Source organism: Flagellimonas pacifica (assembly GCF_900215465.1).
In the GTDB taxonomy this organism is placed as follows: Bacteria; Bacteroidota; Bacteroidia; order Flavobacteriales; family Flavobacteriaceae; genus Flagellimonas; species Flagellimonas pacifica.
Map to the genome: position 1 here is coordinate 922,744 of NZ_OBEH01000001.1, position 230,686 is coordinate 1,153,429.

General features: G+C 38.2%; 206 protein-coding genes and 2 tRNA genes (2 of these 208 running past the window's edge). 127 read left to right on the forward strand and 81 right to left on the reverse strand.

What is annotated here, in order from left to right; genetic code table 11:
• The 10 genes from CRO15_RS04130 to CRO15_RS04175 form a co-directional block, all read left to right on the forward strand.
• Nucleotides 1-2,293: the 3' portion of a VPS10 domain-containing protein gene (locus CRO15_RS04130; RefSeq protein WP_097044496.1), read on the forward strand. 842 nt of this gene lie to the left of the window's left edge; only the last 2,293 of its 3,135 coding nucleotides appear in the window; its start codon lies off the left edge, out of view; its stop codon occupies nucleotides 2,291-2,293.
• Nucleotides 2,294-2,382: 89 nt separating this feature from the next.
• A complete protein-coding gene (locus CRO15_RS04135) occupies nucleotides 2,383-4,158 on the forward strand; it encodes a MutS-related protein (RefSeq protein WP_097044497.1) in 1,776 nt (591 codons plus the stop codon).
• Nucleotides 4,159-4,207: 49 nt separating this feature from the next.
• Nucleotides 4,208-4,753, forward strand: coding sequence for a CopD family protein (locus CRO15_RS04140; RefSeq protein ID WP_097044498.1), 546 nt, complete (start codon nucleotides 4,208-4,210; stop codon nucleotides 4,751-4,753).
• 161 nt (nucleotides 4,754-4,914) lie between these two features.
• Nucleotides 4,915-6,321 (forward strand): sensor histidine kinase, encoded by a 1,407-nt coding sequence (locus tag CRO15_RS04145; protein ID WP_097044499.1) that lies wholly within the window; start codon nucleotides 4,915-4,917, stop codon nucleotides 6,319-6,321.
• A 54-nt stretch (nucleotides 6,322-6,375) separates the two neighbouring features.
• Entirely contained in the window at nucleotides 6,376-7,158 is a 783-nt protein-coding gene (locus tag CRO15_RS04150; RefSeq protein WP_097044500.1) for an enoyl-CoA hydratase/isomerase family protein, read from the forward strand.
• Nucleotides 7,159-7,185: 27 nt separating this feature from the next.
• Nucleotides 7,186-8,739 (forward strand): hypothetical protein, encoded by a 1,554-nt coding sequence (locus tag CRO15_RS04155; protein WP_097044501.1) that lies wholly within the window; start codon nucleotides 7,186-7,188, stop codon nucleotides 8,737-8,739.
• Between the two features lie 233 nt (nucleotides 8,740-8,972).
• On the forward strand, nucleotides 8,973-9,683 hold the full coding sequence (locus tag CRO15_RS04160) for a collagen-like protein (protein ID WP_097044502.1): 711 nt from the start codon (nucleotides 8,973-8,975) through the stop codon (nucleotides 9,681-9,683).
• Nucleotides 9,684-9,794: 111 nt separating this feature from the next.
• Complete coding sequence (locus tag CRO15_RS04165; protein ID WP_417935201.1) at nucleotides 9,795-10,907, forward strand: PA0069 family radical SAM protein; 1,113 nt, start codon at nucleotides 9,795-9,797, stop codon at nucleotides 10,905-10,907.
• A 102-nt stretch (nucleotides 10,908-11,009) separates the two neighbouring features.
• Nucleotides 11,010-11,363: a YciI family protein gene (locus CRO15_RS04170; protein ID WP_097044504.1), complete on the forward strand. Its 354-nt coding sequence runs from the start codon at nucleotides 11,010-11,012 to the stop codon at nucleotides 11,361-11,363.
• Nucleotides 11,364-11,419: 56 nt separating this feature from the next.
• Nucleotides 11,420-12,664: an RNA polymerase sigma factor gene (locus CRO15_RS04175; RefSeq protein WP_097044505.1), complete on the forward strand. Its 1,245-nt coding sequence runs from the start codon at nucleotides 11,420-11,422 to the stop codon at nucleotides 12,662-12,664.
• On the opposite strand, the gene CRO15_RS04180 is transcribed toward CRO15_RS04175, so the two are convergent.
• The 5 genes from CRO15_RS04180 to CRO15_RS04200 all read right to left on the reverse strand — a co-directional run bounded on the left by CRO15_RS04180 (nucleotide 12,661) and on the right by CRO15_RS04200 (nucleotide 17,245).
• Nucleotides 12,661-13,755: an acyltransferase family protein gene (locus CRO15_RS04180; RefSeq protein ID WP_097044506.1), complete on the reverse strand. Its 1,095-nt coding sequence runs from the start codon at nucleotides 13,753-13,755 to the stop codon at nucleotides 12,661-12,663. The genes CRO15_RS04175 and CRO15_RS04180 overlap by 4 nt on opposite strands.
• A gap of 70 nt (nucleotides 13,756-13,825) precedes the next feature.
• A complete protein-coding gene (locus tag CRO15_RS04185; protein WP_097044507.1) occupies nucleotides 13,826-15,250 on the reverse strand; it encodes a Gfo/Idh/MocA family protein in 1,425 nt (474 codons plus the stop codon).
• Nucleotides 15,251-15,311: 61 nt separating this feature from the next.
• Nucleotides 15,312-15,962, reverse strand: coding sequence for an HD domain-containing protein (locus CRO15_RS04190; protein ID WP_097044508.1), 651 nt, complete (start codon nucleotides 15,960-15,962; stop codon nucleotides 15,312-15,314).
• Nucleotides 15,959-16,696, reverse strand: a complete 738-nt coding sequence (locus CRO15_RS04195) for a lysophospholipid acyltransferase family protein (protein ID WP_097044509.1) — start codon at nucleotides 16,694-16,696, stop codon at nucleotides 15,959-15,961. Before CRO15_RS04195 ends, CRO15_RS04190 begins: the two co-directional genes overlap by 4 nt.
• A 138-nt stretch (nucleotides 16,697-16,834) precedes the next feature.
• Entirely contained in the window at nucleotides 16,835-17,245 is a 411-nt protein-coding gene (locus CRO15_RS04200) for a BrxA/BrxB family bacilliredoxin (protein WP_097044510.1), read from the reverse strand.
• Between the two features lie 126 nt (nucleotides 17,246-17,371).
• Between CRO15_RS04200 and CRO15_RS04205 the strand changes: the two genes are divergently transcribed.
• The 5 genes from CRO15_RS04205 to CRO15_RS04225 all read left to right on the forward strand — a co-directional run bounded on the left by CRO15_RS04205 (nucleotide 17,372) and on the right by CRO15_RS04225 (nucleotide 21,881).
• Nucleotides 17,372-18,109 carry a TerB family tellurite resistance protein gene (locus CRO15_RS04205; RefSeq protein ID WP_097044511.1) on the forward strand — a complete coding sequence of 246 codons (738 nt, stop codon included), beginning with the start codon at nucleotides 17,372-17,374 and terminating at the stop codon, nucleotides 18,107-18,109.
• 79 nt (nucleotides 18,110-18,188) lie between these two features.
• Nucleotides 18,189-19,061 carry a carboxypeptidase-like regulatory domain-containing protein gene (locus CRO15_RS04210; RefSeq protein WP_097044512.1) on the forward strand — a complete coding sequence of 291 codons (873 nt, stop codon included), beginning with the start codon at nucleotides 18,189-18,191 and terminating at the stop codon, nucleotides 19,059-19,061.
• Nucleotides 19,062-19,122: 61 nt separating this feature from the next.
• Entirely contained in the window at nucleotides 19,123-19,707 is a 585-nt protein-coding gene (locus CRO15_RS04215) for a HupE/UreJ family protein (protein ID WP_097044513.1), read from the forward strand.
• Between the two features lie 85 nt (nucleotides 19,708-19,792).
• Entirely contained in the window at nucleotides 19,793-20,230 is a 438-nt protein-coding gene (locus CRO15_RS04220) for a deoxycytidylate deaminase (RefSeq protein WP_097044514.1), read from the forward strand.
• A gap of 16 nt (nucleotides 20,231-20,246) precedes the next feature.
• Nucleotides 20,247-21,881 (forward strand): S41 family peptidase, encoded by a 1,635-nt coding sequence (locus CRO15_RS04225; RefSeq protein ID WP_097044515.1) that lies wholly within the window; start codon nucleotides 20,247-20,249, stop codon nucleotides 21,879-21,881.
• Here CRO15_RS04225 and CRO15_RS04230 read toward each other — a convergent pair.
• Both CRO15_RS04230 and CRO15_RS04235 read right to left on the reverse strand, forming a co-directional pair.
• Nucleotides 21,878-22,081, reverse strand: a complete 204-nt coding sequence (locus CRO15_RS04230) for a hypothetical protein (protein ID WP_097044516.1) — start codon at nucleotides 22,079-22,081, stop codon at nucleotides 21,878-21,880. The two genes, CRO15_RS04225 and CRO15_RS04230, sit on opposite strands and share 4 nt — an antisense overlap.
• 18 nt (nucleotides 22,082-22,099) lie before the next feature.
• Nucleotides 22,100-22,678 (reverse strand): MarC family protein, encoded by a 579-nt coding sequence (locus tag CRO15_RS04235; RefSeq protein ID WP_097044517.1) that lies wholly within the window; start codon nucleotides 22,676-22,678, stop codon nucleotides 22,100-22,102.
• 121 nt (nucleotides 22,679-22,799) lie between these two features.
• Here CRO15_RS04235 and CRO15_RS04240 point away from each other — a divergent pair, with 121 nt between their 5' ends.
• On the forward strand, nucleotides 22,800-23,372 hold the full coding sequence (locus CRO15_RS04240; protein ID WP_097044841.1) for a DUF3109 family protein: 573 nt from the start codon (nucleotides 22,800-22,802) through the stop codon (nucleotides 23,370-23,372).
• On the opposite strand, the gene CRO15_RS04245 is transcribed toward CRO15_RS04240, so the two are convergent.
• Together CRO15_RS04245 and CRO15_RS04250 are read right to left on the reverse strand one after the other, a co-directional pair.
• A complete protein-coding gene (locus tag CRO15_RS04245) occupies nucleotides 23,362-25,263 on the reverse strand; it encodes a tetratricopeptide repeat-containing sensor histidine kinase (protein WP_243396895.1) in 1,902 nt (633 codons plus the stop codon). The two genes, CRO15_RS04240 and CRO15_RS04245, sit on opposite strands and share 11 nt — an antisense overlap.
• A gap of 81 nt (nucleotides 25,264-25,344) precedes the next feature.
• The gene (locus CRO15_RS04250; protein ID WP_097044519.1) at nucleotides 25,345-26,079 is read right to left on the reverse strand and encodes a LytR/AlgR family response regulator transcription factor; all 735 of its coding nucleotides are present in this window, start codon (nucleotides 26,077-26,079) and stop codon (nucleotides 25,345-25,347) included.
• A gap of 923 nt (nucleotides 26,080-27,002) precedes the next feature.
• On the opposite strand from CRO15_RS04250, the gene CRO15_RS04255 reads away from it, so the two are divergent.
• The gene (locus tag CRO15_RS04255) at nucleotides 27,003-27,989 is read left to right on the forward strand and encodes a ribonucleotide-diphosphate reductase subunit beta (RefSeq protein ID WP_097044520.1); all 987 of its coding nucleotides are present in this window, start codon (nucleotides 27,003-27,005) and stop codon (nucleotides 27,987-27,989) included.
• A gap of 132 nt (nucleotides 27,990-28,121) precedes the next feature.
• Entirely contained in the window at nucleotides 28,122-30,599 is a 2,478-nt protein-coding gene (locus CRO15_RS04260) for a ribonucleoside-diphosphate reductase subunit alpha (protein ID WP_097044521.1), read from the forward strand.
• A 167-nt stretch (nucleotides 30,600-30,766) separates the two neighbouring features.
• Here CRO15_RS04260 and CRO15_RS04265 read toward each other — a convergent pair whose 3' ends face one another.
• On the reverse strand, nucleotides 30,767-31,417 hold the full coding sequence (locus CRO15_RS04265) for a gluconate 2-dehydrogenase subunit 3 family protein (protein WP_097044522.1): 651 nt from the start codon (nucleotides 31,415-31,417) through the stop codon (nucleotides 30,767-30,769).
• Nucleotides 31,417-33,135, reverse strand: a complete 1,719-nt coding sequence (locus tag CRO15_RS04270) for a GMC oxidoreductase (RefSeq protein WP_097044523.1) — start codon at nucleotides 33,133-33,135, stop codon at nucleotides 31,417-31,419. The genes CRO15_RS04265 and CRO15_RS04270 overlap by 1 nt, the downstream gene beginning before the upstream one ends.
• Nucleotides 33,136-33,271: 136 nt before the next feature.
• Between CRO15_RS04270 and CRO15_RS04275 the strand changes: the two genes are divergently transcribed.
• Genes CRO15_RS04275 through CRO15_RS04295 form a run of 5 tightly spaced genes read left to right on the forward strand, consistent with a single transcriptional unit; the run spans nucleotide 33,272 to nucleotide 38,385 of the window.
• The gene (locus CRO15_RS04275) at nucleotides 33,272-34,270 is read left to right on the forward strand and encodes a sugar phosphate isomerase/epimerase family protein (protein ID WP_097044524.1); all 999 of its coding nucleotides are present in this window, start codon (nucleotides 33,272-33,274) and stop codon (nucleotides 34,268-34,270) included.
• Nucleotides 34,271-34,282: 12 nt separating this feature from the next.
• Nucleotides 34,283-34,726, forward strand: a complete 444-nt coding sequence (locus CRO15_RS04280) for a DinB family protein (RefSeq protein WP_097044525.1) — start codon at nucleotides 34,283-34,285, stop codon at nucleotides 34,724-34,726.
• A 12-nt stretch (nucleotides 34,727-34,738) separates the two neighbouring features.
• Complete coding sequence (locus CRO15_RS04285; protein ID WP_097044526.1) at nucleotides 34,739-35,965, forward strand: nucleoside permease; 1,227 nt, start codon at nucleotides 34,739-34,741, stop codon at nucleotides 35,963-35,965.
• 24 nt (nucleotides 35,966-35,989) lie between these two features.
• On the forward strand, nucleotides 35,990-37,222 hold the full coding sequence (locus tag CRO15_RS04290; protein WP_097044527.1) for an MFS transporter: 1,233 nt from the start codon (nucleotides 35,990-35,992) through the stop codon (nucleotides 37,220-37,222).
• Nucleotides 37,223-37,248: 26 nt separating this feature from the next.
• Nucleotides 37,249-38,385: a Gfo/Idh/MocA family protein gene (locus CRO15_RS04295; RefSeq protein ID WP_097044528.1), complete on the forward strand. Its 1,137-nt coding sequence runs from the start codon at nucleotides 37,249-37,251 to the stop codon at nucleotides 38,383-38,385.
• 45 nt (nucleotides 38,386-38,430) lie between these two features.
• Here the strand turns inward: CRO15_RS04295 and CRO15_RS04300 are convergent, their stop codons facing one another.
• Together CRO15_RS04300 and CRO15_RS04305 are read right to left on the reverse strand one after the other, a co-directional pair.
• Nucleotides 38,431-38,895 (reverse strand): ASCH domain-containing protein, encoded by a 465-nt coding sequence (locus tag CRO15_RS04300; RefSeq protein WP_097044529.1) that lies wholly within the window; start codon nucleotides 38,893-38,895, stop codon nucleotides 38,431-38,433.
• Nucleotides 38,896-38,904: 9 nt separating this feature from the next.
• Nucleotides 38,905-40,608 carry a GMC oxidoreductase gene (locus CRO15_RS04305; RefSeq protein WP_097044530.1) on the reverse strand — a complete coding sequence of 568 codons (1,704 nt, stop codon included), beginning with the start codon at nucleotides 40,606-40,608 and terminating at the stop codon, nucleotides 38,905-38,907.
• Between the two features lie 142 nt (nucleotides 40,609-40,750).
• Here CRO15_RS04305 and CRO15_RS04310 point away from each other — a divergent pair, with 142 nt between their 5' ends.
• From CRO15_RS04310 to nadD, 6 genes are all read left to right on the forward strand, one after another.
• Nucleotides 40,751-41,803 carry a sugar phosphate isomerase/epimerase family protein gene (locus CRO15_RS04310; protein ID WP_097044531.1) on the forward strand — a complete coding sequence of 351 codons (1,053 nt, stop codon included), beginning with the start codon at nucleotides 40,751-40,753 and terminating at the stop codon, nucleotides 41,801-41,803.
• The gene (locus tag CRO15_RS04315) at nucleotides 41,800-42,540 is read left to right on the forward strand and encodes a 3-keto-disaccharide hydrolase (protein WP_097044532.1); all 741 of its coding nucleotides are present in this window, start codon (nucleotides 41,800-41,802) and stop codon (nucleotides 42,538-42,540) included. Before CRO15_RS04310 ends, CRO15_RS04315 begins: the two co-directional genes overlap by 4 nt.
• Before the next feature lie 4 nt (nucleotides 42,541-42,544).
• Nucleotides 42,545-43,300 carry a 3-keto-disaccharide hydrolase gene (locus CRO15_RS04320; protein ID WP_097044842.1) on the forward strand — a complete coding sequence of 252 codons (756 nt, stop codon included), beginning with the start codon at nucleotides 42,545-42,547 and terminating at the stop codon, nucleotides 43,298-43,300.
• Nucleotides 43,301-43,388: 88 nt separating this feature from the next.
• Entirely contained in the window at nucleotides 43,389-44,246 is an 858-nt protein-coding gene (locus tag CRO15_RS04325; protein WP_097044533.1) for a YicC/YloC family endoribonuclease, read from the forward strand.
• Nucleotides 44,243-44,842 carry a guanylate kinase gene (gmk, locus tag CRO15_RS04330; RefSeq protein ID WP_097044534.1) on the forward strand — a complete coding sequence of 200 codons (600 nt, stop codon included), beginning with the start codon at nucleotides 44,243-44,245 and terminating at the stop codon, nucleotides 44,840-44,842. The genes CRO15_RS04325 and gmk overlap by 4 nt, the downstream gene beginning before the upstream one ends.
• Nucleotides 44,843-44,845: 3 nt before the next feature.
• Nucleotides 44,846-45,430 (forward strand): nicotinate (nicotinamide) nucleotide adenylyltransferase, encoded by a 585-nt coding sequence (gene nadD, locus CRO15_RS04335; RefSeq protein ID WP_097044535.1) that lies wholly within the window; start codon nucleotides 44,846-44,848, stop codon nucleotides 45,428-45,430.
• A 4-nt stretch (nucleotides 45,431-45,434) separates the two neighbouring features.
• Here nadD and CRO15_RS04340 read toward each other — a convergent pair whose 3' ends face one another.
• From CRO15_RS04340 to CRO15_RS04355, 4 genes are all read right to left on the reverse strand, one after another.
• Nucleotides 45,435-46,544: a glycoside hydrolase family 130 protein gene (locus CRO15_RS04340; RefSeq protein WP_097044536.1), complete on the reverse strand. Its 1,110-nt coding sequence runs from the start codon at nucleotides 46,542-46,544 to the stop codon at nucleotides 45,435-45,437.
• 4 nt (nucleotides 46,545-46,548) lie between these two features.
• Nucleotides 46,549-47,256, reverse strand: coding sequence for a DUF6503 family protein (locus tag CRO15_RS04345; protein WP_097044537.1), 708 nt, complete (start codon nucleotides 47,254-47,256; stop codon nucleotides 46,549-46,551).
• 19 nt (nucleotides 47,257-47,275) lie between these two features.
• On the reverse strand, nucleotides 47,276-49,573 hold the full coding sequence (locus CRO15_RS04350) for an inorganic phosphate transporter (RefSeq protein WP_097044538.1): 2,298 nt from the start codon (nucleotides 49,571-49,573) through the stop codon (nucleotides 47,276-47,278).
• A gap of 74 nt (nucleotides 49,574-49,647) precedes the next feature.
• Nucleotides 49,648-50,847 (reverse strand): porin, encoded by a 1,200-nt coding sequence (locus CRO15_RS04355; protein ID WP_097044539.1) that lies wholly within the window; start codon nucleotides 50,845-50,847, stop codon nucleotides 49,648-49,650.
• A gap of 323 nt (nucleotides 50,848-51,170) precedes the next feature.
• Here CRO15_RS04355 and dgt point away from each other — a divergent pair, with 323 nt between their 5' ends.
• Nucleotides 51,171-52,529, forward strand: a complete 1,359-nt coding sequence (dgt, locus tag CRO15_RS04360; protein WP_097044540.1) for a dGTP triphosphohydrolase — start codon at nucleotides 51,171-51,173, stop codon at nucleotides 52,527-52,529.
• Here dgt and CRO15_RS04365 read toward each other — a convergent pair.
• Both CRO15_RS04365 and dxs read right to left on the reverse strand, forming a co-directional pair.
• Nucleotides 52,526-53,584: a DUF3078 domain-containing protein gene (locus CRO15_RS04365; protein ID WP_097044541.1), complete on the reverse strand. Its 1,059-nt coding sequence runs from the start codon at nucleotides 53,582-53,584 to the stop codon at nucleotides 52,526-52,528. The two genes, dgt and CRO15_RS04365, sit on opposite strands and share 4 nt — an antisense overlap.
• Nucleotides 53,575-55,356: a 1-deoxy-D-xylulose-5-phosphate synthase gene (gene dxs / locus CRO15_RS04370; RefSeq protein ID WP_097044542.1), complete on the reverse strand. Its 1,782-nt coding sequence runs from the start codon at nucleotides 55,354-55,356 to the stop codon at nucleotides 53,575-53,577. The genes CRO15_RS04365 and dxs overlap by 10 nt, the downstream gene beginning before the upstream one ends.
• Before the next feature lie 133 nt (nucleotides 55,357-55,489).
• Between dxs and CRO15_RS04375 the strand changes: the two genes are divergently transcribed.
• From CRO15_RS04375 to CRO15_RS04385, 3 genes are all read left to right on the forward strand, one after another.
• Nucleotides 55,490-56,572, forward strand: a complete 1,083-nt coding sequence (locus CRO15_RS04375; RefSeq protein ID WP_097044543.1) for a hypothetical protein — start codon at nucleotides 55,490-55,492, stop codon at nucleotides 56,570-56,572.
• Nucleotides 56,573-56,675: 103 nt separating this feature from the next.
• Complete coding sequence (locus tag CRO15_RS04380) at nucleotides 56,676-57,125, forward strand: nucleoside deaminase (RefSeq protein WP_097044544.1); 450 nt, start codon at nucleotides 56,676-56,678, stop codon at nucleotides 57,123-57,125.
• A gap of 175 nt (nucleotides 57,126-57,300) precedes the next feature.
• Nucleotides 57,301-57,666, forward strand: a complete 366-nt coding sequence (locus CRO15_RS04385) for a hypothetical protein (protein ID WP_133067198.1) — start codon at nucleotides 57,301-57,303, stop codon at nucleotides 57,664-57,666.
• 146 nt (nucleotides 57,667-57,812) lie between these two features.
• Here CRO15_RS04385 and CRO15_RS04390 read toward each other — a convergent pair whose 3' ends face one another.
• The 4 genes from CRO15_RS04390 to aspS form a co-directional block, all read right to left on the reverse strand.
• Nucleotides 57,813-58,004, reverse strand: a complete 192-nt coding sequence (locus CRO15_RS04390; RefSeq protein WP_097044546.1) for a cold-shock protein — start codon at nucleotides 58,002-58,004, stop codon at nucleotides 57,813-57,815.
• Between the two features lie 80 nt (nucleotides 58,005-58,084).
• Complete coding sequence (locus tag CRO15_RS04395) at nucleotides 58,085-58,348, reverse strand: hypothetical protein (protein ID WP_097044547.1); 264 nt, start codon at nucleotides 58,346-58,348, stop codon at nucleotides 58,085-58,087.
• The gene (locus CRO15_RS04400) at nucleotides 58,345-60,126 is read right to left on the reverse strand and encodes a chloride channel protein (protein WP_097044548.1); all 1,782 of its coding nucleotides are present in this window, start codon (nucleotides 60,124-60,126) and stop codon (nucleotides 58,345-58,347) included. Before CRO15_RS04400 ends, CRO15_RS04395 begins: the two co-directional genes overlap by 4 nt.
• A gap of 61 nt (nucleotides 60,127-60,187) precedes the next feature.
• The gene (aspS, locus tag CRO15_RS04405; protein WP_097044549.1) at nucleotides 60,188-61,936 is read right to left on the reverse strand and encodes an aspartate--tRNA ligase; all 1,749 of its coding nucleotides are present in this window, start codon (nucleotides 61,934-61,936) and stop codon (nucleotides 60,188-60,190) included.
• A 305-nt stretch (nucleotides 61,937-62,241) separates the two neighbouring features.
• Between aspS and CRO15_RS04410 the strand changes: the two genes are divergently transcribed.
• Complete coding sequence (locus tag CRO15_RS04410) at nucleotides 62,242-62,592, forward strand: toxin-antitoxin system YwqK family antitoxin (RefSeq protein WP_097044550.1); 351 nt, start codon at nucleotides 62,242-62,244, stop codon at nucleotides 62,590-62,592.
• A gap of 51 nt (nucleotides 62,593-62,643) precedes the next feature.
• On the opposite strand, the gene CRO15_RS04415 is transcribed toward CRO15_RS04410, so the two are convergent.
• The 6 genes from CRO15_RS04415 to CRO15_RS04440 form a co-directional block, all read right to left on the reverse strand.
• Nucleotides 62,644-66,153: an efflux RND transporter permease subunit gene (locus CRO15_RS04415; RefSeq protein ID WP_097044551.1), complete on the reverse strand. Its 3,510-nt coding sequence runs from the start codon at nucleotides 66,151-66,153 to the stop codon at nucleotides 62,644-62,646.
• Between the two features lie 70 nt (nucleotides 66,154-66,223).
• Nucleotides 66,224-67,414, reverse strand: coding sequence for an efflux RND transporter periplasmic adaptor subunit (locus tag CRO15_RS04420; protein WP_097044552.1), 1,191 nt, complete (start codon nucleotides 67,412-67,414; stop codon nucleotides 66,224-66,226).
• 23 nt (nucleotides 67,415-67,437) lie between these two features.
• Nucleotides 67,438-68,796, reverse strand: coding sequence for a TolC family protein (locus tag CRO15_RS04425; RefSeq protein WP_097044553.1), 1,359 nt, complete (start codon nucleotides 68,794-68,796; stop codon nucleotides 67,438-67,440).
• Entirely contained in the window at nucleotides 68,797-69,402 is a 606-nt protein-coding gene (locus CRO15_RS04430; protein WP_097044554.1) for a TetR/AcrR family transcriptional regulator, read from the reverse strand. It abuts the gene before it with no gap.
• Between the two features lie 215 nt (nucleotides 69,403-69,617).
• On the reverse strand, nucleotides 69,618-70,052 hold the full coding sequence (locus CRO15_RS04435) for a hypothetical protein (RefSeq protein ID WP_097044555.1): 435 nt from the start codon (nucleotides 70,050-70,052) through the stop codon (nucleotides 69,618-69,620).
• A 5-nt stretch (nucleotides 70,053-70,057) separates the two neighbouring features.
• Nucleotides 70,058-70,603 (reverse strand): RNA polymerase sigma factor, encoded by a 546-nt coding sequence (locus CRO15_RS04440; RefSeq protein ID WP_097044556.1) that lies wholly within the window; start codon nucleotides 70,601-70,603, stop codon nucleotides 70,058-70,060.
• A gap of 181 nt (nucleotides 70,604-70,784) precedes the next feature.
• Here CRO15_RS04440 and CRO15_RS04445 point away from each other — a divergent pair, with 181 nt between their 5' ends.
• Entirely contained in the window at nucleotides 70,785-71,768 is a 984-nt protein-coding gene (locus CRO15_RS04445; protein ID WP_097044557.1) for a polyprenyl synthetase family protein, read from the forward strand.
• 64 nt (nucleotides 71,769-71,832) lie between these two features.
• Complete coding sequence (locus CRO15_RS04450; RefSeq protein WP_097044558.1) at nucleotides 71,833-72,264, forward strand: hypothetical protein; 432 nt, start codon at nucleotides 71,833-71,835, stop codon at nucleotides 72,262-72,264.
• Between the two features lie 5 nt (nucleotides 72,265-72,269).
• On the opposite strand, the gene CRO15_RS04455 is transcribed toward CRO15_RS04450, so the two are convergent.
• The 5 genes from CRO15_RS04455 to CRO15_RS04475 form a co-directional block, all read right to left on the reverse strand.
• Entirely contained in the window at nucleotides 72,270-73,412 is a 1,143-nt protein-coding gene (locus CRO15_RS04455) for a lycopene cyclase family protein (protein WP_097044559.1), read from the reverse strand.
• A 219-nt stretch (nucleotides 73,413-73,631) separates the two neighbouring features.
• The gene (gene chrA, locus CRO15_RS04460; RefSeq protein ID WP_097044560.1) at nucleotides 73,632-74,753 is read right to left on the reverse strand and encodes a chromate efflux transporter; all 1,122 of its coding nucleotides are present in this window, start codon (nucleotides 74,751-74,753) and stop codon (nucleotides 73,632-73,634) included.
• A gap of 264 nt (nucleotides 74,754-75,017) precedes the next feature.
• Nucleotides 75,018-75,197: a SymE family type I addiction module toxin gene (locus CRO15_RS04465; RefSeq protein WP_097044561.1), complete on the reverse strand. Its 180-nt coding sequence runs from the start codon at nucleotides 75,195-75,197 to the stop codon at nucleotides 75,018-75,020.
• A gap of 208 nt (nucleotides 75,198-75,405) precedes the next feature.
• The gene (locus CRO15_RS04470; protein WP_097044562.1) at nucleotides 75,406-76,104 is read right to left on the reverse strand and encodes a hypothetical protein; all 699 of its coding nucleotides are present in this window, start codon (nucleotides 76,102-76,104) and stop codon (nucleotides 75,406-75,408) included.
• Between the two features lie 37 nt (nucleotides 76,105-76,141).
• Entirely contained in the window at nucleotides 76,142-78,373 is a 2,232-nt protein-coding gene (locus tag CRO15_RS04475) for a TonB-dependent receptor (protein WP_243396897.1), read from the reverse strand.
• 122 nt (nucleotides 78,374-78,495) lie between these two features.
• On the opposite strand from CRO15_RS04475, the gene CRO15_RS04480 reads away from it, so the two are divergent.
• Together CRO15_RS04480 and CRO15_RS04485 are read left to right on the forward strand one after the other, a co-directional pair.
• Nucleotides 78,496-79,152 carry a metal-dependent transcriptional regulator gene (locus CRO15_RS04480; protein ID WP_097044844.1) on the forward strand — a complete coding sequence of 219 codons (657 nt, stop codon included), beginning with the start codon at nucleotides 78,496-78,498 and terminating at the stop codon, nucleotides 79,150-79,152.
• The gene (locus CRO15_RS04485; protein WP_097044563.1) at nucleotides 79,152-79,973 is read left to right on the forward strand and encodes a ZIP family metal transporter; all 822 of its coding nucleotides are present in this window, start codon (nucleotides 79,152-79,154) and stop codon (nucleotides 79,971-79,973) included. The genes CRO15_RS04480 and CRO15_RS04485 overlap by 1 nt, the downstream gene beginning before the upstream one ends.
• Before the next feature lie 4 nt (nucleotides 79,974-79,977).
• Here CRO15_RS04485 and CRO15_RS04490 read toward each other — a convergent pair whose 3' ends face one another.
• Both CRO15_RS04490 and CRO15_RS04495 read right to left on the reverse strand, forming a co-directional pair.
• Entirely contained in the window at nucleotides 79,978-80,676 is a 699-nt protein-coding gene (locus CRO15_RS04490) for a DUF4386 domain-containing protein (RefSeq protein WP_097044564.1), read from the reverse strand.
• 58 nt (nucleotides 80,677-80,734) lie between these two features.
• Nucleotides 80,735-81,214: a hypothetical protein gene (locus CRO15_RS04495; protein WP_097044565.1), complete on the reverse strand. Its 480-nt coding sequence runs from the start codon at nucleotides 81,212-81,214 to the stop codon at nucleotides 80,735-80,737.
• An 81-nt stretch (nucleotides 81,215-81,295) separates the two neighbouring features.
• On the opposite strand from CRO15_RS04495, the gene CRO15_RS04500 reads away from it, so the two are divergent.
• Genes CRO15_RS04500 through CRO15_RS04515 form a run of 4 tightly spaced genes read left to right on the forward strand, consistent with a single transcriptional unit; the run spans nucleotide 81,296 to nucleotide 84,624 of the window.
• Entirely contained in the window at nucleotides 81,296-83,335 is a 2,040-nt protein-coding gene (locus CRO15_RS04500; RefSeq protein ID WP_097044566.1) for a S9 family peptidase, read from the forward strand.
• Nucleotides 83,328-83,762 carry a hypothetical protein gene (locus CRO15_RS04505; RefSeq protein ID WP_097044567.1) on the forward strand — a complete coding sequence of 145 codons (435 nt, stop codon included), beginning with the start codon at nucleotides 83,328-83,330 and terminating at the stop codon, nucleotides 83,760-83,762. Before CRO15_RS04500 ends, CRO15_RS04505 begins: the two co-directional genes overlap by 8 nt.
• 47 nt (nucleotides 83,763-83,809) lie before the next feature.
• On the forward strand, nucleotides 83,810-84,217 hold the full coding sequence (locus tag CRO15_RS04510; protein ID WP_097044845.1) for a DUF2141 domain-containing protein: 408 nt from the start codon (nucleotides 83,810-83,812) through the stop codon (nucleotides 84,215-84,217).
• 14 nt (nucleotides 84,218-84,231) lie between these two features.
• Nucleotides 84,232-84,624: a DUF423 domain-containing protein gene (locus tag CRO15_RS04515; protein ID WP_097044568.1), complete on the forward strand. Its 393-nt coding sequence runs from the start codon at nucleotides 84,232-84,234 to the stop codon at nucleotides 84,622-84,624.
• A 9-nt stretch (nucleotides 84,625-84,633) separates the two neighbouring features.
• Here CRO15_RS04515 and CRO15_RS04520 read toward each other — a convergent pair whose 3' ends face one another.
• The 7 genes from CRO15_RS04520 to CRO15_RS04550 form a co-directional block, all read right to left on the reverse strand.
• Nucleotides 84,634-85,347, reverse strand: a complete 714-nt coding sequence (locus CRO15_RS04520; RefSeq protein WP_133067199.1) for a DUF4097 family beta strand repeat-containing protein — start codon at nucleotides 85,345-85,347, stop codon at nucleotides 84,634-84,636.
• A 28-nt stretch (nucleotides 85,348-85,375) separates the two neighbouring features.
• A complete protein-coding gene (locus CRO15_RS04525; RefSeq protein ID WP_097044570.1) occupies nucleotides 85,376-86,128 on the reverse strand; it encodes a DUF4097 family beta strand repeat-containing protein in 753 nt (250 codons plus the stop codon).
• A 19-nt stretch (nucleotides 86,129-86,147) separates the two neighbouring features.
• Nucleotides 86,148-86,939 (reverse strand): HEAT repeat domain-containing protein, encoded by a 792-nt coding sequence (locus tag CRO15_RS04530; protein WP_097044571.1) that lies wholly within the window; start codon nucleotides 86,937-86,939, stop codon nucleotides 86,148-86,150.
• A 2-nt stretch (nucleotides 86,940-86,941) separates the two neighbouring features.
• Nucleotides 86,942-87,466 (reverse strand): RNA polymerase sigma factor, encoded by a 525-nt coding sequence (locus CRO15_RS04535; RefSeq protein ID WP_133067200.1) that lies wholly within the window; start codon nucleotides 87,464-87,466, stop codon nucleotides 86,942-86,944.
• Nucleotides 87,467-87,730: 264 nt separating this feature from the next.
• A complete protein-coding gene (gene feoB, locus CRO15_RS04540; protein WP_097044573.1) occupies nucleotides 87,731-89,923 on the reverse strand; it encodes a ferrous iron transport protein B in 2,193 nt (730 codons plus the stop codon).
• Nucleotides 89,920-90,162, reverse strand: a complete 243-nt coding sequence (locus CRO15_RS04545) for a FeoA family protein (protein WP_097044574.1) — start codon at nucleotides 90,160-90,162, stop codon at nucleotides 89,920-89,922. Before CRO15_RS04545 ends, feoB begins: the two co-directional genes overlap by 4 nt.
• An 89-nt stretch (nucleotides 90,163-90,251) precedes the next feature.
• The gene (locus tag CRO15_RS04550; RefSeq protein WP_097044846.1) at nucleotides 90,252-90,926 is read right to left on the reverse strand and encodes an SCO family protein; all 675 of its coding nucleotides are present in this window, start codon (nucleotides 90,924-90,926) and stop codon (nucleotides 90,252-90,254) included.
• A 155-nt stretch (nucleotides 90,927-91,081) separates the two neighbouring features.
• Here CRO15_RS04550 and rseP point away from each other — a divergent pair, with 155 nt between their 5' ends.
• From rseP to CRO15_RS04610, 12 genes are all read left to right on the forward strand, one after another.
• A complete protein-coding gene (gene rseP, locus CRO15_RS04555; protein ID WP_097044575.1) occupies nucleotides 91,082-92,398 on the forward strand; it encodes an RIP metalloprotease RseP in 1,317 nt (438 codons plus the stop codon).
• Between the two features lie 64 nt (nucleotides 92,399-92,462).
• Nucleotides 92,463-92,536: transfer RNA gene (locus CRO15_RS04560), tRNA-Asn, on the forward strand.
• A gap of 330 nt (nucleotides 92,537-92,866) precedes the next feature.
• The gene (locus tag CRO15_RS04565) at nucleotides 92,867-93,868 is read left to right on the forward strand and encodes a type IV toxin-antitoxin system AbiEi family antitoxin (protein WP_097044576.1); all 1,002 of its coding nucleotides are present in this window, start codon (nucleotides 92,867-92,869) and stop codon (nucleotides 93,866-93,868) included.
• Nucleotides 93,849-94,694 carry a nucleotidyl transferase AbiEii/AbiGii toxin family protein gene (locus CRO15_RS04570; RefSeq protein ID WP_097044577.1) on the forward strand — a complete coding sequence of 282 codons (846 nt, stop codon included), beginning with the start codon at nucleotides 93,849-93,851 and terminating at the stop codon, nucleotides 94,692-94,694. Before CRO15_RS04565 ends, CRO15_RS04570 begins: the two co-directional genes overlap by 20 nt.
• Before the next feature lie 17 nt (nucleotides 94,695-94,711).
• Nucleotides 94,712-96,733 carry a methylation-associated defense system DNA methyltransferase MAD2 gene (gene mads2 / locus CRO15_RS04575; RefSeq protein ID WP_097044578.1) on the forward strand — a complete coding sequence of 674 codons (2,022 nt, stop codon included), beginning with the start codon at nucleotides 94,712-94,714 and terminating at the stop codon, nucleotides 96,731-96,733.
• On the forward strand, nucleotides 96,734-98,104 hold the full coding sequence (locus tag CRO15_RS04580) for a restriction endonuclease subunit S (protein ID WP_097044579.1): 1,371 nt from the start codon (nucleotides 96,734-96,736) through the stop codon (nucleotides 98,102-98,104).
• Nucleotides 98,092-102,828, forward strand: a complete 4,737-nt coding sequence (gene mads6 / locus CRO15_RS04585) for a methylation-associated defense system protein kinase MAD6 (RefSeq protein WP_097044580.1) — start codon at nucleotides 98,092-98,094, stop codon at nucleotides 102,826-102,828. Before CRO15_RS04580 ends, mads6 begins: the two co-directional genes overlap by 13 nt.
• Before the next feature lie 2 nt (nucleotides 102,829-102,830).
• The gene (mads7, locus tag CRO15_RS04590; RefSeq protein WP_097044581.1) at nucleotides 102,831-104,384 is read left to right on the forward strand and encodes a methylation-associated defense system protein MAD7; all 1,554 of its coding nucleotides are present in this window, start codon (nucleotides 102,831-102,833) and stop codon (nucleotides 104,382-104,384) included.
• Nucleotides 104,385-104,391: 7 nt separating this feature from the next.
• Nucleotides 104,392-109,833: a methylation-associated defense system ATP-binding protein MAD8 gene (gene mads8, locus CRO15_RS04595; protein ID WP_097044582.1), complete on the forward strand. Its 5,442-nt coding sequence runs from the start codon at nucleotides 104,392-104,394 to the stop codon at nucleotides 109,831-109,833.
• Nucleotides 109,833-110,540 (forward strand): PP2C family protein-serine/threonine phosphatase, encoded by a 708-nt coding sequence (locus CRO15_RS04600; protein ID WP_097044583.1) that lies wholly within the window; start codon nucleotides 109,833-109,835, stop codon nucleotides 110,538-110,540. The genes mads8 and CRO15_RS04600 overlap by 1 nt, the downstream gene beginning before the upstream one ends.
• A 355-nt stretch (nucleotides 110,541-110,895) precedes the next feature.
• On the forward strand, nucleotides 110,896-111,165 hold the full coding sequence (locus CRO15_RS04605) for a helix-turn-helix domain-containing protein (RefSeq protein ID WP_097044584.1): 270 nt from the start codon (nucleotides 110,896-110,898) through the stop codon (nucleotides 111,163-111,165).
• Nucleotides 111,166-111,167: 2 nt separating this feature from the next.
• Nucleotides 111,168-111,437, forward strand: coding sequence for a hypothetical protein (locus CRO15_RS04610; RefSeq protein WP_097044585.1), 270 nt, complete (start codon nucleotides 111,168-111,170; stop codon nucleotides 111,435-111,437).
• Nucleotides 111,438-111,462: 25 nt separating this feature from the next.
• On the opposite strand, the gene CRO15_RS04615 is transcribed toward CRO15_RS04610, so the two are convergent.
• The gene (locus tag CRO15_RS04615) at nucleotides 111,463-111,996 is read right to left on the reverse strand and encodes a hypothetical protein (protein WP_133067201.1); all 534 of its coding nucleotides are present in this window, start codon (nucleotides 111,994-111,996) and stop codon (nucleotides 111,463-111,465) included.
• A gap of 544 nt (nucleotides 111,997-112,540) precedes the next feature.
• Between CRO15_RS04615 and CRO15_RS04625 the strand changes: the two genes are divergently transcribed.
• Both CRO15_RS04625 and CRO15_RS04630 read left to right on the forward strand, forming a co-directional pair.
• Nucleotides 112,541-112,927, forward strand: coding sequence for a hypothetical protein (locus CRO15_RS04625; RefSeq protein WP_097044588.1), 387 nt, complete (start codon nucleotides 112,541-112,543; stop codon nucleotides 112,925-112,927).
• The gene (locus tag CRO15_RS04630; RefSeq protein ID WP_097044589.1) at nucleotides 112,924-115,230 is read left to right on the forward strand and encodes a relaxase/mobilization nuclease domain-containing protein; all 2,307 of its coding nucleotides are present in this window, start codon (nucleotides 112,924-112,926) and stop codon (nucleotides 115,228-115,230) included. Before CRO15_RS04625 ends, CRO15_RS04630 begins: the two co-directional genes overlap by 4 nt.
• Nucleotides 115,231-115,477: 247 nt before the next feature.
• On the opposite strand, the gene CRO15_RS04635 is transcribed toward CRO15_RS04630, so the two are convergent.
• On the reverse strand, nucleotides 115,478-116,794 hold the full coding sequence (locus CRO15_RS04635; protein ID WP_097044590.1) for a tyrosine-type recombinase/integrase: 1,317 nt from the start codon (nucleotides 116,792-116,794) through the stop codon (nucleotides 115,478-115,480).
• 750 nt (nucleotides 116,795-117,544) lie between these two features.
• Here CRO15_RS04635 and CRO15_RS04640 point away from each other — a divergent pair.
• The 8 genes from CRO15_RS04640 (at nucleotide 117,545) to CRO15_RS04675 (ending at nucleotide 127,521) form a co-directional block, all read left to right on the forward strand.
• Nucleotides 117,545-117,814: a helix-turn-helix domain-containing protein gene (locus CRO15_RS04640; RefSeq protein WP_097044591.1), complete on the forward strand. Its 270-nt coding sequence runs from the start codon at nucleotides 117,545-117,547 to the stop codon at nucleotides 117,812-117,814.
• Nucleotides 117,815-117,889: 75 nt separating this feature from the next.
• Entirely contained in the window at nucleotides 117,890-119,095 is a 1,206-nt protein-coding gene (locus CRO15_RS04645) for a primase-helicase family protein (protein ID WP_097044592.1), read from the forward strand.
• Nucleotides 119,096-119,302: 207 nt separating this feature from the next.
• Nucleotides 119,303-120,259 carry a toprim domain-containing protein gene (locus CRO15_RS04650; RefSeq protein WP_097044847.1) on the forward strand — a complete coding sequence of 319 codons (957 nt, stop codon included), beginning with the start codon at nucleotides 119,303-119,305 and terminating at the stop codon, nucleotides 120,257-120,259.
• Nucleotides 120,256-120,561 carry a mobilization protein MbpA gene (mbpA, locus tag CRO15_RS04655; RefSeq protein ID WP_097044593.1) on the forward strand — a complete coding sequence of 102 codons (306 nt, stop codon included), beginning with the start codon at nucleotides 120,256-120,258 and terminating at the stop codon, nucleotides 120,559-120,561. Before CRO15_RS04650 ends, mbpA begins: the two co-directional genes overlap by 4 nt.
• Entirely contained in the window at nucleotides 120,558-121,427 is an 870-nt protein-coding gene (locus CRO15_RS04660; protein WP_097044594.1) for a relaxase/mobilization nuclease domain-containing protein, read from the forward strand. Before mbpA ends, CRO15_RS04660 begins: the two co-directional genes overlap by 4 nt.
• Nucleotides 121,428-121,438: 11 nt before the next feature.
• Nucleotides 121,439-121,912, forward strand: coding sequence for a DUF6730 family protein (locus tag CRO15_RS04665; protein ID WP_097044595.1), 474 nt, complete (start codon nucleotides 121,439-121,441; stop codon nucleotides 121,910-121,912).
• 346 nt (nucleotides 121,913-122,258) lie between these two features.
• Nucleotides 122,259-126,614 (forward strand): T9SS type B sorting domain-containing protein, encoded by a 4,356-nt coding sequence (locus CRO15_RS04670; protein ID WP_097044596.1) that lies wholly within the window; start codon nucleotides 122,259-122,261, stop codon nucleotides 126,612-126,614.
• Between the two features lie 16 nt (nucleotides 126,615-126,630).
• Entirely contained in the window at nucleotides 126,631-127,521 is an 891-nt protein-coding gene (locus CRO15_RS04675) for a PorP/SprF family type IX secretion system membrane protein (RefSeq protein ID WP_097044597.1), read from the forward strand.
• Between the two features lie 238 nt (nucleotides 127,522-127,759).
• On the opposite strand, the gene CRO15_RS04680 is transcribed toward CRO15_RS04675, so the two are convergent.
• Nucleotides 127,760-128,980 (reverse strand): site-specific integrase, encoded by a 1,221-nt coding sequence (locus tag CRO15_RS04680; RefSeq protein WP_097044598.1) that lies wholly within the window; start codon nucleotides 128,978-128,980, stop codon nucleotides 127,760-127,762.
• A 391-nt stretch (nucleotides 128,981-129,371) separates the two neighbouring features.
• Between CRO15_RS04680 and CRO15_RS19850 the strand changes: the two genes are divergently transcribed.
• Nucleotides 129,372-129,785: an Arm DNA-binding domain-containing protein gene (locus CRO15_RS19850; protein WP_207763805.1), complete on the forward strand. Its 414-nt coding sequence runs from the start codon at nucleotides 129,372-129,374 to the stop codon at nucleotides 129,783-129,785.
• A gap of 76 nt (nucleotides 129,786-129,861) precedes the next feature.
• On the opposite strand, the gene CRO15_RS04690 is transcribed toward CRO15_RS19850, so the two are convergent.
• Entirely contained in the window at nucleotides 129,862-130,929 is a 1,068-nt protein-coding gene (locus CRO15_RS04690) for a hypothetical protein (RefSeq protein WP_133067202.1), read from the reverse strand.
• A gap of 10 nt (nucleotides 130,930-130,939) precedes the next feature.
• Nucleotides 130,940-131,635, reverse strand: coding sequence for a hypothetical protein (locus tag CRO15_RS19705; protein ID WP_097044600.1), 696 nt, complete (start codon nucleotides 131,633-131,635; stop codon nucleotides 130,940-130,942).
• Between the two features lie 648 nt (nucleotides 131,636-132,283).
• Here CRO15_RS19705 and CRO15_RS04700 point away from each other — a divergent pair.
• From CRO15_RS04700 to CRO15_RS04720, 5 genes are all read left to right on the forward strand, one after another.
• Nucleotides 132,284-132,523, forward strand: a complete 240-nt coding sequence (locus tag CRO15_RS04700; protein WP_243396898.1) for a helix-turn-helix domain-containing protein — start codon at nucleotides 132,284-132,286, stop codon at nucleotides 132,521-132,523.
• An 18-nt stretch (nucleotides 132,524-132,541) separates the two neighbouring features.
• Nucleotides 132,542-132,781 carry a helix-turn-helix domain-containing protein gene (locus CRO15_RS04705; protein ID WP_097044601.1) on the forward strand — a complete coding sequence of 80 codons (240 nt, stop codon included), beginning with the start codon at nucleotides 132,542-132,544 and terminating at the stop codon, nucleotides 132,779-132,781.
• A gap of 168 nt (nucleotides 132,782-132,949) precedes the next feature.
• Nucleotides 132,950-134,248, forward strand: coding sequence for a DUF5690 family protein (locus CRO15_RS04710; protein WP_207763807.1), 1,299 nt, complete (start codon nucleotides 132,950-132,952; stop codon nucleotides 134,246-134,248).
• Complete coding sequence (locus CRO15_RS04715; protein WP_097044603.1) at nucleotides 134,232-135,389, forward strand: TIGR03364 family FAD-dependent oxidoreductase; 1,158 nt, start codon at nucleotides 134,232-134,234, stop codon at nucleotides 135,387-135,389. Before CRO15_RS04710 ends, CRO15_RS04715 begins: the two co-directional genes overlap by 17 nt.
• Before the next feature lie 7 nt (nucleotides 135,390-135,396).
• Nucleotides 135,397-136,080, forward strand: coding sequence for a phosphonatase-like hydrolase (locus tag CRO15_RS04720; RefSeq protein ID WP_097044604.1), 684 nt, complete (start codon nucleotides 135,397-135,399; stop codon nucleotides 136,078-136,080).
• A gap of 5 nt (nucleotides 136,081-136,085) precedes the next feature.
• On the opposite strand, the gene CRO15_RS04725 is transcribed toward CRO15_RS04720, so the two are convergent.
• Nucleotides 136,086-136,652, reverse strand: coding sequence for a helix-turn-helix domain-containing protein (locus CRO15_RS04725; protein ID WP_097044605.1), 567 nt, complete (start codon nucleotides 136,650-136,652; stop codon nucleotides 136,086-136,088).
• Between the two features lie 284 nt (nucleotides 136,653-136,936).
• On the opposite strand from CRO15_RS04725, the gene CRO15_RS04730 reads away from it, so the two are divergent.
• The 13 genes from CRO15_RS04730 (at nucleotide 136,937) to CRO15_RS04790 (ending at nucleotide 153,254) form a co-directional block, all read left to right on the forward strand.
• On the forward strand, nucleotides 136,937-140,218 hold the full coding sequence (locus tag CRO15_RS04730; protein WP_097044606.1) for a SusC/RagA family TonB-linked outer membrane protein: 3,282 nt from the start codon (nucleotides 136,937-136,939) through the stop codon (nucleotides 140,216-140,218).
• 43 nt (nucleotides 140,219-140,261) lie between these two features.
• A complete protein-coding gene (locus CRO15_RS04735; RefSeq protein ID WP_097044607.1) occupies nucleotides 140,262-141,725 on the forward strand; it encodes a SusD/RagB family nutrient-binding outer membrane lipoprotein in 1,464 nt (487 codons plus the stop codon).
• Entirely contained in the window at nucleotides 141,713-143,404 is a 1,692-nt protein-coding gene (locus CRO15_RS04740) for an alkaline phosphatase family protein (protein ID WP_243396899.1), read from the forward strand. Before CRO15_RS04735 ends, CRO15_RS04740 begins: the two co-directional genes overlap by 13 nt.
• Before the next feature lie 5 nt (nucleotides 143,405-143,409).
• Entirely contained in the window at nucleotides 143,410-144,681 is a 1,272-nt protein-coding gene (locus CRO15_RS04745; protein ID WP_097044608.1) for a ComEC/Rec2 family competence protein, read from the forward strand.
• Nucleotides 144,668-146,035, forward strand: a complete 1,368-nt coding sequence (gene pbfA, locus CRO15_RS04750) for a (R)-1-hydroxy-2-aminoethylphosphonate ammonia-lyase (RefSeq protein WP_243396900.1) — start codon at nucleotides 144,668-144,670, stop codon at nucleotides 146,033-146,035. The genes CRO15_RS04745 and pbfA overlap by 14 nt, the downstream gene beginning before the upstream one ends.
• A complete protein-coding gene (locus CRO15_RS04755) occupies nucleotides 146,035-147,120 on the forward strand; it encodes an alkaline phosphatase family protein (protein ID WP_097044610.1) in 1,086 nt (361 codons plus the stop codon). Before pbfA ends, CRO15_RS04755 begins: the two co-directional genes overlap by 1 nt.
• A 169-nt stretch (nucleotides 147,121-147,289) precedes the next feature.
• Nucleotides 147,290-147,922, forward strand: coding sequence for a Crp/Fnr family transcriptional regulator (locus CRO15_RS04760; RefSeq protein ID WP_097044611.1), 633 nt, complete (start codon nucleotides 147,290-147,292; stop codon nucleotides 147,920-147,922).
• A gap of 64 nt (nucleotides 147,923-147,986) precedes the next feature.
• Complete coding sequence (locus tag CRO15_RS04765) at nucleotides 147,987-149,720, forward strand: SulP family inorganic anion transporter (RefSeq protein WP_097044612.1); 1,734 nt, start codon at nucleotides 147,987-147,989, stop codon at nucleotides 149,718-149,720.
• A gap of 56 nt (nucleotides 149,721-149,776) precedes the next feature.
• Nucleotides 149,777-151,192, forward strand: coding sequence for an MBL fold metallo-hydrolase (locus CRO15_RS04770; RefSeq protein WP_097044850.1), 1,416 nt, complete (start codon nucleotides 149,777-149,779; stop codon nucleotides 151,190-151,192).
• A 5-nt stretch (nucleotides 151,193-151,197) separates the two neighbouring features.
• Nucleotides 151,198-151,575 carry a rhodanese-like domain-containing protein gene (locus tag CRO15_RS04775; RefSeq protein ID WP_243396901.1) on the forward strand — a complete coding sequence of 126 codons (378 nt, stop codon included), beginning with the start codon at nucleotides 151,198-151,200 and terminating at the stop codon, nucleotides 151,573-151,575.
• 81 nt (nucleotides 151,576-151,656) lie between these two features.
• A complete protein-coding gene (locus tag CRO15_RS04780; RefSeq protein WP_097044613.1) occupies nucleotides 151,657-151,842 on the forward strand; it encodes a redoxin domain-containing protein in 186 nt (61 codons plus the stop codon).
• 55 nt (nucleotides 151,843-151,897) lie between these two features.
• The gene (locus CRO15_RS04785; RefSeq protein WP_097044614.1) at nucleotides 151,898-152,242 is read left to right on the forward strand and encodes a rhodanese-like domain-containing protein; all 345 of its coding nucleotides are present in this window, start codon (nucleotides 151,898-151,900) and stop codon (nucleotides 152,240-152,242) included.
• Nucleotides 152,217-153,254 carry a c-type heme family protein gene (locus CRO15_RS04790; protein ID WP_243396902.1) on the forward strand — a complete coding sequence of 346 codons (1,038 nt, stop codon included), beginning with the start codon at nucleotides 152,217-152,219 and terminating at the stop codon, nucleotides 153,252-153,254. Before CRO15_RS04785 ends, CRO15_RS04790 begins: the two co-directional genes overlap by 26 nt.
• A gap of 22 nt (nucleotides 153,255-153,276) precedes the next feature.
• Here the strand turns inward: CRO15_RS04790 and CRO15_RS04795 are convergent, their stop codons facing one another.
• The 3 genes from CRO15_RS04795 to CRO15_RS04805 are packed head-to-tail and all read right to left on the reverse strand — an operon-like array spanning nucleotide 153,277 to nucleotide 155,836.
• Nucleotides 153,277-154,155, reverse strand: a complete 879-nt coding sequence (locus CRO15_RS04795) for a sterol desaturase family protein (RefSeq protein WP_097044853.1) — start codon at nucleotides 154,153-154,155, stop codon at nucleotides 153,277-153,279.
• 5 nt (nucleotides 154,156-154,160) lie between these two features.
• Entirely contained in the window at nucleotides 154,161-154,613 is a 453-nt protein-coding gene (locus CRO15_RS04800) for a monoheme cytochrome C (RefSeq protein ID WP_097044615.1), read from the reverse strand.
• 2 nt (nucleotides 154,614-154,615) lie between these two features.
• Nucleotides 154,616-155,836, reverse strand: a complete 1,221-nt coding sequence (locus tag CRO15_RS04805) for a sulfite oxidase (RefSeq protein WP_097044616.1) — start codon at nucleotides 155,834-155,836, stop codon at nucleotides 154,616-154,618.
• Between the two features lie 112 nt (nucleotides 155,837-155,948).
• On the opposite strand from CRO15_RS04805, the gene CRO15_RS04810 reads away from it, so the two are divergent.
• The 10 genes from CRO15_RS04810 (at nucleotide 155,949) to CRO15_RS04850 (ending at nucleotide 163,955) form a co-directional block, all read left to right on the forward strand.
• Nucleotides 155,949-156,155: a YgaP family membrane protein gene (locus CRO15_RS04810; protein ID WP_097044617.1), complete on the forward strand. Its 207-nt coding sequence runs from the start codon at nucleotides 155,949-155,951 to the stop codon at nucleotides 156,153-156,155.
• Between the two features lie 135 nt (nucleotides 156,156-156,290).
• Nucleotides 156,291-156,419: a hypothetical protein gene (locus CRO15_RS19995; protein WP_280950949.1), complete on the forward strand. Its 129-nt coding sequence runs from the start codon at nucleotides 156,291-156,293 to the stop codon at nucleotides 156,417-156,419.
• 273 nt (nucleotides 156,420-156,692) lie between these two features.
• Nucleotides 156,693-157,997, forward strand: coding sequence for a TolC family protein (locus CRO15_RS04815; RefSeq protein WP_097044618.1), 1,305 nt, complete (start codon nucleotides 156,693-156,695; stop codon nucleotides 157,995-157,997).
• Between the two features lie 29 nt (nucleotides 157,998-158,026).
• The gene (locus CRO15_RS04820; protein ID WP_097044619.1) at nucleotides 158,027-159,094 is read left to right on the forward strand and encodes an efflux RND transporter periplasmic adaptor subunit; all 1,068 of its coding nucleotides are present in this window, start codon (nucleotides 158,027-158,029) and stop codon (nucleotides 159,092-159,094) included.
• 16 nt (nucleotides 159,095-159,110) lie between these two features.
• Nucleotides 159,111-162,296 carry an efflux RND transporter permease subunit gene (locus CRO15_RS04825; protein WP_097044620.1) on the forward strand — a complete coding sequence of 1,062 codons (3,186 nt, stop codon included), beginning with the start codon at nucleotides 159,111-159,113 and terminating at the stop codon, nucleotides 162,294-162,296.
• Nucleotides 162,297-162,605, forward strand: coding sequence for a hypothetical protein (locus CRO15_RS04830; protein ID WP_097044621.1), 309 nt, complete (start codon nucleotides 162,297-162,299; stop codon nucleotides 162,603-162,605). It abuts the gene before it with no gap.
• An 11-nt stretch (nucleotides 162,606-162,616) separates the two neighbouring features.
• Nucleotides 162,617-162,802: a YgaP family membrane protein gene (locus CRO15_RS04835; RefSeq protein WP_097044622.1), complete on the forward strand. Its 186-nt coding sequence runs from the start codon at nucleotides 162,617-162,619 to the stop codon at nucleotides 162,800-162,802.
• Nucleotides 162,803-162,867: 65 nt separating this feature from the next.
• The gene (locus tag CRO15_RS04840) at nucleotides 162,868-163,419 is read left to right on the forward strand and encodes a YeeE/YedE family protein (protein ID WP_097044854.1); all 552 of its coding nucleotides are present in this window, start codon (nucleotides 162,868-162,870) and stop codon (nucleotides 163,417-163,419) included.
• 2 nt (nucleotides 163,420-163,421) lie between these two features.
• A complete protein-coding gene (locus CRO15_RS04845) occupies nucleotides 163,422-163,835 on the forward strand; it encodes a DUF6691 family protein (RefSeq protein WP_097044623.1) in 414 nt (137 codons plus the stop codon).
• Between the two features lie 48 nt (nucleotides 163,836-163,883).
• A tRNA-Arg gene (locus CRO15_RS04850) sits at nucleotides 163,884-163,955 on the forward strand.
• 50 nt (nucleotides 163,956-164,005) lie between these two features.
• Here the strand turns inward: CRO15_RS04850 and CRO15_RS04855 are convergent.
• Nucleotides 164,006-165,241 carry a hypothetical protein gene (locus CRO15_RS04855; RefSeq protein WP_097044624.1) on the reverse strand — a complete coding sequence of 412 codons (1,236 nt, stop codon included), beginning with the start codon at nucleotides 165,239-165,241 and terminating at the stop codon, nucleotides 164,006-164,008.
• Between the two features lie 114 nt (nucleotides 165,242-165,355).
• Here CRO15_RS04855 and CRO15_RS04860 point away from each other — a divergent pair, with 114 nt between their 5' ends.
• The 12 genes from CRO15_RS04860 (at nucleotide 165,356) to CRO15_RS04915 (ending at nucleotide 178,636) form a co-directional block, all read left to right on the forward strand.
• The gene (locus tag CRO15_RS04860; RefSeq protein ID WP_097044625.1) at nucleotides 165,356-167,707 is read left to right on the forward strand and encodes a TonB-dependent receptor; all 2,352 of its coding nucleotides are present in this window, start codon (nucleotides 165,356-165,358) and stop codon (nucleotides 167,705-167,707) included.
• Between the two features lie 105 nt (nucleotides 167,708-167,812).
• Nucleotides 167,813-169,876 carry a hydantoinase/oxoprolinase family protein gene (locus tag CRO15_RS04865; protein WP_097044626.1) on the forward strand — a complete coding sequence of 688 codons (2,064 nt, stop codon included), beginning with the start codon at nucleotides 167,813-167,815 and terminating at the stop codon, nucleotides 169,874-169,876.
• A 2-nt stretch (nucleotides 169,877-169,878) separates the two neighbouring features.
• Complete coding sequence (locus CRO15_RS04870; RefSeq protein ID WP_097044627.1) at nucleotides 169,879-171,540, forward strand: hydantoinase B/oxoprolinase family protein; 1,662 nt, start codon at nucleotides 169,879-169,881, stop codon at nucleotides 171,538-171,540.
• A gap of 1 nt (nucleotide 171,541) precedes the next feature.
• Complete coding sequence (locus CRO15_RS04875; protein WP_097044628.1) at nucleotides 171,542-172,339, forward strand: aspartate/glutamate racemase family protein; 798 nt, start codon at nucleotides 171,542-171,544, stop codon at nucleotides 172,337-172,339.
• Nucleotides 172,339-172,662 carry a cupin domain-containing protein gene (locus tag CRO15_RS04880; RefSeq protein WP_097044629.1) on the forward strand — a complete coding sequence of 108 codons (324 nt, stop codon included), beginning with the start codon at nucleotides 172,339-172,341 and terminating at the stop codon, nucleotides 172,660-172,662. Before CRO15_RS04875 ends, CRO15_RS04880 begins: the two co-directional genes overlap by 1 nt.
• 4 nt (nucleotides 172,663-172,666) lie before the next feature.
• Nucleotides 172,667-173,866: a cytosine permease gene (locus CRO15_RS04885; protein WP_097044630.1), complete on the forward strand. Its 1,200-nt coding sequence runs from the start codon at nucleotides 172,667-172,669 to the stop codon at nucleotides 173,864-173,866.
• Between the two features lie 2 nt (nucleotides 173,867-173,868).
• Nucleotides 173,869-174,951, forward strand: coding sequence for a DUF917 domain-containing protein (locus CRO15_RS04890; protein WP_097044631.1), 1,083 nt, complete (start codon nucleotides 173,869-173,871; stop codon nucleotides 174,949-174,951).
• A gap of 4 nt (nucleotides 174,952-174,955) precedes the next feature.
• Complete coding sequence (locus CRO15_RS04895) at nucleotides 174,956-176,539, forward strand: hydantoinase/oxoprolinase N-terminal domain-containing protein (protein WP_097044632.1); 1,584 nt, start codon at nucleotides 174,956-174,958, stop codon at nucleotides 176,537-176,539.
• Between the two features lie 106 nt (nucleotides 176,540-176,645).
• On the forward strand, nucleotides 176,646-177,086 hold the full coding sequence (locus CRO15_RS04900) for a molybdenum cofactor biosynthesis protein MoaE (RefSeq protein WP_097044633.1): 441 nt from the start codon (nucleotides 176,646-176,648) through the stop codon (nucleotides 177,084-177,086).
• Nucleotides 177,087-177,089: 3 nt separating this feature from the next.
• Nucleotides 177,090-177,518 (forward strand): cyclic pyranopterin monophosphate synthase MoaC, encoded by a 429-nt coding sequence (moaC, locus tag CRO15_RS04905; RefSeq protein ID WP_097044634.1) that lies wholly within the window; start codon nucleotides 177,090-177,092, stop codon nucleotides 177,516-177,518.
• A 130-nt stretch (nucleotides 177,519-177,648) separates the two neighbouring features.
• A complete protein-coding gene (locus CRO15_RS04910; RefSeq protein WP_133067204.1) occupies nucleotides 177,649-178,146 on the forward strand; it encodes a hypothetical protein in 498 nt (165 codons plus the stop codon).
• Nucleotides 178,136-178,636, forward strand: coding sequence for a nuclear transport factor 2 family protein (locus CRO15_RS04915; protein ID WP_097044636.1), 501 nt, complete (start codon nucleotides 178,136-178,138; stop codon nucleotides 178,634-178,636). The genes CRO15_RS04910 and CRO15_RS04915 overlap by 11 nt, the downstream gene beginning before the upstream one ends.
• A gap of 6 nt (nucleotides 178,637-178,642) precedes the next feature.
• Here CRO15_RS04915 and CRO15_RS04920 read toward each other — a convergent pair whose 3' ends face one another.
• The 4 genes from CRO15_RS04920 to CRO15_RS04935 all read right to left on the reverse strand — a co-directional run bounded on the left by CRO15_RS04920 (nucleotide 178,643) and on the right by CRO15_RS04935 (nucleotide 183,015).
• Nucleotides 178,643-179,338 carry a tetratricopeptide repeat protein gene (locus CRO15_RS04920; protein ID WP_097044637.1) on the reverse strand — a complete coding sequence of 232 codons (696 nt, stop codon included), beginning with the start codon at nucleotides 179,336-179,338 and terminating at the stop codon, nucleotides 178,643-178,645.
• A 99-nt stretch (nucleotides 179,339-179,437) separates the two neighbouring features.
• The gene (locus CRO15_RS04925; protein ID WP_097044638.1) at nucleotides 179,438-179,812 is read right to left on the reverse strand and encodes a hypothetical protein; all 375 of its coding nucleotides are present in this window, start codon (nucleotides 179,810-179,812) and stop codon (nucleotides 179,438-179,440) included.
• Nucleotides 179,813-179,933: 121 nt separating this feature from the next.
• Nucleotides 179,934-180,743: an SDR family oxidoreductase gene (locus CRO15_RS04930; RefSeq protein WP_097044639.1), complete on the reverse strand. Its 810-nt coding sequence runs from the start codon at nucleotides 180,741-180,743 to the stop codon at nucleotides 179,934-179,936.
• Nucleotides 180,736-183,015 carry a M28 family peptidase gene (locus CRO15_RS04935; RefSeq protein ID WP_097044640.1) on the reverse strand — a complete coding sequence of 760 codons (2,280 nt, stop codon included), beginning with the start codon at nucleotides 183,013-183,015 and terminating at the stop codon, nucleotides 180,736-180,738. Before CRO15_RS04935 ends, CRO15_RS04930 begins: the two co-directional genes overlap by 8 nt.
• 121 nt (nucleotides 183,016-183,136) lie before the next feature.
• Between CRO15_RS04935 and CRO15_RS04940 the strand changes: the two genes are divergently transcribed.
• Nucleotides 183,137-183,610, forward strand: a complete 474-nt coding sequence (locus CRO15_RS04940; RefSeq protein WP_097044641.1) for a CBS domain-containing protein — start codon at nucleotides 183,137-183,139, stop codon at nucleotides 183,608-183,610.
• A 5-nt stretch (nucleotides 183,611-183,615) separates the two neighbouring features.
• Here CRO15_RS04940 and CRO15_RS04945 read toward each other — a convergent pair whose 3' ends face one another.
• Together CRO15_RS04945 and CRO15_RS04950 are read right to left on the reverse strand one after the other, a co-directional pair.
• Nucleotides 183,616-183,969: a DUF2116 family Zn-ribbon domain-containing protein gene (locus CRO15_RS04945; RefSeq protein ID WP_097044642.1), complete on the reverse strand. Its 354-nt coding sequence runs from the start codon at nucleotides 183,967-183,969 to the stop codon at nucleotides 183,616-183,618.
• A 9-nt stretch (nucleotides 183,970-183,978) separates the two neighbouring features.
• Nucleotides 183,979-184,551 carry a pentapeptide repeat-containing protein gene (locus CRO15_RS04950; RefSeq protein WP_097044643.1) on the reverse strand — a complete coding sequence of 191 codons (573 nt, stop codon included), beginning with the start codon at nucleotides 184,549-184,551 and terminating at the stop codon, nucleotides 183,979-183,981.
• Between the two features lie 134 nt (nucleotides 184,552-184,685).
• On the opposite strand from CRO15_RS04950, the gene CRO15_RS04955 reads away from it, so the two are divergent.
• The gene (locus tag CRO15_RS04955; protein WP_097044855.1) at nucleotides 184,686-185,435 is read left to right on the forward strand and encodes an SDR family NAD(P)-dependent oxidoreductase; all 750 of its coding nucleotides are present in this window, start codon (nucleotides 184,686-184,688) and stop codon (nucleotides 185,433-185,435) included.
• Between the two features lie 39 nt (nucleotides 185,436-185,474).
• Entirely contained in the window at nucleotides 185,475-186,056 is a 582-nt protein-coding gene (locus tag CRO15_RS04960) for a TetR/AcrR family transcriptional regulator (RefSeq protein WP_097044644.1), read from the forward strand.
• Nucleotide 186,057: 1 nt separating this feature from the next.
• Here the strand turns inward: CRO15_RS04960 and CRO15_RS04965 are convergent, their stop codons facing one another.
• Entirely contained in the window at nucleotides 186,058-186,759 is a 702-nt protein-coding gene (locus CRO15_RS04965; RefSeq protein ID WP_097044645.1) for an SIMPL domain-containing protein, read from the reverse strand.
• A gap of 94 nt (nucleotides 186,760-186,853) precedes the next feature.
• Between CRO15_RS04965 and CRO15_RS04970 the strand changes: the two genes are divergently transcribed.
• Nucleotides 186,854-187,990, forward strand: a complete 1,137-nt coding sequence (locus CRO15_RS04970) for a glycerate kinase (RefSeq protein ID WP_097044646.1) — start codon at nucleotides 186,854-186,856, stop codon at nucleotides 187,988-187,990.
• Nucleotides 187,991-188,019: 29 nt separating this feature from the next.
• Here the strand turns inward: CRO15_RS04970 and CRO15_RS04975 are convergent, their stop codons facing one another.
• The 5 genes from CRO15_RS04975 to CRO15_RS04995 all read right to left on the reverse strand — a co-directional run bounded on the left by CRO15_RS04975 (nucleotide 188,020) and on the right by CRO15_RS04995 (nucleotide 190,545).
• Nucleotides 188,020-188,253 carry a GNAT family N-acetyltransferase gene (locus CRO15_RS04975; RefSeq protein WP_097044647.1) on the reverse strand — a complete coding sequence of 78 codons (234 nt, stop codon included), beginning with the start codon at nucleotides 188,251-188,253 and terminating at the stop codon, nucleotides 188,020-188,022.
• A 72-nt stretch (nucleotides 188,254-188,325) separates the two neighbouring features.
• A complete protein-coding gene (locus tag CRO15_RS04980) occupies nucleotides 188,326-188,652 on the reverse strand; it encodes a hypothetical protein (protein WP_097044648.1) in 327 nt (108 codons plus the stop codon).
• 83 nt (nucleotides 188,653-188,735) lie between these two features.
• On the reverse strand, nucleotides 188,736-188,987 hold the full coding sequence (locus CRO15_RS04985; protein ID WP_097044649.1) for an Ada metal-binding domain-containing protein: 252 nt from the start codon (nucleotides 188,985-188,987) through the stop codon (nucleotides 188,736-188,738).
• Between the two features lie 3 nt (nucleotides 188,988-188,990).
• Nucleotides 188,991-189,704 (reverse strand): 2OG-Fe(II) oxygenase, encoded by a 714-nt coding sequence (locus tag CRO15_RS04990; protein ID WP_097044650.1) that lies wholly within the window; start codon nucleotides 189,702-189,704, stop codon nucleotides 188,991-188,993.
• A 1-nt stretch (nucleotide 189,705) separates the two neighbouring features.
• Complete coding sequence (locus CRO15_RS04995; RefSeq protein WP_097044651.1) at nucleotides 189,706-190,545, reverse strand: methylated-DNA--[protein]-cysteine S-methyltransferase; 840 nt, start codon at nucleotides 190,543-190,545, stop codon at nucleotides 189,706-189,708.
• 117 nt (nucleotides 190,546-190,662) lie between these two features.
• Between CRO15_RS04995 and CRO15_RS05000 the strand changes: the two genes are divergently transcribed.
• The 3 genes from CRO15_RS05000 (at nucleotide 190,663) to CRO15_RS20000 (ending at nucleotide 194,149) form a co-directional block, all read left to right on the forward strand.
• Entirely contained in the window at nucleotides 190,663-191,418 is a 756-nt protein-coding gene (locus CRO15_RS05000; RefSeq protein ID WP_097044652.1) for a LytTR family DNA-binding domain-containing protein, read from the forward strand.
• Nucleotides 191,419-191,550: 132 nt separating this feature from the next.
• Nucleotides 191,551-193,767 (forward strand): xanthine dehydrogenase family protein molybdopterin-binding subunit, encoded by a 2,217-nt coding sequence (locus CRO15_RS05005; protein ID WP_097044653.1) that lies wholly within the window; start codon nucleotides 191,551-191,553, stop codon nucleotides 193,765-193,767.
• Nucleotides 193,768-194,017: 250 nt separating this feature from the next.
• Nucleotides 194,018-194,149: a hypothetical protein gene (locus CRO15_RS20000; protein ID WP_280950951.1), complete on the forward strand. Its 132-nt coding sequence runs from the start codon at nucleotides 194,018-194,020 to the stop codon at nucleotides 194,147-194,149.
• A gap of 257 nt (nucleotides 194,150-194,406) precedes the next feature.
• Here CRO15_RS20000 and CRO15_RS19710 read toward each other — a convergent pair whose 3' ends face one another.
• On the reverse strand, nucleotides 194,407-194,550 hold the full coding sequence (locus tag CRO15_RS19710; RefSeq protein WP_165769909.1) for a hypothetical protein: 144 nt from the start codon (nucleotides 194,548-194,550) through the stop codon (nucleotides 194,407-194,409).
• A 132-nt stretch (nucleotides 194,551-194,682) separates the two neighbouring features.
• Between CRO15_RS19710 and CRO15_RS05015 the strand changes: the two genes are divergently transcribed.
• The 4 genes from CRO15_RS05015 (at nucleotide 194,683) to CRO15_RS05030 (ending at nucleotide 196,599) form a co-directional block, all read left to right on the forward strand.
• Nucleotides 194,683-194,937 carry a hypothetical protein gene (locus CRO15_RS05015; protein ID WP_097044655.1) on the forward strand — a complete coding sequence of 85 codons (255 nt, stop codon included), beginning with the start codon at nucleotides 194,683-194,685 and terminating at the stop codon, nucleotides 194,935-194,937.
• Between the two features lie 237 nt (nucleotides 194,938-195,174).
• A complete protein-coding gene (locus CRO15_RS05020; protein WP_097044656.1) occupies nucleotides 195,175-195,429 on the forward strand; it encodes a hypothetical protein in 255 nt (84 codons plus the stop codon).
• Nucleotides 195,430-195,706: 277 nt separating this feature from the next.
• Complete coding sequence (locus CRO15_RS05025) at nucleotides 195,707-196,039, forward strand: single-stranded DNA-binding protein (protein ID WP_097044657.1); 333 nt, start codon at nucleotides 195,707-195,709, stop codon at nucleotides 196,037-196,039.
• A gap of 185 nt (nucleotides 196,040-196,224) precedes the next feature.
• Nucleotides 196,225-196,599 (forward strand): hypothetical protein, encoded by a 375-nt coding sequence (locus tag CRO15_RS05030; RefSeq protein ID WP_097044658.1) that lies wholly within the window; start codon nucleotides 196,225-196,227, stop codon nucleotides 196,597-196,599.
• Between the two features lie 260 nt (nucleotides 196,600-196,859).
• On the opposite strand, the gene CRO15_RS05035 is transcribed toward CRO15_RS05030, so the two are convergent.
• The 4 genes from CRO15_RS05035 to metG all read right to left on the reverse strand — a co-directional run bounded on the left by CRO15_RS05035 (nucleotide 196,860) and on the right by metG (nucleotide 202,656).
• A complete protein-coding gene (locus tag CRO15_RS05035) occupies nucleotides 196,860-197,381 on the reverse strand; it encodes a ferritin (protein ID WP_097044659.1) in 522 nt (173 codons plus the stop codon).
• Between the two features lie 69 nt (nucleotides 197,382-197,450).
• The gene (locus CRO15_RS05040) at nucleotides 197,451-198,290 is read right to left on the reverse strand and encodes a phosphatase PAP2 family protein (protein ID WP_097044660.1); all 840 of its coding nucleotides are present in this window, start codon (nucleotides 198,288-198,290) and stop codon (nucleotides 197,451-197,453) included.
• Between the two features lie 110 nt (nucleotides 198,291-198,400).
• On the reverse strand, nucleotides 198,401-200,524 hold the full coding sequence (locus tag CRO15_RS05045) for a Tex family protein (protein ID WP_097044661.1): 2,124 nt from the start codon (nucleotides 200,522-200,524) through the stop codon (nucleotides 198,401-198,403).
• Between the two features lie 23 nt (nucleotides 200,525-200,547).
• The gene (gene metG / locus CRO15_RS05050; RefSeq protein WP_097044662.1) at nucleotides 200,548-202,656 is read right to left on the reverse strand and encodes a methionine--tRNA ligase; all 2,109 of its coding nucleotides are present in this window, start codon (nucleotides 202,654-202,656) and stop codon (nucleotides 200,548-200,550) included.
• 98 nt (nucleotides 202,657-202,754) lie between these two features.
• Between metG and CRO15_RS05055 the strand changes: the two genes are divergently transcribed.
• Nucleotides 202,755-202,985 (forward strand): hypothetical protein, encoded by a 231-nt coding sequence (locus tag CRO15_RS05055; RefSeq protein ID WP_133067205.1) that lies wholly within the window; start codon nucleotides 202,755-202,757, stop codon nucleotides 202,983-202,985.
• Nucleotides 202,986-203,072: 87 nt separating this feature from the next.
• Here the strand turns inward: CRO15_RS05055 and CRO15_RS05060 are convergent, their stop codons facing one another.
• Both CRO15_RS05060 and CRO15_RS05065 read right to left on the reverse strand, forming a co-directional pair.
• Nucleotides 203,073-204,785, reverse strand: a complete 1,713-nt coding sequence (locus tag CRO15_RS05060; protein WP_097044664.1) for a DUF1501 domain-containing protein — start codon at nucleotides 204,783-204,785, stop codon at nucleotides 203,073-203,075.
• 8 nt (nucleotides 204,786-204,793) lie between these two features.
• Nucleotides 204,794-206,278, reverse strand: a complete 1,485-nt coding sequence (locus CRO15_RS05065; protein WP_097044665.1) for a DUF1800 domain-containing protein — start codon at nucleotides 206,276-206,278, stop codon at nucleotides 204,794-204,796.
• A 169-nt stretch (nucleotides 206,279-206,447) separates the two neighbouring features.
• Here CRO15_RS05065 and CRO15_RS05070 point away from each other — a divergent pair, with 169 nt between their 5' ends.
• The 4 genes from CRO15_RS05070 (at nucleotide 206,448) to CRO15_RS05085 (ending at nucleotide 210,800) form a co-directional block, all read left to right on the forward strand.
• Complete coding sequence (locus tag CRO15_RS05070) at nucleotides 206,448-206,807, forward strand: YraN family protein (protein ID WP_097044666.1); 360 nt, start codon at nucleotides 206,448-206,450, stop codon at nucleotides 206,805-206,807.
• 58 nt (nucleotides 206,808-206,865) lie between these two features.
• A complete protein-coding gene (locus CRO15_RS05075) occupies nucleotides 206,866-207,525 on the forward strand; it encodes an aspartate kinase (protein ID WP_097044667.1) in 660 nt (219 codons plus the stop codon).
• 63 nt (nucleotides 207,526-207,588) lie between these two features.
• Nucleotides 207,589-209,571: a DUF3352 domain-containing protein gene (locus CRO15_RS05080; RefSeq protein ID WP_097044668.1), complete on the forward strand. Its 1,983-nt coding sequence runs from the start codon at nucleotides 207,589-207,591 to the stop codon at nucleotides 209,569-209,571.
• A gap of 125 nt (nucleotides 209,572-209,696) precedes the next feature.
• Nucleotides 209,697-210,800, forward strand: coding sequence for a serine hydrolase domain-containing protein (locus CRO15_RS05085; protein ID WP_243396914.1), 1,104 nt, complete (start codon nucleotides 209,697-209,699; stop codon nucleotides 210,798-210,800).
• On the opposite strand, the gene CRO15_RS05090 is transcribed toward CRO15_RS05085, so the two are convergent.
• Genes CRO15_RS05090 through CRO15_RS05110 form a run of 5 tightly spaced genes read right to left on the reverse strand, consistent with a single transcriptional unit; the run spans nucleotide 210,780 to nucleotide 216,237 of the window.
• Nucleotides 210,780-211,496 carry a Dph6-related ATP pyrophosphatase gene (locus CRO15_RS05090; RefSeq protein WP_097044670.1) on the reverse strand — a complete coding sequence of 239 codons (717 nt, stop codon included), beginning with the start codon at nucleotides 211,494-211,496 and terminating at the stop codon, nucleotides 210,780-210,782. The genes CRO15_RS05085 and CRO15_RS05090 overlap by 21 nt on opposite strands.
• A gap of 35 nt (nucleotides 211,497-211,531) precedes the next feature.
• Nucleotides 211,532-212,473 carry a hypothetical protein gene (locus CRO15_RS05095; protein WP_097044671.1) on the reverse strand — a complete coding sequence of 314 codons (942 nt, stop codon included), beginning with the start codon at nucleotides 212,471-212,473 and terminating at the stop codon, nucleotides 211,532-211,534.
• 3 nt (nucleotides 212,474-212,476) lie between these two features.
• On the reverse strand, nucleotides 212,477-213,925 hold the full coding sequence (locus CRO15_RS05100) for an MBOAT family O-acyltransferase (RefSeq protein WP_097044672.1): 1,449 nt from the start codon (nucleotides 213,923-213,925) through the stop codon (nucleotides 212,477-212,479).
• An 8-nt stretch (nucleotides 213,926-213,933) separates the two neighbouring features.
• The gene (locus CRO15_RS05105) at nucleotides 213,934-215,175 is read right to left on the reverse strand and encodes a GNAT family N-acetyltransferase (RefSeq protein ID WP_097044673.1); all 1,242 of its coding nucleotides are present in this window, start codon (nucleotides 215,173-215,175) and stop codon (nucleotides 213,934-213,936) included.
• Between the two features lie 21 nt (nucleotides 215,176-215,196).
• On the reverse strand, nucleotides 215,197-216,237 hold the full coding sequence (locus CRO15_RS05110; protein WP_207763812.1) for a peptidoglycan bridge formation glycyltransferase FemA/FemB family protein: 1,041 nt from the start codon (nucleotides 216,235-216,237) through the stop codon (nucleotides 215,197-215,199).
• A gap of 352 nt (nucleotides 216,238-216,589) precedes the next feature.
• Between CRO15_RS05110 and CRO15_RS05115 the strand changes: the two genes are divergently transcribed.
• Nucleotides 216,590-217,399 (forward strand): helix-turn-helix domain-containing protein, encoded by an 810-nt coding sequence (locus CRO15_RS05115; protein WP_097044675.1) that lies wholly within the window; start codon nucleotides 216,590-216,592, stop codon nucleotides 217,397-217,399.
• 19 nt (nucleotides 217,400-217,418) lie between these two features.
• Here CRO15_RS05115 and mfd read toward each other — a convergent pair whose 3' ends face one another.
• On the reverse strand, nucleotides 217,419-220,823 hold the full coding sequence (mfd, locus tag CRO15_RS05120) for a transcription-repair coupling factor (protein ID WP_097044676.1): 3,405 nt from the start codon (nucleotides 220,821-220,823) through the stop codon (nucleotides 217,419-217,421).
• A gap of 54 nt (nucleotides 220,824-220,877) precedes the next feature.
• Nucleotides 220,878-221,510 carry a ligase-associated DNA damage response endonuclease PdeM gene (gene pdeM / locus CRO15_RS05125; protein WP_097044677.1) on the reverse strand — a complete coding sequence of 211 codons (633 nt, stop codon included), beginning with the start codon at nucleotides 221,508-221,510 and terminating at the stop codon, nucleotides 220,878-220,880.
• Nucleotides 221,511-222,272: 762 nt separating this feature from the next.
• Here pdeM and CRO15_RS05130 point away from each other — a divergent pair.
• A complete protein-coding gene (locus CRO15_RS05130; RefSeq protein WP_097044678.1) occupies nucleotides 222,273-223,838 on the forward strand; it encodes a reverse transcriptase domain-containing protein in 1,566 nt (521 codons plus the stop codon).
• A 332-nt stretch (nucleotides 223,839-224,170) separates the two neighbouring features.
• On the opposite strand, the gene CRO15_RS05135 is transcribed toward CRO15_RS05130, so the two are convergent.
• Complete coding sequence (locus tag CRO15_RS05135) at nucleotides 224,171-226,633, reverse strand: ligase-associated DNA damage response DEXH box helicase (RefSeq protein ID WP_097044679.1); 2,463 nt, start codon at nucleotides 226,631-226,633, stop codon at nucleotides 224,171-224,173.
• A 113-nt stretch (nucleotides 226,634-226,746) separates the two neighbouring features.
• Between CRO15_RS05135 and CRO15_RS05140 the strand changes: the two genes are divergently transcribed.
• On the forward strand, nucleotides 226,747-227,169 hold the full coding sequence (locus tag CRO15_RS05140) for a tellurite resistance TerB family protein (protein ID WP_097044680.1): 423 nt from the start codon (nucleotides 226,747-226,749) through the stop codon (nucleotides 227,167-227,169).
• Between the two features lie 2 nt (nucleotides 227,170-227,171).
• On the opposite strand, the gene fbp is transcribed toward CRO15_RS05140, so the two are convergent.
• Nucleotides 227,172-228,173: a class 1 fructose-bisphosphatase gene (gene fbp / locus CRO15_RS05145; RefSeq protein ID WP_097044681.1), complete on the reverse strand. Its 1,002-nt coding sequence runs from the start codon at nucleotides 228,171-228,173 to the stop codon at nucleotides 227,172-227,174.
• Between the two features lie 112 nt (nucleotides 228,174-228,285).
• Here fbp and CRO15_RS05150 point away from each other — a divergent pair, with 112 nt between their 5' ends.
• The 3 genes from CRO15_RS05150 to CRO15_RS05160 all read left to right on the forward strand — a co-directional run.
• Nucleotides 228,286-228,768 carry a GNAT family N-acetyltransferase gene (locus CRO15_RS05150; RefSeq protein WP_097044682.1) on the forward strand — a complete coding sequence of 161 codons (483 nt, stop codon included), beginning with the start codon at nucleotides 228,286-228,288 and terminating at the stop codon, nucleotides 228,766-228,768.
• A gap of 29 nt (nucleotides 228,769-228,797) precedes the next feature.
• Complete coding sequence (locus CRO15_RS05155) at nucleotides 228,798-230,048, forward strand: aspartate kinase (RefSeq protein WP_097044683.1); 1,251 nt, start codon at nucleotides 228,798-228,800, stop codon at nucleotides 230,046-230,048.
• A 76-nt stretch (nucleotides 230,049-230,124) separates the two neighbouring features.
• A protein-coding gene (locus tag CRO15_RS05160) for a GNAT family N-acyltransferase (protein ID WP_097044684.1) crosses the window boundary here: on the forward strand, nucleotides 230,125-230,686 show its 5' portion. 1,259 nt of this gene lie beyond the right edge of the window; the window shows 562 of its 1,821 coding nt (coding positions 1-562); its start codon is at nucleotides 230,125-230,127; the stop codon falls past the right edge of the window.

Below are 230,686 nucleotides of genomic sequence, written 5' to 3' on the forward strand. Positions count from 1 at the left end.
ATGGGCCATTGTGGAGAACAAGGAAAAAGGAGGCTTGTATCGTTCTGATGATGGAGGCAAGAAATGGACCCAGGTAAATAGTGAACGCAAATTACGGCAACGGGCTTGGTATTATACTCGAGTATATGCCGATACCGAGGATGAGGATGTGGTCTATGTGTTGAATGTACGCTACCATAAATCGACAGATGGAGGAAAGAGCTTCAATACTTTCAATGCACCACATGGGGATCATCATGATCTATGGATTTCACCTGAAAATTCTAAACGAATGGTCATTGGCGATGATGGAGGTGCACAGGTCACTTATGATGGTGGTGAAACATGGAGCACCTATTACAATCAACCCACAGCGCAATTTTACAGAGTGACTACGGACAATGCATTTCCATATCGTATTTATGTGGCGCAGCAGGATAATTCAACCATCCGAATCAATCACCGTAGTGATGATGGGTCTATTGGCGAAGATGATTGGGAACCCACAGCTGGGGGCGAGTCGGCACATATTGCCATTGATCCTACCAATAATGATATTGTTTACGGAGGTAGTTATGATGGGTTTTTAACTCGGGTCAACCATAAAAATAAAACCGTAAGGGGCATCAATGTTTGGCCGGACAATCCCATGGGACATGGTGCGGAAGCTATGAAATATCGTTTTCAATGGAACTTCCCCATCATTTTTAGTAAGCACGCCCCGAAGAAGTTATATACTTTTTCCAATCATGTACATTTGAGTACAAATGAAGGACAAAGTTGGGAAGTGTTGAGCGATGATTTAACCAGAAATGACCCAACAAAGTTGGTTTCCAGCGGTGGGCCCATTACACAGGACAATACCAGTGTGGAATATTACTGTACCATTTTTGCAGCTAATGAAAGCCCCATAAAAGAAGGCTTGCTTTGGGTGGGAAGTGATGATGGATTAATTCATGTCACCAAAGATGGAGGTGCAAGCTGGGAGAATGTTACCCCTCCCAATATGCCCGAATGGAATATGATTAACAGTATTGAGCCTTCGGCTTTTGATGAGGGTACTTGCTATGTGGCAGCTACACGATATAAGTTAGGAGATTTTCAACCGTATTTATACAAAACCACGGATTATGGAAAGACCTGGAATAAGATTACAAATGGAATAGAAAACGAACATTTTACGCGAGTACTTCGAGAAGACCCAAAACGAAAAGGCCTGTTGTATGCTGGAACAGAAACAGGAATGTACATTTCCTTCAATGATGGAAGAAACTGGCAAAAGTTCCAATTGAACCTTCCCATTGTTCCCATTACAGATTTGGTAATCAAGGATAACAATTTGGTAGTGGCAACCCAGGGGCGTAGTGTTTGGGTTGTTGATGATCTTACAGTATTGCACCAGCAAGATACTTCCCAAAAAACTACTAGTTCAATTCTTTATCAACCCAAAGATAGCTATCGAACCAAGGGAAGTGCAGCCAAAGAGCCTTCAAAAACTGAAGGGCAGAACCATCCAAATGGAGTAATCACACATTTCTACATGAAAGATGTCTCTGAAAAGGACAGCATAAGTCTTACCTACACTAAGATGAATGGAGATACTTTGGCCACGTATAGCAACTTTGCTTCTAAAAAAGATAAAAAAATCAAGGTAAAAAAAGGAGGGAACACCCATGTTTGGGATACTCGTGGAAAAGGTGCTGAAAAATTGAAGGGAATGATTCTTTGGTGGGCCAATTTAAGTGGAGCAAAGGCCGTACCTGGCAATTATAAAGTTCATTTGAATGTGAATGGAACTAATCAATCCCAAGAATTTAAGATTCTTCCCGATCCAAGGGCTGAGGTTTCCGTTGCGGACATGCAAACGCAGTACGATTTTATTTCTGATATCAATGAGACGATTGACAGGGCGCATCAATCCATTAAAAAAATCAGAAAGATCAACGCGCAATTAGATGCTTTTGCAAAACAGTACAAAGACAATGAGCAGACCAAAGATTTGGTGGAAAAAGCCAAAAAGATGAAGGAAGGCTTTGAAAATGTTGAGAAAGCGCTCTACCAAACGAAGAACAGAAGTAACCAGGATCCATTGAACTTCCCCATTCGGTTAACGAACAAATTGGGGCACTTGAACAGTTTGGTCTCCATTGATGATTTCCCACCAACTGAGCAGGACATTGCGGTAAAAAATGAACTTTCGGGAAAAATCAAATCCCAATTGGAAGCATTTGATGCCTTGGTTGATAAAGAGATAAAGGAATTCAACGCTTCGTTCAACAGTCTAAACTTGAATTATTTATTTGTGGAAGATTAAATAACCGAAAGAAAAGAATTACAAGGAATTCATCTAAATTTAGCGTTTTTTAATCCTGAGGAACAGAACAGACTATATTTAGATGATTCATGACGATAGATACAAAGACTTTTTATAAAAATCAACTTCTAAAGTTCCAAGATGAGTTAAGTGGCATCAAGAAAAAGCTAAACCTTTCGAGCACTATACGATTATTGATTTTTGTTGTTTTGATCTTGTCAATCTATTTTGGGTGGGGCAACACTAAACTTCTTGTCGCAGTATTATTTTTGGGGATAGCTGCTTTCGTTTTTTTGGTGATGCGGCATAATCGCTTAAAATATCAACAAGACTTAAAAACCGAATTGATCAAAAGGAACAAATTGGAACTCCAGGTTCTTGACCGGAATTTCCATGGCCTTCCCGAAGGGAAAGAATTTCTGGACCCAGATCATTGGTTTGGGTCAGATATTGACCTATTTGGGAGAGGGTCTTTTTATCAATACCTCAACCGAACCGCTTTGGCAAGTGGCTCCAATATATTGGCGCAGATATTACAATCCAATAACATTAAAAATATTGAACAAAAACAGACTGCCATTCGGGAATTATCTGAAAAGCCTGAATGGCGCCAAGAATATGGTGCAACTGCAACTTTGGTAAAAACCGAAGTTCCTGCCAACAAAGTAATCAACTGGCTTATGCAGTATAAACCATTTGTGCCAAAGCAAATGAAAGTATGGGCCAATATTTTTTCGTTGATATCTTTTGTGCTGATTGCCTTTTATTTTATTGGATTTATTCCTGGATATTGGGTCTTTATTTCATTTGTTACAGGTATGGTGGTAACCGGTATCTTTGTCAAAAGGATTAATCGACTTTCGGCACACACCTCCCAAATACAGAGCACTTTTACACAGTATTCCAGATTGTTATTCCTAATAGAGAACCAAGAATTTGAAAGTAAACTGCTGACAGAAAAAAGAAAGAACATTGTTGATCAACAACAATCAAGTTCAGGAGTTTTAAAGAAATTTTCAAAACTCCTGGATAGGCTTGATCAACGAAACAATGTTCTTGTTGGATTGGTGCTCAATGGATTTTTCCTTAGAGATTTGATTATAAGCAGCGAAATAGAAACATGGATCGGCCAACACAAGACCAATGTTTCTCGATGGTTTGATACAATTGCGTTTTATGATGCGTATAACAGCTTAGGTAATTATACATTTAATCACAAAGACCACATATTCCCAAACATTGTGGCCAATGGAATAACGTTGGAATGTAAAAGTATAGCTCACCCCATGCTAGACCCCAAAAAAGCTGTTCACAATGACATTACCATATCGGAAGACGAATTTTTTATCATCACCGGTGCAAATATGGCAGGCAAAAGCACCTTTTTGCGAACAGTGGCGCTACAATTGGTGATGGCCAATGTTGGACTTCCGGTCCGTGCGCAATCAGCAAACTATAGTCCAATAAAACTGATTACCAGTATGCGTACTACAGATAGTCTTGCAGATGATGAAAGTTATTTTTTCAGTGAATTGAAGCGATTGAAGTTTATTGTTGATCAAATGGGTGCAGACAGATATTTTATTGTTTTGGATGAAATATTGAAAGGGACCAACAGTACGGATAAAGCTATTGGATCACAAAAATTTATTAAAAAACTAGTGAGTTTGGGGGGCACTGGAATTATTGCCACCCACGATTTAAGCTTATGTGAAGTTGCGGAAAAACTTGATGCCGTGTCCAACTATTATTTTGATGCCAATATTGTGGACGATGAACTTTTCTTTGACTACCAGTTTAAAAAAGGAGTTTGTAAAAATATGAATGCGAGTTTTTTGCTGAAAAAAATGGGTGTTGTTGAGTAGTTTAAGATTTCTTAAGGCTTAAATTTACAATGGTCAATAATGTGACGGTATGCTCTATCCTTATATAAAATCACTTCATTTAATTTTTGTGGTAACTTGGTTTGCTGGTTTGTTCTACATTCCCCGCCTGTTCATTTATCATATTGAAGCTTGGCAAAAACCTTCCCCAGAAAAGGAGATTTTATCGGAACAGTTAAAATTGATGACAAAGCGGTTGTGGTATATCATCACATGGCCTTCGGCCATTTTGTGTACCCTATTTGCCATTTGGTTATTGGTGATACAACCTGTGTGGTTGCAAGAAGCATGGATGCAGGTAAAATTAGGGTTTGTGGCTCTTCTATTTGTCTATCATTTTAAATGCCATCAAATTTTTAAGCAATTACAACGTAATGAGGTCAAATACACCTCCCGATTTATGCGCATCTGGAACGAAGTAGCGACCTTGGTTCTTTTTGCAATCGTGTTCCTGGTAATCCTGAAGAATGCCTTTAACTGGATTTACGGAGTTGTGGGAATCGTAGTTCTTGCAATTTTTCTGATGCTGGGGATTCGATTATATAAACGTATACGGGATAAAAACCCTAACGCCTAAATCTAAAAACCAATAATCAAGCACCAAATTCCAAGTTTTTGGAGTTTGGGATTTGAAATTTATCATATTCACTATTTTGGTGTGATTATTGCTAACTTTAATCTCAAATCCACAAAAGATTGTTCAAAAAATTATCGCTCCGTTCACGCATTTTTGTAGCCATGATTCTTTTGGTGGTCATTGCTTCAGTATTGATTGCCGGAGTTACCATCTACCAATATCGCGAACAGAGCAAGGACTATCATGAAAATAGATTGGAGCGAAAAGAGGAACAGATTCTTCAAAGTATATCCTATGCCTTAAGAGAGACCACCTATCCAGTGAATACAGAAAATTTGGAACTCATTTTTATGGATGAAATCTATAAAATAGCCGATGTTCAAAATGTTCCATTCAATATTTACGATTTGGATGGTGGATTGATCAAAAGTTCAAGACCTGCATTTGAGGCCGATTCCATTTCCAATTGCTTGGATGCCGAGATATTGAACAATCTAAAAATAGCCGCTAATAAAAGGCACATAGAGAAGAAAACTGCTGCGGGAGATAATTATCAAGCTTCTTATACATATATCAACGATTTGAAATTCAAGCCCATAGGAATTGTAAACCTCCCTTATTTTGAGGACAATTCCTTTAGCAATATGGAGCTTAGGGAATTCTTGTTCCGTTTAGGAGGAGTGTATCTTATCATGTTGCTCTGTGCAATTGTATTGGCATATTTTATCTCCAAGTACATTACTCGTTCCATACAAACCATATCGGACAAAATGACCCAAACCGACCTGACCAAGCGGAATGAGAAAATTTACATAGAAAACCCAACTGAGGAGATAGGAAAACTGGTAGATTCTTACAATGGAATGATAGATGAATTGGAGGAAAGTGCTGTAAAATTGGCAAGGAGCGAACGTGAACAGGCATGGCGAGAAATGGCAAAACAGGTTGCCCATGAAATTAAGAACCCGTTGACGCCCTTGCGATTGACCGTGCAAAGTTTTGAACGAAAGTTTAGTCCGGATGATCCCAAGGCGGATGCTAAGATCAAAGAATTTTCTAAAACTCTGATTCAGCAGATAGATACCATGAGCAACATTGCGTCTGCATTTTCCAATTTTGCTGATATGCCTGCGCAACAAAAGGAAACCCTTAACGTGGTTAAGATTGTTAAATTGGCCCTGGAAATTTTCACGGAGGACTATATCCATTTTATAGCGGACGAAGAAGAAATCATAGCCAAACTGGACCGTACCCAATTGATTAGGGTGGTGACCAATTTGGTCAAAAATGCCATTCAAGCTGTCCCTGAAGTTGATTCTCCAAGGATTCTGGTAACTGTAGCTTCAGAGCAGGAGCATGTGAAAGTTTCTGTGGCGGATAATGGTATAGGTATATCCGATGATTTCAAGGAGAAAGTATTTGAACCTAAATTCACCACAAAATCCAGCGGTATGGGCTTGGGCTTGGGAATGGTAAAAAATATTGTCGAAAACTATAACGGAACCATTGAGTTTACTTCAAAAGAAGGTAGGGGAACGGTGTTTACCGTTAAATTTCCAAAGGAATAAAACAAAAATATATATCGGGCCGGACACAGTAGAGATCCAAATAAAATAACACCTATGAACTACGAAAACATATACATTGAAGAAGAAAATGGCGTAGCTACGATAACCATTAATCGTCCAAAGAAGTTGAACGCTCTCAATAAAAGGACTATTTCAGAGCTTCATACTGCCTTTAAGGAATTAGATGATGACAAGGAAATTAAGGTTGTTATTTTAACTGGAAGTGGCGAGAAGGCCTTTGTGGCTGGGGCCGATATTTCCGAATTCGCCCATTTTTCAATAGAAGAAGGCTGGCAACTGGCCGCCGAAGGGCAAAAATTGCTTTTTGATTTTATAGAAAACCTTTCTACACCTGTTATAGCAGCTGTAAACGGATTTGCATTGGGGGGAGGATTGGAGCTGGCCATGTCTAGCCATTTTAGAATTGCCAGTGATAATGCCAAAATGGGACTCCCAGAAGTTTCTCTTGGAGTAATTCCTGGCTATGGTGGTACGCAACGTCTACCACAACTTATTGGAAAAGGCAGGGCAATGGAAATGATAATGACGGCCGGTATGATCGATGCCAATAAAGCTTTGGAGTATGGATTGGTCAATTATGTGGTGACGCAAGAAGAATTATTGCCCCTCTGTCTTAAAATAGCGAGCAGGATATCGAATAACTCCCCAGTTGCCGTAAAATATGCAATAAATGCTATAAATGCAGGTTTTAAGTATGATGTAAATGGTTATGCCGCTGAAATCGATGCTTTTGGTAGCTGTTTTGGTACCAACGATTTCAAGGAGGGAACTTCTGCCTTCCTTGAAAAACGAAAAGCCAATTTTCAAGGGTCATAGCCGTTTGTCTAACCAAACCGGACTATGATGAAAAAGCGATTTATTCTACTTTATTTGCTTTTAGCAGGAGTATTGGGCAGCGCTCAAGAAAAAATGCCTGTCTCTTATGACTTTGGAGAAAAATTTAGCGATAGATACCGTTATTCTAACCTGTTGACCATTTCAGATGATGGTTCTGGGGGTTACATTCTGGTACGAGCCTATTTTCAAGGATTGATTTTAAAACCCAAGGGATATTTAATAGAACGTTACAATAACAACCTGGAACTTGTTTCCGAATATAACTATAAACTTAAGGGATTGAATTTTGTTGACGGATTCTTTAAAAATGGTCAATTAAATCTTTTGTTTCTTAATTATAACTATGGAAGGGGTCAGTATGAATATTGGGTGCACAGCAGCCCAATTACGGCATTCAATTTTAAACAGCAAAAACTGTTGACAATTGCATCTGAAGAAGTTAGGAACCCAGTTGGGAAAAACTATTATAACCGAAATTTTTCAAAAGGATTTTCCACTACTATTCTTTTCAATGAAGAAAAAACAGGTTTTGTAATCAGCACACATCACAAAAGAGGAAAACAGAACAAGCATATTATCCACTTGTACGATACTGCGTTGAACAAACGCTTTGAGCACGACTTTTCACATGAAATAGAGGAGAAGAACTATGCTTTTGAGAATATCGCCATCAGTTCAGATTTGCAAACGGCATATATTGTAGGTAAAGCCTATTTTAAAAAGAAGCGTTTTAGAGTTGATGAACGAAAGTTTCAGTACGAATTGATCAAGGTTTCCCAGAATGGAAGCAAGACACAATCATTTGTTGATGCAGGTAAATATCCTGAGGCATTATATCCAATAATTCTAAAGAACAGACTGGTCTGTGCGGGATTTTATGCCGACAGAAAAGATAATCGCTACAATGGAATTGCCTATTTTGACGTGAACCCTATTTCTTTAAGTATCAATTCCAAAAAGTACAACCCGTTTTCTCAACAATTTATGGAAGACAAGTTTGGACGGGATGAAGAAAAAGTAATCAAAAACCTTGTTTTTAAGGGTGTTGAAGTGACCCAGCAAGAAGAAATCTTTTTTAATGCAGAAGAGTATTTTGTAACCACGGGAATGGAAGTAACAGGAGCTGGCCAGCGTGTTAAATTGGAACGCTTTCACCATAATGACATCGTTAGTGCCAAGCTGAACTCCAATGGCAATCTGGTATGGGCCAGGAACATCAACAAGGCAGAAGTTACCCAAGGCGATGGAGCCTATGCATCCTATAGTTCATATTGTAAAGATGGAAAGACCTACTTTTTTATCTGTACAGCTTCTGAAAACCCGCAATTGATCAACAATGAACGTTTGATCTTTAAACAGGGACTAAGTAGAAATCGTAATGTTTTTATGATTTCTTTGGATGAAAATGGAGTAATGGACTACGAAAAAATTATTGATAACCAAGAGGCAAGACTTCCTTTAATGGTATCCAAACCACTTAAGGCAATGGATAACGATAATATGATTTTCTATGCAAAAAGAGGGAGCAAAAAACAACTGGTAAAGGTGGGCTTCAATTGATGGAATAACTGGTTTACAAAAACATAGCTAAATATTTTTACATGATAGCCTCCTTTAGGAGGCTATTTTATTTCTGTACGTTCAATACTATAGGAAAACCCTCTCTGTTAATATCATTTATCAATCGTAAACGGCAATCCGTCAACTCATATACGCAATAGCTCAAGTATACTGCTGAAAACCAGCAAAGTACGCATAGCTTTGGGGTTCTAAAACCTTAAAATTTAAAAATCATGAAAGGATTAAAATTATTTAGTATGGCCATGTTAGCTATGGCAGTTACAATGGTATCATGTTCAGGGGAAGATGGTGAAACTGGTGCTCAAGGTATACAGGGACCTATTGGAGAACAAGGCCCACAAGGACCAGTAGGGTCAGCTGGAGACAATGGGGACAATTGTTGGGATTTGAACGGTAATGGTACCGCGGATTTTGATACAGAGGATTCTAATAACGATGGTGAAGTAAATGCTTTGGATTGTCAGGGTATGGATGGCACAAATGGCAATGCCAATGTCATAAAAGCTGATTTGGCAATTGGAGAATTTTTTAGTGATAATAAATACACTACAGATTTTGAAACGGTGGGACTTGGAATCACCAATGAAGAAGTTGCCAATTATACATACCTATTTTATTTAATTGGTTCTGCTCCAGCAAATCGCATATTTCCAATTCCCGGAGCTCTAATAAGTAATAATACTTATGCAAGAGTGGTTTATGATGAACTCGGTAATTTGGATATATTTTGGTATAATACTGATGATGATACTCCACACACTTTTGCCCCAGGAACTTATACTTTCATTAGAGTTGTTGCAATTGAGAACTCTGTGCTTACCGGTAAGAATGGTAACGGAGATGTAATGGCTAGCCTAAAAGCCGCCGGTGTAGACACTAATGATTATGAGGCCGTAGCATCATATTTTGATTTAGAAGACTAGATTTTTAGTTAGTTACATATGATTATTGGTTAAGGAGTCCCTTTTGGGACTCTTTTTTGTTGCCCCTGCAATTGTAACTCAACGGATTGTTGATAAAAGTGCAATTCAATAATGGGATTATTTCCATATTTTTGGAATAAATCCAGCATATTGAAATCCAAGAATATAATTAAAGGACGTGGAGCCCAGAAAAATACACCAAACAAGTTCCTTCAACATGTGTATGAAGTACGTGAGGATTTTTTAGAGTTTTGCCGACTTGAGGGCGAGCAAGCAGAAAGCAATAAGACCGAGTACATACCAATTTTCCCTAAAACCATTGTCAACAAAGTTGACAGTCCAGATGTTGGGATGCTATATTCCATGAATCCCTATCAAGGTTGTGAACATGGATGTATCTATTGCTATGCAAGAAACGCTCATGAATATTGGGGGTATAGTGCCGGATTGGATTTTGAACGGAAGATTTTGATTAAAAAAGCAGCTCCAGAGCTGTTGGAGAAAAAAATAAAGCACAAAAATTGGAAAGCGCACACTATTGTAATGTCCGGCAATACGGATTGCTATCAGCCCGCCGAAAGAAGATTTCAAATCACCAGAAAATGTTTGGAGGTTTTTCTTAAATACAGGCACCCTGTAGGTATCATTACGAAAAATGCGCTTATCCTCCGTGACCTAGATGTTTTAAAAGAGCTAACATCCCACCAGCTGGTAGGAGTGAATATATCGGTAACTTCCCTTTCGGAAAAAACAAGACGAAAACTGGAACCTAGAACAGCATCCATCCAAAAGCGATTGAATACCATTAAAGTATTATCCGAAAACAAAATCCCTGTAAATGCAATGTTGGCACCCATGATTCCAGGAATTAATAGCCACGAGATTCTGCAATTGGCAAAAGCGGTTGCCGATCATGGCGCAAGTTCTTTTGCAATAACCTTTGTGCGACTTAATGGCGCAATTGGTCAAATTTTTACGGATTGGATCAAGAAAGCTATGCCGGATAGGGCCGAAAAGGTTTTGCATTTAATTCAGGATTGCCATGGAGGCTCCATTAATGATAGCCGTTTTGGATTGCGAAATAGAGGAGAAGGAAAAGTGGCCCAACAAATACATGATATGGCCAAGCTTGCCAGAATAAAATATTTTAAAGACAAAAGCTTTCCTAAATTAAACTACGATCTACATGAACAATATAAAGATGGACAAATGAAATTATTTTAGATAAATTTATAGGGATTGTCCAATCTATACTTTTCTCTTCGTCATAAAAACAAGAATAAAGTAAAAACCAGTCCACATGCGTTGGACATAAAATGAAAAACAATGAGTAATTTTTTGTATTTATTTAGAGGAGGAGACGAAGCTTACGGCAAATTGTCACAAGAAGAGAAACAAGCCCATATGCAAGTGTGGGGGGAGTGGATGGGAGGTCTAAAAGAAAAAGGCCAGCTTTTGGATGGTCTCCCCTTGGGCGAGGATGGAAAAGTGGTAAAAAATAGAGGCGAATTGGTAACTAACGGGCCATATGCCGAAGGAGCTGAAATGGTTGGGGGATATTTGATTGTTTCAGCTAAGGATATTGATGAAGCTGTGGAAATATCAAAAGGATGTCCCATTTTTGACTATGATGGGAGTTTTGTGGAGGTCAGGGAGATTCTTACTATGGATGAGCACTAAACAAAAACATGTTAAACCTAGAAGCCTGATGAGAATCGGGCTTTTTCTTTTACGCAATGAAGCAGACCAACCTAAACAATACTGTTGATCATCTTTTCAGAAATGAATATGGGAAGATTGTAGCTGCATTGACCAACAAGTTTGGAGTTTCCAATTTGGAGAAAATAGAAGATGCGACCCAAGACACTTTTGTAAAAGCCATGCAAGTATGGGCGTTTAAAGCTATTCCTGATAACCCCACGGCTTGGCTGTACAGAGTGGCCAATAATGCACTGATTGATGTGCTTAGACGGGCAAAGAAAATGGACTACTTGGAGCATAGGCCATTAAAGGAGGATGATGAAGATTCATCAACTGAGGGGATTTCGTTGGAAAACTCCATATCGGATAGTCAACTGAAAATGATTTTTGCATGTTGTCACCCTTCTTTATCTGAGGAATACCAACTAATTCTCAGCCTAAAACTTATTGGCGGTTTTAGCAACAAGGAATTGGCTGATGCTTTGTTGAAAAAGGAAGAAACTGTGGCAAAATCCTTTACCAGGGCAAAGAAAAAATTTCGGGAAGAAGTACAGCTTTTAAAGATTCCGGTGCAAATGGGACTCCAGTCCAGACTATTTATTGTGTTGCGTGTAATCTATTTGCTTTTTTCAGAAGGTTATTCGGCAACCACAGGCTCACAATTGCTTAAAAAAGATATTTGTTATGAAGCTTTGAGACTTGCGTTATTGCTTCGCGATAATAAGTATTGCAGACACCCAAATTTAGAAGCATTGATTGCATTGATGTGCTTTCATGCTTCTCGATTTGATGCGAGATTGGATGAAGAGAGAGAGTTGGTGACCTTAGAATATCAGGACAGGTCTAGATACAACAAGGAATTGATTAAAATTGGGATTCACCATCTAGAAAGTTCGGGAACCGAAGATAAGCTGCCTTCCAGCTATCATTTAGAAGCAGCCCGATCATTTTATCATTGCCAGGCCAAGACTTTTCAAAAAACCGATTGGAAAAGCATTTTGTATTTGTACGATCTACAATTGAAGCAACAATATTCTTTTATATTGGCTTTAAATAGGATTGTGCCCTTCGCAAAAATTAATGGAGCGGAGAAAGGGCTTCTGGAATTGAACACTCTTGAAAAGAAAACAGATTTTAGTAAATCAGGATTGTTTTATGCTATTAAGGCAGAACTATTGTTGGAAATTAAACATGTTGATTATTATACCACTTTAAAAAAAGCCATTGAACATACGGATAATGAACTTGTGAAAAGACACCTTCAAAAGAAACTGGCTTAAACTTTAATAAAAGTGTTGTTCTTGTACATATACCATAGCAATAGATAAAGAATCCCGAATCCTCCAACAGAAAGAATCATTTGGTAATAAGCGCCAACATATTGTTCTAAACCATATAAAAGAAAGCTTGCAACCTCACGAAAATTAATTACATGGGAAAGTACATACGCGGTAATGGCATTCATGCCAATTACTTTTAAAGGGAATGCCCATTTCCTTTTTCCTTTTACATCAATAACCCAATAAAAGAGGGCCAATAGAATGTAACATACCCCAGATGAAGCCAACACAAATGTGCTTGACCATATCTTTTTAACAATAGGGTGCCATATCCCCCAAATTAACCCAAGGGCCAAAGCGGCAACCCCTGTTAGTAGTAGATATAAGGAAACCTTTTTTCTTGGAAGAGTGGATTTGATAAGCTCCCCTGCAAAAACTCCAGACAAGGTTGTAGCTGTAAATCCAAATCCAGTAAGAAGCCATGTATATTGAAGTCCATCATCAAATTTCCCAAGAACCAAACGGTCAAAATACAATGCAAAATTTTGATCAGGTAAGAGTAAGCTTCTTCCAACACCAGGAACAATTGGGGCGGTTAAAATCAAAGCATAAATTACTAGACAAAATGCAAAAACTACATAGAGCCATTTCTTCTGCAGATGGATATAGGCAATGCAAGAAAACAAGTATCCAACTGCAATAGCCTGTAAGGTATTACTGAAAACATGAAATTCGTTGATGTCCCAGGCCAATAAATTTCCTTGAACTACCCACCCAAGAATAAATAGAGTTATAAAACGCTTTATAAGCTTGCTATAAATGGCACTTTTACTAGTAGTGTTTTGTATCCTTTTGGACAAGGAAAAAGGAATAACCGCTCCAACCACAAATAGGAACAAGGGCATTATAATATCATAAAAAGTAGAACCAAACCATTTCGGGTGATTAAACTGCTCTGCCAATGTTGATGTAAAAGAGGTTTGGGCACCTTCATTGAGATTGAAAAAAAAGTGGTCGGCAAAGATAATCAGAAGCATGTCAAAACCTCTCAAGGCATCAATTGAAAGTATTCTGACTGGCTTGGTGGTCATATGTATTGGTTTTAAAGGACTTCCAATTCTTTAGGAATGGAAGCCCCTTAATTTTTGTAATGTAAAAAGATTAGGTCAATTCCCAACCCTTCCGGTATTCCCGGCTCACCCATTCATTGGCCTTATCGTAATTGGTGATTTTCATGTTTTTCCCATCCCAGAGAAGTTTACGCCTTCCTGGGTAATTGTAAGGATCCCAATCACCTGCTTTTTTCCCTTCCTTCAATACTTTGTATTGATACGCTTTTACAGCTAGGTTACCCATAAGCACAGTTTCCGTTAAAGGCCCTGCTTTGGCAAAGTTGGATGATGTTTCTGCACCACTCAAACACCCATCCACAAAATTGGCAATATGTCCTCCCATGCTACCTGGGACTCTTGCGTACTTAGGTTCTGGGGATTTGTATAGATCCATCATATCAGAAGGAAGTAGACGGGCATTTTGGGAATAGGTGTCACAAACCAAAATCCCCTTATCTCCATACATGATGGTGCCACCATCCCTGTTACCTACTATTTCACCATCTTTTAATTCATCTGGAAGATCTGGCATGATTCCACCATCGTACCAGTTCAATTGAATATCGCCATGCGTGGGATGTTCAAATTTCAAATGGATTTTTGAAGAAGGAGGGCATGAAGGGCTATAATCTGCCTCAACAAAATCACCTACCCAAACCGTGGTGCAACTAGCTTCTGCTTCAGTAGGATAGCCCAAATCCAAAACACTGAACGGTGTTTCCATAATATGACAGCCCATATCGCCTAGAGCTCCTGTTCCAAAATCCCACCAACCTCGCCATTTAAAAGGGAGGTAAGCATCATTATAGTTACGCATTGCAGCTGGGCCCAACCAAAGATCCCAATCAAGTCCTTTAGGAATGTTTTGCTTTTCGGTTGGTACGGCAACCCCTTGCGGCCATACTGGACGATTGGTCCAGCACTCAATGGTATGTACATTTCCAATAACACCAGATTCAACCCATTCACGGGCAATACGGCTATCGTCGCTTGATGCACCTTGGTTGCCCATTTGGGTTACTATACCATTTTCAGCGGCAACTTTGGTCATTAATCGTGCTTCATGGATATTGTGGGTCAAAGGTTTTTCAACATAAGCATGCTTTTTTTCGCGCATAAAAGGAAGTGCTATGGTAGCATGCGTATGGTCTGGTGTTGCCACTGAAATAGCATCAATATCTTTTAAATGATTTTTATAAACTTTTCGAAAGTCTTTGTATCGTTTGGCATCAGGAAAGGCTTCATATGTTTGCTTTGCCCTACGATCATCTACATCACAGAAAGCAACAAATTTTACTTTACCTGTCTCGGCCAAACCCTTAATTACGCCACCGCCCCTTCCGCCGGCTCCAAAAGAGGCCATATAGAGAGTATCGCTAGGAGGCACATGGTTTTTTCCGAGGACAAAACTAGGGACTATGGTAAAAGCCGCTGAAGTTGTGGCAGCATTTTTTAAGAACTTTCTTCGTTGCATTTGGTTTGTTTTTTTGATGGGATTGAAGATACAAAAAACAACAATAGACCAAAGAGGGTTGTTATGTATTCCACTCTTTATAAAATTGTTCCAAATAATCTAACATAAACTTGTGCCGTTCTTCTGCTAGTCTTTTGCCAGTTTGGGTATTCATTTTGTCCTTGAGCAAAAGTAGTTTTTCGTAGAAGTGATTAATTGTAGGAGCTTGCGATTTTTTATACCCCTCTTTGGTCATGTTTAAATTAGGTGGGATTGTTGGATTATAAAGTTCCCTGTTCTTAAAACCTCCATAATTAAAGGCTCTGGCAATGCCAATGGCACCAATAGCATCTAATCTATCTGCATCTTGGACCACTTGAAGTTCTTTGGAGTTGAATTTTTCACCAGCTTCCAAGCTGTTTTTAAAAGACATGTGTTTGATAATGTTCACTACATGATCAATGGTTTCTGGATTAACTTTTTGAGAACTTAAAAAATCTTCAGCCATTTTTGGTCCTACGCCTTCATCACCATTATGGAATTTTGGGTCGGCAATATCATGCAAAAGAGCTGACAATTGAACGGTAAGGGTATCGACTTCTTCATGTTTTGAAATCAATTTTGTGGTATTGAACACCCTTTCAATATGAAACCAATCATGTCCACCCTCAGCGTTTTGGAGTTCTTTTTTTACAAAGGAAATGGTCTCTTCAATCAGTTCGAGGCTATTCATTGATCAACCTTTATTTCTTGTTTGATTTGCTCCTCTACCCTAGTGATTAAATCGTCAATATTTCCTGTATTCTCAATGGGTTGGTGTACATGAAATTGCACGTATGCTCCTAATCCCATAGGGAATTGTCCAAATCGCAATAATTTCCAAGAATTATTAATGGTTATGGGTACAATAAGTGCAGATGGAGCTTTTTTCAAAAGTATTTTTAGCCCCATGGGCTTAAACGGTTTGGGGTGTCCAGTCCTGCTTCTTGTCCCTTCAGGAAAAATAACGGCCGCACGATTATTTTTTTCCACGTAACTGCCCAACTTTGCTATTTCACTAAGAGCCTGTTTGACATCTTTTCTATCAATTAAAGCAGAACCGCCATGCCTTAGGTTATATGATACGCTTGGAATGCCTTTACCCAATTCTTTTTTTGCCACAAATTTTGGATGGTGTTTGCGCATGTGCCAAATAATGGGCGGAATATCATACATGCTTTGGTGGTTGGTGACAATAATCAGAGGTTTATCCGTAGGAATCTGATGTAGATTATTAAATCGATACCTAGTCCCAAGTACATTTGTACACCGCATTAAAAACCAGTTTAGCACACCCACGCTTCTTTTATGCGCATCGTAACCCAAAACATTTAAACAAAACCATTGAATGGGATGGAAGACTAGCAAAGTCAACCCAAAACAGATTAAAAAAAGTATGGTCAAGGGATAAGAAAGCAACTTTTGCATACCTATATGTTTTTATAAGGCCAATTTGGTAAAATCTTTAGAATTAAAACAAAGATTCCCAATGTTTTTCTTCTAAATTTTAGTGCAAAAACAAAAAACCACCCTAAGGGGGTGGCTTCATTTTTTGATAGTTTGTGTTTAACAGAATTCGTTGTAAGCTTCCATTAAATTCTCTGCGATTATTTCAGCAGGGCGTCCTTCAATATGATGTCTTTCTATCATGTGGACCAATTCTCCGTCCTTAAAAAGAGCCATACTTGGCGAAGAAGGGGGAAAAGGCACCATATGATTTCTTGCAGTATCCACAGCTTCTGTGTCAACTCCCGCAAAAACGGTTGCTAAATGGTTTGGTTTTTTGCTGTTTTGCAAACTTAGCTTTGCAGCAGGTCTGGCATTGGCCGCCGCACAGCCGCAAACAGAATTTACCACTACTAAAGTAGTACCTTCTTGTTTTAGTGCGTTTTCAACAGCCTCACTTGTATATAGTTCTTCAAACCCGGCGGAAGCTAGGTCTGCTCTCATAGGTTTTACTAATTCTTCTGGATACATAGTCTTATGTTTTTATTCAACTTTCAAAGATACGGCTTTTGTCGAATTTTTTTCAATACCCTTAACATCCCATAAAGTCTTATTTATTGGGCAAAACCCTATATTTGGGCTCTAATATTTTTTAGGATGATTAAATGGGTAGCCGCTTTTTTGGGCTATTTTATATTTCGTTTTCCGGGAGCTGTCCTGGGATTCATTGTAGGAAGTCTTTTTGATAATATGGGAGGCTCCAATGGAGGTGGCAGAAATGTTTTTCAGGATTTAACACGGCAGAGTGTTTCTCCGGCCGATTTTGAGCTGAATTTACTTTCATTGTGTTCCATTGTTATTAAGGCAGATGGGCAAGTAAGCCAGCGGGAGTTGGATTATGTAAGGCAGTATTTTTTGAGCACTTATGGAAAGGAAAAGGCCAATGCCATTTTCAGGACTTTTAACGATGTCATCAAGAAAAGGGAGGTCTCAGCGCAACGAATCTGTTCTTATTTGGTGCAACGAACACGTTACGAAGTAAGATTACAGCTTTTACATTTTTTGTTTGGCATTGCGCAGGCCGATGGACAAGTCAGCAAAGCTGAAGTGATCAAATTAAGAGAATTGGCAGGGTATCTTAGGGTTGGTCAACATGATTTTGAAAGTATTATGGCGATGTTCATCAAATCTGCTGATAATGCTTATAAGATTTTGGAGATTGAAAAGACAGTTTCTGATGATGAGGTAAAGAAAGCGTACAGAACCATGGCTAAGAAATATCACCCCGATCGTGTGGTAACGGAAAATGAGGCCATTAAAAAAGGTGCAGAGGAGAAATTTAAGGAAGTGCAGAAGGCTTACGAGATCATTCAGAAGGAACGGGGGATTAGTTAAAAGCAGTAATTCTTAATTAACATTTTGTTGTTAGGCCGACATATCTACACAATTACTTTTGTCGGCAGAATAGCCATCAATGACAAATATTACCCTAAGTCTTTTTTTACTTATTTCTTGCCAAGTGCTTTCACAAGAAACTATATCAGGTAAAATAATTGATTCTGAAAGCGGATTAGTTTTGTCCTATGTAAACATTGGTATAGCCGATAAAGGAATTGGAACCATTTCAGACATTCATGGAAATTTTACCTTAAAATTGAATGAAAAAGTGGTATTAACCGATGCCATTGTTTTTTCACATATAGGATATGACACTCGTTTCATTCCGGTTTCAGTATTAATGAATTCAAAAGGGACAATTAAACTTGATTCTTTGGAAACCCGGTTGGAAGAAGTTGTTGTAAAATATAAAAAGCCAAAAGCTAAGAAATTGGGGCGCAGCGGTAAGGGTTTAGGGACAATGCATAAAAATTTCTATTCTTATTATGAAGAAAGTGTAGATGATAGGTTGAGCAAGGAAATGGGTGTGAAATTTTCTATCAGAAAAAATTGTAGGGTAGACGCACTTAATTTCAACATTACCTCAAATCAGTTTAAATCTTTAAAGTTTAGGGTCAATTTTTATAACTTGAAGAATGGACTGCCTGATAACTTGCTTAATACCAGAGATATTGTTTTCGAAATCAAAAACGGCCAGTTGGGTTGGTTTAAAGTAGATTTAAGCTCCTTTGATGTTTACTTGGAGAAAGAAATAGAGGAAGTGGCGGTTACTATCCAGTGGTTGGAGAGCAAGAAGATGAATGATAAGAGCAAATATTTTGGCATTTCAACAAAACTGGCAACCTCAAAAAGATTTTTCTATAGGGAGAAAGCTATGGATAAATGGTTCAATGGGAAATCAAAACCCAGTTTTTATTTGGATGCTGAATGTACCAGTGCTATGAATTAAAAATGAATCTTTAAATTGCAATTTCATCATTAACCATCAACAAAAAACTAACAGCTAAAAAATGCAAGATTTTATTTTTTACATTAAACTGGGACTAAACCATGTACTGGATTTTGGTGCTTATGACCATATCCTATTTTTATCCGCTTTGGCCATTCCGTTTACCTTTGCCAATTGGAAAAGAGTGGTGGTTTTGGCCACAATTTTTACTGTTGCCCATTGTACTTCCCTGGCACTTTCGGCATTTGATGTTTTAACTGTGAATGTAGGGTTGATTGAATTTCTTATTCCGGTTACTATTCTATTGACAGCCCTGTTCAACTTTGTATATGTAAAAAAGGAAATCAAAAATGTTGGAATGACGCTCCATGTTTTGGCCACCACTTTTTTTGGATTGATCCACGGTTTTGGGTTTTCCAATTACTTTAAAATGCTTATGGCAGAAGAGGAAGATAAAGTGGTTCCTTTATTGGGCTTCGCCACGGGAATAGAACTTTCTCAAGTGGCCATTATCCTTGTTATTTTAGGAGTGGCTTTTTTGGTTTTGGATGTGTTCAAGGTCAAAAGAGCAATTTTTATTGCGCTTGCATCAATTTTGGTCATTTGTATTACAATACCCTTGCTCATTGCTACGTTTCCCAACTAGGGCCTTTGTTAAATTTAGCCGAATAAGGTTGTAGGGGTCTGTTAAAGCAGGTATATTTATTTCATTATCGGAGATTTCTGACTGAATGAAGGAGCGTAAACAAGAAAAATACGACAAAGCCTATTTAAGAATGGCCAAGGAATGGGGCAAACTGTCCTATTGCCAAAGAAAACAAGTAGGGGCTATTATCGTAAAGGACAGAATGATCATATCTGATGGATATAATGGCACACCTACTGGATTTGAGAATATCTGTGAAGATGAAGAAGGATATACTAAGTGGTATGTGCTGCATGCTGAAGCCAATGCTATTTTAAAAGTGGCATCCTCTACCCAATCATGTGAAGGCGCTACACTATATATTACATTATCCCCATGCAGAGAATGTAGTAAACTCATTCATCAATCTGGCATAAAACGTGTAGTGTACCAAAAGGCATACAAGGATGATTCTGGATTAAAATTTTTGGAACGTGCTGGAGTAACCACCCATCATTTGCCTATTCTGGAAGAAATGGTTTAACCCCACCATTTAAATTATGAAAAAGAAATACAGTTATATATTACCTACCTTATTGGCTCTTGCCGTGGCCATTGGCATTTTTATTGGAGGAAAACTCCATTTTGATGATACCCCTGAAAAATTATTCTCCACCAATTCCAAAAAAGACAAGCTAAACAGGCTCATAGATTATATTGACTATGAATATGTAGATGAAATAAACACGGATAGCATTGTTGATGTTACCGTGAACAACATTTTAGGTAAGTTAGACCCACACTCCGTTTATATCCCTAAAAGTGAGATGGAAGAAGTCTCTGAAAACATGAAAGGTGATTTTGTAGGTATTGGGGTTAGTTTTTATATGTATAAAGATACCATTACCGTTATCAGGACCATAAAAAATGGCCCTAGTTATATAAGTGGAATCAAACCTGGAGACCGAATATTGATTGCCGATAAAGACACTCTTTTTGGAAAAAGAGCCGCAAACAATGTGGTGGTTTCTAGGCTAAAAGGAAAAATAGGAACTAAAGTTGACCTTAAGGTCTTTAGAAAATCTGAAAATAAGATGCTGGACATTACGGTTACCCGCGACCGGATACCTATTAAAAGCGTTGATGCCTATTACATGTTGTCAAAAGACATGGGGTACATTAAGATCAACCGTTTTGCAGAATCTACTTTTGGAGAATTTAAAGATGCACTCAAAAAACTGAAGATCAGAGGTGCTCAAAAACTGGTGCTGGATCTAAGGGATAACCCCGGGGGCTATCTTGGGATAGCTGAGAAACTTGCTGATGAATTTTTGGAAGACGACAAACTCATTCTATACACCAAAAACAAAAAGGGAAGAATTAAAAAAGCCTTTGCCACCAAGAAAGGTGATTTTGAGGACAAACCGGTCTATGTTTTAATCAATGAACGTTCAGCTTCGGCCAGTGAAATTATTGCAGGGGCATTGCAGGATAATGATATTGGCACCATTGTGGGTAGACGTTCTTTTGGAAAAGGATTGGTGCAGCGTGAAATGGATTTGGGGGATGGGTCGGCTGTACGCCTTACGGTCTCAAGATACTATACGCCAACAGGTCGTTCAATTCAGAGGTCATATAAAAAGGGTCATAGAGATTACTATCAAACGTTTATGGAACGCTATAGAAATGGGGAACTAATTTCCGTTGATAGTATAAAGGTGGCCGATTCCTTAAAATTTAGGACTCCAAAAGGCAAGATAGTATATGGTGGCGGAGGAATTATTCCAGATGTTTTTGTGCCTATTGGTAGCAACCAGGAAGAAGCCATTGAAAGTATGGAGGATACTTATGAATTCTTTTCAAGATTTATATTTGAACATTTAGAGAAGGATCGTAAACGTTATTCGGATTATACCAGAAATCGTTTCTTAGACGAATTCAAGGTAGATGACATTCTTTTTGATGAATTCATTCAATTTGTGCTCAACAGAAAAATCAAACTTGATTTTTATGCTTATGAAGAGAAAATAAAAGATTACTTGAAGGCAAATATCGCAGAGCAATTATTTTCTCCCAATCTTTCGGCTCAAATCAAGGGCGAGCACGATTCCATGCTAAAAAAAATAAAGCAACTTGATGAAGGGGCCACCATTTTTGGAAAACCTGATAATGGAATTGTAAAATCAGAAGATTAATCTTCTTTTAGTTTTTTATCAATCTTTTTTGATGCCATAAAAATAAGAAGCAACACAATGGCGCATAAAGAAGCAACTATGCCTATTAGGGCAATGGTGCTATCTCCCTGAAAAGGATTTTCAAAATCCACTAAGGTTACATTATAGACAATGAGTCCCATGGCCAAAAGAATCAGAATAATGATAAATGTCTTGTTCATAAAAAGAAAAAATACACGTTAGTGTGCCAACATCTGATTAATATTAGTGGCAAAAAGCTTCACTGCAATGGCTAATAGGATTACCCCAAAAACTTTTCGGATGACACTGAGTCCGTTCTTGCCCAAAACCCGTTCTATTTTTGCACTGGATTTTAGAACAAGGTATACAAAGATAATGTTTACTACTATGGCCACTACAATGTTTTCCACATGATATTCGGCACGGAGTGCCAAAATAGAAGTTAGGGTACCCGCACCTGCAATAAGTGGAAAGGCAATGGGGACTATGGAGGCACTTTCTGGTTCATCATCTTTAAAAAGTGTAATGCCCAACACCATTTCCAGAGCTAGAAAAAATATTACAAAAGCCCCCGCTACGGCAAAGGAATTTACGTCAATACCAATAAGCCCGAGAATGCTTTCCCCAACAAAAAGAAAAGCGGTCATAATGCAAGCTGCAACAATGGAAGCTTTTTCCGATTGAATATGGCCGACCTTATTCCTTAACGATATGATAATTGGGATGCTCCCCAGAATATCGATTACAGCAAAAAGAACCATGCTTGCGGTCACTATTTCTTTAAAACTGAAATTCATAGCCTTATTAGTTAATTTGCAAATCTACGTGTAAAAAAGGCTTTTGGATGATATAAAATGGTATTGAAAATGTCATTTTTTTGGTTTTGAAGTACCTTTGCCAAAAAAAGTAAGGATTCCCATGTTCCAAATAGGAAAGACAATAATTTCTGAGGAGATTATTGATAATGATTTTGTATGCAATTTAAACGCTTGTAAAGGAGCCTGTTGCGTTGATGGGGAGTATGGTGCCCCCCTTGATGAAGATGAAACTGAAATATTGGTCAATATCTTCAGTGATGTGAAGCCTTATCTAAGGCCTGAAGGTGTGGAGGCTATTATGGAGCAGGGTGCTTTTGTAAAAGGAGAAGATGGTGAATGGGAAACTCCTTTAGTGAACAAAAGTGAATGTGCGTACGTGATTTATTCTGATACTGGAATTGCAAAGTGCGGATTGGAAGAAGCATACAACGACGGTGCAACTCAATGGAAAAAGCCGGTTTCTTGTCATTTATACCCGGTTAGAACGCGAGAATATTCAGAATTTACAGCTGTTAACTATCATAAATGGGAGATTTGTGATACTGCTTGTAGTTTGGGAAAAGAATTAAAAATACCTATCTATAAATTTGTAAAGGAGGCCTTGATCAGGAAATTTGGCAAAGCTTGGTACGCAGAATTAGAGCAAGTTGCTCTTGAGAATTCTAAACTATAGGAATGTCCAGAATTACTTTGGTGCCTTTAGGTGCCCCGTTGTCATCGAAAAGGTCTACAATGTCTACTTCAAAATTGTTCTGATAATCTTTTGAAAAATTGGCCAGGCGTTCTTTGGTAATACGTATGCCCACCGATTTTCTTTTTAAAACCCTATTTTGTTTATTGGCCTGGGCCACACCCCTGCCTACACCATTGTCAATAATTTCTATGGATATATGATTTTTCTTTTTTCTTTTTACGTTAAGATGAATCATTTTCTTTCCTTCTTTTGGGGAAAGACCATGCCACAGCGAGTTTTCTAGGAATGGTTGTAAGGCCAATGAAGGAACTTTTATGTTGTCCGAACAAACATCATCATCTACCGTAATTTTAAAATCTATTTCATTGGAAAAGCGAATATTCTCAATATTCATATAAAGTTCTACGGTTTCCAGTTCTTCTGCCAAGGTAATTTCCTTTAAAGAGGATGCTTCCAATATTTTCCTTACCAACTTGGAAAATTTATTAAGGTAATGAACCGCATTTTTTTGTTCGTTGTTAATGATATAAAGCTTAATGGAGTTCAGAGAGTTGAACAAAAAGTGCGGGTTCATCTGACTGCGAAGCATGTTTTGTTCTAAGGATAACACTCTTTTTTCATTTTTACTTTGGTATTGTCTGTATAGAATGTAAAGGATAGAGGAAATTAACCCAACAATCAATGCGCTTACCAATAGAGTGGTCTGGTTTTTTCGAAGCCTTAGCCGCACAATTTCATTTTCCTTGGCAAGTACTGATATTTGATTGTTCTTTTTATCTGCTTCATATCCTACAATAACATCATTCATATACCTGAAATTTGTTGCGCTGGATATTTCTTCATCCAATTCATCAGCCTTTTTGTAGTACTCGTAAGCCGCTTTGTAATTTCCACGGGACTGTTCAAAATAAGAGAGTTTACGGTAGGAGTATAGAATGTTGCTTGGAATGTTATGGGTTTGGGACATTTCCAATCCTTCCATAATATACTTTTGAGCTTTTTTATAATTGCGAAGTTCAGCATATGCCCATCCTGTGTTAACAAAAACCAGGGGTGTTATATAAAAGTCTCCAATAGATTTGGATTGCTCATGTAACGGCTCCAAAAGCACCAACGCGGCATAGGGCATATCTTGCTTGAGATAAACCTGAGCTAGGCTGTTTTTGCATATAATTTGGCCATAAGTGGAGTTGATCTCTTCATTATAGAACAAGGATTTTCTATAATTTTCCAAAGCCCCTTCAAGATCTCCTTTATGCTCAAGGCAGTCTCCAATGTTTTGATGGTTAATGGCCAGGCCTAAATTGTTCTCCAACTCTTCTTCTAGTTTAAGAGCTCTTTTAAACTGCATAATGGCCAGATCATACTGCTCCAAAGTTTGATATAGGTTTCCGATACAGTTTAAGGAAACATTAATGCTTCTTTTAATATGGTGTGACGGATTTTCAACCTGTTCGGCTATTTCCAGAGCTTCTTGATTATACTTAAGGGCTGTTTTTATAGCATCTGTACGTCGGTAGACCACCCCAAGCATATTCAGGCTCAATACTTTCAGCTCGGTATTGTTGGCTTCTTCGGATAGTATTAATGCCTCTTGATGGAGGTCTGCAGCTTTTTTGTATTTTGAAAAGTTCCTATATATTGTTCCGATTTGATCAAGGGCATAAGCCGCTCCTTCTGGGTATTTTTCTTTTTTGCACAAATTGGCAAAATAGCGTAGTAGGGTAGTATCCCTTTTCTCAGCTTTTAGTTCTGTATCTAAAGTGAGATAGGTTCGGGGTTTTGTTTTTACAAGTTTTTCTGCCTTTTCTTTAAATGCTTCTGGAATTTCTTGTGCAAATACTATTGGAGAAAACAAGAAAAGAAACAAACATAGGAAGATGGCCTTTTGTCTAGGGAATATAGTTTCGGGCTTTTTAAATTTTAAGTTGAACACAGGTATCTTGGGAAGTTACAGCATATCCAGAAAATCGGATTTTTTTTGCCGGGAAACGGGAATTTTATGGTTGGATTCCAAAACCACATACCCATCTGTTTTGAGAAATTCTTTTATTTTATTGAGATTGATGATATATGAATTGTGAATTCTGAAAAAGCTATTGTCTGGTAACAATGTGTTTACTTCCTTTAACTTTTTCGTGAGCAAAATTTTCTGACCATCACTTAAAAATATAGTGCTGTAATTTCCATCAGACTCTGCGTAGAGAATATCATCACTGTTCAAGAAAAGTAATTTGCCATCAGTATTGATGGTTATTTTTTTGCTATGTGAATCGGCATTGAAGTTCAACAGGATTTTTTCCAGTTTGTCAACTGTCAAATTCTTGGTGTTGTACTTTTTTATCTTGGCAATGGTAACCTGAAGGTCGTCAGTGTCAATAGGCTTTAGTAGATAATCAATAGCTTCATTTTTCAGGGCTTTTAACGCGTACTGATTATAAGCGGTGGTTATAACAACAGGGAAGTCCTTGTTTTTTAGGCTTTTGATAAACTGAAAACCATCCATTGCTGGCATTTCAATATCAAGAAACAGGCAATCTGGAGTATTGCGTTCCAAATACTCCAAAGCTTCATGTGCATCGGTAAAAGACGCTACTATATCTACCTCATCACTCAGATTGGTCAATTCCCAACTCAAGCTTTGTAGGGCCTTTACCTCATCATCTACAATAACTGCTTCTAACATCCTATAAATTAAACAAAATCAAATTTAGGATTATTCTTTTTAAGGTTATTAAAATTATGTGCTAATGGACATTTTATACGTATAGTTGGTAAAAAATGGTCGGCTACAAGATTTTTGTATAATTTTTCTTAAAAATGCAATCACTTTTTTCTAGCAAAAACTGAAATGATAGAAGAGTATGTAAACCATCTATACACAAATGGTTACCGTTTATACAAACCAAACTAGGGTCTTGGTCTTTGTTTTATACTTTGGTAATGTCAAAAATTAGGAGATATCCTATTAAATAGTACTGTAATGAGGAAGTGTGTTGTATTATTCTTGATTTTGGTATTTGCCTTGATTTTTGCCGCTGTATTGGAGAGTAGAGAGTTGGAGATGGAGTCGGATTGGGATAAAGTTGCTCTTACAGATTAAGTATTGCATCGTAAAAGTTCTTATATATATTGCCAAAAAAACGTACGGCCGTAGCAACCAACCTCTTGATTTTAGAAACTGCTTGCAAAATAAAATCTTTAGTTGAACTTTAGTTTTGAATTCGATTTTGGGTTTCGGGGGAACTACCTAAAATTAGAATGCATTACTGGGTAAGACTGGGAGTGGCCGTACAGTTTGGTAATACGATTCATAAAAATTGCTCTACTTCCAATTTTCATAAACAAAAAAAGACCAAAAAGTATATGTTCTCATACTTTTTGGTCTTTTTTATTGCACGGTCATTTCTTTAAAAAGTTTTCATTTTCAATATTTATAACCAGCCCAAGTAATATGGGTTGCCAGCCTAGATTTCAACAAATTGTGTTAAAAACTTTGCGCCCGATTTCATAAAAGCACCTTTATAATCTGATTACATTTTTGAATCTTTGTTAGCCCTATCCACAGGGAAATTTTCTTCCGAAGTATAAATTTTTTAACGAGAAACTATGTCAGCAGCTAACGAGCCCATATTACAAGAAAACAAAGATAGATTTGTGATTTTTCCCATTCAACACCATGATCTTTGGGATTGGTACAAAAAACAAGAGGCTTGTATTTGGACCGCGGAAGAAATTGACCTTCACCAGGATTTAACGGACTGGAACGATAAGCTTAATGACGATGAACGCTATTTCATAAAGCATATTTTGGCATTTTTTGCAGCTTCAGATGGGATAGTGAACGAGAATTTGGCGGAAAATTTTGTAAATGAGGTTCAATATTCGGAAGCTAAATTTTTCTATGGATTCCAGATAATGATGGAAAACATCCATTCAGAAACTTATTCTTTACTCATAGATACCTATGTAAAAGATGAAAAGGAAAAAGGAATTCTTTTTAAGGCCATAGAAAATTTCTCGGCAATTAAAAAGAAAGCAGATTGGGCCCTTAAATGGATTGAGTCTCCAAGTTTTGCAGAAAGACTTATAGCTTTTGCAGCTGTTGAGGGAATTTTCTTTTCAGGAGCATTCTGCTCTATTTTCTGGTTGAAGAAAAGAGGGCTAATGCCTGGATTGACTTTCTCTAATGAGCTAATTTCTAGAGATGAAGGAATGCATTGTGATTTTGCTGTGCATTTGCACAACAATCACTTAATAAACAAAGTTTCCAAAGAACGTATCACCGCAATTATTGTGGATGCTTTGAACATAGAAAGGGAGTTTATAACAGAATCACTACCTGTGAGTTTAATAGGAATGAACTCTAAATTGATGACCCAATACCTTGAGTTTGTAACGGACAGACTATTGGTTGAACTGCAATGTGAAAAAGTGTACAATGCCACAAATCCATTCGACTTTATGGATATGATTTCATTACAAGGAAAGACCAATTTCTTTGAAAAACGCGTGTCTGAGTATCAAAAAGCGGGTGTTTTAAACAAAGAAAATGACACTGATTCGCAAAAAATCAGTTTTGATGCAGATTTTTAATTAATCAACCTTACAGAAAATCCTCTTGCCCCAGGGGTTTTCATGACCTTAACCTTGAGCATTGAATTATCCAATGCTAATTTGTAGGATGCTATAACCAACAAACGTATCATTTAAAAATATTCGTAGCGCATGTATGTATTAAAAAGAGATGGAAGAAAAGAGCCGATGATGTTCGACAAGATCACGGCCAGAGTTAGAAAACTTTGTTATGGGCTTAATAGCCTGGTGGATCCTGTAAAAGTTGCCATGAGGGTAATAGAAGGATTGTATGATGGGGTAACAACTTCAGAGCTGGATAATCTAGCTGCTGAAATTGCAGCGACCATGACCACCACGCACCCGGATTACGCAAAGTTGGCGGCTCGCATCTCGGTTTCCAACCTACATAAAAACACAAAAAAATCCTTCTCTGAAACTATGAAGGATCTATACGAATATGTAAACCCAAGAACCGGCAAAAAAGCGCCTTTACTCTCAGATGAAGTGTTCAAGGTCGTTGAGGAAAATGCAGAGAAACTGGATTCTACCATTATATATAACCGAGATTTTGGCTACGATTATTTCGGCTTTAAAACATTGGAACGCTCCTACCTCCTTAAACTAAATGGGAAAATTGCAGAACGCCCTCAGCATATGTTAATGCGCGTTGCTGTTGGAATTCATTTGAATGATTTGGATGCGGCGATAGAGACATACGAATTGATGTCCAAAAAATACTTCACCCACGCAACACCAACACTTTTCAATTCAGGTACTCCAAAACCACAAATGTCTTCTTGCTTTCTTTTGGCAATGAAGGATGATAGTATTGATGGTATTTATGATACCTTGAAGCAAACCGCTAAAATTTCCCAGTCAGCCGGTGGAATAGGTTTGTCTATTCACAATGTTAGGGCCACGGGATCATATATTGCAGGGACCAACGGAACATCAAACGGAATTGTACCTATGCTTAGGGTCTTTAACGACACTGCACGTTATGTAGATCAAGGTGGAGGGAAAAGAAAAGGAAGTTTTGCCATTTATGTAGAACCTTGGCATGCCGACATTTTCGATTTCTTGGATTTAAAAAAGAACCATGGAAAAGAGGAGATGCGCGCACGTGACTTATTCTACGCTATGTGGATTCCAGATTTGTTCATGAAAAGAGTAGAGGCGGATGCCGAGTGGACATTAATGTGTCCAAACGAATGTCCTGATTTGTTCAATACCCACAGTGAGGAGTTTGAAGCACTCTATACTAAATATGAATCAGAAGGGAAAGGCAGAAAAACCATTCGGGCCAGAGAACTTTGGGAAAAAATATTGGAGTCTCAGATTGAAACGGGAACTCCTTATATGCTATACAAAGATGCGGCGAACAGAAAGAGTAACCAGAAGAATCTGGGGACTATTCGTTCCTCAAACCTTTGTACCGAAATAATGGAATATACCTCTCCAGATGAGGTAGCCGTATGTAACTTGGCTTCTATTGCACTTCCAATGTTTGTGAAGAATGGTGCTTTTGATCATAAAGAACTGTTCAGAGTGACCAAACGTGTGACCAAGAACTTGAATAGGGTTATAGATCGTAACTATTATCCAGTCAAGGAGGCTGAAAATTCAAACATGAGGCATAGACCAATAGGTTTGGGTGTACAAGGTTTAGCTGATACCTTTATTATGCTTCGATTGCCATTTACCAGTGATGAAGCAAAACAATTGAATCAGGAAATTTTTGAAACACTTTATTTTGCTGCTGTTACCGCTTCAATGGAAGCATCTAAGGAAGAAGGAGTTTATTCCACTTATGAAGGGTCTCCTATTTCCGAAGGAAAGTTCCAGCATAACCTTTGGGGAATAAAAGATGAGGAATTATCTGGCAGATGGGATTGGACCAAGCTTAGAAAAGATGTCAAGAAGCACGGAGTTCGTAACTCGCTTTTAGTTGCTCCTATGCCAACTGCTTCTACTTCACAGATTCTAGGAAACAACGAATGTTTTGAACCTTATACCTCCAACATTTATACTAGAAGGGTGCTTTCAGGTGAGTTTATTGTAGTGAACAAACACCTTTTGGAAGACTTGGTCAAATTGGGTCTATGGAATGAAAATTTAAAGCAAGAACTGATGAGAGCCAATGGATCGGTACAAGATATTGATGTTGTCCCAGATGATATCAAAGAACTGTACAAGACCGTTTGGGAATTGAGCATGAAAGATGTTATAGACATGAGTAGACATCGGGGCTATTTCATTGATCAAAGCCAGTCCTTGAATTTGTTTATGGAAAATGCAAACTATTCCAAGTTGACATCAATGCACTTTTATGCATGGAAGAGCGGACTTAAAACAGGAATGTACTATTTAAGAACCAAAGCTGCGGTGGATGCCATCAAATTTACTCTTGACAACACTAAAAAGAAAGAAGTTCCTGTAAGTGTGGCTGCTGAAGCCGAAGTTGTGGCTGCAACGCCTAATACGGTGGAAGACTTAAAAGTTGAGGCCACTCCAGTGACCCAGCAAGAAGTTGATATACAGCCCATGACAGCTGAAGAGATGAAAGAAATGATTGCACGCGCCAAAGAAGGCCAAGCTGACGATGACTGCTTGATGTGTGGATCATAGTTTTACTGAACTTATCAGTATGTGATAGTGTTTATTAAATAGATACCTCGGAAAAGTTCACCCCACCAGGAACAGCTTCCGAGGTATTTTGTTTGAATTAAAAATTTGGAAACAAAAAAGCCCTTTTATAAGGGCTTTTTTATATCAATTAAAAAAGTTGTTTTTTATTATAAAGACCAGGCTTTACCTTGGGTCAAGGTTTCTACATCACCACAACCAATATATTCACCGGGAACGGGCAAATAGGCCAAAACGTTCTCTCCCACATATTCAGAAGTCTTATAAGACCAGATAGAAAAATCTCGTAATGAATTTGCAAAACTAAAACATGCAATCTCATCATCTAGAACTGCCTCGCCATTTTCCTCCACTCCTTTAAAATAAGCCTCTACAGCTTCTGAATGAGCTTCTTCAACATCATCTGTTCTCTTTTTGAGATATGTGGCCAAAACAGGCTCTAAATCCTCTTCATCCAAGTCTGCAAGCATCTCTTTTTGTGAAGTGGCCAAAATTTTGTCCGTAAACTTGCCCATACACATTTTCATAAAACTCTGGTTTTCCACCGGAAGTGCCTCTTGGGCATATTTGTCAATAAACATATGAACATTAACCTCTGTGGCCGAAGGCGTGTCGGTTTTTGGAAGCAAAACATCTACAAGAGTATGGATAATGGTTCCTTGGTCTTTGGTAAAGAACTCGGGAGTCCAATCCAACACTTTTTTGCTATTACAACTTTGTATTATTCCTAAAAGGGTAGGGGCAGCAACGGTATACCCAAAGGCAAGCCCCATATTTTTTAAAGCAACTCTTCTTTCCATTATATGTTTCCTTTTTTAAGTTCTTGTGCTGCATGATTGGCAGCTCTAGCCGTAAAGGCCATATAGGTCAATGATGGGTTAACGCAACTGGCCGATGTCATAAAAGCACCATCGGTTACATAAACGTTTTTACAAGTGTGTACTTGATTGTATCCATTCAATACGGAAGTTTTAGGGTCCCTGCCCATTCTTGCCGTACCCATTTCGTGGATTCCAAGTCCAAGTGCGCCTGGGTTGTCAAATGGTTTCACATCGCGCAAACCAGCTTTTTCAAGCATTTCCACTGCTTGATTTTTCATGTCTTCACGCATGTTCCATTCGTTCTCTTTAAACTCAGCATCAAAGGTAACCGTGGGCAAACCCCATTCATCCAGCTTGTCATAATCCATGGTCATTCTGTTATCTTCATAAGGCAATACTTCTCCAAAACCACCCATTCCAAATGTCCATCCGCCAGGTTTAAGAATAGCATCTTTAAGTTCTTTTCCATGGGATATTTCTGCGATGGTATCTTCCCAATTTCCTCTTCCTGCACCTCCTTGGTATCCGTAACCACGAATAAACTTGTCAGAATTGGAACTTCCGCCTAAATTTCTAAAACGTGGAAGATAAATTCCGTTAGGTTTACGTCCTTTATAGTATTTGTCTTCAAAACCGTCAAATTTACCGGAAGCACCAACGCCAAGATGGTGGTCCATAATGTTTCTTCCAAGTTGATCGGAATCATTCCCAAGGCCATTCGGAAATCTATCAGATTTGGATTGCATCAATATAGATGTTGAAGCAATGGCCGAAGCACAAAGGAAAATTACCTTTGCCTTGAATACATACTCTTCTTTGGTTTCACGATCTATAACCTTAACCCCAGAAGCTTTTTTGGTATCCGGGTCATAGATTACCTCATGAACAATTGAATCTGGCCTTAAGGTCATATTGCCAGTTCTTTCTGCTGCTGGCAATGTTGAAGAAACACTGCTAAAGTAAGCTCCAAAAGGACAGCCCCTTATACAACGATTTCTATACTGACATCTAGTTCTGCCATCACCTTCAAATTTTTTATCACTGTTTATGTGAGCAACCCTACCGGCAGTAATTACCCTACCATCAAAATGTTCCGACACCTTGTCCCTAACATGTTGTTCAACACAATTAAGTTCCATCATGGGCTCAAACTGCCCATCTGGAAGTTGTGGAAGGCCAAGCTTCTCCCCAGTTACTCCTATATATGATTCAACCTTGTCATACCAAGGTGAAATATCTTTATAACGAACAGGCCAATCAACCGCAGTCCCATCCTTTTTATTTGCCTCAAAATCAAGATCGCTCCAGCGATAACTATGCCGCCCCCACATTATAGATCTACCCCCAACATGGTAACCTCTCATCCAATCAAAGCGTTTGGTTTCGTTATACGGATGTTTTAAATCATTTACGAACCAATGTTTGGAAGCCGTTTTTGTGGTATATCCAGTTCTATTTTGTTTTTCTTGTTTGGTTAGATCTTCACGGGTAGGCTGTCCATTATTTGGAAAATCCCAAGTGTCTAAATTTGCTGTTGGATAGTCCTCACGATGCTTTACCATTCTACCACGCTCAAGGACTAGGGTCTTAAGTCCATTTTCGCATAGTTCTTTTGCAGCCCAACCACCGCTAATGCCCGTTCCTACTACTATGGCATCATATGATTCCTGCTCTTCGTTGTAATAAAATTTGCTCATTTAATAGGATTGTTTATTTCATAAATGTATTAATTATTAAATTAATTTTCTACATTTAATCCTTATGTTTACTGAGAATTCACTACTATAACGTTGTAGTTTTTCAATTCTATTTAAGATTTAACAACTAATCCTTATGAAAAGAAGAAATTTTATTCAAAACAGTGTACAATTGGGAATGGCTCTCACATTATTATTCGGCACCTATGCATGTAAGCAACAAAACAAAAAACAAGAATCTGCCGTGGCGGAAATATCAGAAGAAGTAATCGAAGAAACCGAACCCCAATTTAAACTTTCCTTGGCGCAATGGTCCATGCACAGAATGGTAAGAGAAGATGGGTTAGATCCGTACAAATTTGCGGAAAAAGCAAAAGCATGGGGGTTTGCAGGTCTTGAATATGTAAGTGGATTATATTATCCAGAATTGGAAAAGGACAATTTTTCTGAGGAGGCCATGAAAGCATTTGTGGATAAGAGTAATGCTGAGGCTGAGAAACATGGTATGGAGAATGTGTTGATCATGATTGATGGGCAAGGTGATCTGGCTACTCCAGATGCCACGGAACGAAAAAAAGCGGTGGAAAATCATTATAAATGGGTAGATGCAGCTGCGGCAATGGGATGCCATACAATTAGAGTAAATTTAAATGGATCGAACGATGCGGAAGAATGGACAGGTGCTTCAATAGATGGTCTAACACAATTAGCAACTTACGCCAAACCAAAAAACATCAATATTACAGTTGAAAACCATGGTGGATTTTCTTCAAACGGGGTTATGCTGGCGAATGTAATGAAAGAAGTGAATATGGACAATTGCGGAACACTCCCCGATTTTGGAAATTTCTGCATGAAATGGGCAGAATGGCCAGAATGTGACGATTGGTATGATCGTTATAAAGGGATGGAAGAGCTAATGCCGTATGCCAAGGCAGTAAGCGCAAAATCACATGATTTTGATGCAGATGGAAATGAAATCCATTCTGATTATGCCAAAATGATGAAGATTGTGAAAGACGCGGGTTATAAGGGGTATGTAGGAGTAGAATACGAAGGAACAGAAATGGGCGAAGAAGAAGGGATTATTGCTACCCGTGATCTATTGATTAAGTTGTTTGAAGCATCTGAATAAAAATTTTGGTCAATGAAAGGATTTTTGCACCAACTTTTTGATTATAATTTTTACTGCAATAAAAAGCTAATTGAACAATGCACTACAATGGAAGAAGTTCCCGAAAAGTGTATACAGTTATTTAGCCATATTTTGAATGCACACCATATATGGAACCATAGAATTACAGGTAAACCATATGAATATGAGGTGTGGCAGGAACATGCAATTGAAAATTGGGGCGACATTCATTATGAGAACCAACGCAGCTCATTTGAGATAATAACCAATGCCGATGATTTTACTAAAAGAGTGGACTATGAAAATAGTCAAGGGCGGACATTTGCCAATGAACTTAAGGATATTCTTTTTCATATAGTAAACCATTCAACACACCATAGAGGACAAATACTGATGGACTATAGAGTAAATGGGATTGAACCTGAACCTTTAGATTATATATTTTACAAAAGATAAATCCAACTATTTATGAGTCCAAAAGTAAAGTTCCAGCTGTCGCTGATGATGTTTTTAGAATTCTTTATTTGGGGAGGCTGGTTTGTGACTCTTGGAATTTATTTACCTAACACCCTTAAGGCAAGCGGAGGGGAAATTGCATTGGCTTATTCTACCCAATCCTGGGGAGCTATTATAGCACCTTTTATAATAGGGTTGATCGCTGATCGTTTTTTTAACGCAGAACGTATTTTGGCTGTTTTACATTTAGCAGGGGCCTTTTTGATGTATCAAATGGCCAATGCCACTGATTTCAGTATTTTCTATCCATATGTGTTGGGCTATATGATTATTTACATGCCAACATTGGCGCTGGTAAACTCTGTTTCGTTCAACCAAATGACAGATCCAGCCAAAGAGTTTTCGTTGGTTAGGGTTTTTGGGACCATTGGGTGGATCATTGCTGGGCTTACCATTAGCTTTATTGGATGGGATAGCGAAGCTGGCGTTCAAGAAGGGCTTTTAAGAAATACTTTTTTAATGGTGGCTGTGGCTTCATTGGTTTTAGGGCTGTTCAGTTTTACCCTCCCTAAAACTCCTCCGCAAATAGCAAAAGGGGAAAAAACAACCTTATCTGATATTTTGGGATTAGAAGCTTTGAAATTATTAAAGGACCGTAACTTTCTTATTTTCTTTTTGGCTTCAGTGCTTATTTGCATTCCTTTGGCATTTTATTATCAGCATGCAGGTCAGTTTTTGGGTGAAATAGGAGTTTCTAATCCTGCAGGGAAAATGACTATTGGTCAAGCTTCTGAAGTACTCTTCATGTTGCTGCTCCCATATTTTTTCAAAAAATTCGGATTTAAAAAGACCATCTTGGCGGGAATGCTGGCATGGACTCTTCGTTATTTGTTGTTCGCCTATGGCGATGCTGGTGAAATGGCATTTATGTTATTGATTGGAATCGCCTTGCATGGTATCTGTTACGACTTTTTCTTTGTGTCGGGCCAGATATATACCGACTCAAAAGCGGGAGAGAAGTACAAAAGTGCGGCTCAGGGCCTAATTACCCTTGCAACATATGGAGTGGGGATGTTGATAGGTTTTTGGATCGCAGGCAAGATTACAGATATATATTTAATTTCAGAGAACACACATGACTGGGGAAGTGTTTGGATTATTCCTGCAATTTTTGCCTTAGTGGTATTTCTGTTATTCGCTCTGTTCTTTAAAAAAGAGAAAGTGGAATATAAATCTTAAACCAACCAAATTATAATATATCAAATGGAAAATGTAAACAAGAAGCAGCTATTTATTGCAGCATGTATAGCATTAATCGTAACTGCTATGACTTTTGCGATCAGGGCTGGAATATTAGCAGACTTAGGAGTTCAATTCAATCTAACCGATACGCAATTAGGATGGGTTAACAGTATGGCATTCTGGGGTTTTCCGTTAGCTACTATTTTTGGTGGACTTCTATATAATAAATTGGGAGCAAGAAAGCTGATGATATTAGCTTTTGTATCTCATTTAATAGGTTTGGTAATGACCATATTTGCCGGTGGATTTGTTACACTTTTGGTGTCCTCTTTTTTAATTGGCTTTGCCAATGGTTCAGTAGAAGCCGCGTGTAATCCATTGATAGCAGATATGTACACGAACAATAGAACCACAATGCTGAATAAGTTTCATGTTTGGTTTCCAGGAGGAATTGTTATTGGGGCATTAGTCTCAAAATTTATGACCGATTTTGGCTTAGGGTGGCAATTGCAAATTGCAATTATGTTAATACCAACACTTATTTACGGGTATCTGTTCTTCAAACAAGAATTCCCAGAAAGTCAACATATTGAGACGGACACTTCAGTAAATATCAAATCTTTGATTAATCCTTTGTTCATATTTATTGCACTATGTATGACATTGTCCGCAACTTCTGAACTTGGAGTTCAACAATGGGTAGAAAAAATATTGGGAGGCTCAGGAGTTCAGCCAATGCTCATTTTGGCTATGGTAACAGGTATAATGGCGCTTGGAAGATATTTTGCAGGTCCGTTGGTGCATAAACTAAACCCAATAGGTGTCCTTCTAATGTCTTCTATCGTAACTACAATTGCAATTTATTCGCTAAGCGTTATGGATGGCCCTATGATTTATGTTTCCGCTGTGCTGTTTGCATTGGGAGTATGTTATTTTTGGCCTACTACTATTGGTTTTGTGTCAGAATATTTGCCAAAAACAGGAGCTTTGGGTATGTCTTTGGTTGGTGGTGCAGGAATGTTCGCAACTGGAATATGGCAACCCGTAATAGGCTCTTGGTTAGATAAAGGTAGAGAGGCCGCCATAGCCTCTGGAGCCACAGCTGATGTTGCTGAAATTGTTGCTGGTAAAGCAACATTGAGTTATATGGTATTTTTTCCGTTGGCTTTGGTTGTTTTGTACGGAATCTTGTTTTTTATGCGCAAAAAATTAGAAGAACGTCGTATTCCTCAAATTCAAGGTGCTGATTCATAAAATTATTACAATAAATTATCTTAAAAATGCCAAAAAAAATTAGACTTGGAATTATTGGAGGTGGAGGAGATTCCCTCATTGGAGTGTTGCACAGGGTAGCATCCTTTATCAATGACAATTATGAAATAGTTGGGGCAGTATTCAATCCTGATTACGAACAGAATTTGGCATTCGCCAAAGAGATTGATGTTCCAACTGACAGAATTTATAAGGATTTTGACACCTTGGTGGAGGAAGAGTTAAAACTTCCTGAGGATGAACGTATTCAGGTCTGCTCTGTTTTAACACCAAACTTTTTGCACTTTCCCATGGCTAAAAAGCTACTGGAAAATGGGTTTCATGTTATTTGTGAAAAGCCCATGACCATGAATTATGAGGAGGCCAAAACTCTGCAGGAAGTATATGAAAGATCTGGAAGAGTATTTGCGCTTACCCATACCTATACAGGCTATCCCATGGTACGTCAAATGCGGGAAATGATTAAAGATGGGGCATTGGGGAAAATCCATAAAGTGGATGCCCGATATTATCAAGGTTGGATCAATACCGTTATCCATGATAAAGAAAAACGCTCTACGGTTTGGCGGTTAGACCCAAAAAAAGCTGGGATAAGCTCTTGTATTGGAGATATCGGAGTCCATGCATCCAACTTGATTGAGTATACAACCGGTTTAAAAATTAAGTCAGTATTGTGTGACTTTAACTATCTCTATGATGATAATCAGATGGATGTGGATGGGACAGTCCTGATTAGAATGGACAAGCATGTAAAAGGTGTTGTTAGGGCAAGCCAGGTGGCCACGGGTGAAGAAAATGGATTGGCTATTGCCATTTATGGTGAAAAAGGAGCTTTTAGATGGGAACAAGAAAAACCCAACTTTTTATATAAAATGAGCGATACCGAGCCTCTTCAAGTATATAAACCGGGTCATGCCTATAATTCCGAACTTTCTTTGAAAGCATCGAAGATACCTGCGGGCCATCCAGAGGGTATTTTTGACTCCATGGCCAATATCTATCTTGGAGCGGCAAGAGCTATACGTGGTGAGGCATACAATGATGGCGAATTTCCAACCATGAAAGATGGAGTAAGGGGAATGAACTTTATAGAAAGCACAGTTGCTTCCCATAAACAAGGGAATGTTTGGGTAAATCTAGACTAGTCTCTTTTTGCAACTAAGAAATGAATGGCCGTCTATGTACGGCCATTATCTTTGGAATATCTTTTCAAATTCTTCAAAAACCACAATCATACTTTCCTTCGGAGCTTTGTTAAAGTCAGAAAGTTCACGCGTGTAATAATCCCAGTGCGTTTTTTGCCAGTATTCTAGACTTTTGTCCCCCTCACCCTCCAAACGGGCATGCTCGGAACGGATGGCAAAGTAAGGAACTAATTTTACCGAAGTAGTTCTAATAATGCACTTTGCCTTTCCAGACCAATCGGTGACCACGGCAAAATCGCCAATTCTTGGCATAACATCTTTGCGTAACTGAATGCCTAACAAAGAATGCGATGTAGCTCGCTTTATGTCTTTGCACACCAAGTTGGCGCAAGTGTCAGCATCTTTTTCATTATCGCAAAAGTGAATCACTTTAGGTGCGTCTTCAGAAGCGAATTCCAGATGGGCATCTAAAAAATCACCCCATAAATTTCGGGCAGAAGCGTTTTCCATAGTAGGTATTTAAGAAAATTTATGTTGTTTAAATTGTTTAACGGCATGATTAGCAGCTCGCGCCGTAAATGCCATATAGGTCAATGAAGGATTAACACAGCTGGCCGAGGTCATGAAAGCACCATCAGTAACATAAACGTTGGGCACTCCATGCACTTGATTATGCTTGTTGAGCACAGACGTTTTTGGATTATGGCCCATTCGGGCACCTCCCATTTCATGTATGCCCAAGCCAGGACCGGTTTCCCGATCATATGGTTTCACATCCTTGAATCCAGCTGCTTTCAACATGGCAACGGCCTCTTCTTTTATGACTTCGCGCATGTTTTGTTCATTTTCCTTGAATTCCACATCAAAATCTAATTGTGGCAGTCCCCATTGATCCTTTTTATCCTTGCTCAAGGTAACACGGTTATCATGGTATGGTAACATCTCCCCAAAACCTGTCATTCCTATTTCCCAACCTCCTGGTTTTAGAATAGCTTCTTTAAGAGCTTTTCCATAACCCATTTCGGCCACCATTTCTGACCAATGCGTTCTATTGGCACCTCCTTGATATCCAAATCCGCGTAAGAATCCATTTCGTTTTGTTTTTTCATCAAGATTAACAAAGCGAGGAATATAAAACCCATTGGGTCTTCTTCCTTTATAATATTTGTCCAAATGCCCCTCTACTTTTGCTGATGCACCTAATTGATAGTGGTGGTCCATAAGATTACGACCTACTTCATCATAATTGTTTCCCAAACCATTGGGGAATGCTTTGGATTTGGATTGCAGTAAGATTCCCACGGATGCCATGGCCGAAGCACAGAGGAATACTATCCTGGATTTGAATTCTATTTTTTCATTGGTCTCAGCATCAATGATTTTTACACCAGTTGCTTTTTTTTGATCATCATCATAGATAACTTCGTAAACAATGGAGTTTGGGCGTAAGGTCAAATTGCCGGTTCGTTCTGCAGCAGGCAAAGTTGAAGAGTTGCTGCTAAAATAACCTCCAAAGGGGCAACCTCTCCAGCATCGATTTCTATATTGACAAGGCCCACGACCTGTAAAATCCGTTGTGTCTTTGGTAATATGTGCAGCTCTGCCTATTGTCAAAAGTCTTCCGTCCTGAAACTCTGTCTTCATAGATTGCTGAAACTCCTTTTCCACGCAATTCAAATCCATGGGAGGCAGGAATTGACCATCGGGCAACTGTTTTAAGCCCAAATTTTCACCACTTACCCCAATATATGACTCCACTTTATCATACCAAGGTGCTATATCTCTATATCGAACAGGCCAGTCTACTGCAATCCCTTCTTTTTTATTGGCCTCAAAATCAATATCGCTCCAGCGATAACTTTGTCTACCCCAAGTAAGGGACCTGCCACCAACCTGATAGCCTCGTATCCAATCAAAACGTTTGGTTTCCTGGTAAGGATGTTCCAAGTCATTCACAAAAAAATGTTTGACATCTTCCCTCGGTGCCCAACCCACTCTAAGCTGCTTATGATATTTTTCTTTGTCGGAACGTGATAATTCACCTTTTAAGGGATAATCCCAAGAATCGTCATTCATGGTTTTGTAATCCTGAACATGATTCACCATCGGGCCACGCTCCAGTACCAGGGTTTTCAATCCGTTTTCACATAACTCCTTAGCAGCCCAACCACCGGTTATACCCGTTCCTACAACAATGGCATCATAAACAACATTTTCATTCATTATTGTGCTGTATTAATTGTTAGCTAATCGCTATATTTATGTCTTTCCATTGGGAAAATGAAAAAGTCATAATATTTTTCTTAAATATAGGTGATAAATCCCAAAACCTTAAGGATTTATCCATGCTAAAAAATTGATTTAAATGAAGACAATTAAAGGGCCTGCAGTGTTTCTTGCACAATTTGTGGATGGTCAACCTCCGTTCAATTCGTTGGATGGACTGTGCAAATGGGCCTCTGGACTAGGTTACAAAGGAATCCAAATTCCAACATGGGAATCGTTTCTGATAGATTTGGACAAGGCCGCCGAGAGCCAGGATTATTGCGATGAGTTAAAGGAAAAAATCAATTCCTACGGATTGGAAATCACCGAACTTTCCACCCATTTGCAGGGGCAGTTGGTGGCAGTGCATCCAGCATACGATATCATGTTTGATAATTTTGCCCCGGATGCTGTTAAGAACAACCCCAAAGCAAGAACAGCATGGGCTGTGGAAACCGTGAAAAAAGCTGCCACGGCAAGTAGGAGATTGGGAATAAAGGCCCACGCCACATTTTCTGGAGCATTGCTTTGGCATACATGGCATCCTTGGCCTCAAAGGCCACCGGGGTTGGTAGAATTGGGTTTTGAGGAATTAGCAAAAAGATGGATGCCCATTTTAAACCATTTTGATAACGAAGGAGTTGATGTTTGTTATGAAATTCACCCTGGAGAGGATTTACATGATGGAGATACCTTTGAACGCTTTTTGGAAGCCACAGGCAACCATAAGAGAGTGAATATTTTATACGACCCTAGCCATTTTGTCTTACAACAATTGGATTATATTACCTACATAGATCATTACCATGAATTTATAAAGTCTTTCCATGTAAAAGATTCCGAATTTAACCCAACTGGTAAAAAAGGTGCTTTTGGAGGATATAATGATTGGGGTGATAGAGCAGGGCGGTACCGTTCTCTTGGGGACGGCCAGATAGATTTTAAGACCATCTTTTCCAAATTGACACAATACGGCTGTGATGTTTGGGCGGTAATGGAATGGGAGTGTTGCATAAAAAGCCCGGAACAAGGTGCAAGGGAAGGCGCTAAATTTATCCAAGATCATATTATTGAGGCTACTACAAAAACCTTTGATGATTTTGCTGGAGCTGAAACAGATACTGAAAAACTTAAAAAAATATTGGGATTATGAAAAAACTAGTTTTATTGACAGCTTTGGCTGTTACTTTTGCTTGCAAAGACAAGCCAAAAGAGAAAATTACACAAGAAATAGAGGCTCAAACGGAGCAACAGGAAAGTGAATGGACAGTTTTGTTTGACGGGACTTCCTTTGATGGGTGGCATATTTTTTCTGGCATGGAAATAACAGATGGTTGGAAACTTGAAGACGGAGCCATGCTTTTAAAACCAAAACATAGGGAAGAAGGAAAGCGGTTTAACATAGTTACAGATAAAGAATATTCCAATTTTGTGCTTTCTGTAGAATGGATGGTGTCCAGTGGGGCAAACAGTGGGATTATGTGGGGTGTACAAGAAGGGGATAAATACAAAGAACCCTATCAAACAGGTCCAGAGATTCAAGTATTGGACAATGTGGACCACCCAGATGCCAAGAATGGCACAAGTCATAGGGCAGGTGCGTTGTACGATATGGTTTCCCCGTCCCAAGATGTGGTTAAGCCAGTTGGTGAGTGGAACCATTATTTAATTACCATAAATCATGATACCAATCAGGGTAGTGTTGTATTAAATGATGTGAAGATTGTTGAATTTCCGGTCAATGGAGAAGCTTGGGATGCTATGGTTGCCAACTCCAAATTTGCTACTTGGGAAGGTTTCGGAACGTCGAGAACAGGGAAGATTGCATTTCAAGATCATGGAGAGCCATTGGTTATTGGATATAGGAATATCAAGATTAAGGAGCTTTAATATGATGAAACGCCAAAGTGCTCTTTTTGGAGTATTTACTTTAATAATTGGTTTTGCGTACGGTCAAAAATCAGGGCCTACAAATCCTGAAGCAACAGAAGTTTATGAACCCATTCCACCTCGGGTGATTCCCGGAAAACTTGGAGCACCTCCAAGTGATGCCATTGTTCTTTTTGATGGTCAGCATTTTGATAGTTGGGTAAGCAGTGTTGATAGCACCAAGGTTAAATGGCATTTAAACAAAGATGGGAGTATGACGGTCAAAGACAAGACCGGAAACATTCAGACCAAGCAGAATTTTGGGAACATACAACTGCATCTGGAATGGAAATCTCCGAAAGAAGCACAACGTGAGGGTCAGAATAGGGCAAATAGCGGGGTCTTTCTACAACAACGTTATGAAATACAAGTATTGGATAATAATGAGAATGACACCTATGTAAATGGACAGGTTGGGTCATTGTATAAACAAGGTGTGCCTTTGGCCATGGCCTCTTCACCAACAGGAGAATGGAATACGTATGATATTATATATCATGCCCCGGAATTTAGTAGAGGAGGAAATATTGTGAAACCTGCCACCGTGACACTACTTCACAATGGAATTTTAATCCAAGATCATTTTGAAATTGAAGGCACTATTGAATACATTGGATGGCCTGCCTATGAAGCACATGGAAAAGCCCCTTTAATGTTACAAGACCATAACGATAACAGCAGGGTGAGCTTTAGAAATATTTGGGTGCGAGAACTCGAATGAGGGAGATATTTTTAATTAATATGGCTTTTCTATAAAGTCAATCCAAACCCCATTTTTGGTTACCTTTGCCAAAATTTAATCATACCGTATGATTCAATCCATGACCGGTTTTGGGAAGCATGTAGTGCAACTTCCTTCCAAAAAAATCACCATAGAGCTTAAATCACTGAACAGTAAAAATTTGGATATCAATGCCAGACTTCCACAATTTTATAGGGAAAAGGAACTGGAATTGCGTAAAATGATTGCAGATGTTTTGGTTCGTGGCAAGGTTGATTTTGGGCTTTATGTAGAGATTACTGGAGAGGAAACTACAGCTGAAGTAAATCAAGGAGTGGTTAGAAAATACATGAAACAATTGGCAAATATTGCTGAAGGTGATAATTTGAAACTGCTGGAACTGGCTTTACGTTTACCGGATACCATGAAGACAGAGAAAGGCGATATTGACCAGACAGAATATGACGCTATAAAAACCGCAATGAAAGAGGCGCTTTCAGAGATTTCAATTTTTAGAAATGAAGAGGGTCAGGTTTTGGAAGAAGATTTTAATGAGAGACTGAAAAAATTGAATGACCTTCTTGAACAAGTCAAAACCATGGATCCAGAAAGACTGGATACCGTGCGCGAACGTTTGGAAAAAGCTGTTGCCGACCTAAAGGTCGAGCTGGATGAAAATCGATTTGAACAAGAGCTGATCTACTATCTCGAAAAATACGATATCACCGAGGAGAAAGTGCGTTTGGCAAACCACTTGAATTACTTTGGAACTACTTTGAAATCGAACGATTCCAATGGTAAAAAACTTGGATTTATTGCCCAGGAAATTGGAAGGGAAATCAACACAATAGGCTCCAAGGCCAATTATGCACCCATGCAACAACTGGTAGTGCAAATGAAGGATGAATTGGAGAAGATCAAGGAGCAAATGCTTAACGTGCTATGAACAAAGGGGGAAAGCTCATTATTTTTTCAGCTCCTTCGGGAAGCGGTAAAACTACCATAGTAAAGCATCTTTTGGAACAGGCGGAATTGAATCTTGCCTTTTCTGTTTCAGCTACTTCAAGGCCTAGGAGAGGTAGGGAAAAGGAGGGTGTCAACTATTATTTTATGTCCATTTCAGAGTTTAAAAGTCATATTAAGAACGAAGATTTTTTGGAATGGGAAGAAGTGTATCGAGACAATTTCTATGGAACGCTGAAGACTGAGGTAGAACGTTTATGGGCCGAAGGGAAGAATGTCATTTTTGATATTGATGTGGTCGGCGGGCTGCGTATTAAAAAGAAATTTCCAGAGGAAACATTGGCGGTTTTTGTCAAACCTCCCAGTGTTGACGAGTTAAAAATCAGGCTTAAAAAGCGAAGCACTGAAAGCGACGATAAGATTAATATGAGAGTGGCCAAAGCATCTGTTGAGCTTGCAACCGCTCCGCAGTTTGACGAGATTATTAAAAATTACGACTTAGATACGGCATTGAAAGAATCCCATAAATTGGTGGCTGATTTCGTGGGAGCAACAATTCCAAGTTCAGAAGAAGAATAGCAAATGAAACTCGTAGGGCTGTACTTTGGAACATTTAACCCCATTCACATAGGTCATTTGGCAATTGCCAACCATATGGTGGAGTTTTCTGACCTTGATGAGATTTGGTTTGTGATTACACCGCAAAGCCCTTTTAAAACCAAGCAATCTTTGTTGGATGACCATCATAGGTATCAAATGGTGTTTGAAGCCTTACAGGATTATCCTAAACTAAAACCCAGTAAAATTGAGTTTAATTTGCCCCAACCCAATTACACCATAAACACTTTAGTGCATTTGGATGAGGAATACGGGAACGAATATCAGTTTTCCCTGATTATGGGAGAGGACAACTTAAAAAGTTTCCATAAATGGAAAAACTATGAGTCCATTTTAGAAAACTATTCCATTTACGTATATCCAAGAATTTCCGAGGGGAGAATTGAACATCAGTTTGAAGGTAACCCTAAAATCCATAGAATTGATGCGCCTATAATGGAAATCTCTTCTACTTTTATTCGAAAACAACATAAAGAGGGGAGGAATATCCGGCCACTACTTCCAGAGTCTGTATGGAAATATATGGATGAAATGAATTTTTATAGATAGCCAACTATTTTTTGGCAGTCACAACACCTACCATACTATCTGCGGTTCCATAATACAGATACCATTGCCCCTTAAAAAACACAAGGCCTTCCAAAAAGGTAGTGCCATCTGCGTATTGCCCTGATTTTTCAAATGGAAGCTCTGGTTTAATGAATGGTTTCTCACATCGGTCTAGCAGCTTCCAAGGTTCTTTTGAATCAAAAAGTGCTTGACCACCTGTGTAAACCCTATTTCCCAATTTCTTTACCCCAATATTTTGGGAGTTTCCTGCATTGTACATAACCACAATGCCGTTTTCGGTGAGAAGAGGAGGTGGACCCGCCTCTACCAACCATGAATCAAAAAAACCTGGTCTTGGACTCAAAACAGGGGCTAGAGTGCCTTCGTAAGTCTCAACAGGTGTCCAGTTAATCAGGTTTTCTGAACTAGCTAGCCAAACATGTGGAACACCGTAATACATCCAATATTTCCCGTCAATTTTTGCTGCTACCAACTTGCCATTTTTAAGTTGGGTTATAATAGCTCCAGATTTAGTTTCTTGAGTATGGTATTTACCTTCTTTGTGATTTTTGAATACAGGGCCGTGCTTTTCCCATTGAATGAGATTTTTTGATGTTGCTACAGCCAGTCTAGGGACTTGACGGTTCCATTGTGTATAAGTGAGTACATATAAACCTTCTTCGGTTTCTACAAGTCTTGGGTCTTCCACACCACCGGGCCATTCATTTTCTTGTTGATTGTCCAGGTCTGGATAAAAAATGGGATGCTCATTTTTTATATAATTGATTCCATCAAGGGAAATTGCCAATCCAATTCTAGAGGAATGACCTCCAATTTCTTTTTCTCCCAACTTTTCTTCAGCTCTATAAAGTACAAGAATCTTATCATCCTTAACTATAGCTGCGGGATTAAATGTGGCCATGGACTCCCAAAAAACTTTTTGATTTTTAATAGGATCTATAAATGTTGATGTGCTATCCTTTTGAATAATGGGCTGGGCATTCACAGCTCTTTTGAAAGGTCCCATCATCCAAGGTTTTTCCATTTCCTGTGCTAAACAGAAAGATGCTTGGGATAGTGCAATCAATAAAAAAACCTGAAACTTTTGGGTCATTACATCAATTTTTCATTAGAATATCTGTTCCTAAATATTTATCGTCTTTGTTGTAATACCAAGCTCGTGTTTTGGGCATTTTTATGCCTTGAATATCTTCCAATCCTTCAAGTAAAATATATTCGCCATCATTTTTGCTTTCATCATGATAGAATTGATAAACTTCCATGGCGTAGGTAGCAGGGTCAAAGTAAAAATACCATACATCTTTACCCACTCCTTCTTCATAATCCACTTTTAAAACCAAATATTCTTTTCCTTTAAAGGTTTTGGTTTGCACCTCGTCATTAAGTAGAGTGCCTGGATCCCTGAGCTTCATAGGAAGACCATATAGATAGGTATAGTAGTTTCGCATGATGGTGCCACGTTCACAGGTCAACCCAAACGTTTTGCTATCCTCTTCAGTAATTTTGGTGGAACCGTTCAAGCTAGTAGTACATTTTTCTTTGTCGAAAGCGTAGGAGTAAGAAACACTGTCCTTTTCAACCTGAAGGATGAACTGTTCCCTTGGAATATTGAGATTGATAATGCTCAATCGATCCGTTGATTTGGGTGTTTTCATCAACACCTCAAAAGTGTTGCTGAAAACACTCCATTGACCATTGGGGTCATGGAATGCTATGGATTTGTCCAACAATTCATTGGATGTTATTTTTTGGCCATGAAATACATTGCTGAAAAGCAACACTAAAACTAAAATAGAAAAACGCATGTGGCAAGATAGTCAAAAACTAGTCTTGTTTTTCAATTCGCGCAGGTTCCACGGTGCTATCATGTTCTACATAATAAAGTTCCAAGAGCTCAAAAATAACTTCTACCAAGTCCTTGCTCTCGGTTAGTATGGAGAAATAAAGCGTGGTGTTCTTAGGACTTGATTCTTCCGTCCTTGTTCGTTCTACCTGACGCTCAATTTTATCAGACACAAGTTGAAACAAATCCTTTTTGCTTTCGAGGGTATTTCCAATATCTTCAAACGATTTGTTCTCAAAAATTTGTTGAGTGCCTATAAACAATTTTTCCAACTCCAAATCAAGTTCTTTTAACTCTTTGATTTGGTTGTACTTCAGTTTTTTATGATTGTTGTTTACGTGTTTATGGCTCACTTTGCCAATGTATTCCAAAGACTGTGCAATGTCGGTAAGATGGGCCAAGGTATTAATATAGAAATTACTTGCTCCAACATTAGCTTCATCCAGATTTTTGATGAAAAAGAAAAGATGGTTTCTAAGATCTTCAATTTCGTCTGAAAGTTTGGCCCCTTGTTTTTTATTCTTTTTTAGAAGTTCCAAATCTTGTTTTGCCAATCCATTAATGGAATTGGTATAAATCTTATTGGTTCTTTTTAGAACACTGGCAATGTTGCTTGCACTTTCTTCAATAACTCCTTGTATAGAACTGCTTTCAGCTCTGTTAAGACTATCTTCTGCCTTTTGTTCCTTGGCCTTTTTCTTGTACGCGCTGTAGTTTCTGACCAAAAGTAGAATGGCAGTAAACAACAAAATGGCAATAGCTGCACCTTTCCCAAAATTAATTAAGGTTAAGACTGTTCCGGCAGCTATAAAAGCAATTATGGCCGTTCCAAACCAACCACCAATTACATTAAGTACACCGGCAACTCTGTAAACGGCACTCTCCGCTCCCCATGCTCTATCAGCCAAAGAGGTGCCCATGGCAACCATAAAAGTTACATAGGTCGTGGACAATGGAAGTTTATATGACGTTGCAATGGATATTAAGATTCCCGCAACCATAAGGTTAACAGCTGCTCTAACCATATCAAACGCGGGGAGTTTATGGGTCTTGTCTTGAGACAAAGCGATTACCGGTTTTTCAAATCGCCGATCCATATTGGCTTTGAGGCCTTTTGGCAATAAACTTGCTAAATATTCAGAAGTATTGGATGCCAATCTTACCAACCCTCTTGATATAAAGTTGGGTTGAAAACGTTCTTTTGCCTCTCCTTCTCTTGACAGGTTGATTTCAGTATCCGCAACATAACGAGCTTTTTTGGAAAGCCAAAGTGTGGTTACCATTACAATGCCAGATATAAAAAGAAGAAATGTAGGGGTCGGTACTTTCTTTGAAAGAACTTCCATGCTAAATTCCGTGGCTGGCACTCCAGAAACAACCCAGGCCTCATAACTTTGCCATGCTGCAATTGGTACGCCAATAAAGTTTACTAAATCATTGCCTGCAAAAGCAAGGGCCAAAGCAAAGGTGCCAACACCAATAATTACCTTATAGATATTGACTTTTACAAAATAGATAAGTACATAAGAAATGAATGACCATAAAATAAAGTTTACAATAATGATTGGAAGTACTTGGGCTTCAAGAAAATCTTTGATTTTCATACCTCCAAGAATATCAAACGCTTCACCGGCATATGGCGTTCCCTTTATTCCCTTCATAAGGATAAAGTAGACAATTGAAGATAAGGCGATACCGCCAAACAATGCTCCAACCCACTTGGCCTTTTTCTCAAAATTATATGACAATAAAAGCCTTGATATCCATTGAACAATAGCACCAATGGTAAAGGCTACTACAACAGATAGTAAAATCCCAGAAATAATCTGTATGGCTTTTGAAGTGTTTATGTAATTCACCACATCTGCAAAATCACCACTGGCAGCACCTATTTTTAACAAAGACATGGCAACTGCGGCTCCTAACAATTCAAAAACAATGGATACAGTGGTCGAAGTTGGCATGCCCAGAGTGTTGAAGAAATCCAGCAACAATATATCCGTGATCATGACTGCCATAAAAATGAACATGATTTCTTGAAAATAGAACTCCCCAGGATTAAAGATTCCTTTTCGGGCAACCTCCATTAAACCACTTGAAAAAATGGCACCACATGCAATACCTATACTCGCAATAATCATAATGGTTTTGAAGGAAATGGCTTTAGAACCTATAGCCGAATTCAAAAAGTTAACCGCATCATTGCTGACTCCCACAACTAAATCGGCAATTGCCAAAACAGCGAGGGCTATAATCATTAGAAAGTAAATATTATCCATAATCGTCTAAAAAATAATTTTCAAATGTCTATACTTTGCTGACTATCAATGTTATTTAAAGGTTATGTTTTTGCCTAAAAATGAACATCCATTTGTAGTCTATACATTAATTCGTCTGTGCCGTTGGGAACAGAAAGGTAGCTTAAATCTGTTTGAACTTTAAGTTTGTGCCCTAAAAGATACTTTGAAAGCCCCAATGTGTATTGATTTTGATTGTTACTTCGAGTAACATTGTCATAATTAATATCCGTATACCTACCAGAAACTTCCCAATTGTTTTTAAATAAATAACCTGATTGCAGATTGAGGCCGTTCCCCACAAGTACGATATCTCCAGTTTGTGAACCATCAGAATTTTTGGCGATGGGGTCTTTTGCATCCCTGTGCGCATATTCACCCATTAGTGAAAAACCATTGTATTTGAACATTGCATCTACAAAGGTTGTGTTTATGGTGGTCTCATAAAAACCAACATCGTTTGCCATATATGAGCCCATGTTGCTTCTCGTTTTTACTGCATTTTGGTTGGAATCATATGTGGCGGCCAACATTAATTTTGGAGTTTCTTCTCGTTTTAGGTCGGCCCCACTGTAGTCTCCTTTACTCTCGAATTTTCCAAAAGGGAGTAGTTCAATCCGTGCGGTATATTGATGCCCACCAAGGTTTCCAGAGGTTATGTTTCTTCCTTCCCCTTGAGAGATGGCCAATTTTTCTCGAACTAAAAAGGTATCTGTTAAGTTAAAATGGTGTCTAAGCTGAATACCAAGGTCGCGATCTATATTAAATCTACTATTCAACAAAGAACGGTCTACTTGCTGTAAGTTTCCAGAAGAAATTACACGTTCAATGTTGCCGGGAAGTTTAGTTTGCCCTACCCAGAGCTCAAAGTTTTCATGAAAATTCCACATTATCACAGCATCCAAAATATATCGAGGAGCATTGCTCGTAAATTGGTTGGCTCCTGAAATATCTCGATTGGACAAACCTAATTCAAATTTGTATTTTAATTTAGGGGAATAGGCGAAACCATCAAATTTTAACCTTGCTCTACGCACCAAAAAGTTCTGTTCTGGATTCACAAGGCCATCATCGGTGCTTTTATCCCATGTTGCTACACCCAAAAATTGCATACGCATAGCAAATTTCATACTCCATGTGCTGTCTTTACCAACAATATTAAGGAGACCTTTGCCAAACTTTGGGGCTTCTACTTGAGAATAGGAAGAAATACAAAAAAAGGTAACTAGACCAAAGGCCAAGAGTCGTAATTTCATTTCAATATTAGTTTTTGTCGGGTGCAAAGAACTAATATCAATGTTAAATTAACGTTTGGTTTATGTTATATTTAGTATGGCCGCCATGTAAGCGGCCATACTTTAGATTTCAAAGAATAGTCGACAAAAACTAATATCTAGAAATCCGTTTTGCCTTAAGACAAAAGCAAAAGTCGGATAAGAAAACCAACTTATTGTAATCTAAAGTTTATCTTAAGTTTAAAAATTGGAGGACCCTGAAAAGTTTTTATAGATTACAATCTCTTATTTGATAGGATGAAAAGCATACATAAATGTATCTTGCGCCTGATTAAATTCTGATTATGAATTGGGAACAATTACTGTCTCTAAAACGTCATGGAGATACCAATAAAAGACTTAGAAAAGAGCAGGATGAAACCCGTTTGGGTTTTGAAGTGGATTATGACCGAATTATTTTTTCATCTGCATTCAGAAGTCTGCAGGATAAGACCCAGGTTGTTCCCCTTCCCATAAGTGTGGGTTCTAAGAAAGATTTTGTACATACCAGACTTACCCATAGTTTGGAAGTTTCTGTTGTGGGAAGAAGCTTGGGACGGATAGCAGGAAAGCGTATTTTATCAAAATACCCATATTTAAGCGAAGTGCACGGATATCATTTTAATGATTTTGGTGCTATAGTGGCCGCAGCAGCACTTGCCCATGATATTGGTAACCCTCCTTTTGGACATAGTGGTGAAAAAGCGATAGGAAGTTATTTTAAACAAGGAAATGGGAAGAAATACAAATCTATACTTACCAATGAAGAATATCAGGATTTAATCGACTTTGAAGGAAATGCCAATGGGTTAAAATTGTTGTCAGAATCAAAAGAAGGTGTTCCCGGTGGCCTTCGACTAAGCTATGCCACTTTGGGAGCTTTTATGAAATATCCAAAAGCTTCACTTCCCAAAAAACCATCTAACCATATAGCGGATAAGAAATTCGGATTTTTTCAGTCGGAAAAAGAATTTTTTATGGAGGTTGTGCAAGAAATAGGGCTTAACACCAATCCTAAAAACCCGGGAATTGGATTCTACAGGCATCCATTGACGTACTTGGTTGAGGCGGCGGATGATATTTGTTACACCATTATTGACTTTGAAGATGGGATTAACCTAGGTCTAATCCCTGAGGAATATGCTTTGGAATATTTGATCAATTTGGTTAAGGACAATATCAACACCAAAAAGTACAACACCATGAAATATTCTAGCGATCGATTAAGCTATTTAAGAGCATTGGCCATAAATACCTTGATTGTTGATGCTGTGGAAGTTTTTGAGCAAAATGAAACCAGGATATTGGAAGGAGATTTTGATTCTGCCTTGTTGGATAAAGGGAAGTACAAAGCCCAAATAAATGACATTATAAAATTAAGTGTTGAAAAAATTTACCGCTCCAATGAGGTAATTGATAAGGAACTGGCAGGATACAAAATAATCTCAGATATTCTAGATGTGTATACCACGGCATTGATTAATACAAAGGATGGTAAGGGCACTAATTATGATAGATTGTTGATAGAAAGTCTTCCTGAAAATTATAAAAACACAAATACATCAACTTACAAAATTTTGTTAGATACTTGCTGTTTTGTGGCTAGCTTATCAGATAGTGCTGCGGTGCACATTCATTCCAAATTAATGGGAAAACAGTTTTAGAAGGCATAGGTAAGGCCCACACCTAATATTTGTTTAAATTGTATTTTGGCTATTCCCGGGTCAATAACAGTGCCATCATCAGCCACAACTTCATCAAATTTAATATCATCATCAAATATGACATGGGTTCCAACATTTGCATTGATGTATTTGTTAACCTTTAGGTTAAAGGCCAATTCCCAATCTACATCCACATTGCCAAAACTTAACAAATAATCTGTATATAAACTTATCCGATGGTTCAGTAACACGTTTTTGATGACTTCCTTTTCCCATTTATTGGTAATTAGAAAACCAATTTCCATAAAAAGATGTTCTCCTTGATCTACCCCAAATACGCCTTGGTTGGATAATTCCTCATCAAGAACAAAAGTTGCTTTTTGGGTGATGGGCGATATATATAAATTGAACTTCTTGCCTTCGGGGATATAAGAGGTTCCAGCACCTAAAAATAGATAGCCCGGAGCCATAAACCGTGAAATAGGAGTGGTTCTATTGGGATATTTATAACCATTAGAAAATTGGGTGTTAAAATTGGCTTTTACGGAATAGTACCAACTGGTTATGGTATCCTTTCTAAAACCAATAGTTGATGATATCCTGATTTGATCATCTGTTTTTCTAAGTTGTCTCCCCTCCTGCGCGTTAAGGCCATAACGAAGACGTAGTTCATTGTTCCAGTTTAAATATCGAAACTTGTAATTTCGGCGAAAGTGCATATTTGCAAGGGCGGAAACAGAATTGTCACCACCAGCGTTCCAATTAACAAAGGCAACTTCGTTAATGTTGAGGCCAAACTCATTTTTTTTGTCCCAAAAAGACTGTGGAGTAAAGCGCTTGTATTTTTTGACCAGAGGTTTTACCCTGTTTAAGATGGTTCTGGGATCAGTACGCCTTGCTCCCCGAGTCACATATTTAAGTTTAACATCCTTTATTCGCACTACCTTAAAAGCAGATTCGGTGCTGTCCCTTTCAAATACCCTGAGAGGATTAACTTGAGCATTTAAAGATGAAAAGGCTGAAAGAAAAACAATAAAAAAACAAATTAATCGCATTTGGTTGAGGTTGATTTTATATAAGAATGTAGTGTATCAAAATCTATACCAGCCATGGCATGAGTTTCAGGGATTGTTCCATGCTCAACAAACTTGTCCGGAACTCCAAAAATTTTAACGGGTGTGGTAAAGTTTTCTTCATTGGCAAACTCCAAAATGGCGGAGCCAAACCCGCCGGCACAACACCCATCTTCTACGGTAACAACACGTTTGTACTTTTCAAAGACCGTTCTAAGCATTTGCTTGTCAAGAGGTTTTACAAAACGCATATCGTAATGTCCAATGGATTTGGGGTGCCCCAATTCTTCCAATATGTTAGAGATTTGATTACCTATATGGCCTATAGTTAAAATGGCTGTTTCCGCACCTTCTTTTATGCAACGGGCAGTTCCAATTTCTATAGTTTCAAAGGCTTTTTTCCAATCCAGATTTACACCTTTCCCTCGAGGGTATCTGATTGCGATGGGATGGTCAAGACCATTTTGTGCTGTAAACATGATGTTGCGAAGCTCCATTTCGTTCATTGGCGCAAAAATAATAAGATTGGGGATGCACCTCAAATAGGCTAGGTCAAAAATACCATGGTGAGTTGGTCCATCCTGCCCCACAAGTCCTGCCCTATCCAAACAAAAAATAACTGGAAGTTTTTGAAGTGCTACGTCATGAATTACCTGATCATAGGCTCGTTGTAAAAAAGTGGAATATATATTGCAAAAAGGGATAAGGCCCTGAGTCGACATTCCGGCAGCCAAGGTAACAGCGTGTTGTTCGGCAATACCCACATCAAAAGCTCTATCTGGAATTTCATCCATCATAAGTTTTAAGGAACTACCGGTAGGCATGGCGGGTGTTATGCCCACAATTTTTTGGTTTTGCTTTGCAAGCTCAACTAGTGTATGACCAAAAACATCCTGGTATTTTGGAGGCTGCACTCCTTTGTTTTTTTTGAGTCTTTCCCCTGTGGCCGCATCAAATTTTCCGGGAGCGTGATAAACGACCTGATCTTCTTCAGCCTTCTTCAGCCCTTTTCCCTTAGTAGTTATTATATGGAGAAGTTTAGGTCCTTTTACCTTTTTTAGTCGCCGTAATTCTTCAATTAATTTTGCAATATCATGTCCATCAATAGGGCCGGTGTAATCAAGATTTAGGCATTCAAAGATATTTTCATCTTTGGCTGTTCCGGCTTTTACGTTGGTGAGGTATTTTTTTAGGGCGCCAACACTTGGGTCAATTCCAATGGCATTATCATTTAAAATGATAAGCGCATTTACATTGGTTACCCCAAGATGGTTTAAGCCTTCAAACGCCATTCCGCTGGCAATTGAGGCATCGCCCACAACAGCAATATGTTGTTTGGAATGTTCTTTATTTAATTTAGAAGCCATGGCCATTCCCAGTATGGCCGAAATTGATGTAGAACTGTGTCCGGTCCCAAAATCATCATATTCACTTTCATTTATTTTCGGGAAGCCACTTATACCTCCTAGTTGTCGGTTAGTATCAAAAATCTCTTTTCTCCCAGTCAATATTTTGTGTCCGTATGCTTGGTGTCCTACATCCCAAATCAACTTATCATTGGGTGTGTCAAAGACATAATGCAAAGCAATGGTCAATTCTACCACGCCCAGGCTGGCTCCCAAATGCCCTTCTTTTGTAGAAACTATTTCAATAATAAAACTACGGAGCTCCTTTGCCAGTTTATGTAAGTCAACTTCTGGCATTTTTTTCAAGTCCTGAGGACTGTTCGTATTGTTGAGCAATGGGTACTCCATATAGGTTTAAAATGCAAAACTACATTTTTTAAGCTTTGACAACGGGTTTGTCTATTCTCTACAACAAAGATTCTGAAGACCGAGGGTAATCCTCGTAGTTTTAATGCATCAAATCATAAAATTTTTTAATAAGATGAACAAAAACCTCAAATCATTAACCTTGACCGCTTTGGTGCTTTTAGCCTCTTGTAGCAAAGATGAATCTTCAGATGCGGAAAACAAGGATCAAGCCATTGAAAAACTTGAACAAACGCCTTTAAATATAGATACAGTATCGGATAACGTTATCATTGCTGGTGGCAAAAAGGAAACCGGCACGCTTCCCACCCCAAATAAGGCTATTACTTTGGATGTGTCCAAAGCTTCAACAACTGCTTTGTTAGGGGAAGGCTTTGAAGTTCCTTTAAGTTCGGATGGTACAATTACTGGGGCTTACATACAATTTAAAGCGAATGATGGTACGGTATCAGATACTTATTATGATATAGATTTGAATGCAAATGCATCAAACAAAGCAACAGAAAAGAAAGGCAAAGCTTCTCTGAGATCTGCAAAGGAAGATAGTGAAACTACACTTGATGTTGATTTTAATACAAAAATTGAACCTGGGACTTTCTGCTATGTTATATGTGTATATGATGCGGATGGAAACATTAGTGCTCCCGAGGAGATTTGTGTAACTGTTGAAAGTTGGGGAGGTAATAGTGCCATTTCAGGAACCTGGAACATAAAAAAATATGTGGACACATATGATGGGGAAACGAAGACGGAAGTCATAGGTGAGAAAAACTGTGATGATTATTCTAGATACTGTAGTGTAGATGAGACCTATAAATCGATTACTGAATGTGAAACTTTGGATTCTGCTATACTAATTCTGAATGCTGATGGAACATACAGCACCGAATCAAAGGGTATTGACGAATTCTTGGATGAAGATATTTTTGTGGATACTTGCGATATAAGCTATAAGGAATATGACTATGGCTACGAAAGTGAAGGAAATTGGGCCTATGTTGCCGAGACGAAAAGATTGACCATTGTTGAATATAAATATACCGAAACATATAGAGGAGAAACCGAAACTGAAACATTAAATGCTGGAGAAGGGGAATTGATGTTTGATGGCATTATTGATTTGGATGGAAAAAGTTTGATAATAAATGAAGATTTTGGACAAGGTGAAACCTATGTCGTTTATTTTGAGAAAGAGTAAGTTAGTTGACTTCTCCATATTGAAAAACCCTTTGCTTTGCAAAGGGTTTTTTGTTTTCAATTAGATTAATAACTACTATTGTGCCTTAAGTTCCAATATTGTTATGGTTGAACCTTTTGATGACAACTACTTTATGAAAAAAGCCTTGCAAGAGGCCGAAATCGCTTTTGAAAATGGTGAAGTTCCAGTTGGCGCAGTAGTGGTTGTTGATAATAGGATTATAGGGAGAGCGCACAATCTTACAGAACGGTTAAAAGATGTAACTGCCCATGCAGAAATGCAGGCGATAACCGCTGCGTCCAATTTTTTGGGAGGCAAATATTTGCATGGCTGTACGCTTTACGTGACCTTAGAGCCATGTCAAATGTGCGCTGGAGCATTGTATTGGAGTCAGATTTCTAAAATAGTGTACGGGGCGGCCGATTTAGAGCGTGGATTTAATGTTATGGGAGGAAACATTCATCCAAAAACTGAAATTGTTGGCGGAATTATGGAGAATGAAGCTTCTGAAATGTTGAAACGGTTTTTTGTGCAAAGAAGGAACTTGAACTAATCTTTAATATTTATCAATCCATTTTAACTCTGTATTTCGTACAGAGGATAATTACTTTGTCTTTGACTATATGGTCGATTCTTAGTGTTAAAATCAAAAAAAGAAGAATAAACTCCTTAATATGTAGGATAAAGATTATTTATATTTGAAAATATTAACAAATTAAATAATGAATATGAAAGTTTACATGACTTTAGTTTTGGGATTAACAATGGTTTTCTTTTCTAGTGCCCAGGAAAAATGGACTTTTGATCAAGGATTGAACGCTGCAAAAATGTATTGTAATAATTCAGAGGCAATGCGAGTGGGAGAAAAGCATGCTGATGAATGGAGAAGTAAGGGGCAAATTGAATATGCCAAAGGAATTATGGATGGTATTGCCAGATGCAAATCAGGTGAAAGTCCGGTTAAGAATAGTGGAGCCAAGAAAAGTTGTAAAAAACCAACAATTTGTTCTAGGATAGATAAGAAAAAGAATTCGGCATTATATGCCGCATTATGTGCATGTCCATTGGATAAAAATGACAAATCAAAACAATAGTTTTAATTCTTCTTTCTAAAAGAATAATATGGTCAGACGTAACTTATTAATCTGTACCAAGAACAAGTAATTATTGCTAGTCGACGGAATTAAAAAAGCTCTGATAGAAATATCAGAGCTTTGCCAATCAAAATAAAATATTTTTGTCAGATTACCTGCACTTGTGCAGCAACCACTCCTTTTCTTCCTTCTTCTTCTTGGTATTCTACTTTGTCACCTTCGTTTAGTTCCACTCCGTTCAATGCCGTAACATGAACAAAAATGTCCTTTCCTGTGTCGTCGTTAGTAATAAATCCATAACCTTTGGATCCATTAAAGAATTTTACTGTGCCAGTCATTAAAATAAATAATTGTTAAAATACTAAAATAGGGTATTTTGAATTCACCTCGGTGAAATAAGCTTTAAATCTTAATAAAATTATTGATTTTCAGCGTTTTCCCGTTCTTTTCCTTGCATTTTTTTTATGTTTTCCTTGGTCAACATATAATCTTTCATGTCTTTTCCCTTACTTTCTTTAAACAAAAAAAGCGGCATTGTCACCAAAAAAAGTCCTGCAGTACCTCCTCCAATAAATTTGTTGGCTAAGGAAAGGTTATCCTTTTTTATAGCGAAGCCATAGACAATAGATGAAACACTGGCCAAGAGTGCTAAAATGGTTAGGTGTTTTAACTTAAACTTCATCGGGTGTAATTGATTAATTTTCTTCGGTAGGCGGTCAATAATTTGGATTTTGAGATAAAGCCAACATATTTGCCTTCTCTGATTACAGGCAAGTTCCATGCACCGCTATCCTGAAATTTTTGCATTACCTCTTTCATGCTATCCGAATCGCAAAAAATATGTTCAGGAGGCGCATGCATCAAATTCTTTACAAACAAGGAATCATAAAGTTCTGTATCAAACATGAATTGACGAATATCATCCAAGACTATGATGCCCATCAATTTTTGTTCTTCATTTAAAACTGGGAAGATATTCCGCTTGGATTTAGACACCGATTCATGTAACATTTGCCCGAGTGACATTTCTGGGTGAATAGGTTTAAAATTCTTTTCTATGACGTCATCTATTTCCATGAGCCCCAAGACCATTTGGTCTTTATTATGGGTGAGAACTGCACCAATTTTTGCCAATTCCTTCGTGTAAATGGTGTAATCCAATGCATTTTTGGTGATTAAATAAGAAATTGAAGCGGTTATCATTAAAGGCACAAAAAGCTGATAACCTCCTGTGATTTCCGCAATCAAGAAAATAGCAGTCAAAGGTGCATGAATTACCCCTGCAATCAACCCTGCCATGCCAATGAGCGTAAAATTACTTTCTGAAACGCCAAATCCAAGACCGAGGTTATTAATGACCTTGGCCAATACATTTCCCAAGGCACTTCCCATCACCATGGTAGGAATGAAGATTCCACCCGCCCCGCCTGCAGCAAATGTTGTGGTCATGGCAATAGCCTTAAAAATAGTAATACCAAACAATAGCGCAATAACTACCCATATGTTGTTAGTGTAATCATCAAAAGGGGTTTTACCTAAAGCTTTTAAATGGTCACCATCCAAAAGGTTGTTGATAAACCCAAAGCCTTCACCATATAATGGTGGAATGGCATAAAGCATGATTCCGATAGCTATTCCACCAACAAGAAGTTTGTATTTCGGACTTTTAAATCGTTTAAAAAACTCGAGGATGCTAAAGTACATTTTGGTGAAATAGATAGAGGCAAATGCAGTGCCCACACCTAATAATATGTAAAAGAAGGTATCTCTAAGCTGAAAACCTTCGGATAAGGAGAAACTAAAAAGGGCTTCGTTACCCAAAAAGAAATAGGAGGTAAGTACTCCAGATATTGAAGCCAATAGCAAAGGGAGCATAGAAAGCATGGTAAGGTCCAAGGTAAATACTTCCACTGCAAAAATAATGGCAGCAATAGGAGATTGAAAAATAGAAGAAATTGCACCTGCCGAAGCACAAGCAACCAGTAAGGATCGTGTTTTGGTATCTATATGAAACAATCTGCTGAGGTTGGAACTCAGTGCAGATCCAGATTTAACCGCTGGCCCCAGCAAACCCACAGAACCCCCAAAACCAACTGTTAACGGAGCAGCAATCAGTGGAGTGTATATACTTTTGACTTTTAAAAGTCCTCCTTTTTTTGATAGCGAAAAAATGATGGAAGAAACCGCATGTTGAAGCGGTTTCTTGTGGATATATTTCACATACAGATAAACCAAGGTCAGACCAACGATAGGTAAAACAAAATACAACTGGTTTTGTGAAAAAACAATCCCACCTTCTAAAGCGAATTCAATAAAATAGGTAATATTTTTTAGGGTGACTGATACAATACCAGCTAAAAAACCCACTACCACACTCATGACATGCACAAAAGTCCGGTTGGAGATATGTTTGTATCTCCATTTAAGAAAACGTGTGAGCCAACTTTTCTTTTTGGGCATGAGGGTTATAGATTCTCTTAAAAGTATTAAAAATCCCGCTCAGTGGCGGGATTTTAATATGCTATAAATCCAATTTCAAGTGAAGTTCCTTTAATTGTCCCTCATCAATATTTGCAGGTGCATCGATCATTACATCCCTTCCACTATTGTTTTTTGGGAATGCGATAAAATCACGGATGGTTTCTTGTCCTCCCAAAATGGATACAAGCCTATCCAGTCCAAAAGCAATGCCGCCATGGGGTGGAGCACCATATTGAAAAGCATCCATTAAAAATCCAAACTGCTCCTTAGCTTCTTCTGAGGTAAAGCCCAAATGCTTGAACATGGTTGCCTGAATTTCTTTGTCGTGAATACGAATAGAGCCACCACCAATTTCATTTCCATTCAAAACCAAATCATAGGCATTGGCCTTAACATCGCCCGGTTTTGTTTCCAAGAGCTCCAATTGCCCTGGTTTTGGCGAGGTAAATGGATGGTGCATGGCATGGTAGGTGCCAGTTTCCTCATCGAGTTCCAGTAATGGGAAATCAATAACCCAAAGTGGGGCAAATTCATCTGGTTTTCTAAGCCCCAGTCGTTCCGCCAACTCCATTCGAAGTGCGCTTAACTGAGCCCTGGTTTCGTTGGTACTTCCTGAAAGGACACAGATTAAATCCCCAGCTTTTGCATTGGTAGCTTCAGCCCATTTGCCCAAATCTTCTTGATTGTAGAACTTGTCAACCGAAGATTTAAAGGAGTCATCCTCATTACATTTTACGTAGACCATGCCTTTGGCACCAACTTGAGGGCGCTTTACCCAATCAATAAGCTTGTCAATCTCCTTTCGTGTATAGGATGCTCCACCAGGAACTGCAATTCCAACAACCAATTCAGCTGAGTTGAATACATTGAAATCTTTGTGTTGGGCCACGGCATTCAACTCTCCGAATTCCATTCCAAAACGGATATCGGGTTTGTCGTTACCATAGCGTTTCATGGCTTCATCAAAAGTGATTCTTGGAAAATCGTCAACTTCAACACCTTTGATTTCTTTTAGAAGATGTTTGGTCAAACCTTCAAAAGCATTTAAAATATCTTCTTGTTTCACAAAGGCCATTTCACAATCTATCTGTGTGAACTCTGGCTGTCTATCTGCACGAAGATCTTCATCTCTGAAACACTTTACAATTTGGAAATATTTATCCATACCGCCCACCATAAGTAATTGCTTAAAAGTTTGAGGGGATTGCGGTAGAGCATAAAATTGCCCTTCATTCATTCTACTTGGCACCAAAAAATCCCTAGCCCCTTCAGGGGTGGACTTGATGAGGTAAGGGGTTTCTACTTCAATAAAACCATTATCAGAAAGATACTTTCTTACCTCCATGGTCACTTTATGCCTGAAGATCAAGTTGTTCTTTACCGGGTTTCTTCGAATATCCAAATAGCGGTATTTCATTCTGATGTCTTCACCCCCATCTGTTTCATCTTCAATGGTGAAGGGAGGTAGAATGGATTCGTTCAATATTTGAAGTTCAGCAACAAGTACTTCAATATCCCCAGTGGGAATATTAGGGTTTTTGGATGCTCTTTCAATTACTTCACCCTTGATTTGAATCACGGTTTCCCTACCAAGTTCCCTTGCCTTTTCCAAAAGCTCAGAAGGAGTGCGATCTTGATCAAAGACCAACTGAGTGATGCCGTAACGATCTCTAAGGTCTACCCAAACTACAAAACCTTTGTCCCTGATCTTGTGAACCCATCCACTTAAAATAACTTCTGAACTGATATGCGATGCCCTTAGTGCACCACAGGTATTATTTCTATACATGTTATTCGCTCTGAAGGGGCAAATTTAAGAGGAATGTCAATATTTATTGCTAGATATCTTGATTTTCTGAGGTAATATGAATTTTGGTTATGATTGATTAAAAAAAGCAAACTGTTTGGAAGATTTTCGGCATTTTTTATCGATGAAAACGTTTAGCGGTAAAACTTAACATTGGCAAAATACTGATAATCAATAGTTTGTGTTTTCAATGTAAATTTAACGTTACGTAATCATGTATTTAATGTAAAATAATAATTACATTTATATCGTTAGTGTTATTGATTAATCTACAAAACTCATATCATATGAAGAAAGCAATATTTTTTATGGCAGTACTGTTTTCGGTTGGTATGTACTCTCAAGATACTGAACCTACTTTGGAAAAAGTGGGGGAGATGGTTAAGGCTACATATTTTCACGAAAATGGCGAAATCGCCCAAACCGGGCATTTTTTAGATGGAAAATTACATGGACAATGGTTTATGTATAATACAGATGGCAAAAAGACTGCCTCTGGAAAATATGTAAATGGAACAAGATCTGGCAAATGGTTTTTCTGGGAAGGAGAAATTTTAAGAGAAGTTGATTTTGCTGACAATCGTATTGTTGATGTAAAGAATTGGAACCAATCGCAATTGGCTTCTACAAATAGATAAAATAAAAAGTATTTTATAAAAAAAGCCTTGGCAATTCCAAGGCTTTTTTTATTAGACTGCTATATCAAGCACCTTCTTTTTGTTTTCTTCTTTTCTTATTCTTCGTTTATGTAGTCTTACTTTAATTCTATATACCAAACTAAATAGAATTGGAACTACGATCAAGGTCAAGAAGGTAGCTACAAACAATCCGTAGATTACTGTCCAGGCCAATGGACCCCAGAAAATTACGTTGTCACCACCAAAGTAAATGTTTGGATTGAACTCACTGAATAAGGTAAAGAAATTAATGTTGAATCCTGTTGCCAAAGGAATCAATCCAAGAATGGTAGTGATTGCAGTCAATAGTACAGGACGTAACCTAGCTTTACCGCCTTTTACAACAGCTTCCAAGAAATCCTTTGACTCCAAAAGATCATCCTCTTCTAAATCTAGCTCCACTTTTTTCCTGTCAATCAATAGTTGTGTGTAATCCAATAGTACCACACCATTGTTTACCACAATACCTGCCAATGAAATAATTCCCATCATGGTCATCATGATTACGAAAGCACTTCCAGTCGCCACAATTCCACCAAATACCCCAATCAAACTTAAGAAAATGGCCAACATAATGATTCCAGGTTTGGAAACAGAGTTGAACTGGAAAATCAAAATAAAGAAAATCAATCCAAGACCGGTAAAGAAGGCTCCCATTAAAAAAGCCATTTGCTTGTTCTGTTCTTCTATTTGACCTGTATAATCAATTTTGATATCAGCTGGAAGATCCGCGAAACTTTCCATTTCATCCTGTACCTTGCTCACAATTGCACCTGCATCGGTAAAGCCTGGAGCCAATGCTGAATATACAGTTACTACTCTTTGCGTTTCTTTATGTTTGATAGCGCTAAAACCGGAAGTGTTTACCTGTCTGGCAACGGCCGAAATAGGTACCTCTTTGGTTTGTCCTGAGTTTTGATCCTTAAAAGTGATCTTTTGGTTGAAGATTGCACTGGTGTTATACCTGTTCTCTTCATTGAAACGAACATAGATGTCGTAATCCTCACCATCTTCTTTATAGATACCTGCTTTCGCCCCAAAAATGGAGTTCCGAAGTTGTTGCCCCACCTGACCAGTAGATACACTAAGCTCTCCAGCTTTTTTTCTGTCCACTTCAACAAGCATGGAAGGCTTGGATTTATTCACATCAATTTTAAGCTCATCAATTCCAGGAATGTTTTTTCCATTGATGTAATTACGCATTTTTTCTGCTGTCGCAATCAATTCAGAATAATCATTTCCTTCCAACTCAATGTTGATAGGATACCCCGCTGGTGGACCCACAGCATCTTTTTCCACTGAAATAGCAACACCAGGATATACATCTTTTAACGCTTCCTGTACTTTTTTCAGAAGATCATTACTGTTTGCACCTTCACGGAATTTGTACTCCCGCATGGTTGCGGTAATTTTTCCACGATGAGGCATTTCGGCGGCAGAACCACCATCTGTCTGTGGGTTACCAGCTCCTTCACCAACTTGAGATACCGCACTTTCGGTCAAAAAGTTGTAGTCCCCATGCATATAGGTATTCTCGTTGATGATATCATAGACTCTTTTTTCAATTTCATCGGTGATTTCATTGGTCTTTTTAATATCGGTTCCTTCAGGATATTCGATATAGACAATAATCTGATTTGGAGTGTTGTCCGGAAAGAATTCAACTTTGGTACGCTGACTTCCTACTGATGCTCCAAAGCCCATAAAGGCAATCAGCAATAATACAAAAGTGCCTATGGCAATATAGATGGGCTTTCTGCCAGCTAAAGCCTTACGCAAAGTTTTTTCATAGAGTTTTTCCCATTTGGGCAAAATTCTGTTTTGAAAACCGTTGGCCCAGCCTCTAAGGAAAAGTCGGTAGCCCCAAAGTAAAATAGCGGTAACGATCATCAATGTACCCAGAGCACGATAAGTGCCTCCAAAAATGACAATCAACAGACCAATTCCTGCAACAATAGAGGTTATTTGAATGATTTGTTTTAAGGGCATATCCTTGTCCTCTGTGGTCATATAACGAGATACCAAAACGGAGTTAAAGAAGATGGCCACAAACAGTGATGAGCCCAATACAACGGATAAGGTTACTGGGAAATAGATCATGAACTGCCCCATAACCCCGGGCCATAACCCTAACGGAACAAAAGCTGCCACCGTTGTTAGGGTTGAAATAATAATGGGGAAGGCAATTTCACCGATTCCTTTTTTTGCAGCTTCCATACGCGACATGCCTTCTTGATCAATAAGTCGATATACATTTTCAACTACCACAATACCATTATCTACCAGCATCCCCAGTCCCATGATCAAACCAAACAATATCATGGTGTTCATAGTATAGCCTAACATGCTTAAGATCATGAGTGACATAAACATTGACATTGGAATGGCAAACCCAACAAAAAGGGCATTTTTAAATCCTAGGAAGAACATCAAAACGGTGACAACCAGAATAATCCCGAAGATGATATTGTTCACCAAATCATCAACCTGGCCAATGGTCTTTGAGGATTGGTCATTGGCAATACTGATTTTTAAGTCTTGTGGAAATTCATTTTTAACAGCTTCGTCCACAATTACTTGGATTTGCTCTGCGGCCGCCACCATGTTTTTACCTGCACGTTTCTTTACATCAAGCATTACCACAGGTTCACCAAACTCGCGTGCATAAGTGGTTTTATCCTCTTCCTTAAAGGAGATTTTTGCAACATCCTTTAAATAAACAGGGTCATCATTCTCAGATTTTACCACAAAACTTTCAAGGTCACTTGGGCGATCTATTTCGCCAACGATCCTTATGGTTCTTCGTTGCCCGCTGGTAATCAGGTTACCGGCAGAAGTAGTCATGTTTTCCCTGCTGATAGTATTTATGATATCATCAAAGCTTACTTTGGCCGCCATCATTTTATAGATGTCCACTGCGACTTCAACTTCTTTTTCCTGGGCACCTCTAATATCAACTTGTTTTATTTCTTGCAAGCTTTCTATTTCATCTTCTAAATACTCCCCGTACTCCTTAAGCTTATCTACGGGGTAATCTCCAGAGATATTTATGTTTAGGATAGGAATTTCCTCGGACATACTGAGGTCAAAAACGTTGGGTTCCACTTTTGCTCCATTAAAGGTGGGCCAATCTTCGCCGGCAGTTTGTGAGTCAACCTCATCCTTTACTTTTTGTTTGGCAGCTTCAACGGAAATACTCTCGTCAAATTCCACAATGATCATGGAATAATCTTCCTGCGAAGTTGATGTTATCTCAACAACATTACTGACAGTTTTAAGCTCATCTTCAAGTGGGTCGGTGATTAATTTTTCAATATCCTCAGCTGTGTTTCCCGGGTAAAGGGAGCTAATGTAGATTTTTGTTTCCTTGATTTCCGGGAAGTTTTCCCTGGGCATGCTAAAGTATGCGGATGCCCCTAAAAAAAGGATTACCGCAATCAAAACATACATGGTTGTTTTGTTGTCAATGGCCCAAGATGACAACCGAAACTCTTTATCTACTTTTTTCTTTTGTTTGCTCATTCTTTTAAAAGTCTTTAGCCTATGATTGATAGACGTTAGTTGATTGTTTTTCTACAGATTGATCTGTTGGCTATTGACCATGGCTTTGATCACCATTCTTGATTCTAACTTTTTGCCCTTCCTTAACGCTTCGTGCACCTTCATCAATAATACCATCTCCATTGCTTATTCCAGAGATTACCTCAACATAATCCCCTTGGGTTTTTCCGGTTTCAATAATTACTTTCTTGGCAATGGCATCTGAAGAAATGGAGTCTGCATCCACTAAATACACATATTGTTCTCCTTCGGCATTTTCCGAAACGATACTTTGGGGAATAAGGATTGCATTCTCATTGGTGTAGTCATTGATCATGACTTTTGCCGTAAGGTTTGGCTTTACTTTGCCACCTTCACTGGGAACTGGGATTTCGGCGGTGAATGATCTATTACTTGGATTGATAAAATTCCCTGTCTGTCTTATTTTGGTCGATACACTATCCCCTAAAACTGGAAAATATACCTGAACATTTTTACCGGGTGTTACATTTGGTAAATGGCTTTCTGGAACCTCTACTTCAATGTACATATTGGACAGGTTCACAATTCGGAAGACCTCTGAACCAGGTCCAGGGCTCACTACTGTTCCCTGATCTTTGATCACATCATCAATAATACCTGAAAATGGTGCCCTAATTGTGGATTTTGAAACCTGACTTTGCATTTGCTTTACAGCACTTTCTTGTGCTTCATATGTGGTTTTTGCCTGTAGGTATTGAATTTCCGAACCAATGTTTTGTTCCCAAAGTCTTTTTTGACGTTCAAAAGTGGTCTTTGCTAACTCAGATTGAGTCTTTAGTTGTGCTAACTGGCTGGACAATCCTCCATCATCAATTGAGGCCAATATCTGTCCTTTACCAACTTTTTGTCCCTTTTTAACATAAACTCGGTATAACGTACCACCCATTTCTGGGTAAACCAATACATTTTGTTTGGTCATTACATCACCCTGAAGCTCCAGATAATGATTGAACTTTTCGGTTTTGGCCTCAATAGTGGTTACCAAAGGTAATTTGGCATTGTCATCTAGTGTAGCGATTACGGAATCTAAAGATTTTAGATTTTTTTCCAGAGCTTTTTGTTGTTCCGAAATTTCGGTTCTCTTTGCTCGGATAGCCCCCAAATCGTTTCCGGCAATAACACCTTCCACAGAACTGTTGCCTCCACCTCCGCAAGAAGATAAAATTACCCCTGTGAATACTATATATATAATTCTTTTCATGATGATATGGTTTTCTTTTTTGATTATTGATTTAGTATGGTTTCCAAGGTAGTTTTTCGGTTAATCACGTCTACCATGGATTGCAAATATTCTTGTTGGGTCGAGTAGAGCTGTGTCTGCGCTTGTCTAAGCTCGAAACTCGTGGCCAATCCTTCGGAATACTTTATCTGATTTTTATTTTCAATACGCTCGGCGAGCTTCAGATTTTCCTTAGAGGTGCCGTATTCTTCAATAGAAAGGATATAGTCGCTTTTTGCACTTTCCAATTGAAGACGAATCTGTTCTTGAGCTTCTGTCAATTGTGTTTTTGCTTTATCAAGGGCAATTTTGGCACGTTGTGTACTGGCACTCCTGCCCAAAGAACTGAATATAGGAATGTTAAGGTTGAAACCCATAACGGAAGACCCGAACCATTGCTGACCACTGCTCAAAAAATTAAAGCTGTCACTAAAAGAAGAACCTCCGTAATTGACAAAAGCATTTAAAGTGGGTAAGGCCCTACTTTTGGCGAGCTTATGTTCAAAAAATCGTTGTTCATTTAGATTTAGAGCCAGTTTATAATCCACATTGTTCTCCATTTTAAACTCTGTGTCCAAAAGGCCAAGATCAATTTGCTTTTGCGTAAGGTCGTCCAAACTTTCTGTCAAAACTGTGGGAGATTCAATGGGAAGCCCCATGGTCAAATTCAACATTTGGAGGGTGATTTTCTCCAATCGCTTGGCATTCTTTAACTGGTTCTCTATGGAAGACAACGTAATCTGTAATTGGTCGACACTTTCTTCATCTCCAAGACCGTTTTCATAAATGCGTTTGGTCTCGTAAAGATTTTTTTCCAGAGTCGCTTTGTTGTTTTCAGAGATCAAAACACTTTCCTGGGCAAGTAGCACATTGCCATAAGCTTCCACTACAGCTTTGCGAACATCCAAATCGGTCTTTTCCTTGTTGTTTTGACTATAGCTCAGAAAAGCTTTGGTGGCCTGAACACCTACAATATAGGATCCATCAAAAATTTGTTGTTCCAAGGTAGCCGTAGCAGTTGCCGTTTGCGGTTGTCCAAAAACAATAGGAACAAATACATCAGGGTCTCTTACAACTCCAGGAGGTAAAAACTCTTCGGGAACTAATATCGAAGGGAACTGTGATTGGGGTTGTTTAAGCTGATTTTGATAACTAATGGCACCAGAAATCTGAGGAAGGCCCGTTGCAATGGTCTCCCATTTTTGTTTTTGGGCATCTGTGATATCCCTGTTGGCGTTAATTGCACTATAATTGTTTTCTAGTGCATATACAACGGCCTCATCCAAACTAAAACTGTTTGTACTGTCTTGAGCCTGGGAAAACCATGTGAATAGCAATAATAAACTAGTTAAGGTTGTTCGCATTTATTCTTGATTTGAATTGATGATTGAGTTTAATATTTGTCTTCCTTTTGGCGTTACTATCCCTCTTAAATGATATTCCAAGTAATAATCCATTAGTTGGGGCATTGAGAAGATTTGCATTGGAAAAAGATTATTGTCCTTAATACTGGTTACCCCAGAAAAATAAATCCGGGATACAAATTCTGCATTTAGATTATCTCTGTATATTTCCATATCCATTCCCCGCATTACATTGTCCAATACGCAGTCCTGCATTACTTCAAAGTGCTTTTTTTTTAAAGTTTCGTGTATTTTGGGGTAATACTTCTGCAATTGGAATTGGGGAGACGATTTCTCATCTTTGAGATGTAGCATTACAAACTTCTTTATTTCATAAAGCTCCTCAATTGGGTTTTTTTGTAGGGCAACAATTTCATCTATGCCATTGGAAATGTACCAGAATAAATCCATAGTACTTTCTTCAACCAATTTGGTCTTGTTCTCAAAATGGGAGTAAATTGTTTTTTTGGAAATCGCCATCTCATTGGCCAAGTCATCCATGGTTACACTCTTAAAACCTAGATTTAGGAATAGCTCCGTTGCTTTATGTAAAATCTTTTCTCGCATAATGGGGAGCAAAAATAGACGCGGAAACTCTAAAAACAAAAAAAGTTTCCAAAGTTTTACATTTTTTTAACGAATGGTTAATTTTTGATTTTGCACTATGCTAATCAATACTATATTGACGAATATCTGGGCCAGAATTGGACTGAACTGTAGTTTTAGGTCTTGAACTCCAGAAAAAAGCTCTGCGGCCGTAATTTTCAATTCTTTTGAGGACTTTAGTTTTCTTCTGTGGAGCCATTGTTTTCTTCTTTTTTAATTCGTTCTACATAGGTGCTAAAGGCTTTTTTACCCTCCTCTTTCCAGTATTGGTCATAGTATGTCCAATCTGAACCTCCATTTTTTGGATCACAAAAGTTGTCCCATTTCTTATGTTTTTTGCTCTTTTTGCTGCCTGGCCCTGATGAATCACTGCCAAAACCGAAAATTATTTTGGCCAACAATAATAGACCAAAAGACTGCCAGTAGGTAAGGGTGGTCAGACCAAAAATATCAGGCATCAGCCAATTCCATAACCACATGAACACAAACCCCATTAGGAATATAAAGAGGATGCCCATAACAATCATGAAAAATATCTTGAACCCTTTGGTTACATATTTTTTCACTTTTTTCTCTACTTTTCTTTCATAGTATATATCACTTGGTTCCATATCTCTTATGTTTTATTCATTTTAATTTTTTCTGTTTCTAAATAGTTTGATAGTAGCGATAGCGCCCTGTGTCTTCTTGACATTAATGTTCCTTGGGAGATTCTAGTTTGTGCTGCAATTTCCCGATAGGTATAGCCTTCAAAATCAACCGCAATAATAATATCACGATACAATGGTTTCAGTTGTTGTATCGCTTTTTTCAGAGCATTCATCAAATCTTCTGAATATGAATTATCTGCACTCCCATAAAAAAGCTCGGCAAACTCGGCCCATTTCGTATCAATGCCTTCGCTTTCATGGACCTTCTCTTTTTTGGTCCGCATTACATCTATAATTTTGTTTTTAACAGAGTTATAGACAAAACCAGCAACGTTTGTAATTGGTGAAGAATCATCTGACCTTGAAAATATCCGCAAGGCTACATCTTGTATGATATCCTCCGCATCTCGTTCTGTAGAATCATCCACCTTGGACTGTACATAAGTCTTGAGAGAATGATACTCATCATTGAAAAAAGTCGAAAGGTTTTTATAATTCTCTTTGTTGGTCACCGTTCAAAAAAGACTGTTTGCTGCCTTCAATTATAAAGACGAAGGTTTTCAAATCTATTGCGTTTTTTGCACAAACTTTTTTTGAATCCTGTTGATTTTGATTTTTGAACCAAAGAAAATGACGTAATAAACTCTTGAGGAATACCCAAATTGTTTCATTTATTGATCTTATTTTTGGCGTATGGCGAATTCAAATTCAATTGAGCAATATCGGAATGCTTTTGTTTCTTACATGGAGAGAAAGACAAAAGTCAAAGAACCCAAAAACCTCTATGACCCCATTAATTATATACTAGGCCTTGGAGGAAAGCGCTTGCGTCCTGTACTTACCTTAATGACTTCGGATTTGTTTGGAGGGAATTATTCGGATGCCATGGATGCCGCTCTTGCCGTTGAAATGTTCCACAATTTTTCCTTGGTACATGATGATATTATGGACGATGCTCCTTTACGAAGAGGAAAAACTACCGTTCATGAAAAATGGGATATAAACACCGGTATTTTATCTGGTGATGCCATGTTGATCAATTCCTATCAGTTTTTGGAGAGCTATCCCTCCGATACTTTTAAAAAACTGACTTCTCTTTTTAGTCAAACGGCTATTGAAGTTTGTGAGGGGCAACAATACGATGTTGATTTTGAATCCAGGGATGATGTGACCATTCAAGAGTATTTAAAAATGATTGAATACAAGACGGCGGTTCTGGTGGCCACAGCCATGAAAATGGGAGCCATTATTGCAGAAGCCTCGGAGGAAGATACCCGGGCAATCTATGATTTTGGAAAAAACCTGGGCATAGCTTTTCAATTACAGGATGATTATTTGGATGCTTTTGGCGACCCCAAAACTTTTGGAAAACAGGTGGGGGGCGATATTATTGAAAACAAGAAAACCTTCCTATACCTAAAATCCTTGGAGCTGGCCGAAAAAGGAAAAAAAGAGGGGCTGATACATTTATATTCCATAAAGCCTGAAGATTCGGAGATAAAGGTGAACACGGTGAAATCTATTTTTGTGAACAGTGGGGCGGTGGAAGAAGCAAAGACGGAAATAGAATCCTATACACAAAAAGCATTTCATGCATTGTCCACAATCAATATGCCTGAGCAGAACAAGTTGATGCTAAAACAGTTTGGAGAAAATCTTATGAGACGAACGGTTTAGAGTTTTTTTAAGCAACCTTACCATTGTTTTTTCATCTTTGGATTGAAATTCAAAGAGATACCGGATGCGATTTTTTCTGTTGCTTGTTGTTTTATTAGGGTTGGGATGCTCAAATGATGATGAAAATTTTGAGATTGATTCTTTCTATGATTGTAAAAAGGGTACAGAAAAAGATTTTTCCATATCCAGTAGCGAGGTAATTGGAAAATGGAAGTGGATTGAAAGCAGCTGCTCATTCTGCTTGGATCCAAAACCTTACAGAGCAGATAAAAAAGTCATAGCTGAGTTTAAATCCGATAAGACATACATGGTGGTAGAAGATTCAAAGGTCGTTTCCGAAGGAACTTGGGATATACAAGAAAAACAATCGATATTTATTATGGTTCTTGATCCGAAGCCAAAATATCTTGATGGGACGATACTTGTATGCCAAAATCAGCTTATCTCAGATGCACGTCCATGGGATGGGGTCGGATATTTGTTTACAAGGAATTAGCTGCTTTATGTTATCCTGTTCCATAGCGCTTTTAAAAAAGGCAGTTTTGGACAAGCACTAATTATTTTCAAATCTTCCCAAAGGGAAGTTTCCTCATCCAAGAATTTTAAGATCAACTGCGGCTTTCTTTTTTTGAACATAGACTCAAATATGGATTGGCCCAAATAGTTGTCGCGATAAAGAATGTCCAACAACAGTAGATCATAAAACCAAAACCTATTTTTTTTAGAAAATTTAGGGATTGTTTTTTTCTTTTTTAAATGTTCCGCCAAAGCAGAAACTTTTTTGCTGGTATTGTAAAAAGTAAATCCAGTGCTGGGTTTTGTCCATCCGCCAGCTACTCCAATATGCATGATTCTGTTTGAATTATGCTTGTGAAATTTGTAGCAGGTCATGGGAATGGTTCCTTGTTCCACAGCTGTTATTTCAAAAGCGGTATTGCCAAAGTTTTGTTTCATATAATCCCGTATCCCATTTTCGTATTCTGATTTTCCCAGTAGATTTTCTGAGAAAAGGGTATACTCCAAAAGTGCTTCTGTTTCAGAAAATGGAAGCACATACATAAAGCGGGTATTACCTTGTTGTGGAATTGAAAAATCCATGAACGTAGCTTCTTCTGGACTAAAAACTGATTTCTCTGCTTTTATAAACCAACCCAAAAAGTGCTGTTGAAGCAAAGGATGTTTTTGCTGTTTTTTGATTTTTTGAAGGTTGAAGAGGCTGTTGAATACGGTTGTACCAGTAAAAAAGCCGTTTTGTGAAGTGACCAAAACCTTCTTTCCGTTTTCTTCAACCATGATTACACGATCCTTCACCCATGTAACATTAGGTTGTTTTTTGATTTTGTCCACATAATGGTCATAAAAATCAATTCCCCGGAGCATTTTGTATCTGTAGGGAACAATTGCAGAAGAACGGTTCAATTCTTTTCCGGCAAAATGAATGTTGGGCCAACTTTTATGTAGCAAATGGTCAAACTTTCCACTTCCACTTTCCCAGAAACACCATGTGCGGTCGTTTTTGGTTTTATCGTCCAGATCAATGATCAAGATGGAACTGGACGAAAAGAAATCATCGCTTACAAGGGCATCTGCCAATAAAAGACCAGCCGCTCCAGCACCAATAATGATGTAATCAAAGTGGGACATGTCTCAAAAATACGGAATGGAAAATTGTACGAAGGAGGAAATCGGCGGTTTGTTGTGTGAACTTAAAAAAATACATTTTTGTTAATGAATTAGTTAACCTTTTCAACTTCGAGAAGTCATCCTGAGCTTGTCGAAGGAGCATCGAGAAGTCTTAAATCCTAGATTTAGGTCTCGACTGCACTCGACCTGACACGATCAAATTATCGAGAATCAGTAACGTTATATTAAGGTAAGTATATAGCCTATCAAGGCCCCTCCCAAAACAATAAAGGCACTATTCAGTTTTTTAAAGACAAAAACAACGATTAAACTAGTAATGGCAATGGTAATAGTTCTCCAATCGGTCAAAGTATCTTTTCCCATTTCTACACAAACGGCTACGATCAATGCAACTGCTGCTACATTAACCGAATCTAAAACTGAGCCTACGATTTTTGATTTCCGCATTTTGGGAATCAATGGATTTAAGATCAGAACAAAAAGAAAAGAAGGCAGAAAAATACCAACCGTAGCCATAAGTGCTCCCATAGCACCGTCCATTTGCCAACCAATAAAAGTGGCGGTAGATAATACAGGCCCTGGCGTAATTTGTCCAACAGCAACCGCATCAATCAAAGCTTGCCTGGTCAACCATCCATTGGCAACCAGCTCTGCATCCAAAAAAGCAAACAAAACATATCCGCTACCATATAAAATTGCCCCAACTTTTAAAAATGTAAGGAATATTTTAAAGGACTCCACTTTAAAAGGGTCACTGATTTGAAAAAGCAAAAGAGGAACTAGACTTTTTACATTGCCTATACTTTTTTTGGCAAAATAGAGGCCCAGACCAAGCAAACCCGTGCCAAAAAGTGCTGCTATTTCATTTACACCTAACAAACAGGCCGCTAAAGCAATACTGCCCAATAGGGTAAGCTCCTTGGTTTTGACCGCTTTTTTTCCAAGTCGGAATGCAGCCATTATAATGATGGCAATAACAGCAGGTTTAATACCATATATAAAAGGTTCTACTTTGGGCAATTGCCCGTATTCTTGATAGAGCCATGCAAAAAGAGCAGTGATTACAACTGCGGGAAAGATAAAACAGATGCCTGCCACAAAAAGCCCTTTCCATCCGGCGCGCTCGTGCCCGCAATGCATGGTCATTTCGGTTGAGTTGGGGCCCGGAATAAGGTTGGTGGCGCCTACTAGATCAAGAAAATGCTCCTGAGTCATCCACTTTCTTTTATTGACCACCTCGTCCTCCATCATGGCAACGTGTGCTGCAGGACCACCAAAAGCAATGCACCCCAATTTGAAGAACAGTTTCGCAATTTCCTTTAGCTCATTCTTCTGGGACATTTTGGTTTGGCTTTTTTCGGTTTGATGAACTCATCTTGAATAGGGACAAAAATAGGAAAAGGTAGGTAGATCCGAATAGTTTTCGTCTTTACACGAATCACACGAATTTTCACCAATTGATGGAATCAGTGTTAAGAGTATTATTTTGCTCCTTCCCTTGCCAAGGGAAGGTGGATTAATGCTTTAGCTTCAATCCGGAAGGGATAATGAACCCTTTCCGTCACGCAAACGTGACACCTTTCCCTAAAAGGGAAAGGAATGTGTTTAATCCTCCAAAATAAGTACCAACACCTTATTTTCTTGAATAACTTTAACGGTCTTGCCCTGTTCAAAACCAAGTTCTTCCAGCCACTTGCCCTCCAACCGGATTTCGGGAACGGTAGTATGGTCCCAAGCACGGCGGCGGAATTTAGAGTGAATCTTAAGTTTTCGGAGTGGTTTCAATTACGAATATTCGATTAGAACGAATATAATATGGAAGTTTTTAGCACTTGTTCGGTATAGTGAACAACAGCCCATAAATTATGTTAAATATGGTCTTTGAGTTAAAGAATTATAGAAAAATGGAAAAACCAACCCTCGTTTATTGACCTTGATTAAAATTACAGAGGGGCTTGGGGGTATCTATAAGCCAACTTTTGGATTAGCTATTCTACTTTGTATTATCCTCAAACCAAGGTCTTGGATTTAATTCAGATTTGATTAAAACTTTCAAAACGGAATCTTTGTCAATATTCCAGTTAACCTCCTCAAATCCAGAGTTTTCTCCACTTATTAGATTGTAGGCTGACTCATGTAATCCAATCTCTATTAGATAATGAAGAAGGCTGTTTGCTTCTCCGGGAGTCAATTTTCTTTCTGGAAATTCGTATGAGATAAGTTTGGCAAGAGTGTCATTTATAATTTCGTGGTTGACTTCTAAATCAGAACCTTCATTCATAATTTGCTTTATCTCCTTGACAATTTTATATACTGTCGCATCATTACCTTCGCTTTTTCTTCTACCCCAAAATTCTTTGTAATATTTTGGGGATTCTTCAATTTCAATAAAGGTCAGTTCAAGACTATCAATAAGATTCTTAGGACTTTTACTTACATCCAAATACCAATTCCAGTCACTTTCCCAGTCTTCCTTACTTATTAGATTATTGTATCCAATTTTTTTGAAAGTTTCATGAATCATTAAAATATTCTCAGGCTTCTTAATCCAATTGTTTGTCTTGTCATAGCCAAATCTTAAATGCAGAAAACTCAATTCCTTTTCGTGAAACTTAGGAATCATTTTTTGATTATTGGTATTTCTACAGCTTAGGAGTGAAACAAGGACTGTTACCCAAAATATGTTTTTCATTCTATTCTTTGCTCGAATTTAACAAAGATGACAGACTTTAAAAAACCGTATACCGCAATCCAAAGAAGCCGCGAATGCCTTGGTTGGGGCCATACACATAGCTGGGGTCAAAAGTGAGGGCATAAGGGTTGTCGGCAGTGGCTACAACATTCCCTTGTGGGTCAAACTGTACGTCTCTATCAAAAGGATCATGTGATCTGGCAATAATAAAGGGGTTGCCACGGTTGGGGGTCCAGTCCAACAAGTTTTTAACACCTCCGTAGAGTTCAAAATCCTTTATCCCTTTATAGGTAAACTGAATATTTTGGATGCTCCAAGTGGGAGATTCAGGAGATCTTGGGTCCAAATCGCCCAAAACAGGCAATCGCATAGGGCCATAGAGGTTTCCGGTATAGTCCACACTCAAATCCAAAGAACGAAAGGTATAGGATACGTTCCAGGTTCCCGTAAAACTTTCGGTGAGTATTTGCTGCTCCGTAATCCCATTTTCGGTTTTGCTCACATCTTGCCAAGTGGCCCCAACCAAAAATTTAAGTCCGTTGGGCAACACAAAATCCAAATTGGCACTCACTCCCTGGGAAACCGATTTTCCATCTAAATTATCATAGATAATCTGATTGGGATTGGTTTCGTAATCGGGTAAAATAATATTGGAAAAATGGGTATAAAAAGCGGAGACATCAATACCTATAAAAGTTCCATTGTCGCTATAGATTTTTTTCAGATAGTTGAGGTTAACGTTTACGGAGCGTTCCGGTTTTAGCGCATTGGCAATGATCACGTCCCTGGCGCCGGTCAATGCTGCATGCTCTTCGGTAAATAAGTTTACCACCCTAAAACCGGTTCCTGCGTTCAATCGGAAAATATCATGGTCACTGATCTTCCATTTGTAAGCTGCCCGCGGAGTGAAGATGTTGCCGTGTCTTTTATCATAATCGTATCGGAGTCCGGTTAAAAGGGAATGCTTTTCAGCGAAGGCGATTTCATCTTGTGCAAATACACTGGGAATCCAAATGTTGTCTGCTGAGGTGGTAGCTGGCGTGTTATCGTCGTAATAATTGTATCGTACGGAACCTCCAAAAAGTAAATCGTGCTTGCCAAGGGATTTATCCCAGGTCAATTGTCCAAAACCGATGCGCTGATCGGCCAAATAAGGGACATCGCCATAAACGGAGTTCTGATTGTGGTCGTTGTATGAAAGGGAGAGCATTACTTTTTCTTTGATGGGCAGTTGGTATTTACCCAAAACTTCCCACCTACGCGTGTAAATGCTTTCACCATAAATTTCATCTCCTCCACGAAATTCCGGAGTCCAATTGAGCTCCCCTCCCCAACGGTCTTCGTAAAAAAATCTACCAGCCACGGAAAATATCTTGGAATCGTCCCGTTTAAAATTCCATTTCTGGAAAACCGAAATTCGGTCTTGAAGGGTAAGGTCGGTAAAATTGTCGCCATTATTATCTACGACTTCGTCAAAATTAAAATAGTTGACACCCAAGAGCAGGTCGGTTTTTTTGCCCAACTCTATTTTGCTTCCAACATCCAGATTGTATTCGCCCCAACCGGTCAAAAATCCGTCAACAAAAAACTCAGGAGCGTTGGGAGCGTGCTTGGTAATGATGTTGATTAAACCACCAACGGCTTCGCTTCCATACAAAGTAGATGCCGGACCTTTTACAATCTCAATTTGTTCGATCAAGGAATTTGGAATACCGGAGAGGCCATACACAGTTCCCAAACCACTTACAATGGGCATGCCATCTATCAAGACCAAAGTATAGGGCCCTTCCAAACCATTTATATGGATGTCGCCCGTATTGCATACATTACAATTGATCTGGGGACGTACCCCGTTCACGTTTTGAAGCGCGTCAAAAATACTGGGCGTAGGATTCTTTTTTAAGAAAGAAGGTTTGTATACTTCAACAGGAACCGGACTTTCCAACCTGCTTACGGGTTTCAGGGTTCCGGTGACCACAGTTTCGTTCAAGGATTCTGCGGAAGCCTCCATTTTAATGTTTACCGTTTTTGTCTCCCCTTGGCGAACTACAATTGTGGATTTATATGGAATGTATCCAATGGAGGAAGCTTTCAAGACATATTCGCCTGGTGCAATATTGCTTAAAGTGTAAAAACCATCAAAATTGGAGGCTGTACCTACCTTGGTTCCTTTCAAAAACACGTTGACATAGGACAGAGGCTGACCATTTTCGGTAATCTTACCTTTTATAGCCGTGTCTTGTGCTCGGCCTCCAGTAATGAAGGTCACGGTCAATGTTATTAAAAAGAGACATTTTAAGTGATTTTTCAACTTGTGTAAAATTAAATTTAGACAAAACTAAAAATTTGTTTTTATAAATAAAAATGTATTTTTGGAAAAATCTTTTTTTGATGACCCGATCGGAAGAGAATTACATCAAAACCATTTTTCACTTGGGTGGAAGTGATTCCACGTTAATTGCTACCAATGCCATTGCTGAGCAGATGGAAACCAAACCTTCTTCTGTAACCGATATGGCTCGAAAATTGGCTGAAAAAGGATTGGTGCATTACAAGAAATACCAAGGTGTTTCCCTGACCGATATTGGAGTGAAAACTGCGCTTTCCATTATTAGAAAACACCGTTTATGGGAAGTTTTTTTGGTAAAAAAATTGGATTTCTCCTGGGGTGAGGTCCATGAAGTTGCTGAACAATTGGAACATATTAAAAGTGAAAAACTCATCGATAAGATTGATGAGCTTCTGGATTTTCCGAAGTACGACCCGCATGGAGACCCAATTCCAAGCAAGGACGGAAAGTTTATGGAACGGGATAAGCAACTGTTAAGTGACATTCCTATAAATACCAAGGGGGTTTGCGTAGGGGTGAAAGATACTTCATCCACTTTTTTAAAGTTTTTGGACAAGAACAATATTGCTTTGGGCAATACCATAAAAGTTCTTGAAAAGGAAGAGTTTGACCAATCACTTCACATACAAATGGATGGAAAAGAACTTCATATTTCACATCAAATAGCATCTAATCTTTACGTAAAATTGAATGATTAATGGAACAGATAATTCAATATTTTGAAAGTATAAATCCTATTTTGGCCGCTTTTTATGCCACACTTTTTACTTGGGGATTAACTGCTGCGGGAGCAGCTTTGGTCTTTTTGTTCAAAGGAATGAACCGTGCTGTTTTAGATGGTATGTTGGGTTTTACAGGAGGGGTAATGGTGGCTGCCAGTTTTTGGAGTTTGTTGGCACCCGGAATTGAAATGAGCGAAGGCGAGGGTTTTGTAAAAGTTATTCCAGCTGCTGTTGGATTTCTTTTAGGTGCTGCCTTTATTTTTGGATTGGATAAAATTTTGCCCCATTTGCATATCAATTTTAAGGAAAGCGAAGCCGAAGGTGTAAAAACACCCTGGCATAGAACCACATTATTAACTTTGGCGATTACCCTGCACAACATTCCTGAAGGATTGGCGGTAGGCGTACTTTTTGGAGGTGTAGCAGCTGGCTTTGATGGCGCTACCATTGGTGGAGCCGTTGCGCTTGCGTTGGGGATAGGTCTTCAAAACTTCCCCGAAGGATTTGCAGTTGCCATGCCATTACGCAGACAAGGGTTGAGCAGGACCAAAAGCTTTATGTATGGACAGGCCTCTGCCATGGTGGAGCCCATTGCAGCAGTTTTGGGAGCTTGGGCCGTACTTACTTTTGAACCTATTTTGCCTTATGCACTATCTTTTGCTGCTGGCGCCATGATATTTGTGGTTGTGGAAGAGGTAATCCCAGAAACCCAACGGGACAAATACACCGACATTGCCACAATGGGTTTTATCGGAGGGTTTATTATTATGATGATGTTGGATGTAGGGTTGGGATAATAAGTTATTCTTTATCGGCAACCGGCGTTTTTATTCCCATGATCAATAACCACAAACATGTACCTAGTTCTCCAATACTAGCTGGGATGGTTATATAATCTGAAATCCAAAATTGATTGTAATCAGGGCATAGGATTCTAGTTATAAAATCTATAAAATATCCGCAACTGCCCACCATCAAGAAAAAACCTAAAATTTTAGGCAAAAAACCCGATTTGAATACCAAATAACCAAATGGGAATAGCCATAAACTCCAGAACATTTGCGCAGTTAAAATTCCACTGTAATAGGATTTGAAAGAAAGCATCACTTGAGCTTGAATCTCTTCGGGAGTTAAAACATTTAGATATTCAGCTCCGCGGATCAACGAAAGAATATCAAGTTTGCATACTACAGCATTTAATGACACGGGAACACTGATAATGGACAAAACCACCATAAGAACAGCCTGTGTTTTGTTGGTGTTTTTAAACAACTGATAAAGAATCAAAGGGAGCGGTATAAAAAACAAATAACACAGAAGCTCACTTAAAATCTCCATTCTGAATAAAAACTCTGAAGATTTGATGTTCTCGACGGTCTCTGCCGGATTCTCCCAAACTATAAGCAGGGAGGGAACGTACATCAGACTAAATAGTCCTGTTATGGCAATTAAAAAATAGAAAAATCCGGCCAAGCGAGCAGTTTTTTTATTTGCTTCCATGTTTAAAGATTGATATGGTTTGTAAATAGAAAGACGATTCTTTTTACCGGATGGTTGTCTAGGGCTCTTTTAAATCTTCAAGGGCTTGCCCAAAATCGTATTGCAAATCTTCATGAAGTGCATCCAATTTTTTGCTGATAAATGTTAACTGCCTTTGGTAAAGATTGAACAGGGCCGTGTTGTTTTGGATGGAAGGTCTAAAATTGCGAAGCTTTTGGCAGAAGTATAATAATAACTCTACTTCTGTTTCTTTGTTCCCAGAATAGCGAATGTACTTTTTGATGTTGCGCAATATCTTTCGGACACTTTTTTTAATGTAGAAAAAACTGTTGGTGTTGATTTCCCCAAACCATTCATCAACTTCTTCCTTTACACTTTCAATATAACCGGATTCATTTCCCGCTTCAAATAGGAGATAGGTAAGCAGTTCCTTGTTTTCTTTTTTAAACCTGCCCAAACGCAGACACAAATTCAAAAGCTCATCTGGAGAACGATGTTGGAGTTCTTTTTTAAGTTGGGCTATTGTTGAAGCTTTCATTTTTGCAATTACATTTCTTAAATATACTACTTTGACCCTTTATCCATTTCCGTTACCTTTAAAACCATAAACTTTAAAACCATGCGGAGATTTCTTCTTTTCTTTCTAGCCATTAATGCCTTGCAGTTTTCAACTGCGCAAAAGCAAAATTTTTCCTATCTCGATGTTTTTGGACTTCAGTACGTTTCAGACCCGCAGATTTCACCAAATGGGGAATGGGTTGTGTATCGCAGAATGGGATATGATATTATGAAAGATGGTCCCGTTGGGAATTTATGGCTCATTAAAACGGATGGGAGCCATCATCAAAAGTTAACAACTAGAGAGGTAAATGAGAATAGCCCTGTTTGGTCTCCATCTGGTAACCGAATAGCATTTTCGAGCAGTACGGATCAAGGTTCTGAAATTTATATGTATTGGGTAGAAACGGGAAAGTTAGCCAAGCTAACCCAACTTCCTTTTAGTCCAAGTTCTTTGACGTGGTCACCTAATGGTAGGAAATTGGCTTTCTCTATGAATGTGCCCAAAGCAGCTTCGGTAATTGCGAAAATGCCCAAAAAACCAAAAGGAGCAAAATGGGCCGAAGCACCTCGGATTACGGATCGTGTTTACCATGAAGCTGATGGAAGGGGATACATAAAACCAGGGTTTAATCATATTTTCACCATACCAGCCGATGGAGGAGCACTACGCCAGATTACCTCGGGCGATTGGCATCACAGAGGAACACTTTCTTGGGCAAAAGATGGAAGCAAAATTTATTTTTCAGCGAATAGGGTTGATGATTGGGAGTATCGTTTCCGTAATAGCGAAATCTATTCCGTGAATGTGGAAAGTGGAGAAATTCATGCATTGACAGACAGAAACGGGCCTGATTATAGCCCAAAAGTATCTCCAGATGGAAAATACATTGCCTATTTGGGCTTTGAAGATAAAGTACAAGCTTTCCAAACAAGAAAGGTGCATATCATGAACATTGACGGAAGTGATAAAAAAGCCATTTCTAGAGAATTGGACCGTACTATTTCAGATATTCAATGGAATGCAAAAAGTGATGGATTGTATATCGCTTATGATGACAAAGGGAATAGTAAGATTGGGCAAGTTTCGGTTTCTGGAGCTGTTTCAAAATTGATTGATAATGTTGGAGGCACTACTTTGGGAAGACCTTATGCCAGCGGTTCTTTCAGTATTTCAAAAAATGGGGCCATTGCATACACACAATCTCGGCCGAATCATCCTGCTGAGTTGACTATTCTTAAACCAAAGGGAAAAACTCCACTAAAGATTACCAATTTAAATGGCGCATTGCTCAATTATCGTGAGCTGGGCAAGGTAGAAGAGGTTTGGTATAAATCCTCTGTTGATAATCGAGATATTCAAGGTTGGGTAGTCTATCCTCCCAGTTATGATTCCTCTAAAAAATACCCCTTTATGGTAGAAAACCATGGAGGGCCTATTTTAAATTATGGTGATCGTTTTTCTATTGAGATGCAATTATATGCTTCTGCTGGGTATATTGTTTTTTATCCCAACCCTAGGGGTAGTACCAGCTACGGAGAGGAGTTTGGAAACTTGCTTTTTAATAACTACCCAGGAGAAGATTATAACGATGTTATGGACGGCGTGGACCATTGCATCAAAAAAGGAATAGCACATGAGGACCAATTGTTTGTAACTGGTGGAAGTGGCGGAGGTATCATGTCCGCCTGGATGATTGGCAAGAACAATCGTTTTGAAGCTGCTGTGGTTGCAAAACCCGTGATGAATTGGATCAGTAAAACTTTGGTGGCAGATAATTACTTTTATTATTATGATCATCGATATCCAGGACAACCTTGGGAAAACTTTGAAGGCTATTGGAAATTTTCTCCCATTTCACTCGTTGGTAATGTACAGACCCCAACAATGGTAATGGTGGGCATGAACGATTTACGTACTCCGCCAAGTGAGGCCAAACAACTATACCATGCTCTAAAACTTAGGAAAATTGAAACCGTTTTGGTGGAGATTCCTGGGGCAAGTCATGGTATTGCAAGCAAACCTAGCAATCTGATCACCAAAATTGCCCATACGGTTGCTTGGTTCGACAAGTACAGAACGGATAAAGAAAATGAATAGGAAGAAAAGACATTGGTTTTGGAATTTGCTCATAGTGCTTACCCTTGCAGCATGTTTGTTTGCCTTTGTCATACATTATAAAAATTGGCATAAGATTGAAGAAGGACAGCTTAAGGTCCTATCTGGAATTTACTATCAAAGAATTCCTATATCGAAAATTGACAGTGTCCAATTTGTGGATAAATTACCTGAAATGGAACGCTCGAGCGGTTTTTCATGGATGGCGAAAGAAAAAGGAGTCTTTAAGGACTCATTAACGGAGACCAAAGTCTATGTTTTTGTGGATGATTTAAGGCAACAGAAAATAAGATTGGTTCATGACGATTCCCTTAAAGTATTCCTTAATTTTAAGGATAGCTTGGAAACGCAACAAGTATACCAGATTTTGAAGGAAGAATTATTGTCAAACCTCAAAGACCCAAATTGATTTTGGCTTCGTATATTCAACAAAATAACTTTTCCCAAATTTTATTTATGAGAACCCTTGCCTTTTGCACTTTTATCGTTCCTGTATGGCTTTTTTCCCAAAACACCATTTCTGTCAAAGTACATAATGTTCCATCCCAAGAAGGAAAAATAAATGTTGCGGTTTATGATTCAGACAAAACCTTTTTGAAATTTGAAGGAGTGGTGAAGACCAGTTCCGCAGAAGCAGAAAAAGGTATGGTGACTTTAAGAATTGAAAACATACCTGCCGGTGAATATGCCCTTGCTGTTTTTCATGATGAAAATGCCAATGATAAACTAGACACAAACTGGTTGGGAATCCCTAAAGAGAAGGTTGCATTTTCAAAAGCAAAAATGCACACTTTTGGTCCTCCAAAATACAAAGAATGTGTCTTTAGTATAGATTCAGATTATGAAATTAGTATTGAACTCTAACGTCTAAAGTATAAATGGAAACAATTTTATTGACACAGTTTATAGGGGGTCTTTTTGGATTATTGGCTGTCATTTTTGGAGCATTTGGAGCCCATGCTTTGAAAAAAAAACTCGCCCCAGATCAATTGCAAAGCTTTGAGACCGGGGTGAGATATCAAATGTACCACGCCATTATATTGGTGGTTTTGGGCTATAATTTTGGGTTTGAACAAGCTATGGAGCGGTACATTGTATATTGTTTTATTCTTGGAACCTTTCTTTTTTCTTTCAGTATTTATGGGCTGTGTTTGAGTACCGCCAACGGTAAAAAACTTCGTTTTCTAGGACCCATCACTCCAATTGGAGGATTGTTGTTGGTTATTGGTTGGGCCTTGTTACTGTATTCGTTTATTGCACCAATGCTCTAAATACCTCACTTAAAGACGTAGATACATATTGCCATTTATGGTATTCAGTCGAAGTCGGTTGGAGCCACCATTAATACTTCCTTCAACCTTTTGTCCAACATGGCGATCAGTGACTTTCAATTTCAGTTTTTCATCGGCATAAATTTGACCATGGATGGTCTCGGCAATCAACCTTGAATTGGCCATGACCAAATCAATTTCCCCATTAATGGTCTTTAAATCCATATTGCCATTGTATTTTTTAATATCGATATTACCATTGATCAAATCTGCGGTAAAATCTGCCTCAATGATATCAGCTTCTAGATCACCATTAATACTGCTCACAGAAAAATTTGCATTTTTTGGAACATAGAGCACATAGTTAAACTCATACATATCACTGGTATAGTAATGTCTGCGACCATCTTTGGTTTGGCGTTTGTTCCACTCATCATGAAAAGCTTTAAGTATAGCTTTGGTTTCAGATGAAATACTAATGAAACCATTACTTTCTTTAACGTTGAGCTTGTACAGTTCTAAATACTTTCCATCTTCTGTGGTGATGTCAGCTTTAAAGTAAACGGTAGATTTATCCCAGGTCTTTACTTTGATGTCAGAAGCAAATTTCACTTCTACATCAATGATCTGGTTGTTGTATTTGATGTTTTTCTCAATTACCTTTTGGGCATTTAGAGATGAGCAGATGAAGCCCACTAATAGGATGATCAATAAATTTTTCATGACTTGTTCGTTTTTGATTTTGTTTTGATTATTGTTTTCTTAGATAAATGTTCCCGTTGGTAGACTTTAAGGAAATATCTACCCCGCCATTGTTGATGGCTGCTCTTACTTTTCTTCCAGAGATTGATTTTAGTCCATCTTTTTCTTCTCTTTTAATATCAAAATTGGTATAGATGTCGCCATTTATGGTGCTTAGCGTTAAATCGGCAGGGGTGTTTGCCGGAAGGGTAACATCTACTTCTCCGTTTGTAGTGTAGATGGAAATAGGTGAGGACTGTTTTACGGTGCCAAACTCCACGTTAACTTCACCATTTAGCGCATTTGCTGTAACAGGTCCATTCACGCCGGTTATTTCAATACTGCCATTAAGTTGGGCATCAGCTTCAATTTCTCCTGAAAAGCCATCAATTTCAATGTCTCCGGCCCATGTACTTTTTACGGATACATTTTGAGTCTTGGGAAGGTATATTTCCGCTCCTTCAGATTTTCTTAGGCTTTTTACGATTAAAGTGTTTCCATCTTGCACTACATAAAAACCAACATCGGTGTTGTCCGTCCCTCCTTCACCTACAAGTTTCAGTCCTTTTGCTTTTTCAGATACTTTTGAACTTTTGCTCCCTTTTATAAGCAATTCGTTGGTACTATAAGTTTTTAGGGTAATGTCTGATTTGGATTCAATTTTTACCCATTCAATACCATTTAATGATTTGGTAAAGTCGGTCTGTGCATTTGTGATTGCGCAAAAAGCTAATGCGATTAAAAGAATTGTTGCTTTTTTCATGATTTTCGTTTTTTGATGTTTATATGATTTTTGGTAATCCTAATTTGATTTCATTTTTGATAAATGGCTGGGTATCTTCCCTTTCCAACAACTTTTGCATGGGGCCAATGGCCTTTTTTTCTTGAATTTGGACCAGGGCCTGAATGATAGCTATTTGAATGCTCGGATTTTTCTCTGTTCCCAACGCTTCTATAAAAGCAGTTTTTACGGTCTCTGAAGACGTGAATTTTGAGAGCGCCTCAAAGGCATTCAGTCTAACATTATCATTTTCATCATAGCGTAATCTATTTGTTAGCGCTTTTACAATGGCCTCATCCGGGTTTGGGAATTCTTCTATATAATTGACACCCTGTATACGTTTGCTAGCTGATTGGTTTTCCATTAGCGAAAGCATAGCTGTTTGTTTTAGTTGTAGGCTCTCGTTTTGCACAAAGGCTAGATCATCATTGGATTTTTTTTGCTGAAAAACACTCCCCATTTGGAACGAGGCTACAAGCAGGGCAATACTGGCTGCAACTTTAAGCATGTTAGAGGCCCATGAGGATTTTTTATATCCTTCAGAAATTGAAACAACTTTAGTTGTAGTCGCTTTTTCCAGTTCCAAAGCTTTTTCAAATCTGTTACGGAGTCTATCAGACGGAACAGCATTTGGCTCATCTGCAATGGCTTTGAAGAGTATTTTAAGTTCTTCTAGTTCTTTTTGGCATTGGGTACAAGCTGACAAGTGCTTTTCTACGGCAGCAGACTTTGTTTCGGGTAAAATGTTGTCCAAATATTCTGGAAGCAGATCTATAACATGTTCTTTCTTCATGACTATATACTTTCTAAATAATATCCTTTTAGTTTTTTTAAGATTCGGCAGATCCTTGTTTTTACAGCTCCAGGGGTACTGCCAATTATTTCTGCCAGTTCCTCATATCTAATTTCTTGGAACTTGTTCAAAACGACCATCTCTCTATCCATTGCATCCAGTTTGTTGAGGGCATTTTGCAAATGGGAATAATCTTCCTGTTTGTTATCTCTGTTTTCCACCGATTTGTATTCAAGCACACTGATATCTTCATGATGTTTGGCATCTCTTGTAAAGTGGCTCTTCAAGTTGTTTCTGGCAATTGTGAATAACCATGATACAAACGAACCATTTTTGTAAGAACTTCTATACTTGATCAACTTGTAAAAAACATCTTGTGTTAAATCTTCGCTCAGCATTTTATCTCCAGACATTTTATACAAATAATTGTACACGTGTTTATGGTGTCTGTTAAAAAGAACTTTGAGCAAGTCAAGATTGCCATCAGCAACTTGCCGCATTACTATTTCATCTGAAGGCTCTTTCAAAAGATATTTTTAGTTGGTGTTACTTTATATAGTCAGGAAATTAAAAAAGGTTACAGCGTAAGTGATTTTTTTTCACTTCGCCCTATGAATATAAAGTATAATGGATTAAAAAAGGTCAGTCACAACCACATCCGTCCTGCCCACAAGCATTGGGTGTATTCTTTTTGCCCCTCAATAAAGATTTGGGCAGGATAAACTTCCAGACTAGATAACACACTGCTATTACAAGTGTGGAGTACATTAAAATGTGCTGAAGAATTTCCACTAGTTAAGGATTTGAAAGGCAGTCAACGCTACAAGATACGCAAAAACACTCATAAATAAGAGTTGTAGTAAGGGCCATTTCCACGTATTGGTCTCTCTTTTTACAATGGCCAGGGTACTCATACATTGCATGGCAAAGGCGTAGAATAACATCAAAGAAATACCGGATGCCAAATTGAAAAGCGGTTGTTGCCCAGAAGAATCCAACTCGGCGGCCATTCTGCTTTTAATGGTCTCCTCTTCATCGCTGCCAACACTGTATATAGTGGCCAATGTGCCAACAAAGACCTCCCTTGCGGCAAACGAGGTCAATACGGCAATACCAATTTTCCAATCGTAACCTAATGGCTTAACTATAGGTTCAATAGCTTTTCCGGCATATCCAATATAGGAATGTTCCAATTTATAACTGGCAATTTCTTGTGCCCTTGCCCTTTCTTTTAAGATTGGGGTCATTATCTTAACAGAATCCTGTTTTGCATCTTCCAAATATGCATCAAGATTGTTTTGGATATAATTTTTGCTGTAAGCTGTAAGGCCCTGTTCCTCTATTCTTTGGTTTACAATATTTTCTGCATTTTGAAAATCCTCAGAAGCGCCATTGGATCCTAAAAACCAAAGTACGATGGAGATAGCCAAAATGATTTTTCCAGCTCCAAAGACAAAGCTTTTGGTTTTTTCCAAAACCGTATAGGCCACATTTTTTAATAAAGGCAATCGGTAAGTGGGCATTTCAACCATAAAAAGGGAACTGCTCTTTATTTTCAGGATTTTGTTCAGTGCCATGGCTGAAAAAATGGCCATTCCAAATCCTATAAGGTATAAAAGCATCAAGGTTAATGCTTGATAGCTCAATCCAAGAAATCTTCCTTCCGGAATTACCAAGGCTATCAGAATTAAATAAACGGGCAATCTGGCCGAACATGTTGTAAATGGGGTTACAAGAATAGTAATCAACCGTTCTTTCCAGTTTTCAATGGTACGGGTTGCCATTACTGCAGGAATGGCGCAGGCAGTTCCTGAAATAAGAGGTACTACGCTTTTACCACTCAACCCAAAAGGGCGCATTAACTTGTCCATTAAAAAAACCACACGACTCATATAGCCCGATTCTTCCAACAATGAAATAAAGAGGAACAAGAAGGCTATTTGAGGAACAAATACCACAATACCGCCTATGCCTGTCAGGATGCCTTCCGCCAGTAAATCTGTAAAAACACCAGAGGGCAGGGTGTTTTTGAGCCATTCGCTGGCTGCTGAAAACTGTACATCTATAAAATCACTGGGATAGGTACTCCATTCAAAAATGGCCTGAAAGATGGTCAATAAAATCAAAAAGAAAATAGCGTACCCAAAAATTTTATGGGTTAGTACCTTGTCCAGGGTAGCCCGTAACCCTTTGGCCGACTGAAAATCTACTTTGTAGGTTTCTTTAAGTGTGTTATTGATAAATTGATACCTGAGTACGGTTTCTCTATGTTGTAATTTTTTGAGTTCTGTTTTGGATTTTGTTGAAAAGGAAGTAGCATCTTCTATGCGTTTCTTTTCAATGGGCATAAAGTTGACGTCTTGGGTAATGACCAACCATAATTTGTAAAGATCTTCGTTGGGAAATGCTTTTTGTAGACGATCGAAATACTCGGGAGAGATTCTGGAAGTATCGACATTGGATTTGGTGGGCAAGGATTTATAGTCTGCAATAAGTTCCTTAATGCGTTCAATCCCATTGTTTTTCCGGGTACTGATCAGAGCAATTTTAGTGTCCAATTTTTTTTCCATGGCCTGTACATCCAGGGAAATTCCTTTTCTGGACATCCGATCGGCCATGTTGATGACTAAAATGGCGGGAATTCTTAAATCTTTGATCTGTGTAAAAAGCAGTAGGTTTCGTTTCAGGTTTTCTACATCACTGATTACAACGGCCACATCTGGGTAGTCCTTGTCATTTTTGTTGAGTAAAAGTTCAACAACCACACTTTCATCTAACGAAGTGGTATTTAAACTATAAGTCCCGGGAAGGTCTAGAATATGTGCTTTTACACCTCTTGGGAGTTTGCATACCCCTTCTTTTTTTTCAACTGTGATACCAGGATAATTACCAACCTTTTGTTTTAGACCAGTAAGGGCATTGAATACAGAGGTTTTACCAGTGTTGGGATTGCCAATAAGTGCAACGTTAACATTTTTGCTCATATGGCCTTGGGGTCTTCTTGAATATCAATTTCAATCTGTTTGGCTAGAGATCGCCTTATAGCTATATGACTTCCGTTTACATTGATATAAATAGGGTCTTTTAACGGGGCAACTTGAACTAGTTCAACCATATTTCCAGGTAAACAACCCAATTCCAACAACTTGATGGGAAGAATATTATCTGAGAACTCTTTTATCACCCCCTTCTGCCCATGTTCCAATTCTGCAACGGTAACCACTAATTTTATTTAGATTGATTTTAAGTAAGAGCAAAAATAGGTAAAAAAGCGAACATAGACTCTGTAAATTATCATATGATAATTTTAGTTTATTCTGAGTAACTGGCCTTTAAGGTTTTTAGATCGCCAAGTAATTTTTCAATCTCCTCTTTTTTGGTGCCATCATAGAATCCTCGAATTCTACGTTCTTTATCTACAAGGATAAAATTTTCGGTATGAATCATGTCATAAGGACCGCCGTCGCCATCATTTTTTACAGCCAAGTACGATTTGCGTGCCAATTCGTAAATCTGTTTTTTATCGCCGGTGACCAGATTCCATTTGCGATCAATTACCCCTTTCTCCAAAGCATATTTTTTTAATTGGGGAACAGAATCAATAACTGGGGTAACCGAATGTGATAGCAATAGCACATCTTCATCATCCAAAATTGAATTTTGAATCTGAGCCATGTTTTTGGTCATGATAGGACAGATGGTAGGGCAGGTGGTGAAGAAGAAATCTGCCACATAAATCTTGTCCTTGTAATTTTTTTGCGAGATTTTTTGGCCGTTCTGATTTATCAACTCAAAATTGGCAATGGTGTGATATTTCTTTTTGTAGTGCAAGGTACTATCCACCAGTGACTGGTCAACCATTGAAGGTTGGAATATGGGAAGTTTTTTTTGAGGTTGTAGCGCATTGTAAAACAGGTAGATGATTACTGCGGACAATCCCAATAAAACTATACCAAAGAATTTATATTTAGAAAAGAAGGATAACACAAATGCAAAATTACGGCTGGCAGAAGGATTCATCAAGATAAAACCTAAGTTTTGGTGCTAAAACTTTCTTAAATACTTGTAATGCCAAAAATCATCTTTTTAATAGAACTGTTAAAAGTGTACTTTTGTGGGCTTAAAATATGATTTAGTTGTCGATGGATCTTTTTACACAAATAGTGATGTTTATTATAATCATCTCGGTTTTGGTGATTTTACACGAGTTGGGCCATTTTATCCCCGCAAAATATTTTAAAACCAAGGTTGAAAAATTTTATCTCTTTTTCGATGTTAAATTCTCACTCTTCAAAAAGAAAATAGGAGAGACGGTATATGGTATAGGTTGGCTTCCTTTAGGAGGTTATGTTAAGATAGCCGGCATGATCGATGAGAGTATGGATACGGACCAAATGAATGAAGAGCCAAAACCATGGGAGTTTCGTAGCAAACCGGCATGGCAAAGGTTGATCATTATGTTGGGCGGGGTCACCGTTAACTTTCTATTGGCTTGGGTCATTTATACCTTTATGCTTTTTAATAATGGAGATACATATATACCCTCTAAAAGTCTAAAATATGGTATAGAAGTAGATTCAATAGGTGAAAAGCTTGGTCTTAGAACTGGTGATAGAATCCTTGCAGTTGATGGAAAAGAGTCCAAGCGATTCAATGAAGCCGTTTTGGATATTATTCTTGGAGACGAGGTAACGGTAGATAGAAACGGAGAGGAAATTACTATTCCTTTAACTGATGAGGGAAAGAGAATTGTTTTTCAAACCCAAGGAAGAAACTTCATGACCTATAGGTCTAAACCTTTAATTGCTGTTGTTGCAGATTCCTCTGTGGCAAAAGAATCAGGAATTGAAGCAGGTGACGAGATTGTTGAGGTTAATGGAGCTTCTATTTCATATTGGGATGAGTTTAGAAATAAAGTTAGGTCTTCAGCAAATGAAGATTTGGAAATTACTGTTGCCAGAAATGGGAAAAAGCAAAAGATGAACTTGAAAGTTCCCGATGAGGGAAGGATAGGTATTTTGCTGGATATAGAAGATTTGAGCGTAACGGATACATTTGGGTTTTTACAAGCAATTCCGGCAGGGTTTTCAAGAACAATAAAGGTGTTGACGGATCAAATACGGCAATTTAAAGTGATATTCAATTCTAAAACAGGCGCTTACAAGCAGGTTAAGGGACCAATAGGAATTGTTGAGATGATGCCAACCTCATGGAATTGGACTTTTTTCTGGAGTTTTATGGCCATGTTTTCGGTTTGGTTGGCTTTTATTAATGTGTTGCCAATTCCAGCACTTGACGGAGGACATGTTATGTTTTTGTTGTATGAAATGATCAGTGGCAGGCCCCCAAGTCAAAAAGTATTGGAAAGAGGGCAAATTGTAGGATTCGTTATTTTGATGGGTCTTATGCTTGTGGTTTTTGGTAATGATATTTGGAATATTATTAAAAGATTTATTTAGAACAATTTTGTTTGGGGTGTTATAAAGAAACTGCTATATTTGCACCCGCTTAGGATAAAAAAATTCCTCCTTAGCTCAGTTGGTTAGAGCATCTGACTGTTAATCAGAGGGTCCTTGGTTCGAGTCCAAGAGGGGGAGCTTCAAAATCAGGCAGTTACATGAAAATGTAGCTGTCTTTTTTCGTTTTCAGCGTGCTTTCAGCGTGCTTTTTTTATAATGATATCTTTCCGTTTTTCTTTAAAACTTATGGTAATTCCTAGTTACCTGAATAATTCCTGCATGAGTTTGAATTAGTTTTTGAACTAATCAATTTAAATCTAGATTATTTTAAAGTTGTTTGAAGGCAAAGAATATAAATATCCGATATGTCATTATTAATCGAAATAATATTTTGTATTCAACAAAGTGTTCATTATATTTGAATGTTCATTGTCGCTGAACAAATTAAAATAATGAACAAAAAAAGTTATGTATCGTAATAACGACTTTATATATGAAGCTACTTCAAAGCTTGAGCAGCTCGTAGACATTCCCATAGAAATAGATAGTAGTCGGCAAAATTATGACGCTCTCCTGCGAATCAAAAACGAGCAGTTTATCGTCGAAGCAAAATCTGCTGTTAGAACTTCAAATCAAGGTCTTGTGCTATCTCAGCTACAGGAGATGAAAAATAGTAACAGTAGGCCTGTTATTTTAATTGCTGAATATATTTCTAAAATGGCTGCAAAGGAATTGAAGGAACGTCTTATCAATTATATTGATGTAGCTGGCAATGCCTTCATTAAACACAATGATTTAGTAATATATATTGAAGGCCAGAAAAAACCAAAAAGAGAAAAAACAAATCAATCTCGTGCTTTTCAAGAAGCTGGTTTAAAGATACTTTTTCATCTTTTATCAAAACCTAAACATCTTCAAGATTCTTATAGAAAAATAGCGGAAAAGGCGGATGTCTCTATAGGCTCGGTAAGTAATGTTATGGCAGAGCTAGAAGACTTAAATTTCCTTTTAAAAACTAATGAAAAACGAGTTCTTAAGAACACAAAGGAACTGCTAGAACGTTGGCTTGTTGAATTCAACTCAGTTCTTAGACCGCGAATTATAAGAAAGCGCATGCGTTTTATGGATTCAGACTATGCACGAAATTGGCGAAATATAGATACGGGTACTAATCTTGGTAAAATTCTTTGGGGTGGTGAACCTGGTGGTGCTATTCTTACCGATAATCTAAGACCAGAACACTTTACTCTTTTTACTGACCTAGAACTATCAGAATTGGCTAAAGTGCTTCGATTAGTGCCAAGTGAAAATGGGGAAATTGAAGTACTGCAAAAATTTTGGAAGAATGATTTTGATGATACTAGAGTAGCCCCTGCACTTTTGATATATACTGATTTGATCAATAGCGGTTATGGTAGAAATATAGAGACGGCAAAACAAATATTAGAGAATGAGTTACAATATATCTAGTAGTAGATTTACGCATCCACTATTAAAACCCATCCTAGTGGAGCTTACAGAATACTTCAAAGAAGCGGGAATTTCCTTTTTCGTTATAGGTGCTACAGCTAGGGATATTATTATGGAATTGCATAATGAAAAATCTGGACGCTTAACACATGACCTTGATATTGCCATTACAGTCAATGATTGGAAACAATGGAAAAAAGTTGAGGAGGAAATTATAAGTCTTGAAAATTTTACCAAGGACGAGAATCAAAAACAACGCTTTATCTACAAGGATAAGTTTCAATTGGATATCGTGCCTTTTGGAGAAATAATGAAACAGGATAGTAGAATATTCTGGCCTCCTGATGAAGAGTTTGCAATGTCGGTCTTAGGATTTTCGGCTGCTGATGAAGCAGCTTTGTCTGTTAGTGTCGATGAAGAGACTGATATTAAAATTGCCACCCTTAGCGGTATTTTTTTATTGAAAATAGCCGCATATAAAGACCGCAATCATAAAAACAACAAAGACGCTGATGATATGGGATTCATATTAGAAAACTATCTCAACATCAATTCAGAACGAGCTGCGATGGAATACTATGATGAAATTTATGGAGTTGAACCTTTTTCAACAACTACGGGCGGTGCAACTCTCTTAGGAAAGGATATCAATGAATTGCTCAAAACCCATCAAAAAACCAAAGCTTCCATAGTTGAAATATTAACTGCTGAAATCAATAAAAAGGAAGACAGTAAACTAATCAATCAGATTATAGAAACACACAAAGCATTCTCGTTTGAAGAGGTGTTAAATAGTATCGAAAACATAATCAACCAACTTAACTAACCACAACTATTGTTTATATGGCCACAGCTATAAAAAGTAAAGAAGAAGTAGTATTAGAAGATAATGAACTCGTTTGCATACTAACAGGAGAAGTAAAGAAAATAAAGGCGCAAGAAACCAATTTGCAATCTGTAATCTTGATGCTAAATGAAGAATATGGATTCGACCTTGATGATATGGAGCGTAATTATACCATTGAATACGAAGATCCAGATACCGGTAGAACTAAAAAACAAAAGGTAGATCTAACCATCTTTGAGAAAAATAAACCACACGAACAAGATTTTATTATTCGTATGTGCATAGTACAAGATGATAAGGTTAAGGAAACCGATAAGAAAAAAGGTCTTGCTGCTACTTTGGAGAATGCGATGGGTGCAGTCAATAATTGTGAATTTGGTCTTTGGGCAAATGGTTCTAGCTATCATTTTCTTCAAAAAGAGGAAGATGGAATTGGCTTCGATTTTGAATTTACAGATTTATCGGACTTTCCGGGAGAAGGAGAAACCTTGGAGGACCTAGATCGTGCGGATCGCTCGCACACACGTACGCCAGCGAACGATTCTTTAATAAAAGTATTCAAACGCTCTCATGATTATATCTATGGTAATGAAGGTCGAAAAAAAGATGCCTTCTGGCAATTGCTCAATCTTATTTTCTGCAAAATCTACGATGAGAAACGGAGATTTATGGAGTTGCCAAACGGCGAAAGCTACCGTCGTAAATTTTGGGTGGGGGTCAAAGAACAAAACACTGACGAGGGTCGCAAAGCTGTGGCCAAAAGAATTAAGGGTCTTTTTGAAGAACTAAAGAGAGATAATTTGTTTTCGGAAGTATTCCAAGGAAATGAAAGCATTGACCTTACGGATAAGGGACTCGCCTTTATTGCAGGAGAACTTTCAAAATATTCTTTCCTAGATGCTTCTGTAGACGTGAAGGGTCTAGCCTATGAAACTATAGTAAGTAATACTCTAAAACAAGAGGCAGGGCAATTCTTTACACCACGTAATATTGTGAAATTTATGGTAGAAATGCTGGATCCTAAAGAGCACCATCGTGTATTGGATCCTGCTTGTGGTTCCGGGGGTTTTCTGGTAATGGTTCTTGATCATGTGCGCCAACAGATTACAAAATATATGTATCCAGAATTAGAAGGGCCTTTGCTAGAAGAAAAATACAATTCGGTAGAAGTGAACGAGCGTGTTCGAACCTATGCAGAGCGTAGTATTTTTGGGTTTGATTTCGACCCTGATCTTAAGAAAGCCGCGCGCATGAACATGGTTATGGGGGGTGATGGGCACGCTAACATTTTTCACGTGAACTCGCTCGCCTATCCGCTATGGGAGCACCCCGCAGAGGTTGAAAAAATAAACCATACGATAGAAGAGAGTATCCAAGCTATGCAGGATATTGAAAAAGTATATACAGCCGATGCTCGTGGAAAGTTTGATATGGTTTTTACCAATCCACCATTTGGTGCCAAAGTAAAGGTCGAAACCGAAATTGCTTCGCGTTATTATCTGAGCCAGTATAGTAGTGCACCAGAAGTTTTGTTCATCGAGGCTTGTTATAATCTTCTGAAAGAGGGTGGTAAAATGGCAATTGTTTTGCCCGACGGTATTCTAGGAAACCCTAATATGCTTTCGGTAAGAGAATGGATTCTTAATCACTTCAAAATACTTGCATCCATAGATCTTGCGGTAGAAGCTTTTTTGCCACAAGTTGGTGTCCAAGCCTCGTTACTATTCTTGCAAAAGAAAACGGAACAAGAAAAACAATTGGCACAAGAACAAGATGAAGACTATGGCGTATTTATGGCAATAGCAGAAAAATTAGGCAAGGACAGAAGAGGAAATCCAATTTATTTGCGTGATGAGGATGGAGCGGAATTATTGTTCAGCTCCGAAACGAGATATCTTGCGAAAAAGAGAAATGGCGAAAAATTATTAAAAATCAGAAAAGAAAAGTTGAGGCAGTTAGACGATGATTTGCCAGGAATTTATGATGCGTACGTTCAATTTAAAAATTCTATGAAATAGATGAAAACTGGACTAATAAAAATATCAAGATTTGATGAAGGCCTAACAGTTTTTAAGCCAGACTATTACTTAAATAGAGGTAAAAGAATAATTTCTGACTTACTGGATAAAAATATAGAAAATAGTCTCTTATCTGAGCTTAGTGATAATATATACCAAGGCGGTATTTTCAAAAGAATTTTCAATAAAGAAGGAGAAAAATCCTATAAGTATGTCACGGCAAGTGATATGGTAAAAGCTCACCCATTAAATACAGCAAAAAATATATCGAAAAAATTTACCCCATGGGTTGAAGAAATGACCTTGAAGAGTAATCAAATTTTAGTTAGTTGCGCAGGTACAGTTGGAAATACCGCTTTGGTTAATGATAGCTTTTCTGGATGTATTGGTTCTCAGGAAATTATAAGAATAGAGAATCTAAAAGTACCCTTTGGTTATATCTACGCATATTTGAGTACTCCACTCGTGCATGAATATATACAATCAATGATTTATGGTGCTGTTGTGCCAAGAATTTCACCTGACGAATTGGGCAATTTGCCAATTTTACTTCCTACTGAAAACAAACAACAAGAAATCAACAACCTTATTGTAAAAGCTTCTGACTTAAGGGTAGAAGCAAACAGGTTTTTGAGTGAGGTTCACTCAATTTTCAATGAAAAATTATCCTTCCAATCAAATAAAGAAATACATTCTTCTAAAGAAGCCAATATAATAAAATATAATTATCACAAAAGACTGGATAGTTCTTATTACATAAATATAAATAATCCAGAAGATGAATTAAGTAAGGGAAAATACCAATCTATTGAACTAGGAAAACTGGTTTCAAGAAAAATGTTTACCGCACAAAGAGGTAAAAGAAATTATGTAGGATCAAATGGAATCCGTTTCCTTTCCACAACAAATATATCTGAATCGAACCCTTTACTTATAAAAAAATACCTTAGTCGAAACACAAAAGGGTTAGACACTTTAATTGTCGAAAAGGATTGGATATTAGTTTCTAGTTCGGGACAAGATATTTTGGGTTCGGCATTTCTTGTCGATAATTCATATTCAAAATGTGCAGTTAATCAGCATTCCATTCGTGTAATAATAGATAAAGAAATTATATCACCTTATTACGTTTATGGTTATTTGTCAACACCCAAAATTAAGGAATACATACGTTCTGGAATTTATGGGTCGGCTGTATTAACTATAGACGAAAACTTTTTAAAACATTTGAAAGTGCCAATTTTGAAAGATGATATACACAGTATTTCCAAAATGGTAAAAAGATCTTCTGCTAAGTTTGAAGAGGCATGTTTTCTGGAAAAAGAGGCTATTGACTTAGTAGAAAAAGAAATAGAAAAATGGCAAAAATAATTAAACCACCATATTTTGATACAGTAGTAAATGCAGGGGAGAAGCGTTTGCTTGATTTTTTACAGGTACAACTTCCCGACAATTATTTCTTAATACCAAACGTTGAGATAGCTTCAACAAACCCTCGAAATAATCGCACCCAATTTTGGGAATATGATTTAATCGTGGTTGCTCCCCATGCTATCTACAATATAGAAAATAAAGATTGGAAAGGCCGAATAGAAGGTGCAGATGATTACTGGTACATCAATGACAGACAAAAGCCCAATCCGCTCAAAACTGGTCGCCAAAAAACGGCTATACTGGCATCAAAACTTAAGGAGGCTAACAGAGATTGGGGAAAGGCTTGGATCCAGAACATGGTAACGCTTTCCTATCCCAATTCATTCATTCCAAATCTTAGACAGGAAGCAGGTAAGCTATCATTTATACTTACCGATGAGCTAATCGATTATATTCAAAATCCTGAACAAATAGGTAAATGGGAAGCGGCAATAATCGATATCCAAAATGAAATTGTTCAATTCCTGATAGGGGAGCAAAACAAAAAAGCTCCTGATGAGAAGAAAGAGGTACAAGGCTACCAGATTGTAGAAATCTTAAAACAAGAGTCGGATAATTACGTAGAATATCTGGTAAAGCCCAAAAATGTAACTTCAAACATACGGAAAAGGGTTAAGGAGTATTCGCTACAGGTGGTAGGTTTATCTCCAGTAGAATTGCTAAAGCGGGAAGAAAGTATCTTAAATCAATACAATGCGCTTGTAAAAATCCGTTCAAATCCGTTCATCCTTCCGGTAGAGTTCAAACTGGATGAAGAAAATCATCTTTTCTATGAAATTACAGACTTGATGGAAGATGATTCTATACGCTCAGCATCCAGAAATAAAACCTTCACTTTTGATGAACGTGTAAGTATTTTAAAGAATGTGATGAGCGCTTTAAAATCAGCCCACAAGGAAAATATCTTCCATAGGGATATTAATCCTGATAATATTTTTTTAAGTAATGGATATGCTTATTTGGGAAACTTTGGGAAGTCATACTTCACGGATCATAATGACCATGGCTACACTGTGATGCCTACGATTAATGAATCGAGTGCTACACCGTACCATCCCCTAGAACTTATCGCCAAAGACGCATCTAGAGCATCGGATATTTATTCCTTAGGGGTATTAATAGCTTGGTTGTTTACAGGAAAAGAACCTATAAAAAATCCTTTTGAACTTGATAAACTAGGAGGACAACTACCGCCGGACAGATTACCGTCTGCTGAGAATAGTTCGTTGCCAAAATGGCTAGATGATATTTGTTTAAAAACCATCTTAACCGACAGCGATAAGCGTATTGATAATATAGAAGAATTGGAAGCTAACATCGAAGAAGCTTTAAAAGTTGAGGTTTCAAGCAAAGAACCTACGAAGGCAACAAATCCTTCTGCCACAAATGACCAACCAGATACATATGATTTAAAAGAAGGCGATCGTGTAGATGACTATATTATTCATAAAATTTTAGGACGTGGTGGTTATTCCCGTGTTTTCAAAGCGAAACATGATTTACAAGGGCGTGATTTCGCTTTAAAACTATTTCATGAAAGTGTGAGTGTTGCTTCTGTAATAGATGAATACAAGGCACTATCGGAACTAGACCATCCGAATATTGTGAAATTTGTATGGAACGGACAAACTCGTTATGGGCAATTCTATACGACTACGGAGTTTCTTGATGGAGATAATTTAAGCACTTACACAAAAACCGATGCGAATTTGCCAATAGGTACAGTTTATAAACTAGCAGAAGATATGCTCTCTGCACTCAGCTATTTACAAAATAGAGAGAAACCTATTCTGCACCGTGATGTAAAACCGCAAAACATTATATGGGATAATGAAGGTCGCTTTGTACTTATTGATTTTAATGTGGCTTCCCTTAAGGAAGATGATAAGGCTTATGTTGGGACTAATCCGTACTTGGCACCGGATTTAGTGGACGGGCATCATATCAATTGGGATCTTTCAGCCGATACCTTTGCATTAGGAATTACATTATATGAACTAGTCACTAAAAAGTACCCTTGGCCACAAGGTCGCATTCCTAAAATAAGTATTGAGCCGGAAAATCCTAAATCGATTAATCAAAGAATTTCCGATGACTTTTCTGAGTTTCTACTGAAAGCAATTGGAACAAATAGTAATAAGCGTTTTTCTTCTGCTCAAAAAATGCTGGACCGCTTATATGAAATAGGAATAGAAAATCTTCTCTCAGAGAACATAGAAAAAGCAAGTTCCGTAGTACTCGATCAGAAGGAATATCATACAGAAGTTTCAATTAGACAAGGGAGTACAGTTATTATTCTTTTAAATGAAATGTCGAATTATAGTCAATTACGGAAAACCATATATTCATCATTAAATAAATTCAAAGAAAAAATCAACGGCTACAAAACCTCAATTTCATTGAAAGAGAAATTGAAAGTCGTAATCAAAGTTGATAACGAAGTCTTGATTAATGAAATTTTTTGGAAAGGTGGTGCGCGTAATTTTAACGATGGAAATATCCTCAAAGTCTACGATGCCCTAAAGAATTCTTTTAAAGAAAACACTAACCGTTTAAAAGAATACAAGATAGATGTTGAAGGAATTGACATGGTTGATTATATAAATTCACTTTATAGTCAATCTAAGTCAGGAAATTGGGGTACACGTGTTAATGATCGAGGATCACAATATGACGAGGCCACATATTCACCATCCAAACTGGATAGAAAATTAATTCCAGATATATTAGATGCACGATTTAAGTTAATAATAATTACTGGCAATGCGGGAGACGGTAAGACAGCTTTCATTAGAAAAATTGAAGATGCTGCTAGCGTTAAAAAACTAAATAGGTTTGAACATAAAAATGGAGCTGAATTTGAAGTAAACGGTGTTCCGTTCGAAAGTAACTATGATGGCTCACAGGATGAAGACGGAAAAGTTAATAACGAAGTTCTTGAATCCTTCTTCCACTGTTTTGAAGGACTCAAAAATTTTAATAAAGCCAGCGAAGGAAGAATCATTGCCATAAATGAAGGACGATTAGTAGAATTTCTAAAAACTTCGAAGAAGTATAAATCGCTTCACGACACCATTGACCAATATTTCTACAAGGAAGGTCATTTTGACTTACCTCCGGGATTAATGATAATAAATCTTAATTTAAGATCAATTACTGCCGTAGATGGTGATGAACCTAGCCTTTTTAGACAGCAAATCAAGGCCTTAACTAAGAAAAGTCTTTGGACTAAGTGCGAAGGTTGCTCACTGGCAAACAAGTGCTTTATCAAATACAATGTTGATTCTTTGAATGACCCTGCTTCTGGCAACGAGGTTATTACACGATTGGAATGGTTACTGCGAACAGTTGGTTTAAAGCGCGAGTTGCACATTACAATGCGTGATCTACGATCTTACATTGCATTCATGATTGCACGTGACCATAGTTGTGAAGAAGTAGATGATGTTTACAATCGTTCATTGAACAAGCCAGAAGAATACTGGCAGCTGTATTATTTCAATCTTACAAATCCGGATCATGAGGATTCTGGAGACAACGACCGTTTAGTAAAATTACTGCGAGAAACAGACGTAGGTAGTGTGGCCATACCGAATTTAGATAGAGATTTATTTTTTGGTCAGCACCTTGCAAGACATTATTTAGAATTTGTTGATCGTGAATTCCATTTGCTGGATGATTTCAATGCAAACAAGATTTGGGTACCCGCACACGAACAGGATAATGAGGTATTGGATAAGATAAAGTCAATTCAGAAATCCTTTGTGCGCCATCAATATTATGAAGGACGTATAGGTAATTATAAAAAGCGGCTTCCTTATCAATCCTTACAGAATTTTTACAAAGCACTTAATGTAGAAAAGGAGAATAGTGTTTCGGATGTAAAACTACGTTACATCACAAATGATGAGCAGTCTAAAAACAAACAGTTCAAGTTTGATGAAGAAGATTTTGCGAATAATTCTTCTTTCACAAAGGCATGTTTAAAACAAATTAAACCTCTTGTGCAAGAGGAAGGTAAAGGAATAAAGCAATTGTCAATAATTAATCCGGCTACTGAATTTATGGAAGTAATTTCTTTAGACTCCTATAAAGGCTGTAGCTGGACAGACTTTAAAAGAGCTACTAATACTCTAGCCATAAAAAAAGCCCTACCCAGACTATATGAGCAGCTAACAGAAGACTCGCTGTTACGCCTTAAAATGTCTATTTCTAGAGCCATCTCAATGAATGAAGGGTGTGAGAATGAGTCTATTTGGCAAAAAAACTTGGTATTGAGTTCCTCGGAAATCAACGATCCTTTTAGTAAATCATTCAGATTGTTCGATCTAAATGATTTTGAGCTATTTGTGAGCCGTACGGATCATCTAGTTAAATATCTGGAATATGAACCGGATAGTCTTGTATTTAGACATAAAAAAGAATCACATATTGAGTTAGTTATTTCACTAGACCTTTTTGAAATGCTTTATTTTATTCAGCAAGGATATAGTCCTTCCCTTAATGATATAAGAGGAAAGTTTGTGGAGCTAACCATTTTTAAAAACCTACTTGAGAACCTTACTTATAATAAGGTAATAGTTACAAGGGATAATCTTGAATTTTACGAAATAAGCAAAGATGTCAAGAATCATCTTAGCATAAAAACAATGCAATTATAATTATGGCCATAAAACTAAATAAGGAAGAAAGCGTCTTAAGGAATGAACTTATTTATGCAGGGGATGCAAAAGCTGTAAACATAGATAATGTATTTGTGAATTTGTTTATGCTTTTAAAACACAATGGTATAAGACCTAGGCAACGAGCCAGAAGCAATTCTTTTATTGACTTGGATACTTTACAGAGAGTTTTTGGAAAATTAGAAGAAGATGGATCTGTAAAAGGCTTCAACGAGAACAAAGAAGCCGCCGAGCTTTGGATGCGAAGTAACTTGGTAAACATGGTTTATAGAGGCAACTTGGATAAAGAGAAAATATCTTCACTTAGACCAATTCACCTTGAAAGTTACAGGGTAAGAAATGCAGCTCATACAAGAGATTATAACACCGCAGATCAAGTGTATTTAATGCTTGGTGCAAATCCCAACGTAAAAGAAGAACTCAAAAGTTTTTTAATGGAAGGTTGGGATAACACAACTAATAAAATTAATATCAGAACCGGTTTAGATGTAGACAGTCTGGGACTACTTCATATTATTAAAAATATTAAACCAGGTTTTTTAGATACTAATAGTTCTTTAAATCAAATCAAGCCACTACTAGAAGAACAAGCCAGACTCTATTGTGACGATGTAAGACGTTTACTGGTTTATAAAAGAAAAATTCCGAGAAACGTTGTAGTAGACTATTTGAAAACTATAACATCATTTCATTTATCAATTTATGTACAAAAGCTAGTTTTTCTTTTGCCTGAAATGGTAGAAAAAGGTTCTATTCGTCATAGTGATGATTGGAGTATTGTGGTAGACGCAACGGATGATTTTGAAAGTAAAATTGCAAAACTTGCGAGCTATGACGCTGAGAACTTAATTAATAGCATATATGATTATGTCAAGGCTACCTATCAAATAAACGCAGCTTTGAGAAGATTAAAGTTGGAGAAAACAAATTCAATAAATCTAGAAAAAGCTCTTAAGATTCTAGCAGAAAAGCCTGTAGGTTTTGAAATATATTTTGAGACTCAGTGGGATAATCTCTACAATTCACTTGAAGAGGATGATCGGGAATTAATTAAAGATATGGTGAAATATGAAGATTCTTATTTCGATAAGTATATTGAATTAATAGTGAAAGCGCGTGGCACGTATCAATATAGATACCATATACAACTTATTGATAATCTCTCACAAAAGAATTCGGAAAGGGGCTTTATGGCTCAAGGACGAAGTAAAAGGCATCCACGGCGTTTTGTCTTAGGTACTCGATTATTAGAAACACTAGTTCAAATATTAGTACTTAATGTTGAAGATGATCATTTCACAACAAAAACCCTTTCCATAGAGGAGTTGATAGAAAATATAAGAACACGCTATGGATTAATTATCAATGGCTTGTCTGAAGAAAGATTTGCGGGCGCAGATTTGAATACGCATTTGGCTTTTAAAGAAAATGTAGAATCGTTTAAAATGAAACTACGCCAAATAGGCTTTTATAATGATTTGAGTGATGCCTACATTTTGCAAAGAATACGTCCTCGATATGAATTAAACGATTAAGAAAAGAATGGAATCAATTACGATTAACATATACTATCAAAAGATAATAGGTCTTATTCTTCAGATACACAATACTGACTTCGAAGCGGCAGGCCCCGGTCATTGTATGAAAATCACAGGGCTAGGTGTTTTAGAATTAGAATATTTATGGGGTTTGCTTGTTGAAAAATATCCGCATCTCAATATTTATATTGTCTCAGAAGCGGAAAACCCAAGTAACAAATTTATTTCTGCTACAAAACTTATTGAGCTTCGTAATAAGCAGGACAAACCACTACTCATCTTAATACCGTCTAATAGCCGTACAGCCGCAGAAGATTCATATGGTAACGCAACCTTTAAAGAAATATCCCTTGAAGGTATAGAAGAGGAATTGGTTAGTACTCTAATAGAACAAGTTCCTGATGATGTTTATGACATAGTGGTCAATGATATAATAGACTATTTAAACCCGTCAAACACCGAAGTAATAGATTACCTAATAGCCATTGATCAGGAGAAGTATGAGCCTTCGGCAATTGGAAACAGTCTATTTAAACTTTCTTTGGTACCTGACAGTATTCTTTTAAAGTATGTTGAAAAAATCAGGTCAAGGTTAAATTTCAATAGGGAAAGTGTTGAGTTGTTGTCAGCTTTCAATAAACCATTATATGATAGAATAGCTAATCTTAAGTTAGAAACTGATTCCATACAAAAGGATATTGTCAATTTTCTCAAAATTGAAAAAGGAGCAAGAAATGCCCAAGAGATTTGTAGTGCTATAAAAAATGGATATGATGAATTAAATTTCAGCTATTGGCCCATTCCTGATTTGGATTTTACGCATATTAAATTAATAACTGATGAGATTAAGTCTAAAGATTTAAAAGTAGAAGATGGAACTAATGTGCTTTATGCGCAAGAGGGTAATGTAGCGAAGTTGAAAGTTCGTTTTCACACCAATCCAAATCCAAAGGATATAAAAGATTTACGATTCTTTAGGATTATACTGATGGCTGTAAATGGAAGTAACGGAGAAGAAATTACAGTACTAAGAAAAGTCAAAAACTCAAATTCTAATAGACCCTACAGAGATGCCACGCTTGAGTTGAACCCTAATATCATTGAAGAAGGTTCTTATTTTATAAAGGTTTTAGCCGAGGACGACCACGGCAATATGTTAAATACTAATGATGAGTTTCGTGAGTCTAAGATTCAAAAAGCGTGGGAAGAGGCTAAGAAAGAAGATGAAAGTTTATCAAAAAGTGCTTTTCCTTATAAACTCAGCTGTGATTCGATTGATTTTGACTATGTAATTGAGGAATCTGTAGAACGCGATGAAGACCAGCGCAAGGATAAGCTTAATAATGTTTTACAGGCCTATTTCAAATATCGTATTGAAGCGTTAAGGAATGATATCGAAATTGAATTACCAAAACCTTCAGAAACATCAAATATTTGGATTAATGACGGAAAGGAAAAACATAACTCTACGTTTCATATCAATTATTCTGACCAACATAATTATCAAATCAACATCTCGACCAAACTACGTCAAATAGAAAATAAGTTGCTCGCAAATGCTGATAGCTTGGGCTATGTAAGATGTCAACTAAAAGGCAATAAACTGGCAATAGGATTTGAACAATTACAATTTGTAAAGAGCGAATTAAATGAAATTGTACCAAAATCATTACTAAAGTCAAGATTGCAACTTTTTGAAGCTGTTATTAATTCCAATACAAATGCTAATGGAATTTTTGAAACGGCAGATATATTCAATCTCAAAGAGAACATAAGGAAATATGCAGACACATATACTAAATGGACAACAAAACTAAATAATCAGTTAGCGACAGACGAGATAACGTTAGATGAGAAAACAAAACTAAGAGAGTTTCTAATCGAATTGCAAATGATTGACCTGGTTAAGGTCAAAAGTAAATTACCTGACGGAAGTAAAGTTGAGGCAATACTCCTTTCGCCTCTGCATCCATTACGCTTATGTTGGACTTTACAACTTCTGGAAGTTTTTGAGAATTGGGAACAAAGAACAAAAGAGTTTTCTGGACACAAAGAATCTTGGTCACAACATTTAGAAGAATTGTTTATTGGTCAGCTCTCTCCTGAAAATAACCAACAAGTTTTAATTGAAACAATTTCTCAAAAACAATTTAATTATAGTGGCGAGTTATCATTTGGATGGGGGCTTTACCTGAGTACGGTGTCCCAAGAATCTAAAAATGGAATGACTTCTATTTCTAGGCAACTCCAGCATTATTTCAGGTTGCTATTTAATATCACAAAGGACAACTATGTAGAGACTGACTTAAGTGTCAAATTGGTAATTCGCCATATCAGAAATTACCTAGCGCAACATCCTTATATTGACAAATTAGTGGTTAACTTATTTAATGCAGGTGATGCAGAAGTTTTTGCCAACGCGTTTGTCGAGTTAGAAAAAGAAAGGGCATTTGAAAGTATCAACTATGAGGTTAGAATTTTTAAGGGCAATGACAAAATAATTGAGCATGGAGAGGCTTTAAAGACCTTAATTAATCCAGAATCAAATATTTCTGAGGAGGCAGAGGCATTTTCGCAACCTTCTAGAAATAGATTATTTCCCAAACTACGCTTTTCAATCAATGATATTTCGGACTTTTTAAAAGAACCTTCAGCCTACACTTCCCATTTGAGCTTTTTAGTAAGTCCATTTCCAATAACCATAGAACTTATACAACCAGGAGTCGAAGATCGTAATTTTTATTTGAACGGCTTAATTACGGAATCTACAGTTAAGGTAGACGAAAATGGATCACAGATTAAGTGGAATCGCTTTATTCAAGGTAATAAGTTACCTGTAAAATACGATACGGCAGGTACAAACGGTATTAAGCTTTTTGAGAACCTTCAAAGTTTTATAAGTGGAGCTTTAGTGTCAAAACACACTTCATCTGTACCTTCTACACAACTTAGATTAAACGATAAGGACAAGGTTTTACTTACCCATCTACACGACTATTCCGATTGGGTAGTTACGTTTGATAAAAATCTAGGGCCACAAATATTTGATCAACCATCTAAGGATGGTAAAATACCATTTTTATTAGACTATGTTCCCGGAGAAGAAGCTTTAGGAATTTCATCTTATCTTACGACAAGGCCTACCTCGGAAGTGTTAGGACTATTGGGGCCTCACTTTGAAGAATTTAATCTTAATATTCATAATGAAAAGGATGAGCATAAAATCAAAGTACTTCTTGAAGATTTAAGAGCAGTAAGTAGTTCATTGGTGCTTCAATTAAATTCTTCGAAAAACAAGGCTTTTGAGGTCATTGGCTCCGCATTTACTAAGCGTGTATTAGAAAAAAAAGAAATGTTGGAAGATGCTTTTCTGATTCCAATCGACTTGCATCAAAATCTATTTGAGAATCTGCCATCTGGAAGCAAATCAAGAGCAGATAATTTACTTGTTTCAATTAACCCTAATAAAAAGGAAATATTAATCTCGGTCATAGAAATAAAGTGCCGTAAAGCGCTAGGAGAAAATGAAAAAGATGCCCTTAGGCTAAAAATGCTCGATCAGATAGAAAATACAATACAAGCCTTGAGGAATCATTTTGACCCTTCATACAATAATTCCTTTGATCGGCTAGATAGAGAAATTAAAAACAAGGAATTAAAATCATTGTTGACATTTTATTTAGAAAGAGCACATAGGTATGAGTATCTATCCAATAAGGCATATAATCAGTATTTAGCTTTTCTACAAAAACTGGATTCTGGGTTTAGTCTTCATTTTAGAAGATTAGGTTTAATTTTTGATTTTGCATCAGCAGAAAGGCATAAAAAGGTTGTCTTGGATAATGAGTCCACCTTTTTTACTTTCGGAGGAAAATTGATTGATGATATTCTCGATCCTGATTCAGATTTGAATACTAAGAGACTTGAAGAAAGTAATTTTGACAAAGACCTAATAAAAGCCTTTGGGAATAGGAGCGAGCTTAAACCTTTTATTCAAAGATTCAAATCGAAATTAGAACCTAGCGAAAGTACAACAGGTACTAAGGGAGACAAAGAGGCTAAAGATTTATCGGAAGTTAATTCTCAAACCGATACCCCTACAATAAGTCCGACGACCAGGCAAACGCCATATCCAAAAGATCAAGAAAATACTCTTAGGGCAGCGGAAACTGAAATTGAATTAAACACAAAGGACAATTCTAGAGAACTCATATCAAGTCATAATGAATATGTCAGCCCTGAATTTGATATACTTATTGGTAAAACATCTCCTAGCGATCAATTTGGAATTCTTGGAGAAAGTATTCTACAGAAAAAAATCGCCATTGATCTTAGTGAAACAAATACGATTAGCCTATTTGGAGTGCAAGGTGGCGGTAAAAGTTATACCATTGGGACTATATCCGAAATGGTTCTAAAACAATTTAGCAATATAAATCTACTCCCTTCACCACTAGCAGGGGTTATTTTTCACTATAGTGAAAGTATGGACTATGCGCCTGAGTTTACCTCAATGATACACTCTAATGATGAAAATCGGGAATTAGAAAAATTGAAAGTACGTTATGGAGCTGAACCAGATAATATTGAGGATGTTATTATTCTTACCCCAAAGGATAAAATTGAAGAAAGACAAGCCGAATATCCATCTATTAAAGTATTGCCAATAGCTTTTAATTCCAAGGAACTTAATGTACAAGATTGGCTGTTTATTTTAGGAGCAATAGGAAATGACTCCACTTACATAAGACAGCTAAAAGCAATAATGAAACAGCATCGATCTAATATTACTATAAACGCTCTTTCAGAGAGTGTGGAAGAATCTGAACTATTGAGTAATTCTCAAAAAGCATTAGCAAGGCAGAAACTAAGCTTTGCTCGTGAATATATTGATGACAGCTTTATGATGAGAGATGTGTTAATGCCGGGAAGATTGGTGGTTGTTGATTTAAGAGATGAATTTATTGTAAAAGATGAAGCCTTGGGTCTTTTTGTCATAATGCTTAATATTTTCTCAGCGGTAAAAAATATTAACGGATTGCATTTTAACAAATTCATTGTATTCGATGAGGCTCATAAGTATATGGATAATAAAGATTTAACTGGAAATATTGTTACCGCAATAAGAGAAATGAGACATAAAGGAGTGAGTATAATGATTGCAAGTCAAGACCCACCTAGTCTTCCAAATGAAATTATTGAATTGAGTTCTGTTGTACTACTACACAAGTTTAATAGTCCACAGTGGCTTAAACATATTCAAAAGTCAATAACCCAACTTTCTACTCTAACCCCTGCAGACATGAGTGCTTTGACTCCGGGAGAAGGATTTTTATGGGCAACCAAAGCAACTGAAAAAAGTATTTCAGTTAAACCTGTAAAAGTTTCTACTAGACCTAGGGTAACCAAGCATGGGGGAGGCACTATACAAGCTACAGGTAACTAATGAATGCTATTACATTTTCACATATAGGTAAAAGAAAGACAAATCAAGATGTGATTTGTGAGAGTAGCCTAGGTTCCGGAACGGATCTTTATATAATTGCTGATGGAATGGGAGGTTACGATAATGGAAGGCTTGCGGCTTCGATGACAGTAGATAGCATTTCAACATTTTTGTCTACCCTTAAAGAAATTAATGAAGAAAGCATTCAGAAAGCGGTCAACAAGGCAAATCTTGTAATACGACAATTTCAAGAACTGAATCAGTCTAGGCTGGGAGCGACAATAGGGGGTGTCATTGTGGAAAATAATTTGGCTAGATGTTTTTGGGTTGGTGATGTAAAAATATTAAGGTACTCAGATAGCAAATTGAATTTTGAAAGTAAATCCCATAATTTATTTAATGAGACCTCAGATGACGCTACCTCTAATATTTCAGAAATAAAATCCAAATATTCACACATAGTAACACGATCTGTTCAGGGTAACCTGAGGAAATCTTACGTCTCTTATCAAGAATTAGAATTGAATGATAAGACAGATAAGCTAATAATCTGCTCAGATGGACTACACAATATTATAGATGGCCATAGCATCGAATATTTACTAAAAAACAGTAAATCATCAGATGAAGTAATTGAAAAAATTAGAAATAGATTAAAAATGGAGGCTGAAGATAATGCTAGTCTTATTTTTGTTTTTGGCGCATAGCCTTTGATTTAAGAGATTGGTAGTATTACAATTTGTTTATATAAATAATACCTTTTTTAAGCACTAAGTTCAAACATCAAAAACGATAGAAACCGAAAATGAAAATAACCATTAGTATCTAAAATCAGAAACTGCAAAGGTTTGCGTTTCTCTGCATATATATAGAAAAAAGTCAACCTTTATAGCTCTAAAGTTTAAATTTTGCTAAAATAATGACCGATTATTCGATAATTTTACTCTTAATGCGTAAAGCCCTTTACTTACTGATACCTCACAACGAATTAAAGAGTGATTTGTCGAAATCCGAAGCCTCACAATAATAGAAAGCATACCTTCTATTTTTTTAAGTCATATTATGGAGGTCGTTCTATTAGAAAAAGAAGCTTTTTTTGCCTTGTTTCGGAAGGTGGTCGAACATGTTGAAACCAATAGGAAGGACACCGAAGATAAATGGATTGATGGCGCGGAGGTAATGTCCATACTCAGAATAAAATCTACAACCACATTACAGAAATTAAGGGATGAGGGAAAAATCCGGTATTCCCAACCTCAAAAGAAAATTATCCTTTACGATAGGGAATCCGTTATGGAATATATTGAGAAACACGCCCGAGAAACCTTTTAATTATGGAAGAAGAAATCAAAGTCGACGACAAATTTAAAAGTGCCTTTAATATAGGTTACCGTGTGGCAGAGGAGCTGAAGCTAAAAACTCAAATTCTAAAAGACCAAGAAAAGCTGATGGCAAATAATCCGATACATATGGGTATGCAACAGTTTATTGATGAGGCCAAACTTTCCGTAAATATCAAAAAGAGCGAATCGTTAGATCAAAGTAGTGATGATACCCTTAAAAGAAAGAAAAATAAATCGCGTGGCAAAGGCCCGAGCTTATAATTGCAGGAGGACTATTTTATAAGAATCAATTTATTGCCGAACAGTACATATCAATAACCTCTAGAATATTCTCATATGTATATTTATCCACCAGCGATAAATCAAACTCGCTAGCGAAATTGCATAGGATTACTTTGAGTTCCTCAGAGGTATCTTCCTCAAGATTGCTCGCATTCGGTTCATAGATTTTATAAGCGAGAGACCTGCCGAATTCCTCATCGAATTTCTTTTCTGAATAAGTATCATCATATTCGAAATCTTCCAAATAGTACAGATATTTCTGGTTTACACCCCAAAAATATAAAGCGGTAAGCTCTTCTTTGTCCAGGTTATTTTTAAAACGCCGTAGCCTCTCAAATAGGGCAAGTTCAATTTCATAAGGCAGGTCAAATCCGTAATGGTTAACACTTTCGAACAAGTCGGTAATAGCCCTGCTATTTGATTGCGGTCCGAAGCAAAATTCCATCAATAATTTACGGAGTACTGTCTTTTTGAAATAGGCCACCGTGGCCGAATTGACCTCTTTTGTGATGAACATTTTGTCGCTGATACTGATCAAAGGGCTTTAAATTTTGAAGTTGTTTGCAGGTTGGGATTTTAAGATTACCCAAAGATACCGAGAAGAGAATTTAACCGAGGTTGTTATTCGCAATTTAACTTTTACCACCAATTATATATTCCCCAAGCCGCTGCGGAAGTCGCACGAACCTTCCACTCCGATCCTCCCGATCGGGCGACCTTCGACCGCCCACTTTCGGTCGTCTTTCCATTCCAGTTTTGCCCGACACCCTCACGGCCTCCCGAAAGCCCAAGCGGCGGAAATGCCGCTTGCCCTTTTCTCCCCCTACCCACAAAAAGCTTGGACATTTCCGTATTTCCTTCCATTTTTTCAACACCATATTAGACCAGATAAATCTACTAGCTGTACCCATATATATTGATATGGTCTTATATGATATATTAGGTTAAATAACTGAATATAAGTTGTTTATAAACAATATTAATCACTTATATTTATCCGTGAAACGGATAGCGAGGTGCATTCTAAGTAACTTAGAATTGTCTACTTCTTGCGAAGTGTTTTGCTTTAAAAAGCAATTAAAATGGAACAACGGAAAAGAGGCCGAAAACGATTGGGAGATAGGAAGCGATACCATAACATCATGCTGCGGTTCAACGATACGGAATACGAAAAATTGGGACAACTATGCCAATCCTATAATCTGGATATTTCGCAAAGGGGAACGATAAGTCCGCTTTTGAGAAGATTGGTTTTGCAACAAGAGGCCGATGAAAAAGATAGTCTACCCGATACCTCGAACCTTGCCTACCATATCAACAAAATCGGCAACAATATCAACCAACTGGTAAAGATAGCGCACCACAAGAACCTAAGAAGTCCGAACAGTAGTTTGCAAAACGAGATACAAAGAACAAACGAATTGCTTTACTCACTTATCAAAATTGCGATGGAAGAAAAACCAGCATGATAGCGAAGATCATTTACGGCGAAACCTGTACGGGAACATTGAACTATGTCCTCGGCAAGGAAGGTATGCAAGTACTCGGTTACGGCAATACGTTTTCGCAAAGCATATCGCCAAAGTTCTTCGGCAGTGTGCTTCATTTTCAAGGACAGCGCAACGCTACCAAGAACCGCTATGCCCATATTAGCCTGAACCTTCCGCACGGGGAACATTTGGATGATAAGACCTTCTATAAAATTTCCGAGGAATATATGGAAAATATGGGCTTTGGACACCAACCCTATGTAGTGGTACGGCATACGGATACGAAACACGAACACGTCCATATAGTAACGACCACGGTCAAGGAAGATGGAAAAGTACTCGGAATCTTCAATAGCCATAGAAGGAGCATGGCGACACGGCAGCATCTCGAAAAGAAATACGGCCTGACACCTGCTCCAACAACGAGACGGAAAGAGCAACTGCGGATACTCAGGTTGCCAGAACTTCAAACAGGTGCGAACGCAACCCAAGGAACGCGGTATTATTTACAGGATGTACTCAACACCATCAATCAAAGATATAAGGTGCGTAGTTTCGAGGAACTGGCAAGACTGGTCAGGCCCTATCATATTGAAATAAAGACCACCACAACCGAATCGGGAAGGATGGGGGTAATGTATGGACTGGACAACCAAAATGGGTATAGAACAAGTTTCATCAACGGCTCCGAGGTGCACCGTAACCTGAGCGGCCCGAAACTACAAAAGGTATTCGACATCCATTCCAAGTCGAAGCTGTTGCAGATGCACCGCAAACGCCTTTTGAAACAAATAGAGACTACCTACGACCTTTTTAAGGCCATCCATCCGTATGAACTAGAAGAAGTTTTAAAGGACTATCAGGACATCGACATAAAACTGGACACGAAAGAAAATGTCATCGAAGGATATACCGTCTATGACAAATCGACGTACGTTTTCAGGTCAAGGGAACTTTCCCAAAAAATCCGAATGCAGAACCGTTTGGATATTTTCGGGAACGGCAACCAACCCACACGAATTGATACCGAAAGCAAACAGTTCAAACTGGAAATCCAGAAACTGATTAAGGAAGCGTTCAATACATCCTATCTTAAATCTCCAAAACAAACAGGACTGCTATCGGAACATATGATGACCAAGAACTTCGGCGATATCGGCCCCATTCTTATAGCTTCCAAAAAATATATTTTCTTGGAGCGATATATTCCAAAGAGCCGGCAAAAGGAATTCAGGACGGCTTTACATGCCGCCTTTCCCATTGTAAGGAAAAGATTGTACGAACTTGAGACCAAGAAAGAAAAGGCCGCCCTGCAAGGTAAATTCGACTTGATAGGAAAGGTATTGAAAAACAAGATTTTCAATGTCGGCACGGAGCAGGGGAGCGTTCGTCTTTTGTTCCAAGCGTTGGGGGTAAAGTATCATGACAACCAATTGTCTTTTACGAATTCGAACAGACATACGGTTCCGGTAGAATTAGGAAAACTGTCTTTTCCAAAGGAAATGGAGAACTATGTGTCCTCTGGATTCGTCCGTCAGAACCATTTGATGCTCGAAACATTGTCCGAAAAGTCTTCCGAAAACACTCCCAAGTTGACGGCAACCGCAATGTTCCTGCCGATGATTTTCCCGAAGCTCTATAAAAGAATGAATCCCGAACACAAAAAGCAATATGAAAGCTTGGCGTTAAGTGCCTATGTAAAAAGTGCCGAACGGATGCATGCACCTTTTGAAAAATCGGCAAAGGACTATATCGCCTTGTTCAACGCGAAAGGTTTCTATTTTACAAAAGGAGAGGACGGGTTCAAAATCAAATCCATTTATACGGGCAACGAATCGAGTTATACCCTGCCCAAGAGAACAGGTCTTTATCTAAATTCGATTCCCGACTTGGCGAGGGTCCTACAGGAACAAAAGCCCATCATCAAAAATCTATTGGAAGAGGGCAGGAACGATTTAAAAAATCTCTGGGCAGGACATTTAATGGAAAGAGGATTGTATGACAAAGTCGCGTACATGCTAACGGCCGAAAATGTGCGGCCGAACTTGTACCGCGAGGTAATTCTCCACCACATGGATAACGGGCTGCGACCATGCCTTGTTCAAGTATCTCAAAGGCAATCCAGTATCAAACGGAACCGTGCGCTGAGAAAAGGAGTTTATGCCATTGGTAATTTCTTGGGTGGTGGTAGTTATATTGAAAAAGAGATGTTCAACGGGTTCAAGGACGAGTTTACGGATTTTACAAAATTCAAGAAAAAGGATACAGGGCCGTCATTGTAGAATAAATAGAGGGTTTTTGATATGAAATTTAGCGTCCCTGACGGGCGCTTTTTGTGGATAGGGAGAAAAAAGAATCTTTTTACTAGAAAAATAGAAAACCAAAGCCCTTTCTAATCATGCGAATAATCCCGAAACCAATTCCGACTTTTTTTTTGAAATCCTTTTGAAATAAAGTTTTAAACCCGACATAATTAGGTCTGGAATCGCTGTAAGCGTGGCATTCTATTTCCAGCACTTGGTTTATTTTTTACGAGGCTGTAATTTTAGCATTTATTTCATCCAGTATTTTCTCAGAAACACTTTTGCCATAATGTTTTTCTGTCACCTGAACGCTGGAATGCCCGAGACCCGATGAAATTTTTCGGATGTCGATGCCCATATCCAAGCCTATGTTTGTCCATGTGTCTCTCAAAGTATAAGTAGTAATCTTTTTATCGATTCCTGCAAGGGCTGCAATACGTTTGGCATACCTATTGAAAATTTTAACCTTTCCGTTGTTGACTTTATGCAGTTTCTCGGGTGTAGTGTTTGCTGGAATAATGGGAAAAAGATAATCTTCTGCGTTTTGTCCATTTAGATAATAGCTTATGATTTTGAGTGATTCTTCATTTTGAAGTACACTAAAGTAATCTCCCTCATAATGCGTCTTTTTACGGAAGTACTTAATGCGGTTATCCTCGAATTGAAATCTCTTGATAATTGCCATATCAAAATGGTTCATACCCATGTTGTTGAACATAAAGAGCAAATAATTCCGGGTATGCCAAATAGGGGAATTAGACGCTAATTTTAATTTTCGGATAGCATTTATATCTTCCAAGCTAATAGGGGCGGGAGCATTTTCATGGCTTTGTTTTTTTATGCTTGACATGGGTTTATGATCTCTTAAATCCTGATAGGTCTTTCCCGCATCGTTCATTATGGCCTGCAAACTTCTAAGATGAATCGCTGGTGTATTTTTTGATTTGTAACGATTGCTCATATAGGCTTTAAAATCTTTCAGAAAACCATAGTCCATAGCCTTTATTTCCATATCCAAATCCGTAAAACTATCCAATACTTTTAGTTTCTTGTCCTCCTTTTTGTAAAGGGTTTTAATCAAAACAGTATCATCCTGTCCTTTTAGGTTTTTTCGAAATTTAATCAAAGCTTTTAGGGCATCCTCGTAAGAGCTGGCCGTAGAGAAACGTTCTTCAAGCCGAAGCCGATTTAGATATATTGCCCCGTGGTTAAGGATTGAACGGGATGGTAATTTGTTAAAGAATATTCGTTCTATCTCGGATTTTAATTTTTTAATCTCCCACTTTCGTATTTCGCCCTCATGTTCTGCCAACCATAAATCAACTTCGGAATATATTTTTCGGACACGCTTTGTGTGCCTTACGGCGTTCATAATTCCCGTGATATTTCCAGTAAGAGGATCAAATTGATTTTCCTTTAGATGTAAATTGAAAGAAATGTAGCGTGTTTTTCTGTTATGACTAATACGCAGTACCAACATGAATTTATTATCTTTAGTGGTGTTAGATGAGCGTTTATCGAAGGTTAACTTAATTGTTGCCATAATGAGGGAGGATTTTTTTCAGCGTGCTTTCAGCGTGCTTTTTTTGAATTGAGGTGGTTTATATTGATATTAAAGATAAGTAAAAACCCTGTAAAATGGGTATTTAAGGACATATAAAACCATATAGAACCATAATTGAACCGACTGTTAATCAGAGGGTCCTTGGTTCGAGCCCAAGAGGGGGAGCTATCAATAGTAAGGCTTCAGAGAGTTTTCACTCCTGAAGCCTTTTTTATTTGCACATAATTTGCACATAATCCATTTTATTTCTTGCATAATTTAATTTCGTACTATTTGGATGTGTTTGAAACCAAATTAGCAGGAAATAAGTATTTGATAGTCAATATTTTTATTGCTTTGTAAAGCTTTTGATTTTCAAAACTTCTGGAAGATAGTTACTTCCGATTGAAATATTTTGCTGCTCTAGATTAAACTAACTTGATTCTCTTTAAATAAGACCTCATTTCATAATTTCTAAATTTAAATTGTTGATAACTCCAAAATCCCTCCATTTTTAGAAAAACGCAAATGGTAGCATTTGAATCGTTTTGAAACCAAATTTTATTCACTAAATGATATTTGGTTTCATTTATACTGATTTGGCACAAGTCATTGTATATCAAATATTTGTGTATAAAATTAGGGAATCGACTTTATCTTTTCCCGTCCTTCTTTTTACCTTTATACCAGGAATTTTCTAAAAGAAAGCAAAAGCGCTTTTGTTCATTTTTTAATCTAAAAAGAAACAAAATGGACAATTTTTTAATACTCGAACGGCTCGACCGTTTGGAAAGACTGTTGATGGCCAATAAAGAGGTACTGACCTTTGAGGAAACCTGCGACTATACGGGTATATCCAGAAGCTATCTGTACAAACTTACCGCCGCTGGGCATATCCCGCACTCCAAACCCAACGGGAAACTGATTTTTTTCGAAAAGAAGAAAATCGTCGATTGGCTGCTCCAGAACGAACGGAAACCCATTCCTGAAATCGAAACTATAGCGGAACCTGTTCGTTAGGTAATAACAATTCTAGGTTTTTATCAATTCACAGTACGCCTTTGGAATCACCTTTGGCTTCTAAAACCTTATCATATGAAATCAATTCCTTATTTAAGGGTGGGCACTTCGTACTACAAATTGGTACAGGCACCAACTATCGCCGGACATTTCAACGAGATCTTGGTCCATTGGAACATCGAGACCATTCGTCAGGACCATGGGAAGGATTATTTGAGCAAGGTGCCCAAGTACGATGGCTTTACATGCATCCCGAGCCATTTGGGTTTCAAGCAGGAATACAAAGGGTTCTACAATACCTATTCCCCGTTACCGGCAATCCCCAAAGAAGGGGAATACCAAACCTCATTGGAATTCATCGAACACATTTTTGGGAAGCACTATGAACTGGGGTTGGACTACCTGCAATTACTGTATACAAAACCGGTCCAGGTGCTGCCCATTCTCTGTCTGGTCTCCAAGGAACGTTCAACGGGCAAGAGTACTTTTTTAAAGTGGTTGAAGGCCATCTTCGAAAACAACCTGACCTATCTGACCAATGACAGTTTCAGCAGCCAGTTCAATGCGGACTGGGCCAACAAGCTTCTCATCTGTATCGACGAGGTACTGTTCAACAAGGAAGAGCTTACCGAGCGCATCAAGTACCTGAGCACTACCAATATCAACAAATTGGAGGCCAAGGGAAAGGACAAGCGGGAAGTGGAGTTCTTCGGAAAGTTCGTTCTCTGTAGCAACAATGAGGACAATTTTATCAAGATAGACGGGAACGAGACCCGGTTTTGGGTACTGAAGATACCAACGCTCAAAAAAGAGAAAACGGATTTCCTCCAACAACTGGTATCCGAAATACCAGCTTTCCTGTACTATCTGCAAAAACGACGATTATCGTCCGAACAAACCACCAGAATGTGGTTTACCCCAAAACAGATTAGAACAGCCGCGTTAAAAAAGTTGGTGCAGAACAACCGTAATAGGGTTGAAAAGGAACTGGCCAGTATCCTGTTCAGTGTCATGGAAAAGTTCGAAATGAAGGAAATACATCTCTGTCCCATAGATGCGCTGCACCTGCTGAACAAGACACGTGTCAAGACCGACCTGACCCAATTGCGGAAATTGCTGAAGAACGATTGGAAACTCGTCAACCAGGACAACTCCAACAAATACCAAAAAGTGACCATTTGGAGCGATGGAGATATCCACATGACCGATGCCAAGGGAAGGTACTTTACGGTGGAAAAGGACTTTTTGACCAAAAATTTTGATGATACGATGACGGAATAGCACGGGGCCAATGTTCATGGGGTCCGAGGCTGTCATCATTCTGTCATCATTCTGTCATCAAAAAAAATAATGATGACGGAAAACACTTTGAAAAAACGAAGAACGATGACGCGATGACGAAACGATGACAGGGAAAACCTAATACCGTAGGGGCCTTAGAAGGTGTTGTCATCATATCATCAAAAAAAAGGTAAAACCATTCGGCTTATGAAAAAAGAAAGAACAAACAGGTTAACGTGTGAAAGAGCCCGAGCTTTTCCCATCGAAAAAGCGCTGGCAAAACTCGGGCACTTTCCGACCAGATCGACCGAAAAAGAAGCTTGGTTCCTGAGCCCGTTCCGCTCAGAAACCCAAGCCTCTTTCAAGGTGTCCAAGAAACTGAACAGATGGTACGACCATGGAGCGGGAAAAGGCGGTAATGTAATCGACCTAATATGCCAAATCAACAAATCTTCCGTTAGCGAAACCTTAAGGTTCTTGGAACAGGGCCAGACCTCTTTCTCTTTTCAACAGCAGCACCCAGTTAGAATCCAGAAGAATACAGGGCTAGAAATTCTCCATGCACGTCCTATCCGACATTACGGTCTTTTAAACTATCTTTTTGAACGGAAAATTTCCATTTCTACGGCATCGACCATTTGTAGGGAGGTCCATTATCTACATAAGGGACGACGCTATTTCGCCATAGGATTGAAGAACGATTCCGGTGGATGGGAACTACGGAACAGATATTACAAGAATTCCAGCTCGCCCAAGGATATCACCCACATCAAAAATGGAAACGGAAAACTCATCGTTACAGAAGGCATGTTCGATCTATTATCCATTTTGGAATTTAATAAAGAAATAGAAACCGAATATGATTTTCTGGTCCTGAACTCTACGGCATTGGTCAAAAAAGCGATTAAGCTAATGGACCCTTACGACCGAATCGACCTTTATCTGGACAATGATTCGACCGGTAAAGCAACGACTCAAAACTTGCTGGCCCATTCCAATAACTGTTTGGACAAATCAAGTTTATACGAGGGGTATAGGGACATGAACGTATGGTTGATTTTTAAGGCTAAAAATGGATTTGGTCAGGAAGCGCAAGATGTGTTTTTGTTGCCACAAAAACGATCTTGCTTTTCTCCCGATGGTCGCAAAGTAAAAAGAAGATGAAGAAAACCTACGTTAAATTCAGGTGCTCCATCTACGAGAAGAAGCTGCTCAAAAAAAGGGCGGAACGGGCGGGAATTTCCCTCTCCGAATATTGCCGCAGTTCGGCTTTTGGAAATTCGGTCATCGAACGTTTGACCGAAGAACAATTGGCCCACTATAGAATGCTGGTGAAGTACAAGGGGAATTTTACGCGCATCGGCAACATGTTCAAGAAACACAACCCGAAACTGGCCAGTGAAGTCGAGACCTTGGCAGCGGAAATAAGAAAACACCTCTATAATTTCAAAAGAACAAAGAAATGATAGGAAAAGGGACATCCATAGCACACACCGGGACAAGTATCGATTACGGTTGGAACCAGGAGAAGGGTGCCGAGGTGGTCCTCAGTCAACACCTGGCAGGGGAAAACCCCAAAGAGATCACCGAAGAGTTCAGGCTGGTCCAGGAGGAGAACACGCGTTGCCAAAAGAACACCCTGAGTTTTATCCTTAGCCCGACCCGGGAGGACGGTAGGAATTTGACCAAAGCACAACTAAGGGAAATGACCCAACGGTTCATAAAAGAAATGCAGCTGAAGGAACGACAGGCCATCGCCTTCGTACACAGGGACAAGGCACATACTCACGTGCATCTGTACGTGAACCGTATCGGTTTCGACGGCAGGACCTATAACGACAGCTTTATCGGAAAGCGCAGCCAACTGGCGGCGGAGAGCGTGGCCAAGGAAATGGGGCTGACCACGGTCAAGGAGGTACAACTGGAAAAGGAACAGGATTCCATAAAGGTCCGGCTGGAAATAAATGACATCCATCATAAAGTAATGGAAAGCGATAGACCAAGAACATTGGACTCCTACATCAAGGCCATGCAAGAAAGGAACGTGGAAGTCATCCCGACAATAAACCGGGCCAATAAGTTACAGGGATTCCGGTTCCAATATGAAGGCCATAATTTCAAGGCAAGCGAGGTACACCGTTCCATGTCCGGGGGAAGGATAATGGCGCAACTTTCCCGGAACAAAGGGATTGCCAAACCAAAAGAAATCGGAAAATCGGTCCAATTACTAGGGAAAACGGTGGAACAGGGTACCAACCTCGCAACGGGCATCGCCAAGAACATCATCAAGAAAACCATAAAAAAGGCCATCGACACGGGAATCGGAATTTAAAACCGAAAATTATGGGATATAAAAAACTGGACGAGGTAATGGAACTGCTCACCGACGAGCTGGACGGGTTCAACAAGTCCATCGTTAGATTGGAACGGTTGACCCAAAATATGGACAACATCAAAGTAATACCTGATACTACGGAAATTGAAAGTTTGCTCCGAGAGCATTTGAATTCCGAGAAAGCGAATAATTCAAAGCTTCAGGAGTCGGTTCAAGGCATTAGGCATCAGATTTTAAAAGCAAGATTGGTTCCAAAGATACAGTTGTGGATTCATTACTCGATTTGGTTCATATCCTTGGTTGTCATAGGGTATCTGGCCTTAGAAGTCTCTGCAATTGGGGAAATTCAAGAAAAGGCATTTGCGAAGGGAGAGCAAGAAGTAATTTCAAACCTGAGAGGATATTTTGACCAAAACCCAGGGCACTACAAATCCTATCAAAAATGGTTAAGGGAAAAAGATAGTGTTCCAGACCAAAATTAGGTTGCGCCCTATGGAATTTTTGCTCTACGCTTATCTGCCCGAACACTACAAAAATTCCACAGGATCCACGCGCAAAGTTTGGGGTAAGTATTTGGGACGAAATGTGCAAAAAGGACAGTCTTTAATTGTCTCAAAAAAAGTTGGTTTTTCGGAACTCTTCTGAGCAAAAGCGAGTTTTTGGTTGAATTACATTGGTTTTTGTCCTTATCAAAATAGATTCTTAGGTGATGCTTACAACACAAAATTAAAGCCACACAACAAAAATCATATGGATTACAACATAGGTAATATTATTCTTACTTAGTTCAATAGGTTTGTGTTCTTAACCAGTAATAAAATTACTAAAATGAGCATAAAAACCAACCTAGCCTTTGCAACTCTGATTTTTGGTTTATTTGTCGTACGGGCGCAAACGATTCAAGTTTCCGGCGACGGTCAATCCATAGGTGTTGAAGCAACTATATCTACAGTTATAGCACCCAATTTGACAATTACCTCGAGTACCGATATTACCAATTTTACTGTTTCCATAACTAACTCTTTTACTGCGACAGACCAGCTTGGTTACAACGGTACATTACCTTTAGGAGTGACAACAAGTGGCTGGAACAGTAATACGCGGTCGATAGTCTTCAAAGGAACTTTATCTGCATCAGAATGGCAGTCATTTCTCAGGACGGTGACGATGACCTCAGGCCCAATTTGTTCGCCAGAAACGCGGCAGGTCACCTTTGTTGCGGAAGAAACTTTCTATAATCCCTTGAACGACCATTTTTATAGAGTCACAGATACACAAACTTCATGGACAGCAACAAAGGCGGCCGCCTCTTCACTTTCATTTTTTGGTAGGGAGGCTTATTTGGTGACGCTCACCTCTAACGCTGAGAATATTTTTGTCACTAGAATTGTTGGTCAAAATTCTTGGATGGGAGCTTCGGACGACCATAACCAGATTAACGAAGCATTGGGATATAATCTATTTGCGGATACAAATGCTTCTGAAGGAAAATTTTATTGGGTTACGGGCCCAGAAAGGGGTACTCAGATTACTACGGATAATGGTAACGGAAATGGAGTTCCCGGAGTATACCAAAACTGGCGGTCCGGCGAGCCAAACGATTACAATAATGGAAATCCTGGAGAGTCTTTCGGTCATGTATATTCCAGTGCCGGCGATTGGAACGATTTTCCAGATAGTTCTAGTATTTTTGGAATAATAGAGTTTGGCGATATGCCAAACGACCAATTAAGTGCAACTCCTTTCTTTACAAAAGATATCACAATTAATGGAGCACCAGGCGGCAATATAAGCGGTGGAGAGGTGTCTGTATGCTCTGGCACCAACAGTACTACGCTGACACTGAATGGCCTAAGTGGTTCGGTAGTCCGTTGGGAGAGTTCGGATAATAACTTCATCGACAACCCAACAGTTATTAGTAATACAACGACAACATTAACGGTCAATAATATTTCCACAACAACATATTACAGGGCAATCGTGAATACGAATGCCCCGACAAATTGTAGTAATCTGACCACTTCCAGTACGCCAATTTTTGTAAGGGAAGCGGATGCCGGAAATGTATTGGCCCAAAATACCACTATTTGCGCTGGATCCAATGTTGAACTCTTCGTTTCTGGGCAACAAGGTGATGTTCAAAAATGGCAACGTTCAGACGACAATTCAAATTGGGTGGATATTGCCAATACTACAACTACCTTAGAAGAAACTATTCCTACAACGGGTTCTTGGTACTATCGTGTCATTACGGAAATATCCGAGTGTGGAACATCAGCTATATCCGATTCGAAAGAAATCAATGTTGTTTCAGGCACCCCACCCGTTGGAGGTCAAGTAAGTTCTGGCATACATGACTCAACAAGTAATTCCGGAACCTTAACGTTGACTGGACATACGGGAACAGTTGAGAAATGGCAACAATCGACCGATAATGGTATAATTTGGTCTGACATAGTTAATTCCAACAGTACATATACATATTCCAATTTAGTCGAAACCACCCTTTTTCGAGCGGTCATTGTAAATGGTAGTTGTGGTACTGCCAATAGCGATACTGGATCGGTAACAATAGATACTGAGGCACCCTCCGGATATGCTGTAGTCATTGACCAAAATCCTATTGATTCTGTAAACGAAACGAACGTATCCTTTACTTTTTCCGGAGCAGAAATCGGAATAACATACAATTACAGCCTTACTAGCGATTCAGGCGGAACTCCTGTCACTGGAACGGGAACCATTACAACCGCTACCGATCAGATAACAGGATTGGACCTGAGTGGTTTGGGAGATGGATTAATTACTCTTTCCGTTACCCTAACAGATGCAGCCGGAAACATAGGTGATGCCTCAACAGATACAAAAACAAAGGATACTACAGCTCCCTTTGGATACTCCGTAGTAATTGACCAAGACCCAATCGATACTACTAACGAAACCGTTGCATCATTCACTTTTTCTGGAGCCGAAGTCGGGACAACTTACAACTATGTGTTTACTAGCAATGGAGGTGGAACCTCTGTTTTGGGCAGTGGAACAATTGTCACTGCTAGCGATCAAATTAGCGATGTAGACCTAAGCGGTTTAAGTGATGGCATAGTAACATTAGCGGTGACATTAACGGATACCGTTGGAAATGAAGGAAGCTCATCTACGGATACCGCAACCAAAGAAACTGATGGCGATGATGATGGTATCAAAGACAACATGGACAATTGTCCAACTATTGCCAATGCGGACCAACTTAATACGGATGGAGATGGTGAGGGAGATGTTTGTGATGTTGATGACGATGATGACGGAACGCCAGATACAGATGATGACTTTCCGTTGGATGAAAACGAGGACACCGATACCGATGGTGACGGAACAGGCGATAATGCGGATACCGATGACGACAACGACGGTACTCCAGATGCGGATGACGACTTCCCGTTGGATGAAAACGAGGACACCGATACAGATGCCGACGGCACGGGAGACAATGCAGATACCGACGACGATAACGACGGTACTCCAGATGCGGATGACGACTTCCCTTTGGATGATGAAGAAGATACCGATACCGATGGTGACGGAACAGGCGATAATGCGGATACCGATGACGATAATGACGGAACGCCAGATACGGATGACGACTTCCCATTAGATGAGAACGAGGATACCGACACCGACGGCGATGGAACAGGGGACAACGAAGATACCGATGACGACAACGACGGTACTCCAGATACGGACGACGACTTCCCTTTTGACGAAAACGAAGATACCGACACCGACGGCGATGGAACAGGGGACAACGAAGATACCGATGACGATAATGATGGTACACTGGATGCGGACGATGACTTCCCATTGGATGAAGACGAGGATACAGATACCGATGGTGACGGAACAGGCGATAACGAGGATACGGATGACGATAATGATGGTACACCGGATGCGGACGATGACTTCCCATTGGATGAAGACGAGGATACAGATACCGATGGGGATGGCACTGGTGATAATGCGGATACCGATGACGACAACGATGGTACTCCTGATACGGACGACGACTTCCCGCTAGACGAGGATGAGGATACCGATACCGATGGAGATGGCACTGGCGATAATGAAGATACCGATGACGACAATGACGGCACACCGGATGCGGACGATGACTTCCCCTTGAATGACGAAGAGGATACCGATTCGGATGGCGATGGCACGGGAGACAATGAAGACACCGATGATGATGATGACGGCACACCGGATACTGAAGATGACTTCCCCTTGGATAACGAAGAGGATACGGATACGGATGGCGATGGCACAGGGGACAATGCCGATACCGATGACGATAATGACGGTACGCCCGACACGGACGATGACTTCCCCTTGAATGACGAAGAGGATACCGATTCGGATGGCGATGGCACGGGAGACAATGAAGACACCGATGATGACAATGACGGTACACCGGATGCGGACGATGACTTTCCGTTGGACGGGGATGAGGATACCGATTTCGATGGAGACGGTACAGGGGACAATGCCGATACCGATGATGACAACGACGGTATTCCCGATTCCGAGGACAGCGAGCCGAACGATTCGACCGACACCGACAATGATGGTATTCCCGACTCAGCTGACGACGATGACGACAATGACGGTGTCCCTGACGATGAAGATGATTTTCCATTGGATGAAGATGAGGATACCGATACAGATGGTGACGGCACTGGGGACAACTCGGATGAAGATGATGATAATGATGGCACGACCGACGAGGAAGACGATTTCCCATTGGATGAAAATGAGGATACCGACTCGGACGCGGATGGAACGGGGGATAATGCCGATGACGACGATGACAACGATGGGGTGACGGATATACAAGACGATTTCCCGACCAACAACGAACCTGTCCTAAGACCTGCCGAGGCCTTTACACCAAATGGTGACGGGGTTAACGACAGTTGGATGATACCCGGTATCGACAACTATTCAAATACAACGGTAACGGTGTACAACCGGTACGGCCATGAGGTCTTTTCCGCTGTCAACTATCGCAACGACTGGCGAGGTAACTACAGCTCCAATTCCGATTTGCTGCCTCCCGGTTCCTATATGTACGTAATCGACTTGGGCAATGGTAGCGCACCGATTCAGGGATGGATATTTATCAACTATTAATACTAAAAATACGTAAATGAAGACCAATCATATATACCGATTTATTATTGTTTTTACGCTACTTGTCGTAGGCCGTATGTCGGCACAGCAAGATCCCAATTATACCTTTTATCGATTCAACATGAATCTCATTAACCCTGCCTTTGCAGGTGCGGACGAAACCACCGATTTCGGCATGAACCTGCGAAGTCAGTGGTCAGGTGTGCAAGGAGCTCCCGAAACACAGAGTTTTATCTTTGGAACTCCATTGGGGAAAAATGTGGGCATCGGCCTTTCGGTCATCAACGACAAAACCTTTATAGAAAACCAAACGGCGATAGCATTGGATATATCCTATAAATTAAAATTGAGCGAGAGCCATAATCTCTATTTTGGCATAAAGGGAGGTTTTACTTCCTACGATGCCAATACCGATGGTCTGTTGACCTATGGCATCATGCAGGATGCCTCTTTGATGAACATCGACGGGCGGTTCAACCCGAACGTCGGGGCAGGCGTTCTTCTCAGGCATGAATCCTACTTCATTTCATTATCGGTACCAAAGATATTGACCCCGGACCGCCTTGAGCAGAACGACGGCCTTGCGAGATTGGGAATGGATAAGCCACACATGTACCTAGTCGGTGGCTATGATTTCAATCTGGGCAGTAACATGCTTCTTAAACCTTCGACATCCATTCGCTATGTCGAAGCGGCCCCTCTTTCAGTGGACATAACAGGTATCTTAGAGTTCAATCGAAAATTCGGACTAGGAGCCGGATATCGTCTCAATGAAAGCATTAGCGGACTATTTATGTTCAGAACTAACTGGATCGACATCGGTTATGCCTACGAAATGGCTCTGGAAAATAATATCAGTAACATAGATAACGGCACCCATGAAATATTGATGAGTCTGAGGCTATAAGCAGATTATTATTAGAAGAATGACTAGCGATTTTCTGTGGTTGAATATGTAGAAGTGGAATAATTATTAGGTAGCACTGATTACTTACTCCTGTAAAACGGCCGATTTACGGCACACTTTTCCTAGTCTAGACGAATTTTGTGTAACGTGTCCCATTAGCCGTCTCTTTTAGTAGTTTCATTAAAAATGTTTTTACGAGACTTTTAATTCGTCGAATATATAATTGATTTGAGGGTCTTTAGAGAACATTCATCTCCTCTTGATAGGTATCTAGAACATTGCTTGGAAGAGATTTTAGGTAGATCTGTGTAGTAGATAATTTACTGTGGCCTAACATCGAGGAAATTGCCGGCAAGGGAATATTCTTAAATAGGGCGTGGGTAGCAAAGCTATGCCTTGAAACATAAGAGGTTAAACGCTCTTCAATTTTGCAAAGCTCCGCGATTTTCTTAAGGCCTTTGTTATAATTTTTTAATGCCCATTGCGCATCTTTGTATTGAAGTTCTAGCGAATCTCTCTTTAGAATTGGAAGAATAAAGTCTTTTCTTTTCTTTTTGGTGGTATAGAATTTTAAAATCTCCTGCATTTGCTCAGTGACTTTAATATCGTACATTTTAGATGTTTTCTTGCGCTGGAATTTGATTCTGCCGTCCACAATATTCTCCTTTCGTAGAAATGCCATATCAATAAAGGACATGCCCATGGTCATGTAGGAAAGAAGAAAATAGTTTCGGTAATGAAATAAGGAATGTTCCTTACTTAAATCCAGCTCTAAAATTCTTTTGATATACCTTACTTTTATTGCTCTCTTTTCAGTTGGATTCGTTCTGATTTGATATTTGTAAAAAGGATAATATTCCCTCTCTATTATATCGTCCTTAATGCCTTTGTTATATATCGCCTTTATAGTCCGCATATAGGAAGCTAAACCATTTTGGCTATTACCAGGTTTTGATAAGTGAAATCGTTCGAAGCGTTTTAAAAAGTCATGGTTCAATTCGTTGAACTTTAAATCCTTTTGTTTTGTGAACACTTTTAGGATACTTATCACCCCTTCATAGTTTCTGGCAGTACCAAAGCGCTGCGCAACCCTTAATTCCTTAGCTTGATTCAGACCATATACATAGAAAGAATCATACTTCGTTTTTCGAACTATTTTATCTTTTAACTGCTTAACGGATAAAAAATCCAGTTCTCCTTTGTAATGCAGTCGGTTAACAATTTCTTGAGCTTTGGCCAGTTCTGTGAGGAGCAGGTTGTTCAAAAACTTTACAGATTTCACCCCTTTATAGGAACGTTTTACCTGTTTTTTTGAATCGTCCCAATACATTTTTTCTACGGATTGGCCAGTGGCAATCGAAGTGGTTTTTTGAAAGTGACCCAACCGAATAATTATAGGGAATGAATTATCCTTTCGTTTTCTTCGGGTATCCAAACTTAGGCTTAAACTCGTCTGCATATTTTAAAGGTAGATAAAAATTTGCACATAATTTGCACATAAATATACGGTTTCAAATCAGTTTAAAAAAGACTTAATTTTATTAAAAAACTAATAATCAATTAATTATGAATTGAAACATATCAATATGTATCCATAATCCGACCGCTGTTAATCAGAGGGTCCTTGGTTCGAGTCCAAGAGGGGGAGCAGAGCAAGAAATCCAATACTTGTGAAAGTGTTGGATTTTGTTGTTTTATAGGGGTTTATTTCCAGCCTTATTACCGCGATAAGTTAAACTGTACCTCTTTTTTTCCAAAAAAAGGTATACAAAAAGGTAACATCAACTTTTAAAAAAGGTTGCGACCCTATTCCGAATTGTGTGCCAATTGTCTAATCAAATACAATTGGTATGAATCAAAACAAACTTTCAATCCGCTTTGTAATCAATAAAGCACGAGTAAACAAAAAAGGTAAATGTCCTCTTCATTGTAGAATGACCTATGGACAAAACCGTAAACAGTTCGCTACTGGACAATTTATGCAATACTCAGAATGGGATTCAAAAAGGCAGGTAACTAAGCATCAACTTGTCAATACCCAATTAGAGCTTGTAAAATCCAAAATCCAATCTTCTTACCTGAAACTACAACTGCAAGGTGAAGTATTCAATATTGATAATATATATGGTCTTTATCTGGGAAAGGAGGTTGATTCTGTTGCAGAAGCTTCAAAAAAATCTGGATTAAGTAAAACTCCTATCTCTAGAGTTTGTAGAAGTGAACGAAAAAAAGCAAGGGGATATGTTTGGAAGTATATTCAATAATGTTAAGCCCAATTCTTAATGGACTGGGTTTGATTTTTTTTTTAATACTTGCTTCTTATTGATAATGAGTCAACTATTATTTAACAACAAATTCAAGATTTTTGTATAAGTTATCCAGTACCTTCTTTGCTTTTTTCTGTTCATCCGGCTTAATAGGGTCGATTTTTAATCTCTTGAGTTCGTTATTGAACTTTTTCATGTCTGTATTTTTTTGAATTGAAATATAGTCGTTCATATTTTTACATACTTCAAATTCATGATGACAAACGTGGTAAAAAAATTGGAACAAAGGACTATGTTTTTTAAATTTTAAAACAACTTCTTCTTCTTTCCGTAACTCTCCAAGTGAGGTGTAAAGTGTGATATAAGCATAATTTTCAAGTATTTCGCATCTAAATGGTGCTGAATTATGTTTTTGAAATACAATCTGAAAATCCCCTCCATATTTGATTGCACAATGATAAAGGTTTATTATACTATAGCGAATGTCCTTTCTAATTTCTTCTATTAAAACTGAGGCCTCAACCAATGAAGTTGATCTATAATGATTTCTTTTGGCCGCTATTTCATGTATCAAATCCGAGTCAGGATGCGGCATTATCATTTTTAATTGTTGAAAACTGGTTAAAATTTGTTTTTTATTGGAGTTTTCATTGTATGCTTTTCGTGCCGCAACCCTTTTGCCAGCAACCCCTTTGAAAATATATGTTTCAGATTGGTAAAGATTATTTGTGAAATCTTTGTTGAACTCGGTATTTCCATCATTGTTAGAATGAAAAATATTATCCGGAGTAAATATGTTATCCTGAACAATTTTTTTTAAAGGATCAACTATTGATTCTATTGATTCACTGGTTTTACTAGCAATGGCATCAATGTTTATACTTTCTTCGAATACTTCCTTGATTGATTTTTTAATATTTTCCTGGTTTCTCTTAATAATGTATTTATTGTAAACCAGTGTGGTAATTAAGCTCACCAGAAATCCGACTCCAGCGCTATAAAAGAGAGCAGAAAGGTTTACGTTTTTTCCAAAATAGCCTATTGAAAAAAAAGCGATAGACATTATTAAAATAAATGATATTGCAATTGTAATACCATCATTTAAGTATGTTGTTATAAATGTTTTTTTAGAATTACTCATGTTTCAATATTCATTTAAGTGATTTAATTATTTTCATAAGGTTTTTTGAAACAATTTTTGAATCTGCTGGGGCATGTTTCCGTTCCGATATCAAATGATTGCTCAAATGATTTCTGTAAATCGTAGAATTATTTCTTATCCAACTTTCTTGCAATACCAAAGTGGCAGTGGGATATTCGGCTGCCTCAATTTTATGGATTATACTGGCATCTTGATAGTAAACATCTCCCTTTTTAATATCGATGGATTGTTTCAGCTTTAGACCTTTTGTTTCTTCTAAGGAGGTTACTTGTGAATCGTTGGTTTCATTATCAATATTATACCTATACAAATGGTAAGGGGAACTATTTTTGAGATCACCTTCAAATATTAGGTTTTTCAAGCCACCTTGAACTACAACTGAAGTAAAATTGAACGTATGGTTATGAATATCTTGATTGTTAAATTGCATTTCGTCCCAAATGTGCAGTCTAATTCTCCATTTTCTTGATTTTGATGTATATAAGATATACTTGTGAAAACCATTTTGGTGGACATATAGATTTTTGGATATTCTTTCTATAGTTTTTTTGTCGTTTAAAGCATTTTCAAGCAGAACTTTTGTCCTGGAAAGAGTTGAAAACGTTTTTTTAAAGCATCCATGAATATTTCTTGAGTTTTCAAGATTGATTATATCATGATTCTTTGAAATTATTTCAAGTGTCACTTAATATATTTTAATTTATAATATAAGATTAAAACTTTTTCTTTTAACTCTAATTTTTGAACCTATTTGAAATCAATTAAATAGGGCATGAATTAAGAGGGTAAAAAATATGAAATAAAATTTCTTAGTAATTATTAGTTTTAAGAACTAAATGTGATAATATTGGAGCTATGCTAAAAACTTTACCATTCAGGCCTATTGAAGAAAAAAGAGTGTTTGTCAATATGATTTAAATGGTAGACGAGTTAACTAACTGCTTTAATTCTGTTTCTACTACAAGTAAAAGTTCTGGCTATAGCAAAACCTCAATTTCTAGGGTTTGTAGAGGAGAAAGAAATCAGGCTGGTGGATACAAATGGGTTTATACATAGAATTCATTCTTAACTAAGTTGTTTATTAGTTTACCTCAATACCTACCTTACTGAAAATTCTTAGGTTTATCATAATAGTGCTTTTTTAATGTTGCTAGGTTTTGTTGGATAGCAGTAGTAATGTCCAATTGATTTTCCCTAAAATGTTGGACATGGTCTAGTAGATTTTCCAAATTAGAGGGGTTATGCAGCAATTGATTTCAATATTAATAAAAATATGCCGTAAAAGCACAACGATGTAACCAATTCTTTTTATAAAAGAGATCATTTTGGTAGCGTGTATAGAGAGTATCAACCAGAGGATTTAGAAATTATAAAAAGAGTCGGAAAAAGAATCCGTTTTCTACGTGATGAAAAAGGAATGTCTCAACATGACTTATCCATCGAAGCTGATATTCCAAAAACTCAGGTCGGACGAGTTGAAAGAGCTGAAAACAATACAAGTTTAGTCACCCTAAACCGTATAGCTGGGGCATTGGGTGTTTCATTACATGATTTATTTTTATTTGAAGAGTGATTCTTTTTTAAATACATCATGCGAAGAAAGTACACAGAAGAGGATTTACATTTTTTAAAAAGATTCGGGGAGCATCTTCTAGAACTTCGTGAAAAAGCCGGACTTTCCCAAGCAGCATTGGAAACCGATTCCAAAATGTCCAAAAATCAAATTGGAAGAATAGAAAGAGGGGAAATCAGTACCTCAATCACAAACCTAAACCTTATTGCCAAAGCATTGGGTGTTGAGCTCAAGGAGCTATTTAATTTTCAACAATAGTAGGTGAGTTGTTTGGCGCACTCTTCTAAAAACTTGGTTTATAAATACTTATAATCCCTCTTAAAAAGAATAATCTTTCCCTAACAATTTTTTAAACCCAAATGTGGGATGTTCTCTTACAAAAGTGAGTAATTTGAAACATATATTTACTATTTGTAAACATTTTACTTGTCTAGTAACTCACATACAAAGCGGTCAAACACCATTTTTATTCTTCATGCCTCTCTGGCGGCGTTTGGTACTTACTTCTGCATGTATGCCTTTAGAAAACCGTTTACCGTAGCAACTTATGAAGGGCTTAGCTTTATGGGCGTCAACTACAAAATACTGTTGATAATAGCTCAGGTTTTGGGTTATGCAATTTCAAAGTTTGTTGGTATCAAGGTAATCTCAGAGCTAAGGCCCAATCAACGGTTTTTATATTTAATGATGCTAATTGCCCTGGCCGAATTGGCCTTGTTTTTTTTCGCATGGGTACCAGCTCCTTACAATATTGTTTTTATGTTTTTGAACGGTATTCCCCTGGGGATGATTTGGGGCATCGTTTTTTCATATCTGGAAGGCAGGAAATTCACTGATATTTTGGGAATTGTTCTTTGCTCAAGTTTTATTGTATCAAGCGGAATGGTAAAATCTGTTGGGCTTTATGTAATGAACTTTTTAAATGTTGATGAATTTTGGATGCCTTGTGTTACCGGGGCTATATTTTTGACCCCGCTACTACTGTTTGCCTACCTTTTGCAAAAAATTCCTGCCCCAACAAGAGCAGATAAAGAACTGAAAGTGGAAAGATTGCCCATGTCCAAAGAAGACAGGAAAGCATTGATTAAAAAATTCTTGTTTCCACTTCTTTTGGTGGTTGTTTTCTATACTTTTTTAACGGCCTTTAGGGATTTTCGTGACAACTTTGCCAGAGAACTGTGGGATAGCATAGGTTATAAAGGAGATGTATCCGTATTCTCCACTTCAGAAATTGTTGTGGCAGTTGTGGTGCTCATCATCATTGGGTCAATTTTTTATATCAAGGATAATTTTAAGGCATTAAAGACGTATCATTCACTGCTTATTATGGGAACAGTAGTAATGGGCATTTCAACATTCATGTTCCAAATAGGGATTTTAAACCCTTTTCTTTGGATGGTTTCTACAGGTTTTGGGCTTTATGTTTGCTATATACCCTTTAACTGTTTGTTTTTTGACCGATTTATCGCTGCGTTCAATATTAAGGGGAATTCAGGTTTCCTTATCTACATAGCTGATGCCTTTGGATATGTGGGAAGTGTTCTTGTGCTATTGTACAAGAATTTTGGACAGTCCAATCTTTCCTGGCTCAATTTCTTTGTTTACGGTGCCTATATCATCGCAATTTTGGGAGTGGGCATTTCAGTAGTCTCCCTTTTGCACTTAAAGAACAGATATAAATCAGAAAATATTAGCGAACAATTGCACTATGAACAAGAAATATGATGTTGTTATAGTTGGGGGAGGTATTTTGGGAACCTTTCATGCTTACCATGCACTCAAGCTTGGTTTAAAAGTATGCTTGGTTGAAAAAGATTTGAGACCAAATGGAGCCACCACCCAGAATTTTGGCCAGGTTGTTCCTTCGGGAATGAACGCTAAATGGCAGAAATACGGTAGGGAAAGCTTAGAGATCTATAAGGAAATTCAATCACTTTTTGATATTACTGTAAGGCAAAACGGCACGGTATATATTGCTTCAAATGATGAAGAAGAGCAATTATTGGTAGAGTTAAGGGCCATCAACAGCAACAATGGATATTGCTCAAGAATGTTGACCAAGAGCGATTGCTTGGAAAAATATCCGGGACTACAGGCAAGTTATGCGAAGGGAGGACTCTTTTTTCCTGAAGAGGTTACAGTGGAACCCAGAACAATGATCCATAGATTGCAACTTTATATGGTTGGGCAGATGGGGTTGGAAATCAAAACAAAATTTACGGTAGTTGGATGTGTAAAAAAGGAAGGTGAGGTTGAGCTACATAGCAGCACAAACCAAAGGTTAAGCGCCCAGAAAGTAGTTATCTGCAATGGAAGCGATTTTAAAAACCTATATCCAGAATTGTTTGAAAACAGCGATCTGGAAGTTGCAAAATTGCAGATGATGCAGACTAAACCGCAGCAGAACTATGAACTAAAGGGGTCAATTTTAACTGGATGGACCATCCGTAGATATGAAGCTTTCGCTGAATGCCCATCCTATTTAGGCATAAAGAAGAACGAACCAGAGGATAGCTTGCAAAAAAAATGGGGCATCCATATTCTATTCAAACAGGCTGCGGATGGTTCGGTAATATTGGGAGATTCACATCAATATGAAGATGCCGCCAACGCAGATGATCTTGGCAATGATTTAAACATGGATATTGATAATTTTATGCTGTCCGAAGCCAAGAAAATTATTCAATTGCCAAATTATGAAATACATCGAAGATGGTATGGTATGTATTCGCAGTGCAAATCTAAAGACATTTTTAGGGAGACACTGAGTGGGGATATCCACATAGTTACAGGAATTGGAGGAAAGGGAATGACAGGAAGTGCCGGTTATTCAAGAAAAAGCATAGATAAAATTTTTAACAGATAAATAGTTTATGAAAGATATAAAACTTGTTGTTTTCGATATGGCTGGTACAACTGTCAACGAAGGTAATGTGGTGTACAAAACCGTGCAAAAAGCATTGGTGGAAGCAGGGGTAGAGGTTACATTGGATGCGGTATTGGAGCATGGGGCCGGAAAAGAAAAATACAAGGCTATTGTGGATATTTTGGAGCATACTGTAGCTGGGCAAAATTTGAAAATTGATGCAGAATCTGTCTTCAAAAATTTCAAAAATTTGCTCAAAGAAGCATATTCAGATTTAAAGGTGACCACATATACTGGGATAGAAGAACTTTTTGAGTTGTTGAAATCACATAAAATAAAGGTAGTCTTGAACACGGGGTACGATACCAAAACAGCCAATGGACTTTTAGAAAAACTAAGATGGAAAGTAGGCGATCAAATAGATGCCCTGATCACTGCGGATGATGTGGAAAAAGGAAGGCCCTCATCTGAAATGATAGATAAGGCAATGGAGCTGTTCAATATTTCGGATGCATCCCAAGTGCTAAAAGCAGGAGATTCTGCCATAGACATTGAAGAAGGAAAAAATGCAAATTGTGGAATGACAGTTGGTGTTTTGACTGGGGCCCAAAACCGAGAACAATTGGAAAAAGCTGACCCCACAATTATTTTAGATTCATTGAGCGCGTTGGAAGAAGTCCTGTTTTCTTGAAAAGATTAAATGAAGAAATAAACTACGAGCATTTTTGATGCAACGGGCCCTTTATTAATTGGAACATGGGGTACTCTGCCATCAAAGAATATAGAATCCCCTTCTTTGAGTAGGACCTCTTGATCACCAATTTCATAATAGCATTCGCCGGTAAGTATATATTTGAACTCAAAGGCATCAGTTACCACTTTTTCACGCTTAGAATTTGGTTTTACTTCCAATAGGACGCTTTCAAAACCAACAGAGCTCATCTGTTTGCTAAAAATGTAATTGTAAGTAAATCCAATAGCTTCGTCCTCTTTTTCAATGACCGTTTGATCCCCTTTTCGGGATACCAAAAAGTTTTGACCATTTCCCTTGGGGATTCCTTCAAAGAAGACTGTCATTTCAGTTTCAAGAGCATCAACAATTTTTAGGAATACGGGTAAGGAGGGTATGGTTCGGCCATTTTCTATCCTTGAAATTAAACCAGCGGTTACTCCTGCCTTTATTGCAATGTCGCTAATGGTCTTTTTATTGTTCTTTCTAATGCTTTTTATTCGTTTACCTATACCTATAAGATAATCCTCCATAAATTTATTGTTGTTTTCAATAGTTAGTATTTATAATTTTTAGTTAGCAGTCTTTAAAATGTATCATTCATCTTAACCTATTGTTAAACAGTAAAATACTAAGATGTTAGCGTTCTGCAATATAACATAAAATTTGAGTATTTGTAAATAATGTTCAGCTAACAATCAAGCAATTCTTTTAACCTTTCCATACCTTTTATTTAATCCATTGCACAGTGTTGCTTAACGTACGAATTAGATATTTGTTGATAAATAATTAACCAATTTTTACAAATACTCAACAAATGAAAAAAACACTCGTAGCATTTTTACTTGCCTTTTCGGCAAGTGTTATGGGCTATTCCCAAACTGTTTTTACGGGAAAAGTCGTAGACGAAAACAACGTTCCGTTGCCAGGAGCTTCGGTCGTTGTTAAAGGTAGTAGCGTAGGTATAGCTACAGATTTTGACGGAAACTTTCAAGTTGAACTTTCACAAAGTGGTGACATTTTAGAAGTTTCTTACATTGGTTATTTGAGCCAAGACTTTGACACATCTGGAAAAACAAGCGCGACCATTGTATTGCAGCCAGACTCTCAAAAATTGAATGAAGTGGTGGTGACGGCATTGAATATTACAAGAGATGAAAAATCTTTGGGGTATGCTGTTGAAAAGGTTGGAGGCGAAGAAGTTTCGCAATCTACTAGTACCAACCTTGTAAGTACGCTTTCTGGTAGAGCGGCCGGTGTTCAAGTAGTAACCAATGGTACAGGCCCAGGTCAGTCTTCATCTGTGGTAATTAGGGGATATTCTTCACTTCAAGGCAATAATCAGCCATTGTTTGTAGTAGATGGTGTTCCCATCAATAACTCCACAGATACCAGAACAAATACTTTGGGAGGAGCTAGTAATATGAATATTGACTACGGAAATGGCGCGGCAGAAGTAAACCCAGAAGATGTAGAATCAATATCAGTGCTCAAAGGAGCGAACGCTACTGCATTATATGGTTCGCGAGCAGCAAACGGAGCAGTCATAATTACTACTAAATCCGGTAGATCTCACAGGGGAATGGGAATTTCTGTAAACTCAAAGATGACTTTTGAAAGCATACTTAAGGGGCCAGAGTATCAACGTGTATATGGACAAGGTAAGAACTTTGATTTTCAATTTGCTGATGGATATGGAAGTGGAACGTTTGATGGAGTAGATGAATCTTGGGGTCCATTAATGGACGGTACCCTTAGAGCGCAACATGATTCCCCAACAGCAAATGGACTGCGTGGAGGAGATGTTCATGGCTTGGATTTTGTTTTAGGTTCGTCTGGAGTAGATTTAACTAGGAGAGGTGCAATAACACCAACTCCATTTGTGGATCCCGGAGACCCTGTAGAGAATTTTGCGGTGACGGGTAGAACATTCACAAATAATATTTCATTTTTTGGAGGTAATGATAAAGGAAACTATAGGGTAAGCTACACCAATTTGGACAACGAAGGAATTCTTCCCAATACAGATATAAGAAGAAACTCTTTCGCACTTTCGGGAAGTTATGATTTAACAGATAGACTTACGGTATCTTCCAAAATAAATTATGTGCGTACAGATTCTGATAACAGACATGTAAATGGTTACGGAACAGAATCTGTTATGTACCTGTTTGTTTGGTGGGGCCAGCAGGTAGATGTAAGAGGCTTGAAGAATTATTGGCAAGATGGTTTGGAAGGCTTCCAGCAGTTCAATTATAATTATAACTACCATGACAATCCATACTTTACAATGTTCGAGAATACCAATGCATTGGCAAAGGATAGAATTATAGGGAACATTTCCGCTTCATATAAATTATCTGATGATTTCAAGTTTATGGTAAGGGGTGGTCGTGATTTCTTTTCTGAATACCGCTTTATTAAAAGGGCATATTCAACACAACGTTTTCCTAACGGACAGTACAGGGAGGATAAAATTAATTTTCAAGAAACCAACTTAGACTTTTTGTTGACCTTCAATAAGGACATAACCGATGACTTTAGTGTGAATGCCAACATTGGGGGAAATAGGATGGTACAAAAAAACCATTTCAATGCCCTAATGGCCAACAAGTTGTTGCTACCTGGGATCTACTCTTTCAACAATGCTGATGGGCCACTTGTGCAACGAATCAGCAGGCCCGAAAAACAAATAAATTCCGTCTATGGATTTGCACAACTAGGTTGGAAGAACCAAATATTTTTAGATTTAACAGCAAGAAATGATTGGTCTTCAACACTTCCTAAAGAGAATAATTCCTATTTCTATCCATCTGCCTCTTTAAGTGTTGTGCTTTCAGACATGTTGGGAGTTACCAATAATGATTTCTTGTCTTTTGCCAAGTTAAGGGGAGGATGGGCCAAAGTAGGTAATGATACGGACCCTTACGGATTGAATAATTTCTTCGCTTTGGGAACTCCTGTTGGTGATAATCCAACAGCAGCTCCATCCAACAATTTAGCTAATGCCGATTTAAAACCGGAAATACAAACATCTTATGAGGTAGGAACAGATTTAAGGTTCTTTAAAAATAGGCTTGGCTTGGATTTTACTTACTATAATACCATCTCTAAAAACCAGATTTTGGATATCGATTTGGCAACAACTTCGGGAAAGACTTCCAGAACAATTAATGCCGGTAAGATCAAAAACTACGGTATTGAATTAATGTTGGATGCCACTCCAGTGAGTACTGACAACTTTAGTTGGAACACCACTTTTAACTTTGGACTTAACAGAAATGAGATTTTAGAGTTGGCAGATGGTGTGGACAAATATTCTTACGGAGGCAATGGAATTACACTCATTGCTGAAAAAGGAGGCTCTTTGGGAGATATGTGGGGAACAGGTTTGGTAAAAGTAGAAGATGAAAATAGCCAGTTCCACGGAGAAGTGGTTTTCAACGAAGGATTGGTTCAACAGGACAACACACTTAGAAAACTGGGAAATTTCAATCCAGATTTTACATTGGGTTGGAACAATACCATTAATTATAAGAACTTTTCACTGAATTTCCTTTTTGATTGGAGGCAAGGGGGGGAATTACTTTCAAGAACAAGGTTGATTGCTGCAACATCAGGTAATGTGGTTGAAACACTTTGGGGACGCTCACCGGAGTTTGGAGGCGCTCACCCAGGTATTGCAGATTCTGGATTGGATTACGGAGGCGCCAATTCTGATGGTGTTATCGGCGATGGGGTAAAACAACTTGCCGATGGCAGTTATACGGCAAACGATGTAATTGTGCCAGCAAACGCCTACCATAACAACAGATACAGAAGGGGTAACGAAACAGAAGGAATGTACGATGCAACCTTTATCAAACTTAGAGAAGCCAGAATAAGCTATTCCCTTCCAAGTAAAGTATTGGAAAGATTGGGTGTTCAAGATTTTACATTCTCGTTGATAGGAACAAACCTTTGGTTATGGGCAAAAGAGTTCAATCATGGGGACCCTGAATTATTATCCTTCGGAGGAGGGTCATATGTTCCGGGTGTTGAGAATGCTACGGTTCCAACCACAAGGAGTATAGGTATGGCGGTTAATTTGAAACTTTAATTTCAGAATAGTTGAATAAACGAACTTGATAACAAATAAAAAAATGAAAAAACATTTAGTAATCATAGGTATTATTTTCTTGAGCGTTCTAGGCTCTTGTACCGATAATTTTGATGTTTCAAATGAAAATCCAGATGTGGCATCAAATATTAGTAACAACCCTGAACTGTTGTTGACTAATTTTCAACGAAACTCAATAAGAAGAGTTGTTGGAGATGCTTGGAGCGAAGGAAATTTGATGGGGCAGTACGGCGCACGTATTGTATTCACATCCTTTGACCTTTTTGATTGGGGAGATCAGGGAGGAACGTGGGAAACCCATTTTTTGGCAATAAGAGATGCAAAAGAACTGGAAAAAATTGCCGTTGAAAATTCTTTGCAGAGTTATGAGGCAATATCTATAATCATGCAGACCTGGATGTTTAGCATATTGACCGATATGTATGGAGATATTCCCTATAGCGAAGTAAATAAAGCTGAGGATGAAGGTAATTACACTCCCATTTACGACACACAACAGGCAATTTACACAGATATGATCGCCAAGTTAAAGACAGCTAGTGATATCTTGGGAGGTTCAGACTTAAACTTGGTAAAAGGAGATTTGATGTTTGATGGCGATTTGGAGATGTGGCGAAAATTTGCAAATTCTTTACGTTTAAGATTGGCATTAAGACTTAGTGAAGTTGACGCGGTTACCGCGGAATCCGTAATTGCAGGGATTTATAATAATCAAAGTGCAAACCCAGTAATGCAATCCAATGACGATAATGCAATATTAAAATTTTTAGGAGCTAACCCAGATGCACACCCAATTACGGAAGAGTCCGTATACAGGGTTGGATCATACAATGAATATCGTATTTCTGAACATTTTGTACAATTATTGGATAGCTTTAATGATCCAAGATTGGACTTCTTTGCTGACCCAACGGCAAAGTCCGTTGAAAATGGAACTCCCACTATAGAGGGAATGCAAAATGGGATTGTAGATGGTCCCGCATACGAATATAAGGGAGGAGATGCTTTTTTATCAAAATTCAATATTGACTATTTCTATTTTCAACCCAATAGCAATGACGCTCGTTTAATGTTGTATTCAGAAGTTGCTTTTATTTTTGCTGAGGCAGCCCAAAGAGGATGGATTACAACAAGTGCCCAAAACTTGTATGAGGCTGGAATCCAATCAAACTTTGACTACTGGGATGTGGATATGCCGACGGATTATTTTACCAGACCAGAAGTGACATTCGATGATTCTCTTGAAACCATTATGAAACAAAAGTATGTAGCTTTATTCTATACAGATTATCAGGGATTTATCGAATTTAAAAGGACAGGCTTCCCAAATACTATTGCGCCAGGCCCAGATGCCTTTTATAGTACTTATCCAAGTAGATTTGAATACCCAAGCGAGGAGGAATCATTGAACCTTGAGAACTATAATGCTGCGGTAAGTAGAATAGGAGGAGATAAAATTACTACCAAAGTTTGGTGGGAAAAGTAATGGTTGATTCAGCAGTGAACCGGATAACTATAGGAAGAATAGCAATGACCATAGGAACTTTGTTCCTATGGTCTTGTTCTTCAAAACAGCAGGAGACTAAAGAGTCAACCCAACACGTAGTGGTCATTGGAGTAGATGGCATGAGCCCGGATGGCATTAAAAAAGCTAATACCCCAATGTTGGATTCCATGATTAAAAATGGTGCTGCAACCATGCACGCACGATCAGTGCTTCCCTCAAGTTCTAGTCCCAATTGGGCTAGTATGATCATGGGAGCAGATACCGAACAACATGGAATTACCTCTAATGGATGGGAAAAATTTGATCATAGATTACCTCCGGTAGTTGCCACAAATGAAGGTACTTTTCCTACTATTTTCACCCTGTTCAAAGACCAGCATCCGGAAGCTCACATTGGAGCTATTTATGATTGGGATGGTTTTGGAAGGCTTTTCGAAAAAAATGATGTCGATTTTGATATCAACGGTGATCATGAAGATGGCACTACAAATGAAGCAGTGAGATACATCAAAAAACACAAACCTGAGTTCACTTTTGTGCACCTTGATCATGTAGATCATGTAGGACATAGTATGGGTCATGGGTCCCTGGAATATTACAGCTCAATTGAAAAAGCAGATTCTTTGATTGCTGAAATTGTAGATGCGACCAAAAAAGTGGGCATGTTTGAAAATACGATGTTCATTGTTTCTGCCGATCATGGAGGTTTAGGTTTTGGTCATGGAGGAGAAAGCCCTGCAGAGATGACCATTCCCTTTATTCTATATGGAGCAGGAGTTAAATCTGGATATCAGATTGAAGAGACTGTATATCAAATAGATAATGCGCCTACTGTAGCTTATGCAATGGGGCTGAAAACTCCACAAGCCTGGATTGGGAGACCGGTAAAAGGAGCATTTCTGGGAAATGAAAAACCAGAATTGATTTATAAAAGAAGAGAGCAGACCATGGCGCCAAAAATTCTTCCAGATGCAGGTTATTTTGAGTCTGCAGGTGGGATTTTTAAAGCAGATTCCGTTCCTGTGGTGATACAGAATCCTAATCAAAAAGGAGAAATCAGATATACGTTGGATGCTTCTCTTCCATTGATAGGCAGTACCAAATATCAGGACACATTCTATATAAAAGAAACAATGGTCATCAAAGCGGCTGTTTTTGAAGAAGGCGAAATACGAAGTACCATGGCCGAGGCCAATTTTAGAATTGTCCCAAAGACTAAAAAAGATCCTGTTAAGTACAAGATTTATTATGATGAAAAAATGGAAAAGCTTCCCGACTTTTCATCTCTTGAGATAACAGAAGAGGGGTATATAACAGAGTTTTCCCATAAAAAACTAATTAATGATTCGAAAAAAACCTACCAAGTTGCAATTGTTCTGGAGAGCTATCTTGAAGTTGAAAGAGGTGGAAGTTATAGGTTTTTCACTAATAGCGATGATGGGAGCAAGTTGTATGTTAACGATCAATTATTGGTTGACAACGATGGTAACCATGGTGTTAGGGAAAAGAGTGGCAAAGTTGAACTGGGGAAAGGTCGCCATTTAATTAGAGTGGAGTTTTATAATGGCGGTGGAGGATATCATCTGGATGTAAAATACAAGGGCACCAATATCCCTAAACAGATAATTCCTGCGAATAAACTATATCCAGAAAAGTAAAAATTATGGCTGCTGATTTCCGAAAATTTTATTGTGGTTTTGTAGCAGTTTGGGTAATTACATTTGGTAATTCCCAAGAACAATTGCCTGTATGGAAACCAGGCTATCTGGATATACACCACATAAATACTGGGAGAGGAGATGCAGCCTTTATGGTCTTTCCGGATGGGACCACAATGTTGGTGGATGCTGGAGACATGTCCGAGACCCACTCACGTACAACTTCCAGTAGAAATGCGAAATTAATTCCCAATAATTCTAGATCCGCACCAGAATGGATTGTGGATTACATAGATCAATTTTCACCTTTTTCCAATAAAAGGCAATTGGATTATGCGTTGATAACACATTACCATGATGATCACTTTGGAGAAGTGGACACCTTAAGAAAGAAAGCTTTGGGAGGATATCAACTTACGGGAATTATGGAAGTAGGGACTCTAATTCCTATTAAAAAACTTATTGATAGAGGGAACAAATACCCAATTGATCTTAAGGATTCAAAAGTTCAAGCAGAAGAAAGATTTGTCAAAGATAAATATGGGATGATTCCAACGCTAAAAGAATATTGGAAGTTCATTTCCTATCAATCCAAGGCAACGGGTTTAAAGAATGAATCGTTACAGGTTGGAAAGAACAATCAGATTGTTCTTAAAAAGAATCCGACCAAATATCCCAATTTTATTGTTCGGAACATTGCATCTAATGGGCTTATTTGGACGGGTGAAAAAGAGAAAACACATTCAGTTTTTTCCAAAGGGGAATATCCAGGAGAAAACCCACTCAGTAATTGTATCAGAATAGACTATGGAAAGTTCAACTATTTTACTGGGGGAGACATCTCAGGGATAGACCAATATGGGCAGATGGATATCAATTCCATAGAATCCCAAATAGCACCAATAGTTGGCCCAGTTGATGTGGCTACGATGAATCACCACGGGAATCGGGATTCGCAAAATCCATATTATGTGAGAGCAGTTAGACCAAGAGTATGGATTCAACAAAACTGGACTGCTGACCATCCCGGTGAGGAAGTGTTGAGAAGAATTACTTCCAAGAAACTATATCCTGGAGAACGAGATATATTCTCTTCAGTAATGTTACAGGGCGCAAAAGATGTTATTGGCGGAAGACTTGGCCAGTATAAAAGTCTGCAAGGACATATCGTGGTAAGGGTTTATAAAGGGGGAAATTCTTACAGTGTTTACATCTTGGATGATCAATCGGAAAACCGGAAAATAGTATCGATACATGGACCTTATGAAACAAGATAAGAATATGCAAAACGTTGAATTCATGGTGGAAGGCGATGTCAACCTGACCTCTGCAAGGGGAAATTGGATTAGGGAAAATGTAGATGAGGAGATTAAACAATTGTTGGAGAAAGACGCGCAATATTTTATCCATCAGTCCATGTCCACACCTTGTTTGGATGTATTGGGTGATTGCAAGGGGTCTTATATAGAGAGTATTTCAGGTAAGCGTTATTTGGATTTTCATGGAAATAATGTGCACCAAATAGGATTCTCACACCCCAAATTGGTAGGACGTTTAACCGAGCAATTACAAAATCTTACCTTTTCCACTAGGAGATACACCAATGAAGTGGCAATAAATTTTGCAGAAAAAATAATTTCCATCACGCCTAAAGACCTTGACAAAATATTACTGACGCCAAACGGTAGCTCAGCTATTGGAATTGCCCTTAAGTTGGCACGAGCGGTTACTAAAAAGCATAAAATTGTATCTTTTTGGGATTCATTTCATGGTGCATCCTTAGATGCTATAAGTGTTGGAGGAGAGTCAGTTTTTAAAGAGCATATGGGCCCCATGATGCCTGGTGTGGAACATATTCCTCCACCCATAACCTATAGAGGTATTTTTGAAGGAAATGAAAGCAAAGCCTTGGAATATTTAGAATATGTCCTTTCCAAGGATAACCAAATTGGGGCGTTTTTGGCAGAAACCATCAGGAATACCGATGTGCAAGTACCATCCAAACAGTTTTGGAAAGAGGCTAGGGATTTATGTACAAGATATGGTGTATTACTTATTTTGGATGAGATTCCGATAGCTTTGGGAAGAACAGGGAAGTGGTTCGCTTTTGAGCATTATGGTATTGAACCAGATATACTTTGTTTGGGCAAAGGGCTGGGAGGAGGAATCATTCCTCAAGCTGCTGTAATTACCAAATCTGAATATGATGTTTTTGAACATATTTCATTAGGGCATTACACCCATGAAAAAAGTCCTTTGGGATGCATGGCCGGATTAACTGTTCTGAAAATCATTGAAGAAGAAGGACTTCTGGAAAAGGTAAAACAAGACGAAGCCTTTATGAAAAAAGAACTCCAAAAATTACATAGAAAATATTCATTAATAGGAGATGTTAGGGGGTCGGGCCTGCTTTGGGGAATAGAGTTGGTGACAAATAGAGTCACCAAAGAAAAAGCAACAAATGAGACAGAGGAAATCATGTATGAATGTCTAAAAAAAGGACTTAGCTTTAAAGTTTCAAAAGGTAATGTACTACAATTGTCTCCGGCCTTGACCATATCTAAAGAAGAATTACAACATGGCTTGGAAATATTGAACGAAGCATTTTTAAAAATAAACACTATAGCATAATGAAAAATTTAAGAAACATGTTCTTGGTAAGTTGTATCATGAGCTTTACTACTCTGGCATGGAGTCAAGAAAAAGATATGCCAAAAATCGTTTTAATAACCATGGACGGTTTGCGCTGGCAAGAATTGTACACAGGAGCAGATTCGCTTTTGATTACAAACAAGGAGTACGTTCATGATACTACCATGCTAAAAAAGACTTTTTGGCGAGAGTCACCAAAAGAACGTAGGCGGGTATTAATGCCATTCCTTTGGAATGAGGTGTCAAAAATGGGACAACTGCATGGGAACAGAATTCTTGGGAGCAAAATGAACCTCACTAATAACATGTGGTTTTCCTATCCTGGATACAACGAAATATTAACGGGTAAAGCAGATGATGCCAGAATTGATAGCAACAAAAAGTTCAATAACCCAAATACAACAATTTTGGAACGCTTTAACAATACTAAAGAAGGCAAAGAAAAAGTAGCTGCCTTTGGTAGTTGGGATGTATTTCCATTTATTGTAAACGAAGAGCGTTCCGGAGTACCTGTAAATGCGGGTTTTGAATCTGCTGCGCAGAATTTAAATGAAAAAGAAGAATTCCTTAACCAGTTACAGAAGCAGATTCCCAGTCCGTGGGGTAGTGTTCGTCTGGATGCCTTTACGCATCATTTTGCATTAGAACATATGAAAAAAGAACACCCAAGGCTGGTGTACATAGCTTATGGCGAAACAGATGATTTTGCCCATGATGGAGACTATCAGGCTTATCTAAAAGCGGCCAATAACACAGATTCATTGATCAAAGAAATCTGGAACTTCACTCAACAAGATGAGTTTTATAAAGACGATACGGTCTTTATTATTACTACAGATCATGGCAGGGGAACAAAACCCTTGAGTACATGGAGAAGTCACGGAAGTAAAATAAAGGGAGCAGGTCAAGTATGGTTGGTGGCTTTTGGCAAAAACGTACGAGCATTAGGTGAGGTTTCTGCCCAAGAGCAATTGTATACTAACCAAGTTGCACCTACAATTTTGAAGTTATTGGGAATGCCCATCAACCAAAAAGAAATAGACGGAACCCCTTTTAAACTGTAAAATCAAGAAAAGTCTCATTGAATTTATTAGTTTGAGTTAGTTTGTTTAAAGCCCATGTTTTGTGCATGGGCTTTTTCTTGTTATTATAAAATAGCAAAACTGTTCTAATGCCAAATGATGGCATCTCTTCTCCAACAAAATAACTACATTAGAAGTGTATTTATAGATTATGAAAAAAGAGCTTCTGGAAACCTTTGAAAGTCAATTTGAACAATCGCTAATTGATGAAATAGTAGCTGAAGGTAAACTGGTTGAGGTTCCAGCCGGTGAAATCTTAATGGATATTGGAAATTACATTAGAAGTATACCATTGCTTTTGTCCGGAGCTATAAAAGTACTTAGGGAAGATGATGAAGGTGATGAGTTGTTGTTGTACTATTTGGAACAGGGAGAAACATGCTCTATGACCATGGCCTGCTGCATGGGCCAAACAAAAAGTGAAATCAGGGCCATTACCGAAACGGAAACTGAAATTGTTATGGTTCCCGTTCAGAAAATGGAAGAGTGGATGGCTAAATATAAAGGTTGGCGAAACTATGTTTTTGAAAGTTATCACAATCGCTTGAATGAACTTTTGCATACCGTGGATAGCATTGCATTTAAAAACTTGGACCAACGATTGATGGAATATTTAATAAAGAAATCTGAGGTCACCAATGACAACTGTATTCGCAATACTCATCAAGAGATTGCCTATGATCTGCATACTTCAAGAGTGGTAATATCCAGATTGCTAAAAAAGCTGGAAAAACTTAAAAAACTGAAGCTTCATAGAAGCCACATTCAAATTATAGATTTATAATTTTGTGCTTTTTGTTACTGTAAATCATCGCTTTGCTCCTTATTTTTACACAAACTCAAATTGAATGCTCAAACGGTATTTGCCATTTTTATCTTGGATAAGAACATATGATAGAACGTTTTTGGCAAACGATTTGACTGCCGGTGTTACCTTGGGAGTCATGCTTGTCCCCCAAGGAATGGCATATGCCATGATTGCTGGAATGCCACCAATTTACGGGCTATATGCTGCATTGGTTCCACAACTTATCTATGCGCTTACCGGAACATCTAGACAGCTGGCCGTTGGCCCGGTTGCCATGGATTCATTATTGGTGGCTGCCGGAATTGGAGCTTTGCACCTTTCCAATATTGAGGATTATATAGCTGCTGTACTTTTTTTGACACTGATAATAGGAGGCATACAACTGTTGCTGGGATTTTTAAGAATGGGATTTTTTGTCAATTTCCTATCTAAACCTGTAATAAGCGGATTTACATCGGCTGCGGCAATCCTTATAGGATTGGGACAGTTAAAACATGTTTTTGGAATGGAATTTCCACAATCCAGCAAAATACATGTCCTTCTGTCCAACATTTTTGAAAGCTTGGGACAAGTGAATTTTCCAACCCTTGTTCTTGGAGTTTCGGCTACGCTCCTTATACTTTTTATGAACAAAATAAGCAAAAGGATTCCAACCCCTTTGTTAGTGGTTGTTCTGGGTATTTTGGCGGTTTCATTTTTTAATTTGGAATCAAAGGGGATCCGTATTGTTGGCGAAATACCAAGTGGGCTACCTATTTTCCAGACCCCTAACATTGAAGTAAATGCATTCGGGGAGTTATTACCAATAGCCATTACAGTGGCCCTTTTTGGTTTCATGGAAGCAATCTCCATTGCAAAAACCTTGGAAGAGAAACATCCTGAATATGAGTTGGACTCCAATCAAGAATTACGAGCTTTGGGGCTTTCCAATGTAATAGGGTCCTTTTTTCAGTCTTTTCCGGTGTCCGGGAGCTTCTCAAGAACAGCTGTTAACGATCAGGCAGGGGCCAAAACAGGAATGTCTTTAATATTTAGCGCACTGCTCATTGCAGGAACCTTACTTTTTTTGACACCATTGTTCTATAATTTGCCAACAGCAGTGTTGGGGGCTATAATCATGGTGTCCGTTTTTGGGCTTATTGATCTTCAATATCCCATTGAACTTTTAAAACATAGAAAAGACGAGTTCTTTTTGTTGAATATTACTTTTTTCTTGACGCTCTTTGTTGGTTTAATCGAGGGAATTTTATTGGGGGTATTGTTTTCCCTGTTTTTGTTAGTGTATAGAATCTCCAATCCACATATGGCCATATTGGGAAGAATAAAGGATACAGATTATTTTAAAAACGTTGACCGTTTTACAGATGAGGTTGAGATTGATGGAGATAAATTGATCTTCAGGTTTGATGCCCAACTCTATTTTGGAAACAAGGATTACTTTAAAAAAGAACTGTACAAGCAAATAGAAACCAAAGGAGAGAAACTAAAATTTGTTATTTTGAACGCAGAGGCCATTAATTACATTGATAGCAGTGCTGCGGCACAGTTGGTCAGAATTGTTCAAGATTTACAGTCAAAAGGCATGCAATTTTTCATAACAGGCGCCATTGGCCCTACAAGGGATATTTTTCATAGTAGCGGACTAATTGATGTCATCGGAAAAGAAAATCTTTTTGTAAAAACCGTTGAAGCGGTAGATTACTGCTCCAATCAAAAAGAGAGAAGCAAAATCCAAGAGAAAATATCTCTTCAGTCCAAAACTGGGTATTTGTAACTTTGGTAACCAAAAAATAGTACAATCAACTTTATCTTCGATAAAAAAATATGACAATGGAAAATATAGAACAAATATATACAGGATGCTTGGCTCAGGGAGCGTATTACATAGAAAGCGAAGGAGAGGTGGCCATTATTGATCCGTTGCGAGAGGTAAAGCCCTATATTAAAAGAGCTGAAGAAGATAAAGCCAGAATAAAATACATTTTTGAAACCCATTTTCATGCTGATTTTGTGAGTGGACATGTCACTTTATCCAAAGAAACTGGAGCTCCCATAATTTTTGGGCCCAATGCCAACCCCTCTTTTGACGCTACTATTGCTGAGGACGGTCAAGAATTTTCTTTGGGGAAGTTGACGATTAAGGTATTGCATACGCCAGGACATACCATGGAGAGCACTACCTATTTATTAAAAGACGAAACAGGTAAAGACTATGCTATTTTTAGTGGAGACACCTTGTTCTTGGGCGATGTCGGGAGACCGGATTTGGCGCAAAAGGCGGCTGATATGACCCAAGAGGAATTGGCCGGGATTTTGTTTGAGAGCCTTCGGAATAAAATAATGCCCCTGGCGGACGACATTATTGTTTATCCTGCGCATGGTGCTGGATCAGCTTGTGGTAAAAACATGATGAAAGAAACTGTGGATACTTTGGGCAACCAAAAAAAGATGAATTACGCCCTAAGGGCAGATATGACCAAAGAAGAATTTATAAAGGAAGTTACGGAAGGGCTTCTTCCCCCTCCACAATACTTTCCTTTAAACGTAAAAATGAACAAAGAAGGGTATGAGGATATAGATACGGTTTTGAAGAGAGGGACACAATCCCTTGGCCCAGCAGCTTTTGAAGCTGCAGCCAATGAAACTGGAGCTGTGGTTTTGGATGTGCGCCATCAAGAGGAATTTGCCAAGGGTCATGTACCCCGCTCTATTTTTATTGGATTGAGCGGAAGTTTTGCCCCTTGGGTAGGCGCATTGATTGCCGATGTGGAACAGCCCATACTCTTGGTTGCTCCTGAGGGTAAGGAAGAAGAAACCATTACCCGACTATCCAGAGTGGGATTTGATGGAACATTGGGTTACTTGGAAGGTGGATTGGAAGCATGGAAAAAAGCTGGAAAAGAAATTGACACTGTTGATAGCATTAGTGCAGATGTGTTTAAGCAAAGATTGGATAACAAAATACCCGTATTTGATGTCAGAAAAGAAACGGAATACGCTGCCGAACATGTAGAAGATGCTATACTAACCCCATTGGATTTTCTAAACGATCATTTAGCCGAGTTCCCTGAAAAAGAAACATTTTATGTACACTGCGCTGGAGGTTATCGTAGTATTATTGCTGCTTCAATATTAAAGAGTAGGGGAATTCACAATCTTGTTGATGTGGCAGGCGGATTTAAAGCAATCAAGGAAGTTGGGATTCCGGTAACGGATTTTGTATGTCCAACAACCTTGAAAAAATGATTGCCGTGAAAACTTTATTCAAATATGTATTGACGGTTTTTTCCTTTTTATGGTTTATTTCATGCCAACCTCAGGAAGGTTTCATCAAAAAAATAAATAAAACAGCCATCAAGACTAAAGTTATTGGGAAGGATGTTCAACTAATTGATGTAAGAACACCCCAAGAATATAAAAATGGATTTATTGATGATGCAGTTAATTTCAATATCAATGATGATACATTCATTGACCAAATTGATGCTCTAGACAAAAATGAACCTGTTTATCTGTACTGTAGAATGGGAGGGAGGAGCAATAGAGCCGCTGAGTTAATGAAAGCTAGAGGGTTTAAAAAAATCTACGACTACTCTGGAGGTTATGACGATTGGAGTATGACCGAATAATCACCTAATTTTTTTATGTAACACACGTTACTGACAAAGGAGTACTTAGACTTTAATTTTGATGATTCTTAAAATAGGAACATGGAAAATGAAGTCGCACAAAATTATACAATGCAAAGAATGGGAGATGTTGCTCCAGATTTTGAGGCATTGTCCAATAAAGGGAATATTAAGCCTTCTGAATATGCCGGTGACAAATGGTTTGTGCTGTTCTCGTATCCAGCTGGTTTTACGTCCGTCTGTACTACGGAATGCAAGCACGTTTAGAAGATGATACTATTCAATTGGTCGATTTTTATTTAGCTAAAAAACAATTATAAGCATGTCAATTTTAGATTTTTTATTCGGAGGAGCAAACAATTCAGATGCTATTGAGGTATTGGGAAAAGAAGATTATAAAAAAGCCATTACCAAAGGTAAAATCCAATTGGTAGATGTGAGGACGGCTAGGGAATTTGCTGCTGGCCATATAAAAGGAGCCTGTAATATAGATTACTTCAATCCATCAGCATTTAAGGCCGATTTTGCCGAAATGAAAAAAGACAAACCAGTCTACCTGTATTGTCAATCGGGCAATAGGAGTCAAAAAGCAGCAAAGAAACTTGTTGGAATGGGCTTTAGCATGATATATGATCTAAAAGGTGGATATAGGACATGGAATTATTGATCTTAAGGATGTTCTGATGAAAAGAAGTATTGCAATAGCTATCATTTTTTCAATGATTTCCTGTAAGGAAAAACCCAGTTCATCAAATATTGGCGATGATTCTATATCTAAAATAGTTTCTAGCGGACATGAAGGAAAAGTGCTGATGGAAAATAAGTGTTATTTATGCCACAGCCCCTCTGCTCCTGAAAATAAGGGTAGAATTGCCCCACCCATGATTGCGGTAAAAGCAAGATACATGGAGAGTTTTGAGGATGAAGAAGCTTTTACGGAAGCCTTTTCTGCTTTTTTGAAATCACCCTCAAAACAAAATGCGATAATGTGGGGAGCTGTTGATCGTTTTGGGGTGATGCCCTATCAATACTTTCCAGAAGATGAGGTGGGTAAAATAGCGGAATATCTTTATGATTATCAGATCGAGGAACCGGAATGGTTCAAAGAGCATTGGAAAGGACATGGCAAAACTCCCTATAATAATTCGGGAAAAACAGTGGGCACTGAAGATAACGCTCCCCTTGATCATAAGGAAATTGGCCTCAAATATGCTCTGGGAACCAAAAAAGTGTTGGGCAAAAACCTTATGGGTACCATTCAAACAAAAGGTGTGGATGCTGCACTCGCTTTTTGCAATGAGCGTGCTTATACATTAACAGATAGCATGTCAGTGCACTTCAATGCAAAAATAAAACGCGTTTCAGATAAGCCCAGAAACTCTAAAAATAAGGCCAACAAAACCGAATTGGGATATATTGAGGCATTTAAAGAACAGGTTGCCAATGGAAATTCTATTGAACCAGTAGTGGTTGAAAATAATGATCAAATAGACTTTTACTACCCAATTGTTACCAATAATATGTGTTTAAAATGCCATGGAACACCTGAAAAGACCATAGGGAAAGAGGTGATGAAATCCTTATCAAGGCTATATCCAAATGACAAGGCCACAGGATATAATGTAAATGAGGTAAGAGGTATTTGGAGCATTATTTTTGAAAAAGACAGTCTCCATTAAGTAAGCCTCAATACAATTTTGGTTAAGTGTTTCTTGATTTTTTGAACCCATAAATGAACTGCCCCCAAAAACTTTTGGGCATGGATTGGTCACCAGGATACCCCAAGGCTATGGTTCCACTATCTTCAGGCACATAATTGGTTTTGAAAATATAGTCCCATAAACTTAAGCTTATGCCAAAATTCACTCCGTAGCTTCCTTTGGGCAATTCATAAGAATGATGGTACAAATGCATCACGGGATTGTTGAAGACATATTTTAAGGGGCCATAGGTGAGTTTAATGTTGGCATGATTTAAATGCCCTATGGTAATGGCGGCAAAATGCACAATATAAGCCTGCTCAGGTTCAAATCCGCCCAAGAGCATAACCCCAAATGTTTTTAGGGGTTTGTAGAGAACGTTTTCCATCCAATGGTAGCGAAGATGAGCCGCAAAACCCATTTCTTTTACACTGTGGTGCACTTGGTGAAACCTCCATAGAAAAGGCAGTTTGTGCAACAAAATATGTGTGATCCATTGTACAAAATCCAGGATAACGAAAAACACAAGTAGCTGGGCCCATATTGGCCAGGTTGAAAAGTCGATAACTGCAAGGCTTTTGGCGGTGATTCCAATTTTGCCTAGAGATAAGGCCAAAACTTTATAAAAACCACTGATGACTATGGCAAAAACAAAGAAATTGAAAAACATGTAAAAACCATCCAACCAAAAATCTTTTCTGAAGATGGATTGTTGTTTTCGCCATGGAAAAAATATTTCCAACCCCCAAACCAAGAGTGAAATGACAATGAGTGCCCAAAAATAATTAGTGTGCCAGGGTACTTGGAACAAAATGGATTTCAATGTCCATTCGGCCGTTCCCAAAAAGGCATCGGTAAAAGCTTTAATGTATTCTTGCATAAAACTCATTCTAGTTCATACCATTCTATATCTTCCAAATTTTGTCGCCTACCTTTTGCGACCGGAGCATAGTTTTTTGCCAAATAGCTTACAATAAGATCTTCATTTGAACCCAAATCCCACAAATTTTGGGTTTCCTGCATCCATTTAATGGTCGCCTTCCAGCCTTCTTTGCTCATCCTATTTTGGGTGACCAACTTTGCTGAATGGCAATTGGTGCAATTTTGTATGGTAACCTCCATTCCTTCATCAGCAACAAAACCAGTTTCTATATGAATGCCGTTTTCAATTTCGGTGTCAACGTCAACAATTTCTTTAAAGGTTTCTTTCTTTGAATGAAGCTTTTCAGGATACATTTTAAAATAAAATAAACCTCCAATAAGAAACACCAACAAAAACAGGAATAACAATAATGTCCTTGAAAGTGCTTTGACCTGATCTTCAAAATTATTCTTCATGCTTAGACCACTTTTATCGCAATTCTATGACAAGCGTTGTTCAGATAACCCTTCGGGTTCCACCCAGGAAGCACCATTGGTTGGCTTTTTCCATTTTGATCGGTTGCTCTTGCCCAAACCTCATAATATCCCTTTTTGGGAAAGGATATGGATGTCTTAAAATGTTGCCATGCCAAACGGTTTATAGGTTTTTCAAGCGTGCATTTTTGCCATGTACTCCCAAAATCAATGGAATACTCCATCTTTGAAACTGTTAATTCCCCGGCCCAAGCATGTCCTTCAATATGGAGCGTGTTTCCCATTTTGATTAGGGCACCACTTTTAGGAGTTGTAATTAAGGATTTTACAGGCATGGATTCAATAATGCACATGCTGGAATTCTCCACTTTGGCTCCCGGAGCAACGGTTTCACAAGGCACCCTATATGAGCTCCCTCCCATTTTGGCACCATCATGCACTTCGTTCCTAATGCTTAATCGGTTGATCCATTTACCGGATGCCGAAGCTGGCCACCCTCCACAAACCAATCGCAATGGATAACCATGGGCAAGAGGAATGTCCTCTCCATTCATTTGAAAGGCCAATAAGGTTTCTTCCTGCAATGCTTTTGAAATTGGGACCCCCCTTGAAATGGGTTCTTTGGTTGGGTCACCACTTAAGTGGGTGTCGGCGGCATGGTAACCAATATACACGGCATCTGATTTATATCCAATATCGTTTAGCATATCGCGTAAACGAATCCCGGTCCAGTTTGCACATGAAACTGCACCAACCGTCCATTGGTTTCCTTTTGCGGGAGGATTGAATTCACTACGGCCATTGCCCCCACATTCAAGGGTCAATTGATATGTATATTGTTGAAACTTGGTCTTAAGGTCTTTCAATGAATAAATTTTCTTTTCTCTGACAGATTCTCCATCAATTGTAAGTGTCCAGTTGGCGGCATCAATCTTTTGTGGAATTTTTCCATTGTTGCGAATGAACATAAATTCATTTGGAGTGATTTTATCATTCAACAAATGGGCTTTGGCTTCAATATTCCACGGTTTGTCGTTTAGGATTACCATTTGCCTATCTTTCTTGAACAGTTTAAAAGGGTCGGTATCTTGAAGGCCCAATGGTAAATAATCTTTTGGCAATGAATGGCCAAAAACAATATCGGTTCCAAGTATACCTGCCATTATTACCAAGGACATTTTGCCCGTAAAATTTCTTCTATCCATAAATATATTTTGCCAAACTTAAAAATAGCGTAAAAAAGAACACGGCTATGTAACCCAAGTTACCAAAAACTTTACGGGCAAAATGTAATTTTGATAGTGTAATACATGAATTATGAAAAAGAACATGGGCGGTCTTGATCGCATGGTAAGAACAATAATTGCAGTGATAGTATTTGCATTGTATTATTTGGATGTGATAGAAGAAACTTTGGCATACATTTTATTAGGGTTGTCAGGGATTTTTGTATTGACGAGCTTTATAAGCTTTTGCCCTTTGTACACCCTATTTGGGATGAACACCTGTAAAGTAAAAAAGTAGTTTTTGATTGATTGTTTTTTTGAAAAACATCTCAGCAATACCGGTTGGGATGTTTTCATTTAAATAATTAACTGAGAATTATCATATGTTCTATAAAAAGGGCCAACTAAATTTGCTCATTATAAAATTTAGAGAATGAAAACACTTCAAATACTTCCTTTAGTTTCATGGGAAAATGGTATCTGGATGATAGGCCTTTTCGCTTTGGTGGTCATTGTACTTGTTGGTGCAGTATTGGCCCTAATGAATAGCGGAAAGAAGTAAATTATCTGATTTTGTTTTAGTTTGAATCGTTAAATCAGATTCAATCCTGTGATGATATGTTAAAAGCGGTTAGTTTGTAACATAAGCGACTTAATTATAAAGTTTTCAGAGTTATTGTTGATGGCGAAACTAGTGTATGAAGACCCAGATTCTTACTAGAGCATAATTGGCCATTGAAATTCCTTTTATTTTATTCACCATATTTTTTTGGTAACACAAGTTACTGTGGGTGCAACTTGATGAATCTAATTTTGCTTCAAATTATGTTAAACCATGAAGCAGTTTTTAGTTCCAACACTCTTTATTTTGATGCAGGGATTCTTGTTTTCCCAAGATAGGTTGGAGATTTCACTGGTTGAAGTCTTGGACAAGGTTCAAGAGTTGAACATTGGAATTAAGCTATCAGAACAGGATGCCAAGATGGCCAAATATGACTACAACCAAACCAATGTCATCTTTTTACCCCAAATATCCATTTCCCATACGGGTATAGCCACCACAAATCCTTTAATGGCTTTTGGTTCAAAATTGAACCAGGAGATTTTGACACAGGCTGACTTTATACCATCATCCCTAAATGACCCTGATCAGGTTGAAAGCTATGCAACCAGGATTTCCTTTGAACAGCCCCTTATAAATATGGATGGTTTTTATCAGCGTAAGGCCGCAAAGACGACAATGCTGGCAAAGGAGTTACAGGCGATAAGAACAAAGGACCATTACCATTTTGAGGCTAAAAAAGCCTATTCGCAATTACAGTTGGCATATAAGGGGGTTGAAGTACTTCAAATGGCCTACAATGCCGCAAAATCTACTCATGATGTTGCTGAAAACAGTTATGAGCAGGGGTTGTTGCAAAAGGCAGATTTGTTACAGGCCAAGGTAAGATTGACCGAAGTGGAGAACCAACTGCAACAGGCAAAAAGCAATATGAAAAATGCTTCTGACTATCTGGGGTTTTTAATGAATGCTGCAGAAAACACCATATATCAGCCTATAGAAATACTGGTGCCTATAGATTTTGACGTAGAGGAAGAAGGAGAAATTGAAAATAGGGCAGATGTACGAGCCATGCAATTGGTATCAAAAGCATATAAAGCCAATATGAATGCAGATAAAATGACTTTTTTGCCGAAGCTCAAAGCCTTTGGGAGTTATGAAATGTATGATGACGATGTTTTTCAAACCAATGCCAAAGGATATCTTTTTGGAGCCAGTTTAAGCTGGGATATTTTGAAGGGGGGCAAAAGATTTGCCCAAACTGGTAAGAGCAAGGCCAATTATGAAAAGTCCAAACAGGAATACCAACAATATGTTTCCAAAAGCAATTTAGAAGTTCAACGCACAAGAAGAGCGATGCAAGATTCGAAGAGCAGACTGAAGACCTCAAAACTGGCTATGAAACAAGCAGAAGAATCTTTAAGGATACGAACAAACAGGTATAAAGAAGGATTGGAAAAAACCAACGATGTGTTGATTGCCGAAGCTATGTACGCCCAAGCGCAAATGATGTATTATCAAACTATTTATGAATTCAACAATGCGAGATTTTACCTGGCATTTTTAACCAAAGAGTAAATTTTATTATGAATAACAATAGGAGATCAATGAAATCTTTTTTGGCAATAGCCCTTGGATTGTCCATTATAGGATGTGGAAATGATAAAAAACCTGAGCTTAATAAAGTTGAGCCCGTTGAGGTATCCATAGCCAATGTGGAGGAAAAAGGAAGCTCAACAATACTGGCAGGGAGCGGTCAAATCAATGCCGTCAATAGTGCAACATTGAGCACAAGAATGATGGGACATGTTGAAAAGCTTGCCGTTAAAGTAGGGCAGAAAGTCAGAAAAGGGGATTTACTGATTTCTATCAACAATACCGATTTAAGAGCGAAAAGGGCTCAAGTAGACGCCTCAATAGCTGAAGCAAAAGTAGCTCATGCCAATGCAAAAAAAGATTACGAAAGGTTTGTGAACCTCTATAAAGAGAGTAGTGCTTCGCAGAAAGAACTTGATGACATGACCGCAAGGTTCGAGATGGCAAAAGCGCGTCTTGAAAGCGCAAGACAAATGATGAAAGAGATAAATTCCCAGTTTGCCTACGCAAATATTAGAGCCCCTTTTAATGGAGTTGTCACCAATACCTTTATTGATAAGGGAGACATGGCAAACCCTGGAGTGCCATTGGTATCCGTAGAGACACCCGGAAATTTTGAAGTTGCCGCAAAAGTTGCCGAAAACAGGATTGGTACGATCAAAATCGGAATGAAGGCAGAGGTTTTGATAAAATCTTTGGATGCCATTTTAATAGGAGAGGTAACAGAATGGAGTACTTCGGCACAAAATACCGGGGGTCAATATTTGATTAAAATTTTATTGCCCAAGACCAAGGCCAAAATCTTGTCAGGAATGTATGCCTCGATAAGACTTAGAACGGATAAAGACACCAGTGCCAACACTTTTGTAACCGTTCCAACGAAAGCGCTTGTAAACAAAGGACAACTATCAGGGATTTATACCATAAGCCAAGACAATACAGCATTATTGCGCTGGTTACGGCTGGGTGATATTTATGGCGATAGCGTAGAGGTGTTATCTGGATTGTCGAAAGAGGAGAAATACATCATATCTGCAGACGGAAAGCTATACAATGGTGTCAAAGTAACCGTTCAATAATCTTAAAGCGTAAAACATGAAAGACGGTCTTGCCGGAAGAATAGCCAAAAGCTTTATAGGGTCCAAGCTTACCATACTGTTAATGATTGTGTTTATGGTCATTGGGGTGTACAGTTCTTTTTTGATTCCAAGGGAAGAAGAACCGCAAATAGATGTGCCCATGGCCGATATTTTTGTTGGATACCCCGGGGCAAGTCCAGTGGAAGTAGAATCCAGGATTACCAAGCCTCTTGAAAAAATAATATCCAATATCAAAGGAGTTGAATACGTGTATTCCACTTCTATGAAAGAACAAGGGATGGTGATTGTGCAGTTCTATGTGGGAGAGGATATAGAACGTTCTTTGGTAAGACTATATGACGAGATCAATAAGCATATGGACCAAATGCCAGATGGGGTCACCATGCCCTTAGTGAAGACTAGGGCCATTGACGACGTTCCCATGTTGGCCCTTACCCTTTGGAGTGAAACATATGATGATTATCAACTCAATAGAATTTCAAGCGAGCTCATTAACGAAATAGAGAAAGTAAACGACGTATCCATTACCAAGAAAATAGGAGGGCGCAACCGTGAGATTCGGGTTGTTGTTGATAAAGATAAAATGGCAGAAGCTGGGGTTGACTTTCTTACCATAGCACAAATGGTAAAGGCCAATAATCAACAAATGGATTCTGGTAATTTTTATGCCAACGACACTGAATTCCATGTAAGTACGGGCCATTTTTTGCGATCAGAAACAGATTTGGAGAACCTTATAGTGGGTACTAAGCAAAATCAACCCATTTACCTAAAGCAAATTGCAGCAGTACTGGATGGCCCCGAATTGCCAAAAAACTATGTCTCCCTAGGTTTTGGGGCAGCAAGCGAAAAATCCAATGAGTATAAATCCGAATATCCGGCGGTAACAGTATCAATTGCTAAAAGAAAAGGGGCAGATGCAATGAAAATTGCAGATATGGTACTTCAAAAAATAGAGCGTCTAAAATTAAATCTTATTCCAGATGATGTGCATGTGGAAGTGACCAGGAACTATGGGGAAACAGCTTCCCGAAAAGTATCGGAGCTTTTGATGCATTTGATAGGAGCGATTATAGCAGTCACTTTTGTTGTAATGTTGGCCATGGGATGGCGCGGAGGGTTAGTTGTCTTTTTGTCCGTGCCCATCACATTTGCCTTGACCTTGCTAAGCTACTATATGTTGGATTATACATTGAACAGGATTACCCTTTTTGCCTTGGTGTTTGTTACCGGCATTGTGGTAGACGATTCCATCATTATTGCGGAAAACATGCACCGCCATTTTAAGATGAAACGTTTGCCATTCAAAGATGCGGCCATATATGCCATAAATGAAGTAGGCAACCCGACCATTTTGGCAACTTTTACGGTGATTGCCTCGGTGTTGCCTATGGCTTTTGTTTCAGGTCTAATGGGACCTTACATGTCACCAATGCCCATAGGGGCGTCCATTGCCATGTTGTTATCTCTGTTTGTGGCATTAACGATTACTCCTTATTTGGGATATCTCTTTTTAAGAGAAAAGGATAAAAAGGAAAAAGTGGCCACCCAAATGCAGGATACCTTTATTTATAGGATTTATGATCGCTTTGAGCGCCCCTTGATTGAGAACAGCAAAAAGCGCTGGTTGTTTTTGGGAATAACATTTTTATTATTGATAGGTTCCATAGGACTGTTTTTCACCAAAACGGTAGCTGTAAAAATGTTGCCGTTTGATAACAAAAATGAGTTTCAGGTTGTAATAGATCTTGAAGAAGGAACCACCTTGGAACGCACTGCAGTAGTGGCAAAGGAAATAGGGGCGTATTTGTCCACAAGACCAGAGGTGATGAATTACCAAAGCTATGTGGGAACAACAGCTCCGATTACCTTTAACGGTTTGGTAAGGCATTACGATTTAAGAGGAGGCAGTAACATGGCCGATATTCAGGTAAACCTTACTGACAAGCATGACCGAAAAGCCCAAAGTCATGACATAGCAAAAATGCTCAGACCCAAAATACATGAGATAGCAGTACGGTATAATGCCAATGTAAAGATAGTTGAAGTCCCTCCCGGTCCTCCGGTACTGTCAACCATTGTTGCGGAAGTGTATGGTCCGGAGTATGAAAAACAAATTGAAATTGCCAATAAGGTCAAACAGATTTTGACAAACACTACAGATGTTGTAGATGTGGACTGGATGGTTGAAGGGGACCAAAAAGAGTATGATTTTGTCATTGATAAGGAGAAAGCAGCTTTATATGGAATTTCTCCCCAGCAGATTGTCCAGACCATGAAAATGGCAATGGGAGAAAGGCCCATAACATATGCTTATGATGAGGACTCTTTTGACCAAGTAGGCATCTTACTTGCCATCGATGAAAAAAGTAAATCCACTTTGGATGAAATCAAGCAGCTAAAGATTACCTCAAAAAGTGGCAATATGGTCTCGGTTGGGGAACTGGTTGAGGTCAATGAAGGAATCAAGGAAAAGAGCATTTTCAGAAAAAATCAAAAAAGAGTGGTCTATGTAATGTCCGATATGGCGGGGAAATTGGAAAGTCCCGTTTATGCCATTTTGGGGATGACGGAAAAACTGAACCAAATACAACTCCCCAAAGGGTATTCCATCAATGAATTGTACATGGAGCAGCCTAGTTTTGAAGATGATTATACGGTAAAATGGGACGGAGAATGGCAAATTACCCTTGAGGTGTTTAGAGATCTGGGGATAGCTTTCCTAGGAGTGATCATAATAATTTATATGCTGATTGTGGGGTGGTTCCAGAATTTTAAGGCACCAATGGTCATGATGGTGGCCATACCGCTTTCATTAATTGGGATTGTCTTGGGACACTGGATATTTGGGGCATTTTTTACGGCCACATCATTTATCGGAATGATTGCCCTGGCAGGAATCATGGTACGTAATTCGGTTTTGCTGATAGACTTTGTGAATCTAAGATTGAAGGAGGATGTTCCCCTTAAACAAGCGGTGATAGAAGCCGGTGCGGTTAGAACAACACCAATTTTACTTACCGCTGGCACTGTGGTCATAGGTGCTTTTGTAATTCTTTTTGATCCTATTTTCCAAGGTTTGGCAATTTCTTTAATGGGAGGGACTATTGTATCCACGATTTTGACACTTCTGGTAGTGCCGTTGGTATATTATATGATTGAACGAAAAAATTATAAGTAAATGGAGAAAATGGTAATCGTTACTACGGCTGAAGAATATCAAGAAACCATCTTCAAGCTTTTTAAGAAGGCAGGTATTGAAACCTTCAGCGGTTCGGATATAGATGGATATAAAAAAAGGAGTCCGTTCTTTTATACAAGTAGTTGGTTTCCTAGTGAGAGGGGTGGGGTTGCATCTAATTTATTCTTCTCATTCACCGAAGAAGAAAAAGTAACAAGACTATTCGCCTATATTAAAGAATTCAATAAAAGCACAGATACTGCCAATCCCATAAGGGCGGTAGAAATTCCTATAGAAAGATCAATATAAAATAATTAAAAATGAAAAACAGAATAGTAAGGGGAGTGGCAGGAAGTTTTATACTCATAAGCCTACTTTTAGCAGCATACGTGAATTTAAACTGGCTTTGGTTTACAGGATTTGTTGGCGCTAATCTGTTGCAATCCTCATTTACCAAATGGTGTCTACTAGAGGACATTCTAAAAAAGTTTGGAATTACCGATTAAGGTCGGGCTAAAGGTCAAATTTGTTTTTTGAAGCTTTTTCTCCATTTTTGTTGAAAAAGCAAAATATGGTATTTCAACCTTGGCCTTGGTATGTATCCGGCCCATTGATCGCTTTGGTCATGATTATCCTTATCATGATGGGCAAAAGATTCGGCATGTCTTCAAATTTGGCAACAATCTGCACCATTTGTGGTGCTGGAAAGCGAACCAATTTTTTCAAACTTGATTGGAAATCCCAAAAATGGAATCTTATTGTCGTAGTCGGGGTAGTCATTGGAGGTTATATTGGTGCTAATTTCTTATCTGCGGATGCAACAGTGGCGATCAGTCAAAATACAGTACTGGATTTAAATTCTTTAGGTTTTGAAAGTGCTGGCAGAGCATACCTTCCTTCCGAACTCTTTGGAACAAATGTTTTTTCAGATATAAAAAATATGGTCTTGCTTATTATTGGCGGATTCTTGGTCGGTTTTGGAGCAAGATATGCAGGAGGGTGTACTTCTGGCCATGCTATTTCCGGGCTGAGTAACCTACAGTTACCATCCTTGATTGCGGTGATTGGATTTTTTATTGGAGGCCTTTTAATGGTACATGTTTTATTCCCATTTATTTTTTAAGTATGAGAACGTTTTTTTATCTAGTTATAGGTGTTTTTTTTGGGATTTTATTGTTTAAGTCTGAAGCGGCTTCTTGGTTTCGCATTTATGAAATGTTTCAGTTTGATGCTTTTCATATGTATGGAATTATAGGTTCTGCACTAGGGATTGGCATAGTGGCCCTTCAAATTATAAAGCGATTCAATATTAAATCTTTCTATGGAGAAACTATTAGTATAACTCCTAAAGAAAAGGGTTTTACCAGATATTTGATTGGCGGTATTCTATTCGGCTTGGGCTGGGCTTTGGCAGGAGCATGTCCTGGACCTATGTTTACCTTATTGGGAGCTGGATTTCTTCCTATTGCCATGGTACTGATATCAGCAATTTTGGGCACATATGTATATGGAGTATTGAAAGATAAATTGCCTCATTAAAAATTATTTTTCCCAAAAAACATATTTTTGCAGTCCATTTAAGCAAATGGCCCCGTAGTTCAATGGATAGAATAGAAGTTTCCTAAACTTTAGATGCAAGTTCGATTCTTGCCGGGGCTACTTTTAATACTTGATGTAGAGCAACTAATTTTTATTTGGCCCAAATAGGGTCAATAAAGACGAGAAATTTTAACTATTCCAGAAACAATCTTATTGTTTATATCTATGCCATTAAAATTCCCTTCTACCTCCTTGTTTTTACCAATGAAGTCCATAGCATTGATATAAATTGATGTTTTTTGAAGATGAAACACTCCGGAAATCGCAAAATCAAGATTTAGGATTTGTCCCTTGTTCAATACCACAACCTTATCATCTTCAACAATTATGGAATCATTTAAACTTACGATATTGTGGTGGTATGTTTCTATTCTTAGTTTTAAACAATGATTTCTTCCTTCTATATTAAATTCAAAAGCATAATCCCCTGCAGTTTTGCTCAAAATCTGTGCATAGGGACTTTTCTTGGAAAACCTGAGCGGATTTTTTCTTATGTTGCTTTCTACCACCAGCCTAACTTTGTTGAGTTCTTGGCAAATAATGGGATCAAATAATTTACTGTTTACCTCTTCCTCAATTTCCAATTTGGCATTGTACTTTTTTAAAATCATTTTTCCTGCTATCGCCCTGTCATATTTATCAAATCCAGAGTATGTTCCAATTAGGTAATGTCTTTCATTGGGGGACGATTTTCCAATAAAAAAAATGAATTTTGCCCCTTCACTTTTCTTGTTGCCCACAAAGTATTTGGTGTCAAAATGGGCAAAATCCTCACTTTGATTGATAGTTCCGTAAAAGGTATATACGCCCTTTGCTCCATTTTCATCCACATATACATATATCATTTCTACAGTTTTCCAATCATTATAAATAATTACCTGCCCTTTGTTCATTTTGTTGTCTTCTCCAAAATAGTAGCACACATAATAATGATCAATTGAGTTCCCTTTTCTTCGAAGGAGATCAAATTGCTTGTCGCGTTGTTTTGTTGTGAACAAACCACTTTCAACAAATTCGGAGACATCTCTGTATCCCAAATAGTTAAAAAAGAGAGACCTATATTCTCTACTGATCTTAATAATCGGTTTGCCAGAAGAGGCTTCTCTATATTTGTTATATAAATACTTTCCATTTACATAGCCCCTTAAAACCAGCTCCAAATCATTCTTTAGATTGGCTTTTTCCAAATCGTAATTTCCAAAGCCATAAAGTTGGGAATCTTTATACTTTCCATCAATCTTATGAGACTCTTTAAAATGGGTTATCACCTTGTTTAGTAGTATGCTGAACACGTGTTTGGTCAAGAGCAATGTTTCGCTGTTATCTCTTTCTAGTATATTTTCCATTATTTTCCAAAATATATAATTGGAATTACTAAAATATAATATATAATTCGGAAAAAAAATTTAGGAAAATTGACCTGTCTATATTTAACCAACTAACTTATAATTAGATAACCAATGCTACGATTAGTTTTATTACTTATAATGTTTATGCCTTTTTGCTGTTTCTCTCAAAATATAGAGGTTAGTGGTGGGGTTCAATCCACCGAAGGTCCGCTTTTTGGGGTGTCCGTATTTGAACAGGGAACTACAAATGGAACCACAACAGATTTTAAGGGTAATTATGCCATACGGGTTAATTCTGGAGCCACTTTGGTTTTTTCCTATCTTGGATATAAGACCTTAGAAATTGCCATTGACGGCAATACCTTAAATGTAACTATGGAAGAAGATGCTTCCAAACTTGACGAGGTTGTTGTTAAAGGATTTGATAATGTGGTGGGTAGAGCCAGAAGACGTGCTGAATCTGTGCAATCCATTCCGGAATCCGTTGTCACATTCACGGCACAGGCAATAGAGACCAAAGGAATCAATAATGTACAAACCTTTGCAGATCAAATTCCAAATGTAAATTTTACCACTTCACAGAACATTGGGAATAACTTTATCACTGTTAGAGGGATTTCACATATCCGTAATGGTGAATCTCCCATAGCGTTTGTTATTGACGGTGTTACATTGCCTGATCCTAACCTGATCAATCAGGAATTATTTGATTTGGCGCTCATCGAAATTGTAAAGGGACCTCAAGGGGCATTGTATGGTAGAAACGCAATAGCGGGGGCAATTAATATTGTTACCAATGAGCCTACCAATACTTCACGTAATAAAATTCAATTTGGTTATGCAAACGGAAATCTTTTACAAACGCAATTATCATCTACTGGACCTTTGGTAAAGGACAAACTGTTTTATAGGGTTTCAGGTTCTTATAAAAAGGGAGATGGCCTGTTGAACAACGTTACATTGAATATGGCTCCTGATTTTGTGGAAGAATTGTCCATAAGAGGTCAGCTAAAAGCAATTTTATCATCCAATACCACAGCTACTCTAACCGGTCAGTATATGGATGCCGAAGCTGGTGCTGTTTATTATGCTTCTCCAACAACTGGCAATCCAAATATTGATGCTGACGATTTTGATAATCTTGCCATTCAAGGAGATCAATTTGGCCGATCCACACTTGATGCCATTTATGGTAACTTAAAATTCGATTTTAACCTTGGCGATGTCAAGCTTACTTCTTCATCTTCTTATAATAAAGGAGAGCGTAACCATATAGGCGACCTGGATTTTACTCCGGCCGATGTTTTACGACAAATTCAGGATAGCAATACAGAAACCATTAACCAAGAATTTCGATTGAGTTCTACAGATACAAATGGCAAGGTCAATTGGGATTTGGGAGCATTCTATCAAAAACTAGATAAGCAACTTATTACGGATGCAACAGCTGATTTTGGTTTTTTTGCACCACCTTTTCAACCCACGGGAACGCAGTCTAGATTAGCTATTGGAAACTTCACCAATACTTATAACACTATTGCTGCCTTTGGATTTTTGGACTTTCAAGTAACTGACCGGTTGACTTTATCAGCAGGACTTCGATTTGATCGTGATAACATTCAACAAGATAATGTCACGGAAAATACAAATCCTGAAAAAACGGATTCACAGCTCCAACCTAAGCTTTCATTGGCTCTAAAAGCAACTGAGGATATGTTGTTATATGCCAATTATGGACGTGGATATAGAACGGGAGGTTTTAACCAAGGAAATACAGTCCGGTATAATTCAGATTTTGAGGCCGAAACTACGGATAATTATGAAATTGGTATGAAAAATAGCCTTTGGGGTGGTCGTTTCATATTGAACCTGTCCGGATATTATATTGATTTTAGCAACCAACAGTTATACGCACTTGTTCTTGATGGTGGAAATGGAAATATTCTAATAGGCAATTTTAATGTTCCGGAAAGTGAGTCCGTTGGGTTTGAAGCGGACTTGAAATTGAGAGCCACAAACTGGTTGGATATCTTGGGCAGTTATGGGGTAAGCAAGGCCAGAATAACAGAAGGCACCTCTACAGTGAGCACTGGAGCCAATGAAACAATAAATGTATCTGGCAACAACACACCTTTGGTGCCTCAGGACAGCTATAGCTTTGGCTTGGAATCTCGCTTTGATATTACCAAGAACGTTTCCTTTAACGGGAATGTCAACTTGGAGGGGACCGGAAAGATTTATTGGCACGAAGATAATGTCGCTGTATCATCAGGGTATAATCTTTTAAATGCCAGGTTGGGTGTTACCTTCAATAAGTTTACAATAAATCTTTGGGGAACCAATCTTACAGATACCGAATACATCACAGAGTTTTTTGCACAAACCTTTTCCAATGGAGGCTCAGATTTGGCTTGGCTTGGTCAACCCGCCACCTATGGGGCCAGTATAGCCTACAAGTTCTAACACTTGTTCGCAACAGTAATTTTTGAGTTAGTTTAAGTGACCCAATGCAATTGCAAAGCCACTAAAACCCATTAGTGGCTTTCTTTAAAATTTATTAATAATATTATGAGAGTCGCAACAGATATAGGCGGGACTTTTACGGACTTGGTATGCTTAGAGTTTGATGCAAAAACAGGCAAGCCAATAGGAGTAAAAGTTGCAAAATCGGATACTACACCTTCTAATTTTGAGCAAGGTATACTGGATACCATAGAAAAAGGAAATGTAGATTTAAAAGAGATAGAATTCTTTGCTCATGGTACCACGGTGGTCATCAATGCACTTACAGAACGCAAGGGGTCAAAAACTGCCCTGATAACCACAAAGGGATTTAGAGATGTGCTAGAAATTGCTCGCTGCAATAGACCTGACCTGTTCAACTTCAATTTTGTGAAACAACCTCCTTTTGTGCCACGACATTTGAGGTTTGAAGTAGAAGAACGGATGAATTACAAAGGCGAAGTAATCAAAGAGCTAAATATGGCGACTTCAAAGGCCATTCTAAAAACCTGTAAGGAAGAAAACGTTGAGTCCATTGCGGTTTGCCTCTTGCACGCTTATAAAAACCCTGAACACGAAATTCAGCTTGTTGAAGAATTGTTGAAGCTCGATAAGAGCATAGAAATTATTGCATCACATCAGGTAACTAGAGAATGGCGTGAATATGAACGAACTAGCTCAACGGTACTATCGGGTTATGTCCTTCCGATAGCCAAAAAATACCTGAACCAGCTTAAAGACAAATTAAGACAAAAGGGATTGCAAGACCCTCCTTACATTATGCAATCTAATGGAGGCATTACAACCTTGAATGATGTAAAGAGCAATCCGATTACCATGGTAGAATCAGGTCCTGCAAGTGGTGTTTTTGGAGCTATTGCTCTGGGGAAAGTAATTGGCAAAAAGAACTTGATTGTTTTGGACATTGGCGGAACCACAGCAAAATGCGCCTTAGTAGAAAATGGACAGGTAAAAATAACTACCAATTATAAAATTGAGCATTCAAGGACAGAGGCGGGTTATCCAATTCAAACACCGGTAATAGATATTGTTGAGATTGGTAATGGAGGAGGAAGCATAGCTTGGATAGATGAAGGAGGTAAAATGCATGTTGGCCCTAAGAGCTCCGGAGCTCAACCGGGACCTGCTGCTTACGGACGTGGCGGAAAAAATCTGACCACTACCGATGCCAACATTATTACCGGACGGATTCATCCCCACTATTTTTTGGGAGGAGAATTGGAACCCGACTACCCAAGTATTGAAAAAGCTTCCAAAGCTTTATGCGAGAAACTTAACACTTCAAAAGAAGACATTGCCAAGGGGATACTTAGAATCGCCAATTCCAATATGGTGAATGCGCTAAAACTCATTTCGGTAAACAAAGGCTACGATCCTCGAGATTTTACTATGGTGGTCATTGGAGGAGGTGGGTCAATGCACGGTGCCGACCTGGCCAGGGAGCTTCAGGTATCCGAATTGATTGTGCCTCCGCACGCTGGGGTATTTTCTGCCTTCGGAATGTTGATGTCAGATATTAGAAGGGACTTCATAAGGACCAATGTGATTACCTTAGAACCGGAGCAACGGACCACAATACAATCCACCTTTGCAGAAATGGAAAGTGAAGCCATCAAGAACTTCAAATCGGATGGTTATACCAAGGAGGACATTAAATTCACTTACTATACCGATTTACGTTATGCCGGTCAAGAACACTATGTTAAAGTATTGTTGTCCAATTTTGATGACACTACTCCTTTAGAAATCATAATTCAACATTTTCATAAAGAACATAAAAAGCATTATTCCTTCGAACTTGATGCCTCAGTGGAGTTAGTAAACTTTCATTTAGTGGCCCAAGTGGTGGTTGATAAACCTGATTTTCCAAAGTTGGAAAAAACGGGTAAAAAAGTTGAAGATGCGCACTTTGATACTAGAGATGTAGATTTTGATGATTTGGGAATTCAACAAACAGCCTTCTATCATAGAAATCTCTTAGAACCCAAAATGAAAATTAAAGGACCTGCGGTAATTGCCGAAAAAGCCACAACTACCCTAGTCACTCCTTTGCACATAGTTAATGTTGATGAGTATGGCAACTTGATCCTAACCTTACAAAAAGCCTAGCTATGGAAAAATTTACCTTAGAAATCATACAGGATGCATTGGTAGCCGCTGGTGATGAGATGTTTCAAACCTTGCAACGCACCAGCATGAGCCCCATTATATATGAATCATTGGATTATGCCGTGGGCATTACAGATGCCAAAGGAGAACTACTTGCCCAAGGTAATGGGGTAACCGCATTTTTGGCAGCTCTGGATTCTGTGGTAAGAGCCACTTTGGATAAGTTCAATGGAGAAAATGCTTTGCGAGAAGGAGATGTGGTCATAGCCAATACACCCTATGCCGGAGGAGGAACCCATCTTTCGGATGTTTCAGTAATATATCCTGTTTTTTACAAAAATGAACTGGTTGCATTTACTGTCAACAAAGCACATTGGACTGAATTGGGAGGAACCTTTCCGGGTTCGGTCTCTACTGTTGCTACAGAAATTTATCAAGAAGGATTACACTTCCCATTCATAAAAGTGAGAGAAAAAGGTAAAATCAATGAAGCGATTGCCGACCTGATAAAATCAAACGTACGATTACCTGACAGTACTCTTGGTGATCTTTATGCAGGTATTGCGGCATCAGAGGTGGGTGCGAAAAGGGTCATTTCAATCATTGAAAAGTATGGTTTGGAAACATTTATTAAAGCCAAAGAAGATTTCCTCGATTATGGGGAGCGCATGTGCATTGAGGCTCTAAAGAAAATCCCAAATGGTGTTTACGAAGGAACAACCGAAGTTGAAGACAATGGTTTTGGTGAGGGTCCATTTCCCATCAAAGCCAAAATTACCGTAACGGATAATCAGTTTATAGCCGATTTTAATGGTTCGCACCCACAGGTAAAAGGAGCTACCAATCTAGCTTTTAGTGGTTTGGTTACCGGCTGTAGAAGCCTTTTTAAAGCCATAACCACTCCACGCATGGATGCCAACGGTGGTGCATTTAGGCCTATGAAGGTCATTTGTGAGCCCGGAACTATTGTTAGTGCTGAGGCACCTTCTGCAGTATCAGTTTATTATGAGGTTTTGATAACTTCAATAGATTTAATCTGGAAGATTTTGGCACCAATGATTCCAGATAAATTGCCTGCTGGGCATTTGCGTTCCGTTTGTGCGACCTTCATTTCGGGGATGCACCCTGACACTGGGCAGTTTTATATCCAGGCGGAACCTTTGGCCGGTGGTTGGGGAGCTTCCTCTACCCATGATGGAAACCGTGGGCAACTTTCCTGTGGTAGCGGTGAATCTTACAACATTCCCATAGAAATCCGCGAAATGCGCTATGGTATTCAGGTTGAACAGTATGCTTTTCATAATGAAGGAGGTGGGTATGGTGAATTTCAAGGAGGCAATGGACAGTATGTCGATTATAAAATTGTTTCTGATGGAGCTCATGTTACAGCTGCGTTTTTGGGTGAAAAAACTAAAACCTGGGGTATGAATGGTGGGCATGATGGGTCCTATAATTATTTCATGATCATCAGAAAAAATGGAACGAAAGAGAGACATAGCCTTGGGACAAATATTGCTCTGGAAAAAGGAGACATAGTTAGATGCGTGACTGCAACTGGGGGAGGTTATGGAAACCCCGAAAATCGCCCAGAGAAGAAAGTTCTCTTGGATGTGAAAAATGGCTATATCACTAAAAAAGAAGCAAAGGAATTCTATAATATCTGATATGGAAGATGTAATAAAAATTATGTATCTGAACCCCATTGGCTTTAATGCTTACGATTCATTTTTTGCCGAGATGATCAAGGAGAATAAGTTCTCTAATACTGAAGTACACGTCACCTCGTTGCAATCAACCGTAGGTCAAATGGATAATCTTGAATATAGAACTTACAATGCAATCGTTGCTTCTGACATGATCAAAGCTATAAGACAAGCTTCAATTGAAGGCTTTGATGCTATGATCATTGGTTGTTTTTACGACCCTTGTTTATTGGATGCAAGAGAAATTTCTGGCGATATGGTGGTAGTTGCCCCTTGCCAATCGTCAATAGAGGTTGCCTTAAAACTATCTAATAGATTTTCTGTAATCATTGGACAAAAAAAATGGGAACATGAAATGCATACCACTATTAAAGAATATGGTTACGGGGAACATTTGGCATCTTTCCGTGATGTTGGTATGAATGTCTGTGAATTTCAAAAGAATCATAAAATTACCGCCAACAATCTTTTCAAAGCAGCCGAAAGAGCAGTGAACGAGGATTTTGCTGAATCTATCATATTAGGATGTACTTGTGAATTTGGTTTCTTTAATGAAATTCAGGAAAGGCTTAAAGTGCCCGTTATAGATCCTTCTTTAGCTGCTTTAAAACAAGCGGAGCAAGCGGCCATTCTTAAAAAACGATATGGTTGGAAACCTTCAACAAAGTGGAGTTGTGAACCTCCTTCTGAACAGGATATGGAACAATTTGGATTGTTTATGGAACCCTATCAATTTGGCAATCGAATCATAGTGAACTAATGGTAGTTAAAAGAATTACATATCCATTGCCAAAAGAGCATTACAACAAATCTCTTTTTCAAATTCAAAAAGAGCAGACTGCGTTTCAAATGGGAACTGTTTTCTTAAAAAAAGGGACCAGAATACCAGAAATTGGGTTTACAAGGCATCCAAGCTATGAAATTTCCATTATTCAAAAAGGAAAAATTGAAATGCTCCATGAAAATGGTTCGATCAAAGGTTATTTGAAATCTGGAGATGTAGTTTATCTGGAAGCGTTTGAAGCTCAGGCAGGAAATGTTTTAGAGGACACTAACCTCATTTACATCTTAATTAAGGCATAGGCATATGGAAAATAATCATGCTAACACAAGATGGTATAGTCTGGCCGGTATTTGGTTCGGAGGAATTGTTAGTGTGCCAGCATTACTCATAGGAAGTTCTTTGATAAGTGCACTAAGTTTCAGCACTTCTATTTGGGCAGGTCTTATTGGTTTCAGCTTTGTGGTGCTCTTTATGTCCTTGCTGAGTATGGCTGCTGTGGAAAGAAGAAAAGCAACGGTAGCATTGGCTTCGAGCAGTTTTGGGGAGAATGGAGCCAAGGTTATCGTAGCTCTGGTCATTGGTCTATCTACTTTGGGATGGTTCGGAATTCAGAGTAATATTGCTGGAGCGTCCTTTTCAAAAATATTACTAGAAATGGGTGGTCCAGACATCCCCATTTGGGCAACATCCATTTTTTGGGGTATCATCATGGTTCTTACGGCAGTTTTTGGGTTTAAATACCTGAAATGGCTCAATTATGTGGCCGTTCCAGCCATTGTTTTGTTATTGGTTTACGGTTTGTTTATTACTTTTAAAACCCATGGTTTTCAAGAAATACTGAATTTTAAACCAGAGGGTAGCATGCCTTTTTCGCAAGCTATAGGACTCACCATTGGTTTTATCTCTGTTGGTGGGGTAATTTCACCGGACTACAATCGTTTTGCTGCAACTAAAAAGGATGCTGTTTTGGGTTCCATCTTCGGGATCATTCCTTCTGCGTTATGCTTGTTAGCCATTGGAGCAATTTTGGCCATTACCCAAGGAACATATGACATTGTTGAGATATTTTCAGGCTTGGGATTTCCATTTTTTGCAATGTCGATTCTTATTCTTGCTACATGGACTTCCAACGTTATGAATATCTATTCCTCAGGATTGGCCTTTAATGACCTTTTTAAGTTACGGGAAACTTCCCGGTCTAAAACCACTTTACTGGTAGGAATTGCAGGTATATTGCTTGCTGCGGTTGGAATTTTATCCCACTTTATGAGCTTTATTACATTGCTCACCATCACAATTACCCCAATAGCCGGGGTTATGATATCTGATTATTACATTGCCAAAACATACCAACAGGAAGCCGCCAAAGTAAACTGGAAAGGAATAATTTCTTGGGGAACCGGGGTGGTAGTTATGTTGATTATGGACTCCTCAATTAAAAATATTTTGGGTATTGTGATTGCGGCAATAATCTATTATATCCTTAAAAAAATCTTGAAATAGGTATGCGAAAAATTGGAACAAAAGACATTGAATATATAGCTATGGGGTCAACTGTTCTAGGGACCGGGGGCGGAGGTGATCCCTATATTGGAAAACTTTTGGTGAAACAGGCTATAAACACTTATGGTGAAGCATCCCTTGTTAATGCGGAAGATTTGGAAGATGATGCGCTGATAGTTCCCATAGCAGCTTTTGGAGCGCCCATGATACTTGTGGAAAAGCTTTTTTCTGGAAATGAATTCATGAAAGCTTTTGAAATGATGGAAGAATATTTGGGAAAAAAAATAGATGCCGTTATGCCAGCCGAAGCGGGTGGGCTCAATGGGGTAATTCCATTTGCAGTAGCTGCTGAAAAGAATATCCCTATAGTAGATGCCGATGGCATGGGGAGAGCATTTCCCCGTTTGGAAATGGTCACTTTCACCTTACACAATATTCCTGTTTCACCAATAGCGCAAGCCGATGAAAAAGGGAATAGAAACATATACCACACCATTGATAATGTATGGGGAGAAACGCTTGTAGGGGCAACAACAATTCAAATGGGTGGCAGCTGTGCCATTGGATGTTATCCCATGAGTGGTAAACAAGTCAAGAAAGCTGCGGTACATGGTATTGTTACCTATGCGCAAAAGCTTGGAGAAGCCATCCTAGATTCAAAAGATAAAAATCTTAGTCCTCTTACTTCTTTAATCAAAGAAGCTTCGGCCATTAAACTTTTTACTGGGAAAATCAGCAAAGTAACCATAAAAACGGAAGGGAGATGGAACAAGGGTATTTGTGAAATTATGGGATTGGATGAAAATCAAGGAAACTTCATGGATTTGGATTTTCAAAATGAGTTTTTAATGGCGAAAAAAGATGGTCGTCCCATGGCTATTACACCAGACTTGATAGTACTTATTGATGCGGAAAACGCACAGCCCATAACAGCAGAATCTGTACAATATGGCACACGTGTAGTGGTTTTGGGCATGAAAGCCGATGTGCAATGGAGAACACCGGAAGGTATTGCATTGGGAGGTCCTCAAAAATTCGGCTATAAAGAAAAATTTATTCCCATTGAGGAATTGAACAAAAATTAAACATATGTATTACAAAATAGGTGTTGATGTAGGGGGTACCAATACAGATGCTGTACTGGTATCGCATACCAATGAAATATTGGCCAAAACCAAGCAGACTACTACATTAGATGTGAGCAGTGGTATAAGAAATGCCATTAATGTAGTCATTTCCGAAGTAGATGTCCCTAAGGAAGATATCAAGTACATTATGCTGGGTACAACACATTGCACCAATGCCCTAGTGGAAAGAAAAGAACTGAACAGCATCGGAGCTATTAGAATTGGTCTTCCTGCAAGTGTTTCCATACCAACGATGGCAGATTTTCCAGATGATTTAAAAATACTGTTGGGAGAGCACAATTATATGGTACATGGGGGTTATGAATTTGATGGTCGATTGATAAGTTCATTAAACGAAGAAGAGGTGAAAAAATACCTTTTTGCCATGAAAGGTGAAGTGGAATCTTTAGCAATAACGGGTATTTTTTCCAAGACACTTCCTGATCAAGAATTGCAGGTAGCTGATTGGGCCAAGGAAATTTTGGGAAGTGATGTAAGAACAAGTTGTTCCCACCAACTTGGAGGACTCGGTTTACTGGAAAGGGAAAATGCAGCTATTTTAAATGCTGCACTGCAAAAGGTAGCTTCTAAAATGGTGGATGCCTTTAAAAATACTGTGCATGAGTTGGGACTATCCTCCCAACTATTTATCGGTCAAAATGATGGAACCCTTATGTCACTGGAGCAGGTGCAAGATTACCCGGTACTCACTATCTCTTCTGGTCCTACAAACAGTATTCGTGGAGCGGGAGCACTTTCTAAAGTAGAAAATGGAATCGTAATTGATGTTGGTGGTACTACTTCAGATGGAGGAGTTTTGGTCAACTTTTTCCCAAGGGAAAGTACTCAGGCAGCTCAAATAGGGGGTGTTCTTACCAATTTTAGAATGCCAGATGTTGTTGCTGTTGGAATCGGTGGTGGAACTATTGTTCGTTTTGCTAACAATCAATGTATTCTTGGCCCAGATTCTGTTGGATACCAACTTAAGGAAAAAGCATTGGCTTTTGGAGGTGATACACCAACACTATCCGATTTTTTTATAGCAAATGATGAATTGAAAATAGAAGGGGCAGAAGAACCATCGACCTTGCGTAAGGCAATGGAAAAAAATACTGGTTATACATTTCAAGAAGCCCTAACGGTAGTAAAAAATGAAATTCAATTGGCTATTGAAAAGTTGGTCGATAAACTAAAAACGGATTCAAAAGAAATTCCTGTGATTGCCTGTGGTGGTGGTGCATTTTTGTTGCCCAAAGAAATTAATGGTGCTTCTAGCGTAATTTTTCCAGAACATTTGGAAGTGGCCAACGCATTTGGTGCTTGCATTGCCCAAATAGGTTGTGAAGAGGAAATGGTAATCAACACGCTACAGAATGATGAAAACTCGGCTTTGGAACAACTACTCGAAAGAGTAAAAAAGGAGCTGCTGAAAAACGGGGCCCTTGAAGATAGTATCAATATTCTAGCAAAAGAATCAATACCTCTTGCCTACCTCCCTGGAGCTGTCAAACTAAAAGTTAAGGTTTGTGGGGATTTAATAAGGTAACTTAGTGAATAACATTAGTTGAATATTACATAGTTGTTCCCTTAGGCTGTAAAACCCCCTTTGCCTTTCATTTTTCTTAATTACCTTAGCAAAAATTCACTTTTCAATGGAAAAGAAGAAGAAGAATGTGTTTGTTGAAGGCCCGGTCAGTCCCACTTTTATTGCAGATGCTATAGCTAAACACCAATCTAAGACTCAAATTGGTGCGCATGATATCTTTTTGGGACAGGTGAGAGCAGATGAAATTGATGGAAAGACTGTTGGAGCTATTGAGTACACTGCTTATGAAGAAATGGCGAACCTAAAATTCTATGAAATCAGGGAAAGGACATTTTCAAAATTTGAAATCACCTGTATGCATATTTATCATAGTTTAGGAAAAGTAAATGCAGGAGAGATCTGCCTATTTGTATTTGTTTCATCCCCACATCGCCGCACTGCTTTTGAGGCACTTGAATATGTGGTGGAAGAAATAAAATCACAAGTTCCGGTTTTTGGAAAAGAACTTTTTGAGGATGATTCGTATCAATGGAAAGTAAATACGTAGTAAATGGTTGATATTACACAGAAAGAATCAACTCACAGAACAGCAATTGCACAAGCAGTTGTAAAAGTTAGTTCTCAAAAGACCATTAACGCTATTGAATCCGGCACAGTGCCCAAGGGAGATGTTTTTGCCATGAGCAAGGCTGCGGGATTTTTGGGAGTAAAAAAGACTTCCGACCTTCTTCCAGATTGTCATCCATTGCCTGTTGAATTTTGTGGGATTGATTATGAAATCAACAACCTTGAAATCTTGGTGAAGGTAGAAGTAAAAACATTTTATAAGACCGGAGTGGAAGTTGAAGCCATGCATGGGGCAAGTATAGTTGCCCTTAACATGTATGATATGCTTAAGCCCATTGACAAAGGAGTCGAGATCCACTACATTAAACTTCTAAAAAAAACCGGAGGCAAGTCTGACATCAATAGGGGGTGATTCTTAAATATTGATGAAGCCCATATTTGATCGTAGGCACCTAGAATATGATTGGTCTTTTACGTTTTAAAATGAAGTTAATTGCTTTCACAAATAAAGAGAGCCTTTATTAAAATTTGTACATTCGCTTATGCGAAAATTGTCATGCATTATCATCCTTTTGATGGTTTCTTGGAGCTGTAAGGATAAAGAGAATACCTCTCAAGATGATGGAAATGAAGAGCTTGTCTTCAATTATCAAAAAATGCCTAAAAGGGTTGCTATCAACCCAGAAGCAACTGCTATTGTTAAAGAATGGAAAGAGTTTAATGACCTGACCACGAGCTTTGATGTACTGTATAAAGCCAAGAACAATGAAGATTTGGTTTTGGCAATAGATGATCTCATAGAGAAAGAGGGGCTTTTGGCTAAATCAGAACATCCTACTGTTTTTGATGAATTTCAGATAAAAAGTAGACAACGTGTTGTAAAAACATACTTGTTAAAAGTAAAAGCCAATATCTTGGATAATAGAGAGACTACAGAACCTACTATTAAGATGTTGGAAGCGTATAATGCTTTTCGTAAGCAACTCAATGTGATTGTAAATAGTCAATTGGACAAAAAACTAATTCTGGATGAAGGTTAAGGCACTAAGTTTTGTAATGCTTTTTCTTGCTTTAGGGGCAAAAGGGCAAACCAATGAAAAGGAAAGTATCGATCAATTATTGAATACTTGGCATCAGGCAGCTTCAAATGCTGATTTTGATGCTTATTTCGGTAAAATGACTCAAGATGGGGTGTTTATTGGTACCGATGCCACAGAAAATTGGCAAAACAAGGCATTCAAAGAATTTTCCAAACCCTATTTTGATAGGGGGAAAGCTTGGAGTTTTACCGCTGTAGAGCGGAATATTTATATAAACGAAGCCGGTAACTTTGCTTGGTTTGACGAATTATTGGATACCCAAATGAAACTCTGTAGAGGATCTGGGGTAGTAAAAAAAGAAAATGGGCAATGGAAAATTGCCCATTATGTACTTTCAATTGCAGTACCCAATGAAAATGTTGCTGAACTGATTCAAATGAAAAAAGAAAAAGACAGCTTGTTACTTCTTGAGCTTAAGAAGGAAAAATAATAGTTGTTATTCTTGCCCTTCCTGTTTTTGCTTTCTAGATTCCAATGCCTGTTTGCTAAGACTGGCCAAATTAAAATTTGGGTCAATTTTTAGCGCTTCATCAATAGAGGTAATGGCACTATCAATATTGTTTTTGTCTTTGTTGAAGATAACCAACCCTTTTAAGTGATGAAAAGCTGCTTTTAAGGGAACCTCATACGGTTGTTGTCTTTCATAGAAAGCGTATTTCTGATCATCTTTAGCATTGGCAATACCATATTCTATATTGGTAGAAGCACCATCATTGTCTCCTGTTTGTATTTTAAGATCAGCCAATTCATATGCCAAATACGCAGAAGGGTTTCTTGTAAAGAGCGTTTCAAAATGCTCTAACGCCCTTTTGGGTTGATTGAGAGCTTTTAATGAAACTGCTTTTACCTGCACCGCCAAATCAGAATCATCAGCCTTTTTTTCAATTCCTATAGTGTTCAGGGCCTGAAGGTGCTGACTATTGTTCATATAGACAAAGGCCAGTGTGTCTCTACGTTCTTTAGAAGGTGAAAGCACATTTAAATGGGTCAATGAACTAATGACTCCATTCACATCTCCCTGCAATCGCATTTCATTATAGTAAGCTTTATAATGATCTAAAAGCTCCTTGTTACTCTGTGAAATTCCGTTGAAACCTATAAATAAAAGTATCAACACCGCAATTTTTCTCATTTATCGTGTTTTTTGGTGCGCCAAAACTAAAAAAATTATCGGTACTAAGCTGTTAAAGAATACCATATGAATTAAGAGAAATGTGTTTGACTCTATTTTTTAGAGAGCTAACATGGAGACATCTTCATTGGTATGTTGTTTCAGCAATAGGGCATAAAAAGCCAAACTTTTTACATCCTTCACTAAACATGATTTTAAAAAGGTGTCCAAATCTTTGTAGTAAAGGCTTAAGGGCATGGTAGATACCACCATATTTATGATTTTTGGATCATACTCATGATCGTCCAATACCACATCCATTTTTATTCTTTGTTTTCCGTAGTCTATTTCTACATCCGCAGCATTGTAGTGCTTCCTTAGAATAGATTTATGCAAGTCTTTGAATCTTGAGGTTATGTTTTGTCTTTTGCTACTTTTTGTAATCAAATTCTCCATCTCCATCAAGATTCTTGTAGTTAACCTTGAATCTCCCATGACATTAAATAATTATACTAGTACAAAGGTAAAGACGGGAGTTGTAATCAATTAAAAATCAGTTAATTAATTAACTTAATTTTATCTTAATTGTTGTCAAAACATATTTTGTGATGGTCAACTACGTGACAATTGATGTTTGGAAATAATGTGATTTATCCATAAAATTTTTACTGCGGATGATTTTGTTGTTTTTATGGGATAAACTGCCTAGATAGTTAGGTGCGGGAATACCTCTTCGAATTGCTTCTGTGGTATAATACTCTTTTTTTGTTGGATGCAATGGATAGACACCATTGAATATCTCTCCCCAATAACCTTTTTCAATGATAGTATATATTAAGTGGATACAGTCTTGAAGATGAATAAGGTTTACTGGGTCGTTACCATTGGTAAGATTTTTTCTTTTAGATAACATGGTAACGGGATGTCTCGTTGGGCCTATCAATCCTCCAAAACGTACAATGGTTGTTTGCAAAGTGCTGTCCTGGGTAAGAAGTTGTTCGCATTCCAACAATTGCTTGCCAGATTCTGTAACTGGTATAGGCGGTGTTTCCTCTGTCACGTCTCCACTAATGTTGCCGTACACGGCTGTACTGCTTACAAAGATGATTTTGGAGATCTTACTTTTTTTTACTTGATTATGTAACAGTTTTATTTTTTCTACAAAACTTTCGGTGTTGGCACCTCTGAGCTTTGGTGGAATGTTTATAATCAATACATCAATATTGGATAAGAAGGTTTCAATGTCCCCATGAATTTTTGTTGCGGAAATGGAAATTTCATAGGGGTGTATTTTATCTTTTTTGAGAAGTTTCAATTTCTCCTTGGATGTGGTAGTTCCATGCACCTCATATGTATTGACTACAAAATGTTTAGCTAGGGGAAACCCGAGCCAACCACAACCAAAAACCCCTATTTTTTCATTCAAACCTTAGTGTTTTGATCACTAAAATAGCATCATTTAGCACAAAAGGCATAGGAATACTGTTTTCAGGTCGTTTGGGAACGGTAAATTCGTTGTTGGAGAGCAGATCATTGGAAGATTCATAAAAAGTGAGTTCCAAAATGGAATCCTTTGGAAAACTCAATGCCAATTCAGTATAATCATTATTACTGATATAATGGGTAACCAACTTTTTTCCTCTTTTCTGCAAAAAATTATCGGAAAGAGAAATGTTGTTGACCTTGACAGAATTAAATTTGACAGGATTGGCATAAATATCCAAGCGGTTAACATCTCTTTTGGAAGTGACGCAGAGTTCAATTGATCGATGGTTACCCATAATGGTATCTTTTATTGTGTCGATCCATGGAACCGCAATATTCTTTGTTGGAGCTTTGGCGGTGTAAGTGAACCCAGATCCGTATTTACTGGCAAGAGTTTTATATTCTGTATTATTGGATTTTTCTGTTTTATCTTCCAAAAATTGACCATTCCATTCGATTAACTGATGATCATATGTTGCCCATTGGGCAGAGTTTTTATCAGCATCATATACATATAGCAAGCTACTTGGTTTTGGTCGTTTTTCGTTAAAATTGGATTTGATATGGGCGGCAACACTAAAAACAGCGAATAAGAACATGGTCAAATAAGCCAAACGATTCTTGTTTTTGAACTGTCCAAAAAAGGGAAGAACAAGAACAAACAAAAGAGTGGTGAAAACAGTAGTGGCCACCATCATTTTTAATCCAAGTCCAACTGGAAACATTTTTATAAGTGGAGAATAGATAAAAATTGCGGGAAGTGCCAAAAACAACAATAAAAATGGATTCGGTTCTTTTTGGTTAATAGTCACCATAAGTGCTACCAACATTCCAAAAAGAGGAACAATAAAAAAACTGGCACCTTGCAAGTACACCGCCACAAGGCCACAAATTACTAACCATAAAAAAATGGGTGCAACCAAAAGGTCTGGCAAATCTACTTTTCGGAATTTGTGGTAAAACCAAAAACACACAGCCAGGGAAAACATGGCAAATGACATAATATATAGGTGTCCGTTATAGGTAAATCCATGCAACATGTCATTAAACCAAGGATACCACCATTTAATGGCTGTCCAGCTAAAGTACCCTATTAGGCCATTGATCATCAAGGTTGCGAAAAGAGGGATAAAGCCTTGAAATACACCTTTTGCTGTTAGTTTTTGTTTTTTGAGACCAATAACCAATAAAACTACAAAAGCTAGTAAGGCAATGCCAAACATGGGCCATATCCATTTAAAAGGATAAGAAACCAACCGAAAATATGGGAGGTTAAAATATATGAAGTCATCTGCACTTTTTAAGTTATTTAGGTCGGCATCACTAAAATGATAAAGCAAGGGCATTAAATAACTACCCTGATGCGCCAAAGTATTTTTGTCCAATCTTTCATAGCTGTCCAAGACTGTGTGGTAATCATAGTGGTCATCAATAAAAGCAAAATTGAAACCCTCAATATCCCCATCCTCTCTAAAAACCGTCAAATCTGTATCGTTGGGCAACATCTTATAAATGCTATATGCCAATGAATTAGCGACAGGATACTTTGGATTGGCGTTGGAAAACTCTTCTATTAATTTGGCATTTCCTTTATTAGTCTCAATTAACATATAACTTGGTCCTCCACTACCTCTGGCTTCAAAGTTTAGAACAAGTCCAATTTCCTTTGCCCAAGGATGGTTTTTTACAAAAAGATCCGCTCCATTCAATCCAAGCTCTTCTGCATCTGAAATGAGAATGATAATATCATTTTTAGGAGTTTTATTTTCTGCCAAAAAAGCTCGGATACCTTCTAGAATTGTCGCAACTCCACTTGCGGCATCACTGGCTCCTAATGAAGAATGTGGATTACTATCATAGTGGGATAATAAAAGCAACGCTTTTCCATTGCCAGAGCCTTTTATTCTTGCCAGAATATTTGTGGCCTTGCTTAGATTTGCCCAATCCCCAGCGGTATACCCTTCTTGTGTCGTTGTTTCCAACCCCATTTTTTTTAGCTCAGCAATAACATAGCCTCGAGTGGCCGCATGTCCAGAAAAACCTACCGCATGAGGTTCAATGGAAAGTTTTTTGACATGGGCCAAAGCTCTATCCGTTGAAAATAATTCTGATGGATTTTCAGCATCACCCTTATATGATGGCATTAACGATTTGTAACTCCAATACACTGCTAAAATCAGTAGGAGTAAGGCGAGGGTTCTGGAAAGTTTCATAGTTTAGATGATATGGCATATAAAAGTATGAATTTATGAAAGGTTCGCATATTTAATGCGAAAAACTTAAATAATTCGTTAAAATTTCCTATCTTAATCAATCAACCCAAAAATTAACGGTATGGCAATCAAGAGTTTTCAGGGCGTACGATCTAAGGATGCTTCTAAAAAAGAGTATGATGCCCCCATACTTGTGGAAGATTACATGACGAGGAAATTGGTCACTTTTTCGCCAGAGCAGTCTATTTTGGAAGTGATGGAGGCCTTTGCCAAACATCATATCTCTGGAGGGCCGGTAATGGACAAGAATGGTTTTTTGGTTGGGATTATTTCTGAAGCGGATTGCATGAAGCAAATTTCTGAAAGTAGATACTTTAATCAGCCCATATTGGATAAAAGTGTAGAGCGTTTTATGACTAAAAATGTGCAGACTATTCCACATGATATGAGCATTTTTGATGCTGCCGGTGTTTTTGACAAACATAATAGACGTAGGCTCCCGGTAATGAAGAAAGATATTTTGGTAGGACAGATAAGTAGAAAAGATATAGTGATTGCGGCGCTAAAATTGAGTGCCCAAAATTGGAAGAAATAATCTAATCATTCCCGTTTTACAATCATATACCGGTCATTGTCCAAAGGCAGGTACCCAAGATCATAAAGGAAGTAATATGTACTTCCTTTTTTTGTGGTGTAAAGATTGGTGATATACTCAAAATCGAATCCTTTATCCATCAATCGCATCTTTGTGGTGGTTGTCTTGCCGTCTTTTAAGGGGAAGCTTGCCAGAATCCGATAGTTTTTACGAAGTCTATTGTTGATGTTTCTGACCAAGTTTTTACTGTCCTTGTTCAGTTTGTTGTTATAGGCATTTCTGCAGTGGTCGGAGCAATATTTTTTATCGACTCTGCCAATCAATTTTTCACCACATTCCAAACAGTGTTTCTCGGACATTTCTTCGATTTAGGATAATACAATATCGTGTTTTTTAAGTAAACCGATAAGATTGTCCTTGCTGAACTTGGCTTTTTTCAAGCTATTTTGCTCAGGGTCTATGGTCACATTGAACGAAGTGGAAAAATCCGCCTTTTCAAGATTGGTCTGATAGAAAACAGCCTTTTCCAAGTTGCAATTGGAAAATATGGATTGTGACAGAACAGCTTCTGAAAAATCAGTTTCAGTAACATTGCAGTCCTGAAACATTGTACTTTTCAGTGAGAGTTGGAAGAAGGAACTCAAGGTCAAATTACAGTTTTCAAACTGAAAAGACAGTAAAAAATCGTTGCAATCTTCAAAACGGACACCGACCAATTTCGAATTCTTAAAAAGAACATCTTTAAAGATAGTGTGCTTTATGTTGGCATTGGTAAGGTCACAATCCACAAATTCACACTCCATAAAGTTTTGATTGTCCAAATATCCATTGGAGAAATTGCAGCCGCTAAAAATGCAGTTCTCATATTCCCCTTTTTTTAGGGGCGTCTTGGTGAAGTCTTGACCCTCGAAAGTTTGATCGACTATAAAGGAAGGGTTCATGTATGGTTTTTATGAAGAATAAAGATAAACAAATGTTAAATGTTATCTATTTTGGAACAATCGTTCTATAATTAATTATGTTTGATACGGAATGATTGTTCCAAAATAAAATACAAATAAAAAATCATATCAGAATGAAAAAATTAGAAGGTAAAGTTGCAGTAGTAACCGGAGCAACAAGTGGAATAGGCCTTGAGACCGCAAAAAAATATCTTGAAGAAGGTGCAAAAGTAGTATTGACTGGAAGAAGTCAAGAAAAATTGGATGCGTTAAAAGATGAACTCTTAGGAGAATATCTTTTGATTAAAGCTGAAGCTTCAAGTATTTCCGATAGTGAAGGTTTAATTAAAAGTACAGTAAAATCCTTTGGAAAAATTGATGTTTTGTTTCTGAACGCAGGAGTATTCCGTTTGGAGGGAATCAATGAAATTACTGAAGAAATCTATGATGAGGTCTACAATATTAATGTTAAAGGACCTTTATTTACAGTGAAAACAGCATACAAGTATCTGAATGAAAATGCCAGCATTATTTTTAACACCTCCATAGTCAATGTAAAAGGTTTTGCGGGGATGGCTGCTTATGCATCCAGCAAGGCCGCTTTAAGATCTTTAACCAGAACCTTGGCTGCTGAGTTTGGACCTAGGGGTATTAGGGTGAATGCCATTGCACCTGGCCCTATTGATACTCCAATTTATGGAAAACACAATGTTCCACAAGAAAATGTGGATCAAATGGCATCTGGTCTTCCTTCCATGGTTTCGCTCGGAAGGTTTGGAAAGGCAGAAGAAATAGCATCAACTGCTCTATTTTTGGCCTCTTCGGATGGAAGCTATATTACCGGAGCTGAGATTCCTGTAGATGGTGGCTTGGCTCAAGTATAGTTTTTTGAATAAATTTGGAATAAATATTCCAAAAAGTATATGCCAAGGACAAAACAGTTTAATGAGGAGCAAATATTGATCAAGGCAATGGAACTCTTTTGGGAAAAAGGGTTCCATGCCACTTCAATGCAAGACTTGGTATCACATTTGGGAATCAATCGAGCCAGTCTTTATGATACTTTTGGAGGAAAGGAACAATTGTTCAACAGGGCTTTTGAACATTACAGAAGTATTTCTGGGGATATGCTCAAAATACTTTTCGAGAACGAGAGGAATGTCAAGGCCGGGTTTCAAAAACTCTTTGATAAAGCTATTGAAGAATCGATTGAGGATTCCTGTAGAAAAGGATGTTTTGTGGTAAACACAACAACGGAACTCATTCCAGGTGATGATAAATTACTTCAAGTATTGAATGAAAACAAATTCAATATTGAAACCCTGTTTTCCAATTATATTCAAAAGGGAATAGATAATGGTGAGTTCCCAGCATCTTTTGATGCTGAAAATACGGCATCAATGCTCTTCACATTTTATAATGGACTACGGGTTATTACAAAAGTCAATCCAAACCCCAACAGATTAAAGAGTATGGTTAAAGTAGCATTATCTGTACTAGATTAGACTATTCCGATATTTTGAATTTCACATTGACGGAGGTCTCCACTTTTATTTTTTCAAAATCAATATCTAAAGGCTCCGCTTCGGCCATATCCATAGACATAGCTTTCATTTCCATTCTGGGAGCTTGGTTATATCTCGGATAATAAGGAGTTGAAGTGTCCAAAATATGAATGGCTGATCCCACTTTTTGGCCTAGGGGAGCAGTAAGAGCCTCTGCTTTTTTCTTGGCCTTTTTAACAGCTCTGGATTTTAGTTCCAATTCCAGCTCATCCATTTTGGAATATTCGGTCTTTTCAAGATAAGTATTGGCAATATCCAGTTTCTCCAAAGCCACCATAACTTCTCCAGCCTTTTTGCCAGAGTATACCAAAAGCGAATACTGTTTGCTTTTAAGCACATCCTTTTGTCTTAAAAAGTATTTTTTGAAGTTGCTGCTCAGGTCTTTGATCACCAATTGTTTATCTAGATCAATACCCAAGGCCCTTAAACTTTGGGCCATTTTGTTCTCTTGTTCTTCAACTGACTTCTTGCCTTTTGAATCTTTTTCTTGAATAGTGATGTTGAGATAGATTTTATCAGGGGTTACCAAGGTGTCCACTCTGGCAGATGTCTCTAGATAAGGTGTGTCCAAGAAATTTTTTGATTGTCCCATAGCGGAAGTTAATACACTGAATAAAATAAAAGTAGCAACAATTTTTTTCATCACTGAAGTTTTTTTAAAGGTAAATACTTTGCTGGAGGGTGCAAAACCTGTGCCGTTTTAAATTGACAAAAAAAGAAGTCTTATTTTTAGTAACATGAAGTTTGTATTGGCTCCAGATAAATACAAAGGATCTCTATCAGGGTTACAGTTTTGCGAGGTGGTGGAACAGGGGTTGCGAAGGACGTTTCCCAATGCCGAAATTGCACAAATACCCTTGGCAGATGGAGGTGATGGAACCATGGAAGTGGTACAGTATTATTTAAAAGCCAGTCGGATAAAAACAATTGTCAAGGACCCGCTCTACCGAGATATTGAATCAGGATATCTGTTTTCAAAAGAAAAAGGAATTGCTTTTGTAGAGATGTCCGAAGCCTCTGGCTATAAATTGTTGACCAAAGATGAGCTGAATTGTATGCATACAACAACCTTTGGGACCGGGCAATTGATTGTCCATGCCATGGAACAGGGTGCCAAGCAAGTTGTTTTGGGAATAGGAGGAAGCGCAACCAATGATGTAGGAATGGGAATGGCAGCTGCCCTAGGTTATCGATTTTTGGATGAAAAAGGAAACGAGCTTCTGCCAATAGGGAAAAATCTTAATAGCGTAGCAAAAATTGATTCACAAAAGGTGCTTGCTGGACTCGAGAATATAGAAATTAAGGTCGCTTGTGATGTGAACAACCCACTGCATGGAAAACATGGTGCGGCCTATGTTTATGGACCACAAAAGGGAGCTTCAGCAGATGATATTGTTCATTTGAACCAAGGGCTTAAAAGTTTTGCGAAGATTATCCATGAGCAATTTGGGATAGACGCTCAGAAAATCTCTGGAGCCGGAGCCGCCGGAGGCATGGGAGCAGGAACCAAAGTCTTTTTAAATGCAACATTATTATCTGGAATAGACTTGATTAAAGAAATTGCAAATTTTGATAATACTATCGAGGGTGCAGATTGGATTATCACAGGCGAAGGACAGCTTGACAATCAAACATTATCAGGAAAAACCATTGTTGGGGTTATTCAATCGGCCAAAGCCAGGAACATTCCCGTAGCTGCCTTCTGTGGTTCAATTGATGTTTCTATCGAAGAGATAGAATCCATGGGGCTTCAATACGTAACCTCCATACTAAATGGTGTTGGTAATTTGGAAGATGCCAAGAAAAATACTTCCAAAAATCTGGAAATGGCGAGTTATAATTTTGCGAAGCTTCTAAAACAAAAGCAAGGATAGCTGCAAAGAATTCTATGAATACGACTTGTTCATTTTTTTTTGTCAATAATGACAAAAGGAAGCGCCAAACCATTTTTCTGTTCCGTCAGTACGGTTCTTACATAGGATTCCACTGCTTCTGCTGAAGGTACCGACGTGTACCAAAGCTCCCATAAATTTCTATCGGAAGCAGCTTTCAAAAGTGCTGGGATATGGGATACCTCCAATGGCGCCAGTTTAACCAAATTTCCTTCTAAAACAATAGAGTTTAGCCAAGTTTGCATATTGCATTTCCTTGATTTCAAAGATATGGCTATTGATTTCCAAAAGAAAGCAATTGGTGTTGGGAGAGGCAATTAATTATCTAAAAAGAAAATAGCTTGTGAACCAACAAGAACTACAAAATATCGATTTTTATATCCCGTGTTAATAAGGTCATTGATTACAAACTTCTTCGATACATTTTTATATTCTAAAAGTTCACCACTAGATTTGGAAAAAGTAATCAAGGCAATAGTATCTTTCTCTTTGACCAATTTTAATGCAGTATGTAGTTCATTGGGAGAACTCATATGTTGGGATGTTTCTATCAGTTTTAGTTTTTCAGCCACGGGAAGCTGCCCATAGCCAAATACAGCAACCTGGAATACGATGAAAAAGGAAATAAATGGAATGACCTTCATTGTAAATTATAATTTGGATTTTGACAATGAAGGTTTGAAAAAATCAAAATGAATGGCAATCCGATTCTTGCTACATTTTTGGACTAGGATTCTAGGTTTTCTGTTTTCCAATCCTGATAAGCCTTTCGCATGCAATGTCCGCATGGTCTGTAACCTTCTTTTAGGGCCTCATTCTCGCTACTAAAGAAAACACGGGTTGATTTTTTCATGCGCTTCCCCGATTTGCAATGAAGGGTTCCATAAATTTTCAGTTTTCTATTTCCTGCCCATTTAATTTTTTGGTGCCTCAATGCGTTGAAAAGCTCCAATGGGGTCAACATTTCATGTAGCATCATTTTTTAGGTTGTAGCATCATGAAAAATGACTCCGAGAGTATATCGCTCTCCAGAATGTACCTCACTCACTCCATGCTTCATGGTTACTCTATAATGTCCTTTTTTGCCTAGCAGAGGGCGGTAATTGGTTGTAAAGATCAACATAGATCCTTTTTTGGGACGAAGAACAATTGCCTTTGATTGGGCCCTTGGAACCTGTTGTGTCATTACGAACTCCCCTCCAGTGTAATCTTTTTCAACCTTATTTAAGAACAACACGGCTTGGATGGGAAAGTAAACATCCCCATATAAATCTTGGTGTAGCGTATTGAAGCCTTCTTTTGTATACTTTAATATAAGTGGAGTGGCCAATAGCTGTCCATTTACAACACATTTTTTATGAAGTTCGGATAGACTAGCTGGAAAATTGATGTCAAGTTTCAGATTGCGCATCCATTGATTGGCTACGGGCACTAACTTTGGATATACATGCTCCCTTAGTTTTGAAAGGATATCTGGTAAGGGATATTTAAAATATTTGTAATGCCCTTTACCAAAGCGATACCGTTCCATATCCACATTTTTCCGATAGCGTTCAGGATTTTCGAAACCTTCTATAAATTCTTGACAATCATCAGCGTTCAGAACATTTTCAACTATTGCATACCCTTGTTGATCTAGCGTCTGTTGAGCGTTATTCCAATCAACGTCCTCAAGTTTTTTTAAAATAACATCCATTTTAGTGTACTTGAGCTGCTTCCCATCCAATAATGGCAGTCTTGCGATTATTGTCCCATCGATACCCACCTAAATTTCCTGAGGATTGAATCACTCTGTGACAGGGGATAAGATAAGCAATTGGATTACTGCCTATTGCCGTGCCCACAGCTCTTGAAGCTTTTGGCTTGTCGATTAGTTCAGCAATATTACCGTATGTGGATAATTGGCCTTTGGGGATTTTGAGCAGGGATTCCCAAACCTTTAACTGAAAATCGGTTCCTTTTAAATGTAGTTTTATTTGTGAAATCTGGCTCCAATCATTGGCAAAGACCATAAGGGCATTAACTTGGGTTTGATCTACTCTTTGATGGTACGTTGCTTTTGGAAACTGTTTTTTGAGTTCATAAAGTCCCTTTTCCTCATCATTTGTGAATGCAACATGACATAAGCCTTTTTCCGTTGAGGCTATGACTACCAATCCAAAAGGACTTTGGGCATAGCTGTAATTGATGTTTAGGTTTTCACCTTCATTTTTATATTCCCCTGGAGTCATTCCTTCTATGGAAATAAACAAGTCGTGCAATCTACTGGTACCTGAGAGTCCAGTTTCCATGGCCACATCAAAAAGTGAGGTTTTGCTTTCATCCAGCACCTTTTTTGCATGCTGTACACTGGTGTATTGTAAAAACTTTTTCGGACTTATTCCTGCCCACTCCTTGAACATGCGTTGAAAATGATATGGGCTCAAATGTACCCTTTCTGCTATCTCATCCAAAGAGGGTTGTTCCCTAAAATTGGCTTTGATATGGGCAATGGCCTTGGCAATACGATTGTAATTTATGCTTTCCTGACTTTCCATGACATACATTTTATTTTCCAAAAGTAAAGTCAATTACTTTCGTTGAAAACCCGATTCTTGCTATCTTGACAACAGGTAAAAATGTACTGATAAAATCTTTATCGGCAGCCAAGAAATATGAAAACAAAGAATTTTTTAGCCTTAATAACAACAATTGCGATTGTTCTGGGTTTCTTGATCTATTGGAGGGAATATGCAACCCGTGATCAAGTCACACTCATTCACGTATTGTTATGGCAAACTCTTATATGGACACCTTGGATTTTGATATTTTTAGTTTTCAAAATGCTGGTAGAAAAGGTCAGGAGCATCACCTATGGAAAGGTATTGATTATAACTATAGGGGTTTTGTGGATTGTGCTTCACTTTGGATGGTTCTTTATGATCAGTTCTAACATTAGTCCATATTTGGACCTCCCGGGGTCTAAGTTTGGCGTGTACCGTTACTTTTTTGTATTCTGGACTTTGATTGATTTTGGAATCTTATGGTTTGTAGTGGATAAACTATGGTGGAAAAAAGAAGAAAAAACAAATGCTCCTTTGTTATTTGAACTCACACGTGGTGGAAAAAAACACTTTTGCGAGCCTTCACAGATTCAATGGTTGGCAGCCGAAAATTATTATACCAAATTGTTCACTACTGAAGGTGTGTTTGTCATGCGCAAACCGTTAAAGTCATTTTTGGATGTACTGCCCAGAGACAACTTTAAAAAAATCCATCGATCCACCATAATCAATGTGGACTTTGTGTCTGAACTGGTAAGGGGCACCGGAAGCACCCTAGACGTGGTCATGAAAGATGGTGCCAAACGTAGGGTCAGTAAAAGTTTTGTCAAGGACATCATTCATTTTTTTAAGGACAGGACAAATTAAGTCCGTTCACTATCAAAAATCCGTCAGTTTACTGCAACGCCCCTTTTTCTTCTTTCCAAAAGGGTAAGTTTAAAAATCAAACTCGAGTACTGCTGTCCTAAGATTTGTTCATCAATCAATCCTTACTTCATTATGAATTCAAATACATTCAAAAAAACAAATGGCATTCAACGTAGGAACTTTATAAAACTGACTGCAACGGCAAGTGGAGCTTTGATTGTTGGCGTGTATCTTCACTCTTGCAAAGGAGAAAAGAAACCAGTCGAGAACTATGAATTCTTGCCTTTAGTGACCATTGACACTGAAGGATGGGTGACCCTTATTGCCAAAAACCCTGAGATAGGCCAAGGTGTAAAAACTTCCCTTCCCATGATTTTGGCCGAGGAGTTAGGAGCCGATTGGGAGAAAGTAAAGGTTATCCAAGGTGATTTCAACGAAATGTACGAGGAACAATGGGCCGGTGGAAGCTATGCTATTATTCTGAATTGGGATTTGATGCGAAAAGCTGGAGCCCAAGTAAGGTATGCGCTTGTTGAGGTGGCATCCAAAAGAATGGGCATACCTGCAACTGAACTTATCACCCAAAAAGGAGAAGTGGTACATAAAAAATCTGGTAAAACTGTTCCTTTTGGTGAACTGGTTATGGAGGCAGCCCAAGTTACGTTGTCTGATGAAGTGGAATTTAAACCTTTGGAAGCTTATAATATTGTTGGTAAGAGTCTTCCACAGGTCGATTTGGATAAAATTGTCAGTGGGACAGCTGAGTTCGGAATCGACATAAAACTTCCCGATATGTTGTATGCCACTGTGCGGAAAAATCCAGTTCATAATGGTAAAGTAGATAGTTTTGATGCTACAGATGCCCTGGCTCTAAACGGCGTCATCGATGTTATTGCTTTGGACAATGAGGCATATGGAGGGCGACTTTTGGGTCCCAATAGCCCCAACTTTGTCAACGGAGTTGCTGTAGTGGCGAATTCTACTTGGGTCGCATTCAAAGAAGCAGAAAAACTTAAGATTAACTGGGACAATGCTAGTTCAAGAAATGAAAACACTGAGGATATATTTGAACGTTTTCGCACACAACTTACAAATACAACCATTGAAAGGGAAGATGGTAATTTGGATTTGGCAAATAAACAAGCAACTTCCATTGTAGAGAGTGTGTATGAAGTTCCTTTTTTAGCTCATGCCACTATGGAACCCATGAACTGCACTGTGGATTTCCGAGACGACTTTTGTGAAGTTTGGGCACCAACGCAAAATCCGGAAGCTTTACAAGAAGGTTTGATTAAATTGTTTGGATTGAGCCCTGAGAAGATAAGAATTCATATCCCGCGAGTTGGAGGCGCTTTTGGCAGAAGATATTATGTGGATTATGCCATGGACGCTGCAATTTTGTCCAAGGAAACGGGGAGACCGGTTAAATTGACTTGGACTAGGGAAGAGGATTTCAAACATGGTTGGTATAGACCGGGAAGCGTTCAAAAATTGACCGCTACGCTTGATAGCGATGGAATGGTCACTGGATGGCAACATATTTTGGCTAATGCTTCGCGCAAAACTTGTTTGGGGCGTGAGGGAAGACCAGCCGACACCGAAATCGATGAATATGAGTTTCCGGCTGGATTTGTCCCCAATCTGCGATTTGAATATGGACATGTTTTAAGTGATGTGCCCTTGGGACAATGGCGAGCTGTAGCACCAGGGGCAAATGCATTTCCCATCCAAAGTTTCCTGGATGAACTTGCTTTCAAGAATAATATGGACCCCATTGATTACTTCTTAAAATTTATTGGTCCGGCCCGAATGGTGCCAGTGGTTGGGGAGTACGAGTTTGATAATACACGATTCATTAGTGTGATCGAAAAGGTCAGGAAGAATAGTGATTGGGACACACCACTGCCCAAAGGGCAGGGAAGGGGTTTTGCTGCTCGAAAAATGTCGGGATCCTTTATTGCAGAGGTGGTGACAGTAGAAGTGTTGGGGAACAATAAGGTGAATATTCTTAGAGTAGATGCAGTTGTGGACTGTGGAATTGTGGTAAACCCATCCGGAGCTTTGGCACAAGTTGAAGGCGCCATTTTGGAAGGTCTCTGTGCTGCACTTTATGGCGAAATTACGATTAAGGATGGAGCTACAGAGCAATCCAATTTTCATGATTATCGTTGGATACGCATGGGGGAGGCACCTGATATGTATGTTGAATTTGTTAAAAATGATCTACCACCTCGAGGTTTGGGGGAGCCGCCTTTACCACCAGCAATTCCTGCATTGACCAATGCCATTTTTGCGGCCACGGGTCAACGGATACGTAAACTACCGATAGTGAGGAATTTTAGTTTATAGACGTCCATATCCAAAGTTGGATAAGGTCAACAAAAAAGGGATAAAAAGCCAAGTGGCCTTTATCCCAAATATGTAGAATTACGTGTATCCTTCATGGCTTGAATTTCCCCAAATCTAACCTAACTTTGTAAGAATACTCTTATATAACCGTAAATAATGGTAATTATTGCTGTCTAGTCGGAAAAAGAACTTAAAAGTGATTAAAATCGGTAACAGCAAAAGTGCTTACTTTCATGTTATAAACCCAACTATGAAAGCTCAAAATGAAGTCACAATTGTAATGACAAGTGCAGTTTTAACCGTGGTGGTCTTAGTGAGTGTTTGGTTGTATAGAGCCTACAAATCCAAGGAAAAGGCTGAGGATGAATCTGGGGATAGGTAATTCACTTTATTTATAATCTTCTTTAATTTGTATATAGGTACCAATAAAGGGCATCTATATACAAAGTGGGACAAAACATTAAATCAAAATGAATATTTTTGGCTTCTATGAATTTTCCACCTGCCGTCAAAAAGTTTATAGGAGTAATGCTGATTCTAATGAGCATGGCTTTTTTAGCAAGGCTTATAGCATTTCTTCCTATTCTAGCCACAGAGTTTTCTACTGCAATTAATGAGAATAAGGGGTATTATTGGGGTTCATTCACCTTTATCCTCATATTGAACATCTTCTTTTGGATTATGACCTATTACATGTTCCAATACGGTAGAAAGCTTTTCAAGAGCAAGGTTTAACCCTCCTGAACCAGAAAAGAATCTAGGGGTTGATAGGGTGAGTGACATCTATATACATAATGGGACAGGATGAGTATTTGGTTTCTGCGAAAAAACAATTAAACGATTTTGACTTCTTTATGCGGTATAATTTCCTACATTTAAAAATTAATTATATCTATTAACTAAACACAAAATTTTATGAAATCATTCTTATTGGCAACTTTTGCACTTGCGTCGTTTGGGTTTTCAACAAGCCCCAAAAAAAGTACTAATGCACTAAAAACGTTGGATTGTGAGCAGGTTATCGAATGGGGGACTTGGTCTGGAAACGGCTGTGGCTCAAGAATAAACAAAGTCTTAAACTACGGGGATGAATGTGGGGCTAACTTTTATGTATGGGAATTTGCAACCTGTGACAAGAAAATGCCAAAAGACCCTGGACATCCATTTTAGTATAACTAGCCATTAAAAGCGTCATCCAGATTATTTACACAAGTAATCTGGTTTTTTATGCCAATATGAAACGATGTATCAGCATAGAATCTAGGGGTTGAGTGGGTGAGTGGTGGGCATCTATATACAAAGTGGGACAGGAATGAATTAAAAATGACCTATTATAGGGTTATATTTTCGAATAGTGATATATATTCCTACATTTATATTTGTCAACTTTAATTTAACTTAAGTTTTATGAGATTACTTTTATTGGCAGCTTTCGTGGTTGTATCGTTTAGTTTTTCTACAAGTATTGAAAACAAACCTAAAGCGGAAATGGTTATGGATTGTGAACCAGTATTTGAATGGGGAAATTGGTCCGGTAATGGTTGTGGTTCTAGATTGAACAAAATTGTCAACGTTGGTGGAGAGTGTGGTAATATTTCTTATGAGTGGCAATTTAGGACGTGTAGTAAGAAACCACCAAAACCACCTGGAAACCCATATTAATCCAATTAACTTCTTAAAGTATTATCCAGATTGTCTCCAATGATAATCTGGATTTTTTAAATTAGAGAATGCATCCTGAACCAGAAAAAGAATCTAGGGATTGATAGGGTGAGTGACAAATAAAGAAGTGTTATAATTATTCTAAAACGACTACATCCGTTTACAAACGAAAACAAATGTTTTAAAACCGATTCATAATTTTGACCCGTGCTAAGTTTGTCCTGTCGAATGATAAGAGTTCGATAGTATTAACTGTTTAACACGTAAAATTATAATTATGAATTCGCTAAAAAACAAAGTACAGTTGATTGGAAACTTAGGAAATGATCCCGAAATGGTAATGCTGGAAAATGGCAATAAACTGGCCAAGTTTTCCATCGCCACAAACGAAACTTATAAAAGCGCAACGGGAGAGAAGGTGACTGATACGCAATGGCATAATATTGTGGCCTGGGACAAAGTTGCGGAGATTGTTGAGAATTTCTTGGTAAAAGGAAAGGAAGTAGCTATTGAAGGAAAGCTTGTTTCGCGATCTTATGAAACCAAAGAGGGTGAAAAAAGGTACGTTACTGAGATAAAGTGCAATGAGCTTTTAATGCTTGGAAAGTAATACTCTTCAAATACGGATTATCGAAAAAGCGGGTCAATTGACCCGCTTTCTTTTTGACTAGCAACATTTAACAGTAAATTATAGATAAGTGATGCAACCATTTAAGAAATTGAATGTCTTTTATATGAATGTAAGACAAGATGAAATTTGTTCGGATACATATCGTAATTTTTGCAAGCTGCTGCATGGGTGCTTTTGCCCAGGATAAGGCTCATACAAAACATGGATTACGTTTTTATGAGCAACTGGCTCAGCGCGATGCTGATTATGAGAAATCACTTCAACTTTTAACGCATCAGGACGAATCTGATTATTGGATAGATCAGGGTAATTTTGAAAGGCAATTGGGTAAATCGGATTTTGCATCATATTTGGCATACATGAAAGGCAAAAAAGATGCTTACAACGGGCACTTAAAAACCTGTGATCATAAAGTACCGCATAGTGAATTGTACTTGCAAAAGGCCAAAGAATATCTCTCGTTAACCGATTTGGAATTTACCATGATGAAGGATAGCCAGAAAGTAGTACGGTCATCCATCAAAAAGAAAAGACAATAAAATAGCAAAAGCCACCTTTAAGGTGGCTTTTTTTATGCTACTTTCTTCAGCAGGTCAAAACATGGGCAACGCTTACAGCGTTTATTTTCTCCCTTTTTATATTTTTTACAGCACTTGGTCTTGCAATTCGTTGGTGCAAGCTCCCTTAGCAAAGAACTGTTCCTTTTTTTGATTTTCTTCTTCTTTTTACCCATCCTAAGAAAAACGATGGGCCAAAAATAGTTATTTTAAATTAATCTAAATAAAAGATTTATCAACAATTATTCGCCCGCGGTATCTGAAGCGGCACTTTCAACAGTAAGCTGTTGTATATCGCGATCAAAAAGATATAGCCCTCCCTTGTCGTTTCCAATCAAATTGATTTTGTCCAGAACTGTACGTGCCAAAGCTTCTTCTTCTAATTGCTCCGCAACATACCATTGTAAAAAGTTGTGTGTGGCGTAATCTTTCTCCTCAAGTGTAACATGCACGAGGTCGTTGATGCTTTGAGAGACAAAAATCTCATGGTCATACAATTCCTGAAACATTTCTTTAAATGTTCCAAAATCTGTTTTGGGCGCTTTTAAGTCAGAAATATGGGCATGTCCTCCTCTTTCATTGACATATTTGACCAGTTTGAGCATGTGCATACGCTCCTCATCGGAGTGACCATACATAAATCCGGCAACACCTTCCAAACCTTTTACCTCTGCCCATGAAGCCATGGAAAGATAAACCTGTGATGATTCTGCTTCTATTCGTATTTGCTCGTTAAGTGCTTTTTCGAGTTTTTTGGATAACATGTTCTTGATTTTTGTGCCATAAAATTACAAAATGGGTATGACTCTAAGCACCAATTTGAGCATATTACATTAAAAGTGAATAGCCACTCCCATGGTTCCGGGTCCAAAATTGAGATTCCAGCTCAACTTTTTTTGATTTTGATTGTATTTTTCATTGTACTTGGAATCCAAGTAGCGATCTATGGATTCTACAATGAAGATGCTCAATACCGTACTAAAAGCGATATCTGACACCCAATGAAAACGATCTGTGATTCTTGCAAAACCTGGAATGAGTCCTACAGTATAAATCCCTGCTTTTACCCACGGGTTTTTAAATTGCTTGGCAATGGCATAGGCATTACTGAAGGCAAGCATGGCATGTCCGGAAGGAAAGGAATCATAATCAAAGACCCTATTTAAATGAAAGGGGTCATAAACATCTGAGCTATCACCACTTTTAGGTCTGGCCCTACCAATAAGACGTTTACTTACTTGTTGCAAAAAACCTCCTGCTGTTGCAGATGCAATTAAAAGCACACCTGTTCTTCGTAATTTTTCATTTTTGGTGAACAACCCTGCCAAATAAACCCCTCCTGTTAGCATATAGTTATTTTCTGGGCTTCCATATTCATTACCATAATCCACAAGAAAGTCTGGAACGTCATTTCTAAAACCATTCGCCCAATCATCTATTTCATCATCAACAGTAAATAAAACTGCTGTACCGGCTGCCATATAGCCAAGGTTTGCCCAACTGTTGCCCTTCCAATGAAAAGGTCGGCTGTAGGCATGACCAATACTGCCAAAAACATTGCCCATATCATAAGTGAAATTGTTCCAAGTATTTTTTTTGTTGGAATGAATCTGTTCTTGGGCATGCAATTGAATCCCCAAAAATAATAGAAGGCAAAAAATGATTGGTTTCATGGTTCAGATATGCTGGAGGTTAAACAACTAAAGTTAAAAATAAATTTCTTGAGCAAACAAGGTGTAGATGAGACGGCAAACTACATACAACATTACTATTCCCTTTGGATTTACTTGTGCAATGCCAGCTGTATACGTTTTCTGGGTATGTCAACATCCAAAACTTTTACAACCACTTGTTGATGAAGGCTTACATGCTCATTGACATCCTTTACAAAGGAATCGGAAAGATTTGAAATATGGATAAGTCCACTTTCTTTAATGCCAATATCTACAAAACAACCAAAGTTGGTTATATTATTGATAATGCCGGGCAACAACTGTCCTTGTTGTAGATCTGTAATCTGTTTGATGTTTTGGTTGAAAGTAAATACTTTGGCTTTTTCCCTACGATCCAATCCTGGTTTTTCCAATTCTTCCAGAATATCTTCTAAAGTGGGCATTCCAATGGTATCTGTACAGTATCTTTTAAGGTCGATACTTTGCAAAATGGTTTTATTTCGGATGATCTCGGATAAAGGTACTCCCTTGTCCTTGGCCATTTTTTCTACAATTGGATAACTTTCTGGGTGCACTGCTGAGTCATCCAAAGGATTCTCACTTTCTTTAATACGCAAAAAACCAGCTCCTTGTTCAAAAGCCTTTCCACCTAAACGGGGTACTTTTTTAATGTCTTTTCTATTTTTAAATGCACCATTTTCATTTCGATACGTCACGATATTTTCGGCCAATTTTGGACCAATACCAGATACATAACTAAGTAAAGGAACACTGGCAGTGTTTATGTTGACCCCTACGGAGTTCACACAACTTTCAACAACAGTATCTAAGGATGTTTTTAGCTTGCTTTGATCCACATCATGTTGATATTGACCTACACCAATGGATTTGGCATCTATTTTCACCAGCTCGGCCAAGGGGTCGGCCAATCGACGACCAATAGAAACCGCTCCTCTGACAGTTACGTCATAATTGGGAAATTCTTCCCGTGCAATCTTGGATGCTGAATAAATGGAAGCTCCTGCCTCGCTGACCACAAAAACCTCAATTGGGTTTTTAAAATGGATTCGTTTGACCAATTGCTCTGTTTCTCGAGATGCCGTCCCGTTACCAATGGCAATTGCCTCAATCTTGTGGGCATCTACCAAAGAGCTAATTTTTTTGATGGCGCCAGAGCTATCGTTTTGAGGGGCGTGCGGATAAATGGTCTCGTTGTGTTTTAAATCACCTTGCGCATCCAAACAGACCACTTTACAGCCAGTCCTAAAACCGGGATCTATGGCCAATATGCGTTTTTCACCTAAAGGTGCGCCAAGTAAAAGCTGCTTCAGGTTTTTAGAGAACACCTTAATAGCGTCGGTATCTGCATTTTCCTTGGCAGTTTTTAAAAGCTCATTGGATAATGAAGGGAACAAAAGACGTTTGTAGGAATCTGCTATCGCCAATTCAATTTGTTCGGCGCAGGCATTATTGGATTTAATGATTCGTCTTTCAATATTCTGTAATGCCTTATCCTCATCAATTTCGATTTTGACACGTATGAAACCTTCTTTTTCCGCTCGTAAAATAGCCAAAAACCGATGTGAAGGACAACGGTTCAAAGGCTCGTTCCAATCAAAATAGTCTCGGAATTTTTGTGCTTTCTCATCATCTTTTTTCGTTTTGATGACTTTGGTGACCAATATGGCATGTCGCTCTAATTGGTTTCGCAGTTGGTTTCTGATATCTGAGCGTTCATTGATCCATTCGGCAATAATATGTCGGGCGCCTTCCAATGCTTCATCCTCATTTTGGATTTGATTGTTGAGGTATTTGGAGGCAATGAATTCAATCTCATCACTCCGTTGGGCCATGATGATTTTAGCCAAGGACTCAAGTCCATTTTTACGTGCTGTCTCTGCTTTCGTTTTTTTACTTTTTTTGAAAGGGAGGTAGAGATCCTCCAAACTGGTCAGGTCAGCACAATTTTGAAATCGTGTTTGTAGCTCAGGAGTCAGTAACCCTTGTTCACCAACTGCTTTTATAATGGCCGTTTTTCTTTTTTCTAGGGCTTCAAACTCGGTTTTATACTTTACAATGGAACCAATTTCAACCTCATCCAAATTACCGGTACGTTCTTTTCTATACCTTGAGATAAAGGGAATGGTACAATCCTCATTTAATAGTGTAACCGTATTTTCAATACTTTGCTCTGAAAGTTGGGTGTGCTTAAGTATATAATGGATGAGTTGCATAAATCTCTTTTTGGCGGAGGAAATTAACTTATACCTTCTCCATTCCCAACTGCATCTTCATCAGGGTTTACAAAAACCAATTTACCATCTTGGTTCTCGGTCATTAAGATCATTCCCTCACTTTCCACACCACGTAGTTTTCTTGGGGCTAGGTTGACCAAAACGGTCACTTTTTTACCAACGATTTCTTCAGGTTTAAAGCTTTCAGCAATACCGGAAACAATGGTTCGGGTGTCCAATCCGGTGTCAACTTTCAATACTAAAAGTTTGTTCGCCTTGGGCATTTTTTCGGCTTCAACAATGGTTCCTACCCTCATGTCCAGTTTTGTGAAATCATCAAAAGTAATGGTCTCTTTTTGTGGGGTTATTTCTTTCTCCATCTGTTCATTTACCTTTTTCGTTGCTTCAAGTTTTGTCAATTGGGCTTCAATTTCTTTGTCCTCCACTTTGCGGAACAACAATTCACTTTTATTGATTTGATGTCCTGAAGGGAGTAATGTTTCTTTTGAACTTATTTTATCCCAATCGAGACTTCGGCTTCGCTCAGTCTCCGAAGATTGGTCGCTGAGCGAAGTCGAAGCGACATTCAGAATTCCTTTCAACCTTATAGAGGTAAAAGGTAAAAATGGTTCGCTAAGAACGGCTAATCCTGTTGCAATTTGCAAGGCTACATACATCACTGTTTTTACACGCTCCTCATCGGTTTTGATAATTTTCCATGGTTCTTCATCTGCCAAATATTTGTTGCCAAGGCGCGCCAAATTCATTAACTCCTGACTAGCTTCTCTAAAGCGATATCGATTCAATGAATTTTCTAGAATTTCGGGAAAGCCCTTGAGAGTTTCCAAAGTCTGTCTGTCAACTTCCTTTAATTCCGAAGGTGCGGGAATAACCCCATCATAATATTTATGGGTCAATACGGTTACCCGGTTAATAAAATTCCCAAAAATAGCAACCAGCTCATTGTTATTTCTTGCCTGAAAATCTTTCCATGTAAAATCGTTGTCCTTGGTTTCTGGAGCATTGGCTGTTAATGTATATCGGAGAACATCTTCCATTCCAGGAAATTCCTCTAAATATTCGTGCAACCACACTGCCCAATTTTTAGAAGTGGAGAGTTTGTTGCCTTCCAGATTTAAAAACTCGTTGGCTGGAACATTTTCTGGCAGCACAAAATCGCCATGCGCCTTTAACATGCTTGGAAAAATGATACAGTGAAAAACAATATTGTCCTTCCCTATAAAATGGAGCAATTTGGTGTCTTTATCTTTCCAATAAGGTTCCCAATCCTTTCTTTCGCGCTCTGCCCACTCTTTAGTGGAAGAGATGTACCCAATTGGAGCATCAAACCAAACATAAAGTACTTTTCCTTCACCGCCTTCAACAGGAACGGGAATTCCCCAATCCAAATCTCGGGTAACGGCACGTGGTTTTAACCCATCATCTATCCAAGATTTACACTGACCATATACATTGGGTTTCCAGTCGTTTTTGTGACCTTCCAGAATCCATTCTTTTAAGAAATCCTCATAGCGATCTAGTGGTAAAAACCAATGTTTGGTTCTCTTCAATGCTGGAACTCCTCCGGTAATCGTTGACTTTGGATTAATGAGATCCGTTGCATTCAAAGACGAACCACAATTCTCACATTGATCACCGTAAGCTTCCTCATTGCCACATCTGGGACAGGTTCCCACAACAAAACGATCGGCCAAAAACTGTTGGGCCTCTTCGTCATACAGTTGTTCGGTAACCTCTTCTATAAAATCGTTTTGCTGGTATAGTTTTTCAAAAAAATCCGAAGCAGTCTTATGGTGAACCTCTGCTGAGGTTCTTGAATAATTGTCAAAGGTGATACCGAAATCAACAAATGATTTTTTGATGATTCCATGGTATTTGTCAATTATCTCTTTTGGAGATACTCCTTCTTTTTTAGCCTTCATGGGGATGGCCACGCCATGTTCGTCGCTTCCACAAATAAAAGCCACATCGTTCCCTTTTAATCGTAAATAACGAGAATAGATATCTGCTGGGACATAAACCCCGGCCAAATGGCCGATATGGATGGGACCATTGGTATATGGTAGCGCCGCAGTAATGGTATATCTAGAAGGAGTTGTGGTCTTGAACATGTTGTACTGTAATTAAGCCCCAAAAATACTGAATTTCATTGGAGTGATTCCATGCTTTTTTGGCACTTATTGAAGCTTATCATGATATCGAAAAACAAATGATTTTAAAAATAAATGAAGGCGTTACGAGTTATTTATACGAATCCACTTACAAAATAGAAATTATGAGTGTTGGTAATCCAAAAAAGTTCAAAAAGCTTGAGAAATTCAAGGAAGTTTTAAAAGAGGAGCAAAAAGAAGAATTGTCCAGAGTGTACAAAGACAAAAATCATGAAGTAAAGAAAGCATTGGGATTTAAAACCGATAAGGACAAATCAAAGTTGACCTAAAAAGGAAACCTCCGAATCGTACAGCCCAAATTGGGGTGGGGGGATGCACTATCGGAGGATTCTGGAATGTATGCGTTCTCTAAAAGGTTACATTAGCATTACTGATTTACTCATTCTTTCTTCTCCAACACGGATTTGGTAGATGTATTTTCCAGTGGAGAGACTATCCCGCATCCGATCTCTAATATTTATCTCTGCAGAACCTTCCAACATCATTTCATTGAAAACAGTACCTACATTTTGCCCAAGAATGTTATATAATTGAATATCAACATGGGCGGCAACAGGCATTTCCAAATAAATATGTGGAGTGTTTTCTGTTGGGTAATAGGGTCTGTGGACTATGGCAGCCAATGCATCTGGGTCTGGATCCATACCATCTGGACTAGGTGGAGTATCCGGTAATGTTGGTGGATCACTATCCATGGCAATATCTGGGAACTCCGTTCCACTGCAATTAAACCCTAGGTTAATAGGATTATAGGGATGTTCTAATAAATGTTGTTCTACCAGTGGAATTGGTACACAGAGCCATTCTGCCAATACGGTGGCATACAAATCCCTAAAGTCCATGGTGTATTCCAGGTTTCCACGCCCGTTTGGATTATCTAAAGAAGGATGGTCGCCAACAAAAGCACTTCCATTTAAACCTGATCCAAAGAATAGGGTAGGTGCGGCTTTTCCGTGATCTGTTCCGTTTGAACCATTTTCAAAGATTCTTCGACCAAACTCGGAGAAGGTCATACTTAAAACCTTGTCATCTTGCTGGGTGAAGGCAATATCATCATAGAAATTTTGCACAGCAATGGAAAGGTTCGTCATTAAACGCTCATGGGCAAGTGGTTGGTTACCGTGGGTGTCAAAACCACCCATGGAAATCATGTATACCTTGGTGCCAAGATTTCCTTTGATCAATCGTGCCAATAAGGCCAATTGTCTTGCAAAACCATTGTCTTGGTATTCCACCTGGTTTTGTCCTCTTTCGTATGCTTCGTGAATTTTCCCTGCATATTCGTAAGTGGTGTTGGCAACCCCTCTTAGAAAGCGCAACTGATCACCATACATACAATTATCAAAAGGAGCATTCTCGATGTCGTAGAAGAATCCAGTTTGGGCAATTTCCTCCAACTGATCAATGTTGTTGGTGACAAAGGCATAGTTGGTTTCCTCGCCTTGGAAAACCAGATTGGATAGGTTACCAATTTGGATTGCCGCAGGAGCTTCAGGCGGATTGATCAAATAATCTGGATAGCATTGTTCAAAATGTCTACCCATCCAGCCTGTGTTCAATCCAGAGAAACCGGTTGTGGTCAAATCCGTGTTAGCATAAATATCTGACCCTGTGAAATGGGAAAGACTTTGGTTTTCATAACCTACACCATGAGCGGCTTTAAAGCGTCCTTCGCCCCACATAGGTTCTAGGGCGTTCATGTAGGTAGGTACTCCAAAATCATCGGTAAGTTTTAGGACCTTACTTTCTGGGATGTAAATGTTAGGCCTAGCGTTAGCATAAGTATCATATTGTTGGATAGGAATAACAGTGCTTAGTCCATCGTTTCCTCCTGATAATCTAATAAGAATTAGAATATTGTCAGTTTCTGCATCAGCAATTGCCGAAGTAAAAGGAGACGGGGCTGAAGCGGATACGAGGTTGCTTCCTAGAAACATGGAACCAGATCCAGCTATACCCAATGCTTGGATAAAGGAACGCCTGCTCCATGTTTTATGTTCTTGATCATGGCCATCATGTTCGAGGCCTTTGTGTGGTGTTGTATCGTGGGTATGATGAGTATCGCACATGGGTAGGGTTATTTAAGTTGAAATTCGGGTTCTCTAACTAAATGTAGGAGTAGAAGATATACTTGAGTATTAGCATCATCCAAAGTCATATTCCATGAGCCAGTTTCGTATACATTATTATCTTCATAAGGTTCTCTGAACACCGTGATAGCTCTATTATAGTCAATATCGGTTAGCAAACCTTTAGGGAGGAATTTGTCAATTATCGCCCTTGCAACGATGTCAGGATCTGTTTCTGTAGCTCCATTAGCACCAGTCGCTTCGATTCCTAAAGTTCTAAACTGCTCAGGATCTGCTTGAAAAAAGCGCTCTAGGAATACTTCTGAAGTCAACCAACGACCAATAATAAAATTGGTATTGATCCATTGTCTATCTCGTTGCCAACCTGCAACATCAAAAGGGTCAAAAAGTGTTTGGCCAATCATCCTTGAAGCATCAATAACATTGATTACGGTTCCATCGTCATAAGTGAACCCGGTTTCCTTGAGCAGATTCAAATACAAATCAAATGGACTCTTTATGATAACTCCAATGGCATCTTCATCAAAAAAGTGCTGGCTTTTAAATAACTGGGAAAGTACTGGGGCAATCTCAAAATTGTTGGCCGTAAATGTAGCCGCCATTCCGTTGATTATGGTCTCTGCATTACCATCTGCATCGTCAGAATCTGGATGCACAAAGAACTCGTACAATTTCTTACAGATAAACCATGCTATTTCATTTGGTCTTTCAGTAAACAGGATATTGATGACATCATCATACCCCCAATTACCTGTTTGACCAAAGATGGTTTTGTTCTCAGTATTAAAATCTTCTGGGTTAAAGGTGACCTGTGTACATCCTTCTTCACCTCTTTCGGTATATCCAGAAATGGCTTTGGCGGTTTCTATGATATCCTCTTCCGTATAGTTGTTACCTTCACCAAGGGTGAAAAGCTCATACAGTTCACGGGCATAGTTCTCGTTAGGATTGTTTCCTCGGTTTCGTACCCCATCCAAATAATAGAGCATGGCACTGGTCAATCCTATTTCACTTACAAATGTTCTGAAATTACCTAGGGCATTTCGTTGCAAACAGTTTATATAATAATATAAAAAGGAATTACAATCATAAACATCGATTTCGGTAACAAAATGATTGCTCCAAAAGAAGCTCATCCTGTCTCTAAGCTCATTGTCCAAAAGGGCATTACCATATGCGGTGGCAAATTCTTCTTGTTGGGTTCTTCGTAATTGCCCGGCTAAATCGTCATCTGCAGGATAGTCCGCATTGGTCCAATCTGCCCAAGTTGGTGCTGGGATTGGAGGTACTGCAAGGGCTTGATTTACTAAATTGTCCACAAGGGCTCCAGCTGTTTGTCCAACAGCTGCGTTAATGGTTTGTACTGAGGCACTAAAACCTAGCCTCCGATACAAATGGGCAGCACGCAACTCATCTAGTGGAGTTGTGTACGGCGCCAAAGTTGAGGAATTACAATTGATAAAGTACTCCATAGCAATGTCTGGCGTTAATTAGGTCCATAGTTTTGGGGCAACTATATGTTTAGTTAACGTTGGGTGTGGTTCAATTCAGCCAACAAATTACAATCTAAACGCTGTTTTTGCCGTGAACTACCATTTTTTTCGATGAACTGCACATATTTTTTAATATTTTTCAAAATCTATGGGGAAACACAATGAATTTGGAAAGCTCGGAGAGCAAATTGCGGTAGATTTTTTGCAAAAAAAGGGATATGAAATATGTTTTAGGAATTATCGATATCTAAAAGCAGAAGTAGATGTCATTGCCAAAATAGGGGAAACGTTGGTTGTTGTAGAGGTAAAAACCAGGACTTCTGATTTTCTAGAAGATATGCAAAGTGTAATAAGTCCGAAGAAAATAAAACTTCTTACCCTTGCTGCAGATCAATATGTTCAAGAGCATGATCTGGATATTGAAGTGCGATTTGATGTTATCATCGTTATCAAAAAAATAGAAGGTTTTGAAGTTGAACACTTGGAGAATGCGTTTTATCATTTTTAACCATTTGTTTTATTTGTAACAATGTGTTATTTTTGTTGCGCCAATCCAAACCAATCAAATGAAAACAATTTCTGCCGTAGTTGAACATTACATCAAAAAGAAGCCCTTTCTTCAAAGTGCTTTGGCTCAAGGAATTATTAACCTTACCTCTTTATCCAGGCAGATAAAACCAGAAATTTCTGATGAATTAGGTAAAGATGTAAAGGATGGTGCCATTGTGATGGCGCTTAAACGCCTTTCGGATGATTTGGAGTTTCGCGCTACACACAAAATTGTAAAGGTGCTTAAAAATATTGGGGAGATTACCGTTCGTTCCTCATTGACGGATTATACTTTCTTGGCATCTGAAACCATACTGCAACAACAAGCCAAACTTTTGGAAGAGGTAAATGCGAATCAAGATGTGTTTTATACATCATCCAGAGGGGTAAATGAGATCAATATTGTAATTAGTAGCGTTATGGATAGTGTTGTGGAAAAATACTTTAACCACGAACGTTGTTCCCAAAAAGCTGAAAATCTATCCTCAATTACGGTAAAGTTACCTGCTGAGAATGTTTCGGTTCCCGGAATATACTATTTCATTTTTCAACGATTGGCTTGGGAGGGGATTGTGCTGTACGAAGTGATTTCTACTACCAACGAGTTTACCATTTTGGTGAACGAAGAACAGGTTGATGTGGCCTTCAAAACCATCAAGGATCTAAAAGCACTATAAGGTATTATCCTAATAAACTAAACCGCTGGCTTTTTCGTTGTTAGAAAAGACACTTCTTTTCCAATGACAAAAAAAAGAATTCTTCTTGGGCTGTTGGCCCTGTTGGTACTGTACTTGAGTTACTTGGCCTACATTTTTATTTTGTCGCCCAAAACAAATCTACAGTCCATTTATCTGATTCCGAAAGATGCTGTTTTTGTCATAGAATCAGAAAAACCAGTTGAAAGCTGGCAAAAAATCGGAAAAAGCGAGACCTGGAAACACCTTCAGAAGAATGGGTATTTTGCAGAACTTACTGAGAATATTCAAAAAGTAGATACAGTCTTTAACAACAACCATAGATTGTTCGAGTTTTTTGATGGCCGCTCGCTGTTCATTTCCATTCATATGATTTCCGAAAAAGATTACGGAATTTTTTATGTGTTGGACCTGAAACGTATTGCCAAGCTCAAACTGCTCAAAACCTACTTGAACACACTGCTCAATGACAACTTTACATTGAGTAAACGCAATTATCACAATCATGAATTGTTGGAGGTATATGATCGTAAGAATAAAGAGGTCATGTATCTATCGTTTATCAAGAATCAATTGGTGGCCTCCTATACCCATACTTTGGTTGAGGCTTCCATTGACCAATACCAGGAGCCAGTGTTAGGAAGAAATCTGGATTTTATTGAGGTAAATAAAAGGGTTGGTTATGAAGATTTGTTCCGACTGTACCTTCAATATGATTTTTTGGATGATTACTACAAACGGTTTTCAGATAAGCCAAGTGAATGGATGAATCGGGTAAGTGAGAATTTTTTGTTCTCAGGATTTAGTTTTGATTTGGATAGAGACAATACAATCACTGCCAAAGGATTCACTAATATTAGTTCAACAAACCAGCATTATTTAACAGCCCTCCAACAATCGGGAAAATCCAAACGCGATGTTCCAAAGATTGCCCCTGAACGTACGGCACTATATCTGAGTTATGGATTTGATAGCTTTTCAGAATTTTATAAGAATTTTGAAATGGTTCAACAGAACGATTCTTCAGAATTTGAAAGCTACAAAGACGGAATGGCGAAGGTTGAAAAATTCCTCAAAATTGATGTTAAGAAGAATTTTGTGAGTTGGATAGGGGATGAGATTGCGTTGTTGCAAATTCAATCTTTTATTTCAAAAGGAAAAAATGATGTGGCATTGGTTTTAAAAGCCTCAGATATTGATAAAGCTAAAACGAATTTGGATTTTGTCCTGAAACAAATTAAAAAGAAGACTCCTGTAAAATTTAAGGCGGTGACCTACAAGGAACATGAAATTAATTTCCTTTCTATCAAAGGCTTCTTCAAAATGTTGTTGGGAAATCGATTTAAGGAATTTGACAAACCCTATTTTACCTTGATCGATGAATATGTAGTGTTCAGCAATAATCCCAATACCTTAAAAAGTATCATTGACGATTTTAAAGCGGGAAAGACACTTTCCACATCAGAAGATTTTCAAAATTTTGACAAAAAATTTGAGACTGAATCCAGTTTGTTCATTTATAGCAATATTCCTGTATTATATAATAATATATATGCACTGGCAGATAAAACTACCAAGCAACAGTTAAAAAAGAACAAGGATTTTATTATCTGTTTTCCCCAAACTGGTTTTCAATTGACGCCGGAAGATGACCTTTTTAAGACAAGATTGGTGGTCAACTATGAAGATGTGGATATGGTGAAGACAAAACATCAGTTTCAACAAAAGATTACCTCATCAACGCAAAGAGCCATTCCTAAAAGCAATAATGAAGTTACTGAAGCCATTTTTGAGCTTAAACCTATTTATCCATCGGATTTGAATGCCAAGACTTTTTCCAGAAACTATGCGAATGGAAATGTTAGGTTTGAAGTAGAGTTGAAAGATGGGCTTAAACATGGGAAATACACTCAGTATTATCCAGATGGAACCGAAAAAATGACTGGACGTTTTAGGAAAGATGAGCAAGTTGGCACGTGGCGTTATTTTGACAAAAGCGAGGAGTTGCTCATCAAAAAGCGGTTCTAATTTCCTCACTAAGTTTCAAGATTCAGAATGCAATCACTAACTTGATTTCCAAAATCAAGTATACTTTAATGAAAAGAATTATCTATCCCATCGTCTTTTTGATTTGTGTATTGGCTCCTCAGCATATGGTGATGGGTCAAGAATTTTATTTTCCGCAACGGAATGAGGTGTGGAAGAAGGTCACCACTAATCAATTCACCTATGATCAGAAAAAATTGCAAACCGCCATTGATTTTGCGATGGAGAATGAATATTCCGGTTCTCAAGATTTACGTCAAGCAATTTTAAAAGGATTTCAACGAGAACCATTCCATGAAATTTTAGGACCGACCAAAAAGCGGGGCGGACCTGCAGGGATGATTTTGAAAAACGGGTTTCTTATAACGTCATGGGGAGATACCCAGCGCGTGGATATGACTTTTAGTGTCACCAAAAGTTTTCTTTCCACCACTGCAGGTTTGGCTGTGGACAAAGGACTGATTTCGGCTATTGATGACCAAGTGGGAAAGTACATTTGGGATGGCACTTTTGACGGGGAACACAATGGAAAAATCACATGGGAGCACTTGCTCCAGCAGAATTCGGATTGGTCGGGAGAACTTTGGGGCCTTAAAGATTGGGCGGATCGTCCTCCCAGAGAAGGCGGATTGGATGATTGGAAATTTCGAAAACTCAATGAACCAGGTTCTGTAATGGAATATAATGATGTTCGGGTAAACGTGTTGTCCTATTCGCTTACTCATGTGTGGCGCAAGCCCTTGCCTATGGTTTTAAAAGAGAATTTTATGGATAAGATTAATGCCTCCACCACTTGGCGTTGGCATGGTTATAATCATGCTTGGACGGAAATTGATGGGATACAAATGAAATCGGTTACTGGAGGAGGACATTCCGGAGCTGGATTGTTCATTAGTACAGAAGACATGGCACGTTTTGGATTGGTTTTTTTGAATCATGGAAAATGGAAAAACCAACAAATAATCAGTGAGGATTGGATTGTAAAAGCAACAAAGCCTTCGATTCCAAATGTTAATTATGGTTATATGTGGTGGCTAAACCAAAAAGGAGCTCGGCATTGGGAAGGCGTCCCGGAACATATATTTTATGCAGCCGGGTTTGGAGGTAATTTTATTGTGATAGATCAAAAGAGTGGATTGATGTTGGTGACCCGATGGTTAGAACCCCAAAAAATTGGAGAGTTTGTTAAACTAGTTTACGAAGCCTTTTAGCAGAATATCGCAAAATCCAAATTTGATGCTATTCTGTTTATCGGATGGATTGTCATAAGTTTTAAAAATAGTTTCCCCTAATTCGAATTCAATGGGATGATTAAAAATTGGCCCATCAAAACAAAAAGTATGGAACTCACCATTTTCGCCGCAAGGGTCAACATCCTCTGGTAATATATCAATAAGCTCTGGGGAAAGTTCTTTCCCCAAAAAAGAAATGTCCAATTTAGAGTTATTGATGCATACGATTACTGCCCGGAACCCTAATTCAAAAAACTCTTCGAGCAATTCCCTAGTATTTCTTTTCCAGATTGGGAAGATGGTCTGTATTCCTACAGATGAAAGCATTTTTTCCCTGTAGACCTTTAAATCTTCCAAAAAAATATCGCCAAAACAGGTGTGGGTATAGCCCTCAGATTTTAATTGTTCGATTTTGTTGCTCATCAAAGCGCTATACTCTTCCATAGAAGGACTTTCAGGAACCTCAAGAATATCCAAGGGAATCCCAGTAGCTTTAGCTTGAATTTCCAAAACCTCTCTTGGAAGACCATGCATAGACACTCTGTTATAATGTGCGTTAACGGTGGTCAATAAACAACTAATATCATGTTGATTTTGTTGTTGTAGGTGATAAAGCGCCAATGCAGAATCCTTTCCAGAACTCCAATTAAAATAGGTTTTTGGTTTTTGGGGCATTAATCGAAGATATAATATTCAGATTGCAAATATCCTTAATCTTTCGTCGGTAATGAATCTGAAATTAACTTTGCGATTAGGCTTCTGCCGTGATTGTTCCAGTGCTGATCATAAATCAATGTTGTAGGCAGGTCAGTTTCTTTAAATATTTTGCCGTAATCCAGGTATTTGATGTTATTTACATTACAATAATCTAAAAAAGAACTTGGTGTTTTCCTACCATCAATTAAAAAGAAAGTCTTAGTGTAATTTATAGGATATTTTGAACAGAGTGTTTTAAAATTATTGAGTAATAAACTATCTCTGTTTTCTTCATGGTTCCATTTTGATTCAATAGCTTTTTTTTGAGGTGTTGCTTTAATGATCAATTCTTGGATCGGATCCAAAACTCCAATTCTTGACGCATATAAAATTATCTTAAACCTATCCCTGATTTTAAAAATAGGTGAGGCCAGTGTTTGTATTCTTTCCCTGTCAGGGGTATATGTGTCTCTATTAAGGTCGGTTCTATAGTCTAAGTATATGATTATATAGTCAATCTTCTCAAATTCCTCTGCGTAAGCTTGGAGAAGATGTAGTTGATTTGAAAGGTCATAACCGGCATATCCATACTCGTACACTTCTGTTTTGTTGTTTAATTGTTCTTCGATCTTTTTGCCTATGGATTTATCATAATCCTCATGAAAACCTTCAATAAAAGAATCTCCAATCAACGCTATTTCAGTATTGGAAAAGCTAGGGTTAAACTCCCTGAATGAATTAAAACCAGAATGGTTGATTCTGAATTTAGAGAAATTTTGATTTCTGTTGCCTGTTACTGCAAAACCTTCGCTATTTGGAACTCTCTTTTCTACCTCATTTGGGTCGATAAATCGTTGAGGATCTTCAGAATGAAGATGAAAAACTCTTGCCAAAAGCTCTAAGACAACAAGTATCGATACAAAGTAAACAATAGATTTTATGACGAGTTTCTTCATTTGTTAAAACTGAAAGTATATGAATGATCTGTCAATATGGTCATCGTACATGAGCAACATGCCAAAGACTAACAATACATACAGCAGAAATCTTATGGCCCTAGACCTAAAAGGTATAGGGTTTCTTTCATCTCTTCTGATAAAGTATTCATAGCACAAAAACAATCCAAGTAAAACAAAATAATCTAACCATCTGTAACCTAAAGGGTGCGGGTAAGGTTCAAAATTGGGACTGGAAAACAATTTAGTTAGATATTCAAAAGCTACATTAACGGAGCTGGCCCTGAAAAACACCCAGGAAATGGTTACAAGAGTAAATGTGGATAATATTTGAAGGATTTCTTTGATCGATGGGAGGATGCTATTTCCTCCTACTGTTCCCTCAATAAATACCCTGTTTTTGTTGGACAAAAACAATGGAACAAAAAGTAAGGCATGAAATCCTCCCCAGAAAATGAAGGTCCAATTGGCCCCATGCCAGAAGCCACTTACCAGAAAAATTACAAATATGTTCCTAATTGTATTTGATTTTTCCCCTTTGGAACCTCCTAATGGAATATATAGATAATCCCTAAACCATGTTGATAATGAAATATGCCACCTTCTCCAGAACTCAGCTATATTTCTTGAAAAATAGGGAAACTTAAAGTTTGAAGTAAGCTCTATGCCAAACATCTTAGAAGTGCCAATGGCAATATCCGAGTATCCACTAAAATCACAATATATCTGAAAACCGAAAAATACCGCACCCATTATTAGTACAGGTGAGGACAACTGGGTGTAATTCACAAAAATATCATCCACAATTGGTGCCAGGGCATCGGCAATTGCTATTTTTTTAAACAATCCCCACAACATTAACTTCATGCCATCTTTAGCTTGTGTATAACTAAAACTCCTTTTATGAAGGATTTGGGGCAAAAGCCTAGAAGCTCTTTCAATAGGGCCTGCTACCAACTGGGGGAAGAAACTCACAAACGCAGCAAAAGCAATAAAATCATGTGTTGGAGTTAGTTTTTTGCGATAAATATCCAAAGAGTATGAAAGGGTTTGAAATGTGTAAAAAGAAATGCCAACGGGTAATATAATGTTAAGGGTAAGATTGTCTTGGTTATCATATCCGAAGATGTTCAACATCTTTGAAAAAGAATCCACAAAAAAATTGAAATATTTAAAAAAACCAAGAATTCCTATATTGAAAAGAACACTTGTCCAAAGCCATTTTTTACTGCTTTTTTTATTTGCTGTATAGATTTTTTTGCCAATTATGAAATCTACAACCGTGCTCAAAAAAATCAATGTCAAAAATCTCCAATCCCAGTATCCATAAAAAACATAGCTTAAGACAACCAAAAGAAGGTTTTGAGCTTTTAGATTGGATTTAAAAACCAGCCAATATAGTCCAAATGCTATGGGAAGGAATACAATATATTCTATGGAATTGAACAGCATGGCCTTTTTTAAATTTTATAAGGATATACTTTCTGAATTTTCTTTTCTCCCTTGAAAAAGAAAGAGGAATTTTCTTTTTCAAAATACACGGACACATTTTTAATATGCTCGGAGTTCAGATATAAAAAATCAAAGAGATGCTGTACAACATTTGAATTGTTTATTGCGCTTACATCTATTTGATTTAATAGTTCGTTTTTAGGCAGTTCCTCAAGTTTCAAGATTTTAAATTGATTAGTTTCTTTTGCTTTGCGAGACCCTGCTTTTAGGAAAAAAGCTGACCTGTGCAAAAAAACATTCACTTTCCATTCCCTAAGTTTTTGTTTCAATTTAAAATAGGAAGATAAAAAGTGTGCAATAACAATAGCAGGTAAGTATCCTTTGTCATAAAGAATGTGGTATTCAAAGGAGTAAATTTGATTCCCCCATCTTTTTTTATAATCAAAATATCCTTTGGAAAAATCCAATATAGTAAAGCCGCTCTTCATACACCATTCAATTAGATACATGATGTTTATGTAACCAAGATTGAATTTGGAATAATCAGTGTTAAAAACTGTAATGGCATCAAACAAGATTTTTCCCTTAACAAAATTTAGGGTAATCGCAATTGGGACATCTTCATTGTACACTACAAATAGGCATGCTTTTTTTTCCAGAATCATTTGTAAAGAAACCTCTATGAAAAATTCCCACTCCTTCGGATTCAAATTGTTATTGGTAATTTTTTTTTGAGAAAATCGTTTTATCAGTAAATCCTTGAACTTAGTGAAGATTTTGGCATGTTCTTCTGCTGTAATTTGACCATAATACATTTTTGTACTGACATCAAATGAAGCGTTAAGCCTGATGCGATTCTTCTTAAGTTTATACCTGCCATGCTTGCTAAAACTCTTTTTTAAATAATCATCTAGATTTTCATATTGGTTGAAATCGATTAGAAAACCCGGGTATTGCATTATTTTATTAATGGCCAATTGTTTCTTCTTAAAATTGGAAGAGTTGTTTAAGTACTCGGGTACATCATAAATTAAAAAGACTTTTTTCCTGTAGTCTGACTCATTATGATTGATAGTATAACAGATTCCTTTTGTATTGTTTTTGCCAATATTTGTATAAAGAGGTAATGTTTTGTGTTTTATAAATGAAAGGTCAGGGATAAAATCAAAATTGGCTTTAGATACCATTGGGCTAAAGTGTTTTAGCCAAAGTGAGGTAAAAGGAGCCGAAGTAAAAGGATTGTCACTCATAGAAACTGAATTTGTTAATCTCTAGAGACTGCATCGGTAACAAGGGAAAAAATCTGTGCAATCCCTATAGTTGGAAACACAGGTCTTTTTTTGATCTCTTTTTACTATTTCTTCATAAATTTCCTCATCGCTAATAAATTTCCATACTTGAAAAGTCTTTTGGTATTTTGAGAAACTTTTCTTAAAATGAAACAAGGAATCCTCCTTGCTTCCCACACCTCCGCCTAAATTCAAATATTTGTAATTTTCTGCCGTGGCAGATGTTCTAGCGCTATCTATCAAAAACTTAATAGGGTTTAGATGCAAAAACTCTAGTTTAGTACCAGAAAGGTGATAATGTACCATCTCTCCTTTTTTAATAAAAAGCGCACCCGCAATAACCTCTCCACTTTGATTTTCATAGGCCAGCAGAATTTCTGATTTAAACTCCAAGCTGTTCATTAGTTTTTGAAAATAATCCTTGTCAAAGAAATATTCTTCCTTTGCATTATGCTTTTTCATAGTTTGATGATATATGTCCATGAACATGGTAATATCCTTTTGGGTAGATGCATACCTAACTGTACAATTTTTCTTAGCTTTATTTATATAGGTCTTTAATCTTTTATGGTAATACTGCCTTTGGATTTCAGGTTTTTCAGTAAGGTCGATATACACGATTTTCCCCAAGTTAGAGACAGTTCCCAAATCCTTAAAGCACACTTTCTGGCAGCAAAAAAAAGGATGTAGTCTTGTAAAAACGGATATTATATCCATCTCATTAAATAAAGATCTCAGTTCTGTTTTAAAATTGGTGTTATCAAAATGTTCGTCAATATTTTTGGTTATTGGACCTGCATATCCATAAACCGAAGTGGCATCTTTGTATTTAGTTCCCTGTATTTGGCGAACTAGTAAAGGGAGTAGGATTATTTTATCCTCTTCAATATAGTTGATTAAAATTGGCTTTTCATGATTGCCTGAACCTAAGCAGTGATAGGCATATGTGTGGTAGAAATCTGTAGGAGCCAAAGCTTTCAATAGATTGTTCCATTTCCCCTGCTCTTCTACAATTTCAATCATCTGATCTGGATATGCTTGTTTTAAATCTAACAAAGCTATCACCATTGGACTCCTAACGGTATGATATATATCACCTTTTGCTACTACTCTTTCTTTGATACTGTTTTTACTTTGATACAGAGATTTGATGTAGAAAAAAATCCTTCCAAACCAAAAAATGTCAATTTATTTAATAGGAGATTGAGTAGTTGCTACTATTTTTTAGATTGTTAATTTTTAAAGAAATTATGATGATATTGTAAGTGTAAAATGCAAAATGTCGGGTAAATGTCGGACCAAATCCAATGATTGTTCTTGGAGGTATTTGACTTTTGAATGTAACATTGTCTCAAGTTTCTAAAGAACAATAACGATGAAACAGCCAAAACTAGGATTAAAAATCAGTGAATTAAGGAAGCAAAAAGGATTTACCCAGGAGGAACTGGTAGAGTTGTGCAATATAAATGTGCGAACATTACAGCGTATAGAAAGTGGAGAGGTGACACCACGTAGTTATACTGTAAAAACTATTTTGTCCGCCTTGGACTATGATTTGGAAAACCTAAATGACAACGAGTCAGAACTAGGAGCTTCTGGAATTGGCTTCATAGCTCCGAAGGAAGCAAAATCGATACATTTTTTGTTGACTCTGGCTTGGATATCGGGTCTTTTCTTTCTGATTACGGCAATTTTTGAGGGTATAGCGGATTATGTTCGAATAGAGGATGACGAATTTATCTATGGGCAATGGGGGCATTTGACCGTAAAAATCCTTGTGTTGGTTTTCAATCTTTTGTTTTTGTATGGTTTTTTGATTACTGGGAAATTGCTTAAAAACTACTTGATGAAAATCGCCGCAGTTTTAATGATGGCTGCACTTATTGCTTTTTATGGCTATGATATAGTGTCTATATTCAATGACCCATTGGAAATTGAAGCCGTGTTTCTTGCTGAGGCCATCATATTTGGAGTTTTGGGGATGCTGTTCGGAATATCTATTCTGAAATCAGGCAAAAAATTAAGGACCCAGGCCTTTGCAGCAGGAGGAGCAGAACTATTGATGTCATTTTGCCTTTTGACTGTTTTCTTGACCCCATTGGCCCTCTTCCTATTTTTCCCAACAGTAATTTTGGAGATGGTGTTGATATTTAAAATTGCGGCTTTGGTGAAAGAAAAGAAGTAAGCTAAAAACAATCTATTTTCTAGATTGATAATGCTTTTTTTTCTAATAAAGAGGTAAATGGTTCCATGGCCTTTAAAGCTTTCTCAACACTCGTTATCCCATCAAAAACTAACAATAACCGTAATCCATTGCGGGTTTCTTTTTCTTTGAGTTGACAGGTTTTAGGATTGGATTGAACATAGTTCAATACTTTGGTAAAAGCAGGACTTTGATAGAATTCCGATTGTTGGTCGGCAATAAAATACCCTAAGAACTTCCCTTTCTTTAAAATTACCCGCTCCAATCCAATACTATTGGCAATCCATTTAATACGGACCGAATTGAGCAAGTCAACAACAGGTGTTGGCAATTCCCCGAATCTATCAATCAGTTCTTGTTCATAGTTACGAAGTCCTTCCTCATCTTCAACTTCATTCAATTGGGTGTACAAATTCAAGCGTTCGGTAATGTTGTTGATATAATCATCAGGATAAAGCAATTCAAAATCAGTATCTAGCTGAGTATCCTTCACATATACTTTTTCCTGTTGACCTTCAACTTCTTCATACAATTCTTTGAACTCATTTTCTTTGAGTTCTTCAATCGCTTCGGCCAATATTTTTTGGTAGGTCTCAAAGCCAATTTCATTGATAAATCCACTTTGTTCACCACCAAGCAAATCTCCAGCTCCTCGAATTTCCAAATCTTTCATGGCAATGTTAAATCCACTACCCAATTCGGTAAATTGTTCCAAAGCTTCTATACGTTTTCGGGCTTCCGGTGTCATTACTTCGTAAGGAGGTGTAATAAAGAAACAGAAGGCCTTTTTATTGCTTCTCCCCACACGGCCCCGCATTTGGTGAAGATCACTCAAACCAAAGTTATTGGCGTTGTGTATGAAAATGGTATTGGCATTTGTCACATCCAGACCACTTTCCACAATGGTTGTGGAAACCAGTACATCAAACTCCCCGTTCATAAAGGCCAGCATCAATTGCTCCAGTTTTTTGCCTTCCATCTGTCCATGACCGATTCCAATTTTAGCATCTGGAACCAAACGTTGAATCATTCCAGCTACTTCTTTAATGTTTTCAATGCGGTTATGGATAAAAAACACCTGCCCACCGCGTTGAATTTCATAAGAAACGGCATCTCGAATAATTTCTTCATTAAATCTAATCACCCTACTTTCAATGGGATAGCGGTTCGGGGGAGGAGTATTGATAACTGAGAGGTCGCGGGCCGCCATCAAACTAAATTGGAGTGTTCGCGGAATAGGGGTGGCCGTTAAAGTGAGTACATCTACATTCTCCTTGATGGATTTGAGTTTATCCTTGACCGATACACCAAATTTTTGTTCCTCATCCACAATTAACAAGCCCAAATCTTTGAACTGCACATTTTTGTTTACCAATTGATGGGTGCCGATGATAATATCAATTTTCCCCTCGGCAAGTCGTTCCAAAATCTCTCGTTTCTCTTTGGACGTTCTGAACCTGTTCAAGTAATCCACCGTAACCGGAAGCTCACCCAGGCGTTTTTTAAACGTATTACTATGTTGAAATGCCAAAATGGTTGTAGGTACTAAAATAGCAACCTGTTTGCCATTGTCCACAGCCTTGAACGCAGCACGAATGGCCACTTCTGTCTTTCCAAAACCGACATCGCCGCAAATCAAACGATCCATGGGGCGCTCACTCTCCATATCCCTCTTTACGTCTTGGGTCGATTTCTCCTGATCAGGAGTGTCTTCATAAATGAAAGATGCTTCCAGTTCATGTTGCAGGTAGCTGTCCGGGGCATATTGAAACCCTTTTTCCAAGCGTCGCTTTGCGTATACCTTGATGAGGTCAAAGGCAATTTTCTTTACCCGACTCTTGGTTTTTTGTTTCAGTTTTTTCCAAGCTGCGGAACCTAGCTTGTAGATTTTTGGTGGGGCGCCGTCCTTGCCATTGAATTTGGAGATTTTGTGGAGCGAATGGATACTCACATATAAAATATCCCGGTCGCCATAAACCAGTTTAATGGCTTCCTGTTTTTTGCCTTCTACATCTATTTTTTGAAGTCCGCCAAACTTGCCAATGCCATGATCTATGTGGGTTACATAATCCCCAATTTCCAATTTGTTGAGTTCCTTGAGGGTGATAGCTTGCTTTTTGGCATAGCCATTTTTCAGTTGGAATTTATGGTAGCGTTCAAAAATCTGATGATCCGTATAACAGGCCAGTTTTAAATCTTGGTCTATAAATCCTTGATATAATGGAAAGACCACAATTTTGTAATGAACGGTTTCTTCAACCTCCTCAAAAATATCGTTAAGGCGTTTGGCTTGTTGTTCTGTGGAACAAAAAATATAATTGGCTAACCCTGCCGCATGATTGTCGTTTAGATTTTCAATGAGCAGGTCAAATTTTTTATTGAAAGAAGGTTGGGGTTTGGTGTTGAAATCAATAATGTCACTTCGACTTCGCTCAGTGACCCTATCATCAGAATTTTGGTGACTGAGCGGAGTCGAAGCACCAAATTCCACCAACTTAAAATCTTCCAGCTGAGATTTCAACAAAGTTGAATGCACAAAAAGCTCTTCAGGTTTGGCATGTTTCAACTCACTTTCAAGTTTGGCGAAACTTTCCTCTGCCTTTTGAAAAAATGAATCAATTCTACCGTAAACCAAGTCAAGATTTTTGGAAAAAATGACCGTTTTGGGAGCAATGTATTTTAAAAAACTCTCTCGGGACTCTTGCAGGAACTTGTTTTCAACATTTGGGATAATGGTAATGCGCTTTACCTTTTCCATAGAGAGCTGGGTTTCCACGTCAAAAGTTCGGATGCTATCCACTTCATCTCCAAAAAATTCGATGCGATAGGGTTCGTCATGCGAAAAGGAGAATACGTCAACAATACCTCCACGCACGGAAAACTCCCCCGGCTCTGTAACAAAATCCACCCGATTGAACTGATATTCAAAAAGGACTTCGTTCAAAAAATCAAGCGAAAGAGTGTCCTCTAGCTTGATTTTCAATGTGTTTTTGTCCAACTCTTTTCTAGTGACCACTTTTTCAAAAAGCGCATCGGGATAGGTGACAATTACGGCAGGTTTTTTTCTGGAGTTGATGCGGTTCAATACCTCTGCCCTAAGCAATACATTGGCATTGTCTGTCTCTTCAATCTGGTAAGGTCTACGGTAGCTTCCAGGATAAAAAAGCACTTCGTTTTCTCCAATCAGCTGTTCTAAATCGTTAAGGTAATAGGCAGCTTCCTCTTTGTCATTTAATAAAACAAGGAATGGTAGTTCTGCTGATTTGAACAAGGAAGAAATTACAAATGAAAGGGAAGAGCCAGTTAGGCCTTTTACATTGATTTTTTCAGATTGGGAAATGGAATCCCTCAGTTTCCCAAGTTGGGGAGACTGTTCAAAAAGTTGAAAAATCGATGCTTTGGTCAATCCAAAAACTTTGCGGCAAATATATGTGGAAGAACAGTAGCCAACAAGATAAAGCTAGATTTTTACCACTTCATCTTCAACAATAGCAAAAACCTCGTCTCCTTTTTTGGGTTTTAGGGTATAAGTTCCAGTAAACTCACCAAAAGCAGGAAAAATGAGTTGTTTTTTAGATTTAAAGAAACAAGAAAGCCGCAAGTTTTGCCTGCCAAACCCTTTGAGTTTTATGGCAGGATGAATATGTCCGCAGAAATTGAACAGACCCTCTCGTTCCTCAGGATGATGGGTCAGCAGAAAATCGTTCAAGATCAGCTCCTGTAAAATGGGGATTCCCAATTGATCAAATTTATGGGGAGAAATAATATCATGGTTGCCAGAAATCAAAACAATTTCTGCTGGTGTCTTGGCCACCCAGTTTTCGAAAAGCTCCCATTCTTTGTTTAAAGAGGAGTGAAATAAATCTCCTAAAAAACAGATTTGAAAGGGATTGAAATCAGCAACGATCTTATCTAACAGTATATAGTTTTTGTGGATTGCTTTTCTTGGGACAGCTGCCCCAAATTTTCTAAAATGTGCCACCTTGCCAAGGTGTACATCACTAATGAGCAACATAGATTTTTCCTCCCAAAAGATTCCACCCAAAGGGTGGAGCGCAAAGTTTTGGTTTTGGATTATGATGTTTTGGGTCATCTGTTAGATAGAACTCCTTCCCCGTCATCCTGAGCGCAGTCGAAGGAAAGGCAAGGAGGATTGATATAAATTATTCAGAAGGAAGGGATATTTACCTGCCTCCGTCTATCAAAGATGCTAATAAAATGGTCGGTTTCATAATTCGTTAATTCAAAAGGGGTAGCGGTCAATTCTATGTGGATTTTTAATCCAAAAATGGCTAACTTCACTTATCGGGCGATATAGTTCATTGAAACGAACCATATCTTAAACGTTGTGTGTAATGTCAGAAACACCTCGTCTACATTTTAAATTTTCAACTTTTATTACAAAATACTGAGAAACTGACATTTAAAATGACAGTATGTCATAAGAACCTCACAAAAACACTACTCTTTTAGTAAATTTTTAAATGGTACGGTTTGTGACTATTTGAATGTCAAGGATTAAGAGTTGGGACAAGACTGGTAGGTACGTTTTATGTAAAGTGCACATTAGTGTTCCACGCGCAGACTTCGGCTGACGTGTGAAGAGTGATTCCAATCTTGCAAACCTGCATCAATGTTATTACAAGTTGCATTGTTGAGAGGACTGTAAGAAGGTCAATCTTAGTTTCTATTTCTGCCGATACTGTCATAAGTGATGGTGTTAGTAAAGATACGAACTTTATTCTATCAATGAGTGGCGTTGCCTATAGCGAAAGTGAAAAGCAACTTCAGGATTGTATCTACCCATAAGTGAGCCACGACCAACTCTAATCCTTTTTTTAATCAATGTTTGACAATGAATGACGAATGGCTAAAATTTAAAAAGTATCCACATATAGGAAAACCATTAACAAGTCAAAAAGACAAGACTTGGTTAAAAAGTTATATAGCAAATCCAGAAAACATTGCAAATCACAAGTTCGTGCCACTCTTGCACAGAACTTTAAGTCAGCGAAAATATAGACCGCTAGAAAATGCACCTAAGAATAATAGCGGAAAACGTCAACGAACAGTAAGCGACAAGAAAGAACGTCATATTTATTTTCCATCTCATTTAGATTCAATAATTTATAGCTATTACAGCCATCTGCTTACAAAAGCGTATGAGGAATATTTAGAAAACAAAAATTATGGTTCTGTTGCTGTAGCGTATAGAAAAATCCCAATCGGAAATGGTAAAAGTGGTAATAAATCTAATATCGAATTTGCATTCGAGGCATTTGAATTTATTGAAAAAAACAAACACCGAAAACTTTCTATAATTATTGCAGATGTAACTTCGTTTTTTGACAATCTAGACCATCGTATTTTACATAGTCAATGGAAACGTGTTTTGAACACTAACAATCTATCTGATGACCATTATACAATATTCAAAAATTTGGTAGACAACAAATATGTAAATGAGAATGAATTATTTAAAAGGTTTCAACATAAACTAATAATAGAAAGGTTCTTGCCGAATGACACCTCACAAAAGATTCTTAAGCGTAAAAAAGTAAGTAAAATTTACAATATGCGACACGAAAATGTGGTCGCTTTTTGTGATAAGGATGAGTTCTTCGAAGAAGCAACTGACTTAATTAGAACAGATAAACCGTACAAAAAAGATATTCGTCAAAAACTCAACAAAAAAGAAAAGAAAGGAATTCCGCAAGGCACACCTATCAGTGCAACTCTCGCAAATATTTATATGTTAGATTTTGATGAGCGAGTTCATTCCGAAACATCATCCAAGAAAGTATACTATCAAAGATATAGTGATGATTTAATAATCATTTGTGACCAAAAGGATGAAAAATATTTTTATGACTTGATTCAAAAAGAAATTGAAGTTGAAGCGAACTTAGAAATTCAAGCAAAGAAAACTAACGTTTACAGATATGAACTTAATGAAAAGTCAATTTTTAAAGGTGGCATAGTAAAAAATGATATAGTCAATCCTAATAAACAATTGGAATATTTAGGGTTTATTTACGATGGCTCAAAAGTAAAAGTTAAAACTGCTGGTTTTTCTAAATTTTATAGAACTATGAAAAGGTCGTTTAGAAGAGGAGCACATTTTGCCAAAAAAGCGCACATCCCATCTGATTCTCTTTTCGAAACTAGATTGTATAAAAGATTCACTCATTTAGGTTCTAAAAGACGTTTAAAATGGTTACCAGACGAAAACAGTACAACTGGATATAGTCCTTCAAAGCACTACGATTGGGGAAATTTCATAAGCTATCTCGATAAGGCTAATTATGTTATGAAAGAAATTAATGGAGATGATTCTATAAGTCAGCAATACAGCAAGGTTTGGAATAAATTTCATAAAATAAAAAAGTCTACATATCAAGAGTTAGGTATTGAAAAGTAGAAAACACTACACACAACACGGTGTATAAAACATAGCTAATAAGTGCTTAATCGAAAGGTTTGTGTATATTTAGAAAGTCCGCCAAATTTTTAATTTGGCTTTTTAAAAGAGAAAATAAAAAACAAAATATAAAAATTCGGCTCTGTGTTAATCCGAAAAGTTAGTGTCTTTTTGCACGCTACATTTCATACACAAGACCGATAAGTGCCATGCAAAAAAAAGGCTTTATCTGCTGCCTGAGGCAAGTCTCACTATTCAGAAGTATTAGCCCTATTTTTTTTCAATAACCCTTTGGACAAAATCATAAAGACACCCTAACAACACTTGTTTAATTATTTCGTCAAGATTTTTGTCATCCGTTTAATACGGTCGGCCAATTTTTCGTTAGACAGTTTTTCCCGTAACCTATCGGTAATAATGGGGAAAGAAAAGGGAGTGGGATTTTGACATTTTTTCCAAACGATATCCTGATTCATAATTCGTTCTAAGGCCAATCGAAGGCGACCTTCCTCCAATTGATGCTCAAAGGTTTCGATAAAAGCTTGTTGATAGAGCAAATTGTCATCCTCAAAATCCTTGAAAACGTCAAAAAGAAGCTGAGAACTGCTCTGGAGGTGTTTCATTTTGACCCCTTTTTCTGGATAACCCGTAAAAACCATGCCACTGATAACGGCAATATCGCGGAATTTACGTCGCGCCATTTCGTTGGAATTCAAACTTTTTTGAAGGTCACTCAGCATGTACTCTGGCGTAAATAAGTTGTTGTCCAACACTTCCTGAATGTCAATTTCCCGGTCTGAAAGCAATTCAAATCCATAGTCATTAAAGGCAAGGGAACAGGTGATGGGCGAAAGCAAACTTATTCGGTAGGCCAGCAAACTGCTCATGCCTTCATGAATGGCCCTGCCTTCAAAAGGATAAAAGATATGATGGTAGCCATCATTGGTCTTGAAGGTCTCAATCAAGAATTGATTGGGTTGGGGTACGATGCTCTCCTCTCGTTGTTTGGTGAACATGGGCTGTAAAGACCTAATTTCTGGTGATTGGACCTTGGATTCCAGTTCTGCCGAATACAATTCTTGCCGTAACAGTTCAGACATTTTTGCAGAAAAACTTAAACGCCCGCCCATCCACGATGGTATTTTGTTGCTGCGTTTGGATGAGTTCTTTACTTGCGCGGTCATACCTTTGATGCGGATAAATTCAAGATTCCTTCCAGCGAAGGTGAAAACATCGCCAGGAGAAAGTTTTGAAATAAAGGATTCCTCAATAGTGCCAATATACCCTCCTTTTTGATAACGTACTGAAAGACTGGCATCGCCCACAATGGTTCCAATCTGAAATCGGTGCCGTCTGGCAATGGTCAAATTGTTCACTTTGAATTTTCCGTCAGGTACCACTTCCACTTTTTTGTATTCGTCGTAGGTCTTGAGACTTTGACTGCCCAACACCAAGAAATTCAATAACCATTGCCATGTTTCCTCCGTCAAAGTTTGGTAGCAAAAAGTTTGTTTCACTTCGTGAAAGATTTCTTCAGGATAAAACCCATCCGAAACTGCAAGTGTGGTCAAATACTGGATCAATACATCATAACTGTTCAGATATGGAATTCTATCCTCAACTGCAGCATTCAAAACCGCTTTTTGCATGGCCGAAGCTTCAATGAGCTCCATGGCATGTGTAGGCAAAAAATAAATAACACTTTCCTTTCCTGGTCTATGTCCGCTTCGCCCTGCACGTTGCAAAAAACGGGCAACGCCTTTTGGTCCTCCAATTTGTACTACGGTTTCCACAGGGGCAAAATCCACACCCAAATCCAGACTGGAAGTGCAAACAACGGCTTTTAGACTTTCATTTCTAATGGCTTGCTCCACCCAAAGGCGGGTATCTTTATTGATGCTTCCATGGTGCATGGCAATTTCCCCAGCATATTCGGGATGTTTCTCCAAGATTTTTTGAAACCAGATTTCGCATTGCCCTCGGGTGTTGGTAAACAACAAGGTGGTTTTACTTTTGTTGATGATGGGAACCACATCTTCCAATAGTCGCAAACCTAGATGTCCACGCCAGGGAAAGGTTTCCATTTGTTTGGGAATAATACTTTTTACCGTGATTTTTTTGTTGAGATTGGCTCTAACTAATATCGAATTTTCAAGCTCTGTTGATGAAGGTCCCAACAATACTTCACAAGCCTGCTCCAAGTTTCCGATGGTGGCAGAGATGCCCCAGATACGCAAATCTTTACAGATGGTTTTTAAGCGTGAAAGACCAAGTTCCATTTGCACCCCTCTTTTGGAACCCAAAAGTTCATGCCATTCATCAATCACTATCGCTGAGCAATTCTTAAAGACCTTATCATAACCCTTTGAGGATAGTAAAAGTTGAAGGCTTTCGGGAGTTGTTATCAGTAGGTCGGGCATACTTTTCTTTTGCCTAGCTCTTTCAGCGGTTGAAGTATCCCCAGTTCGGATGCCAACGGTCATTTGGGTTTCCAAATCTTGGGTGATACGTTCTGCAGATTGTTTGATTTCTTGTGAGAGCGCTCGTAATGGGGTTATCCAAATGGCTTTGAGTCCTTTTCTGTGCTTGGTTTTATAATCTGGATTGTTTTTAATGTAGTTGAGTACAATGGGAAACCAGAGCGCATAAGTTTTTCCACTGCCCGTCGGAGCATTGAGTAAACCATGCTTTCCATCCAAAAAAGCTTTCCAGGTTTCTTTTTGAAATGGAAAAGGTTTCCATTCTTGTTGATGGAACCAATTTTCGGCAATATGGAAAAGTTTGGATTGTTGCAGTGGAATAATTTTGAAAAGTTAGGTTGCAAAATGAAAATTACAAATTTCTTTTGGTCATAATTTTACAATCCTTTCTACTTTAAGAATTATATTTGCCGAACAAATTTTAGCACATGCCCATTTTAGATTTATACGAGCACGGAGAACAGCGTAAAAATTTGGCTCATTTTGCCACTTTGGCCACTTTGGCCGCTTCTGACGGAATCATAAGCGAAGAAGAAAAAGCTATTCTTGATAAGTTTGCCTTTAAATTGAACATTACCGATGTGGAATACAAAGAGGTAATGAAAAAGGAGAACAAATATCCTATTGAGACCCCACATAGTGGGGAGAAGCGTTTGATGCGTTTATTCGACTTTTTTAAGATGGCATTTGCTGACCGTAATATTGATGAGGACCAAGAAAAGCTTATTGAAAAATATGCTATTGGATTGGGTTACTCGCCTGACGACGCAACAGCAATCATTGAAAAATCTTTTGATATCTTTTGTGGTAAGATAGCTTTTGAAGACTATCAGTATCTACTTAAAAAGTAAGTCTAGGGCTGCATAAATTCCTCGGCCTTTTCCACCATTTTTTTGCTTCCACAGAAAAAAGGAACCCGTTCATGTAATTCCGTAGGTTGAATATCCATGATGCGCTGGTGACCATCACTGGCTTTTCCATTGGCCTGTTCAGCCAAAAAAGCCATTGGATTACATTCGTATAATAGGCGTAACTTTCCATTTTGGGCTTTACTGCTCTTGGGGTACATATAAATTCCGCCTTTGATCATATTCCGGTGAAAATCTGATACCAACGAACCAATATACCTTGAGGTATATGGCCTGTCACCCTCTTCTTTTTGGCAGTATTTAATATAATCTTTCACTCCTTGCGGAAAGTGGATGTAGTTTCCCTCATTTACAGAATAGATTTTGCCTGTTTCTGGAAATTGCATGTTTGGGTGTGATAGATAAAAAGTTCCGATGGCAGGATTCAATGTAAAACCATTGACCCCGTGTCCAGTGGTGTATACCAACATAGTGGAAGTTCCATAAATAATATACCCGGCCGCAACCTGATTTTTTCCAGGCTGAAGAAAATCCTCAAGGGTAACGGGGGTTCCAACCGGAGTAATTCTTCTGTAAATAGAGAAAATGGTTCCAACGGAAACATTCACATCAATATTGGAAGATCCATCCAAAGGATCTATCAACACCACATACTTGTTTTGATGGTTTTCATCTTGACTGTTTATGCTGATATAATCATCTTCTTCCTCTGAGGCAATTCCACAGACAATCTCTCTATTTTTTAAGGTTTGGATAAACTTTTCGTTGGCTAGAACATCCAATTTTTGTTGATTTTCACCTTGAATATTGGTGTCTCCCGCGGTGCCCAGTATATCAACCAAACCCGCCTTGTTCACCTCATGATTCACTACTTTAGCTGCCAATCTTACGGCATTTATAAGCTTTGAAAGCTCGCCAGTGGAGTATTGAAACTCAGTTTGGTTTTCAATAATGAATTCACCTAAGGTCTTGTTCTTGCTAGACATGAATGCAGACTGTTTTATTTGGCGACAAATATCGGGTATTTTGTTATACTATAACGTTTTCGTTAAAACATAATTATAGATATTTATAACTTTGAGTTTTATTTATAACAATATGGATTTTGCAATCAGAAGTGCGCGTAAAGAAGATATGGACCAAGTTTTGTCCCTGGTTCAAGAATTGGCTGAATTTGAGAAAGACCCCAATGCGGTTGAGGTAACAAAGGAAGATTTAGTTAGGGATGGCTTTGGGGAAAACAAACGGTTTCAATGTTTTGTTGCCGAAAAAGCAAAAGATGTTGTTGGGATTGCCCTAATATACCCTAGATACTCAACCTGGAAAGGTCCTGTGCTCCATTTGGAAGATTTAATTGTCTCTGAAGAAATGAGAGGAAGTGGTTTGGGAACTGCGCTTTTAGATGAAGTTGTTAAGTATGGCCATTCATTAGGTGTAAAAAGAATTTCATGGGAAGTATTGGACTGGAACGAGCCTGCCATCACCTTTTATGAAAAAAAGGGAGCTCTGGTAAGAAGAGATTGGGATGTGGTTCAGCTTGATGAAAAGGGCATTGAAAATTATATTGAAAATTTAAACTAACCGTTAGGTTAAATATAGAAAAGAAACTTATGAGAGTTTTTAAGTTTGGAGGAGCGTCGGTCAAAGATGCTGATGGTGTCCGGAATGTTGTAAAAGTATTACAAGAAGTAGGGCATGAAGATACGTTTGTGGTTATTTCAGCAATGGGAAAAATGACCAACGCCATGGAGAAAGTTGTTGTTGCTTACTTTAAGGATAAACAGTCCATAGCAAAATCTTTACAAGATGTCATAGACTATCACGATAAAATTTTATCTGATTTGTTTGAGAATTCAAATCATCCAATATACTCTAAGGTGAAATTACTTTTTGAAGAAGTAAAAGGTTTTTTAACTTGGAACAAATCGCCAAAATATGCGTTTGTCTACGACCAAGTGGTTGGGTATGGAGAATTGGTTTCCACAACCATAATTAGCGAATATTTGAATGAGGTTGGAATTCAGAATGTATGGCAAGATGTGAGAAGCTTAATTAAAACCGATAATGATTATAGGGACGCCACTGTAAATTGGGAACGCACACAAGAAGAGGTTTCATCAAGGGTGGACATGTCAAAACTCAATGTTTCCCAAGGTTTTTTAGGGAGCGACGATAACAACTTTACAACCACTTTGGGAAGAGAGGGGTCGGATTATTCGGCTGCAATATTGGCCTATTGTCTTAATGCGGATTCTGTTACTATTTGGAAAGATGTGCCTGGGGTTTTAAATGCAGATCCAAGAAATTTTGAAAAAACCGAACTGCTCAATAAAATTTCATACCGTGAGGCAATTGAATTGGCTTTTTATGGAGCTTCGGTGATTCACCCAAAGACTTTACAGCCTTTGCAACGAAAAGAAATTCCATTACATGTAAAATCGTTCATAGACCCAAAAGGGAGCGGTACAACTGTGGGAAAAGGAGAAGGAATATCACCCAAAATTCCTTGTTTCATTGTAAAAAAGGACCAAGTCTTGTTAAAACTGTCATCACTTGATTTTTCCTTTATTGTTGAAAACAATATCAGCGATATTTTCAAATTATTCCATGATTATCGGATGAAGGTGGATCTCATACAAAATTCGGCCATTAGCTTTTCGGTTTGTTTGGATAATAAATTCAATGGGTTAAAACCTATGCTAAATGAGCTTAAAAGAAGGTTCAAGGTGGTTTGTCATGAAGAGGTTTCGCTATATACTATTCGCCATTTTGATGACAAAGCCGTAAAATCCCTTCAAAATGGAAGATCGGTTCTGGTGGAACAGCGTGGAAAAGAAACGGTTCAGCTTGTGGTAAAATAAATTTGCCTTCATCTTTAAAGATTGAAAACCTAATAACTCTAATTTTCTATCTTTATGCCTACCTAATTTATGTTTTATGGGGTTGGTTTCTGCGAAAGAGGTAGCAAAGGTTGTTAATCTGGACAAGTATGGTTTTTTTGGCACCTTTGTTGGATGGCTTTTAATGGTAGCCACCAAGATTACAACCATAAACCGGTTTTATAATAAAAACAAAACTCTTCCCGGAACAGATTTTCTAGAGGCCATTTTGGAACATTACGAAATTGATTTCGAGATTCCGGAGGAAGATTTAAAAAGACTTCCAAAGTCTGGGCCCTATATAACCATAAGCAATCATCCGTTAGGAGGTATTGATGGGGTTTTGCTTTTGAAACTAATGCTTCAAGAGCGTAGCGATTTTAAGATTATAGCTAACTTCTTGTTGCATAGAATTGAGCCGCTAAAGCCATTTATTATGCCGGTAAATCCTTTTGAAAACCATAAAGATGCCAAAAGCAGTATCATGGGATTTAAAAATGCTCTTCTGCATTTGCAAGAAGGACATCCACTTGGCATTTTTCCTGCAGGCGAAGTGTCAACCTATAGGGATGGAAAACTGGTAGTGGATAAACCGTGGGAAGAAGCTGCCCTTAAATTGA

Excerpts from the sequence above, each read along its gene's own strand:
- CRO15_RS04410 (WP_097044550.1), top strand. The coding sequence starts at position 62,242 with ATGAAGAAAGCAATATTTTTTATGGCAGTACTGTTTTCGGTTGGTATG.
- CRO15_RS04995 (WP_097044651.1), bottom strand. The coding sequence starts at position 190,545 with ATGGAAAGTCAGGAAAGCATAAATTACAATCGTATTGCCAAGGCCATT.
- CRO15_RS04510 (WP_097044845.1), top strand. The coding sequence starts at position 83,810 with ATGAGAACCCTTGCCTTTTGCACTTTTATCGTTCCTGTATGGCTTTTT.
- CRO15_RS04580 (WP_097044579.1), top strand. The coding sequence starts at position 96,734 with ATGAAAACTGGACTAATAAAAATATCAAGATTTGATGAAGGCCTAACA.
- CRO15_RS04180 (WP_097044506.1), bottom strand. The coding sequence starts at position 13,755 with ATGACCACCAAGCCAGTCAGAATACTTTCAATTGATGCCTTGAGAGGT.
- CRO15_RS04870 (WP_097044627.1), top strand. The coding sequence starts at position 169,879 with ATGGAAAAATTTACCTTAGAAATCATACAGGATGCATTGGTAGCCGCT.
- CRO15_RS04345 (WP_097044537.1), bottom strand. The coding sequence starts at position 47,256 with ATGCGTTTTTCTATTTTAGTTTTAGTGTTGCTTTTCAGCAATGTATTT.
- CRO15_RS04220 (WP_097044514.1), top strand. The coding sequence starts at position 19,793 with ATGAAGGAGCGTAAACAAGAAAAATACGACAAAGCCTATTTAAGAATG.
- CRO15_RS04315 (WP_097044532.1), top strand. The coding sequence starts at position 41,800 with ATGAAAAAACTAGTTTTATTGACAGCTTTGGCTGTTACTTTTGCTTGC.
- CRO15_RS05140 (WP_097044680.1), top strand. The coding sequence starts at position 226,747 with ATGCCCATTTTAGATTTATACGAGCACGGAGAACAGCGTAAAAATTTG.
- CRO15_RS04305 (WP_097044530.1), bottom strand. The coding sequence starts at position 40,608 with ATGAATGAAAATGTTGTTTATGATGCCATTGTTGTAGGAACGGGTATA.
- metG (WP_097044662.1), bottom strand. The coding sequence starts at position 202,656 with ATGTTCAAGACCACAACTCCTTCTAGATATACCATTACTGCGGCGCTA.
- CRO15_RS04275 (WP_097044524.1), top strand. The coding sequence starts at position 33,272 with ATGAAAAGAAGAAATTTTATTCAAAACAGTGTACAATTGGGAATGGCT.
- CRO15_RS04480 (WP_097044844.1), top strand. The coding sequence starts at position 78,496 with ATGACCCGATCGGAAGAGAATTACATCAAAACCATTTTTCACTTGGGT.
- CRO15_RS04755 (WP_097044610.1), top strand. The coding sequence starts at position 146,035 with ATGAAAAATTTAAGAAACATGTTCTTGGTAAGTTGTATCATGAGCTTT.
- CRO15_RS04885 (WP_097044630.1), top strand. The coding sequence starts at position 172,667 with ATGGAAAATAATCATGCTAACACAAGATGGTATAGTCTGGCCGGTATT.
- CRO15_RS04325 (WP_097044533.1), top strand. The coding sequence starts at position 43,389 with ATGATTCAATCCATGACCGGTTTTGGGAAGCATGTAGTGCAACTTCCT.
- CRO15_RS04210 (WP_097044512.1), top strand. The coding sequence starts at position 18,189 with ATGACAAATATTACCCTAAGTCTTTTTTTACTTATTTCTTGCCAAGTG.
- CRO15_RS05015 (WP_097044655.1), top strand. The coding sequence starts at position 194,683 with ATGAAATCATTCTTATTGGCAACTTTTGCACTTGCGTCGTTTGGGTTT.
- CRO15_RS04235 (WP_097044517.1), bottom strand. The coding sequence starts at position 22,678 with ATGAATTTCAGTTTTAAAGAAATAGTGACCGCAAGCATGGTTCTTTTT.
- CRO15_RS04240 (WP_097044841.1), top strand. The coding sequence starts at position 22,800 with ATGTTCCAAATAGGAAAGACAATAATTTCTGAGGAGATTATTGATAAT.
- CRO15_RS05025 (WP_097044657.1), top strand. The coding sequence starts at position 195,707 with ATGAATTCGCTAAAAAACAAAGTACAGTTGATTGGAAACTTAGGAAAT.
- CRO15_RS04855 (WP_097044624.1), bottom strand. The coding sequence starts at position 165,241 with ATGGAAAATATACTAGAAAGAGATAACAGCGAAACATTGCTCTTGACC.
- CRO15_RS04840 (WP_097044854.1), top strand. The coding sequence starts at position 162,868 with ATGGTATTTCAACCTTGGCCTTGGTATGTATCCGGCCCATTGATCGCT.
- CRO15_RS04415 (WP_097044551.1), bottom strand. The coding sequence starts at position 66,153 with ATGAGCAAACAAAAGAAAAAAGTAGATAAAGAGTTTCGGTTGTCATCT.
- CRO15_RS05110 (WP_207763812.1), bottom strand. The coding sequence starts at position 216,237 with ATGATTGAAATTGTAGAAGAGCAGGGGAAATGGAACAATCTATTGAAA.
- CRO15_RS05060 (WP_097044664.1), bottom strand. The coding sequence starts at position 204,785 with ATGTGCGATACTCATCATACCCACGATACAACACCACACAAAGGCCTC.
- CRO15_RS04730 (WP_097044606.1), top strand. The coding sequence starts at position 136,937 with ATGAAAAAAACACTCGTAGCATTTTTACTTGCCTTTTCGGCAAGTGTT.
- CRO15_RS04260 (WP_097044521.1), top strand. The coding sequence starts at position 28,122 with ATGTATGTATTAAAAAGAGATGGAAGAAAAGAGCCGATGATGTTCGAC.
- CRO15_RS04680 (WP_097044598.1), bottom strand. The coding sequence starts at position 128,980 with ATGCAGACGAGTTTAAGCCTAAGTTTGGATACCCGAAGAAAACGAAAG.
- CRO15_RS04255 (WP_097044520.1), top strand. The coding sequence starts at position 27,003 with ATGTCAGCAGCTAACGAGCCCATATTACAAGAAAACAAAGATAGATTT.
- dxs (WP_097044542.1), bottom strand. The coding sequence starts at position 55,356 with ATGGAGTACCCATTGCTCAACAATACGAACAGTCCTCAGGACTTGAAA.
- CRO15_RS04835 (WP_097044622.1), top strand. The coding sequence starts at position 162,617 with ATGAAAAACAGAATAGTAAGGGGAGTGGCAGGAAGTTTTATACTCATA.
- CRO15_RS04505 (WP_097044567.1), top strand. The coding sequence starts at position 83,328 with ATGAATAGGAAGAAAAGACATTGGTTTTGGAATTTGCTCATAGTGCTT.
- CRO15_RS04610 (WP_097044585.1), top strand. The coding sequence starts at position 111,168 with ATGGAAGAAGAAATCAAAGTCGACGACAAATTTAAAAGTGCCTTTAAT.
- CRO15_RS04225 (WP_097044515.1), top strand. The coding sequence starts at position 20,247 with ATGAAAAAGAAATACAGTTATATATTACCTACCTTATTGGCTCTTGCC.
- CRO15_RS04160 (WP_097044502.1), top strand. The coding sequence starts at position 8,973 with ATGAAAGGATTAAAATTATTTAGTATGGCCATGTTAGCTATGGCAGTT.
- CRO15_RS04340 (WP_097044536.1), bottom strand. The coding sequence starts at position 46,544 with ATGACCCAAAAGTTTCAGGTTTTTTTATTGATTGCACTATCCCAAGCA.
- CRO15_RS04630 (WP_097044589.1), top strand. The coding sequence starts at position 112,924 with ATGATAGCGAAGATCATTTACGGCGAAACCTGTACGGGAACATTGAAC.
- CRO15_RS04980 (WP_097044648.1), bottom strand. The coding sequence starts at position 188,652 with ATGAAGGTCATTCCATTTATTTCCTTTTTCATCGTATTCCAGGTTGCT.
- CRO15_RS05020 (WP_097044656.1), top strand. The coding sequence starts at position 195,175 with ATGAGATTACTTTTATTGGCAGCTTTCGTGGTTGTATCGTTTAGTTTT.
- CRO15_RS04185 (WP_097044507.1), bottom strand. The coding sequence starts at position 15,250 with ATGCAACGAAGAAAGTTCTTAAAAAATGCTGCCACAACTTCAGCGGCT.
- CRO15_RS04470 (WP_097044562.1), bottom strand. The coding sequence starts at position 76,104 with ATGAAAAACATATTTTGGGTAACAGTCCTTGTTTCACTCCTAAGCTGT.
- CRO15_RS04720 (WP_097044604.1), top strand. The coding sequence starts at position 135,397 with ATGAAAGATATAAAACTTGTTGTTTTCGATATGGCTGGTACAACTGTC.
- CRO15_RS04725 (WP_097044605.1), bottom strand. The coding sequence starts at position 136,652 with ATGGAGGATTATCTTATAGGTATAGGTAAACGAATAAAAAGCATTAGA.
- CRO15_RS04745 (WP_097044608.1), top strand. The coding sequence starts at position 143,410 with ATGGCTGCTGATTTCCGAAAATTTTATTGTGGTTTTGTAGCAGTTTGG.
- CRO15_RS04425 (WP_097044553.1), bottom strand. The coding sequence starts at position 68,796 with ATGCGAACAACCTTAACTAGTTTATTATTGCTATTCACATGGTTTTCC.
- moaC (WP_097044634.1), top strand. The coding sequence starts at position 177,090 with ATGGTTGATATTACACAGAAAGAATCAACTCACAGAACAGCAATTGCA.
- CRO15_RS19850 (WP_207763805.1), top strand. The coding sequence starts at position 129,372 with ATGAATCAAAACAAACTTTCAATCCGCTTTGTAATCAATAAAGCACGA.
- CRO15_RS05095 (WP_097044671.1), bottom strand. The coding sequence starts at position 212,473 with ATGAAGAAACTCGTCATAAAATCTATTGTTTACTTTGTATCGATACTT.
- CRO15_RS04530 (WP_097044571.1), bottom strand. The coding sequence starts at position 86,939 with ATGAAGAAAGAACATGTTATAGATCTGCTTCCAGAATATTTGGACAAC.
- CRO15_RS04640 (WP_097044591.1), top strand. The coding sequence starts at position 117,545 with ATGGACAATTTTTTAATACTCGAACGGCTCGACCGTTTGGAAAGACTG.
- CRO15_RS04845 (WP_097044623.1), top strand. The coding sequence starts at position 163,422 with ATGAGAACGTTTTTTTATCTAGTTATAGGTGTTTTTTTTGGGATTTTA.
- CRO15_RS04290 (WP_097044527.1), top strand. The coding sequence starts at position 35,990 with ATGGAAAATGTAAACAAGAAGCAGCTATTTATTGCAGCATGTATAGCA.
- CRO15_RS04890 (WP_097044631.1), top strand. The coding sequence starts at position 173,869 with ATGCGAAAAATTGGAACAAAAGACATTGAATATATAGCTATGGGGTCA.
- mads8 (WP_097044582.1), top strand. The coding sequence starts at position 104,392 with ATGGAATCAATTACGATTAACATATACTATCAAAAGATAATAGGTCTT.
- CRO15_RS04955 (WP_097044855.1), top strand. The coding sequence starts at position 184,686 with ATGAAAAAATTAGAAGGTAAAGTTGCAGTAGTAACCGGAGCAACAAGT.
- CRO15_RS04795 (WP_097044853.1), bottom strand. The coding sequence starts at position 154,155 with ATGCAAGAATACATTAAAGCTTTTACCGATGCCTTTTTGGGAACGGCC.
- CRO15_RS04965 (WP_097044645.1), bottom strand. The coding sequence starts at position 186,759 with ATGAAAAAAATTGTTGCTACTTTTATTTTATTCAGTGTATTAACTTCC.
- CRO15_RS04760 (WP_097044611.1), top strand. The coding sequence starts at position 147,290 with ATGAAAAAAGAGCTTCTGGAAACCTTTGAAAGTCAATTTGAACAATCG.
- CRO15_RS04285 (WP_097044526.1), top strand. The coding sequence starts at position 34,739 with ATGAGTCCAAAAGTAAAGTTCCAGCTGTCGCTGATGATGTTTTTAGAA.
- CRO15_RS04435 (WP_097044555.1), bottom strand. The coding sequence starts at position 70,052 with ATGGAACCAAGTGATATATACTATGAAAGAAAAGTAGAGAAAAAAGTG.
- CRO15_RS04600 (WP_097044583.1), top strand. The coding sequence starts at position 109,833 with ATGAATGCTATTACATTTTCACATATAGGTAAAAGAAAGACAAATCAA.
- CRO15_RS04625 (WP_097044588.1), top strand. The coding sequence starts at position 112,541 with ATGGAACAACGGAAAAGAGGCCGAAAACGATTGGGAGATAGGAAGCGA.
- CRO15_RS04570 (WP_097044577.1), top strand. The coding sequence starts at position 93,849 with ATGAGTTACAATATATCTAGTAGTAGATTTACGCATCCACTATTAAAA.
- CRO15_RS20000 (WP_280950951.1), top strand. The coding sequence starts at position 194,018 with ATGAAAGCTCAAAATGAAGTCACAATTGTAATGACAAGTGCAGTTTTA.
- CRO15_RS04880 (WP_097044629.1), top strand. The coding sequence starts at position 172,339 with ATGGTAGTTAAAAGAATTACATATCCATTGCCAAAAGAGCATTACAAC.
- CRO15_RS05080 (WP_097044668.1), top strand. The coding sequence starts at position 207,589 with ATGACAAAAAAAAGAATTCTTCTTGGGCTGTTGGCCCTGTTGGTACTG.
- CRO15_RS05130 (WP_097044678.1), top strand. The coding sequence starts at position 222,273 with ATGAATGACGAATGGCTAAAATTTAAAAAGTATCCACATATAGGAAAA.
- CRO15_RS04765 (WP_097044612.1), top strand. The coding sequence starts at position 147,987 with ATGCTCAAACGGTATTTGCCATTTTTATCTTGGATAAGAACATATGAT.
- CRO15_RS04450 (WP_097044558.1), top strand. The coding sequence starts at position 71,833 with ATGCGATTTTTTCTGTTGCTTGTTGTTTTATTAGGGTTGGGATGCTCA.
- CRO15_RS04960 (WP_097044644.1), top strand. The coding sequence starts at position 185,475 with ATGCCAAGGACAAAACAGTTTAATGAGGAGCAAATATTGATCAAGGCA.
- CRO15_RS04350 (WP_097044538.1), bottom strand. The coding sequence starts at position 49,573 with ATGGATAATATTTACTTTCTAATGATTATAGCCCTCGCTGTTTTGGCA.
- CRO15_RS04670 (WP_097044596.1), top strand. The coding sequence starts at position 122,259 with ATGAGCATAAAAACCAACCTAGCCTTTGCAACTCTGATTTTTGGTTTA.
- CRO15_RS04385 (WP_133067198.1), top strand. The coding sequence starts at position 57,301 with ATGAAAGTTTACATGACTTTAGTTTTGGGATTAACAATGGTTTTCTTT.
- CRO15_RS04205 (WP_097044511.1), top strand. The coding sequence starts at position 17,372 with ATGATTAAATGGGTAGCCGCTTTTTTGGGCTATTTTATATTTCGTTTT.
- chrA (WP_097044560.1), bottom strand. The coding sequence starts at position 74,753 with ATGTCCCAGAAGAATGAGCTAAAGGAAATTGCGAAACTGTTCTTCAAA.
- CRO15_RS04990 (WP_097044650.1), bottom strand. The coding sequence starts at position 189,704 with ATGGATGTTATTTTAAAAAAACTTGAGGACGTTGATTGGAATAACGCT.
- CRO15_RS04660 (WP_097044594.1), top strand. The coding sequence starts at position 120,558 with ATGATAGGAAAAGGGACATCCATAGCACACACCGGGACAAGTATCGAT.
- CRO15_RS04785 (WP_097044614.1), top strand. The coding sequence starts at position 151,898 with ATGTCAATTTTAGATTTTTTATTCGGAGGAGCAAACAATTCAGATGCT.
- pdeM (WP_097044677.1), bottom strand. The coding sequence starts at position 221,510 with ATGACCCAAAACATCATAATCCAAAACCAAAACTTTGCGCTCCACCCT.
- CRO15_RS04455 (WP_097044559.1), bottom strand. The coding sequence starts at position 73,412 with ATGTCCCACTTTGATTACATCATTATTGGTGCTGGAGCGGCTGGTCTT.
- CRO15_RS05100 (WP_097044672.1), bottom strand. The coding sequence starts at position 213,925 with ATGCTGTTCAATTCCATAGAATATATTGTATTCCTTCCCATAGCATTT.
- CRO15_RS05085 (WP_243396914.1), top strand. The coding sequence starts at position 209,697 with ATGGTGATGGGTCAAGAATTTTATTTTCCGCAACGGAATGAGGTGTGG.
- CRO15_RS04170 (WP_097044504.1), top strand. The coding sequence starts at position 11,010 with ATGAGTAATTTTTTGTATTTATTTAGAGGAGGAGACGAAGCTTACGGC.
- CRO15_RS04565 (WP_097044576.1), top strand. The coding sequence starts at position 92,867 with ATGTATCGTAATAACGACTTTATATATGAAGCTACTTCAAAGCTTGAG.
- CRO15_RS05075 (WP_097044667.1), top strand. The coding sequence starts at position 206,866 with ATGAAAACAATTTCTGCCGTAGTTGAACATTACATCAAAAAGAAGCCC.
- CRO15_RS04300 (WP_097044529.1), bottom strand. The coding sequence starts at position 38,895 with ATGGAAAACGCTTCTGCCCGAAATTTATGGGGTGATTTTTTAGATGCC.
- CRO15_RS04145 (WP_097044499.1), top strand. The coding sequence starts at position 4,915 with ATGATTCTTTTGGTGGTCATTGCTTCAGTATTGATTGCCGGAGTTACC.
- CRO15_RS04140 (WP_097044498.1), top strand. The coding sequence starts at position 4,208 with ATGCTCTATCCTTATATAAAATCACTTCATTTAATTTTTGTGGTAACT.
- CRO15_RS04380 (WP_097044544.1), top strand. The coding sequence starts at position 56,676 with ATGGTTGAACCTTTTGATGACAACTACTTTATGAAAAAAGCCTTGCAA.
- CRO15_RS04715 (WP_097044603.1), top strand. The coding sequence starts at position 134,232 with ATGAACAAGAAATATGATGTTGTTATAGTTGGGGGAGGTATTTTGGGA.
- CRO15_RS04805 (WP_097044616.1), bottom strand. The coding sequence starts at position 155,836 with ATGGATAGAAGAAATTTTACGGGCAAAATGTCCTTGGTAATAATGGCA.
- CRO15_RS04915 (WP_097044636.1), top strand. The coding sequence starts at position 178,136 with ATGAAGGTTAAGGCACTAAGTTTTGTAATGCTTTTTCTTGCTTTAGGG.
- CRO15_RS04295 (WP_097044528.1), top strand. The coding sequence starts at position 37,249 with ATGCCAAAAAAAATTAGACTTGGAATTATTGGAGGTGGAGGAGATTCC.
- mbpA (WP_097044593.1), top strand. The coding sequence starts at position 120,256 with ATGAAGAAAACCTACGTTAAATTCAGGTGCTCCATCTACGAGAAGAAG.
- CRO15_RS04780 (WP_097044613.1), top strand. The coding sequence starts at position 151,657 with ATGGAAAATGAAGTCGCACAAAATTATACAATGCAAAGAATGGGAGAT.
- CRO15_RS04430 (WP_097044554.1), bottom strand. The coding sequence starts at position 69,402 with ATGCGAGAAAAGATTTTACATAAAGCAACGGAGCTATTCCTAAATCTA.
- CRO15_RS04675 (WP_097044597.1), top strand. The coding sequence starts at position 126,631 with ATGAAGACCAATCATATATACCGATTTATTATTGTTTTTACGCTACTT.
- CRO15_RS04865 (WP_097044626.1), top strand. The coding sequence starts at position 167,813 with ATGAGAGTCGCAACAGATATAGGCGGGACTTTTACGGACTTGGTATGC.
- CRO15_RS04250 (WP_097044519.1), bottom strand. The coding sequence starts at position 26,079 with ATGTTAGAAGCAGTTATTGTAGATGATGAGGTAAAGGCCCTACAAAGC.
- CRO15_RS05115 (WP_097044675.1), top strand. The coding sequence starts at position 216,590 with ATGAAACAGCCAAAACTAGGATTAAAAATCAGTGAATTAAGGAAGCAA.
- CRO15_RS04705 (WP_097044601.1), top strand. The coding sequence starts at position 132,542 with ATGCGAAGAAAGTACACAGAAGAGGATTTACATTTTTTAAAAAGATTC.
- CRO15_RS04515 (WP_097044568.1), top strand. The coding sequence starts at position 84,232 with ATGGAAACAATTTTATTGACACAGTTTATAGGGGGTCTTTTTGGATTA.
- rseP (WP_097044575.1), top strand. The coding sequence starts at position 91,082 with ATGGATCTTTTTACACAAATAGTGATGTTTATTATAATCATCTCGGTT.
- CRO15_RS04920 (WP_097044637.1), bottom strand. The coding sequence starts at position 179,338 with ATGAGAAAAATTGCGGTGTTGATACTTTTATTTATAGGTTTCAACGGA.
- CRO15_RS04500 (WP_097044566.1), top strand. The coding sequence starts at position 81,296 with ATGCGGAGATTTCTTCTTTTCTTTCTAGCCATTAATGCCTTGCAGTTT.
- CRO15_RS04825 (WP_097044620.1), top strand. The coding sequence starts at position 159,111 with ATGAAAGACGGTCTTGCCGGAAGAATAGCCAAAAGCTTTATAGGGTCC.
- CRO15_RS05065 (WP_097044665.1), bottom strand. The coding sequence starts at position 206,278 with ATGGAGTACTTTATCAATTGTAATTCCTCAACTTTGGCGCCGTACACA.
- CRO15_RS04400 (WP_097044548.1), bottom strand. The coding sequence starts at position 60,126 with ATGCCCAAAAAGAAAAGTTGGCTCACACGTTTTCTTAAATGGAGATAC.
- nadD (WP_097044535.1), top strand. The coding sequence starts at position 44,846 with ATGAAACTCGTAGGGCTGTACTTTGGAACATTTAACCCCATTCACATA.
- CRO15_RS04175 (WP_097044505.1), top strand. The coding sequence starts at position 11,420 with ATGAAGCAGACCAACCTAAACAATACTGTTGATCATCTTTTCAGAAAT.
- CRO15_RS04310 (WP_097044531.1), top strand. The coding sequence starts at position 40,751 with ATGAAGACAATTAAAGGGCCTGCAGTGTTTCTTGCACAATTTGTGGAT.
- gmk (WP_097044534.1), top strand. The coding sequence starts at position 44,243 with ATGAACAAAGGGGGAAAGCTCATTATTTTTTCAGCTCCTTCGGGAAGC.
- CRO15_RS04735 (WP_097044607.1), top strand. The coding sequence starts at position 140,262 with ATGAAAAAACATTTAGTAATCATAGGTATTATTTTCTTGAGCGTTCTA.
- CRO15_RS05040 (WP_097044660.1), bottom strand. The coding sequence starts at position 198,290 with ATGAAACCAATCATTTTTTGCCTTCTATTATTTTTGGGGATTCAATTG.
- CRO15_RS04605 (WP_097044584.1), top strand. The coding sequence starts at position 110,896 with ATGGAGGTCGTTCTATTAGAAAAAGAAGCTTTTTTTGCCTTGTTTCGG.
- CRO15_RS04150 (WP_097044500.1), top strand. The coding sequence starts at position 6,376 with ATGAACTACGAAAACATATACATTGAAGAAGAAAATGGCGTAGCTACG.
- CRO15_RS04925 (WP_097044638.1), bottom strand. The coding sequence starts at position 179,812 with ATGGGAGATTCAAGGTTAACTACAAGAATCTTGATGGAGATGGAGAAT.
- CRO15_RS04985 (WP_097044649.1), bottom strand. The coding sequence starts at position 188,987 with ATGATGCTACATGAAATGTTGACCCCATTGGAGCTTTTCAACGCATTG.
- CRO15_RS04895 (WP_097044632.1), top strand. The coding sequence starts at position 174,956 with ATGTATTACAAAATAGGTGTTGATGTAGGGGGTACCAATACAGATGCT.
- CRO15_RS05105 (WP_097044673.1), bottom strand. The coding sequence starts at position 215,175 with ATGAGTGACAATCCTTTTACTTCGGCTCCTTTTACCTCACTTTGGCTA.
- pbfA (WP_243396900.1), top strand. The coding sequence starts at position 144,668 with ATGAAACAAGATAAGAATATGCAAAACGTTGAATTCATGGTGGAAGGC.
- CRO15_RS04265 (WP_097044522.1), bottom strand. The coding sequence starts at position 31,417 with ATGGAAAGAAGAGTTGCTTTAAAAAATATGGGGCTTGCCTTTGGGTAT.
- CRO15_RS04820 (WP_097044619.1), top strand. The coding sequence starts at position 158,027 with ATGAAATCTTTTTTGGCAATAGCCCTTGGATTGTCCATTATAGGATGT.
- CRO15_RS04525 (WP_097044570.1), bottom strand. The coding sequence starts at position 86,128 with ATGAAAAAAGCAACAATTCTTTTAATCGCATTAGCTTTTTGCGCAATC.
- CRO15_RS04635 (WP_097044590.1), bottom strand. The coding sequence starts at position 116,794 with ATGGCAACAATTAAGTTAACCTTCGATAAACGCTCATCTAACACCACT.
- CRO15_RS04190 (WP_097044508.1), bottom strand. The coding sequence starts at position 15,962 with ATGAATAGCCTCGAACTGATTGAAGAGACCATTTCCTTTGTAAAAAAA.
- CRO15_RS04520 (WP_133067199.1), bottom strand. The coding sequence starts at position 85,347 with ATGAAAAATTTATTGATCATCCTATTAGTGGGCTTCATCTGCTCATCT.
- CRO15_RS05005 (WP_097044653.1), top strand. The coding sequence starts at position 191,551 with ATGAATTCAAATACATTCAAAAAAACAAATGGCATTCAACGTAGGAAC.
- CRO15_RS05090 (WP_097044670.1), bottom strand. The coding sequence starts at position 211,496 with ATGCCCCAAAAACCAAAAACCTATTTTAATTGGAGTTCTGGAAAGGAT.
- feoB (WP_097044573.1), bottom strand. The coding sequence starts at position 89,923 with ATGAGCAAAAATGTTAACGTTGCACTTATTGGCAATCCCAACACTGGT.
- CRO15_RS04155 (WP_097044501.1), top strand. The coding sequence starts at position 7,186 with ATGAAAAAGCGATTTATTCTACTTTATTTGCTTTTAGCAGGAGTATTG.
- CRO15_RS04490 (WP_097044564.1), bottom strand. The coding sequence starts at position 80,676 with ATGGAAGCAAATAAAAAAACTGCTCGCTTGGCCGGATTTTTCTATTTT.
- CRO15_RS04815 (WP_097044618.1), top strand. The coding sequence starts at position 156,693 with ATGAAGCAGTTTTTAGTTCCAACACTCTTTATTTTGATGCAGGGATTC.
- CRO15_RS04645 (WP_097044592.1), top strand. The coding sequence starts at position 117,890 with ATGAAATCAATTCCTTATTTAAGGGTGGGCACTTCGTACTACAAATTG.
- CRO15_RS04280 (WP_097044525.1), top strand. The coding sequence starts at position 34,283 with ATGAAAGGATTTTTGCACCAACTTTTTGATTATAATTTTTACTGCAAT.
- fbp (WP_097044681.1), bottom strand. The coding sequence starts at position 228,173 with ATGTCTAGCAAGAACAAGACCTTAGGTGAATTCATTATTGAAAACCAA.
- CRO15_RS04910 (WP_133067204.1), top strand. The coding sequence starts at position 177,649 with ATGCGAAAATTGTCATGCATTATCATCCTTTTGATGGTTTCTTGGAGC.
- CRO15_RS04375 (WP_097044543.1), top strand. The coding sequence starts at position 55,490 with ATGAACAAAAACCTCAAATCATTAACCTTGACCGCTTTGGTGCTTTTA.
- CRO15_RS05030 (WP_097044658.1), top strand. The coding sequence starts at position 196,225 with ATGGGTGCTTTTGCCCAGGATAAGGCTCATACAAAACATGGATTACGT.
- CRO15_RS04945 (WP_097044642.1), bottom strand. The coding sequence starts at position 183,969 with ATGTCCGAGAAACACTGTTTGGAATGTGGTGAAAAATTGATTGGCAGA.
- CRO15_RS05035 (WP_097044659.1), bottom strand. The coding sequence starts at position 197,381 with ATGTTATCCAAAAAACTCGAAAAAGCACTTAACGAGCAAATACGAATA.
- CRO15_RS05055 (WP_133067205.1), top strand. The coding sequence starts at position 202,755 with ATGATTTTAAAAATAAATGAAGGCGTTACGAGTTATTTATACGAATCC.
- CRO15_RS04970 (WP_097044646.1), top strand. The coding sequence starts at position 186,854 with ATGAAGTTTGTATTGGCTCCAGATAAATACAAAGGATCTCTATCAGGG.
- CRO15_RS05070 (WP_097044666.1), top strand. The coding sequence starts at position 206,448 with ATGGGGAAACACAATGAATTTGGAAAGCTCGGAGAGCAAATTGCGGTA.
- CRO15_RS04935 (WP_097044640.1), bottom strand. The coding sequence starts at position 183,015 with ATGAAACTTTCCAGAACCCTCGCCTTACTCCTACTGATTTTAGCAGTG.
- CRO15_RS04770 (WP_097044850.1), top strand. The coding sequence starts at position 149,777 with ATGGAAAATATAGAACAAATATATACAGGATGCTTGGCTCAGGGAGCG.
- CRO15_RS04900 (WP_097044633.1), top strand. The coding sequence starts at position 176,646 with ATGGAAAAGAAGAAGAAGAATGTGTTTGTTGAAGGCCCGGTCAGTCCC.
- CRO15_RS04495 (WP_097044565.1), bottom strand. The coding sequence starts at position 81,214 with ATGAAAGCTTCAACAATAGCCCAACTTAAAAAAGAACTCCAACATCGT.
- CRO15_RS04195 (WP_097044509.1), bottom strand. The coding sequence starts at position 16,696 with ATGCAAAAGTTGCTTTCTTATCCCTTGACCATACTTTTTTTAATCTGT.
- CRO15_RS04810 (WP_097044617.1), top strand. The coding sequence starts at position 155,949 with ATGAAAAAGAACATGGGCGGTCTTGATCGCATGGTAAGAACAATAATT.
- CRO15_RS04690 (WP_133067202.1), bottom strand. The coding sequence starts at position 130,929 with ATGAGTAATTCTAAAAAAACATTTATAACAACATACTTAAATGATGGT.
- CRO15_RS04445 (WP_097044557.1), top strand. The coding sequence starts at position 70,785 with ATGGCGAATTCAAATTCAATTGAGCAATATCGGAATGCTTTTGTTTCT.
- CRO15_RS05155 (WP_097044683.1), top strand. The coding sequence starts at position 228,798 with ATGAGAGTTTTTAAGTTTGGAGGAGCGTCGGTCAAAGATGCTGATGGT.
- CRO15_RS04485 (WP_097044563.1), top strand. The coding sequence starts at position 79,152 with ATGGAACAGATAATTCAATATTTTGAAAGTATAAATCCTATTTTGGCC.
- dgt (WP_097044540.1), top strand. The coding sequence starts at position 51,171 with ATGAATTGGGAACAATTACTGTCTCTAAAACGTCATGGAGATACCAAT.
- CRO15_RS04940 (WP_097044641.1), top strand. The coding sequence starts at position 183,137 with ATGGCAATCAAGAGTTTTCAGGGCGTACGATCTAAGGATGCTTCTAAA.
- CRO15_RS04390 (WP_097044546.1), bottom strand. The coding sequence starts at position 58,004 with ATGACTGGCACAGTAAAATTCTTTAATGGATCCAAAGGTTATGGATTT.
- CRO15_RS04950 (WP_097044643.1), bottom strand. The coding sequence starts at position 184,551 with ATGAACCCTTCCTTTATAGTCGATCAAACTTTCGAGGGTCAAGACTTC.
- CRO15_RS04975 (WP_097044647.1), bottom strand. The coding sequence starts at position 188,253 with ATGCAAACTTGGCTAAACTCTATTGTTTTAGAAGGAAATTTGGTTAAA.
- CRO15_RS04200 (WP_097044510.1), bottom strand. The coding sequence starts at position 17,245 with ATGTATCCAGAAGAATTAGTAAAACCTATGAGAGCAGACCTAGCTTCC.
- CRO15_RS05150 (WP_097044682.1), top strand. The coding sequence starts at position 228,286 with ATGGATTTTGCAATCAGAAGTGCGCGTAAAGAAGATATGGACCAAGTT.
- aspS (WP_097044549.1), bottom strand. The coding sequence starts at position 61,936 with ATGTATAGAAATAATACCTGTGGTGCACTAAGGGCATCGCATATCAGT.
- mads2 (WP_097044578.1), top strand. The coding sequence starts at position 94,712 with ATGGCCACAGCTATAAAAAGTAAAGAAGAAGTAGTATTAGAAGATAAT.
- CRO15_RS04665 (WP_097044595.1), top strand. The coding sequence starts at position 121,439 with ATGGGATATAAAAAACTGGACGAGGTAATGGAACTGCTCACCGACGAG.
- CRO15_RS04830 (WP_097044621.1), top strand. The coding sequence starts at position 162,297 with ATGGAGAAAATGGTAATCGTTACTACGGCTGAAGAATATCAAGAAACC.
- CRO15_RS04215 (WP_097044513.1), top strand. The coding sequence starts at position 19,123 with ATGCAAGATTTTATTTTTTACATTAAACTGGGACTAAACCATGTACTG.
- mads7 (WP_097044581.1), top strand. The coding sequence starts at position 102,831 with ATGGCCATAAAACTAAATAAGGAAGAAAGCGTCTTAAGGAATGAACTT.
- CRO15_RS04320 (WP_097044842.1), top strand. The coding sequence starts at position 42,545 with ATGAAACGCCAAAGTGCTCTTTTTGGAGTATTTACTTTAATAATTGGT.
- CRO15_RS04860 (WP_097044625.1), top strand. The coding sequence starts at position 165,356 with ATGCTACGATTAGTTTTATTACTTATAATGTTTATGCCTTTTTGCTGT.
- CRO15_RS05045 (WP_097044661.1), bottom strand. The coding sequence starts at position 200,524 with ATGCAACTCATCCATTATATACTTAAGCACACCCAACTTTCAGAGCAA.
- CRO15_RS04365 (WP_097044541.1), bottom strand. The coding sequence starts at position 53,584 with ATGCGATTAATTTGTTTTTTTATTGTTTTTCTTTCAGCCTTTTCATCT.
- CRO15_RS19995 (WP_280950949.1), top strand. The coding sequence starts at position 156,291 with ATGAAAACACTTCAAATACTTCCTTTAGTTTCATGGGAAAATGGTATC.
- CRO15_RS04355 (WP_097044539.1), bottom strand. The coding sequence starts at position 50,847 with ATGAAATTACGACTCTTGGCCTTTGGTCTAGTTACCTTTTTTTGTATT.
- mads6 (WP_097044580.1), top strand. The coding sequence starts at position 98,092 with ATGGCAAAAATAATTAAACCACCATATTTTGATACAGTAGTAAATGCA.
- CRO15_RS04395 (WP_097044547.1), bottom strand. The coding sequence starts at position 58,348 with ATGAAGTTTAAGTTAAAACACCTAACCATTTTAGCACTCTTGGCCAGT.
- CRO15_RS04165 (WP_417935201.1), top strand. The coding sequence starts at position 9,795 with ATGGGATTATTTCCATATTTTTGGAATAAATCCAGCATATTGAAATCC.
- CRO15_RS19710 (WP_165769909.1), bottom strand. The coding sequence starts at position 194,550 with ATGTCACTCACCCTATCAACCCCTAGATTCTTTTCTGGTTCAGGAGGG.
- CRO15_RS04230 (WP_097044516.1), bottom strand. The coding sequence starts at position 22,081 with ATGAACAAGACATTTATCATTATTCTGATTCTTTTGGCCATGGGACTC.
- CRO15_RS04135 (WP_097044497.1), top strand. The coding sequence starts at position 2,383 with ATGACGATAGATACAAAGACTTTTTATAAAAATCAACTTCTAAAGTTC.
- CRO15_RS04270 (WP_097044523.1), bottom strand. The coding sequence starts at position 33,135 with ATGAGCAAATTTTATTACAACGAAGAGCAGGAATCATATGATGCCATA.
- CRO15_RS04800 (WP_097044615.1), bottom strand. The coding sequence starts at position 154,613 with ATGAAGAATAATTTTGAAGATCAGGTCAAAGCACTTTCAAGGACATTA.
- CRO15_RS04875 (WP_097044628.1), top strand. The coding sequence starts at position 171,542 with ATGGAAGATGTAATAAAAATTATGTATCTGAACCCCATTGGCTTTAAT.
- CRO15_RS04650 (WP_097044847.1), top strand. The coding sequence starts at position 119,303 with ATGAAAAAAGAAAGAACAAACAGGTTAACGTGTGAAAGAGCCCGAGCT.
- CRO15_RS04420 (WP_097044552.1), bottom strand. The coding sequence starts at position 67,414 with ATGAAAAGAATTATATATATAGTATTCACAGGGGTAATTTTATCTTCT.
- CRO15_RS05000 (WP_097044652.1), top strand. The coding sequence starts at position 190,663 with ATGAAAACAAAGAATTTTTTAGCCTTAATAACAACAATTGCGATTGTT.